This window comes from Duganella sp. CT11-25 (assembly GCF_047302815.1).
In the GTDB taxonomy this organism is placed as follows: Bacteria; Pseudomonadota; Gammaproteobacteria; order Burkholderiales; family Burkholderiaceae_D; genus Rugamonas.
In genome coordinates this window covers 1,662,091-1,890,546 of record NZ_JBKBFD010000001.1, presented here as the reverse complement: position 1 = coordinate 1,890,546, position 228,456 = coordinate 1,662,091, and the positions used below count along the sequence as shown (strand labels likewise).

The following is a 228,456-nucleotide window of genomic DNA, read 5'->3' as shown; positions in this document are numbered from 1 at the left end:
AACAACGATACGGCCACGCTCAAGAACACCAGTACCGCCAGGAACACGGTGTTGACGGCGCTGGTCGACTTCGGTCTGCTTAAGGCGCACTTTGCCTACGGCGTGGACAAAGGCCTGAACAGCGCGCTGCCGCGCAACCTGGCCAATCCCTTCGGCTACGCGGTGGCGCCGACGCCCACCACCGACAGCAACGTCGTGCTGGTCGGCGTCACGGTGCCGCAGGGTGTCGGTACCTGGATCGCTTCGTACATCCGCAAGAACGACAAGACGGCGTTCAATCAGGACGCGCAGCAGCTGGCGGCCGGCTATCGCTACTACCTGTCCAAGCGCACGGACCTGTATGGCGTGTACGCATACATCCGCAACAAGAACGGCGCAGGTTATACGGCAGGCAGCGCGATTGAAGGCGGCACGGGCAATCGCGGTCTCAATCTCGGCATTCGCCATATCTTCTAAGGAGCGCGGTCATGAGCAAAATATTGAAAGCGGTTTTCACCACCCTGGTGATGCTGGCGCTGAGCGCCGGCGCGGCGGAGAAAGGCACGGCCGACGAAGCCGTCGCCATGGTGAAGAAAGCCGGCGAGTTCCTGAAGAAGAACGGCAAGGAGAAGGCTTTTGCCGAATTTAACAATCCGAAGGGAGCGTTCCTGCACAAGGACCTGTACATCTTCACCTTCCTGGCCAACGGCGACGGCATCGAGCAGGCCAACGGCGCCAACGTCAAGCTGGTGGGGAAGAACGTCACGGAAATGAAGGACGCCGACGGCAAGTTCCTGATCAAGGACATCCTCGCGCTGGGCATGGGCAAGGACGGCAAGGGCTGGGTCGATTACAAATGGCCCAATCCCAGCACCGGCACCATCGACGCCAAGCGTACCTACGTGGAGCGCGTGGACGACGTGATCATCGGCTGCGGCATCTACAAATAGGCGCAGGGGGCAACGCTCAGGCGGCAATGCCCTCCAGATGTCTTTTCAGGCGAGCTTCCACTTCGCCTTTACCGGCAATCGTGTTGTCGTAAAACAGCGTGCGAAAGCCGGAAACATCAAACGGCAGTCGTTCGCGTTTTTTGTCGCTGAGTAGGATGGTGGTCTTACCCATGCCGTGGGCATAGCCGACTTCATAGAAGACATTCGGATTGTTGGGTGTGATGTCGGCGATGACGATGCTGGCTTCCTGAATACTTTGGGTGATGTCGTTGATAATCAGTCCTGAAGTATAAGTGTCGTCGCCACGTACAACCTTATAGCCGAATGCTTCGCAAGTAGGACGGATGACTTCTCGATACAAGGCGTTGTACTCGTCCGTAAATTGCATGACGATAAAGCATTCTGCGGGACGGGAGTCGACGCTCACATTGCGTACGATGACGTTTCCACTACTTTCCAGCAAAATGCTGATCGGGCCTTTCATGATTTGCTGGATCGCAGAGGCAACTCGCACTCCGTCAAGATAGAGTTCCAATACGGATCCCTTGACCGTCAGCGTCAATTTGTACCAGCGCTCGCTTTCCAGGCTGGCGCCATAACCGGCGCCTGCCAGCGGTTTCCATTGATTATCACGCGAGATCGCAAACCCATACAGCGCTCCCAGATTATTGATACCGGCAAATAGCTCGCCGCCCCGGTCTATGCTCAGGCCGATCTGGCAGCGTGCATCCGGATCGGGCAGTTTGACTTCCAATGCGATCGTGCCTTGTTCGAATTGGATGTTGGATCGCACCAGTGCTCGCGGGATGGCCGCAGGGTGGAGCGGTGGCAGAGTCGAGACGAGCGCAATCTCGTTGGCCGATAGATCGACGTTGCCGAAAATTGATGCCCAGTTTGGTTTCATTTTCGATCCCCAAGTTAGCCGTCGCAGTAAGAATCAGCTTATCACCTTGGTGGGAAATGGCAGCGCGCCGCGTCAAGGCATCAGTGCTTGAGCGAGCGCCGCATCACCAGCGGCGGCGGTTCCATCGGATTGGCGTGCGAGTATTCGAGTTCCTCCGCCAGCTCGAACTCGAAGGCGGTGTAGAAGTCGATCAGCTTGGGCTGGTCGGCGCGCACCGCGAGCCGGACTTCCTCGATGCCGCTGGCCAGGCCGTGGTGGATCACCGCTTCCAGCAGATGTTGCGACAGGTTGCTGCCGCGGTACTGCGGCAGCACGCCCATGCGGCACACTTCCCACACGTCGTGTTCGGCGTCGAGCGGCAGCCAGCGCACCGAGCCGACCGGCTGCTCGTCGATCAATAAAACAAAACCGCCGCCATCGCGCAGGTGTTCTGCAACGAGGACGGCGGTTTCGCGGTGGCCGCTGGAGGTGACGCTGACCTTGCCGGCCCACGCGGCGCGCGTGAGCTCGGCGATCAGTTTGGCATCGTCCTTCGTTGCTTCGCGCACCACAAGGTTCATGCCGGCTTCCTTTAACGGATACGCATGCCCGGCTCAGCGCCCGGCCACGGATTCAGGATGTAGATGCCTGGATTGGCTTTTTCGTCCTTGGCCGAACCAGCCAGCACCATGCCTTCGGACACGCCGAACTTCATCTTGCGCGGCGCCAGGTTGGCGACCATCACGGTCAGCTTGCCGACCAGGTCTTCCGGCTGGTACATCGACTTGATGCCGGAGAAGACGTTGCGCAGGCGGCCTTCGCCGACGTCCAGCGTCAGGCGCAGCAGCTTGTCGGAACCGTCGACGTGTTCGCAGTTGACGATCTTGGCCACGCGCAGGTCGATCTTGACGAAGTCGTCGATGCTGATCTGCGGCGCCAGTTCCTCGACGCCTTCCGGCATCGGCAGGGCGGGCGCGGCGGCGACAGGCGCGGCCTGCTTGGCCGGCTTGGCGGCCGGCGCCGGCGCGGCTGCCTGCTGCGACGGCGCATCGAACAGGTCTTCGATCATCTTGGCGTCGACGCGGGTCATCAGGTGCGCGTAGGCGCCGATGGTGCGGCCCAGCATCGCGGTCGAGACCACGCCGCTGGCGACGTCGGTATCGGTCCACACCAGCTGCTCGTCGTTGAGGAACTTGGCGACGTTGGCGGCGACGCCCGGCAGCACCGGCGACAGCAGTATGGTCAGCTGGCGGAACAGGATCAGCGCGGCGGTGCAGACGTCATGCAGCTCCGCCAGCTTGGCGTCGTCCTTGGCCAGGATCCACGGCTTGTTCTCGTCGACGTACTGGTTGGTGATGTCGGCGATCTCCATGATCTCGCGCAGCGCCTTGCCGAACTCGCGTGCCTCGAAGTTGGCGGCGATGCTGGCCTGGCGCTCGACGCCCTCGGCCGTCACCAGCGCGCGCTTGATCCAGCCCTGCGCGCCTTCGGACAGCGTGGTGGCCAGCTTGCCGTCGAATTTCTTGGCGATGAAGCCGGCGCAGCGCGAAGCGATGTTGACGTATTTGCCGATCAGGTCGGAATTCACGCGGGCAACGAAGTCTTCGCCGGTGAAGTCCAGGTCTTCGACCTTGGAGTTCAGCTTGAAGGCGATGTAGTAGCGCAGCCATTCCGGGTTCATGCCCAGGTTCAGGTAGCGCAGCGGCGAGATGCCGGTGCCGCGCGACTTGGACATCTTCTCGTTGTTGACGGTCAGGTGGCCGTGCACGTTGACCTTCAGCTTGTCGATCACCGGATGGTCGGCGAACTTCAGCATCGCCGGCCAGAACAGCAGGTGGAAGGACACGATGTCCTTGCCGATGAAGTGGATCTGTTCGGCGGCCGGATCCTTCAGGAAGGCTTCGAAGTCCAGGCCTTTCTTGTCGAAGTAGTTCTTCAGGCTGGCCAGGTAGCCGACCGGCGCGTCCAGCCAGACGTAGAAGAACTTGCCCGGCGCGTCAGGAATCGGGATGCCGAAGTAAGGCGCGTCGCGCGAGATATCCCAGTCGGCCAGCTTCTCGCCGGCTTCACCCAGCCATTCGCTGACCTTGTTGACCATCTCCGGCTGCAAGCGGCCCGGGGTGTTCAGCCAGTCCTTGAGGAACTGGTAGCAGCGCGGATCGGACAGCTTGAAGAAGTACTGCTCCGAATCCTTCAGGATGGGCGTGGCGTTGGTGAACACCGAGAATGGATTGATCAGCTCGGTCGGCTGGTAGGCCGCGCCGCACACTTCGCAGTTGTCGCCGTACTGGTCCTTGGCGTGGCACACCGGGCATTCGCCCTTGATGTTGCGGTCGGCCAGGAACATGCCTTTGACCGGGTCGTAGAAACGCGGCACGATCTTGGTCTGGATCAGGCCGACGTCGCGCAGCTTGCGGTAGATTCCCTGCGACAGTTCGACGTTTTCCGGCGAATCGGTCGAATACCAATTGTCAAAGGCGATATGGAAACCGTCCAGGTACTGGGCGCGGCCGGCGGCGATCTTGGCGACGAATTCCTGCGGCGTGATGCCTTCTTTTTCGGCCGCGATCATGATCGGCGTGCCGTGGGTGTCGTCGGCGCCGACAAAGTGCACCTCGCGCGCCTGGCCGCCGTCGCGCTGCATTCGCTGGAACCGGACCCAGATGTCGGCCTGGATGTACTCCATCATGTGGCCAATATGGAAAGCGGCGTTTGCGTAGGGCAGGGCAGTGGTGACGAACAGCTTGCGAGTCATGGTTGATGCACTTTGTGGGTGGAAAAAGAGCATTTTAACAGTGGAAGCGGCAAGCGCGCACTATGCGCTAGAATGAGGGCACATTTTACGGAGAGTTACATGAGCATCACAGTAGAAGACGTCAAAGCCGCGCTGTCCAAAATCATTGATCCAAATACAACGAAAGATTACGTCAGCGGCAAGGCCGTCAAGAATCTGAAAGTCGATGGCGGCGACGTTTCGCTCGACATCGAACTGGGCTACCCGGCCAAGAGCCAGGTCGACGCGGTCCGCGCCAGCGTCATCGTCGGCCTGAAAACCCTGGCGGGCGTGGGCAACATCAGCGTCGGCGTCTCGACCAAGGTCATCCCGCACACCGTGCAGCGCGGCCTCAAGCTGATGCCGAACGTGAAGAACATCATCGCCGTGGCCTCGGGCAAGGGCGGCGTCGGCAAATCGACCACCGCCGTCAACCTGGCGCTGGCGCTGGCCGCCGAGGGCGCCTCGGTCGGCCTGCTGGACGCCGACATCTACGGCCCGTCGCAGCCGATGATGCTGGGCGTCTCCGGCCGCCCCGAGACCAAGGATGGCAAGACCATGGAGCCGCTGGAAAACCATGGCGTGCAGGTGTCGTCGATCGGCTTCCTGATCGACCCGGACGAGCCGATGGTGTGGCGCGGCCCGATGGTCACGCAGGCGCTGCAGCAGCTGCTGGAGCAGACCAACTGGCGCGACCTGGACTACCTGATCGTCGACATGCCGCCCGGCACCGGCGACATCCAGCTGACGCTGTCGCAAAAAGTGCCGGTCACCGGCGCGGTGATCGTCACCACGCCGCAGGACATCGCGCTGCTGGACGCGCGCAAGGGCTTGAAGATGTTCGAGAAGGTCGGCATTCCTATCCTCGGCATCGTGGAAAACATGAGCACCCACATCTGCTCCAACTGCGGCCATGCGGAGGAAATCTTCGGCGCCGGCGGCGGCGCCAAGATGTGCAAGGACTTCGGCGTTGAATTCCTCGGCGCGCTGCCGCTGACGATGGCGATCCGCGAGCAGGCCGATTCCGGCAAGCCGACCGTGGTCGCCGACCCGGACGGCCAGGTCGCCGCCATCTATAAAGACATCGCGCGCAAGATTGCAGTACAGGTCTCTGAAAAGGCCAAGGACATGACCAGCAAGTTCCCTAGCATTGTTATTAAGAACGATTAACCTGGAGAATTAAGATGATGAAATCGGTATTGGCAGCAGCCCTGTTGACCCTGAGCGCCGGCGCCTTTGCGCAATCGGTATCGTTCGCGGAGCCGGCCAACGGCGCCACGGTGAGCAGCCCGTTCAAGGTCAAGTTCGCCGTCACCGGCATGGACGTCAAGCCGGCCGGCGACATGACGGCCAATACCGGCCATCATCATTTGCTGATCAACGCCACGCCGGTCAAGGCCGGCGAAGTGATTCCCGCCGACGAGAAGCACATCCACTTCGGCAAGGGACAGACCGAAACCGAAGTCACGCTGCCGCCGGGTAATTACACGCTGACCATGCAGTTCGCCAACGGCCTGCACCAGGCCTACGGTCCCGCCATGAACAAGGAAATCAAGATCACCGTCAAATAAGCTGATCCGGGATGCGTCGCGCTGGTGGGCGCATTCCGCTTTTAGCTATCGGCTCGGCGGGATCGATCAAATAATATCGCATACGATGCAATCGAATGCGCTTGACATCGCCGCCGGCTCCGCTATACTTCATACATCGCATACGAACTAATCGGATGAGACATTAAATCAACCGCAACTTTCAGGAGCCTAACATGAGCAAAATCACCCAAGTCCTCGCCACCGGCAAAACCCGCACCACCGGCAGCGATTCCGCCGTCTTTTCCGGCAACCACGAAGGCAAGCTGGACATTCATCTGACCGCGCCCGGCAACAGCGCCGTCCGCGAACACCGCTTTGAAGCCATCGAAGCGCATCCGACCGCCGAGCAGCTGTTTGCCGGCGCCTGGTCGGCCTGCTACAGCGCCGCTGTCGGCCTGGTCGCCAAGCAAATGAAGGTCGCGCTGCCGGCCGACACCGCGGTGGAAATCGAAGTGGACCTGGGCCTGGGCGGCAAGGAATACTTTATCCAGGCTCGCCTGAACCTGATCGTGCCTGGCATCGACCGCGAAGTCGCCACCGCGATCGCCCACGGCGCCGATGCGATGTGCCCGTACTCCAAGGCCACCAAAGGCAATATCGACGTGGTGCTGAACGTCGTTACCGCTTAAAAAAACAAGTTTCAAAATCGCATGCGATGCATTCGCATGCGAATAAAATGCAACCCGCAAACTCAATAAACCAAAGAGGAAATATCATGAGCAAAATTCAAAAAGTACTGGTCACCGGCAAAACCCGCACCACCGGCAGCGACTCCGCCGTCTTTTCCGGCAACCACGAAGGCAAGCTGGACATCCACCTGACGTCGCCCGGCAACAGTGCCGTCCGCGAGCACCGGTTTGAAGCCATCGAAGCGCATCCGACCGCCGAGCAACTGTTTGCCGGCGCCTGGTCGGCCTGCTACAGCGCCGCCGTCGGCATCACCGCCAAGGAAATGAACGTCGTGCTGCCGGCCGACACCGCGGTGGAAATCGAAGTGGACCTGGGGATGGGCGGCGGCGGGTATCTGATTCAAGCCCGTTTGACGCTGATCGCGCCCGGCATCGACCGCGAAGTCGCCACCGCGATCGCTCACGGCGCCGATGCCATGTGCCCGTACTCCAAGGCCACCAAAGGCAATATCGACGTGGTGCTGAGCGTCGTTACGGCTTGATCGCCGGAGCGGCCGGTGCATTACGGACCGGCCGCTCTGTCCGCACCTTCGCCGACGGGGTAAAATAGCTTCTTTTATATATAAGCATTCCTACCCCGATGACTACTGCACCAGCCAAGCCAGTTCGCACCCGTTTCGCACCTAGCCCGACCGGCTACCTCCACCTGGGCGGCGCCCGCACGGCGCTGTACTCCTGGGCCTTCGCCCGTCACTTCGGCGGCACCTTCGTGCTGCGCATCGAAGATACCGACCTGGAGCGTTCGACGCCGGAAGCGGTGCAAGCCATCATCGAGGGCATGGAATGGCTGGGCCTGAACCACGACGAAGGCCCGTTCTACCAGATGCAGCGCATGGACCGCTACCGCGAGGTGGTGGCGCAGATGCTGGAGGAGGGCAGCGCCTACCACTGCTACTCGTCGCCGGAAGAAGTCGAGGCGATGCGCGAGCGCATGCGCGCGGCCGGCGAAAAGCCGCGCTACGACGGCACGTGGCGTCCTGAGCCGGGCAAGACCCTGCCGGCGATTCCCGCCGACCGCAAGCCGGTGGTGCGCTTCAAGAATCCGCTGGACGGCGAAGTGAGCTGGGACGACTTCGTCAAAGGCACCATCACCATCGGCAACAAGGAGCTGGACGACCTGGTCATCGCGCGCCCGGACGGCACGCCGACCTATAACTTCTGCGTCGCGGTCGACGACTGGGACATGCAGATCAGCCACGTGCTGCGCGGCGACGACCACGTCAACAACACGCCACGCCAGATCAACATCCTGCGCGCGATCGGCGCGCCGCTGCCGCTGTACGGCCATCTGCCGATGATACTGGGCGCCGATGGCCAGAAAATGTCCAAGCGCAAGGACGCCGTCAACGTCATGGATTACCCGGCGCAAGGCTATCTGCCGGAAGCGATCCTGAACTACCTGGCGCGCCTGGGCTGGAGCCACGGCGACGACGAAGTGTTCTCGATGGAGCAGGTGACCTCGTGGTTCGACGGCACGCATTTGTCGAACTCGGCCGCGCAATTCAATATCGAAAAACTGAACTGGCTCAACAACCACTATATCAAGCAGGCCGACAACGAGCGTCTGGCCGAACTGGCCCGGCCGCGCATGCTGGCCGCCGGCGCCGTGTTCGACGGCGCGCCGGCGCTGCCGTCCGTGCTGGCGCTGATGAAGGAACGCAGCAACACCGTCAACGAACTGGCCGACGCCGCCATGCTGTTCTACCGCGAACCGCAGCCGGACGCCGCGTTGATGACGCAACACCTGACCGACGCCGTCAAGCCGGCGCTGGCGCAATTTGCCGAGCGTTGCAAAACGGTGGAGTGGACCAAGGAAGCGCTGGCCGCGATGATCAAGGAAGTGCTGGCCGCCAACACGCTGAAGATGCCGCAGATGGCCATGCCGCTGCGCCTGATCATCACCGGCCAGCTGCAGACGCCGGCCATCGATGCGGTGTTGCAGATCTTCGGCCGCGATACGATTGTGGCGCGCCTGGCGAAGTTTCTTTAATAGTGAATTGAACCCTGAGCAAAGTTGCAAAAGGGTATTTGCATAGTGCGCCTTCCCTGCTATAATCTTGTCTCTCGCGCAAACGGGGGTATAGCTCAGCTGGGAGAGCGCTTGCATGGCATGCAAGAGGTCAGCGGTTCGATCCCGCTTACCTCCACCAGTTTGCAGAGATTTGTAGTGCCGTAGTTCCAGGGTCCCCATCGTCTAGAGGCCTAGGACATCACCCTTTCACGGTGAGTACGGGGGTTCGAATCCCCCTGGGGACGCCAGCGATGGCAAGTAGTAAAAATGTTTTTGCGCCCGGGGGGTATAGCTCAGCTGGGAGAGCGCTTGCATGGCATGCAAGAGGTCAGCGGTTCGATCCCGCTTACCTCCACCATTGCGCAGAAACGAGTAGTAACCGTAGCGCCAAGGTCCCCATCGTCTAGAGGCCTAGGACATCACCCTTTCACGGTGAGTACGGGGGTTCGAATCCCCCTGGGGACGCCAGCTTTGCCAGGCTGGCGAGTAGTAAAAACGTAGTACGACAGAAGACTTTCTGCGCCCGGGGGGTATAGCTCAGCTGGGAGAGCGCTTGCATGGCATGCAAGAGGTCAGCGGTTCGATCCCGCTTACCTCCACCATTAGCGCAGAGAGCACCGACATGTCCCCATCGTCTAGAGGCCTAGGACATCACCCTTTCACGGTGAGTACGGGGGTTCGAATCCCCCTGGGGACGCCAAGACATGATTCGATGATGAAGCCGCCCTGAGCGGCTTTTTTGTTGCGCGTTCGTTGTGCGGCGGCCAATGTTGCCGTGGTTTTCCTGTAAAAACAAAGGTTTGTATTGCCAAGCGCGGATTAGACTGCTATGATTCGCGCCTTGGAAAAGTCCCCATCGTCTAGAGGCCTAGGACATCACCCTTTCACGGTGAGTACGGGGGTTCGAATCCCCCTGGGGACGCCAGGATTTTTCGAGTAGCGGTACCGGCCAGTATGGACAGATTCTGTCCCCATCGTCTAGAGGCCTAGGACATCACCCTTTCACGGTGAGTACGGGGGTTCGAATCCCCCTGGGGACGCCAGTTAGTATGCAAAAAGCCGCCACGTGCGGCTTTTTGCATTTCCGGCCCTACCACATGATGCCGCCGAACGGCATGCCGCCCAGTGGCGGCCGTGGTTGATACCACGGCGCCGCATAGGCCGCATATGCGGCGCGCGCCGCCGCGGCCGCCGGATCGATGCCGAACGGGTCGAAGATACTGCCACCCGTCATGGGCGACGACGCCATCAACGGCGAGATCATCGACGCCGACTGCGGCGCCACCGCGCGCGCTGCCGCCGGCTGCTGGCCCGCTTGCGCTTGCAGGCCGACCGCCATCAGCACATCCGGCAAGCCGAAGCCGGTGCGGCTCTGGTCGCCCAGGCTGACGCGGTGCGCGCTGGCGCGGATGATCTGGAACAGCCGCTCGACCCGCTCCGGCCCGCGCGTCTTGTACTGCGCCGCCTGGAAGTCCGGGTGGTGCGCCAGGGTCAGCGCGGCCAGGCCGGTGATGTGCGGCGTCGCCATCGAGGTGCCGTCCCAGGCCGCGAAATTATTCGGCGGCACGCAGGAGGTGATCGCCACGCCCGGCCCGCACACGCCCACCTGCGGCCCGAAGCAGCTGAACTTGGCGGTGAAGAAGCCGTAGGCGTCGACGTTGGTGTCGAGCGTCTGCGCGTGGTAGCTGTCGGCCGGGAACTCGTCGAGCTTGCCGATCGCCGCCACCGCCAGCACATTCGGCGACGAGGCCGGATATTGCACCGGCCCGCCCGAATTTCCGGCCGCCACGATGCAAGCGATGCCGGCCCGCTTGGCGCGGATGATTTGCTGCTCCAGCGCTTCCGACACTTCGGCGCCGCCCAGGCTCAGGTTGACCACATCGATCTGCTTGTCGATGCAGTATTCCAGCGCGTCGATCAGCTGGCTGACCTGGCCGCCGGGGAACAGCTTGCACGCGTGGACTTCCGCATCCGGCGCGAAGCCGCGTATGCCCGACGCGATATCGGCCGCCGCGATCACGCCCGCGCAATGCGAGCCGTGGCCCAGCGTATCCTGGTCCCAGCCGTCGGGGTTGGTCTTCTTGTTGATGACGTCGAAGCCGGCGTGGATGCCGCGCAGGTTGTCGTGGGTGGTGGCCGCGCCCGAATCGATGATGGCGATCTTGATGCCCTGGCCACGGTACGAGCCGGGCAGTTGATCGAGCCGCATCGCCTTCTGGCCCCAGCCGTAGGCGCGCTGGCGCGGGAAGCCCGCCAGCGCCGGCCAGTCCGACAGCGCGCGCAGCGCCACCACGTTGACCTCGTCGCTGCTGATGTCGGGATCGCGCTGGTAGAAGCTCCAGTAGTCGGCCTTGGGCTTGACGTACAGGCCCTGCACCGTGTCGGCCGTTTCGCCGAACAGCGACAGCGTCACCTTGCCATTGGCGTCGGTGGTGCCGGTGGCCGGCAGCATGCTGCCGAACAGCGACACCTCGGCGTCGGCCAGCGGCACGCCATCCTTGCCGAGCACGTTGATGACGGCGTTCAGCACCGGCCCGCTGCCGCCGGTCGGCGTCACGCCGGTGACCAGTCCGGGCTGGCGCAGCGACGGTTCCATCAGGCTCAGGTGCTGGTCATGTTCGACCAGCAGCCGGCCCGCGCCTTGCTGATGCAGCGCGGACGCCTTCTGCTCCGTCATGCGCGCCACCAGCACGCCTTGCGAGCCGCCCATGCCGTCGGCCAGCGCGCTGACCACGGACTTGGGACCGACCGTGTCGACCACCTCGATATCGCTGCTGTTGCGCAGCGCCGCCTCCAGCGCCGAGAACTGCAGCGGCTGGAAGCTCATCGCCTGGATGCCTTCGGGCGGATGGCGCGGCGCGATCACGAACTGTTTCTTGCGGGCGCCGATGTTGCGGCCGGCGCTGTCGGCGCGCGGCGCGCCGGCTTCGCCATCGGCGATGTCGCTGCGCGTTTCGCCGATGGTGCCGGCACTGCCGGCGGCCGAACTGCTGCTGGAGCCGGAGCGCCGGCTGCTGCCGCTGCTGCTGCCTTCAGCCGGCGGTGAGGCCGATTCGCCGTCGCTGGAAAGGCTGGGGTCCGGCGGCATCGCGCCGCCGCCGTTGGGATTCTTGGGCATGGAATGATTCCTTTCAAAACGAGCCGGCCGGGCCGCCGTCGAACATCGACAGCGGGCGGTCCGGTTCTATCGTTAATTGGTGCGTGGGCGTGCTGGTGCGGCGGAAGTGCTGGTCCAGCACGCGCGCCTTGTCGGGGCTGATCTCGACGACCGCCGTATGCGGCCGCTCGCGCGGGCCGATGGTGTCGATCACGGAAATCTCCGGGTCGCTTGCGGCCAGCGTGAGGAAATCGTTCAGCGCCGCGCCGCCGGCGGAATGGACTAGAAACCTGGTCTTGTTGCTTGCATCTTCGGTGCCGGGCATGTGGCTCTCCTTAAAGCAGCGCCCTCCGCAGCCTGGGCCGTCGGAGGGCAGTGTTAGCGTGAGGCTGCTGGATTAATGCAGGGTTTGTTGACCGCCATACAGCGCCGTGTTGCCCTGATTAGCCTGCTGTGCCAGTTGTGCCAGCTGCGCTTGCTGGATGTAGGCCGCCGTCACCGGATCGGCGCCGAACGGCAGCATGCCGCCCAGTTGGCCGGCGATGCCGCCGATGGTGTTGCCCAGGCCGGCGTTACCGAAGGCGCCGCCGATGGCGCCACCCAGCGGCTGGGCCACGCTCTTGATGATGTTGCCGAACCAGCCCTGCGGCGCCAGGCCCTGCATCTGGGCCAGCTGGGCTTCCTGCTGCGCCTGCTGTGCGTAGGCTTGCGTCACCGGATCGGCGCCGAACGGCAGCAGCTGCTGCTGGACCGGAATGAACGGGTTGTAGGCGGTGGTGTAGGGGCGGTTCTTGCGCAGGATATCGCCCAGCCAGCTTTGTTGTTGCAGCTGCGCGTCTTGCGCTTGTTGTGCCTGTTGCGCATAGGCCAGCGACACGGGATCGGCGCCGAACGGCAGCATGCCGCCCAGTTGGCCGGCGATGCCGCCGATGGTGTTGCCCAGGCCGGCGTTACCGAAAGCGCCGCCGATGGCGCCGCCCAGCGGCCGGGCCACGTTCTTGATGATGTTGCCGAACCAGCCTTGGGGAGCCAGGCCTTGTTGCTGCAGTTGCTGAAGTTGTGCTTCCTGTTGTGCTTGTTGTGCGTACGCTAGCGAGACGGGATCGGCGCCAAACGGCAGCATGCCGCCCAGCTGGCCGGCGATGCCGCCGATGGTGTTGCCCAGGCCGGCGTTACCGAAGGCGCCGCCGATCGCGCCGCCCAGGGGCTGGGCCACGCTCTTGATGATATTGCCGAACCAGCCCTGCGGGGCTAGTTGCGCTTGTTGTAGTTGCTGCAGCTGCTGTTGTTGTGCTTGTTGTGCATAGGCTGCGGTGACGGGATCTGCCGCGAAGGGCAGGAAAGAGCCGCCGATACCGCCGGCGGTTTGGCCGATCTGGCGTCCCAGATTGGCATTGCCGAACAGGCCGCCGATGCCGCGTCCGATCAGGCCGCCCAGCGGTGCGCCGAGGATGCCGCCCAGGAAGCCTTGCGGCGCCAGGCCCAGTTGCTGAGGTGCTAGTTGTTGTCCATAGTATTGTTGAAACTCATTCATGACATCTCCTTGTTGTGGTGAATGCCAGCGGGCCTGGTCAGGCTTGCGCTGGTGGGATTTGGACTGGCCGCCGCGCCGGAAGTTTTGGTATTCTTGGTTCCCGGTTCGCGTTAATCGGGTATCATCCAGCCTCGTTTTTCCTCACCGCACAGCCCATGAACTTTCGCCGCCTTGACTTGTTTTGCCGTGTCGTCGACAACTACGGCGACATCGGCATCTGCTGGCGCCTTGCCCGCCAGTGGCGGCGCGAGCACGGCCTGGCCGTCACGCTGTGGGTGGACGACCTGGCCAGCTTCCGGCGCATCTGCCCGGAGGTCGATCCCGCTGCCGAGGTCCAGCAGCTTGCCGGCGTCACCGTGCGTCACTGGCGCGGCCAGGACGGCGTGTACACGGCGGCCGACGTCGCCGACATCGTCATTGAATTTTTCGCCGTCGACCTCCCGCCCGGCTACATCGCCGCGATGGCCGAGTGCGAGCCGCGCCCGGTCTGGTTCAACCTGGAAGGCTTGACGGCGGAGGAGTGGGTCGAGGGCTGTCACCGCCTGACGTCGCCGCATCCGCGCCTCAAGCTGGTCAAGCATTTCTTCTTCCCGGGATTTACCGGCAAGACCGGCGGCCTGCTGCGCGAGGCGGACCTGGAGCCGCAGCGCCTGGCGTTCCAGTCGCAGCCGACAGCGGCGGCGTCGTTCCTCGCGCGCTTCGGCGTGACGGCGGCCGAGATGGCGTCGACCAAGGTCTCGCTGTTCTGCTATCCGCATGCGCCGGTGGCGGCCTTGTTCGAAGTCTGGCAAGCGGGCGCCGAGCCGGTCACCTGCCTGGTGCCGGAAGGCGTGGCGGCCGAGGCGGTGCAAGCCTTCACCGGCGGCCAGGCCGCGGCCACGCGCGGCGCGCTGACGGTGCGCGTGCTGCCGTTCGTGGCGCAGCCCGACTACGACAAACTGCTGTGGGCCTGCGACCTGAATTTTGTGCGCGGCGAGGATTCCTTCGTGCGCGCGCAATGGGCCGGCAAGCCCTTCGTCTGGCATATCTATCCGCAGGACGAAGACCTGCATCACAAGAAGCTGCGCGCCTTCCTGCAGCGCTATGCGCTCGAGTTGCCGGCCCTGGCCGGATTCTCGCTGTGCTGGAACGGCGCCGCCGCGACCGGCGACTGGACGGCCAGCTGGTCAGCCTTCGAGCGCGAGATGCCGGAAATGGCGCGGCGCGCCGTCGGCTGGCAGCAACAAATGCTGGCCCACGGCGACCTGGCCGGCAATATGCTGGCATTCGCCGCTACGCTGAGATAGCCGGAGCGCCAAAACCAAGGTATAATGCCGGGTTAATCTATGGCGCATTTTCACCCGATCAAACGTGGGCCGATGGCTTTTCCGCCTGGCGACAGATGATTTTTACGCAACCTACTTTTTACGTACATTCCCTATGAAACCTGCAAAAGAAATTCGTGTTGGCAATATCATTATGGTTGACGCTAAGCCATTCATCGTGCTGCGCTCCGACGTCAACGGCTCGAGCCGCACGGGCTTCACGTACAAATGGAAGATGAAGAATCTTCTGACCAACAGCCCGCTGGAAAACGTCTTCCGCGGCGACGACAAGTTCGACGTCGTCGTGCTGGACAAGAAGCCGGTCACCTACTCGTATTTCGCCGACCCACTGTACGTCTTCATGGACGCAGAGTACGAGCAGTATGAAATCGAAGAAGAAAACCTGGGCGACGCCCTGAACTACCTGAAAGACGGCATGGAATGCGAAGCTGTCTTCTACGATGGCAAAGCGATCTCGGTTGAACTGCCAACCACCATCGCCCGCAAGATCGTTTACTCGGAGCCTGCGGTCAAGGGCAACACTTCGGGCAACGTCCTGAAGGATGCGAAGATCGAAAACGCGATCGAATCCAAGCAGTTCACCGTTCAAGTGCCACTGTTCGTGAGCCAGGACGACGTCATCGAAATCGACACCCGCACCAACGAATACAAGAAAATCGTTCGTAACTAAGTCGTTTTCTTGTGAAAAAAGCACGCCCGCACCGCCGGCGTGCTTTTTTTTTGGCCTCAAAATAGGTTAAATGAAACTATTTTCTGAAAAGTAAGTAATTTTTGTGGTGTGGCTGTCAACACGCTGATATATTTATGCCACGCAACAAATGTGGCGTATTGGTGATCACGGAAAACCAACCACGAGGATGGCATGGATCGCAGGGATTTCGTACGTATCGGCTTGGCCGCCGGCGCTGCCGCAGGCGGCAACCGCGCGCTGGCGGCGCCGTCCACGACGACCGCCAAGCTGGGCAGCGGCGGCATCCTCGACGCTGGCGTCTGGGAGCAGCAGCAGATGATGGAGGCCGGCAAGCTGACCTCGCACTCGCTAACCTCGCAATACCTGGCCCGCATCAAGACCATCGACAAATCCGGCCCCCGTCTCAACGCCATCATTGAAATCAATCCCGAAGCGCTGAAGATCGCGCTCGAGATGGACCGCGAGCGCAAACTCAAGCGCTTGCGCGGACCGCTGCACGGCATCCCGGTTCTCCTCAAAGACAATATCGCCACCGCCGACCGCATGAGCACCACGGCCGGATCGCTGGCGCTGGCCGGCGTGCGCGCGGCGCGCGATGCGCACGTGACGGCGCAGCTGCGGGCGGCCGGCGCGGTCATCATCGGCAAGACCAATCTGAGCGAGTGGGCCAATATGCGTTCCACGCATTCGGTCAGCGGCTGGAGCGCGCGCGGCGGCTTGACCTTGAATCCATATTCGCTGGACCGCACAGCCAGCGGCTCAAGTTCCGGCTCGGGCGCGGCGATTGCCGCCGGCCTGGCCACGCTGGCGGTGGGCACCGAGACCGACGGTTCGATCGTCTCGCCGGCGTCGATCTGCGGCCTGGTCGGCATCAAGCCGACCCTGGGACTGGTCAGCCGCAGCGGCATCATCCCGATCGCGCATTCGCAGGACACCGCCGGCCCGATGGCGCGCAGCGTCGCCGACGCGGCGCTGATGCTGTCGGCGATGATCGGTGTCGATCCGAGGGATCCGATCACGCGGGACGGCGCGGGCAAGGTGGGCGACTACCGCGCGGCGCTGGAGAAGGGCGGTTTGAAAGGCGCGCGCATCGGCGTGGCGCGCAATTTCTTCGGCAGGAACGACGAGCTGGATGCAGTCATCGAAAAAGCGCTGGTCGACCTGAAGGCGCAAGGCGCGGTGTTGATCGAGACCGAGGTGCCGAACGTCGGCAAATACGACGACAGCGAGACCGACGTGCTGCTGTACGAATTCAAGGCCGATCTTGCGGCTTACCTGAAGGAGTATGCGCCCAATGCGTCGATCTCCAACATGGCCGACGTGATCGCCTTCAACCAGAAAAATCATCAGCAGGAGCTGCCGCATTTCGGGCAGGAGTATCTGGAGCGCGCGCAGGAAAAGGGCGGGCTCGATACGCCGGCCTACCAGGACGCGCTGGCCAACAACCGCCGCTACGCGCGCGTCGAGGGCATCGACCAGGTGATGAAGGAGCACAGGCTCGATGCGCTGGTGGCGCCGACCAGCGGCCCGGCGTGGCTGACGGACTTCATCAACGGCGACCATTTCACGGGTAGTTTCTCTTCGCCGGCAGCGGTGGCGGGGTATCCGCACATCACGGTGCCGGCCGGGTATGTGCACGGGTTGCCGGTCGGGCTGTCGTTTGTCGGCGCGGCATACAGCGAGGCGGCCTTGATCCGCATGGCTTACTCGTACGAGCAGGCCACGCTGCACCGGCGGCCGCCGATGTTCCCGGCCAGCGTCTCGCTGGCGGTGCGCTAGGGTTTCAGCAGGTGGCGGAAAGTCGGCTCGATGTTCATCGAGTGCAGGTGTTTGATGATCTCTTCCAGCGTGGCGTCTTTCAGCAGCAGGCCTTCGGGTGTGGCGGCGTAGGTGGTGGCGCGTGGTGCCGCCTCCGGTGCTGCGATATGCTTTTGCTGAAGCAGGTCCAAGGCCTTCGCAAACTCCGCATCGCTGATGCTCTGCAGTCCCTCAAGGAAGGCGGCTTGCGCGGCGATCGGCGGTTGCATCTCCAGCCCAAGTTCCTCGGCAAACGAAGCGCCCATTCCCGGATTGATAAATGCTGCCCACAGGCCGGTGGCTGTGTGTTGGCAGGGTGGGATCTCGATCACGGTTCGGCCCAGATCAATCTCTTCGTCTTCAAAGTAAGCCTTATGCAACAAGGCCAGGAACTGGCGCGCCTGGGTGGCCGGCATCGGCGACGCCAGCGACAGCCACAGGCGGTAGCTGTCGCCGCCGGAGACGCTGACCGCCGGCGCCGGCAATCCCAATTCGGTTTGCAGCGCGTTGGCGACCTCGCACAAGCGCGTCCAATGCTGCTCGTTCGCCGCTTTGTGGAAGTCGATCGCCAGCGCGCGCGTCAGGCCTGCGGCGTTGGCGAGATCGATCGCCAGCGTCGCCTCGCCGCGCACATGGCGGGCCAGGCTCTCGTCGTCATAGCGCTGATCGTTGAGCAGGTAGAGCCTTCTCAACTCCGAAATTAACTTATGCATTGATGGTGTCCTGTGCGGTGCCGCCGAAGTCGGCATCGCACATTATCGCTTAAGTCAGGGCATTGGCTCGACGCTTTGGCCGAAACCTGCGAGCTCGTGAAAAATATCGTCCAGGTAGACGATGATCTCGTCCGCTTCCAGCGTCGAGGGAATAACGATCTCCTCCATCCTGGCGCGTTTTCCAGGCTCAAGGCGATAGACTTCCCAGGCGTCGTTCTCCCGTCGCACGTCAACTTGAAACCGGCCGTAGATATCGAATTTCATGGTTCCATTGTAGCTGATTTGATAATCATGGTTTACTATACAGCGCGGCAGCCTTGGAGCTGCTTCACCTGACATGGGACCATCTTAATGACTAAAGCTGTCTATGGTTTTGCAGTGCTGGCGCTGGCCGCCGGTGTGATTCCGTCCGCGTTTGCGGCAGCGTCGGCGCAGCCGGATGCGGGGAGTGCGTTCGCGGTGCCGCATCAACTGGTCGATATCGGCGGCGGCCGCAAGATGAACATCTATTGCAGCGGCAAGGGTGCGACCACCGTGGTGTTCGACTCGTCGTCCGGCGATGCGGGTTGGGGATGGTTCCGCGTGCAGCCGGAAGTAGCCAAGCACACCCGCGCCTGCGTGTATGACCGCGCGGGCCTCGGCTTCAGTGATCCGGCCAAGCGGCCCAACACGTCCGAGAATGTGGTCGAGGATTTGCACAAGCTGCTGGCTGCGGCGGGCGAGACGGCGCCGTATATCCTGGTTGGCAATTCGCTCGGCGGCGCCAACGTGCAGGTCTACACCTACCGCTACCCGAAGGAGGTCAAAGGCCTGGTGCTGGTCGAAGCGCAGCATGAGGACGAGACCAGCCGTTTGAATAAAATCACCAAGGGAAAAATCAAGGAGGTCTACGCCATGGTCTCAGGGCAGAATAGATATTGCCTGGCGGCCGCCGAAAAGGGCTTTAAAGCCGGCAGCGAGGAGCAGACCAATTGCGTCGATAACGAGGCGGAGATAGCGAAAGTGTTCGGACCTCAGCTGGCATCCGTGATATCGGCATCCTCAGCGAAACCAAGCTTCTGGCGCGCCAACGTCGCGGAGTACGACAGCATCGGGGTCAGCGACGAGCAGTTGCGCAAGCTGCGCCGTCCGTTCGGCGACCTGCCGATCGTGGTGCTGACGCGCGGTGTTAGTCCGTATGCCGTGCCAGGCCAGCCGCAAAGCGCGATGAACAAGGCGACCGAGGACGAGAACTTCGCGGTGCAAAAGGAGTATCTCAAGCTGACCACGCGTGGCACGCAGCGCGTGGTGCCCGGCGCCGGCCACGTGATCCATGCCGAGAAACCGCAAGCCGTGGTCGACGCCGTGCTGGAAGTGCTGAAGCAGGTCAAGCCGTAACGCCCAGCTCCTGCAAAATCTGCTCCTTCATCTGCTGCAGCTCGGGACTGGAGAGCTTGCGCGGATGCGGGTGCGGTACGTCAAACGAGGCCTGGATGCGCGTCGGGCGCGGCGACAGCACCAGCACACGGTCCGCCATGAACAGCGCTTCCTCCACATCGTGCGTGATCAGCAGCACCGTGTGGCGTTCCTCGGACAGGATGCGCAGCAGTTCGGTGCGCATCTTCAGGTTCATCAGCGCGTCCAGCGCGGAGAAGGGCTCGTCCATGTACAGGATCTCGGGCTTGACCACGAAGGCCCGCGCCAGCTCCGCGCGCTTCAGCATGCCGCCCGACAGTTCATGCGGATAGCTGTTTTCAAAGCCCTTCAGTCCGACCATCTCCGCATAGTGATCGGCCAGCGCAAACTTGTCGCCGTGACCGTCGCCGGTCAGGCCGAACATCAGGTTCTGCTGCACCGTCAGCCACGGGAACACCGAGCCATGCTGCGAGATCACGATGCCCTTCGGGCTGGGGCCGTGCCGCACCACGCCGTCGATGCGGACATCGCCCTCGCTCGGCTCGTCGAAGCCGGCGATGATCTTCATCAGCGTCGACTTGCCGCAGCCGGAGGGGCCGACGATGGCGACGAATTCGCCGTCCTTGACCGACAGGCTGACGCCCCCGACGACCTGCAGATCCTTGAAATTCTTCTTGATGTTGTTGACGACGATCTTAGCGTCCATAGCGCCACCTTACCGATTTGAGTCCTTCGAGTTTGCGCATCACCAGGTCCAGTATCAGGCCGATGATGCCGATGATGATCATGCCGGCGATGACCAGGTCATAGCGGTTGCCGGCGTTGCGCGAGTCCATGATCAGGTAGCCCAGGCCCGAACGCAGCGCGATCATCTCGGCCGCGACCACCACCAGCCACGCCACGCCCAGCGCGATGCGCATGCCGACGATAATCTCCGGCAGCACGGCGGGGATGATCACCAGCCGGAACAGGGTGGCGCGCGAGACGCCGAAGTTGTCCGCCGCCCGCAGGTAGCGCTTCTCGATGGTGTGCACGCCGGAGGCGGTCTGCACGATCATCGGGAACACCGAGGCGATAAAGATCAGGAACACCGGCGACAGGTTGCCGACGCCGAACCACAGGATGGCCAGCGGTATCCAGGCGATCGGCGAGATCGGACGCAGGATCTGGAAGATGGGATTGAGCGTGATATAGGCGCCGTCCACCCGGCCCATCCACAGGCCTGTCGGAATGGCGACCAGCGCCGCCAGCCCGAAGCCGCAGCCCACGCGGAACAGCGACGCGCCGATGTGCTCCCACAGCGTGCCGTCTTCGGCCAGCTCCAGGGTGCCGGTGACCACTTGCAGCGGCGTCGGGAAGATCACGCTTTCGGTCTGCACCACGACGATCCACCACAGGGCGATCAGCGCGGCCAGCACCGCCAGCGGCGGCAGGATTTTCTTGAGTTTTTCCATAGTTACCCAGTTACGTTGACAGCAATCGGTGTGCCTTGCTCCATGCGCGGGCGGCGCGCCACTTCAGGCGCGGCCAGCCTGCCGATGGCATGGCGTTGACCACCACCCGCATTTGTCCGCTGGCGTGGGCGGTGCAGGCGAAGTCGTTGACGGAGACGGTTTCAAACGGCAGGCGGAAGCTCTGGCCCGGCATGATCAGCACCGGGCCGAAGATCTGCGGCACGCGGTCCAGGTTGCGCAGCAGGAGCACGTCGTTGAGGCCCTGCGTCAGGTGGATCTCGGACGGCAGGATCTCGACCTTGTCGCCGGCCATGCGGCGCCCCCAGGTGCCGTTGGGGATTTCAAACAGCTCGTCGCGCGAGGGCAGGGCGAGCGGCGCCAGCGCGGCCCATGCGAGGCCGACGGCGCACAGCGCGCCTGCGGCCAGCAGCAAGCGGGAACGCAGCGTCTTCAATTCTTCAACAGTAGTCTGGCGTCGTGCACCACGTCCTCCGCAGTGCGGCCGAACGGCAGCAACGCGCGCAGGCTACCCTTGCGATCGACGAAGTACAAGTAGGAGGAATGGCCGACGATGTAATCCTTGCTGCCTTCGATCTGCTTTTTGGTCGCCGTGATGCCGTAGTCCTGACGCACGCGCGCCATCTGCTGTGGCGTGCCGGTGGCGCCGAGGAAGGTCGGGTCGAACGCCTTCAAGTAGTTGCGCATGCGTTCCTCGGTGTCGCGTTCGGGATCGACGGTGACGTAGATCACCTGCATCTGGTCGGCCTGCGCGCCGAGCTGCTTGCGCGCCTGCGCCAGCATCGCCAGCGAGACCGGGCAGACATCGACGCAGGACGTATAGCCGAATTCCAGCAGCACCAGCTTGCCGCGGAACTGGCTCAATTTCAGCTCCTTGCCGTTGGAGCCGCGCACCGTGAAGTCGGGCGCCATGCGCGGTGGATCGAAGGTGCCGGCTTTCAGGCCGAGCGGTTCGGCGGCGCCGGCTCCCGCGGATAGCGCCAGCAGCAGTATGGCGAAAAATCGGTTCAAGGTCTTCACAGGGAGATGGTCACGGGTTTGATCGCCTTGACGAAGCTGTCGTCGACGTAGGATTCATAGGCCACAGGGCGCTTGATGGTGCCGGCTTCGATCGACAGCTGCATCAACTCGTCGAACTCGGCGCGTATCATGCGTAGGTCGCCGTAGGTCACGCGGTCGGCCGGGTTCTGCATGACGAAGCGCAGCACGTTCGGATCCTGGTTGAAGTACTTGCGGCCGGAGGCGATGGTGATGGCTTTTTCCCTGCTGGCCGGCCCTGCGTCGAGCCAGCTGCCGGCGGCCTGTACGAAGTTGACCAACTCCTGCACCAGCGGGCGGTTTTCCTTGATTAGTTCCTCGCGCACGGTCAGCACGCAGCAGATGTAGTTGCGCCATTCGTCGCGCGTCATCGCCAGCGGACGCGCATAGCCGGCCCGCTGCGCGGCCGCGCCGAACGGCTCGCCGGTGCAGTAGCCATCGACCGCCTTGGCGTACAGCGCGGCCGGCATGTCCGGCGGCGCCATCTCGATGATCTCGATATCCTTGGGCGTCATTTTTTCGCGCGCCAGCATCTTACGCAGGAACAGGAAGTCCACCGCGAAGCGGCTGGGGATGGCGATGCGCTTGCCGCGCAGGTCGGAGAACTTCTTGTAGGTGGAGTCGGTGCGTACCATGATGACGGCGCCAGAACGGTGGCCGAGCGAGACGATCTTGACCGGGATGCGCTTGTCGGCCAGATCCATCACCAGCGGCGCCAGCATGTAGGCGGCCTGGATGCGGCCCGTCATCAGCGATTCCTTGACCTCGGGCCAGCCGTTGTATTTGCTGTATTCGAAGCCGCGCGGCAGTACGCCGGGTTTGCCGGCGGCGGCGGCTTTCGCCATGCAGGCGACCGGCAAGGTGAGGTTGCAGGTGACGGGCAGGCCGCCAACCTGGATAGGTGCGTCGGCGGCGCTGGCGCTGGACGGCAATAGCAGCGCCGGCGCGGCGGTGCTGAGCAATCCTCCCAGCAGCTTGCGCCGCAGGGGGGAATCCGGAGTGGTATTGTCGTCTCTGTGCATGGCTTCTTAGTCCATAACGTAATGCTGTAATTGTACTACAGTCCTTTTCTGACCAAGACGGCATCGGCCCGATACAACTCCGGCGAAATGCGCTTGAGGTTAGCCACTTTTGGCAGGTCGTTGTAGGCGATATACGGATCGTTAGGGTGCAGCGTCAGGTAATTCTGGTGATAAGCCTCGGCCGGATAGAATTTTTTATCCGCTTCGATTTTTGTCGCCAGTGGTTTTTTGAACACACGCGATGCGTCCAGCTGCGCGATGTACTTTTCCGCCACGCTGCGTTGTACCGGCGATTGCGGGAAGATCGCCGAACGGTATTGCGTGCCGCTGTCGGGCCCCTGGCGATTCAGCTCGGTCGGGTTGTGGGCCACCGAGAAGAAGATCTGCAGCAGCTTGCCGTAGCTGACCTGCGTCGGGTCGTAGGTGATCTTCACCGATTCCGCATGGCCGGTGTCGCCGTAGCTGACCGTATCGTAGGATGCGGTGCGCGCGTCGCCGCCGGCGTAGCCGGAAACGGCGTTGCTGACGCCTTTGACGTGCTGGAATACGCCTTGCACGCCCCAGAAGCAGCCGCCGGCAAAGATGGCGGTGGCCGTGTGTTCCGTGCCGGCCGGTTCATCGACCGCGGGCGGCGCGATGACGACGGCGACTTCCGCCGATTCCGCGGGCTGCTGCAGCAGGATCACGCCGAAGATGCCGGCCCCCAGCAGGGTGGCCGGAGCGGCCCAGTTTTTCAAGATGCTTTTCATGTGTACTCTCCTGTTCAACCAAAGGTGAAGGCGTAGGCTTGTACGCCGGGATCGAGGAATTCAATGCTGAAGGTGCGGTCGCCGACGTTGCCGGACTGGCGCACCAGCTGGTACAGGCGCTGGCCGTTGATCACGCCGCTGCCATCGGCGGCGACGTCGGTGCCGTGGTCCTTGCCTGGCGCGGCGCCGTCGATGGTCACGCGGAAGCGCACCGGTTTGCCGTCCTTGCCCGGGCCGAGCACCAGGTGCAGGTCACGCGCATGGAAGCGGTAGACGATGCCGCCACGGCCCTGGTTCAGCGTGATCTGGTCCGGCTGCGACAGCCAGTTGCCCGTCAGTCCCCACTGATTCAGTGCGGGCTTGGCGGGCGCTGTGTAGGCGCGGGCCTGGTTCGCCGCCTGCTTTTCCGGCGAGGCGAAATTCTCGGCGCGCTCGTAGCCCAGATAGGTTTCTGGCGACGCCACCTGGCTCATGTCGGCGGCTTGCTGCACGCCTTGCGCATCTTCCGCGCTGACGACGGTGTTGGTGACGTCCTTGCGCCCTGCTTCCTCCAGCAACTGCTGGATCACTTGCTCGGACTGGGCATAGTCGCCTTCGCCGAAATGGTGGTGGCGGATCTGGCCCTTGGCGTCGATGAAGTAGTGCGCAGGCCAGTACTGGTTGCCGAAGGCGCGCCAGATGGCGTAGTTGTTATCCACCGCGACCGGGAAGTTGATGCCCAGGTCCTTGGTTGCCTTGCGGACGTTGCCGATGTCGCGCTCGAAGGCGAATTCGGGAGCGTGCACGCCGATCACCACCAGGCCCTGGTCGCGGTACTTCTCGGCCCAGGCCTTGGTGTAGGGCAGGCTGCGCAGGCAGTTGATGCAGGAGTAGGTCCAGAAGTCGACCAGCACGACCTTGCCCTTCAGCTGCTGCGCGGTCAGCGGGGCGGAGTTCAGCCATTCGACGGCGCCGTCCAGCGGCGGCAGTACGCCTTCCACCTTGAGCACGTCGGCTGCCGGCGCCATCGCACGGCGCGCCATCATGGCCGGACCAGCGCCGCCGGACATCGCGGTGCGCGACATCATCGCGCCGGAGGCTGGAACATCCTCGGCGGCCGCCGCATCCGTCCTGCGCATCATGGCGCCGCTTTCCGGGCCGTGAGGGGCCAGGGTGTCGATCAGTTTCTGCTCGATGCCGGCCGTCGCCACCGACGATACCTTGGTCAGCAAGCCCGTATCCAGGCCGGTCGCGATGGCGGCCACGCCGCCCAACATCGCCACGCCCAAGCCACGGCGCACCCATTCGCCGGCGCCCAGCGAGCGCTTCATCGCGCCGAAGACCTTGCCGCCGACCAGCAGCGCCAACGCCAGCGAAGTCGCGGCGCCGGCCGCATAGGCCAACAGCAGCAGCGTGGTGCCGACGCTGGCGCCGTTGAGCGCCGCACCGGTCAGCACCAGGCCCAGTACCGGACCGGCGCAAGGCGCCCACAGCAAGCCGGTCGCAACGCCCAGCAGGAAAGACGAACGGGCGCCGGAGCCAGTGCCGTCACCCGACTGCGCCTTGTTGGACAGCTTGTCGCCCAGCGCCACCAGCGGCTTGGTCAGGCGGTCAGCCAGGTGCGGCAGCATCAGCGTCACGCCGAAGAAAGCCATCAACGCCAGCGCCAGCCAACGGCCGTACTGGTTGGCCTGCACCACCCAGCCGCCGCCGACGGCGGCCAGCGTGGCCACCAGCGCGAAGGTCAGGGCCATGCCGGCCAGCAGCGGCAGGCCGCTGCGCACGAAGGGTTGCCCGGTGCGGGCAAAGACGAACGGCAGCACCGGCAGGATGCAGGGGCTCAGGATCGTCAGGGCGCCACCCAGATAGGAGAGAAGTATCAGTAACATGGCGTGCGCTCCTGTCAGGCTTCGCCGGGCGTGAAGGTCAACGCCAGGCCATCGATGCAATACCGCAGTCCGGTCGGTTCAGGGCCATCGTCGAACACGTCGCCGAGATGGCTGCCGCAGCGGCGGCATTTCACTTCCGCGCCCATCATGCCGAGCGAGGTGGTGCGGCTGGTGTAGACGCCGCGATCCAGTGGTTTCCAGAAGCTGGGCCAGCCGGTGCCGCTATCGAACTTGGTCTTGGACGAGAACAAAGGGTTCTGGCAGCCGGCGCAGAAGAACTTGCCCGCGCGGTGCTCCTTGTACAGCGGGCTGGAAAACGGCCGCTCGGTGCCGCCTTTGCGCAGGATATCGTACTGTGCAGGGCTCAGCAGCGCGCGCCATTCGGCATCGGTGCGGGTCACTTCCCAGGCTGGGGTAGGGGCGGCTTCGACGGCACGCCAGTTTAAAGCCGCGGCGCCGGCGATCAGGGCCGCGCCGCCGGTCAGGATGAAACTACGTCGGGATGTCATATATCCTCCAAGGGTGGAATAACCATGGAGCCATTCTGCTCCCTGGGCGCTGACGAAATCCTCACGTAAACTTAAACTAAATGTGATACTTTCCGAGGCAGGAATCCCGCACAATGACGGCTTTCCGACTTTTCCAGCCCCGAGCGACTATGGAATTACCAAAACGCGTACTGATCGTAGAAGATGATATGCCGATCGCCGACCTGCTGCGCATGCATTTGCAGGACGAGGGTTATCAGGTCACGCACTGCGCCGACGGCAATACGGGCCTGGCTCAACTGCGCACCGGCGGCTGGGATGCGCTGATCCTCGACCTGATGCTGCCCGGTGTGGATGGGCTGGAGATCTGTCGCCAGGCGCGGGCGATGGCGACCTACACGCCGATCATCATCACCAGCGCCCGTTCCAGCGAGGTGCACCGCATCCTCGGACTGGAGCTGGGCGCCGACGATTACCTGGTCAAGCCGTTCTCGGTGCTGGAGCTGGTGGCGCGCGTGAAAGCGCTGCTGCGCCGCGCCGACGCCATGAGCCGCAACCAGCGCAACGAGGCCGGCGCGCTGGAGCTGAACGGTGTGCGCCTCGATCCGCTGACCCGCCAGGCGTATGTCGAAGGCGGTGCGCTGGACCTGACGCCGCGCGAATTCGACCTGCTGTATTTCTTCGTCAAGCACCCGGAAAAAGTCTTCTCAAGACTGGATCTGCTGAACCAGGTATGGGGCTACCAGCACGACGGCTATGAGCACACGGTCAACACGCACATCAACCGGCTGCGCGCCAAGATCGAAGCCGATCCCGCCGAGCCGACCCGTATCCTGACGGTATGGGGCAAGGGCTATCGCTTCGCCAGCGGTGCCGCATGAGTGTGAACCTGAGCCTGTCGCAGCGACTGTCGCTGGTATTTGCTATCCTGCTGCTGGCCTGCTGCGGCGCATCCGCCTGGCTGCAAATCCGCGCCAACATCATGCACGAGATGGAAGTGGTGCAGGGTTTGTCGCGCGGTCTGGCGCGCAGCATCGCGCTCGATGCGCAGCTGGCGCATGCCGATGCGGAGAGCGGCGCGGCACCGGCCAGCGAGGGCCTGGGCCCGGAAGCCGTGCGCCGCCTGTTCAGCAAGCTGATGGTGGTCAATCCCAGCGTCGAGGTGTACTTGCTCGACATGGAAGGCCGCGTCGTCGGCCACGCCGCGCCGGCCGGAAGCCTGAAGCGCGACCATGTGAATCTCGACCCGATCCGCCGCCTGCTGGACAACCAGCCCTTGCCGATACAGGGCGACGATCCGCGCAGCATCAACGGCCGCAAGGTTTTCAGCGCGTCCGTGCTACGCATGGGCGAACAAAAGGTCGGCTACATCTATGTGATCCTGCAGAGCATGGAGCATGACCGCCTGTATGCGCGCGCGACCGCCAGTTCGGTGCTGCGCACCACCTTGTGGTCGATGGCGGTGGTGGCGCTGCTGGGCCTGATCGCCGGCCTGATCGCCTTCCGCCTGATCACGCGCCCATTGCACCGCCTGACCGCCAACATGCGGCAGGTCGACACCAAGGCCGACCAGCTGGTGCTGCCGGCGCCGGTGGCCGGCGGCTCGCGCGACGAGATCGCGACCCTGGAGCGGGCCTTCAGCGATATGGCTGCCCGCATCAACGAGCAATGGCAGACCATGCGCCAGCTGGACCAGGACCGGCGCGAGGTGGTGGCGAATATCTCGCACGACCTGCGCACGCCGCTGGGCTCCCTGCACGGCTACCTGGAGACGCTGTCGCTCAAGGATGCCACGCTGGATGCGGCGGACCGCCAGCGTTACCTCGGCATTGCGCTGGCGCAGAGCCGCAAGGTGGGCGGACTGGCGCAGGCCCTGTTCGAGCTGGCGCGGCTGGAGCACGGCTCGGTGGAGCCGGAACTGGAGGCCTTCTCCATTAGCGATTTGATACAGGACGTGTTCCAGAAATTCGAGCTGAAGGCGCAGGAGCGCAATGTGCGGTTGATGGCGACCTTGCCGCACCCGGCGCCGATGGTGCGCGCGGACCTGGGCATGATCGAGCGTGTGCTCACCAATCTGTTCGACAATGCGATCCGCCATACGCCGGCAGGCGGCGAAGTCGAGATCACCGTGGCGCCGGCCGCGGACGGCAAGGTGCGGGTCACCGTCGCCGATACCGGGCCCGGCATCCCGGCGGCGATGCGGGACGTGCTGTTCCGGCGTCCGTTCGCGCTGCGCGGCGAGCGCAGGGAAGGCGGCCTGGGTCTGCTGATCGTCAACCGCATCATGCAGCTGCACGGCGGCGGCATCGAATTGGCGGAGACGGCGGCCGACCTGCAGCGGCAAGGGGCGGTGTTCCGCTTTGCGCTGGCGGCGGCATAGCGCTACGCAGGCTGCAAGGGCGCGCGCCACTCCGTCAGGTAGTGCTGCGGCGTCTTGCCGAGGATGCGGCGGAACATGGCGCTGAACGCGCTCGGGCTGGCATAGCCCAGCGCCGCCGCGATCTCTCCCACACCCTGCCCCTGCGCGAGGCGGCCGAACGCTTCCGCCAGATGCACCTGCTGCACCCACTGGCGGTAATGCAGGCCGGTCTCCTTGGGGAACAGTCGTATCAGCGTACGCGCGCTGGCGCCGGCTTCGTCGGCCCACTGTTCGATATTCCGCGTGCTGCCCGGATCGGCCATGATGGCCGAGCACACGGCCAGCAGGCGCCGGTCGCGTGGCCATGGGATCGCGATCGGCACCGTCTCCGCCGCCGCCAGTTCGGACAGGATCAGCATCGCCAGATGCTCGCCTCGGCCGGGCAGCGGATATTCGATTGGCTCGTTCAGCAGCGCCAGTATCAGCTCGCGCAATAGCGGACTGACTTCGATCACCCGGCAGCTGTCGCCGAAGGCCGCCGCCGTGTGCGCCTCGATGTAAAGGGTCCGTATGGTCACCTTGCTCAACGCGGTCCAGTGATGCACCACGCCCGGCGGGATCAGCAGGGCGCGGCGCGGCGGCAGTATCCAGACGCCGAAATCGGTTTGCACCCGCTGCAGCCCCTCGGTGGCATACACCAACTGGGCGCGTTCGTGGCTGTGCGGAGCGGCTGACTCGCCATGCTGCGCATCGCGCGCCATCGCCGTGATGACGCGGGGCACGCGCTGGTAGTCGCGGTGATCGCTGCTACGGGCCAGGGGTGAAGTAGAGGGCATTTGTCACTTATTCGACGAAAGTTGGAATATCAAGCTTTGCCGACCATATTACACTCTACGATCCCTGAATCAAGAGTCGACCATGAATTCCACCGTCACCGCTGCGGCGCAGACCGCGCCCATACCCGCACCAGCCAGCCGTCCCCACGGCGACACCGTCATGCAGATCCTCGGCGCCGTCGCGCTGGTGCACCTGCTGAACGACCTGATACAAGCCATGCTGCCGTCGATCTACCCGATGCTGAAGGCGCAGTTTGGCCTGAGCTTCACGCAGGTCGGTCTGATCACGCTGACCTTCCAGTGCACCGCGTCGCTGCTGCAGCCGTGGATCGGCCTGTACACCGACCGCCGCCCGATGCCTTTCCTTCTGCCGCTGGGGATGGTCTCCACGCTGATCGGCGTGTTGATGATGGCGGTCGCCGGCAGCTTCCACGCGCTGCTGATATCGGCCGCGCTGATCGGCGTCGGCTCGTCGACCTTCCATCCCGAGGCATCGCGCGTGGCGCGCATCGCCTCCGGCGGCCGCTTCGGTTTTGCGCAATCGTTGTTCCAGGTGGGCGGCAATATCGGTTCGGCGCTGGGGCCTTTGCTGGCGGCCGGCATCATCATCGGTCGTGGCCAGGGCAATATCGCCTGGTTCGCGCTGCTGGCGGCGGTGGCGATCTCGGTACTGGTCTATGTCAGCCGCTGGCATAGCAGCCATCTGGCGGGCCTGCCGCGCAAAGCGTCCGCGCAAGCCGTATCGCCTTTGTCCAAAGGCCGCGTCTACGGCGCGCTGGCGGTGCTGGCGCTGCTGGTCTTCTCCAAGTACATCTACATGGCGAGCCTGAGCAGCTACTACACCTTCTACCTGATCGATAAATTCAATGTTTCGGTGGCGTCGGCGCAGATGTACCTGTTCCTGTTCCTCGCGGCGGTGGCTGCGGGCACCTTCATGGGCGGTCCGATCGGCGATCGTATCGGCCGCAAGCGGGTGATCTGGGTGTCGATCCTCGGCGCCGCGCCGTTCACATTGATGCTGCCTTACGTGGACCTGTTCTGGACCGCCGTGCTGACGGTGGTGATCGGCTTCGTTATCTCGTCGGCGTTCTCCGCCATCGTGGTGTTTGCGCAGGAGCTCATGCCGGGCAAGGTCGGCATGATCGCGGGGATCTTCTTCGGCTTGATGTTCGGCGTCAGCGGCATCGGCGCAGCAGCGATGGGGCATATCGCCGACATGTCGGGCATCGCCCATGTCTACAAGCTGTGCTCCTACCTGCCGCTGCTGGGCATCCTGACGGTGCTGCTGCCGCACATCGAGCAGCCCCGCCGTTGACGCTTACACTTCGATGAAGCGCATCTTGAAGTTGCGGCCCTTGATGGCGCCGAAGTCGCCGCCGAGCGGGTTGTTCTTGCTCAGGCGGTCGAAGGCTTCGTAGGCGACGCGGCGGTCGATCGCCACATAGGTCTGGAACTCGAACACGTTGATCTTGCCGACTTGTTCCTTGCTCAGCCCAGCGTCGCCGGTCAGTGCGCCCAGCAGGTCGCCCGGACGCAGCTTGTCCTTTTTACCGCCGGAGATCACCAGCGTCATCATCGGCGCCGGATCGACGCCGTAATCGCCGTCGTCCAGGCTGTCCAGGTCGAACCACTGGACCGCGGAGCCCTGGTATTCCTCGATCAGCTTGACCCACTTCTTCTCGTTCGGCGCGCACAGCGACAGCGCCAGGCCCTGTTCCGTGCCGCGGCCGGTACGGCCCACGCGGTGGATGTGGACTTCGGTATCCTTGGAGACGTCGACGTTGATCACCGCTTCCAGGTTGTGGATGTCCAGGCCGCGCGCGGCGACGTCGGTGGCCACCAGTACGGAGCAGCTACGGTTGGCAAACAGTACCAGTATCTCGTCGCGCTCACGCTGTTCCAGCTCACCATACAGCGCCAGTGCGGAGAAGCCCTTGGCGCGCAGGTCGTCGACCAGTTCGCGGCACTGCACCTTGGTGTTGCAGAAGGCGATCGCCGATACCGGCTTGTAGTGGCCCAGCAGGCGCGCCACGGCTTCCGTGCGCTGGTCGAAGCCGATCTCGAAGAACAGCTGCTCGATCTGGCTGTTGTCGTGCTGCGCCTCGACCGTCACTTCGACCGGATCGGCCAGGAAGGAGTCGGTGGCGCGGCGGATATCGTCCGGGTAGGTGGCCGAGAACAGCAAGGTCTGGCGGCGTTTCGGGCAGGCGCTGACGATGCCGGCGATCTCGTCGTAGAAGCCCATGTCGGTCATGCGGTCCGCCTCGTCCAGCACCAGCGTCTCGACCTTGGTCAGGTCCAGCGTATTGCGGCCCAGGTGGTCGCGCACGCGGCCCGGGGTGCCGACCACGATGTGGGCGCCGTGTTCCAGCGAAGCGATCTGCGGGCGCATCGGCGAGCCGCCGGTCAGCACCAGCACCTTGACGTTGCCGGTGGCGCGCGCCAGGCGGCGCAGCTCGTTGGCCACCTGGTCGGCCAGTTCGCGGGTCGGGCACAGCACCAGCGCCTGCACGGCGAACCAGGCCGGATTCAGCTTGGCCAGGATGCCGATGCCGAAGGCGGCGGTCTTGCCGCTGCCGGTCTTGGCCTGGGCGATCAGGTCGCGGCCTTCCAGCACCGACGGCAGGCTTTGCGCCTGGATCGTCGTCATCTCCTTGTAGCCGAGCGAATCGAGGTTGTCCAGGAAGGCGGTAGTCAGCGGCAGGCTGGCGAATGCGGTGGATGCGGCGGTGGATGTCATGGTGGCGGACCTGTTCAAAAAGTACGTGGGCACAGTCTAACAGGGGCGGGCCCGGCGCTGTGCGTTGTGGGTGTGATGTGTGTTGCTACAGTGTTGCTGCTGTGCCGTATCAGTTCGGCGCCCATACCGGCAAACCGGTCAGGTCGAGATTCTCGTCGCGTACCCATACCGGCAGGCCGGTGGTGTCGGTCGGCTCCAGCAGTTCCAGCTGCTCCTGCTTGAGCGCAGAGCGCTTGGTGCGTGGCGGTGGTGGACGCTTTGCTTCGGGTTCGAGCGGTGCGGCTGGGCCGAAACCGGGCAGGTCGAACGTCGCGTTATCTTTTTTATCTCTCATCTGAAAAAAACAAAAGCCCGGCTGCAGCAGTCGGGCTCAGTAAGCTAATGCGCGAAGTGTAACACAAAGCACAAACTCAACGGAAGCTCAGGGCTCCCGTCAGGTCGCCCGGCGGCAGCGCGTGGCGGGCCGCGAAAGCGTCGTTGCGCAGCTTCAGGCCTTCCAGCAGCGGCAGGTCGTGCAGGCGGGTGATGAAGCGCATGATCGACGTCGTGTCATAGAAAGTGTGGTCGACCTGGCCTTTTTTCGCGTATGGCGAGATGACGATGGCCGGAATGCGCGAGCCCGGACCCCAGCGGTCGCCTTTCGGCGGCGCCACGTGATCCCACCAGCCGCCGTTTTCGTCGAAGGTGATCACGACGACCATGTCCTTCCACTGCGGGGACTTCTTCAGGTGCTCGACGATGTTGGCGATGTGGGCGTCGCCGGACTCGATGTCCGAATAGCCGGCATGCAGGTTCAGGTTGCCCTGCGGCTTGTAGAAGGATAAGGCAGGCAGTTTGCCGGCCACCGCGTCGGCGATGAACTTGTTCGAGATCGGGCTGTCGCCCAGGCCACCGTCGCGCAGGTGCTCGGCGCGGGCAGTGGTGCCCGGCGCGAACTGCTTGAAGTAGTTGAACGGCTGGTGGTGATACTGGAAGTTGGGCTTTTCGCCGCCGCCGCGCGCATCCAGCGCCGCCTGCCAGGCGCCGCCATACCACGCCCAGCTCACCTTCTTGGCCGACAGCAGGTCGCCTATGGTGTCGTAGGTTTGAGGCGGCAGCGTGCCGGCATCGTTCGGATCGGCCATCAGCGGGTCGCCGTCGAAGGCGGGGCGGATGTAGCTCGGCTGATAGGGCGGGGCCATGGTGTTGACCGCGTAGCCGTCCGGCGAGATCGCGCCGTTGTTGACGAAGTGCGGATGGCCGTCCATCGCGGAGGCCGGGCTGTCCTTGGCCACGGACAGGCGGAAGCCGGTCGGGCCGTCGTCCAGCACCGCGATCTTCTTCTTGGCGGCGGTGTCCTTGGCGTTGAAGTATTCCGGCGTGCGGCCGGAGATCAGGAACTGGTGGTTCAGGTAGGAGCCGCCGAAGGCCGCCATGAAGAAGTTATCGCACAGGGTGTATTGTTCGGCGATCTTCCACAGGCCGAGGTTCTTGCTGGTCTCGCCGTAGTAGCCCATGACCATGCCGCCGGTGTTGCCCCAGGCCGCGAAGCCGTCGTTCTTGCCGCCGTTGATCTGCATCTGGTTGTGATAGAACAGGTGCCACAGGTCGCGCGTGATCACCGCTTCCGGCAACGGCTTGCCCTCGGTGTCGACCAGCTTGAACGGGCCGTTCGGCAGGCCTTTGACGTCGTCTTCCTTGAGCGCGTATTTTTTACCGCCGATGTCCTGGGTGTTCGGCACCATGCCGCCCCAGACCTTCGGCAGCGACGGCAGCGCGGAACCGTCGCGGTCGCGCTGCAGGCAGGCGGCGGCCGGCGCCGCGGATAGCGGCGAGGCGGTGCCGGGGAAGTTGGCGAACAGGTTATTGAAGCTGCGGTTTTCCAGGTAGATCACCACCACGTTCTTGACGCTGGCCTTGAGCTTGGCGTCGAGCGAGCCTTTGACCGGCTTGCTGGAAGCCGCCTCGCCGATCGCTGGCAGGGTAGCGGTGATGCCGGTGGCGGCAGCCGCCTGGAAAATGCGGCGGCGTGAAGGATTGGCCGGACCGTCTTGCTCTTGTGGATTTGCTACCTGCGGTTGATCCTTCACACCTGCCTCCTTGAGAAACCGAAAGGAACAATTGTGACAGTTTTGCGACGGCTTGTGTATGGGCCGAAAAGGAAAAAGCCGTTGATCTTTTGCAAGAATCAACGGCTTTTTGAATCTGGTTGCGGGGACAGGATTTGAACCTGTGACCTTCGGGTTATGAGCCCGACGAGCTGCCAGACTGCTCCACCCCGCGTCTGAGGCCCGAATTATACATAGCCTTGTTGCGTTGCGCAAGGGTCAAAATAAGAGCCACTTATATTTCGTTGATTTTTTTAAGTGGCGCTTATGTTTATCGCATCATTTTACGCGGCAGCCAGGCGCCACAGCGAGGTGACTTCGGCGGCTCGGGCGGCGTGCAGGGGATCGGCGGCGTCGGCGGCGCGCGGGTGGGTCGGGCGGACGTCGTGGCGGTCGATGACTTTCAGGCCGGCGGCGGCGATCCATGCCATCAGCTCTTCGCGCGGACGCAGGCCCAGGTGCTCGGCCAGGTCGGACAGGATCAGCCAGCCCTCGCCGCCCGGCGTCAGGTGGCCGGACAGGCCGGCCAGAAAGCCGCGCAGCATGCGGCTGTCCGGATCGTAGACCGCGTATTCGATCGGCGAACTCGGACGCGCAGGCACCCACGGCGGATTACACACCACCAGCGGCGCGCGGCCTTCGGGGAACAGGTCCGCCTCCAGCAGCTCGACCTTGTCGTCGAGGTCCAGGCGCGCCAGGTTCTCGCGGGCGCAGCTCAGCGCGCGCTGATCCTGGTCGGTGGCGACCACGCGGGCCACGCCGCGCTTGGCCAGCACCGCTGACAGCACGCCGGTACCGGCGCCGATATCGAAGGCCAGCTTGGCGCCGGCCGGCAGCGGCGTATCCGCCACCAGTTGCACGTATTCGCCGCGCACAGGGGAGAACACGCCGTAGTGCGGATGAATGCGCGCGTCCAGCGCCGGAATCTCGACGCCGGTGCGGCGCCATTCGTGCGCGCCGATCAGGCCAAGCAGCTCGCGCAGCGAGGCGATGAACGGTTCTTCGAAGCGGCCGTAAGCCTCGTTGCACGCCAACTGCACGTCCGGCGCGCGGCGCAGCGGAATGGTGTAGCCGTCGTCGAAAGGAATCAGCAGCATGGCCAGGGTGCGGGCGCGCTGCGATTGGGCCTGGCGATGCAGGTGGAACGCTTCGGTCGGCGTGGCGGGGGCTTTGGCGGGCTTGGCCTTCTTGGCTGGCTTGCTTTTGTGGTCCGCGCGGCGCGCCAGCGCTTGCAGCAACTGGCGGGCGTTCTGGAAGTCGCCGCGCCACAGCAGCGCCGTGCCTTCGCAGGCGAGGCGGTAGGCGACATCGGCGTTGGTACGGTCGTCGGCGATCACGACGCGCTTCGGCGGCGGCATGCCGGCTTCGGAGCGCCAGCGCGCGGAACATGCCACACCGTTTTCCTCCCAGTGGATCTGCTGCGGAATCGGGGCGGAGGAGGTTTGTACAGGCATGTTGGATCAATCGACGGAAAATAGTGACGCGCTGACGCGTGGCCGCGTAGCGGAGAGTGTCGCTATTATACCGGTCGCCGGCTGGGCGGCCGGCTTGTCGTCAGGCCGAGGGCTTTTCCGGCTGGACGGTGTCGTCGATGACCGGGGCGGGATCGACCGCAGGCGCGGCGGCCTTCGCAGGCGCGGGCGCAGGCTCCGGCAACTTGGCGTCGATCGCGGCTTGCGCATCGGTAGCCGATTTGGCTTTGTCCGCGCTGGCCAGGTCGGCGTAGGTGTTGGTGTCCTTGCTGTCGACCAGGTTGAGCAGGCGTAGCGACAGGTTGCGCAGCGCGTTGCGGTCGATGCCGTTGCTGGTCTGGCTGTCGTCGCCGTCGCTGCTGGCCAGCGCGCTTTGCAGATCGACGCCGATCAGTTTGAACAGGTCCGCCAGCGTGCCGGGGAAGTCGATATTCGGCAGCTGCACGGTTGGCAGGTCCTTGAGATTGCTGGCCTTCGGCTTGCCGTCTTTCTGATCCGGCGCAGGCAGGCTGCTGGTGTCGGTGGTCTGGCTGGCCGCCGCATTCAGCTCGTAGTTGTACTGGACTTCGACTTCAAAATCGAACTTGCGGCCGTCGGCGGTGGTGATCGTGCCTTTGCCGATGAAGTGCGAGCTGTCGGTCAGGCGGAAGGCGGCGGCGTCGGTGGTGCCGTTGGCGCCTTCGCTGTGCAGCGCGCCCAGCGCGTAGCTGGACGAGGTTTCCAGACTGGCCGAGTCGAAGTCGATCACCGCGCCCTTGGCGGCGTCGCCGAACAGCGCCTGCGTGAAGCCGCTGACGAAATCCTGGGCGAAATCGACCGTCGCATTGCCGACCGAGGCCACGCGCTTTTGCAGATCCAGCCCGTCGCCCGACAGCGAGACAGGCGTGGAGTCTATGCCTTTCGCCTTTTGCACGGCGGTCGCATTGTCGGTTTTTCCGTCATTGCGTTGATTGGCTGCGTATAGGGACGCCGGCAGGGAGCGGGCGCCGAGGGCGGGGATGTTAGGCATGGCGGATTCCGTTTTGATAGTACTTCTACAACTCTATAACGGTATCGTAGCGGATTACTTGAGCCCCCGGCGCGAATTAGTGGTGATGGGTCCAGCCTTCCGGCGCGGCCAGGTAGGATTCGACCGCGTCTTTCTGGCCGATGGCGTGGTGTTTCACTTCGCCGCACGCGCAAACGCCGAAGTAAGGCTGGATGTGCGAGCAGGCCGAGACCTTTTGCAGGCGGACTTGTACGGCTTTGGCGCACTTGGCGCATTTGAAGGTGAGGGTGCGTGGTGCTTTTAACATGGTTTCGAGTGAGGCAAGCGGCAAAGGCGGGATTCTATCACTCAGGCGTAGATATCCAGCTTGGGCGGCTCCTGCGGCGCCGCGCCGTAGGTTCGTTGGACACGGCCGGTCGCATCCTGCGTTTGCTGCTGCGCCAGTTCGGCGCGCGCCTGGGCTTCCATCTGCTGCGCCTGGGCGGCGACGGAACGGTCGGCGCCCGACGGTTCGGCAGGCGCCAGCGCCGCCGCCTGGATGGTGCGCGCGCGCTGGATGGTTTCCTCGGGCGTGCCGCCGGGCGAGGTGTCGATATTGACCTCGCCGCCGATCGCATAACTGACGCCGTTCGGCCCACGCTGATAGGTGTACGACGCGCCGGAGACGGCCAGTCCGCCCGCCGTCGCCAGGTGGGCCTGCTCGTGCTGGCGTACTTCGGTGTCGCGGGCCTTGAGCTGGTCGATCAGGGCCAGCGCTTCGGGCGTGAGGTTGGTGGTGCTGGAGGTCGCCGCCGCTTGTGGGGATGCAGACGCCTGAACCGGCGGCGCTGCGCGCGGCGCTGGCTGAATGGCGGAACTCGGTGATATGGCGCCGATGCTCATCTGTGTGTCTCGTAAGTGCCTAAATCATAGCAAATTTGTAGCATCTGGTTGCAAATTTGACGCCTGGCTTGCGGATGTTAAGTCAACTGAAATTGCCGCGTCGCGTTGAAGGCTGGTCTAGGGATTATTCTTCAATCAAAGAGGCAAGACCATGGATCACACCAAGCAGCCGACCAAAGAGGCAGTACGACAGTGGTTGCAAACGCAGCTGGAGGAACGGCGCCCGCCGCCGGACCCGAAGCAGATCCGGCGTGAACTGGGATGGGAGATGCTGAAGATGGAGCGTCGCGAAGAGCCGTCCCGCTAAACCACGCTGATCGCGCTCTTGCCGCCGGCGGACGGCTGGACCAGTATTTTCGTCGATATCCGCTCGGTCATCTCCTGCACGTGGGAGATGACGCCAACCTTGCGGCCCATCGCCTGCAGGCCGTCCAGCGCATCCATCGCGACGCGCAGCGTTTCCGCATCCAGGCTGCCGAAGCCTTCGTCGATGAACAGCGACTCCACGCGCACGCGGTTGGAGGACAGCGACGCCAACCCCAGCGCCAATGCCAGCGAGACCAGGAAGGATTCGCCGCCGGAGAGCGAGTGGACCGAGCGCATCTCGCCGCCCATGTCCTGGTCGCGCACCAGCAGCGCGAGCGACGGGCTGGCGGGATTGTTGATGCGCTCCAGCTGATAGCGCCGGGAGAGGTGGTTCAGGTGGGCGTTGGCGTAGCCCAGCAGGACGTCCAGCGTGAACTGCTGCGCGTAATTGCGGAATTTCTTGCCGTCGGCCGAACCTATCAGGTCGCTCATGCGCGACCAGCGCTGTTCGATTGCTTCCTGCTGTTCGATTTCGGCCAGCATGGCTTGCGATTGCTGGCGCTTGGCGTCGTCCTGGGCCAGCGCCAGCTGCAGTGCAGCGGCGCCGTCGTGTGCGACTTTGCGTTCGGCCAGCAGGGCGTTGAGGGCGGCGGCCAGCACGGCGATCGGCGATTCGGCGGTGGACGCGGCGTCTTCGTCAGGCGTGTCTTCGGCCGGCGCGCGCGGCGGCGGGGCTGAGAGCTGGTGCTGTTCGCGCTGGCGCTGGCGCTCCTTGAGAACGGTGGCGGCGTTGTCGGCCGCGCGGGCGATGGCTTGCAGCGCGGCGCGTTCGGCGTCGACGTCGTCGGCGGAGCGGGCGAGCAGCGCTTGCAGTTGTTCCAGGTCCTGCAGGCCGGCATCGGGCTGGCGCTGCTGGAATGCCGCGAGCCAGTCGGACAGCCTGGTGGCCGCCGCCGTCGTGGAGGCTTGTAGCGTCGCGATACGATTGGTGGCCTGCGCCAGCGCCTCATCCAGTCGGGTCCTGGCTTGCGACGCTTGCTGTGCGGCGGCCTGGCGCGTGGCCAGCAGCGAGCGGGCGGCGTCGACGGCGGCGAGCAGCGCGCTTTCGACGTCGCGCACTTCCTTGCCGCCCCACATGGCCATGCGTTGCTGCTGGCTTTCCTTCAGTGCGGTATCGGCGGCGCTGTAGGCGCTACGCGCGTTCAGCGCATCCAGGCCGGTCCTGGCCAGTGTTTCGTTCAGCGTTTTCAGTTCGGCCTCGAAGGCCGCGAGCGAGGCCGCGCGTTCGTCGTAGGCCGCGCGTTGCGTCAGCCATTGCTTGCTCTCCGCCTGGCGGGCCTCATGGAATCGGGCCGGACCGGCTTTCCAGTCGTCTTTCCAGTCTTCGCTAGGAATATCGCCGCCGCTGAAGGCCGCGTCCAGATCGGACAGCAGGCCGCTCAAGGTCAGGGCGACTTCGATACGCTGGTCTTCCAGCGCCTTGAACTCGGTGGTCGACAATGCCAGCGCGGTTTGCGCGGCGGATGCCACGCCTTGCAGGCGGACATGCTCCGCGGCGGCGGCATCGTAAGCCGATTGCGCCTGATCGCGCTTGATGCGCGCGGAGTGCAGCGCGCGCTCCTGCTGCTCGACTGCTTGCAGCGCGGTCTGCGCCTCGCTCAGGTGTGCGACAAACCATGCGCCGCGTTCCGGCTCCGGCGGCAGCGGAGCGCTGGCGGCCAGCGCATGGCCGTTCCATGCTGTGGCCGCGCGTTCCAGCGCTTGCTGCACGGTGCGGTTTTCGGCGGCGAGGACGTTCAATTGTTCCAGGCTGGCCTGCATCGTTGCGCGTTGTTCGGCCTGCAGCTTGAAGTTGGACTCCATGCGCTGGCGGCAGCGGGAGACTTCCGATTGTAGCTCGCCCAGCATGGCTTGCAGCCCGCCGTCGTTGTGGCGGTACGGATGCTCGTGCGCGCCGCAGACCGGGCAGGGCGTGTCGTCTTCCAGTGTTTCGCGCAGCGATTCGACGCTGGCGGCGCAGGCGGCTTCCGCCAGCTTGAGCGAGCGCTCCGCCTGCGACAAGGCCGCCGTGACCGCGATGCCTTCCTGTTGTGCCGATGCCAGTTGCGTTTCGGCCGATGCCGTCGCCTGCCGCAGATGTGCGGATTGCACTTCGATCTGGCTGCTGCGGTGCTGGCGCGCTTCCAGTTCTATCCATATTTTCTCGGCGCCGGCCAACAGGTCGCGGCGCTGCTCCCAACTGCTGCGCGATGCCTGCAACTGCTCGGCGGAGAAGGATGCCATTTCCTGTGTCGCTTGTTGGCGCTGGGTGTCCAGTGTTTGCAGCGTTGCGCCGGCGGTGGCGAGTTTGGCGCTGGCATCGGCTTCGTCGTCGCGATGCGCTTTGGCGTTGCGCTGCACGCGCGCCAGTGCGGTCGCCAGCTTCTCGGCCTTTGCGGATTCCTGGCCGGCTTGCACGAACAGCACGTCCCAGCGGTCCCACGACTGCGCCAGCGTTTTCCATTGCTTGTGCTGCTGCAGCCACGCGATGCCCGCTTCATGCTGCACGGCCAGCTTGCCGTGTTCATCCTGGCGCGATTGCAGCGCGGCCTTGGCGGCGGCATCCGCGTGATCGGCCTTCTCGCAGGCGGCAGCGGCCTGGCGGTAGGCTGGCAGCATGGCCTCAATACGGGCGTCCAGCGCTTTGGCGTGATCCAGTTGTGGGGCGGCGGCGCGCTGGGCGATTTCCGATTCCTGCACGCCGGCGGCGGCTTGCGTTTGCGCGGTGCTGGCCTGGTCCAGCGTCAGGGCGGCCTGTTGTGCTGCCTGCGTGCTCGTGGTGATGGCCGCTTGCGTATGCGCGATGTCGGCGTCGATGCGACGGATGTCCTCAGCCAGCGGGCGCGCCGGCTGCACGGCGTCGATCAGGGCCAGCGCGGTGCGGCGTGGCGCGGCGGCGTCGATGTCGGCAAGTGCGGACAGGCTGGCCTGGTGCGCTGCCAGTTCTTCCTGCTTCAACCTTTCGGATTGCTGGTGCCAGCGCAGTTCCTGCTCCAGCTCGGCCTTGCGTTGCTCCAGCGCGTGCAGTGCTTCGGCGGCGGCGGTGCTTTGCGCTTCCAGTTCGCCGCGCTGCTCGCCGCTGAGCGGCTTCTGGTCGGCCAGCCGCGCGTTCAGTCTTTGCAGCGCGGCCTGTTCCAGCTTGGCGCGCTCGAAGGCGCGCATCGAAATCTCGGAGTAGATGGTGCTGCCCGTCAGTGTCTCCAGCAGTTCTCCGCGCTCGTTGTCCTCGGACTTGAGGAAGGCCGAGAATTCGTTCTGCGCCAGTAGCACCGCGCGTGTGAACTGCTCGAACGACAGGCCGATGCGCTTCTCGATTTCCACCTTGACTTCGGTCTTGGTGCCGCCGATCGGCTGCAAGGCCGGCAGCAGGTTCAGCGTCATCATGGTGGGCTGCAAGGCGCCTTCGGCCTTGGTGCGCGAGCGGCGCACGCTCCAGCGCGCGCGGTACGAGGCGCCGTCGTTGCCGATGAAATCCACTTCGGCGTAACCTTCGGCCGTGCCACGGCGCAGCAGCGTGCGCGGGTCCTGCGCGGAGACGGTTTCCGCGCCGACGTCGGTCAGGAAGCTGCGGCCGGCCACGCGCAACAGGCGCGGTGTGGCGTCGTACAAGGCCAGGCACAGCGCATCCAGCAAGGTGCTCTTGCCGGCGCCGGTCGGGCCGCTGATCGCGAACAGGCCGGTGGAGGCCAACGGCTCCTGTTCGAAGTCCACGCTGAATTCGCCCGCCAGCGACGCCAGGTTCTTGCCATTGATTTTCAGGATTCTCATGGCAGCATCAACTCCGCGAAAGCGGTCAGCGTATCGGCCGGCGCGTCGTTGCCGAAGCGTTGCTGATACAGCTGCTTGAAGATGTCGTCCGGCTTGAGCTTTTCCAATTGATCCAGCGTCATCACGTCGTTGTCGATGGACGAGGCGCGCGCCGCGCTGGACGTTTCGATCTTGGCCAGCCGGACCGGCTTGCCGTCCAGCGCCGCCTCGATGCGCGAGCGCAGGCCCGGCTCCGGGGCGTCGAGAAGCACGCGCACTTCAAGGAAGGGCTGCTGGCCGGGTGCAGCGTCCGCGAGATCCAGCGCGGCCAGCTCCTCCAGCACTTGCGTTATCGGCGCCGGCCTGGCCGGAATGCGCAGCAGCTCGACCGAGCGCGGCACCATCAGCGGTACGATCTCGCGCACGGCGGCGCCGTCGATATCGATGCGCAGGATCTGGTGCTGGTAGCCCACCTCCGCGAACGACAGCGGAATCGGGCTGCCGCAATAGCGGATGTGCTGCTGCTTGCCGACCGCCTGCGCCAGGTGCAAATGGCCCAGCGCCGCGTAGACGATGGCCGGATCGAAGATCCCGGCCGGCAGCATCTCGGTGCCGCCGATGACGATACGGCGTTCGGAATCGTTGGACATCTGGCCATCCACCATGTGGCAGTGGCCCATCGCCAGTATCGCCTGGCCGTCCTGGCGCTTGTCCAGCGCCAGTTCCAGCGCCTGCTTGTAGAGCAGGGCGATGCCGGCCAGGTAAGGATCGGCGCCGTCTTCCGCCGCCACGCGCGGCACGTCGCCCGGACGCAGGAAGGGCACCGCCAGGCACCAGGCCTCGACCGCGCCGCTGCGGCCCGTCAGCGGCAGCACCAGCGATTCGACATCGATCTCGCCATCGTCCTTGCGCTGCGCCGCGCCGATGACGCGCGTGCCGTGCGCCTCCAGCAGCGGTCCCGGCGCCTCCAGCCGCCCCGGCGAATCGTGGTTGCCGGCGATGACGATCAAATTCAGGTGCGGCGCCCGCTCCCTGGCCTGTTGCAGGAACCGGTACAGCTGCTTCTGCGAAGACGATGATGGATTGGCATTGTCAAAGATGTCTCCTGCGATCAGCAGCGCGTCGGCCTGCTCGGCGACGACGGTGTCGAGCAGCCAGTCGAGGAAGCGCTGGTGCTCGTAATGACGCTCGAAATTATGCAGGGATTGGCCGAGATGCCAGTCGGAGGTGTGCAGCAGACGCATGAAGATAGTGTAAAACAGCCGGGAAGCGCTCAATATAGCGCAAGATGGCCGCAAGCGAGTTGATTAAACGCGGTGTCCGGCGCGATGACCGGGTACTTCAGGCGGCATTGCTGGCCGGCGGCGCCAGCGCCGGGCCGGCGCGGAAGGTGTTGCGGCCCGCCTGCTTGGCCTCGTACAGCAGCACGTCGGCGCGGTTCAGCAACTCCGCCGGACTGACATCCTCGCCGCTGTAATAGGCCAGGCCGATGCTGGCCGATATCGACACCACCGTGCCATCCAGGTCGAATTCGGTCTGCATGGCGCTAACGATCTTGGCCGCCAGCGCGGCCGCGTCGTCGATGCGGTGGATGCGTTCCATGATGATGGTGAACTCGTCGCCGCCAAGGCGGGCGATGGTGTCGCTGGCGCGCATGGTGTGGGTCAGGCGGGCGGAGAAGGCCTTCAGCAGCGCGTCGCCGACGCTGTGGCCGAAGGTGTCGTTGACCGGCTTGAAGCGGTCGATATCCATGTACATCACCGCCATCAGGTCGCCGGTCTCGCGGTGGGACATCATCGTATCGTGCAGTTTTTGCAGGAAGCCGGCGCGGTTGGTCAGGCCGGTCAGCGCGTCGACCTGCGACAGCCGCAGCAGGCGCTGCTTCTCGCGTTTTTGCGCCGTGATGTCCTGCCGCATGACGTGGAAGCCCATCACGCCGCCGCCGTCTTCGTACATTTGCGGAATGTAGACCACCTCGAAGGTGCGCTCGACATCGGCGCTGGTGTCGTCTTCTTCGAACGTCAATGTTTCGCCGGCCAGCGCGCGCAGGATGTAGGGCTCCAGGAAGGCGTGGCGTTCCTCGCCCATGGTGTCGAGGATGGTCCGGCCCAGCACCGCCGTGCCGGTGCGGTTGAATTCGCGCTCGTAGGCGACGTTGTGGAAGCGGTAGACCTGGTCGGCGTCGATGTAGGCCACCATCGCCGGCAGCGTGTCGGCGATGGTGCGCAGCCGCGCCTCGCTCTCGCGCAGCGCATTGACCGATTTGCGGATGTGCGTGATGTCGTCGACGGTGCCGACGTAGCCGTACACCTTGCCGTCGACCAGCATCGCGGCGATCTTGAACGAGACCCAGATGATCATGCCGTCCGGGTGGATGCAGCGCAGCGTGTCCTGGTAGGGCAGGCGGGTTTGCGCCATGTGGTTCAGTGCCGCCTTGAGCACGGCGCGGTCGCTCGGATGCACGGCGCGCATCCAGGCGTCGCCCAGCGCCTCCTCGCGCGTCAGGCCGGTGATGAACTCGAAGGTGCGGTTGACATAGGTACAGTGGCCGGTGGCGTCGGCGCGCAGCAGGCCCAGGGGCGAGGCGTCGTTGACGGCGGCCAGTTCCGCCTGGTTCTTGCGCATCGCCAGTTCGGCCTCCTTGCGCGGCGTGATGTCGCGCGCCGTGATGGCCACGCCGTCGGCGATGGGGACGATCTGGTGATGCAGCCAGTGGACGTCGCGGTCCGGCAGGAAGTCGACCTGGAACTCTTCCTCCAGCGGCAGTCCGGTGGCCAGCACCTGCTTGTATTTGTCGAGGAAGCCGTTGCTGTGCAGCTGGGGCATGACTTCGATCATGCGCTTGCCCTTGATGTCGTCGCGGCTCCATCCCAGCAGCGAGGCGCCGCGCTCGTTCAGGTCGGCGATGGTGAAGTCGAGGATTTCCCGCTTCGGCCCGCGCATGCGGCAGGCCTTGAACAGGTACACCGCGTCGAGGCTGGCGTCGGCGGCGGCGCGCAGCATCATTTGCGCCTCGATCACCATGCGCGCGCTGCGGCGCAGGCGGTACGCCTGCTGCATCAGCAGGCCGACGAACAGCAGCACCACCAGCGAGGCCACCGCCACCGCCGCGTAGTACATATCGCGCCGGTGCTCGAAGCGCGCCATCGCCATGGCGGTCGGGTTGCCCACCACCGCCATCAGCAGGAAGCGCGGCATGTCGGCGTAGCCGTAGATGCGGTCGACGGCGTCGAACGGGCGCTTGAGCAGCAGCTCGTCGGCCGGCTGCGTCTTGCTGCCCTGGGCCACGCTGAAGTCGATGGTGTCGCTGATGATCAGCTGGTCGTCGATGCGGGCCGCCGACATGCCGTTCTCGCGGCTGATCAGCATCACCGCGCCGCCGGTATCGACGGTGAGGCGGTCGTAGTCCTCGACGAAATAGGCCGGATCCATCATCACCACGATCACGCCGGCGAAGCTGCCGTCCGGACGGTTGAGCCGGCGCGAGATCTGGATCTGCCATTTCTTGGTACGCGGATCGACCACCGGCGTGGCCACCATCGCGCTGTCGGCCGGATTGGACACATGGCTCTGGAAGAAGGCCAGCTGCCCCATCTCCGGCGGGAAGTAGCCGTTCAGGCTGTCGACGAGGCGGCCGTCCGGCCCGACGATCGCCAGCGGCAGGTCCAGCTTGGTCGGCAGCAGCGAGTCGAGCAGGCCGTTCTTGCGGGTGAATTCGGCCAGCCGCAGCGCGCCGTGGGTTTCCTCGAACTTGAGCTTGAACAGCTGGGTGGCGTGATCGGTCTGGCGCAGCAGGTGGTTGGTGTGCTCGGCCAGCGTGCGCGCCAGCGATTGGCTGTGCTGCACCGCCTCGTGGCGGGCCGTGAGTTTTTCCTGCCGCACCTGGTAGGCGACCGCGGTCCACATGATGGCCAGCAGCGCCACGCCAAAGGACGGCAGCAGGATGACGCGGTACAGTCGGCGTAGGAAATCCAGCATCGGCTATGTCCAAACAGGGTCGGTGGAAGTCGTGTGTGGATATTCTGCACGGAAATATCCGGTTTGGGGCTCGCCGGGTGAAAAAAATCGCGCTTCGATCACAGGCAATGTTGATTTCTTTATTAGAATAGCGGTCATGACCGAACTGATTCTGAGCCTGTCCGCCGCGCGGGCACTGCATCTTGCCGCGCAGGGCTTGCTGCAGCCGCGTCGCCGCAAGGCGCGCCAGCCCGATGTGCTGGAGGCGATCCGCCAGATGGGCGTGCTGCAAATCGATACCATCCATGTGGTGGCGCGCAGCCCCTATCTGGTGCTGTGGAGCCGGCTGGGCGACTATCCGCAGCCGTGGCTGGAGCAGTCGCTGGCCGCCGGCGAACTGTTCGAATACTGGGCGCACGAGGCCTGCTTCGTGCCGATCGAGGATTACGGCCTGTATCGCCACCGCATGCTCAATCCGGAGGCGATGGGCTGGAAGTATTCCGCCACCTGGATGAAGGAGCGCCGCGCCGAGGTCGACGCGGTGCTCGAGCATATCCGCGTCAACGGCCCGACCCGCTCGTCGGACTTCGAGCGCACCGACGGCCAAAGCGGCGGCTGGTGGAGCTGGAAGCCGGAAAAGCGCTCGCTCGAAGTCCTGTTCACCACCGGCGCGCTGATGATCGCTGCGCGCCACAACTTCCAGCGCATCTACGACCTGGCCGAGCGCGTGCTGCCGCACTGGGACGACAGCCGCATGCCGGCCGACGACGACACGCGGCGCGCGCTGGTGCTCAAGGCCGTCAAGGCGATGGGCTGCGCGCGCGGCGCCTGGATCAGCGATTACTTCCGCACCAAGCCGCCGCGCCTGGACCCGGAAACGCTGGTCGGGGAGGGCGCCTTGCTGCGCGCCTGGGTCGACGACTGGGACGATCCGGTCTACGTCCACCCCGACCACGCCGGACTGCTGGAAAGCGCCGCCGCCGGCGCGCTGTCGGCGACGTTGACGACGATCTTGTCGCCGTTCGACCCGGTGGTCTGGGACCGCCGCCGCGCGCAGGAACTGTTCGGCTTCGACTACCGGCTCGAATGCTACACGCCGGCCGACAAGCGCCGCTATGGCTACTTCACGCTGCCTATCCTGCGGCGCGGCGCGCTGGTCGGCCGGGTCGACGCCAAGGCGCACCGCCGCGACGGCGTGTTTGAATTGAAGTCGCTGGTGCTGGAGCCGGGAACGCGCGTCAGCGAGCGCTTCGCGCGCGACATCGCCGGCGCGCTGCAGCGTCTCGCCAACTGGCACGACTGCCCGCAAGTACAGATCACGCAAGCCACGCCCGACGGTTTCGGGCCGCTGCTGCAGGCCGCGCTGGACGCGGCCAACATCGAAAAGGAAGCCGCATGAAGGTAGCACCATGAGCTTGCCGGCAGCCCCCGCCAGCCTGCTCGGCCCCGACGGCCAGCCGCTGTTCGGCCGCTATGCCGGCCAGGTCGGCCATATCGACTGGAGCGAACTGGCCGCGCCGTTCGCGCGCAGCCGCCTGTGGCGGCGTTTTCACCACAAGCGCTGGCATTATGTGGCGCTGTGCACCGAACAGATCTTCTGCGCGGTCGCCATCGTCGACCTGGGCTGGACCAGCACCGCCTTCGCCTACGCCTTCGACCGCAACGACGGCGACATGCTGGCCAACTTCTCGCAGGACGGCTTGCCGGGGCTGTCGGCGCGGCTGGCCAACCACGCGGGCGAATCCAGCCTGTTCAAGACCCGCAAGAGCCACATCAGCATAGCCAGCCGGGACGACGGCAGCTTCGAGCTGTCGCTGCGCTGCGACTACCTGGAGATCGACGCCGAGTTCGGTCCCGGCGCCTCGCCGCTGCTGCTGGCCGCCGGGCCGGTGGCCAAGGGCTCGGTGCATGCGACGCAAAAGTCGTCCGGCTTGCCGCTGAAAGGCGAGGTGCGCACCTGGCGCGAGGATTACGACCTGGCCGGCGGCGTCGCCAGCTTCGACTATTCCAACGGCCTGCTGGCGCGCCACACGGCCTGGCGCTGGGCCTCGGCGCATAATCTGGAGATGGGTTTCAACCTGCAGGCCGGTTATTTCGGCGGCCACGAGAACGCACTGTGGCTGGACGGCGCGGTGCATGCGCTGGCGCCGGCCCATTTCATATACGATAGCAGCGATCCGCTGTCGCAATGGCATATCTTTACCGAAGACGATCTGCTGGAACTGTACTTCACGCCGGAAGGCGCGCGCCGCGAGAACAAGAAAATGGTGGTGGCGGCCAGCCGCTACCTGCAGCCGATCGGCACCTTCACCGGCTGGGTGCGCAGCGCGCCGGATCAACCGAAACGCATCGTCACGCAGATGATGGGTGTGACCGAGGACCATTCCTCACGCTGGTAGCAGGGAGAAGCAGGCCATGAGCATCAGGAATCTCGACCGTTTGTTCCAACCCCGCTCGGTGGCCGTGATCGGCGCTTCGGACAATCCACAGCGCATCGGCACGCGGGTGCTCTCCAACCTGAGCGAGGGCGGCTTCGCCGGCGGCGGCGCGATCTGGCCCGTCAATCCCAAGCACCAGACGCTGCACGGCATGCCGTGCCATGCCCGGGTGGCGGCGCTGCCGTCGGCGCCGGACCTGGCCATCCTGTGCACGCCGCCGGCCACCATCGCCGGCCTGATCGCCGAACTGGGCGCGCGCGGCACCAAGGCCGCCATCGTCATGACGGCCGATCCCGATCCGGCCGACCGACGCGGCATGCGCCAGGCCATGCTGGACGCGGCCAAGCCGCACCTGCTGCGCATTCTCGGACCCGGCAGCGTCGGCCTGCAATCGCCGGCGCTGGGCCTGAACGCCAGCTTCACCCACCTGGCCGCCGGCGCCGGCAAGCTGGCCTTCGTGTCGCAATCGGGCGCGCTGGCCACGGCGGTGCTGGACTGGGCCAGCCTGCGCGGCATCGGCTTCTCGCGCGTGGTGGCGATGGGCGACACCGTCGACGTTGATTTCGGCGACCTGCTGGACTACCTGGCGGCCGACGCCGACACCGAAGCGATCCTGCTCTGCATCGAAAACCTCAGCAGCGCGCGCAAGTTCATGTCGGCCGGCCGGCTGGCGGCGCGCGGCAAGCCGGTCATCGTGCTCAAGGTCGGCCGCGACGCCGCGCCCGGCGCCGACCTGGTGTTCGACGCCGCCATCCGCCGCGCCGGCATGCTGCGCGTGTACGCCACCGAAGACCTGTTCGACGCCGTGGAAACGCTGGCGCGCCGCCGTCCGCAGCGCGGCGAGCGGCTGGCGGTGCTGACCAACGGCGGCGGCCTGGGCCTGATCGCCGCCGACACGCTCGAATGCAGCGGCGCCCAGCTGGCGCCGTTGTCGGCCGATACCCTGAAGCTGCTGGCGCGCAGCGGCGCACCACAAGCCAACCCGGCCGACCTGCTGGCCGACGTGCCGGTCGAGCGCTATGTCGGCGCGGCCGAAGCGCTGCTGCGCGAACCGCAGGCCGATGCCTTGCTGTTCCTGCACGCGCCGACCGCGATGGTGCCGAGCTCCCTGATCGCCGAAGCGGTGGCGCCGTTGATGAAGGCCGCGAACAAGAACGTGCTGTCGTGCTGGCTGGGCGGCAGTTCGGTGGCGGCGGCGCGCAAGATCTTCGCCGACGCCGGCCTGCCGACCTACGACACGCCGGAAAAGGCCGTGCACGGTTTCCTGCAGATCGCCCAGTACCGCCGCAACCAGGATTTGCTGATGGAAGTGCCGGCCGGCCTGCCGACCACCGCCGCGCCGGAGCGGGCGGCGGCGCGCGCGCTGGTGCAGGCGGCGCTGGCGGCCGGCCGCGCCGAGTTGTCCGACAACGATGCGCGCGCGCTGCTGTCGGCCTACGGCATCGCGCTGGCCACGCCGCAGCAGGCCGCGCTGACCGGCCAGACACTGGCGGCCGCCCGCATCCAGATCGGCGCCGATCCGGTGTTCGGGCCGGTGGTGTTCTTCGGCCAGGGCGGCATCGCCGCCGAGGTGGCGGCCGACCGCGCGGCCGGCCTGCCGCCGCTGAACATGGTGCTGGCGCGCGACATGGTCGGCCGCACCCGCGTCTCGCGCCTGCTGGCGCAGGGCCAGACGCTGGCCGACGCCGAAGCCCTCAGCCGCACGCTGGTGCAGGTGGCCGACATGGCGGCCGATTTGCCGGAGCTGGCCGAACTCGATCTCAATCCGCTGATCGCCATCGGCGGCGGCGTGGTGGCGCTGGGGGCGCGGCTGCAGCTGGCCAAGGTGCGCAGGGGCGGACGCCAGCTGGCGATCCGCCCGTATCCGCTGGAACTGGAGCAATTGGTCGACTGGCGCGGCGGCCAGGTCCTGCTGCGCCCGATCCGGCCGGAGGACGCGCCGCAGCACCAGGTGTTCTTCAGCGCGCTGGACCCGGACGATATCCGGCTGCGTTTTTTCTCGGCCATGCGCGAACTGCCGCCGGCCCAGCTGGCGCGGCTGACGCAGATCGACTACGACCGCGCGATGGCTTTCATCGCCACCCGCGCCGGCGCCGACGGCAAGCCGGAAACGCTGGGCGTGGTGCGCGCGGTGGCCGATCCGGACAATCAGTCCGCTGAATTTGCGATCATCGTGCGTTCCGATTTGAAAGGGCAGGGACTGGGCTATATCCTGTTCCAGAAACTGGTCGATTACTTCCGCGGCCACGGCACCGGCGAGATCGTCGGCGACGCCTTGTCGGAGAATTTGGGCGTGCAAAAACTGGTGCGCCATTTCGGCGGCGTGGTATTACCGCATCCTGAAGCGGGTATGGTGCGATTGCAATTGCCATTACGATAGCTATCGCCGCGCGCTTGATATATATTGGCACTGAAGTTAAAAAATATTAACGCTGGGCGGGTTTGTTCTAGCTCAAAGCGTGTTTGTCGGCTTTATTTACACTTTCACTTCCGCTTTGCCGCCCATCGGGTGTGCGCAACTTCAGCTTTGGGAGTCAGAATGTTAACTGCCACATATACCTTGGTAGCCCTGTCGGTCGAACAGTCCAGCGTTCGCCTGAGTTTGCTATCGTTTCAAAAGTATGTGCGCTCGACCCTGATGCAGCAGAACAGCATGACCCTGTCGCAGTTGGAGTACGCCTGCGAGAACCTCAACAGCCTGTACCAGGCCTGCCACTGGCGCAAGACCGAGATGTATCTGATCCCGGCGATCCGCGAAGCGACCGAGCGCGCCGACCAGTTGCTCGAAGAACTCAACCGTTTGAACCAGTCCGCGCTGATGTCGATCCGCCTGCTGCAGGACAAGCTGGGCACGCTGGCCGACGTGCGCGACGAGCAGGTCAGCCAGATTTGCGACAGCATCGAGAGTTTTTGCACGTCGCTGCTGCAGCGGCTGGAAAAAGAGGAGCAGGAATTGTTCGCGATCGCGCGCGCCGCCATCGCCGGCGAGACCTGGTTCTCGATCGCCAACCAGTTGATGATGCACGACAAGCACCTGGAAGAGATGAAACGCTCCGGCGTGGCGCCGGCCGATGCGGCCAAGGTGCCCGCCAAGCGGGCCGGCCGGGCGGTGGACGACGGCCAGATATCGATTCCAGGATTGCAAGTATTGCCGATAGTAAGCGTGGACGACGCCCAGGCGCCGTCCTTGGCCCGGTCCGCGCGGCAAAAGACGCGCGGCGATGTAATTACGAAATAACCGCCCCAATAGCACGCGCCTCGGGCAAAATCCCCTCGCTTTGCTATGATGGTGGTTTTAGCCATCTCATAGCGCACAATGTTCGATTTCCTCTTTAAGCGTGCAACCGACCAGCAAGCCGACCCGCAAGCAGTACCGACGGCGCCGGAACCGGGTGATGCCGCCGCCGCATCCGCCAGCCGTCGCGATGAACAGGCGCAGCTCGCTGCGGGCCTGGCCGGTGACGAAGCGGCCGCCGTCGCGTTGATACTGCAGAGCGAATTCGCCGGCGTGCGCCTCGCCGCCGCCGAGCATGTGCAGTCGCAGCCCTACCTGGAGCAGGTGCAGCAGGCGATGCGCAACACCGACCGCCGCGTCGCCAAGCTGATGCAGGGCCGGCTGGACGCGATCCGCTATCAGCAGGCCGAACATCAAAAAGCACAGGCGTGCCTGGAACTGGCGCAACGTTTGTTGCAGGATGAGAAGCTGACGCCCAACCAAGTGGCCGAGCTGGACCGCCAATGGAAGATCGTCTCCGAGGTGCCGTCGCTGGCCGCGCCGTTCGAGACCGCGCGCGCCGCGCTGGCCGCGCGGCTGGAAGCGCAGGTCAACCTGCAGCGCACCATCATCGATGCGATGGCGGCGGTGCGCCAGCTGCCGGCGTCGGCATCGCGCGAGGACGCCACGCAAGCGCTGGAGCGCTACAGCGCCGCACAGGCTGAATACCAGCAGGCGCCGGAACACAATGCGCTGCCGCGCCATTTGCTGAGCGATTACGCGCAAGCGCTGGAGCAGGCGCGCGCGGCGCTGGCCACGCCGGTCAAGCCGGCGGCGGAACCTGCCCCGGCAGCGGCAGCGGAAGCGGCACCGGTGCCGGCTCCGGCGTCGGCCGAGCCGGAACAGGGCGACGCAGCTGCCGCCGCGCCGGCCGAGCGCGCGCAGCAGAAGCCGGCCAAGTCCGCCAAGCAGCCCGCCGCGCCGAAAGAGACCGACAAGAAATTCCTGGAAACGCTGGACGCGATGGAAGCCGCGCTGGAGCAGGGCCTGCTGCACGCCGCCGCCGACCACGACAAATGGCTGAAAGAACACAAGACCCGCCTGACGCCGGCCCAGACCGACCGCCTGAACCACGTGCGCGCCGAGCTGAAACGCCTGGGCGACTGGGCCCGCTGGGGCGGCAACGTCTCGCGCGAGGAACTGGTCAAGGCGGTGGAAGAACTGCCCGCGCTGGGCCTGGCGATGAGCGAACTGGCCAAGAAGGTGGGCAGCATGCGCGAGCGCTGGAAGTCGCTGGACGCCGTCTCCGGCCACGCGCCCAAGAGCCTGTGGGAGCGCTTCGACACCGCCTGCACCACGGCCTACGCGCCGGCCGCGGCGCATTTCAAGCAACTGGCCGACGAACGCCACGCCAACGCCGCCAAGGCCCAGGCGCTGATCACTGAAACCCAGGCGATGGCCGAATCCGCCGCCAGCGAGGGCGCCGACCTGAAGAACGTGGCCGCCGCCGGCCAGCGCCTGCGCCAGATGTGGGGCCGCCTCGGTACCATCGACCGCAAGGAAAAGCGCAAGCTCGACCAGGCGTTCGACAAGGCACTGGGGCAGATGCTGGCGCCGTTGTCCGAGCAGCGCAAGGTGGAAACCGCCAAGCGCGAGCAACTGATCGCCGAAGCCGAAGCCCTGCAGCCGTCGGATCGCCACACGCTGGACAAGCTGCGCCACCTGCAGGAACGCTGGCAGGAGCAGGCCAAGGCGCTGCCGCTGGAGCGCAAGGCCGAGCAGGCGCTGTGGCAGCGTTTCCGCGCCGCTTGCGACGCCATCTTCGCCAAGCGCAAGGAAACCGCGCACGCCGCCGATCACGAACGCAAGGCCCACCTGCATGCGCGCGAGGCGCTGTGCAAGGAGCTGGAAACCGCCACCTACAGCGGCGACGACAAGGCGCAGCTGGCCGCCATCGCCAAGACGCTGCGCGATGCGGCGACGGCCTGGCATGCCGCCGGCTCCGTGCCGCGCGCGGCCGAACCGAAGATCAACCAGCGCTATCACAATGCGGTGGCCGCCGTGCAGGCGCAGGCCGAGGCGATCAAGCGCCGCGCCGGCGCCGCGCAAGCCAATGCGCTGCGCGACAAGCTGCGCCTGTGCCAGGCGCTGGAGAGCGAGATCGGCGCGGCCGTCGGCGCCGACGCTGCCGCCATCGACGCCGCCGACTGGCAATCGCGCTGGAGCGCGCTGCCGCCGCTGGGCGGCGAATACGAGCGCGCGCTGCATGGCCGCTTCACGGCCGCGCTGGGCGCCCTGGATGGCAAGCGCAGCGCCTACGCCGAGCAGCTGGAGCGCAACCGCGCCAAGCTGCTGGATGAAGTGCTGCGGCTGGAGATCGTGGCCGGCGTCGACAGCGGCGCCGAGTTCGCGCGCGAGCGCCTGAAGATGCAGGTCGAAGTGCTGCAATCGTCGCTCAAGTCGGGCCAGAAGCCGCAGACCGCCAGCGCCGCCTACCTGCAGCTGTGCGCCATGCCGGCGCTGGCCGACGCCCGCACCGCCAACCGCATCGAACAACTGTTCCGCCGCATCGGCGCCGCGGAGCGCGCGTGAGCGTTCGCATCCAGGCGGAAGACTTCGATCTGACCACCGAAGTCGCGCAGTTGCGCGCCGCCAACCCCAAGGTCGGCGCGGTGGTGACCTTTGTCGGCACCGTGCGCGACCTGAACGATGGCGAGAGCGTGGCCGAGATGGAGCTGGAACACTACCCCGGCATGACGGAGCAGTCGATCGGCGCCATCATCGAGCAGGCCGGGCAGCGCTGGCCGGTGTCCGGCGCGCTGGTGATCCACCGTATCGGCCCGCTCAAGCCGATGGAGCAGATCGTGCTGGTGGCGGTGATGGGCGCGCATCGCGGCGAAGCCTTCGCGGCTTGCGAATTCATCATCGATTACCTGAAGACGGAAGCGCCGTTCTGGAAAAAAGAGCAAACCCCGGCCGGCGCGCGCTGGGTCGACGCCCGCGTCAGCGACGATGCGGCGTTGCAAAAATGGAAGGTGTGACGCGCGCTGCTCCTTGAAAACTGCCCGCTTGTCACTATGTAGGCGATAAGTTAAATATATCGGAGCACTTCCATGCGGCAAGACAAACTCACCACCAAACTCCAGGAAGCCCTGTCGGACTCGCAGAGTCTGGCCGTGGGCAATGACAATCAATACATCGAACCGGTGCACCTGCTGACGGCCCTGATGGACCAGGACGACGGCAGCGCGCGCTCGCTGTTGCAGCGTTCCGGCGTCAACGTCGGCGGCTTGGGCAAGGCGCTGAAAGCGGCGCTGGAGCGCCTGCCCAAGGTGTCCGGCACTGGCGGCGACGTGCAGGCCAGCCGCGAGCTGGTCTCGGTGCTGAACCTGGCCGACAAGGAAGCGCAAAAGCGTGTCGACCAGTTCATTTCCAGCGAAATGGTGCTGCTGGCGCTGGCCGACGACAAGTCCGAGGCCGGCAAGCTGGCGCGCGAAAGCGGCCTGGCCCGCAAATCGCTGGAAGCCGCCATCGACAGCGTGCGCGGCGGCGCCAAGGTCGATTCGCAGGAGGCCGAAGGCCAGCGCGAAGCCCTGAAGAAGTACACGCTGGACCTGACCGAGCGCGCCCGCGCCGGCAAGCTCGATCCGGTGATCGGCCGCGACGACGAGATCCGCCGCGCGATCCAGGTGCTGCAGCGCCGTTCCAAGAACAACCCCGTGCTGATCGGCGAGCCCGGCGTCGGCAAGACCGCCATCGTCGAGGGCCTGGCGCAGCGCATCGTCAACAACGAGGTGCCTGAATCGTTGAAGGGCAAGCGCGTGCTGGCGCTGGACATGGCAGCGCTGGTGGCGGGCGCCAAGTACCGCGGCGAGTTCGAGGAGCGCCTGAAGGCCGTGCTGAAAGAGCTGGCGATGGACGAGGGCCAGACCATCGTCTTCATCGACGAGATGCACACGATGGTCGGCGCCGGCAAGGCCGAGGGCGCGATGGACGCCGGGAACATGCTCAAGCCCGCGCTGGCGCGCGGCGAGCTGCATTGCGTCGGCGCCACCACCTTGGACGAATACCGCAAATACATCGAGAAGGACGCCGCGCTGGAGCGCCGCTTCCAGAAGATCCTGGTCGACGAGCCGACCGTGGAGGCCACCATCGCCATTTTGCGCGGCCTGCAGGACAAGTATGAGCTGCACCACAAGGTCGCCATTTCGGACGCCGCCATCATCGCCGCGGCGGAACTGTCGCACCGCTACATCACCGACCGCTTCCTGCCCGACAAGGCGATCGACCTGATCGACGAGGCGGCGGCCAAGATCAAGATCGAGATCGATTCCAAGCCGGAGGTGATGGACAAGCTGGAACGCCGCCTGATCCAGCTGAAGATCGAGAAGGAAGCCGTCAAGAAGGAAAAGGACGAGGGCTCGCGCCGCCGCCTGGAACTGATCGACGAAGAGATCGTGCGCCTGCAGCGCGAGCTGAACGACTTCGAGGAAATCCTCAAGGCCGAAAAAGCGGTGGTGCAGGGCAGTACCCACATCAAGGAAGAAATCGAACGCATCAAGCTGCAGATGGAGCAGGCCACGCGCGAGAGCAACTGGCAGCGCGTCTCGGAACTGCAATACGGCCGCCTGCCGGAACTGGAGGCGGAGCTGAAGCAGGCCGAGGCCGCGTCGGCCAACGGCGTCTCGCTGGAAAAAAATACGCCGCCCAAGCAAAGGCTGCTGCGCACCGAAGTCGGCGCCGAGGAAATCGCCGAGGTGGTGTCGCGCGCGACCGGCATCCCGGTGTCGCGCATGATGCAGGGCGAGCGCGACAAGCTGCTGCACATCGAAGAGAAGCTGCACGAGCGCGTGGTCGGCCAGGACGAGGCGATCGATGCCGTGTCCGATGCGATCCGCCGCTCGCGCGCCGGCCTGTCCGACCCGAACCGTCCGTATGGCTCCTTCATGTTCCTGGGGCCGACGGGCGTCGGCAAGACCGAGCTGTCCAAGGCGCTGGCGGGCTTCCTGTTCGATACCGAGGAATCGATGATACGCATCGACATGAGCGAATTCATGGAAAAGCATTCGGTCGCCCGCCTGATCGGCGCGCCGCCCGGCTACGTGGGCTACGACGAGGGCGGCTACCTGACCGAGGCCGTGCGCCGCAAGCCCTACAGCGTGATCCTGCTGGACGAGGTGGAGAAGGCGCACCCGGACGTGTTCAACGTGCTGCTGCAGGCGCTGGACGACGGCCGCATGACGGACGGCCAGGGCCGCACGGTGGACTTCAAGAACACGGTCATCATCATGACGTCCAACCTCGGCTCGCACAAGATCCAGGCCATGGAGGAATCGGATCCGGGCGTGGTCAAGCTGGCGGTGATGGCCGAGGTCCGCTCGCACTTCCGGCCGGAGTTCATCAACCGCATCGATGAAATCGTCGTGTTCCACGGCCTCGACGAGAAGAACATCGGCGCCATCGCCAAGATCCAGCTGGCGATCCTGGAGCAGCGCCTGGCCAAGATGGAGATGACGCTGACGATCACCGACGCCGCGCTGCAGAAGATCGCCGAGGCGGGCTACGATCCGGTGTATGGCGCGCGGCCGCTGAAACGGGCGATCCAGCAGCAGATCGAGAATCCGCTGTCCAAGCTGATCCTGCAAGGCCGCTTCGGTCCGAAGGACACCATCCACGTGGACGCCGTCAACGGCGAGCTGGCCTTCAGCTGACCCGCGTCACTCCCGGCTGCGCGGGAGCGACGTCAATGGTGGACGATGCGGTTGCGGCCGTCGCGCTTGGCGCGATACAAGGCATCGTCCGCCCGTTTCAGCACGTCTTCATACGAGGTATCGCTGGGCTGCAGTTCGCTCAAGCCGCCGCTGATGGTGGCGCCGGCGCCCAGCGTGCCCAGCTCCTTCAACTGTTCCGCGATGCGCAGCCGCAGCCGTTCGGCGATCGGCACCGCGTGCCCGCAGGTGGTGTGCGGCATCAGGATCACGAATTCATCCCCGCCCAGCCGCGCCGGAAAATCGGTCGCGCGCAGCTCGCGCCGGCACACGTCCGCCGTGACCGCGATCGCCTTGTCGCCGGCCAGGTGGCCATACTCGTCGTTGATGCCCTTGAAGTTGTCGATGTCGAAGATCAGCACCGAGGTCGGCGTCTTGTAGCGGGCGAACAGTTCGTAATGCTCGGTCAGCGCCGCCATCAGCTTGCGCCGGTTCGACAGGCCGGTCAGCGAGTCGGTCTCGCTCTGCATGCGCAGCAGCGCTTCCAGCTTCTTGCTGGCGGTGATATTGCTTGCCACCCACAGCACCGCTTCCTCGCCCTGCAGCGTGTGCTCCAGCGCCTGCACGCGGCCCTCGAACCAGATCGTCTCGTCCGGACCGTCGCCGTCCATGCCCTTGATGTCGCTGCGGTGCAGGCGGTACTCGACCACGTGCAGGCCGTCGGCCGCCAGGGCGATGGCGATCTGCGCGCTGAACCAGGCCGCCTTGTCGGGGTTCAGCACGTCATGCAGGGATTTGCCGATCAAGCCGCTGCCGTCGTGGTAGTAGCGCGAGTCGGTGCCGCCGAAGATGGCCGCATAGCGGCCGCTGCGGGTGAGGATGAATGCGGGGTCCGGCAGCGCTGACAACAGCGCCGCGATCTGTTCGGCCGAGAAAAGCGACAGGTCCGTCATTCGATATCGTTGTTCTATTTGATGAGTTTCCACTAATGTACCGTACTTTCGTCCAAGACAACATTAACGGCACAAAATCTGGAAACTTGACGAACTATTATTGTTGCTGTCCAAAAAACATCGAAGGCGAGCAGCCGAAGGTCTTTTTGAACATCGCGGAGAAGGCCGACTGGCTGGCGTAGCCCAGCTGCGCGGCCACCTGCGACAGCGGCACGCCGCGCGCGATCAGCGGCGCCGCGTGCGCCAGCCGCACCTGCTGGCGCCAGTTGCCGAAGCTCATGCCCAGTTCGCGCTCGAACAGCCGCGTCAGCGTGCGCTCGGAGGCGCCGACCTGGCCGGCCCAGTGCGCCAGCGTCTGCTCGGCGCCGGGATCGGCGATCAGCGCGTCGCACAGGGACTTCAGGCGCTTGTCGGCCGGCAGCGGCACGCGGATCGGGCGCACCGCGCAGCGCGGCAATTCATCCAGCATCATTTCGCCGAGCAGATGCTCGCGATTGGATTGCTCGTGCTGGTCGTGCTGTTCCAGCGCGGCGATCAGCTCGCGCAGCAGGCTGGAGACGTCCAGCACCTTGCAATCGGTGCCGGGGAAGGGCGATCGGCTGGCGTGCACGCACAAGGGCCGCAGGCGCGCGTTTTCCAGCATCGTCACCTCGTGCACCACGTCCGGCGGGATCCAGATCGCGCGCTGCGGCGGCACGATCCAGCTGCTATTGTTGGCCGTCACCCGGATCACGCCCTGCATGGCGTAGGTGAACTGGCCCCATGGGTGATGATGGGGCGGCAGGATGGATTCGGCCGGCAGGTCGCGGCCGGACATGGTCAGCGGGCGGGCGGGGGTCGGGTAGTCGCCGTCCCAGTTGAACTGCGTGTGCGTGACGACAGGGATCGGCATGGCGTAATTTCGATAAAGGTTGTCGTTCTATCTTAAATCAGACTCGGAGAAATTGCTTACACTTTGATAAACAACAGGAGAGCTGCATGAACGACAAATCGTTGCTGCGCCAGGATGCCAGGGTGATTTCCCTGGTCGGGCTGGCACACGGGACTTCCCATTTTTACCACGTGATCCTGGCGGCGCTGATACCGTGGCTGAAGCCGGAATTTCACCTGAGCTATTCGGAGCTGGGCTTGCTGATGACCGTGTTCTTCGTCGTCTCCGGCGTCGGCCAGGCGATGGCGGGCTTCGTGGTCGACCGGCTGGGCGCCCGCACCGTGCTGTTCAGCGGCATCGCGCTGCTGGGCGTGTCGGCGCTGCTGCTGTCGAGCGCGCACAGCTATCTGCAGCTGATGCTGGGCGCCTTCATCGCCGGCTGCGGCAACTGCGTGTTCCATCCGGCCGACTACACCTTGCTGAACCAGCGCGTCTCCAAGGCGCGGCTGGCGCACGGCTTCTCGGTGCACGGCATCAGCGGCAATATCGGCTGGGCGCTGTCGCCGCTGTTCCTGACCTTCGTGGCCGGCCGCACCGACTGGCGCACCGCGCTGCTGAGCGCCGCCTTGCTGCCGCTGGGCGTGCTGGCGCTGCTGGCCTGGAACCGCCACGCGCTGCGTCCCGAACCGGCGGCGCCGGTCGCGGGCGGCCGTCCCGGCGCCGCCGTCGAGGGCCAGTTCGCCTTCCTGCGCCTCAAGGTGGTGTGGATGTGCTTTGCCTTCTTCTTCATTTCCGCCGTGGCGCTGGCCGGCATCCAGACCTTTGCCTCGACCAGCCTGGTCACGCTGTACGGCATGTCGCTGGGCTGGGCCACCTTGGCCTACACCTGTTTCATGTTCTCGTCGGCGGTCGGCATGCTGTATGGCGGCTTCCTCGGCGCCGGCAGCCGCAACCACGACCGCATCATCATGATCGCCTTCGGCACGGCGGCGCTGCTGGCGCTGGTGCTGGCCGCCGCCGTGGTGCCGGCCTGGATGGCGATCGTGCTGATGGGGTTGATCGGCCTGGTGACCGGCATTTCCGGCCCGTCGCGCGATCTGATGATACGCGGCGCGGCGCCGGCCAACGCCACCGGCCGCGTGTTCGGCGTGGTGTATTCGGGCCTGGACAGCGGCCTGGCGGTGGGGCCGCTGATGTTCGGCGCGCTGATGGACGCCAACCACCCGGCCGGCGTGTTCATCGGCATCGGCATCTTCCAGGCGCTGGTGATCCTGACCGCGATCGGCGTCGGCAGCAATACCCGCGTGACCGCGGCACCCAAAACCGCATAGAATAAAAGCCATCTTAACAACTATGCATGGGATCACGATGAGCTTTGCTACCACCGATTTATGCGACGACCACGCCAACCTGCTGGACGACGGCCGGCTGGCCGTGCTGCCGCCGGTTTTCCGCCAGTACGGCCTGCGGGTGCAGTTTTCCGGCCGCGTGACCACGCTCAAGGTGCATGAAGACAATGCGCTGGTGCGCAGCGTGCTGGAAACGCCGGGCGACGGCAACGTGCTGGTGGTCGACGGCGGCGGCAGCCTGCGCCGGGCGCTGGTCGGCGGCCAACTGGGCCTGCTGGCGCAGGACAATGGTTGGGCCGGCATCATCGTCGACGGCTGCATCCGCGACACCGAGGAGATCAACGCCTGCGACATCGGCGTGCGCGCGCTGGCCACCCATCCGCAAAAGAGCAGCAAGAAGGGCGCGGGCGAGCGCAACCTGCGGGTGCATATCGCCGGTGTGCCGGTCAATCCGGGCGACTGGATCTACGCCGACGCCGACGGCATCCTGGTGGCGCAGCAAAAACTCGTCTGACGGTTTTTTTCATCTGGCGGGAGGTGCGTTTCACATCGCGGAAAATCATGCGGCGGCGCCGCATGATTTTATTTCGAGGATAGAAATTTCGTTTTGTATCATGAAAAATTAAACTCAACTAATTGATTTATATGGTGTTTAATTTTGTCATCTGTCTTATATAAGAGTATTGGTGCGTAGCGCAATCAGGTCTACTATTTGTCTAACGGATTTCGTTTTTCAAAGGAGAAGACCATGGCAACGCGTGAACAGCAAATCGCAGCTTTGCAAAAAGACTGGGACACCAATCCACGTTGGAAGGGCGTCACCCGCAGCTACACCGCCGAGGACGTGGTACGCCTGCGCGGCTCCCTGCAGATCGAGCACACCCTGGCCAAACGCGGCGCGGAAAAGCTGTGGGACCTGGTCAACAACGAGCCGTTCGTCAACGCGCTGGGCGCGCTGACCGGCAACCAGGCCATGCAGCAGGTCAAGGCCGGCCTGAAAGCGATCTACCTGTCCGGCTGGCAAGTCGCCGGCGACGCCAACCTGGCGGGCGAAATGTACCCCGACCAATCGCTGTACCCGGCCAATTCGGTGCCGATGGTCGTCAAGCGCATCAACAACACCTTCCAGCGCGCCGACCAGATCCAATGGTCGGAAGGCAAGGACGAGATCGACTTCTTCGCGCCCATCGTGGCCGACGCGGAAGCCGGTTTCGGCGGCGTGCTGAACGCCTACGAACTGATGAAGTCCATGATCGACGCCGGCGCCGCCGGCGTGCACTTCGAGGACCAGCTGGCCTCGGTCAAGAAATGCGGCCACATGGGCGGCAAGGTGCTGGTGCCGTCGCGCGAAGCGGTGGAAAAGCTGACCGCGGCCCGCCTGGCGGCCGACGTCATGGGCACCTCGACGCTGGTGATCGCCCGTACCGACGCCGAAGCGGCCGACCTGCTGACCTCGGACGTGGACGAGAACGACCGCCCGTTCTGCACCGGCGAGCGCACCGTCGAAGGCTTCTACAAAGTCAAACCCGGCATCGAGCAGGCGATCTCGCGCGCGCTGGCCTACGCGCCATACGCCGACCTGGTCTGGTGCGAAACCGGCAAGCCCGACCTGGCCTTCGCCAAGCAGTTCGCCGACGCCGTGCACGCCCAGTTCCCGGGCAAGATGCTGGCCTATAACTGCTCGCCTTCGTTCAACTGGAAAAAAAACCTGGACGACGCCACCATCGCCAAGTTCCAGAAAGAGCTGGGCGCCATGGGCTACAAATTCCAGTTCATCACGCTGGCCGGCTTCCATGCGCTGAACTACGGCATGTTCAACCTGGCCCATGGCTATGCGCGCCGCCAGATGTCGGCCTTTGTGGAGTTGCAGGAAGCGGAATTCGCGGCGGCGGAAAAAGGCTTCACCGCGGTCAAGCACCAGCGCGAAGTCGGCACCGGCTACTTCGATGCCGTGACCCAGTGCATCCAGAACGGCCAGTCGTCGACCACCGCGCTGCACGGCTCGACCGAGGACGAGCAATTCTTCGACCGGAAAGTCGCTTGATGTACAGGACGAAGCAATACGGAGTGAGGAGACGGTAAGGGGAGGGACATCCCCACCAATACCGAGAAGCCGCAGCGACACAATCGCTGCGGCTTTGCCGTTTTACGCTACGGCTTTTGCTGGTGCTGCTGCAGGTGGCGGCGCAGGCGGGCCTGGAATTCATCGACATCGTCGACCGTGGTGAGGTCGTCGTCGACTTCAATCATGTGCGTGCTGTGGCCGGGCGCGAACGACACGTTGGCCTCCACGTCGCCCTTGGTTTCGGACAGCGAGTGCCCCTGGACGGCGCCCAGCACATTGCCGTTCGCGTCCGTCACGATGGTCATTTTCATGACATACCTCCGCCTTGCAGGTTGTGGAAGCAGCCGCCGACGCCCTGGTTGTGGATGGCGACGAAGTACGTGGCGTTGCCATTGTTGTCCTTGCGCTTGCGCTGTTGGTCGGCCAGGTGCACCGCGCCCTGGTTGGGGGTCTTCACGTCCGCCGAAGCGAATTGGGTGCCGTGATCGGCACCGTAGGTGTAGCTCCAGAACGCCGTTTGTCCGGGCGCCAGGAAGGTCAGCGGCCCTACGTTATTGAAAGCCATAGTCTCCTCCATGAAATTACGCCGCGCGAGCGGATGCCAGTGCGGCAGTTCCATCGTAGTCGCCATAAATGAGCACGCTTTGATGCAAACGATGTGCGCGCTTTTTTGGCGGGCGGCGCTTTCTAGTGGATAATGCGGGATTAATATGCACCATCGCATCATCCCCTTTAGGAAATCCCAAGCTTATGTTTAGTTACCGCCACGCCTTTCACGCGGGTAATCACGCCGATGTGCTCAAGCACTTCATCACCATCCAGTTGCTGCAGTATCTGAACCAGAAAGACACTGCCTACAGCTACATCGACACCCACGCCGGCGCCGGCGTGTACGCGCTCGACAGCGCCTTCGCGTCCAAGAATGCGGAATACGACACCGGCATCGGCCCGCTGTGGGAGCGCACCGACCTGCCGCCGGCGATCAAGGAATACGTGGACCTGGTCAAGGGCTTGAACCCGAGCGGCAAGATGCGCTACTACCCGGGTTCGCCGTTCGTCGCCGACCTGGTGGCGCGCGAGCACGACCGCCTGCGCCTGTTCGAGATGCACCCGGCCGACGCCAAGATCCTGGCCGATAACTTCCGCAAGCTCGACGATCACGCCGCGCAGCAGGGCATCCGCCCGACCACCCGCGGCAAGCGCGTGCTGGTCACGCGCGGCGACGGTTTCCAGGCGCTGAAAGCGCTGCTGCCGCCGCCGTCGCGCCGCGCGCTGGTGCTGATCGATCCGCCGTACGAGGACAAGCAGGACTACAAAAAGGTCAAGGATACGCTGGCCGAGGCGCTGGTCCGCTTCCCGACCGGCACCTACGCGGTCTGGTATCCGCTGCTGGTGCGCATGGAGTCGCGCCAGTTCGCCGACAAGCTCAAGCAACTGCAATGCAGCGACTGGCTCAACGTGGTGCTGACCACCAACACGCCGATGCCGGACGGTTTCGGCCTGCACAGCAGCGGCATGTTCATCCTGAATCCGCCGTACACGCTGGAGCCGATGCTGAAGGAAGTGATGCCGTGGCTGGTCAAGGCGCTGGGCAAGGATTCCGGCGCCCGTTTCGTGCTCGAGAGCGGCAAGCCGACGGCTACGCGCAACAGTGCGGCGCGCCGTCCGGTTACACGCTAGAAAAATATTGTCAGGACTGCATAGAAAGGTATAGTCTGGTGGATAGCAGGGGGCCGCAAGAGACGGCCGCCTGCGGCAGGGTCGATTGCAGATTGGGAGCTACGCATGATGATAGCCTCGTCACCGGCGCCATCCAAACTTGCTGATAACTTCTTTTTGGCGCGCCAGCCCATCCTCAACCGGGGGCAACGGCTGGTAGCCTACGAATTGCTGTTCCGCGACGCCGGCGCGCACAACGCCGCCAGCGTCACCGATGACGCCGAGGCCACGGCCACCGTCATCGCCCACGCATCCGAGCTGGGCATGGCCCAGGTGGTCGGCGACCAGATGGCCTTCGTCAACGTCGACGCCATCGGCCTGATGAGCGATTTCATCCGTTTCCTCCCGCACGACAAAGTCATCCTCGAAATCCTGGAAACCGTCAAAGCCACGCCGGAAGTGCTGGACCGGGTGCGCGAGCTCAAGCAGGCGGGCTTCCGCTTCGCGCTGGACGACGTGATCGGCCAGTCCGACGACGTGCAGAAATTCCAGCCGCTGTGCGACGTCATCAAGGTCGACATCAAGGACATGCAGCCGGGCACCTTGCCGGCGCTGGCGCGGGTGCTGAAGAATCCCAGGCAAAAGCTGCTGGCGGAGAAGGTCGAGACCATCGAGGAATTCCAGCAATGCATGGAGCTGGGCTTTGAATATTTCCAGGGCTATTATTTCGCGCGGCCGGTGGTCCTGAGCGGCAAGAAAATCTCGCCGTCGCAGATGAGCGTGCTGCATCTGCTGGACCTGCTCAACAGCGAGGCCAGCAACCAGGAAATCGAACGCAGCGTCAAGCACGACGCGCTGATCACGCTGAACCTGCTGCGGCTGGTCAACACGCCGGCGGTCGGCGCGCGCTACCGCATCAACTCGGTCGGCCACGCGCTGATGGTGCTGGGGCGGCGCCAGCTCAGGCGCTGGCTGCAGATCCTGCTGTACGTAAAGAACGGCGGCACGCAGGAATTCACCTCGCCGCTGCTGCAGCTGGCCACCACGCGCGGCAAGACCATGGAGCTGATGGTCGAGCACCTGCGGCCGGGGCAGCGCGTCAGCGCCGACATCGGCTTCACGGTGGGCGTGATGTCGCTGATGGACACGCTATTCTCGATCCACATGCGCGACGTGCTGGAAAGCGTCAACGTGCTGGACGAAGTGCGCGCCGCGCTGCTGCACCGCGGCGGCGACTACGGCAGCATGCTCAGCCTGATCGAACACCTCGAACAAGGCCGCGACGGCCGCACGCTGGCGCAGATACTGCACCAGCTGGCGCTCAAGCCGGCCGAGCTCTACGCCATCCAGCTGACCGCCATCGAGTGGGTCACCGAATACACGCGCGGCATCTAAGGCTGGCCCAGCAGCAGGAAGACCGTGGGCTTTTTGTGGAAGTCGGGTGGGCTGGCTTTCTTCCATTGCGCGGCCGTCATCGTGCGGATGGTTTCCGATGGCAGGCTGAGGTCGGTCGCTACGCAGACCAGCGTGCCCGCCGCGCAGGACGCCAGCAGCGCTTCCAGCATGGCGGCGTTGCGGTAGGGCGTTTCGATGAATAGCTGCGTCTGCTTTTCCTTGCGCGAGCGCTGTTCCAGTTCCTTGATGCGCGTGGCGCGCTGCGCGGCGTCGGTCGGCAGGTAGCCGTTGAAGGCGAAGCTTTGGCCGTTGAGGCCGCTCGCCATGACCGCCAGCAGCAGCGACGACGGCCCGACCAGCGGCCGCACCGGGATGTTGTGCTGGTGCGCCAGCCGCACCAGGTCGGCGCCGGGGTCGGCGACCGCCGGCACGCCGGCTTCCGATACCAGGCCGCCGTCCTGGCCCGCCAGCAGCGGCGCCAGCAGGCCGGCCAGCGCGCCGGCCGGGGTGTTCACGTTCAGTTCGGCGATCTTGATCTCTTGCAGCGGCTTGGCCAGCGGATGCGCGGCGTTGACCAGTTTCAGGAAGGCGCGCGCGGTCTTGGCGTTTTCCGCGACAAAGTAGTCCAGCTGCGCGGTGATGCGCTGGACCTGCTCGGGCAGTACGTTGGCGAGCGCTTCGGTCTCGCCCAGGGTGTTCGGTATTAAGAAGAGGGTGCCGGGCATAAAAATCTTTAGATATTGAAAAAGGAAACGCCTATCTTGCGCAGCATGCCTGTCAGTGCGATCAAAGGCAAGCCGGTGAGGGCGGTCGGGTCGCTGCTGTCGATGCGCTCCAGGATGGCGATGCCGAGCGCTTCGTTCTTGGCGCTGCCGGCGCAGTCGTAGGGTTGCTCGATGCGCAGGTAGGCGTCCAGCTCGGCGTCCGGCAAGTCGCGGAAGGTCACGATGGTCTGGATATCCTCGACTTGCGCCTGGCCCGTGCGGCCGTCATGTACGCACAGCGCGGTATGGAAGATCACTTCGCGGCCGCGCATCTTTTGCAGCTGGGCCAGCGCGTTGGCGTGGTTGCCGGGCTTGCCGATCTGTTCATCGTCCAGCGTGGCGACCTGGTCGGAGCCGATGATGATGCGGCCGGGCATCTTGGCGGCCACGGCGGCGGCTTTTTCACGCGCCAGGCGCAGCGCGGTGGCGCTGGGCGTCTCGCCCGGCCGCGGTGTTTCGTCGATGTCCGGCAGCGCGACCTCGAACGGCAGTTGCAGTCGTGATAATAGTTCCTTGCGATAGGCCGAGCTGGAGGCGAGTACGAGTAAACTTGATGTCATGAGGGGAATGTTATATGCTCTGTCGCCGGTAAGGTCAGCGGCAAAAAGAACGAAAAAATCGCTAAGGCTTTGACTTGGTGTCGAAAACCCTGTTATTATCGCAGGTTTTCCGGGGAATTTTCTGTAATGAATGCTATTGTGATCGACGCCTTTGATTTTTGTCGGAGCAACGGCAGCAGAGAAGGCGTGACGCCTGTTGCCGAAATGACCCGTTTGACCAAGGATTGCGCCGATACATCCGGCACGATCACCTGGAAGGTAGTAGGAGGCGCCAGCAAGATGGGCTTCCCGCAGATGACGCTGTCGGTTGCCGGCACCGTGCAACTGGTCTGCCAGCGCTGCCTGACGCCTTACGCTCACGAGATCGACGCTTCCACGCTGTTGATGCTCGGCAAAGATGATGAGCAGGCGGATGAAATTGAAGAAATGATCGACGACGAGACGATCGATGTGATCGTCGGCAGCCGCAGCATGGATGTGATGGACCTGGTGGAAGACGAAGCGTTGCTGGCCTTGCCGCATACGCCGAAACACGATGTCTGCCCCGACTCGGCCCTGCTGGACAAGGCGAAAAGCCAGAAACTGTCGCCGTTCGACGCCCTCAAGGGCCTCAAATCCGAATAAGTAGTGTTGTAAAGAACGTGTCAAACGCGTGTAGTAAATCGAGTATGGCAAGTCAGCAGTGAAATGTAGTAAATCTCAGTTTAACTATGCCGGTTAAGTTTTGCCGGCAGGATACTCGATTCGCATGTATTTGCTGGTCGAATGTGTTAAAATTTTAGAACTTATGTATTAGGAGTCATTAACATGGCAGTTCAACAGAACAAGAAATCCCCATCGAAGCGCGGTATGCACCGTTCGCACGATTTCCTGGTAGCTCCACAGCTGGGTATCGAGCCAACCACCGGTGAAACCCACCTGCGTCACCACATCAGCCCTAACGGCTTCTACCGTGGTCGTAAAGTCCTGAAAACCAAAAACGACGAGTAATCGACGTTTTTGCTGGACCCGGAAATAGGCGGTGCTACGTGTATAACTCGCGAAGCATCGCTTTTTCTTTTTTCATCGGCTGCAATCCTCTTTTGCACACCGTCATTTTGAAACGCGTCGACCTGGAAACTGTGGGTCCGCAGCTTGCCGCAGCTTGCCCCGGAAGGGCTGGAGCGTGGTACTGAATCAAAACAAATGACAATCAAAATTTCTATCGACTGCATGGGCGGAGATCACGGCCCCTCGGTCACCATCCCCGCAGCTATTTCCTTCGTCAAACGCGAACCAGAGGCTGAACTGATACTGGTCGGTTTGGAAGACGTTATCCGCGCCGAATTGAAGAAGCACCACGCCGAGGCGCATCCGCGCCTGAGCGTGGTGCACGCCTCCGAACAAGTCACCATGGACGATCCGCTCGAGGTGGCCCTGCGCCGCAAGAAGGATTCGTCGATGCGCGTCGCCATCGAGCAGGTCAAGGACGGCAAGGCGCAAGCCTCGGTCTCGGCCGGCAATACCGGCGCGCTGATGGCCGTCGCCCGCTACGTGCTGAAGACCATGACCGGCGTCGACCGCCCGGCCATCTGCAGCATCATGCCGAACCAAAAAGGCGGCCCGACCTATATGTTGGACCTGGGCGCCAACGTCGATTGCGAACCGCATCACCTGCACCAGTTCGCCATCATGGGCTCGGTGCTGGTGTCGGCGATGGAAAACATCGAGCGTCCGACCCTGGGCCTGCTGAACGTCGGCACCGAGGACATCAAGGGCAACGACGTCGTCAAGGCCACCAGCAAGCTGCTGCAGGCCGACCACGAGCGCGGCGCGCTGAACTTCTACGGCAACGTCGAGGGCAACGATATCTTCAAGGGCACCACCGACATCGTGGTGTGCGACGGCTTCGTCGGCAACGTCACGCTGAAGGCGGTGGAGGGCGTCGCGCGCTTCTTCGCCGACACCGTCAAGACCGAATTCACCCGCAACCCGCTGACCATGCTGAGCGCATTGATCGGCCGCGGCGCCTTGAAATCGATCAAAAACCGCCTGTCGCCGTCGCGTTATAACGGTGCCAGCCTGCTGGGCCTGCGCGGCCTGGTGTTCAAGAGCCACGGCGGCGCGGACGCATATTCCTTTGAGTGGGCGATCAAGCGGGCGTATGATGCTGCAAAAAATGATGTGTTGCCGCATATCTCGACGTTGATCGCCGAGCTGATGCCGCGTAACGCTGAAACCCCCGAAGTACCAAGCTCAACTATTTAGTGGACGGTAGAACGGCATGACTTTGTACAGCAAAATTATCGGCACCGGCAGCTACCTGCCGCAAAAACGGGTGACCAACCAGGAACTGGCTGATCAACTCGCCGCCAAGGGCATCGAGACATCGGACGAATGGATCGTCAGCCGCAGCGGTATTGCGGCGCGCCACTTTGCCGCGCCCGATCAAAACTCGTCGGACCTGGCCGTGAACGCGTCGAGGCAGGCGCTGGAAATGGCCGGCCTGCAGCCCAACGATATCGACCTGATCATCGTTGCCAGCTCGACCCCCGACTTCTTCGGCAGCTTCCCCAGCACCGCCTGCGTGGTCCAGCAAAAGCTGGGCATCACCAACAACGGCGCCGCCGTCGACGTGCAGGCCGTGTGCAGCGGCTTCGTCTACGCGCTGTCCACCGCCGACGCCTTCATCCGCGCCGGCGTGCACAAGAACGTGCTGGTGATCGGCGCCGAAGTGTTCTCCCGCATCCTCGACTTCAACGACCGCACCACCTGCGTGCTGTTCGGCGACGGCGCCGGCGCCGTGGTGCTGAGCGCGTCGGAAGAGCCGGGCATCCTGGCGACCGCGCTGCACGCGGACGGCCGCCACTCCAACATCCTTTGCATGCCGAATTCCTTCGGCGGCGCGATCGCCGGCGAGGCCTACCTGTATATGGACGGCCCGGCGGTGTTCAAGCTGGCCGTGTCGGTGCTGGAAAAGGTCGCGCACGAGGCGCTGGAAAAAGCCGACATGGCGCAAAACCAGATCGACTGGCTGATCCCGCACCAGGCCAACCTGCGCATCATGAGCAGCACCGCCAAGAAGCTGGGCCTGCCGCTGGAGAAGATGGTGGTCACCGTCGACCAGCACGGCAACACCTCGGCCGCGTCGATCCCGCTGGCGCTGGACGTCGCCGTGCGCGACGGCCGTATCAAGCAAGGCCAGCACATCATGATGGAAGGTGTGGGCGGCGGCTTCACTTGGGGCGCGGTGCTGGCGCGTTTTTAACTGATTTAGAATTAGAGTTCTAACGGGCTCGGCGGTAGTAATGCTGTCACGATGGCATGCTAGCGTTGCTCCCGAGTTTGACCGAACAATAACCAGATGGATCAAGCATGACTAAATTTGCATTTGTATTCCCAGGCCAGGGCTCGCAAGCGATCGCGATGATGGACGGCTTCGCCGGCAATCCGGTGGTGGCGCAAACCATCGCCGAAGCATCGGACGCGCTGCAGTTCGACCTGGGCAAGCTGATCGCCGAAGGTCCGAAGGAAGAGCTGGACCTGACCACCAACACCCAGCCGGTGATGCTGACCGCCGCCGTGGCCGTCTACCGCGCATGGATCGCCGCCGGCGGTCCGCTGCCGTCGGTGGTTGCCGGCCACAGCCTGGGCGAATACTCGGCGCTGGTCGCCGCCGGCGTGATTTCCTTCAAGGACGCCGTGCCGCTGGTGCGCTTCCGCGCGCAAGCGATGCAGGAAGCCGTGCCGGTCGGGCAGGGCACCATGGCCGTCGTGCTGGGCCTGTCGGATGACGATGTGCGCGCCGCCTGCGCCGAAGCGATCGCCGCCGATCCTGCGCTGACGGTGGAAGCGGTCAACTTCAACGCGCCTGCGCAGGTCGTGATCGCCGGCCACACCGCCGCCGTCGAGCGCGCCTGCGAAATCGCCAAGGGCAAGGGCGCCAAGCGCGCCATGAAGCTGCCGGTGTCGGCGCCGTTCCACTCGTCGCTGCTGAAGCCGGCTTCGGACCGCCTGCGCGACTACATGGCCGGCCTGGCTTTCTCGGCGCCGCAAATCGCACTGATCAATAACGTTGACGTCGCCGTGCTCAGCGATCCGGCCAGCATCAAGGATGCGCTGGTGCGCCAGGCCGCCGCGCCGGTGCGCTGGGTCGAGACCATGCAAAAGGTCGCCGCCGAAGGCATCACCCAGGTGGTCGAGTGCGGCCCGGGCAAGGTGCTGATGGGCCTGGCCAAGCGCATCGACGCCAGCCTGGTGGGCGACGCGATCACCGACCAAGCCTCGCTGGAGCGCGTATTGAGCCTGCTCAAATAAGCAACCGCGACTTCAGGCACACTCCCTTATTACCGTAGAAGGACTTACATGAATTTAGCAAATCAAGTCGCCCTGGTCACGGGCGCATCGCGCGGCATCGGCAAGGCCATCGCGCAAGAGCTGGCCCGCCAGGGCGCGCGCGTGATCGGCACCGCCACCACCGACGCCGGCGCGGAAGCGATCTCGGCCTATCTGGCGGAGATCGGCGCCGAGGCGGGCAAGGGCATGGTCCTGAACGTGACCGACGCCGAGCGCTGCGCCGCCGTCATCGACGAGATCACCAAGACCTTCGGCGCCGTCGGCATCCTGGTCAACAACGCCGGCATCACGCAGGACCAGCTGGCCATGCGCATGAAGGACGAAGAGTGGGACAACGTCATCGCCACCAACCTGTCGTCGGTCGGCCGCCTGTCGCGCGCCGTCCTGCGCGGCATGATGAAAGCGAAGACTGGGCGTATTATTAACATCACTTCGGTGGTGGCGTCCTCCGGCAATCCGGGCCAGATGAACTACGCCGCCGCCAAGGCCGGCGTGGAAGGCATGGGCCGCGCGCTGGCGCGCGAGATCGGCAGCCGCAACATCACCGTCAACAGCGTGGCGCCGGGCTTTATCGACACCGACATGACCAAGGCGCTGGGCGAAGAGCAGCACGCCGCCTTGCTGACCCAGATTCCGCTGGCGCGCCTGGGCAAGCCCGAGGACATCGCCGCGGCGGTGGCCTTCCTGGCGTCGCCGCAAGCCGCTTATATCACTGGCACGACGCTGCACGTGAATGGCGGCATGTACATGAATTGACCGGTTCCGGCGGTAATATAATGCCGGTTCAAGTCTTTTAGCAGTGATTTCGGAATATTTAGCAGCAGACACCGAAATTAGTTTTTCAGTGCGCAAACCTGATAAAATGCGCGCTTTCCGTAACAAACAAAATGGAGCCATAACATGTCGGATATCGAACAACGCGTTAAGAAAATCGTCGCTGAGCAACTGGGCGTCGCAGAAGCAGACATCAAGATCGAATCCTCGTTCGTCGACGACCTCGGCGCAGACTCCCTGGACACCGTTGAACTGGTGATGGCCCTGGAAGACGAATTCGAAATGGAAATCCCTGACGAACAAGCAGAAAAGATCACGACCGTGCAGCAAGCGATTGATTACGCTACTGCCCACGTCAAGGCCTAATTCTGCCCGATCGACTTTAGGAGAATCGCTTGAGAGGTTCTAAAAACCGTCGTGTTGTCATTACCGGCCTGGGCGCCGTGACCCCGATCGGCAATAACATTGCCGACACCTGGGCTGCGGCGACCGAGGGCAAATCCGGTATTGCCACCATCACCAAGTTTGACGCACAAGCTTTCAGTACCCGTTTTGCCGGCGAAGTCAAAGGCTTCAATATCGAGGACTATATCTCGGCCAAGGAAGCCCGCCACATGGATACCTTTATCCATTACGGCATGGCTGCCGGCATCCAGGCTGTGCAAGACTCCGGCGTGGTCGTCACCGAAGAGAATGCCGACCGCATCGGCGTCATCATCGGTTCCGGTATCGGCGGACTGCCGATGATCGAAGAACAGAAGGAAGACTACGACAAGCGCGGTCCGCGCCGTATCTCGCCGTTCTTCGTGCCTGCCTCGATCATCAACATGATCTCGGGCAACCTGTCGATCAAGTACGGCATGCGTGGTCCTAACCTGTCGATCGTGACGGCTTGCACCACCGGCCTGCACTGCATCGGCGCCGCCGCGCGCATGATCGAGTACGGCGATGCCGACGTCATGATTGCGGGCGGTGCGGAATCGACCGTGTCGCCGCTGGGCCTGGGCGGTTTCGCCTCGGCCAAGGCGCTGTCGGCACGCAACGACGATCCGGCCACCGCTTCCCGTCCATGGGATGCGGACCGCGACGGCTTCGTGCTGGGCGAAGGCGCCGGCGTGATGGTGCTCGAAGAGTACGAACACGCCAAGGCGCGCGGCGCCAAGATCTACGCGGAACTGCACGGCTTCGGCATGAGCGCCGATGCGTATCACATGACCTCGCCTCTGGAAGACGGCAGCGGTGGCAGCAAGTCGGCGCAAGCCGCGTTGCGCGACGCCGGCGTCAACCCGGACCAGGTGCAGTACGTGAACGCGCACGGCACCTCGACGCCGCAGGGCGACGTCGCGGAAGTGCAGGGCATCAAGCGCACTTTCGGCGATCACGCCAAGAAGCTGGTGGTCAATTCGACCAAGTCGATGACCGGCCACCTGCTGGGCGGCGCCGGCGGCCTGGAAGCGGTGTTTACGGTGTTGGCGATCCACCATCAGGTGTCGCCTCCGACCATCAACATCTTCAACCAGGATCCTGCCTGCGACCTGGACTTCTGCGCCAATGTGGCCCGTCCGATGAAGATCGAGTATGCGTTGAAAAACTCGTTCGGCTTCGGCGGCACCAACGGCAGCCTGCTGTTCGGCAAGATCTGAGCTTGCTCAAATCGTCGTAAAAAGTTCTGCCTCCGGGTGGAACCAAATCCCGCTTCGCCTTGTCCAACCAAGGTGAGCGAGGATTCGGCGCCGGCATTCGCCGGCGCCAGAATTGCCCGGTCTGAGACCGGCGCTTCCACATGTATCCCCCAGTTTTTTAACGTGTTTGTGGTGCTGCTGTCATGTCGATTGCGGTGTCCGTCATCGTTCGCCCCTCGTCCGTTTTGCGCGTCGCGCATGCCGGCTTGTGTTGTTGCGTGATGGCGAGCGCAGCCGTGTGTCCGGGCGTCGCCGCGCCATGGTTGTGCGTGCTTGCGGGTGTGTTCGGCTGGCTGTTCGGCCGCCCTCCCGGTATCGCGCGCAGGCTTGATATATCCGGTGTCGGCCAAGTGCGGCTGACGGTATACCAACAGACGGGAGCGCCGTTGCGCCTGCTGGACGGCACGACCTTGTGGCCGGGTTTGCTGCTGTTGCGCCTGGGTGGCGCCGATGGCGGCGGACACGTGCTGGTGGTACTGCCGGACAGTGTCGCGCGGCCCGAACGGCGGGCGCTGGCATTGGCTTGCCGGGCCGCTGCTCAAATAAACATGCCGGCACTGTGAACTTCTTGCAGCGGGCTAACTCTATAGCATAAGGCTATAAGAATCGGCAACGCTGCAGGCCACCGAGGAATGCAGGAGTGACGACAGAACGTGAGTGTGACCAGATGCTGGTCGACCGGGTCCGTGCCGGCGATAAGCAGGCGTTTGATTTGCTGGTGGCGAAATACCAACGCCGCCTGATGCGCTTGCTGTCGCGTATTGTGCACGATCCGGCCGAGGCCGAGGATGTAGTACAGGAGACCTTTATCAAGGCGTACCGGGCGTTGCGGCATTTCCGCGGCGACTCGGCCTTCTACACCTGGCTGTACCGCATCGGCATCAATACCGCCAAGAATTTTCTGGCGACGCAAGGGCGGCGTACGCCCACGTCGACCGAGGCAGACGCCGAACAAGCCGAAGCATTTAACGATGGCGAGCATTTGCGCGACATCAATACGCCGGAATCCATGCTGGCTAGCAAGCAGATCGCCCAGACCGTCAACGCGGCGATGGATGCCTTGCCCGTGGATTTGCGCACCGCGATCGCCCTGCGGGAGATCGAGGGCCTGAGCTATGAGGAGATTTCCGACATCATGGCCTGCCCGATCGGTACGGTGCGCAGTCGTATCTTCCGCGCCCGCGAAGTCATCGCGGAGAAATTGAGGCCTTTGCTGGACATGCCGATTGACAAGCGCTGGTAACGCGGCAATGATGGCAATAGTTGTTGGCAATCGGCAATGAGCCTGGAGACGGCGCGCGGCGGATTTGTTTTGACATGGCGGGATACGCGATGGATACCCAGAAAAGACTGCACGAAAACATCTCGGCACTGGCGGATGGCGAGCTGCCGGACAGCGAGCGCGAGCTTGCCTTGGCCGCGCTCGGCACGGCCGACGGGCAGGCGGCCTGGCGCGCCTATCACCTGACCGGCGATGTCTTGCGCGCCGCGCCGGGTGGCGAACTCAGCGACGGCTTCGGCGCCGCGCTGGCGGCGCGCCTCGCGGCCGAACCGGCCCACGCGCCGGCGCCCGCCGACGGCGGTGGCGCCGCCATGCCGCGCCAGGACCAGGCCGAATCCCCGGCCGCCATAATCCTGCCTTAAGCGCATACTCTTATAATAACTTTGCTCATGCCGTCAGGCGGTTTTTCGCTTACCATGTGCTAGCCTCACATCGCGCAGTCTTGCGCCGATGGTGGGGGCGCTCGCATTCCGGAACTTTATAAAGATCGATACTTTCCATGAAAAATAATTTCGCTGCTGGTAGTAAAACTCTTTCCGCGCTGGTCCTCGGCGCAAGCGTATGGATGTCGCTCGGCATGGCGACCGCCACAGCCGCCGCGCCGGTCACCGGCGCCGTCATCGGCCTGCCCGATTTCGCCGATCTGGTCGACCGCGTCGGCCCGGCGGTGGTCAATATCCGCACCACCGAGCGCCTCAAGCAAAGCGGCCGTGGCGGCGCCGACGGCCTGCCGGGCGACGAGGAAATGCAGGAATTCCTGCGCCGCTTCTTTGGCGGCGCGATCCCGCAGCCGGGCAATCCCGGCGGCAAGGGCACGCCGCGCGGCCGCCGCCAGGCGCCGTCCGACGAGCCGGTGCAGCGCGGCGTCGGATCCGGCTTCATCCTGTCGGCCGACGGCTATGTGATGACCAATGCCCACGTGGTCGACGGCGCCGACGAAGTGTTCGTCACGCTGACCGACAAGCGCGAGTTCAAGGCCAAGGTGCTGGGCGCCGATGCGCGCACCGATGTGGCGGTGCTGAAGATCGAAGGCGCCCAGCTGCCGTTCCTGGTCATGGGCGATTCGGACAAGATCCGCGTCGGCGAATGGGTGATCGCGATCGGCTCGCCGTTCAACCTGGAGAACACGGTCACGGCCGGCATCATCTCGGCCAAGTCGCGCGACACCGGCGACTACCTGGCGCTGATCCAGAGCGATGTCGCGGTCAACCCGGGCAACTCGGGCGGTCCGCTGATCAATATGCGCGGCGAGGTGATCGGGATTAACTCGCAGATCGCCACGCTGTCCGGCGGCTACAACGGCATTTCGTTCGCGGTGCCGATCGACGAGGCGATCCGCGTGTCGGAACAGCTCAAGAAGAGCGGCAAGGTCACGCGCGGCCGCATCGGCGTGCAGATCGGCGAAGTCGGCAAGGAGGTTGCCGAGTCGCTGGGCCTGAAGAACGCGCAGGGCGCGGAAGTGTCGCTGGTGGAGCCGGGCGGTCCTGCCGACAAGGCCGGCATCAAGGCGGGCGACATCATCCTGAAGTTCAACGGCACGCCGGTGACCCGCTCGTCGGACCTGCCGCGCCTGGTGGGTGGCACCGCGCTGGGCAGCAAGGCGACCGTGACCGTGTGGCGCAAGGGCCAGCAGCTGGACCTGCCGGTGACCGTGGCCGAGCTGGAGGCGGACAAGACCGCCAAGGCGGGCAAGGGCAAGGGCGGCAAGGCTGAGCCAGAAGTGGCCAAGGCCAATGCGCTGGGCCTGAAGGTCAGCGACCTGACCGCCGAGCAGAAGAAGGAGCTGGGCGTCGATGGCGGCGTGGTGGTGGATTCGGCCGAGGGCGTGGCGGGCGGCGCGGGCCTGGAGGAGGGCGACGTGCTGCTGCAGCTGAATAACATCGAGATCAAGGACGCCAAGCAGTTCAACGCGGCGGTGGCCAGGCTCGATCCGAAGAAGCCGACGGCGATCCAGGTGCGGCGCGGCGACGTGTCGCAGTTCATCTCGCTGCGTCCGACGGCCAAGTAACGTCAACCCGTCGTCCTCGCGCACGCGGGGACGACGAGGTACGGGATCTCCGATGCACTTTACCCTCTACTCCCGCAGCTACTGCCACCTGTGCCAGGACATGCTGGACGCCCTGATGCGCCTGCAGACCCCGGACCAGCCCATCACGGTCGACGTCATCGACGTCGATGCCGACGAGGCCCTGGTCGCCCGCTTCGACGAGCTGGTCCCGGTGTTGTACGCCGACCTGTCCCGGCCTGAACTCTGCCATTACTTCCTGGACGAAGCCAGGGTGCTGGAATTGCTTAAAAAATAAGCATCAGCCCCGCAAGTTGCATTTCGCACTGCATAAGTCGGCCTTTCCCCTCTGAAATCCGGTAAAATGCGGGGGTAGAAAAGCATCAAGGCGCTCGCCAGGGCATTATCGCCCCGCTCGGAGCGCTTTTTTTGTATTGCGCCAAGGATTTGCCTCCGCGCGCGCCCTGTCGTATCAAACCCCGTTTTTGAATATTTGTTAATGAACAACATACGCAATTTCTCCATCATCGCCCACATCGACCACGGTAAATCGACCCTGGCCGACCGCATCATTCAACTGTGCGGCGGCCTGTCCGACCGCGAGATGGAGGCGCAAGTGCTCGATTCGATGGATCTGGAGCGCGAGCGCGGCATTACGATCAAGGCGCAAACCGCAGCCCTGCAATACAAGGCGCGCGACGGTATCGTCTACAACCTGAACCTGATCGACACCCCGGGCCACGTCGACTTCTCGTATGAAGTGTCGCGCTCGCTGTCGGCCTGCGAAGGCGCGCTGCTGGTGGTCGACGCCTCGCAAGGCGTGGAAGCCCAAACCGTGGCCAACTGCTACACCGCGCTCGACCTGGGCGTGGAAGTGGTGCCGGTGCTGAACAAGATCGACCTGCCGAACGCCGATCCGCCTAGCGCCATCGCCGAGATCGAAGACGTGATCGGCATCGAAGCCGGCGACGCCGTCCACTGCTCGGCCAAGACCGGCCTGGGCGTGGAAGACGTGCTGGAATCGATCATCGCCAAGGTGCCGCCGCCGAAGGGCGACCCGGACGCGCCGCTGCAGGCGCTGATCGTCGACTCCTGGTACGACGCCTACGTCGGCGTGGTGATGCTGGTGCGCGTGGTCAACGGCACGCTGAAGCCGAAGGACAAGATCAAACTGATGGCGACCGATTCGTTGCAGCTGGTGGAAGACGTCGGCATCTTCGCGCCGCGCTCGGTCTCGCTGCCGCAGCTGTCGGCCGGCCAGGTGGGCTTCATCATCGCCGGCATCAAGGAACTGAAGGCCGCCAAGGTGGGCGATACCGTCACCCTGGCGACGCGCCCGGCGCCGGCGCCGCTGCCGGGCTTCAAGGAAGTCCAGCCGCAGGTGTTCGCCGGCCTGTTCCCGGTCGAGGCCAACCAGTACGACGCGCTGCGCGACTCGCTGGAAAAGCTGAAGTTGAACGACGCCGCGTTGATGTACGAGCCGGAAGTATCGCAGGCGCTGGGCTTCGGCTTCCGCTGCGGCTTCCTCGGCCTGCTGCACATGGAAATCGTCCAGGAACGCCTGGAGCGCGAGTTCGACATGGACCTGATCACCACTGCGCCGACCGTGGTGTACGAGGTGGTGATGCGCGACAACAGCATCATCAAGGTCGACAATCCGTCGAAGATGCCGGAGCCGACCAAGATCAACGAGATCCGCGAGCCCATCGTCACGGTCAACCTGTACATGCCGCAAGAGTACGTCGGCTCGGTGATCACGCTGTGCATCGGCAAGCGCGGCGTGCAGATGGACATGGCCTACCACGGCCGCCAGGTCAAGCTGGTCTATGAGATGCCGATGGGCGAGATCGTGCTGGACTTCTTCGACAAGCTGAAGTCGACCTCGCGCGGCTACGCCTCGATGGACTACGAGTTCAAGGAATACCGCGCCTCCGACGTGGTCAAGGTCGACATGCTGATCAACAGCGAGAAGGTCGATGCGCTGGCCATCATCGTGCACCGTTCCAACTCCGCCTATCGCGGCCGCCAGGTGGCCGCCAAGATGCGCGAACTGATTCCGCGCCAGATGTTCGACGTCGCGATCCAGGCCGCCATCGGCGTCAACGTGATCTCGCGCGAGAACGTCAAGGCGCTGCGCAAGAACGTGCTGGCCAAGTGCTACGGCGGCGACATCAGCCGTAAGAAGAAGCTGTTGGAGAAGCAAAAAGCAGGTAAAAAACGCATGAAGCAAGTGGGCTCGGTAGAGATTCCACAAGAAGCGTTCCTGGCAATCTTACAAGTGGACGACAAATGAACCTGCAAGTGATCTTGGGAAATTTTGCATTAATCCTGTTCGTGCTGATGGTGATCACGGGCGTGATCTGGTTCCTGGACGTGTTTTACCTGGCCAAGCAGCGCCGCGCCGCGGCCGACCGCGCGCTGGCCGAGTTCGACGCCCGCAACGCCAAGCTGACCGCCGACGGCATCAAGGTCGACAGCAACATCAGCCGCGCCGCGATCGAGGCCGGCATCCTGCGCCAGCCGACCTGGATCGAGTACTCGGGCAGCTTCTTCCCGGTGATCGCGCTGGTGTTCTTCCTGCGTTCCTTCCTGTACGAGCCGTTCAAGATCCCCTCGTCGTCGATGGTGCCGACCCTGCTGGTGGGCGACCTGATCCTGGTGAACAAGTTCACCTACGGCATCCGCCTGCCGGTGATCAACCAGAAGATCATCCAGATCAACGACCCGCAGCGCGGCGACGTGATGGTGTTCAAATACCCGCTGGATATGAGCCAGGATTACATCAAGCGCGTCGTTGGCGTGCCGGGTGATAAAATCACGTATGAAAACAAGCGCTTAACGGTGAACGGCGTGGAAGTGAAGTACACTGCGCTGGACGATTACCTGGAAGAGGACCGCCTGGTCTACAACAAGCAGTTCGAGGAAAACCTGACCGGCGTCAGCCACCGCATCCTCAACAATGAGAAGGCGCCGCCGGTCAACCTGTCGGACGTGAAGCAATTCCCGCACAGCGAAGCGTGCACCTATCGTTATGAAGGCTTTACCTGCGTTGTTCCTGCGGGCAACTACTTCATGATGGGCGATAACCGCGACAACAGCGCGGACAGCCGTTACTGGGGCTTCGTGCCGGATAAGAATATTGTCGGAAAAGCATTTCTTGTATGGATGAATCTGGGTAACCTGCGTCGTATCGGCAGCATCCATTAAACACATCCACTCATCGCGTAGCGGCTCGAAAGGGACTAAGATGCAAGCAGGACTCAAACGGCAGCAGGGTATTTCCGTCGTCGGATTGATTTTTGTGCTGGCGGTGCTGGGCTTTATCGGCGTGCTGGGCTTGAAGATCGTACCGACCTATACCGAATACCGGGCGATCCAGAACGCCATCGTGACGGCCAAGGCGGCCGGCGGCTCCGTGGTCGAGATGCAAAAATCGTTCGACGCCAATGCCATCGCCGCCTACATCACGTCGATCAGCGGCCGCGACCTGATCATCGCCAAGGAAAACGGCGAGACGGAAATCAGCTTTGCCTACGAAAAGAAGATCCCGCTGGTCGGACCGGCCAGCCTGCTGCTTGAATATGAGGGTACCACCGCCAAGGATGGCGTCAAACCCGCGAAAACCGAATAAATAGAGAACCTTACAGACAATGAATCTTCAGTTATTGCAAACCCGTTTAGGCTATACGTTCCAGGATGCTGGCCTGTTGCAGCAAGCCTTGACGCACCGTAGCCATAGCAGTTTGCATAACGAACGTCTGGAGTTCCTCGGCGACTCCGTGCTCAACTGCGTGGTGGCGTCGATCCTGTACGAGCGCTATGTGGCGATCGACGAGGGCGACCTGTCGCGCCTGCGCGCCAACCTGGTCAAGCAGCAGTCGCTGTACGAAATCGCCCAGAAGCTGGAACTGTCGCAGTTCCTGCGGCTCGGGGAGGGGGAGTTGAAGTCGGGCGGTTTCCGCCGCCCTTCGATCCTGGCCGACACGCTTGAGGCGCTGTTAGGCGCCATTTTTTTGGATGGCGGCTTCAACCCCGCGCGCGACGCCATCCGCGCCTTCTACATCCCGATCCTGGACACGGTCGATCCGCAGACCCTGGGCAAGGATGCCAAGACGCTGCTGCAGGAATTCCTGCAAAGTAAGAAGATCTCGCTGCCGCTGTACAATGTGGTTGCCACCCACGGCGCCGCGCACAGCCAGGAATTCGAGATCGAATGCCTGGTGCCCAAGCTGGGCATCCAGGTCTACGGACGCGGCGGCAGCCGCCGCGCCGGCGAACAGGCCGCCGCCAAGCTGGCGTTGGAAGTGGCCGAGCAAGCGCTGCTGAAGTCGCCGCCTGCGGGCCGCAAGACCAAGCCGCGCGCCGCCCAGCTCAAGCTGGCCGGCATCGCCACCGTGCAGACGACCGAAGCCAAGGTGGCTGACGGCGAACCGTCGCCGCCGCCTGCCAAAGCAGCAAACAAGTAAAAGAGAACAGCATGACTACCGAAACGACCTCCGCCAACTACCGTTGTGGCTATATCGCCATTGTCGGCCGCCCGAACGTGGGCAAATCGACCCTGATGAATACCCTCATCGGCGCCAAGGTCAGCATCACCTCGCGCAAGGCGCAGACCACGCGCCACCGCATCACCGGCATCCAGACCTACGACGATGCGCAGCTCATCTACGTCGACACGCCGGGCTTCCAGACCCGCCACGCCAACGCGCTGAACAAGACGCTGAACAAGACCGTCACCAACACGCTGATCTCGTCGGACCTGATCCTGTTCGTCATCGAGGCGGGCACCTTCGGCCCGGCCGACCAGCAAGTGCTGGACCTGCTGCCGACCGAAGTGCCGGTGCTGCTGGTGATTAACAAGGCCGACCGCGTCAAGGACAAGGCCGTGCTGCTGCCGTTCGCGCAGCAGGTCGCGGCCAAGTTCAATTTCGCCGCCATCGTGCCGGTGTCGGCCAAGCTGCGTTTCCAGCTGGACGGCCTGGAAAAAGAGATCAAGAAATTCCTGCCGGAGAATGATCCGATGTTCGGTCCGGACGACATCACCGACCGCAGCGAGAAGTTCATGGCGTCGGAAATCGTGCGCGAAAAACTGTTCCGCTTTGTCGGCGACGAGCTGCCGTACACCAGCACCGTGCTGATCGAGAAGTTCGAGCAGGAAGGCGACCTGCGCCGCGTGTTCGCCGCCATCCTGGTCGAGCGCGACACGCACAAGTCCATGATCATCGGTAACAAGGGCGCGCGCCTGAAGGATGTCTCGACCCAGGCCCGGCTGGACATGGAGCGCCTGTTCGGCGGCCCGGTGTACCTGGAAATCTGGGTCAAGGTCAAATCCGGCTGGGCCGACAACGAAGCGGGTCTGCGCGCCTACGGTTACGAGTAAGCGGCAAGGACTCCACCACCAGCATGTCCACCACGCTCGCCGACGACACCATCACGGCACCGCCACCGGCGGCGCCCGAGGAGGCGAGCGTGCAGCCGGCCCCGGCCGCGGCGCCTACACCCGCACCAGCCCCCAAGCGTGCGCGCGCGCCGTCGCGCGAGCGCACCTTCGGCACCAAGGTCGCCGGCCAGCCGGCCTTCGTCCTGCACAGCTACCCGTACAAAGAAACCAGCCTGATCATCGACCTGTTCACGCGCGACTTCGGCCGCGTGGCCTTGATCGCCAAGGGCGCCAAGCGGCCGCACTCGCAGCTGCGCGGCGTGCTGCAAACCTTCCAGCCGCTGTCCTCCAGCTGGGTCGGCAAATCCGAACTGCGCACCCTGACCGACGCCGAATGGGTGGGCGGTATGCTGCCGCTGGAGAAAACCGCGCTGCTGTGCGGCTTCTACCTGAACGAACTGCTGGTCAAGCTGCTGGCGCGCGACGACGCCCACCCGGCGCTGTTCGACCACTACGTCGCCACGCTCAACCAGCTGGCGCACAACGAACCCGCGCCCATCGTCTTGAGAAAATTCGAACGAGCCCTACTTAAAGAGACGGGCGTCTCCGCCGACCTGACCCGCTGCACCGCCACGCGCGCGCCGGTGCAGGCCGACGTGGTCTACGTGGTCGACCCGGAACGCGGCCCGCGCCCCGAGCGCGCGTCCGACCCGTGGCCGCGCGTGGCCGGCAAGACCCTGCTCGACATGGAGCGCGAAGATTACCAGGACGCCGCGACGCAAGCGCAAAGCAAGCAGCTGATGCGCTTCCTGCTGGCGCACCACCTGGGCGGCGCGCCGTTGAACACGCGCCAGATACTGATCGACCTTAGCCAGCTTTAAATACAGTTATAACGAGATAAACCCATGAGCTTCCTGCAACCAAGCGGCACCATCATCGACCTCGGCGTCAACATCGACCACGTCGCCACCCTGCGCAACGCGCGCGGCACCCGCTACCCGGACCCGATCCGCGCCGCGCTGCTGGCCGAGCAGGCCGGCGCCGACTGCATCACGCTGCACCTGCGCGAAGACCGCCGCCACATCAAGGACGCCGACGTCGTCGCGCTGGCGCCGCAGCTGATCACCCGCATGAACCTGGAAGCGGCCGTGACGCAGGAGATGATCGACTTCGCCTGCAAGATCCGGCCGGCCGATGTTTGCCTGGTGCCGGAAAAGCGCACCGAAGTCACCACCGAGGGCGGCCTCGATGTGGCGGGCAACTTCAACGCCGTGCAGGCCGCCGTCAGGCAGCTGCAGGCAGAAGGCATCCGCGTCAGCCTGTTCATCGACGCCGATGAACGGCAGATGGACGCCACCGCCGAGATCGGCGCGCCGGTGATCGAGCTGCACACCGGCCGCTACGCCGACACCGAGGGCGCCGAGCAGGCCACCGAGCTGGAACGCATCCACCGTGGCGTGCTGTACGGGGTGGGCAAGGGCTTGAAGGTCAACGCCGGCCACGGCCTGCATTACACCAACGTCCAAGCCATCGCCGCCATCCCGGAAATCGCGGAACTGAACATCGGCCACGCCATCGTCGCGCACTCGGTGTTCGTCGGCTGGGAGAACGCCGTGCGCGAAATGAAGGCCATCATGGTCTCGACGCGGCTGGGGGCGCGCCGATGATCTACGGCATAGGCACCGATATCTGTAAAATTCCTCGTATCGAGGCAGCGCTGGCGCGCCATGGCGACCGCTTCGCCAGGAAGATATTGGGGCCGCAAGAGATGGAAAAGTATTTGGCGCGCAAAGCCAAGAATCCGGTGCGCGGCATCCGCTTCGTGGCGACGCGCTTCGCCGCCAAGGAAGCCTTCGCCAAGGCCATCGGCCTGGGCATCCGCATGCCGATGACCTGGCCGGCCGCGCAGATGCTGAATCATCCCAGCGGCAAGCCGATGATCGTCTGCAGCGGCGTGCTGAAGGAATTCATGGATAGGAATAAGCTGACGACGCAGGTGACGGTCAGCGACGAGGCGGAATACGCGGTCGCTTTCGTCATCGTCGAACAATCGAATTAAGAGATACATCGTCGTTCCCGCGAAAGCGGGAACCCGTGCTGGGCGTCATGTCACGCGTTCCATGGATTCCCGCCTGCGCGGGAATGACGGCCAGGCGGCGCTAGAGGTATGGAAATTGACTGACGAAGTAACCATCGCGCCCGATCCGCGCGAACAAGTCCTGGCCACCGTCGCCAAGCTGCCCAACCTGCCGGGCGTGTACCGCTATTTCGACGCCGAGGACAAGGTGCTCTACGTCGGCAAGGCGCGCGACCTGAAGAAGCGCGTCTCCAGCTACTTCCAGAAGAACCTGGCCAGCCCGCGCATCGCCATGATGGTCGAGCGCATCGCGCGCCTGGAAACCACCGTCACGCACAGCGAGGCCGAAGCGCTGATCCTTGAGAATAACCTGATCAAGGCGCTCAGCCCGCGCTTCAACATCCTGTTCCGCGACGATAAATCGTATCCCTACCTGAAGATCACCGGCGGCGATGCGCCGCGCATGGTCTACTACCGCGGCGCGGTCGACAAGAAGAACCAGTACTTCGGTCCTTTCCCCAGCTCGTGGGCGGTCAAGGAATCGATGCAGATCCTGCAGAAGGTGTTCCGCATCCGCACCTGCGAGGAAAGCGTCTACGCCAACCGCACGCGGCCCTGCCTGCTGCACCAGATCGGCCGCTGCAGCGCGCCCTGCGTCGACCTGATCACCAAGGACGACTACAAGCTCGACGTCGAGAACGCCGCGCGCTTCCTGCGCGGCCGCCAGTCCGAGGTGATGGCGGACCTGGACAGGAAAATGCACGCCTATGCGGCCGAGCTCAAATTCGAGCAGGCGGCCTCGGTGCGCAACCAGATCCAGTCGCTGTCGCGCGTGCTGCACCAGCAAAGCATGGAGACCACCGGCGACGCCGACGTCGACATCCTCGCCGTGCTGGTGCAGGGCGGGCGCGCCTGCGTCAACCTGGCGATGGTGCGCGGCGGCCGCCACCTGGGCGACCGCGCCTACTTCCCGAGCCATCTGGGCGACGCCGAAGCGATCGCGGAAAACGCCATCGAGGTCGAAGTGCTGGCCGCCTTCCTGGCCCAGCACTACACCGAGAAGTTCATCCCCGGCACGCTGATCCTGAATATCGAATTCAACCACCCGGCGCTGATGCAGGCCTTGCAGGAGCAGTGCGGCCATCGCATCAACCTGATCTTCCAGCCGCAGGACCAGCGCCGAAAATGGCTGGAGCTGGCTCAGAAGGGCGCCGAGATCTCGCTGGCGCGGCTGCTGCAGGAGCAGGGCTCGCAGCAATCGCGCACGCGCGCGCTGGTCGACGCGCTGCTGCTGGAGCCGGAAGACATCGAGGCGCTGCGCGTCGAATGCTTCGACATCTCGCACACCCAGGGCGAGGCGACGCAGGCCTCGTGCGTGGTGTTCCACCACCACCAGATGCAGAACGGCGAATACCGCCGCTACAACATCAACGACATCACGCCGGGCGACGATTACGCGGCGATGCGCCAGGTGCTGTTCCGCCGCTACGAGAAAGTGGCCAACGGCGACGGCGTCATGCCGGACGTGGTGCTGATCGACGGCGGCAAGGGCCAGATCGAGATGGCGCGCCAGGTGTTCGCCGAGCTGGGGCTGGACATCAGCCTGATCGTCGGCGTCGCCAAGGGGGAAGGGCGGCGCGTCGGCCTGGAGACCTTGATGTTCGTCGACGGCCGGCCGGCGCAGGAACTGGGCAAGGAATCGGCGGCGCTGATGCTGGTGGCGCAGATCCGCGACGAGGCGCACCGCTTCGCCATCACCGGCATGCGCGCCAAGCGCGCCAAGACGCGCCAGACCTCGCGCCTGGAGGAGATCGAGGGCATCGGCGCCAAGCGCCGGCAGCGCCTGCTGGCGCGCTTCGGCGGCCTGCGCGGCGTGGTCGACGCCAGCGTCGAGGACCTGAAGCAGGTCGAGGGCATATCCAGCGCGCTGGCGGAAGAAATTTACAAACAGCTACATTGAGCGTTTGTTTCATGCACAGCAACAGTGCGCTGGTTTAATGTGCGGCGGCAAGGTAGACTAGCGGCGCATTACAAATTTTCACCGCCGCACTTATTTCTGAGCTTATGCCTTTCAATATACCGATACTGTTGACCTGGTTGCGCGTCGCGCTGATCCCGCTGGTGGTGGGGGTCTACTACCTCCCCACCACCATGCTGCCGGTGGCGGATCAAAACCTGGCGGCCACGCTGGTGTTCATCGTTGCCGCCGTCACCGACTGGTTCGACGGTTTCCTGGCCCGCCGCTGGAACCAAACCTCGGCCTTCGGCGCCTTCCTCGACCCGGTCGCGGACAAATTGATGGTGGCCGGCGCCTTGCTGGTGCTGGTGCAGCTGGACCGCGCCAACGCCGTGCTGTCGTTTATCATCATCGGCCGCGAGATCGCCATTTCCGCGCTGCGCGAGTGGATGGCGCAGATCGGCGCCTCGAAGTCGGTGGCGGTCAGCTCGCTGGGCAAGATCAAGACCACGGCGCAGATGACGGCCATCCCGCTGCTGCTGTTCCATGATGTGCTGTTTGGCGCGGTCGACACCCAGTTCTGGGGCGCGCGCCTGCTGGAGATCGCCGCCGTGCTGACGGTGTGGTCGATGTTCTACTATCTGCGCCTGGCCTGGCCGCTGATCAAGGAAAAATCCGGCCAACTGTGAAATGTTAATCGAGTAAACAATATTTTTTATTCGGCAAAGTTTTTACCATTGACAGACGGCATGGATCCTCTATAATGCTGGCCTGTTGTTGATGACGGCGACGCGGGAGTAGCTCAGTTGGTAGAGCGCAACCTTGCCAAGGTTGAGGTCGAGAGTTCGAGACTCTTCTCCCGCTCCAGTAATCGACGACACGTAGTACTGGCAATAAGAGCGGCTTGCTGCTATGATGCTGGACTCCAATGCGGGAGTAGCTCAGTTGGTAGAGCGCAACCTTGCCAAGGTTGAGGTCGAGAGTTCGAGACTCTTCTCCCGCTCCAGTTCTCCGGAACTTGGTTGGCGTAGTAAAACGTAGTAAAAAAGCTCCAATGCGGGAGTAGCTCAGTTGGTAGAGCGCAACCTTGCCAAGGTTGAGGTCGAGAGTTCGAGACTCTTCTCCCGCTCCAGAATTTCGGATCGCAGCGCGTAACCCGCTGTTGTCTTAGTCAAAAGTTTCCTCTGGCGAGGTAGCAAAGCGGTTATGCAGCGGCCTGCAAAGCCGTCTAGGTCGGTTCGACTCCGATCCTCGCCTCCAGACAATTTGAACTCCAAGCGGGAGTAGCTCAGTTGGTAGAGCGCAACCTTGCCAAGGTTGAGGTCGAGAGTTCGAGACTCTTCTCCCGCTCCAGTATTTGAAAAGGGTAGCCACGTGGCTGCCCTTTTTGCATTTGCGTCCGTGACTACGAAAGAACGACATGAAAAAGCTGCTTTCCTCCTGCGTGATTGGCCTCACCCTGACCTTGTCCCTGGCCGGCTGCGACCGCGCCAAGACGCCGCCTCCGGCCGAGGCCGGCGCTGCCGCCGTGCCCTTGCAAAAGATCGATACCCTGGCCGGTGCCGGCAAGGAAGCGGTAGCCGGCGCTACCGCCGTGGTCAACTACACCGGCTGGCTGTACGAGCCGGGTGCGCAGTCGCAGCACGGCGCGCAGTTCGATTCATCGAGCGGGCGTTCTCCCTTCAGCTTCCAGCTCGGGGCCGGACAGGTCATCCCGGGCTGGGACGAAGGGGTGAAGGGGATGAAGGTCGGCGGCAAGCGTACGCTGATCGTGCCCGCCAGCATGGGCTACGGCGCGAGCGGCGCCGGCCCGATACCGCCGAACGCCAACCTGATCTTCGAGGTCGAGCTGCTGGACGTGCGCTAAGCCCACGATGCTACACTGCGCATCTCATCGCGCACGGGAGCATGGATGCTACGCCGACTATCGATTTGTGTTTTGTTGCTGAGCTGTTTGTCCGCCGCCGCCAACCCGGCGCCGGACGTGGCGGCCCTGGACCGCCAGCGCATCCTGGCCGCCGCCGGGCCGATGCTGGGCGAGGCGCCGTTGACGATCACCGCGTCGCACAGCCCGCGCAGCAGCGGCGGCCCGCATGACTTCTACTCGGAAGGCGACTACTGGTGGCCGGATCCCAGCCATCCCGGCGGCCCCTACGTGCAGCGCGACGGCATGTCGAACCCGGACAATTTCAACGATCATCGGCGCGCGCTGATGCGCTTCAGCGTGCAGGTGCCGGCGCTGGTCGCCGCCTGGAAAATCACCGGCGACCGGCGCTATGCCGACCACGCCGTCACCCACCTGCGCGCCTGGTTCATCGACGACGCGACGCGGCTCAATCCCGACCTGCAGTACGCGCAGGCGATCTTCGGCCGCAGCACCGGGCGCGGCATCGGCATCATCGACACCATCCACCTGGTTGAGGTGGCGCGCGCCGTCGAAGTGCTGCATTCCTCGGACGCGCTGCCGGCCGCCGACGAGGCCCGCATCAAGCAGTGGTTCGCCACCTATCTGCAATGGCTCACCCACAGCAAGAACGGCATGGACGAGCGCGATGCGCTCAACAACCACGGCACCTGCTGGCTGATGCAGGTGGCGGCCTTTGCCCGCCTGACGGGCGACCAGGCGTTGCTGGCGTACAGCCGCGAGAGATTCAAGACCGTCCTGCTGCCCAACCAGGTGGCCGCCGACGGCAGCTTCCCGCTGGAGCTCAAGCGCACCAAGCCTTACGGCTACGCCTTGTTCAACCTGGAGGCGATGGCCGCGCTGAGCGAAATCCTGTCCACCCCTTCCGACAATCTGTGGACCTACGCCACGCCCGACGGCAAAGGCATGCGCCAGGCGATGGCCTACATGGCGCCGTACATCCGCGACAAGAAGCGCTGGCCGTTGCCGCCGGACGTGATGTATGACGGCGAGTGGCCGATGCGCCAGAGCAGCCTGCTGTTTGCCGGCCGCGCGCTCGATCAACCCGGCTACATCGCGCTGTGGCGGACCTTGCGCGCCGATTCCGCGGTCGACGAGGTGGTGCGCAATTTCTTCATCCGCCAGCCGCTGCTCTGGTAGCGGAGGCGCTCATTCGGCGAGGCCGGGCGCCTTTGCTTTCTGGCGCGCGTTCTCGATGTGGCGGACCACCTGGTCCGTGTCATGGGGCGCCTTGAGGAATTGGCGCAGGCCCTCATAGGTCGGGCCGACCAGTTCCGCCTTGGCGTCCCGATCGAAGAAATAGGTGAACCCGGCGGCATTCGCCAGGATGGCATTCATGGCCTCGCCCAGCAAGGTGGTGGACGAGGACGCGTCCGCTTGCGCCGGCAAGGTCTGGTCGGCCTCGGCGATCTGGCGCAGCGATCCGCTCTCCGCCAGGAAGGTGAGGAAGCGCTTGCGGGCCTGGGGATTGGCGGCCCTTGCCGGCAGGACCAGCACATCGAGCGGCGCTTCTTCGTAGGCGGGGACCTCCGGCGTATAACTCGGGAAGGCGAAGAACCCCATGTCGGCGGATAGCGCGGCGGGAAACCTGGCGGCGGCAAAGCTGCCCATCAGCACCATGCCCACATGATTGCGGTACAGATAAGGCATGACGCGTTCGGTTTCCTGGTCCATCGTCGCGTCGAAGAAGTAGCCCTTGCGCAGCAGATCGCCCCAGACGTCAAACACCTGGCGCACCCGGGTGTCGGTGAAGCGCGTTTCTCCGCGCAGCAGTTTGCGGTGGAAGTCGATGCCGTTGATGCGCAAGTTGAGATAGTCAAACCAGCCGGCCGCCGGCCAGCCGCTCTTGGCCCCCAGGGCCAGCGGCGTCACGCCCGCCGATTTCAGGCGTTCGCACACCTCCAGGAATTCGCCCCAGGTGGCCGGCGGCCGCAGGCCGACACGCTCGAACAGCGATTTGCGGTACACCAGGCCCCAGACGTAGTAATACAGCGGAAAGCCGTAGACCTCGCCATCGATGCGGGTGCCTTCGATCGTGGCGGGAGCGAACTTCTTTTTCTTCAGCAGCGCGACCAGTTCGGCATCCAGCGGGGCCAGCAGCTTGCTCCTGGCGGCATCGCGCAAACGCTCGCCCGCGTACCAGAACGCCAGGTCGGCTTGTCCGGTCCGCAGGCGGGTGCTCAGTTCCCGTTTATATTGTTCCTGGGGGTAGCCGTGATGCACGATGTCGATGTCGGGATTTGCGGCGGAAAATTGATTGATGATGCTTATCCATGCCGTGCGCTGGGGGCTGTTGGACACCACGTAGTCGATCACCAGCCGTTCGGCGGCGGCGCACACGGCAGGCGGACCCATCACTGAAAATAGCAAGACCATCGCCAGCCAGCGTCGGGTTCGCACGCTTGACCGGAAAGAGAATTTGACCAGGGCGGTGTGTATCATGAACCCCTGCACGATGTGGTGTGGCGAACAGATCGGTAGGCGATCGCCGATCCAGTTGGGTAATTATATCGCGGTGTTCGTGGTGTTCCCCCAACTCGCTGAGCTGGCACAGTTGTTGGTTTGCAGAGACATTCTGTGCTGCACGATTGAATGCGCGAATCTTTGTCGGCGCTAAATTTTATAATCTCTTCCAAGTTCAATACCGTAAACTCGACAAGAGAAAAAGTATGACAGCGAAGATATTGCTTTTAGCTGGAGACCTCGCCATCGGCAGCGGAGTGAAGAAGATGGTGGCCACGCGCGTCAAGGTGCCTGTCGCGGTGAAGTGCGCCACGACGCTGATGGAGGCGCTGCAACTGCTGAGCTCTGAACCGTTCGACCTGTTGATCGCCGACTTCGAATTGTCCGACTGCCAGGTTCTTGAAGGGCTGGACAAGGTCCATGCGCTGATGCCGGGATTGCCGGTGGTCGCGGTCCGCAACGTGGTCGACGACGACGTCGCCGTCGAGATGCGCCGGCATGGCGTCTGTGAAATCCTGCGGCGTTCGGAGATCGGCGAGGCGCGCCCGTCCGCGGCGCTGGCCGAGATCCTGGACGCCATGAGCGTCAAGAGCGAGCGCTTCCTGCACCGGGCGCTGTCCGATATCGTGTTCAACTCGGTCACCGAAGCCGTCATCAGCGTCGACGAGGCGGGGCGGGTGGCGCGCATGAATCCGACCGCCGAGCGCCTGACCGGCTGGAAACTGGCGCAGGCGGCCGGCGCCAAGATCACCGAGGTGATGCCGCTGCTGAACGCGGTCACCCGGCGCCCGGACCTGCATCCGCTGGAACTGATACTCGGCCTGGGTGAAACCGTGCGTTTTCCGGTCGGTTACGTGCTATTGCGCCGCGACGGCGTCGAGCTGTCGATCGAAGACGCCTCGGCGCCGATCAGGGATGCCGGCGACAATATTCGCGGCGCGGTGGTGGTGTTCAACCAGGCGGAGGGCGACGGCGGGCTGGCCAGCCAGCTCGACCATATGGCGAAGCACGATGCGCTGACCGGCCTGCCCAACCGGCTGCTGCTGGGCGACCGCGTGGCGCAGGCGATCAAGTTCGCCAATCGCGACGGACTGTCGCCCGCCATGCTGTTTATCGACCTCGACAATTTCAAGCACATCAACGATTCGCTGGGCCACGCCATCGGCGACATGGTGCTGCAGTCGGTGGCGCGGCGCTTGTCGGAGTGCGTGAGAAAGTCCGACACGGTGTGCCGGCAGGGCGGTGACGAGTTTGTGATCCTGTTGCCCAACAACGTGGATGCGTCCGCCGCCGGCCTGGCCGCTGAAAAAATCCTGGCGGCGGTCGGCGCGCCGCACCATGTGGCCGGGCATGAACTGCACGTCGGCGCCAGCATCGGCATCAGCCTGGGGCCGCACGACGGCGGCGACCAGGACATGCTGCTGCAGAACGCCGACGTCGCCATGTATCAGGCCAAGGCCGGCGGCAAAGGCGGCTATCAGTTTTTTGAGCCGGCGATGAATGCCCGCGCCACCGAGCGCCAACTGGTCGAAAGCAATCTGCGCGTGGCGCTGGCCGCGAACCAGTTCGTGGTCCACTACCAGCCCAAGGTGCGGCTCAGCTCCGGCGAGGTCACCGGCTGCGAAGCGCTGCTGCGCTGGAACCATCCGGAATGGGGCCTGGTGGCGCCGAACCGTTTCATTCCGGTGGCGGAATACTTCGGGCTGATCGTGCCGATCGGCGAGTGGACCTTGCGTGAAGCCTGCCTGCAGGGCGCGCTTTGGCTGGCCGAAGGCCTCGAGTTCGGCAGCGTCGCGGTGAATATCTCGATGCTGCAGTTCCGGGCGCCGGGATTCGTCACACTGGTCAAGCAGATCCTCGCGGAGACGGGACTGGCGGCTTCCCGTCTGCAGCTGGAAATCACCGAGAGTTTTTTCGCGCGCGACATCGACCACTGCAAAGCCATCCTCGACGAATTGAAAGCGGTCGGCGTGGCGCTGGCGATAGACGATTTCGGTACCGGCTACTCGAGCCTGAACTACCTGCATCGCTTCCCGATCGACGTGCTCAAGATCGATCGCTCCTTTATCGAGCGCATGGGGGCACCGGGAAGCGACTGCGCGGTCGCCGCAGCGGTGATCGCGATCGCGAACAGCCTGGGACAGCAAGTGGTGGCCGAGGGCATCGAGACCCGGGAGCAGGTGGAGGTCCTGGAGCAACTGCGGTGCGACGAAGGCCAGGGTTTCCTGTACAGTCCGGCGGTTGCGCCCGCGCAGTTCGCCGCCTTTGTCCTCCAGCAATGACGGCGAACTGCGCGCGCTAGCTGCCCCCGCGCACCCGCAGCAGCCGCTCGGCGCCCACGTGGTTGACGGCGAAGCCGTTCCTGCCGGCGGCCTTGACGCCGTACAGCGCCTGGTCCGCCGCGCGCATCACGTCTTCCATGTCGACATTGGCGTTGGTGGTCAGTCCGATGCCGACGCTGGTGGTGATGCTGCGCTGCGCCTCGCCGATCACGAAGGGCTCTTGCATGGCGTCGAGTATCTTGCGCCCCAGCAGGTCGGCTTCGGTGGCGGAGTCCAGGTGCTCGAACACGATCACGAACTCGTCGCCCGCCAGCCGCGCCACCGTGTCGGTGATGCGCACCGCGTGCGTCAGGCGGCGCGCGAACTCGACCAGCACGGCGTCGCCGGCCGCATGACCCAGCGTGTCGTTGACCTGCTTGAAATGGTCGATGTCCAGGAACGCCAGCCCCACCTGGTGGCCCGAGCGCGCCGCGCGCGCCAGGACGTTGGGGAAGAACTCGTCGAACATGCGCCGGTTGTTGATGCCGGTCAGCGCGTCGGTGGTGGCCAGGCGGTGCAACTCCCGCTCGGCCTTCTCGCGCAGCTGCGACAAGGCGTAGAAGGCGCGGCTCAGGTGGCCGAACTCGTCCGCCCTGGCGACATCGAACACGCCGATCCCGACCCGGCCGGCGCCGACGTCCTCGACGTGCCGGCGCAGCTTGACCAGCGGCCGCAGCAGTTTATGGGTGACCGCCCAGCCGAACAGGCCGGCCAGGCCGGTGAGGATGGCGGCGCCGGCGAAGGCCCGCAGGCGGATGCTCTGCATCGGCGCGAACGCGCTCCTGACGGGATAGGACAGGCCGATGGTCCAGTCGACCAGCCGCAGGTGCTTGTGCACCAGCAGCGTGGGGATGCCGTCGTCGAGCAGGCCGTCCTCCCAGCCCTCGCCGCCGCGCAGCGCCGCTTCGCCCAGCGTGCCGGGATTGTCGTCGATCTTTTCCAGCACCAGGTTCTTGTTGGGATGGTGGACGATGATGCCGTCGTCGGTCACCAGGAACAGATAGCCGTCGGCGCTGGAGCGCAGCGCATCGAGCTGGCCGGAAAACGAGGGCCGCAGCAGGTCGATCGCCCCCAGGATGATGCCGACGATGCGGCCGTTGGCGTCGCGCAGCGGCTGGGTCAGCACCACCACGGGACGGCCCGACAGCGCGCTCTTGAACGGCGCCGAGATCACGCCTTCCTTGCTGTTCAGCGTGTCCTGGAAGTATCTGCGTTCGGAGATGTTGATGCGCCTGGCGTTGCGGTCGCGCAGGCTGGCGACCAGGTTGCCCGAGGCGTCGAAGGCGGTGACGTTGAAGAACTGGTCGCGCAGCGCCTCGTGCGCTTCAAACAGCGCCTGCATCTGGTCGAGGGCCGGCTCGCGCCCGGGGGAGTGTTCGGTGAGCGAGTTGAGTAGTTGCTGCTTGTTTTGCAAGTCATTGTCGATCAGCGCGGCCGCGCTCGTCAGCAGGGACAGTTCCTGGCGGGCGATGACCTGGCGCAGCTCCGACTCCGCGATGAGGAGCGAGATGCCGCCCGAGCCGATGCCGGCCACCAGCACCAGTGCGATGACGAGCGCCGTGATCTTGAACTTGAAACTCAGCAATAAGCCAAATAAAGGCCGCATGAAGACTCCCGGCTCGCCAACCCGGCGCGACTGGCATCGGCAGTCATCGGTTCAGCGTGGTTGGTCGGCTTTCTTGCCCAATTATAGGCTTGGTGGCGAAGGAGGGGCGTTTGATGTGCTGGCGCCCGGCATCAAGGCCGCGCGTATCTGTTCCAGCAGCAAGCGGGTGCCCGCCGTCGGATGCGCGCCTTCGCGGGTGGTGACGCCGATTTGCCGCTCGGCGCCGGGCATCGCCAATGGCAGCACCACCAGCAAGCCGGAAGCGATCTCGTAGTGCAGCTGGTGCGCCGGCATCGCGCTCAGCATGCGGCCTTCGACCAGCAGGCCGCGCAGCAGGGCCAGGTCGCCCGTCTCCACCGCCGGCTCGGGCGGGGGCGCGCCATGGTCGTGGAAAAACCGTTCCAGCGTCTGGCGCAGCGGCGTGCCGTCGCGCGACAGCACCCACGGATACGGCCCCAGGTCGGCCAGCGTCAATCCAGGCTTGGCCGCCAGCGGATGGGCGGCGCCGGCCACCAGCACCGTCTGATCCGGGAACGGCGGCAGCGGTTGCATGCTCAGGCCGCTGTCGGCCGGCCGCAGGGCGCCGAGGATGAAGTCGATGCGGCCGCTGAGCAGCCCGGCGCACAATTCCTCATACGGACTTTCCACGGTACGCACGCGCAGCTTTGGATGATGCGCCAGCACCATGTCGATGGCCTTCGGCAGCAGCAGCGTGCGTGCCAGCGGCAGGGTGCCGACCACCACGCTGCCCTGCAGGACGCCGTCCAGCGCGGCGACGTCGGCCGCGATGTGGCCCAGCTCCGCCAGCACCCGCTGGCAGCGCACCGCCCAGCGCAGGCAGGTCTCGGTCGGCGTCATGCCGCGCGCGCGGCGCTGGAACAGCGGCTGGCCCAGCGTCGACTCCAGGCCGGCGATCGCCTGGCTCAGCGCCGGCTGCGAAACGCCGGTGACGCGCGCGGCGCTGGGCATGTGCTGCAGTTCGGCCAGCAGTGCGGCGGCCTGCAGGCGGTGCTCGCTGAACAGCGTTGCCAGCGCGCCGACCGGCCCCGCGCGGCTGGCGGAGCGCAAGGCTTCCCCGTGCAGCTGCTGCAGTTCCGTCTCGATGCGCCGGGCGCGCAGCAGCACGGCGGCGCCGGCCGCCGTGGTCGCCATGCCGCGCGCCCGGCGCTCGAACAGCGGCACCGCCAGCTGCTTTTCCAGCACCGCCACCGAGCACGCCACGGCGGAGGACGAGCGCTCCAGCAGTTCGGCCGCGCGGCGCACGCCACCGGCGGCGGCCACGCAGCTGAAGGCGTGCAAATGGTGCAGGCTGATGCCTGGCATGATCGCCATCGTTGTGCGGGCGGCGCCGGCTCAGGCGAAGCCGTACAGGCGCGCCGGGTTGTCGACCAGGATCTGCCGCTGCAGCGCGGCGTCCTGGGTGTAGGCGTAGAACAGGTCGACCAGCTCGCCGTCGTTCGGCATGTCCTGGGAAATGTTCGGGTGCGGCCAGTCGGTGCCCCACAGCAGGCGGTCCGGTGCGGTGGCGATCAGCGCCTGCGCAAACGGCACCGCGTCCGTGAACGGGCGCTTGCCGACGGAGACGCGCTCGGCGCCGCAAATCTTGACCCAGGCCAGCGGGTTGTCGCGCATCAGTTGCAGCAGCAGCTGGAATGGCTGCTGTCCGAGGCCGTCCCCGGCGCGGACCCGGCCCATGTGGTCGATGACGAACGGTACGCTGATCTTGCGCAGCAGTTCCTGGTGCGACAGCAGGTTTTCCGCATCCAGGTGCAGCACGACATGCCAGCCCAGCGGTGCGATGCGGCGCACCATGGTGTCGATGACGGCCGGATCCGGTACGCCGCCCAGGTGCTTGACGAAGTTGTAGCGGATGCCGCGGATGCCGCCGGCGTGCAGGTCGGCCAGCGCGCTGTCGCTGATATCGGCGTCGACATTGGCCACGCCGCGGTAGGCGCCGTTGCTGGAGGCGATCGCATCGAGCGTCACGCGGTTGTCGGTGCCGTGGCAGCTGGCGTGGACGATGACGGCGCGCGACACGCCCAGGCGCGCATGCAGCGCGCGCAGCCGGGCCACCGGCGCGTCGGGCGGCGTGTAGCTGCGGTCGTCGGCGTAGGGGAACACGGCGGCCGGGCCGAACACGTGGCAGTGGGCGTCGCAGGCGCCGGGCGGCAAGGCGTGCTTGGGCTGGACGGGATGCGGGTCCGGAGGCAAACAGGATTTCATGGTGCAGATTCCTTTGATGAGTTCTTGGGCGCCCGCCGACATTGCGGCGGGCCATCGCAAGAGCGATTGTGCCCACTGCCGCAGCGCTATACAATGGCGATACCGGACTACCTAATATGCAGTTTTCACATAACGGCGACACCATGAATCTCGATCAGCTGGAAGCCTTTGTCCACGTGGCCGAACTGAATAGTTTTACCCGCGCGGCGGCCATCCTGGGCCGCAACCAGCCGGCCCTGAGCCGCCTGGTGCGGCAGCTGGAAGTGGATCTGCGGCAGAATCTGTTGTGGCGCAATGGCCGCGGCGTCGCGCTCACCGAAGCGGGCAAGGTGCTGCTCGAATACAGCAAGGGCATCCTGCACCAGGTGGACAGCGCCCGCCATGCGCTGAACAATTTGCAGGGCACGCTGGACGGGCAATTCAAGATCGGACTGGCGCCCAGCGTGTCGCGCTTCGCCACGCTGGCGCTGGTGCGCAGCTTCCAGAAGCAGTTCCCGCAGGCCCGCATCACGGTGTCGGAAGGCTTGTCGGCCAACCTGGTCGAATGGCTGATGATGGGCCGCATCGATGCCGCCATCATGTACGACGTGGCCGATTCCGCGATGGTGGACAAGCGCCCGTTGTTTACGGAGGAGCTGTTCCTGATCAGCAAACCGGACGCGGTCACGCCGCCGGTCATCCGGGTCAAGGATTTGATGCGCTACCCGCTGATCATCCCGGGCCGGCCGCACGCGATCCGCGCGCTGGTGGAGAATCATGCGGCCGAGCACAACGTCAAACTGAATATCACGCTCGAAGTCGACGCCGTGTCGTCGGTGCTGGACCTGGTGCACGAAGGCTATGGCCACGCCGTGCTGGCGCTGAACGCGATCATCGCCGACCAGCAGCAGCGGCAGTTCCGCGTCACGCGCATCGGCGAGCCGGCGATCCACAGCCGGCTGGCCATCGCCACCAGCAACCAGCACCCGATGTCGAAGCTGGCGACGCAGGCGGTGCAGATGCTGGAAAGTGAAATCCTGCCGCTGTACCAGGCGCGGCAGGCGAACATCGACGCCTATTTGTCCTGACTAGAACAGGTGGCGGATGCCGAGCGCGTAGCTGTTGCCGGAGGCGCGGCCGTTGATGCGGTCGTACAGGTAGGTGGCGTAGACGTCGGTGCGTTTCGACAGGTAGTAGTCGTAGCCCAGCCCGGCCGTGTTGTGGGTCGGGACCACGGCCCTGGGGTTGTCGATGCCGGTGCGGGCCCAGGAAAACAAAATCGATCCGGTCGGCGTCACCGGCACCGAGGCGCCGGCCTGGTAGGTGCGCGACTTGATCGCCGTCACCGCGTTGTTGGTGGTTTGGGCCGAGCCGTACAACTTGGCCGGGCCGAAATCGTAACTCATGCCGGCCAGCCAGGCGTCCTGCCCGGTCGACGGCGCCACCGCGGCCGTGCGCACGCGCTGCCCGGACAGGATCGCCGCCAGCGCACCGTGCTTGTAGCGCAGGTGCAGGCCGTAGTTGCGCACCGAGCTGTCGCCGGCCACTTCGCCCGGCGCGTAGATCGCCGTCACGCTCACATCGCCCAGCGCCGGCGTGACGTACTGGACCGCGTTGTTCCACACCGTGTCGCCGATCACCGTGTTGCTGAACGACGCCACATACGATTGCACCACCAGCGGCGAAAACGCCACCGACGAGCCGAAGGGATTGATCACCTGCATCGAGACGTAATAGGGCGAGGTATGGCGGCCCATCGTCAGCTGGCCGAAGGCGCCCTGCAGGCCGACCCAGCCGCTGCGCGAAAAACCGCTCGGGTCGGCGGCGCTGCGGCCGGCGCCGCCGTTATCGGGCTGGAAGAAGGTCTCCAGCTGGAACACGGCGCGCAAGCCGTCGCCCAGCTCTTCGCCGCCGCGGAAGCCCAGGTAGGACGTGGTCAGGCCGCCGGAGCCGATCTGCTGGGTGCGGGCGATGCTGTCGCTGCGCTTGATGCTGCCGGCAAAGGTGCCGATCAGGCCGTAGACCTGCACCTCGGCGGGGGCGGCGGCGCCGGCGCCGCAGCCGGCCAGCAGCAGGCCCGCGAGCAGGCGGACGCCGAGGCGTGGTGGAATGTGGTTCATGCTGTTCTCCTGTTATTTTCTAGTTATCCGGCCGAGCGCTGCCCTGGCCGGTGTCGTGCCTGATGCGTGATGCGAGGGGATGCCGGCTGGCGCCGGCCGGGACTCAGGTGATTTCGCGGTTCAGCACGCGATGCATTTGTTCCGTGTCGAGCGCACCTTCCCACTTGGAGATGGCGATGGTGGCCACCGCGTTGCCGATCAGGTTGGTCGGCGTCAAGCCTTCGGACAGCAGGCGGTGCACGCCGAGGATCAGCGCCACGCTGGCGACCGGGATACCGCCCACCGTCGACAGCGTCGCGGCCAGCACCACGAAGGCGGCGCCCGCCACGCCGGCCGCGCCCTTGGAGGTCAGCAGCAGCACCGCCAGCAGCACCAGCTGCTGGTACAGGTCCAGCGGCGTATTGGTGGCCTGCGCCAGGAACACGGTGACGGTGGCCAGGTACAGGCAGGTGCCGTCCAGGTTGAACGAATAGCCGGTCGGAACGATCAGGCCGACCACGCTGGGCTTGCAGCCCAGCTTTTCCAGCTTGACCAGCAGGCGCGGCAGCACGACTTCGGACGAGGTGGTGGCCAGGCAGACCAGGATTTCCTCGCGCATATAGCGCATCAGCTTGAACAGGCTGAAACCGCACAGGCGCGCCACCGGCCCCAGGATGCCGAAGATGAAGATCAGGCAGATGACATAGAAGCAGGCCAGCAGGTTGCCCAGCGAGAGCAGGGCGCCGGCGCCGTATTTGCCGACCGTGAAGGCGATCGCGCCGAACGCGCCCAGCGGCGCGGCCCACATGACGATGCCCACCGCGCCGAACAGCATCTTCGACGCCACTTCCAGCACATTGATCATCGGCTTGCCGTAGTCGCCCAGCTTGATCAGGGCGCTGCCCAGGATCACCGACACCAGCAGCACCTGCAGGATATGGCCTTCCGACAGGGAGCCGACCAGCGTGGTCGGGATGATGTGCATCAGGAAGGGAATCACGCCCTGGTCGTGCGTCTGCGCCACATAGCCCTTGATGCTGCCGGCGTCCAGCTGGGAGGCATTGATGTTCATGCCGGCGCCCGGCTGCCACAGGTTGACCACCACCAGCGCCAGGATCAGCGCCAGCGTGGTCATCACTTCGAAATAGATCAAGCCCTTGATGGCGACCCGGCCGACGCGCGACATATCGTCCATCTTGGCGATGCCGAGGATCACGGTGCAGAAAATGATGGGTGCGATCAGCATGCGGATCAGCTTGATGAAGCCGTCGCCCAGCGGCTGCAGGCTGGTGCCGGCGTCCGGATAGAAATGGCCGATGGCGATGCCGAGCGCCATGGCGATCAGCACCTGTATCCAGAGCTGTTTGTACCAGCGGCGTGGGACGGCGGGCAGCACCGGTGCATCGGTGCCGGTTGTGGTTATAGCCATTGTGATGTCTCCTGAGTTCTTCGAATTACAGCGAGACCATTTTGTCATAGCGACGAAAACATACAATGCCAATATCCCACTACCTGCTATGTGCATATTGAATAGCAGGGGAGGCCGCACCCGGCGCCGTCGCGCCTGGAGCGCTAGCCGGCCTGGTCCTTGCCCTTGCTTGTCATCCGTGGATAGACGACGCCGGGCCGCGACGCCAGAAGCAACAGGGCGGAGCGGCACAGCTTGTATGTCCATGCGAAATAGCGCTTCATGGTTTTCTCCGGTTGATTGCAATGTAGCCAAGCATGTTTCATGCCACAGGCTTGCCTTCCGCCAGGTAGGCGCGCCAGCCGCCGTGGTGGGTGATGTCGCGCGCGCCGGCCAGCGCGTAAGGCTCGCAGATGAATCCCTTGACCCAGCGGCCGTCGGCCAGTTCCATCGAGCCGATGCCCAGCGGCGCCGGCACCTCGGCCACCAGCGCGCCGAAGTTCTTCAATGGCAGTTCCCACAGCTCGACGGCGATCGCCGCGCCGCCGTTGCCGACCCGTTCCAGCCCCGGCTTGGGCGGTACGGTCCCGGCCAGCGCATGCAGTCGGTAGCTGGCGCTGGTATGGGTGCTCTCGACCTTGCGCGCGCCGCGCTCCAGCAATTGCCAGTTCAGCGGCTGCCCCTCCAGGTGGGCGCCGACCACCGCCAGCTGGATGCTGGCTTCGGCGAACGGCAGCGGCCGGGACGCAACCGAGGCAAGCGGCGATTCCGGTGCGGTGGCGGGCCGCCACGACGGGACGATGCTTTCGGCGGCGGCGGCCAGCAGATGGTCCGATCCGGCCGGGCCGATCAGCGTGACGCCGAACGGCAGGCCATCGCCGCGCCCGAGGGCGGGAATCGCCAGCGCGGCCATGTCGAAGAAGTTGACGAAGTTGGTGTAGTGCCCCAGCTCCGAATTGCGCTCGACCGGGGACGCCTCGACGGCGGCGATGGTCGGCATGGTGGGCGCCGTCGGCACCAGCATGAAGTCGTATTCCTGCAACTGCAGCTCGGCCTGGCGCCGCAGCGCGGCCAGCCGGTACTGGCCGTTGAAGGCGTCGACCGCGCTGTACTGGTCCGCCTGGCCGATGATGCCGGCCACGACGGGATTCATCGCCTGCCGCTGGCCGGCAAAGAAATCGCCGATGGCGGCCATCCGTTCAGCCACCCACGGGCCCCGGTACAGCAGCAGCGCGGCCTCGCGGAACGGCGTGAAATCCACGCTGCCGATGCTGCAGTCGGGGCGTTGTCGCAAGCGTTCCAGGCTCGCTTCGAAAGCTTGTTGCGCGGCCAGGTCGCCATAGAATTCCAGCTGGGCCGGGACGGCGATCCGGTAGCCACGCCGCTTGACGCCGGCCATCGGCAGCGGCCGCGAGTACGGTTCGTCGGGATCGTAGCCGGCCGCCACTTGCGTCACCGCCCAGGCGTCGCCGACCGTGGCGGCGAAAATGGAGACGCAGTCGAGCGAACGGCAGGCCGCCACCACGCCGCGCGTGCTGAGCAGGCCACGGCTCGGTTTCAGGCCGACAATGTTGTTCAAGCCGGCCGGGACCCGGCCCGAGCCCGCGGTATCGGTGCCCAGCGAGAAACTCACCAGGCCGAGCGCGACCGCGACCGCCGAACCGGCGCTGGAGCCGCCGGAGACATGCTCGGGATGCAGCGCGTTGCGCACCACGCCGTAGGGCGAGCGGGTGCCGACCAGTCCGGTCGCGAACTGGTCCAGGTTGGTCTTGCCGACCAGGATGGCGCCGGCCGCCAGCAGCTTGTCCACCACCGTGGCCGAGACCGCCGGCCGGTAGGCGAACTCGGCGCAGGCGGCCGTGGTCGCCATGCCGGCCACGTCGATATTGTCCTTGACCGCGAACGGCACGCCAAACAGCGGCATGCGGTCGAGGACCGCCGCGCCGTCCTGCCGCAGCAGGCGGTCGAGTTCCTCGGCGCGGGCCAGCAGGCGCTCGTCCGGCACGCGCGCGATCCAGGCTTCCGGCCGCGCCACGGCGGCGATGCGGGCCAGCACGCGCCCGACGCAATCGGTCGGGCGCAGCGTGCCGCCGGCATACCGGGCGCGCAGGCCGGCCAGGCTCAAATCCAGGGGGGAATCGATGTTGGACATGCTGTTCCTTTCGCTTAGAGGGCGTAGCTGAGCGTGGCGATCAGCTGGCTCTTCTGCTTGACGCCGAAGCGGTTGTCGCCGCCGACGATGCCTTGCAGTCCCCAGGTCAGGCCGGTCTGGCCGATGGGCTGGGTGACGCCGACGATCAGGTGGCGGAAGCCGCCCGAGCTGGGCTGCCCGCCCGCCAGGCAGCCGTTGTCGAAGAAGCTCTGGCCGGCGGGGCAGCGCACGCCGGCGGCGGTGTCGCTGGTGCCGAGGTAGCGGCCCTGCTTGCTGTAGGTGTAGTAGCCGAGCGAGGTGGTCAGGGTCAGCTCATAGGGCAGGGGCTGGACAAAGTTGAGCGCCCAGTAGGTATCGCCCTTGTTGCCCCAGATGACGTCCTGCAGCAGCGTTTGCGCGGTCAGCGTGAAGGCGCCGACGCTGGCGCCCAGCTTGGTCTCCAGCGCGTTCGAATGGGTGCCGTTCAGGTAGACGTAGCCGGTCATGCCGACCGTGTAGCCGATCTCGCCAAGCTTGCCGTTGTAGCCGCCGTACAGGTCGTTTTCGATCGATTTCTTCTTCTGGAAATCGGTGATGGTGCGGTCCGAATACGAGTCGCCCAGCTGCTTGTAGGAGTAATTGACGGTCGAGCCGAAATAGCCCAGGTACCAGCCGTCCGGATGCGACCAGTCGGCGCCCCATTGCAGGGCGGGCCTGTCCGACTCCGGGGCATCGGCGCCGGCGTTGCCCAGCGGCGCGGCGGGACCGTAGGTGGAGGTGATGCCGCGCAGGATGTAGCGGCTGACCAGGTCGACGTGGCCGGTCAGGCTGGGGCCTGAGGGCGCGGCGGCGGGGGCGTCCTCGGCGCGGACTGCGCTGCTGAACAGGGTGGCGGCGATGCTGACGGCGAGGGTGCTGCGGCGGCGAAACGACATGGTTAAGCTCCTTCAGTGGGTAAATGTTGAACGTGTTTTATTGCCCGGCGTCGGCGGCGTGGCGGAACACGGCGATGCGCTGACCGGCGTTGACCGGCTTGCCCTCGCCGACCAGCCACTCGACCACCGCGCCCGGACCGGCGGCCCGCAGCGTGATTTCCATCTTCATCGACTCGAAGATCGCGACGGCGTCGCCGCCGGCCACCTGGTCGCCTTCCCGGGCGACGATTTTCCAGACGCTGCCCGGCACCTCGGCCGTCAGGTATTTGTGGCCGGGCGGCAGCACCTCTTCCAGCGTGGCGTCGGGCGCGGCTTCCTCGCCGACGAAATCGGCCTGGCCATTGCGGCCCCAGCGCTCGCGCTCGGCGTCGAAGGCGCCTTGCTGGCGCTGCTTGAAGGCGGCGATCGAATCCTGCTGGGCGGCCAGGAAGCGGTTGTAGTCGGCCAGCGAGAAGGTGGTTTCCTCGATCCTGATATCGAAGCGGCCCAGCGGGAAATCGCGCCGGTGCTCCAGCAGCTGTTCTTCGCTGACCTCATAAAACCGGATCTGGTCGAAGAAGCGCAGCAGCCACGGCTTGCCGTCGCGGAAGCTGGCGGTCTGGCGATAGCGGTTCCACATCTGCACCGTGCGGCCGACGAACTGGTAGCCGCCCGGTCCTTCCATGCCGTACACGCACAGGTAGGCGCCGCCGATGCCGACCGCGTTTTCCGGGGTCCAGGTGCGGGCCGGGTTGTACTTGGTGGTGACCAGGCGGTGGCGCGGATCGAGCGGCGTGGCCACCGGCGCGCCCAGGTAGACGTCGCCCAGCCCCAGCACCATGTAGCTGGCGTTGAAGACGATGTCGTACACTTCCCGCACGCTGGCCAGGCCATTGATGCGCTGGATGAATTCGATATTGCTCGGGCACCAGGGCGCGTCGGGCCGCACGGTGGTCTGGTACTTCTGGATCGCCAGCCGGGTTTGCGCGTCGTTCCACGCCAGCGGCAGGTGCACGATGCGCGACGGCACCACGATGTCGTCGACCGGGGGCAGGGCCGTCATCAGCTCGTCGATCAGCGCGACCAGGCGCGCCATCGGCAGGCGGCGGTGATCGAAATGCACTTGCAGCGAACGGATGCCGGGCGTCAGGTCGATCACGCCCTGCAAGCGGGCTTGCTCGATGGCCTGCATCAGCGCGTGCACGCGGAAGCGCAGGTTGATGTCCAGTACCAGGTCGCCGAATTCGACCAGCAGGTAATCGTCGCCGGCGCGCCGGTAGCTGACGGCGGTCTCGTTGCGATAGGCGCCCGCGCCGACGATGGCCGGTATCCCGGTGCCGGCGGCGGTGACGGCGGGCGCCGTCAGCGGCATCGGCGCGGCGCCGTGCCCGAACACGCTTTCCAGCGCGCCGCGCATGGCCGCCGCCTGTTCCGGCGTGACGCGCACGAAGCGCACCGTGTCGCCCGGTTTCAGCTGGCCGGTCTTCCACAGGTCGGCCGAGACGATCACCGCCGGGCAGACGAAGCCGCCCAGGCTGGGCCCATCCGGTCCCAGGATGACCGGCATGTCGCCGGTGAAGTCGATCGAACCGATGGCATAGGCGTTGTCGTGGATGTTGGACGGATGCAGGCCGGCCTCGCCGCCATCGGTACGGGCCCAGCGCGGCTTGGGGCCGACCAGGCGCACGCCGGTGCGGCTGGAATTGAAGTGCACCTGCCAGTCGGTGCCGAAGAACATGGCGATATCGTCGTCGGTGAAGAAGTCGGGCGCGCCGTGCGGGCCGTAGTGTACGGCGATGTCCCAGGCATGGCCGTAGACCGGCGGCGCGGCGGCCTGGACCGCACCGGCCGGGGCGGCGTGCGCGGCATGCAGTTTCAGCACGTCGCCGCCGCGCAGCGCGCGGCCGCCGTGGCCGCCGAACTGGCCCAGCGTGAACGTGGCGCGGCTGCCCAGGTAGGCCGGCGCATCGATGCCGCCGCCGATGGCGAGGTAGGCGCGCAGGCCGGCGCCGGCGATGGCGCCGCAGCGCAGCGTTTCGCCGGCCCGTATCGCGTGCGCCCGCCAGTTGGCCAGCGGCCGCTGGCCGTGCGGACCGCTGGCCACCGCCTGCATGTCGGCGCCGGCCAGCGCCACCGTGGCGTCGCAATTGAAGCTGAGCGCCGCGCCCTGCAAGGTCATTTCCAGCGTGGCGGCGGCGCCGTCGTTGTCCAGCAAGTGATTGGCGTAGCGGTGCGCGTAGGCGTCCATCGGCCCCGATGGCGGCACGCCGACCGCCCACAAGCCCAGCCGGCCGGGATAGTCCTGCAGCGTGGTCTGGATGCCGCCGTCGAGGATGTCGACGGTGCGCGGCTGGTAGGGCATGGCCGCCAGCATCTGCGTGGTCTGGCGCCCGGCGGCGAAAGCGGGGTAGTGCAGGATGCCGGCCAGGTAGGCCAGGTTGGTCTCGATGCCGTCGATGCGCGATGTCCGCAGCGCGGTGGACAGCGCGGCGATCGAGTCTTCCCGCCGCTCGCTCTTGACGATCAGCTTGGCCAGCAGCGGATCGTAGTAGGGACTGACGGTGACGCCGTGCTCGATCCAGGTGTCGACCCGCAGGCCGGCGCCGAACTCCACCGCCGTCAGCACGCCCGACGAGGGCTGGAAATTCTTGGCCGGATCCTCGGCATACACGCGCAACTGCATCGCGTGGCCGTTCGAGCGCAGGCTGTCCTGCGGCGGCAGGCTGAAGCCGGCGGTGGCGGCGCGTATCATCCACTCCACCAGGTCGACGCCGAACACCTGTTCCGTCACGCCGTGTTCGACCTGCAGGCGGGTGTTCACCTCCAGGAAGTAGAAGGCGCCGCTGTCGGCGTCCAGCACATATTCCACCGTGCCGGCCGACAGATAGGACAGCGAGCGCGCCAGCCGCACGGCGGTGGCGGCCAGCGCCGCGCGGGTCTGCTCCGGCAGGCCGGGCGCCGGCGTTTCCTCGATCACCTTCTGGTTGCGCCGCTGTACCGAGCAATCGCGCTCTCCCAGCGACACGACGTTGCCGCGGCCGTCGCCGAAGATCTGGACCTCGACGTGGCGCGCGTTGCGCACGAATTTTTCGAGGTAGATGCCGCCGTTCTTGAAATTGTTTTCCGACAGATGCTTGACCGAGGCATACGCCGCCTGCAGTTCGTCGGCGTCATGGCACAGGCGCATGCCGATGCCGCCGCCGCCGGCGGTGCTCTTCAACATGACCGGATAGCCGATATGCCGCGCCTGTTGCAGCGCTTCCGCCATGTCCGCCAGCAGGCCGGTGCCGGGCAGCAGCGGCACCTCGGCCTGGCGCGCCAGCTCGCGCGCCGTGTGTTTCAGGCCGAACTCGCGCATCTGCCGCGGCGTCGGCCCGATGAAGGTGATGCCGGCGGCCGCGCAGGCTTCGGCAAAGGCCGCGTTCTCGCTCATGAAACCGTAGCCGGGGTGGATCGCCTGCGCGCCGCTGGCCTTGGCCGCGCCAAGTACGGCCTGGGCCGACAGATAGCTTTCCGCCGCCGGCGCCGGGCCGACGCAGATGGATTCGTCGGCCAGTCGCACATGCAGCGATTCGAGGTCCGCTTCGGAATAGATGGCGACGGTCTTGATGCCCATGGCGCGCGCGGTGCGGATCACGCGGCAGGCGATCTCGCCCCGGTTGGCGATCAGGATTTTGGTGAACATGGTGTGGTCCTTGTTTTTATTGCGGGTCCCAGATGACAAAGCGCACCGGTGTCGGGTTGTACGCATTGCACGGGTTGTTCAATTGCGGGCAGTTCGAGACCAGCACCAGCACATCCATCTCGGCGCGCAGCTCGACGTACTTGCCGGGCGCCGACAGGCCGTCCTCGAAACTCAGGCCGCCTTCCGGCGTGACCGGCACGTTCATGAAGAAATTCACGTTCGGCACCAGGTCGCGCTTGCCCATGCCGTTGTCGGCATGCGCCAGCGCCAGCAGGTAGTTGTCGCGGCAGCTGTGCATGAACTTCTTTTGCGGGGCGTAGCGCACGGTGTTGCTCTCGGCCGCGCAGGCGCCGCCCAGCGTGTCGTGGCGGCCGCAGGTGTCGGCGACGATCGACAGCATGGGCCGGCCACGGTTCGAATACAGCACCGAGCCGGTGCTGAGGTAGATCCCGCCCTGGCGTTGCAGCGTGTCGGTCACGCTGTAGCTCTCCGCGGTGTCGCCGGCGTGGTAGAAAATCGTGTCGACCGCCTGGTTGCCTTCCAGGTCGACGATGCGCAGCACCTGGCCGCGCCGCAGCGTATGCAGCCAGGGCTCGCCGGCCGGCTGGTAGTGGTCGAGCACCGCGCCGGCCGGATCGAGGCTGCTTTCAAGTAGGGTATGCATGCGGTCTCCTAGCGATAGACGAGTTCAGTGTTGTGGTAGCCGCGCCCGTTCTCCGGGCAGGACAGGCGGCAGACGTCGTCGGCCGCCGCCGGCCCCGAATCCCAGGCCACGATGGCGACCTTCTTCGGCGCGTAGAGCGGCGACGGATCGAGCGGGTGGGGCGCGGTCGACAGTGCGACCAGGGTGTCCATTTCGAAGCGCAGTTCGACGTAGTCGTCCTTGCGCGAGTGGCCGGGGACGAACTGGAAACGTCCATCGGCATCGACCGTCACCTTGGAAAACAGGTTCAGGCCGGGCACCAGGTCGCGCAGGCCCAGGCCCCATTTGCCCAGCTCCACCAGCAGGCTGTCCTTGCCGTTGCGGTGCATCGCGTTGCGGTGCTCCTGGTAGCGCCGCACGCCATACCTGGACTCGATCAGCGCGGCGTCGGACAGGCCGCACAGCGGATCGTGCCAGCCCAGCGTGTCGGCGGCGACGGCGGCCAGGATGCGGCCCATGTCGGAGTACAGCACGTGGCCGGTGGTCAGGTGGGCGGTGTGCTGCGCCTTCAGCGTGTCCGGCATGCTGAGGCGTTCCAGGCGCTCGTCGGCGCGGTACAGCAGGCAGGCCAGGTTGGCGCCGCCCTCCAGGTCGATGAAGCGCAGCGTGGTTCCGCGCCGCACGCGGTACGACCAGTGGCCGCCGCCGGGTATCAGCTCGCTCCACAGGATGTCTTTGCCGGCCAGGCCGGGGGCGTAGTCTTGCAGCGTCGGGTTCATCGTTGTCCTTCCGTTGGTTGCGTGCCGCGTGTCAGTTTTTCCAGTTGCTCCAGGTCGGTCTTCATGCCCGACGTGGCGCGGATGCGCTCCAGGATCCGCCGCTTCAAGGCGATGAATTCGGGGCTCAGCTTCAGGTCCTGGTGACGCTCGGCGCCGAACGGCACCTCGATCACCGAATCGATGCGGCCGGGGCGGGGCGCCATCACCACCACGCGCTGGCCCAGGTAGATCGCCTCCTCGACGTCGTGGGTGACGAAGACCACCGTGGTCTTCTCCAGCAAATACACATGGCGTATCAGGTCGTGCATCACTTCCCGCGTTTGCGCGTCGAGCGCGCCGAACGGCTCGTCCATCAGCAGCACGTCCGGCCTGACCATCAGCGCGCGGGCGATCGCCACCCGCTGCTGCATGCCGCCGGACAGCTCGGACGGATAGGCGTTCACCACATGCGACAGCCCCATCAGCGCCACCAGCGCGTCGGCGCGGCCGGCCGCGAACTCGACGTCGGCCGAGGTGCTGTCGTCGCGGTGGCAGTGCAGGCGGCGGCAGAACTTGATGTTCTGCATGACCGTCAGCCACGGATACAGGCTGTAGCCCTGGAACACCATGGCGCGGTCCGGGCCGGGGCCGTCCACGGCGCGGCCGTTGCACGCGATGTCGCCGTCGGCATATTCCTCCAGCCCGCCGACGGTGCGCAGCAGCGTGGACTTGCCGCAGCCGGACGCGCCCACCAGCGTGACGAACTCGCCGGCCGCGATGTCGAGATCGACCTGCCGCAGCGCGTGCGTGCGGCGCGCGCCACGGCCGTAGTATTTGTCCAGATTGCGGATACTGATCTTGATCGTCATGATGCTTAGCTCCGCAGGTGAAACCAGGGGAAGGCGCGCCGGTGCAGCCAGCGGAAGCCCTGGTCGGTCAGCAAGCCCACCAGCCCGATGAGCAGGATGCCGGTGAAGATCTTGTCGGTTTGCAGGAAGCGCTGCGCCTTCAGGATGGAGAAGCCCAGCCCGGAGCTGGCGGCCACCAGTTCGGCCACCACCAGGTAAGTCCAGGACAGGCCCATCATGGAGCGCAGCGTGTCGAGCATGGCCGGGCGGGCGGCCGGGATCAGCACGTGCTGCAGCACCTCGCCGTTGCTGGCGCCCATGGTCTGGGCCGCCTCCACCGAAGCCGCCGGCACCCGCGCGATGTCTTGCGCGATCTGCAGCACCATCTGGAAGAAGGTGCCGACGAAAATCACCGCCACCTTGGCGCTTTCGTCGATGCCCACCCACAGCATGATCAGCGGAATGAAGGCCACCGCCGGCAGGTAGCGGCTGAAGTCGGTCAGCGGCTCCAGCAGCGCGCGCAGCGGGGCGTAGGTTCCCATCAGCACGCCGAGCGGCACGGCGACGGCCGCCGACAGCAGGAAGCCGCCGAACACGCGGCCCACGCTGATGCCGAGGTCGGCCAGCAAGTCGTCGGCCAGCAGCCATTCGTGGGCGCGTTGCAGCACCTGCAGCGGCGTCGGCAGGAATACCGGGTCGACCCAGGCGCTGGCCGAGACCACGGTCCAGGCGATGAACGGCAGCAGGAAGCCCAGCGCCGCCAGCGCCATGACGCTGGTGCGGCTCAGCTCACCGCGCGCGGCCCATGGCGAACGGCGGTTGCGCGGCGCCTGGGCGCGGCTGTGCGTGGCCTTGCGGCCAGTGATGACATCTCGCATGGCTGGTCTTACTTCTTCAGCGCGTCAGCCAGCAGGGAGCTGTCTATGCCGCGGGCATAGTCCACCGTGCCATCGACCAGCTTGTTCTCCTTGAGGAACTTGTGGATCGCCGGGCCAGCCGCCACCAGCGATTGCGGCTGGGCGGGGTCCAGCGCGGCGCGGTTGTCGGCGGCGCCGAAGAAGCGGGTGCCGGGCAGGAAGACCTTGTATTCGTCCGGCTTCATGCCGACCACCTTGGACATGATCTGCAGCGCTTCGGCCTGGTTGCTGCGGATGAACTGCTCGGTGTCGAACCAGGCCTTGATCATCGCCACCAGTTCGGCGCGCTTGGCCTTGTCGCCCAGCGCCTTGCTGTGCGCCACCAACAGGTCCGGCACCATGCCCGGCATGTCCTTGGACGTGAACAGGGCGCGTCCCTTGCCGCTGGTTTCGATCTTGGACACCCAGGGATTCCACAGCACGGCGGCGTCGACCTTGCCGGACATGAAGGCGGCCGCCGCGTCGCCGGCCGCCAGGTTGACGATCTTCACATCCTTGATGGCCAGGCCGTTGCTGGCCAGCGCATGGGCCAGCACGAAATGGGAAATGCTGAATTGTTCCAGCGCGATCGACTTGCCCTTCAGGTCGGCGAAGGACTTGATCCTGGGCGAGACCATCAGGGCGTCGTTGCCGGCCGAATTGTCGTTGACCAGGATGGTTTTCAGCGGCACGCCCTTGGCCAGCGGCGTCATGGTGTCGGACCAGGTCTGGGAATTGGCATCCAGCTGGCCGGCCGACAGGGCGGCGATGGAATCGCTGTAGTTGGCAAACCAGACCAGCTTGACCTTGGCGCCGTATTTCTTGAAATAGCCCTTTTGGTCGGCGACATACCAGGCGACCCAGCCCGGCCAGTCGGACAGGCCGACCTTCACTTCGGCGTGGACCGGCGCGGCGCCCAGGCCCAGGGTCATGCACAACAGGGATGCGACGAAAGAGCGCAGGACGCGCGAGGAGAAACGTGTATGCATGGACAGGCTCCCGAAAAAAATAAAAGGACGAGAGGTGAGCATCACAAGTCTGGCAATGTGATGACCTCCCGGGCTTTTATCCCTCCGTGGAGTTTCAGTCAGGCGGGCTGTCTGAAACCGGCTGCTCTCGGACCAGACATCGCCTGTCGGCGACCGGAACCCTAGCGTCCATGCTCAAGAAGTGTTGTTCGACTATGTCAGCCGCACCTCTCGCTACCTGTCATTACGCAAGAGGTGTGCCAGCGGTTTTCCGGCGCTATCGGCCACAATGCGCGCTGCGGCGCATGCATGCCGCACCAATAACAACCGCGCCGCATCGTTATGGTGCGGGCTGCGCTGCCGTGGCGCAAGCTGACTCGCCGGCGTGCTGCGCATCCTGTGCGCCGCGCCAGGTGCACGCGGCCCCTATCCTTGAGGTTTGCATTCAATAATATAGGATGAATGCGTCGAAGGCATTTTATTAGGTGACGTTATGGCAATGCTAACTGTGCGTAATCTCCCTGACGATGTACATCGCGCACTGCGGGTGCGAGCAGCTCAACATGGCCGCAGTACCGAGGCCGAGGTCCGCGAGATCCTGGCGGCTGCGGTCAAGCCCGAATCGCGCATTCGGCTGGGAGATGCCCTCGCGGCCTTAGGTCACAAGATCGGCCTTACGAACGACGACGTCGAGCTTCTCGTTCAAGTGAGAGACGAGACGGCAGCCGAGCCGCTGAAATTTGAACGAGGATTTCCTCGGCCAGACGGCTACATTGCAGCGATCGCGGCCTCGCGGGGATTCATCGTTGCATCACGCGATACCGCTCCCTTTGAGGCCGCCGGCTTGACGGTCATTAATCCTTGGAGTGTATAAGGGCGTTCAATAAAAAAGGGCAGCCGAACGGCTGCCCTTTTGAGCTCATGGCGCTGGCGTTAGATCGATGCCAGTACCGCGTTGAAGGCGGCGCTTGGACGCATCACCGCTTCGGTCTTGGCTGGATCCGGGTAGTAGTAGCCGCCGATATCGGTCGCCTTGCCCTGCACATCCTTCAGCTCGCCGATGATCTTGCCTTCGTTCTCCGCCAGCGCTTTCGCCAGCGGCGCGAAGTGCGCCTTCAGTTCCGGGTCGTCGCTCTGCGCGGCCAGCGCCTGCGCCCAGTACAGCGACAGGTAGAAGTGGCTGCCGCGGTTGTCCAGCTCGCCGGTGCGTGGCGATGGCGACTGGTTGTTGTCCAGCAGCTTGCCGGTGGCTTCGTCCAGCGTCTTGGCCAGGATCTGCGCCTTGGCGTTGCCGGTCTTGATGCCCATGTCTTCCAGCGACACGGCCAAGGCCAGGAACTCGCCCAGCGAATCCCAGCGCAGGTGGTTCTCTTCGACCAGCTGCTTGACGTGCTTGGGCGCCGAACCGCCGGCGCCGGTCTCGTACATGCCGCCGCCGGCCATCAGTGGCACGATCGACAGCATCTTGGCGCTGGTGCCCAGTTCCAGGATCGGGAACAGGTCGGTCAGGTAGTCGCGCAGGATGTTGCCGGTCACCGAGATGGTGTCCAGGCCGCGCGAGGCGCGCTCCAGCGTGTAGCGCATGGCGCGCACTTGCGACATGATCTGGATGTCCAGGCCCTTGGTGTCGTGGTCCTTCAAGTAGACCTGGACCTTCTTGATGACTTCGTTCTCGTGCGGACGGTACGGGTCCAGCCAGAACACGGCAGGCATGCCGGAGTTGCGGGCGCGGGTGACGGCCAGCTTGACCCAGTCGCGGATCGGCGCGTCCTTGACCTGGCACATGCGCCAGATGTCGCCTTCTTCGACGTTCTGCGTCAGCAGCACTTCGCCGGTGGCGAGGTCGGTGATGTTGGCGACGCCGGCTTCCGTCACTTCGAAGGTCTTGTCGTGCGAGCCGTATTCCTCGGCTTGCTGCGCCATCAGGCCGACGTTGGGCACGGTGCCCATGGTCTTCGGATCGAAGTTGCCATGCCATTTGCAGAAGTTGATCATTTCCTGGTAGATGCGGGCGAAGGTGGACTCCGGCATCACGGCCTTGACGTCCTTCGGACGGCCGTCGGCGCCCCACATCTTGCCGCCGATGCGGATCATGGCCGGCATCGAGGCGTCGACGATGATGTCGTTCGGCGAGTGGAAGTTGGTGATGCCCTTGGCCGAGTCGACCATCGCCAGTTCCGGACGGTGTTCGTGGCAGGCGTGCAGGTCCTTCAGGACTTCGTCCTTCTTGGAGGCCGGCAGGGTCTCGATCTTGTCGTACAGGTTGGCCATGCCGTTGTTGACGTTGACGCCCAGTTCCTCGAACAGCTTGGCGTGCTTGGCGAACGCTTCCTTGTAGAAGATGCGCACGCAGTGGCCGAACACGATAGGGTGGGACACCTTCATCATGGTGGCCTTGACGTGCAGCGAGAACATCACGCCGGTCTTGAAGGCGTCGTCGATTTCCTTCTCGTAGAACTCCAGCAGCGCTTTCTTGCTCATGAACATGCTGTCGATGATCTCGCCGGCCTGCAGCGAGACCTTCGGTTTCAGCACCACGGTCTTGCCGGAGGCGGTGATCAATTCCATCTTGACGTCGCGCGGCTGGTCCAGCGTCAGCGATTTTTCGCCGTGGTAGAAGTCGCCGTGGTGCATATGCGAAACGTGGGTGCGCGAAGCCTGGCTCCACTCGCCCATCGAATGCGGGTTCTTGCGGGCGAACTCTTTGACCGCCTTCGGCGCGCGGCGGTCGGAGTTGCCTTCGCGCAGGACCGGGTTGACCGAGCTGCCGATGCATTTGCCGTAGCGGGCCTTGAGCGCCTTGTCGGCGTCGGTTTTCGCGTCTTCCGGATAGTCGGGCAGCTTGTAGCCGCGGCTTTGCAGTTCGCGCACGCAGGCCACCAGTTGCGATACCGAGGCGCTGATGTTCGGCAGCTTGATGATGTTGGTGTCCGACAACTGGGTCAGTGCGCCCAGTTCGGCCAGGGTGTTCGGTACTTTTTGGTCGTCGCTGAGGAATTCCGGGAACTCGGCCAAGACGCGCGCGGCGACCGAGATGTCGGTGGCGACCACGTCGACGCCGGCTGGCGCGGTGAACTTCTTGATAATCGGTAGCAGGGAATACGTCGCCAGCAGCGGCGCCTCGTCAGTCAGTGTGTAGATAATTTTTGACTTTGGTGTTGACATGGTCATTCCCTTGTATACGGTAGTGTTTGGAGTAAAGAGTTCCGTTCCAGGCAGATGGTGGTCGACCGGTGCCCTTGGCGGTTGTGGTGCAAAGTGCTTATTTTAGACTGTCCTAGCCGTGTTTGGCTAAAACCCTCTCATGGAATGGGGTCGGTTTTCACATTATGAAAAAATTGGATGGTGCCATTCTTTAGGATGGTGACGAGGTTGCGCTAACATAGGTATCCTTAAGTCAACATTTATTTCATTATGATATCAATCGACTTGGGAGATGGCGGTGCTTGACTTCATTGCGCACAAACTGATGCCGCCGGCGACGGCCTGCACGCTGATGCTGCGCGCCGACATGATCGCCAGGCTGGAGGCGGCAAGGCAGCACCGCATCGTCTTGCTGCGCGCGCCGGCCGGGTTTGGCAAGACCTCGGTGCTGCGCTTGTTGCACGCCAACCTCGCGGCGCAGCGCGGCCAGGTCGCCTGGCTGACGTTCGACCAGGCCGACCGCGATCCCGCGCGCTTGCTGCTGAGTTTGCGCGCGGCCTTGCTGGGCGCCGACGCGCAGATCGAGGCCTCGTTGAGCAGCCTGAGCGCGACCAGCGTCGCGCATCTGTTCCTCGACGACGTCGAGCGTCTGGACGAGGGCACCATCCGCCTGCTGTTGTCCCTGATCGCGGAAGTGTTGCCGCCCGGCTTGCGCGTCTACCTGGCCAGCCGCAGCCTGCACCAGGTCAGCGTCGCCAATTTGAAGGCCAAGCACATCCTGCTGGAGATGAACCTGGAAAACCTGCGGTTCGTCGCGGCGGAAACGGAAGCGTATCTGCGCCAGGCCAACCTGTTCCTGTCCGAGGAGGAAATCCGCTGGCTGCACCAGGCCACCGAGGGCTGGCCGGCGGCGATCGAGCTGCTGGTGCTGGCCTGGAAGCGCACCCAGGGCAGTGTGGCCAAGAGCTTGCCGGATTTGCATGGCATGAACGACTTGAACGAGTACCTGGCCGAAGAGGTGCTGCGCGCGCAGCCGGCCGAGGTGCAGGCCTTCCTGATCGCGACCGCGCCGCTGCAATCGTTCTCCGTCGAGCTGGCCGACGCCGTGCGCGCCAGCGACGACAGCGCGCGGCTGATCGAACATGTCCGGCGCGCCGGCCTGCCGATCCAGCCGCTGGGCGAGCACTGGTTCCGCTACCACCCGCTGTTCGCCGGCCACATCGTGCGCCATTACTTGCCGGCCCGCAACGGCCCCGCCTCCGTCTATGCGCGGGCGGCGCGATGGCTGGCGCAGCACGACCGCGGCATGGACGCCTTCGACTGCTACATCAAGGCCGGCGACCATGCCAGCGCGGCCGACATCCTGGAACCGCTGTCCGAGACGCTGCGCCTGCGGGCCCAGTTTCCCAGCCTGATACGCTGCTGCGACCAGTTGCCGGAAGCGCTGCTGCGCACCCGGCCGCGCCTGACCCGCAGCCTGGTGGTCGGCCTGGCGTACTCGCCGCGCCGGCATGAAGCCCTGCGCTGGATGGACTACTTCCGCCAGCAGGCCGGCACGCCGGGCGGCGATCCGATCTACGGCGACGTCGTGCGGGCGTTCGAGCCGGTGCTGGCCTTCCTGGGGGGCGATATCGACACCAGCATCGCCCTGGCCGAGCGCTATTGGCCGACGCAGCAGCAAGCGCATCCCTACGAGCGCGGCGCGCTGGCCACGAGCATGGCGTACGCCTACCTGGTGCGCGGTTCGCTGCCGCAGGCGGTGCGCATGCTGATCGAGGCGCGCCGCATCTGCGGCGAGTCCGGCAGCGTGACCACGATGTCGGTGGTGATCTTCCTGGAAGCCTACCTGGATGCGATGCAGGGACGGCTCGACGCGGCCCTGGAGCAAATGGCGGCGATCGAGCAGTTGCTGCTGACGCATAGCGCCACCATTCCGGCGATCTGCCTGTACGCCTACGGCGGCGGCCTGCTGCTGATGCTGATGTACGAGCGCAACCAGATTGACGATACCGCGGCCCGCATCAAATTTGCGCGCAGCATGACGGGCATGTCGCTGCCGTGGGATACCGTGGTCGTGCAGCAGGTGATCCAGGCCAAGCTGATGGCCTTGCAGGCCAGCCCGGTGGGCGCCAAGCGCCGGCTGGAGTCTGAAATCATGAAGGCCCGCAAGGATGCGCCGCTGCAGGTGCGCTGCGCGCTGGAAAATGAACTGTCGCGCCTGGTTGTGATGGTGGGCAACCGCGCCAGCATCGCCGGCTATGCCTCCCAGCTGGACTGCGCCGCCGACGCCCCGGCGTCGTGGATCTTTCCCAGCCAGGAAATCGACGGCGCCGGCATCGCCCAGGCGCGGCTGGCGATCGCCAGCGGCCAATTGGGGATCGCGCTGGCGCAGCTGCGCAGCCTGCTGGCCCAGGCCGAGGGGATGGGACGGCTGTGGCGCGCGGCGAAATTGCGGGTGCTGCTGGCGCTGGCGCTGGAGCGCAGCGGACAGGCCGGCGCCGCGCTGGAGCAACTGGCGCGGGCCTTGGCGCAGGGCGCGCAGTCCGGCCTGATCCGCACCTTCCTGGACGAGGGCGAGGGCGTGGTGCGCCTGCTGAAGAAACTGCGGACGCAGGCCATGCCGCCGCTCGATCCGGCCGTCGCCGCGCACCTGGCCGCCGTGCTGGCGGCCGCCGCCGGGCCGCAGGCCGACCGGACGGCGCCGGCCGAGCTGACGCAGGCGGAGCGTGGCTTGCTGAGCCTGGTGGCGCAAGGCCAGAGCAATCGCGCCGTGGCGGCCAGCCTGGGCTTGTCGATCAATACCGTGAAATGGCACCTGGCCCAGATCTTCGACAAGTTCGGCGTGTCCAACCGGGTCCAGGCGGCCAACCTCGCGCGGCAGGCCGGCTTGCTCAACGAAACGCCGGCGCAGAAATAAACGCCGCGTTCCAGCCAGCCTTCAGCCGGTCCTCGCTGTCCGGCCATACATTAAAACGATAGGGAGAGTTTGTCATGCAACACGAGCACGTTTGCGATACCGCCTCACTGCGCGCGGGGGCCGTCTGTGCTTGATTTCATTGCGCAAAAACTGGTGCCGCCTTCGACCGCCTGCACCCTCATGTCGCGCGGCGACATGATGGCCAGGCTGGAGGCGGCAAAGCACCACCGCATCGTCTTGCTGCGCGCGCCGGCGGGCTTCGGCAAGACCTCGGTGCTGCGGCTCTGGCATGCCAGCCTCGCGCGGCAGGGCGAGCAGGTGGCCTGGCTGACCTTCGACAACGCCGACCGCGATCCGGCGCGCTTGCTGCTGAGCTTGCGCGCGGCCCTGCTCGGCGGCGGCGCGCAGGGCGATGCCAGCATGAGCACGCTGAACGCCACCAGCGTCGCCCATTTGTTCCTCGACGACGTCGAGCGCCTGGACGAAGCCGCCATCCGCCTGCTGCTGTCGGTGATCGGCGAGATGCTGCCGGCAGGCTTGCGCATCTACCTGGCCAGCCGCAGCCTGCACCAGGTCAGCGTGGCCAACCTGAAGGCCAAGCACATCCTGATCGAAATGAACCTGGAAACGCTGCGCTTCGTGCCGGCGGAAACGGAAGCCTATCTGCACCACGCCAACCTGTTCCTGTCCGACGAGGAAACGCACTGGCTGCACCAGGCCACCGAAGGCTGGCCGGCCGCGATCGAACTGCTGGTGCTGGCCTGGAAGCGGATCCAGGGCAGCGTCGCCAAGTGCCTGCCGGACCTGCACGGCATGAACGACCTGAGCGACTATCTGGCCGAAGAGGTGCTGCGCGCCCAGCCCGACGACGTGCAAGCCTTCCTGATCGCGACCGCGCCGTTGCAATCGTTCTGCGTCGAACTGGCCGATGCCGTGCGCGGGCGCGACGACAGCGCGCAGCTGATCGCCCGCATCCGCCTGTCCGGATTGCCGATCCAGCCGATCGGCGAGCACTGGTTCCGCTATCACCCGCTGTTCGCCGGCCACATCGTGCGCCATTACCAGCCGGTGCGCGGCGGCCGCGATTCCCTGTATGCGCGGGCGGCGGCTTGGCTGGCGCAACATGGGCGCGGGCTGGACGCCTTCGACTGCCACATCAAGGCCGGCGACCATGCCGGCGCGGCCGACGTGCTGGAGCCGCTGGCCGAGACCTTGCGCGTGCGGGCCCAGTTCCTCAGCCTGATCCATTGCTGCGACCAGTTGCCGGAGGAATTGCTGCGCAGCCGGCCGCGCCTGAGCCGCAGCCTGCTGGTGGGCCTGGCCTATTCGTCGCGGCGCGCCGACGCCCAGCGCTGGATCGCGTATTTCCGCCAGCAGGCCGGCACGCCCGGCAGCGATCCGGCCTATGCCGAGGGGCTGCGCGCGTTTGAAACCGTGCTGGCCTTCCTGGATGGCGACATAGCCCGCAGCGTCAGCCTGGCCGAGCGCAACTGGCCCGGACCGCGGCATATCCATCCTTACGAGCGCGGCGTGATGGCCACCAACCTGGCGTACTCCTATCTGGCGCGCGGCGCCTTGCCGCAGGCGGTGCGGATGCTGATCGAGGCGCGCCGCATCTGCGGCGAGTCGGGCAGCGTGACCACGATGTCGGTGGTGGTGTTCCTGCAAGCCTATCTGGACGCCATGCAGGGCCGGCTCGACCTGGCGCTGGAGCAAATGGCGACGATCGAGCAACTGCTGTCGCAGCATAGCGCCACCATCCCGCCGGCTTTCCTGTATTCCTACGGCGGCGGCCTGCTGCTGATGCTGCTGTACGAGCGCAACCGGATCCACGATGTGGCTGTCCACATGAAGTTTGCGCGCGGCATGGCGGGCCTCGCGCTGCCATGGGATACCGGCAGCGCCTTGCAAGTGATCCAGGCCAAGCTGATGGCCCTGCAGACCGGCCCGCTCGGCGCCAAGCGCTGGCTGGAATGCGAAATCATGAAGGCCCGCAAGCAGGCGCCGCCGCAGGTGCGCTGCGCGCTGGAAAATGAATTGTCGCGTCTGGTCGTGGTGGTGGGCAACCGCAGCAGCATCGCCGGTTATGCGGCGCTGCTCGATTGCACCGACAGCGAACCGTCGCCATGGATCTTTTCCAGCCAGGAGATCGATGGCGCCGGCATCGCCCAGGCGCGGCTGGCGATCGCCAGCGGCGAACTGGCGATCGCGCAGGAGCAACTGCAGCGCCTGCTGGCCCAGGCCGAAGCAATGGGGCGGGTGTGGCGCGCGGCGAAATTGCGGGTGCTGCTGGCGCTGGCGCTGGAGCGCGGCGGGCAGGCCGGCGCGGCGCTGGCGCAACTGGCGCTGGCGCTGGAGCAGGGCGCGCAGTCCGGCCTGATCCGCACCTTCCTGGACGAGGGCGAGGGCGTGGTGCGCTTGCTGGAGACGCTCAAGCGGCAGGCCGCGCCGCAGCTGAGCGCGGCGGCGGCCGCGCACCTGGCCAGCTTGCTCGCGGTGGCCGCCGGCCCGCAGGGCAGCAAGCCGGCTCCGGCCCAGCTGACGCCGGCCGAGCGCGGATTGCTGAGCCTGGTGGCTCAGGGCCAGAGCAACCGCGAAGTGGCGGCCAGCCTGGGCTTGTCGATCAACACCGTGAAATGGCATATGGCCCAGGTCTTCGACAAGTTCGGCGTCGCCAACCGGGTCCAGGCGGTCAACCACGCGCGCCAGGCCGGCCTGCTCAACGAGGCCGCCGCCGGCAAGGCGGCGCCCTAGCCCGGCGGGCGGGGCGTGGTCAATGCGCGCCCCGGCCCTTCAGGCCGGCCAGGGCGGCGTTGAACCTGGCAATCACCTCATCCTCGACCAGCTTGCTGCACATCAGGTGGCGCTTGTAGCCATCGGGCATTTCATTGAAGGTGATGATTTGCGATTCGCCGTTCTGGAGCGCGTAGTTCTTCAGGTAGTACTGGATTTCCTCGATCGGCGCGAAGGTGAGTTGCGCGCGCCCGACCTCGATCATCTTCAGCACCTGCGGCATGTCGGCATGGGTTTCCTTGCGTTGCGCGCGCATGCCGGCGATTTCCCGGTCCAGGTAGTCGCCGTACACGAAGCCGGCCTTCATCAGCACGGTCAGCTGGCTGTCGGCCAGCAGGCTATGCACGGTCAGGTTGCCGGCCGGCCTGGCCTGCAGGTTGGCGAAGGCGGCCCACGGCGAATCCTGCGACACCGCATGCGTGAATTTGGCGAACTGCGTGCGCTCGCGGGTCTTGTACCAGCCGACCGAGCAGATCCGCTCCTGGTTGGATTTCAGGCGCTGCAGCTGGCGCAGCGCCGGCACTTCCTTCCAGACCACCTCGATGCCGGCTTTGCGGAACGCCGCCGCCGTCGGCCTGACCGAGATGCCGTCCATGCCGCCGGGCTGCACCACCAGGTAGGGCGGCCGGTGCACGATTTGCAATTCGAGCGGCGGCGCGGCGGCGGCCGCGCCGGACAGGCAGGCGAGCGGCAACAGGGCGGAGAGGAGCGGTGTTTTCATCATGGCGGACTTGGAAGGGAGGCGGCAGGGCTGGCCCGGATCATAGGGGGCGCGGGGGCGCGGCGCACCATTCCTAAGCATGGTGTGGAAAAAATCCGACGGGCCGGCGCCGCGCGGCGCACGCGGCCATGCTTAAGCATGGTGACGGAGTTGCCGTCAGACATTAGGCTGTCGGTTTTCCCCGCAATCCCGCCCTGTTCTTCCCGCCGCACCATGGAAAGCCCCCACAAGATGACCAGTAAAGGCGAGATCCTCGTTGTCGACGACGCTCAGGAATCGCGCCAGTTGCTCAGCGATCTGCTGCGCGACGGCGGCTACGCCGTGCGCGACGCCGGCGACGGCGAACAGGCGCTGTTCGAGGCCTTGTCGCAGCCGCCGGATTTGATTCTACTCGACATCCGCATGCCCGGCATGGACGGCTTCGAGGTGTGCCGCCATTTGAAACAGCACGGCAACTGCGACAAGATTCCCATCGTTTTCATCTCGGCGCTGAACGCGACCCACGACCAGGTGCGCGGCTTGCGGCTGGGCGCCGTGGACTTCATCTGCAAGCCGTTCCAGCCGGAAGAGGTGATGGCCAGGGTCGACGCCCATATCGCGCTGACCCATACCCGCAAGCTGCTGGAGGCGGAGCGGGCCATGCTGGAGTTGCGGGTCGGCGAACGCACGGCGGCGCTGCAGGCCGAGATCGATGTGCGGCGGCTGGCCGAGGAGCGCCTGTCGACCTACCGCCACGTGTTCGAAACCACCAGCGAAGGCATGTATATCGCCGATGCGGACGCCCGCCTGGTCGACGTCAACCCGGCCTATGGCCGCATCACCGGCGCCGCGCGCGACGAGTGCATCGGCCAGCGGCCGGACGAACTGCAGGACCTGGACGGTCCGGTGTGGCGGGCGCTGCGCGCCGGCGGCCACTGGGTGGGCGAGGTGAGGGCGCGGCGCGGCAACGGCGAGCAGTATCCGAAATGGCTGGAGGTGACGGCCTACCAGCCGCGCGCCGGCGCCGCGCTGAAACACTATGTCGGGGTATTTTCCGACATCACGGCGCTGCGCCGCACCGAGGAAAACCTGGCCCGGCTGGCCTATCACGATCCGCTCACCGGCCTGGCCAACCGCAATATGTTCCGCGAGCAGCTGGCGCAGGAAATCAAGGCCTGCCTGCGCCGCCAGGAGCGCCTGGCCGTGCTGTTCATCGACCTCGACCGCTTCAAGTACGTCAACGACGCGCATGGCCACGCGGTGGGCGACGGCCTGCTGGCCGCGGTGGCGCTGGCGATCCGGCAGGAAATCCGCGAGGGCGACATCGCCGCCCGTTTCGGCGGCGACGAATTCCTGCTGGTGCTGCGCAATATCCACGACGCCGCCGCCGTGCATGCGGTGGCCGCCAAGCTGGTGCAGCGCCTGGCGCAGCCGTTCGCGGTGGCCGGCCAGCGCACCTATTGCGGCGGCAGCATCGGCGTGGCGCTGTGCCCGGACGACGGCCTCAGCGTCGACGAGCTGATCAAACGGGCCGACGCCGCCATGTACAGCGCCAAGGCGGCCGGGCGCGGCCAGTACCGGCTGTATTCCAACGACATGGACCGCCAGGCGCAGGACGAGCTGGCGCTGAAAAACGATATGCGGCTGGCGCTGGAGCGCGGCGAGTTCGTGGTGCAGTTCCAGCCGCAGATGGACCTGGCCAGCGGCGCCCTGGTCGGCGCCGAGGCGCTGCTGCGCTGGCACCATCCGCGGCACGGCATGATCGGCCCCGACCGCTTCATTCCGCTGGCCGAGGAATCCGGGCTGATCGTGCCGATCGGCTACTGGGTGATGCGCCAGGCTTGCCGCCAGCAGCGCCTGTTCGCCGGCGCCGCCGGCTTCGCGCTGTCGATGGCGATCAACCTGTCGCCGCGCCAGTTCCAGCAGTGCGGCCTGGCCGACGACATCGCCCGCATCGCGGCCGAGGAGGGCGTGGCGGCCACCAGCATCGAACTGGAGGTCACGGAAACCACCGCCATGACCGATGTCGACGCCGCCGCCGTCACCCTGCGCCAGCTGGCCGGGCAGGGCTTCGGCATCGCCATCGACGACTTCGGCACCGGCTATTCCTCGCTGGCCTATCTGCGCCGCCTGCCGGTCGACAAGCTCAAGATCGACCGTTCCTTCGTCAAGGACATCCCCGGCGACCTCAACGATTCGGTGATCGCGTCGGCGGTGATCAAGCTGGCCAAGGGCCTCGGCCTGCGGGTGGTGGCGGAGGGCGTGGAGCTGGAGGCCCAGCATCAATTCCTGGCCTCCCACGGCTGCGACCTGCTGCAGGGCTACTGGTACGCCAAGCCGATGGACGCCGCCGCGTTTCTTCAATTTATCGCCACAGAGAAGGGGCGCCATGCCGGCGCCGTGCCCGCAACACCATGAAAATCAAGCATCTGATGCAAAGGCTGTCCATCCGCGGCCAATTCCGCCTGCTGTTGGCCAGCATCGTCATCGCCCTGCTGGCGCTGTCGGCCTGGTCGTACCGCACGCTGACCGAGGTGGCGGTCAACGGCCGCCTGTACGAGCAAATCATCCTGGGCAAGAACCTGGAGGGCGACATCCTGCCGCCGCCGCTGTACATCGTCGAAAGCTATTTGCTGGCGCACCAGGTGCGCGCGCTGCCGGACCGCGAGCGCTGGCCGCTGCTGGCGCGGATGGCGGCGCTGCGCCAGCGCTACGACGAGGTGCAGGCGGCGTGGCGCGCCAGGCCGATGCCGGCCGCCATCAAGAGCCTGATCAGCCAGGACATCCACCAGCCGGCCGACGCCTTCTTCCGCGAGTTCCAGCAAGTGTACGCGCCGGCCCTGATGCGCGGCGACCAGGCGCTAGCGGACGCCTCCTACCTGCGCCTGGCCGGCGCCTATGAAGCCAACCGGCTCGCCGTCAGCCGACTGGCGGCCGCGCTGACCGACTACCAGCGGGCGCAGGAAGCCGACGCCCGCGCCACCATCCGGCGCGCCGTCTGGTGGCTGGGCGTGGTATCGCTGTCGGCGCTGCTGATCCTGGTGGCGATGGTGCTGCGCCAGATGGCGACCGCGATCGCGGGCCAGATCCAGCATCACATCGATATCCGCGACGCGCACGAGGAAGCCCGCCTGAACGCCGAGGGCGCCAACCGCAGCAAGGGCGAATTCCTGGCCAACATGAGCCATGAAATCCGCACGCCGATGAACGCCATCGTCGGCATGACCCATCTGGCGCTGGCGACCACCGAGCTCACGCCCAAGCAGCGCGACTACCTGGCGAAGATCCGGCTGTCGGCCGACGCCTTGCTCGGCACCATCAACGACATCCTGGACTTTTCCAAGATCGAGGCGGGCAAGCTGGACCTGGAGCTGCGGCCGTTCCGCCTGTCGGGCCTGCTGGACAGCATCGCCACGATCACCGGCGTCAAGGCGCAGGAGAAAGCCATCCGCTTCACGCTGCGGATCGACGACGGCGTGCCCGATGCGCTGATCGGCGACCCGACGCGCCTCGGCCAGATCCTGCTCAACCTGTGCGGCAACGCGGTCAAGTTTTCCGGCCGCGGCGAGGAGGTGACGGTGCGGGTGGCGAAGGCGGCGCCGGACGGCGACGCGGTGCGCCTGCGGTTCACCGTGCGCGACCACGGCATCGGCATCACGCCGGACGAGGCCGCGCGGCTGTTCCAGCCCTTCACCCAGGCCGACGCCTCGACCACGCGCGAGTTCGGCGGCACCGGCCTGGGCCTGGCCATCAGCAAGCAGCTGGTGGAGCTGATGGGCGGCGCGATCGGCGTCGACCTCGGCGCCCGGCGCGGCTGCGAGTTCTTCTTCAGCGTGCCGCTGGGGCTGGGCCGGCCCGGCGACGAGATCGGCTACGACCGCGCGCCGGCGATGCGCCGCATCCATGTGCTGGTGGTGGACGACAACCCCAGCGCGCGCCAGATCTGCCTGGAGCTGCTGCCCACGCTGGGCTGCACCGGCATCGCGGTGGAATCCGCCGCCGAGGGACTGGCCGCGCTGGAGTGCGGCGCCGGCAAGCCGTTCGACCTGGTGCTGATCGACTGGATGATGCCCGGCGTCGACGGCTTCAAGATGGCCGATTGCATACGCCGCAGCCAGGCGCTGGCGAGCCAGCCCAGGATCGCGCTGATGACGGCTTACTCGTCGGACGAGGTGCAGCAGCGCGTGACGCAATTCAACTTCGACGGTTTCCTGATGAAACCGCTGACCCTGGCGTCCATGTTCGACGGCATCAACGCCATTTTCGGCCAGCCGACCTGCCTGGCGCCGGAAGCGCCGCCGGAGCAGGACGCGGTGGCCGACGCGCTGGCCCGCATCGCCGGGCGGCGCGCGCTGATCGTCGAGGACACCGAATTCAACCAGCAGGTCGCCTGCGAGCTGCTGTCCAACATCGGCGGCATGAGCGTCAGCATGGCGGCCAACGGCCAGGAGGCGCTGGACTGGCTGGCCGCGGCCAGCTTCGATGTGGTGCTGATGGACGTGCAGATGCCGGTCATGGACGGCTATGAAACCACGCGCCGCATCCGCGCCAATCCGGCTTGGGCCGGGCTGCCCATCATCGCCATGACCGCCCATGCCTTGACCACCGACCGCGAAAGCTGCCTCGCCGCCGGCATGAACGACTACATCAGCAAGCCGGCCGATCCGGCCCGCCTGTTCGGCGTGGTGGCGCGCTGCCTGCCGGGTGGCGTCGACGCCGCCGTGCCGCCGCCGGCCGCCGGGCCGGCGGCGTCGGCCGGCGGCGCCAGCATCTCGTACAGCAAGGGCTTGAAGCACTGCTACGGCAAGCAGGATTTCTACCGCAAGCTGCTGCAGACCTTTACCGAAATGCGCGCCGGCGAGGGCGCGGCGATGCGGCAGCTGCTGGACCAGGACCGGCTGGCCGACGCCGCGCGCTCGGCGCACACGATGAAATCGGTGGCCGGCACCATCGGCGCCGAAGCGCTGTCGCGCAGCGCCATGGAACTGCAATTCGCGCTCGACGCCAGGGAGCGCGAGCGCGCCGCCGCCTTGCTGCCGGCGTTTGAACAATATCTGGCGCAAGCCATCCGCGACGCCGGCCGCATCCTGGCGCCGGCCACCACCCCCGTTATTGACTAGAAGAGAAAAATGGATTCACTGCGCAAACTCAAATTATCCCGCCGCCTGGCGACCCTGGTCGCGATCTTTGTGACCGGCATGGCCATCTACGGCTTCTGGTCGTTCAAGACGCTCAGCGAGCTGAAGGTCAACGGCCCGCTGTACCACCGTGTGATCCAGAGCAAGGACCTGATCGCCGACGTGCTGCCGCCGCCGGCCTACATCCTCGAGTCCTACCTGGTCAGCTTCCAGATGATGGCCGCCGCCGGCCAGCCCGAGCAGGATGCGCTGGCGGCGCGGCTGCAGGCGCTCAAGCGCGACTACGACGAGCGTCACCGCTATTGGCAGGCGCAACAGCTCGACGGCGATATCGCCGACGCCTTGCTGAACCAGGTGGATGCGCCGGCGCAGGCGTTCTATGCGTCAGCGTTCAAGCAACTGGTTCCGGCTTTGCAGGCGCAGGACGCGGCGGCGGCCGCCGCCGCCATGCAGCGCATGAAGCAGTCCTATGCCCAGCACCTGGCGGCGGTCAACCGGCTGGTGGAGATCAGCAGCCGCCGCGCCGGCGCCACCGAGGCCGAATCGGCCGAGCGCATCGCCAGGGCCGACCTGACGCTGCTGGCGATCCTGGCGCTGTCCGTCGCCGCCGGCATCGCCGCCGCGGTGCTGATCGTGCGCAGCATCACCGGCCCGCTGCACGACGCGGTCGAGGCCGCGCAAGTGGTGGCGTCCGGCGACCTCGACGGCCGCATCGATACCGCCTACGGCGATGAGCCGGGGCAGCTGCTGCGCGCGCTCAAGCGCATGAGCGACAGCCTGCAGGCCACCGTGGGCCGGGTGCGCACCGGCACCGAAACCATTTCCGTCGCCGCGCGCCAGATCGCCGCCGGCAATATGGACCTGTCGGCGCGCACCGAGGCCCAGGCCAGCTCGCTGGAACAGACCGCCGCCGTGATGGAGCAGCTGACCGGCACCGTGCGCCAGAACGCCGACAACGCGCGGCAGGCCAACCAGCTGGCGCTGTCGGCCGCCGGCGTGGCGCGGCAGGGCGGCGAGGCGGTGGCGCGGGTGGTGACGACGATGGCGGCCATCAAGCACAGTTCGCACAAGGTGGCCGACATCGTCAGCGTGATCGACGGCATCGCCTTCCAGACCAACATCCTGGCGCTGAACGCGGCGGTGGAGGCGGCGCGCGCCGGCGAGCAGGGACGTGGTTTCGCCATCGTCGCCGCCGAGGTGCGCAACCTGGCGCAGCGCTCGTCCGGCGCGGCCAGGGAAATCAAGGGCTTGATCGCCGAGGCGGTCGCCAGCATCGACGGCGGCGGCCAGTTGGCGGACGAAGCCGGCGCGACCATGCGCAAGATCGTCGCCTCGGTGCAGCAGGTGACCGACATCATGGGGCAGATCGCCACCGCCAGCAGCGAGCAAAGCGACGGCATCGAGCAGGTCAACCAGGCGATCTGCCAGATGGACGAGGCGACCCAGCAAAACGCCGCGCTGGTCGAGCAGGCCGCCGCCGCGGCCGCCAGCATGCAGGAGCAGGCCCACGCCATGCTGCAGGAAATGCGGCTGTTCAAGCTGGCCGGCGACCGCGCGCCGGCGCGCCCGGGCGGCAAGCTGGCGCTGGTGGCATCCGCTCCCCATTCTTTGGAATGGTGACGCGGCGGGGCGGCGCAGGCACCATGGCGGATTAGACTGAGCCGCCGGTTCATCGATTTTGGAGATTATGCAATGCCAACCGAGCGTGCGGCTTCGCCGTTGCCCAGCATGCTGAAGAAGCTGGGCGTTATTACCGCCATCAGGGATACCCAACTGGTGGAACAGAGCCTGTTGCGTACTCTGGCGCCCATCCTCGGGGTGCTGGAAACGTCGTTGTACCGCACCAACAGCCAGCACCAGATCACCCATATCCTGCACCATTCGCGCACCGGAACGCGCGGCAGCGACGGCGCCGAACGCATCTCGGAGCGTATCGACGCGATCCGCAATGAAACCAACATCGCCGAGCATGTCAGTGAGTTGATCGACAACGTGCGCCTGCTGGGGCACGCCTGCCACCGGCAGCGCGAGGAGCGCCTGATCTTTTGCTATCCCCTGCGCAGCGGCGACCAGCAAAGCGGCTACCTGATCTTCGAGCGGCAGCGCAACCTGACGCCGATGGAGGAGGCGGTGGTGACCGGCGTGCTGCTGGTGTATTCCAACTATTACGCCTTGCTGGACTCCAGCCAGCGCGACCGCCTGACCGGCCTGCACAACCGCTATGCCATGGAAATCAGCCTGGACCGCCTGTGGGAGGAGCTGTCGGCGCAGCTGCACGCCAACGCCGTGATGGCGCAGTTGCCGGCCTTGCCGGCGCACGATTGCTACTGGCTGGGGGTGCTGGACATCGACAATTTCAAGAAGATCAACGACCAGTACGGCCACGTGATCGGCGACGAGATCCTGCTGCTGGTGTCGCGCGTGCTGGGCAAGACGCTGCGCCGCACCGACCTGCTGTTCCGCTACGGCGGCGAGGAATTCATCACCATCGTCGAGGCGCGCGACCTTGAGACCGCCACGCAGCTGTTCGAACGGCTGCGCAAGGCGGTGTGCCAGTACAAGTATCCGCAGGTGGGGCAGGTGAGCCTGAGCGGCGGCTTCAGCATGGTATCGACCACGGTGCTGCCCAAGTCCGTGCTGGAGCGGGCGGACCGGGCCATGTACGAGGCCAAGAAATCCGGCCGCAACTGCGTCCTCCACTACGATACGCTGCTGGCCAAGGGCGTGCTGGAGGAGGTGGAATCCGGCAGCATCACCCTGTTCTGATCCGCTAGTTCAGCTTGCCGGCGCCGGCGCTGGCCGGCACCGCCGTCAGCGTCGCCGTCGCCGTTTGCAGCGTGTAGGCATACGGCGGCGTCCACAGGTCGGCGGCGGCCGGCAGCGCATAGCCGCACTGGCCGTCGACCGCGCTGGTGCCGGACTTGTCGCTGGTGAAGATGTGGCCGGACGAGCGGAAGCCGATGAAGCTCTTGCCCTTGATGGCCTTGCCGCAGAACTCGGCCAGCTTGAGACCGGTGATGTTGTAGTAGTTATTCTGCAGCAGCATGTTCGACTGGTAGCGGGCGTCGGTGCCGCTTTCAAACTTGATGTCGCTGTTGGTGGTCGTGACGCTGCCGGTGACCAGGTTGTTAAACAAATGCACCTGGCCAAAGCGGTTCAACGGCAGGCGCGTGGTGGCGCCGTCCCACCAGTTGCCGGCGAAGGTCACGTGCAGCCGGCCGGCGTCGCTCCAGGCGCGGCCGCTGTCGCCATTGCCCACCAGCGTGGTCTTGTGGTGGTTGGTGAAATAGCTGTTGGCGATGGTGACGTAGTCGCTGCCGCGCACCACGTCGAGCGCGCCGTCGTGGCGGGTGGTGTACGCGCCGGTGGCCAGCGAGTCGGGCGTGTCGCCGTCGCCGATGGTCAGGTGGTCGAGATAGATGTTCTGCCCGCGCGAGACGGTGATGCCGTCGGCGTAGGCGTTGCCCGAGTCTTCGGGATTGACGTCCCACGGCGTATCGAGCGCCAGGTTGCGCACGATGACGTTGCGGGTCCAGGTCGGATAGTCGTCGCCATCCTTGCCGTCCGCAATCCACTTCTTGAAGTCGCTATCGGGATCGGCGCCGGCGGTCAGCGCCAGTTCGCCGCCGATCAGCAGCGCGGTGCCGGTGATGCGCGCCGGCCGGCCCTGGGCGTCGTTGATGCCGACCAGCGTCGTGTTGGACGGCAGGCTGATCGAGCCGCCATATTTTTGGTCGGAATAGCTGGTGTATTCGCGGAACACCGTGTTGTTCTGGCTCCAGCGCAAATCGATATGGCCGATGACGCGGATGATCTTCGGTTCGTTGCCGGCTTCCTGGATGGCGGCCACCAGCTGCTGGCCGTTGTAGACGGTATAGACGCGGTTGGCGATGGCGGACCCGCCGCCGGTCACCAGCACCTGCCCCTTGCGGGTCCACGCATGCCAGCCGTTGGCGGGCGCGGCGTCGCGCTCGAAGGTGAGCACGCCGCCGGTCGGGTCGGCGGCGGCGAACCGCCACACCGGCAGCCTGGGCGCGGCCATGTAGTTGGCGGGGGCGTGCAGGCCGTCCACCAGGACCGGCGCGGAATAATTGCGGATGCCGTATGGGGCTGTTTGCAGGGGCGTGCTGGCGCCGACGAAGGTCTTGGCGTCGATGGTGGCGGCTTGGGCGAAGGAAGCCAGCAGGCTGGCGGCGAGTACGAGATGTTTCATGGTTGTCTCCATTAGAAAATCACGATAGGTTGTTTACGATCCGTACCGGCGTGTCGGGGCCTTGCGCGCGGCAATGCCATATCGGCTTCCAGAGAAAAAACCGACGCGAATGTCAGCCGGCGGGGAGCGGGTGGCGCGACCGTGGCGGACATTTTCCAACTGGGGGACGGATCAATAATTCAGCATCCGACTGCGATGGCTGAAACAGGCACCTTGCGTACCTGTCGCCTTAGCGAAGAGGGCGGTGTCGCCGAGTTCGCGCAGGTCCAATATCGGCGCCGGTCGGCGACGATGGATCAATATTAGTCCTGAAGAAAAAAATATGCAATAAACAATCTTGCCGTCTTCAATCTTATTGCTTGACCAGCTCCACCCGGCGGTTCAGCTGGCGGCCGGCGTCGGCGTCGTTCGATGCCACCGGCGCATACGAGGCCACGCCTTTGGCGCTCAGGCGCCTGGCGTCGATCCTGTAGTCGGCGGACAGCGCCTTGACGACCGCCTCCGCGCGTTTTTGCGACAGCTCGATATTCTGCGCCAGCACGCCCTGGTTGTCGGTATGGCCGACGACATACACCTTCAGTTGCGCGTCCTGCTGCAGCAGCTTGGACATCTCGGCCAGCGCGGCTTTCGATTCGGGTTTGACTTCGGCCTTGCCGGTGTCGAAGTAGACGCCGTACACCGCCACCTTGCCCTCTGCCGCGATGCCCTTGGCCATGCCGGCGGCGTCCAGGCTGGCGCTGACCTTGCCGCCCTCCATGGCCTTGCCTTCGACGATTTCCAGATACACGCCGCCGTTCTGGTTCTGTACCGGCGCGGTGGCGTACACCGCCACGTGAACCGGCATGCCGTCCTTGGTGACGCCCTTGGCCAGCAGGTAGCGCGGCTCCATCCGGCCGTAGTTGAACGGACTGTGATAGTCGGAACTGCCTTGAATGAAATTATCCCCGAGGCGTTTATCCAGCCAGAATTCGCCGAAATTCACGCCGCAGGTTTCCTTGGCGCAGGAGAACACCGGCTTCAACCCGGCCTTCTCCAGTGCGGCCTGGTAGTTGCGCATCACTTCGAGCGAGGAGCGCTCCTTGGGGAAGTTATAAGCGATGCGGGTGTACTTGCCTTCCAGCTGCAGCGCGTTGTCGAACGCCGGCTGGTTGTTCTTGTTGTCGATGCGCTTACCCGCCGGTAACGTCACTTCGTCGAACTGCCTGACCTCGTAGCCGACCATCCGGGCGCCGTCAAAGCGCGACAGCAAGGCATGGTCCTGGCCGCCCTTGACCGTGTCCTTGGCCGGCATCTCGCCGTGGGCAAGTGGCGCCAGTCCGGCGCAGAGCGCCAAGGCGAGTAACTGGTATGCACGCATGTCTATCCTTCAGGTTCAATGATGTCACAATATTATGTCAATATTGCAATCATTTCCACCCTGTTTTCAACCGTGCGCCATATGCTATGTACCGAACATTACGCACGGAAATAGGGCCATACAATCAAAGTATTGCCTCGACGGGTGCGAAATGAAAAAACTGATGCTGGCCTTTGGCGTGGTGCACGCCCTGATCGCGCTGCTGTTCACCGGCGGCGCGCTGTTCCTGATCGCCATCGGCGCGCGCATGGGCTGGCATGCGGCCAGCGGCGGTTTCGACCTGGCCGCCGCGCAGGAGGTGATCGAGGCGATCGGCATCCTGGCCGCCGCCGTGGTGGCGCTGCAGATCGCCGAGACCATCGTCGAAGAAGAGGTGGTGCGCGATGCCGACATCAGCGCGCCGACCCGGGTGCGGCGCTTCCTGTCGCGCTTCTTCGTGGTCATCGTGGTGGCGCTGGGGATAGAAGGTCTGGTGGCGACCTTCCACGCGGTGCACGAAGACCTTGGCGAATTGCGGTACGTGGCCGCGCTGATATGCAGCGTTGGCGTGCTGCTGGCGGCCTGGGGCATCTTCGTCCACCTGAACCGCTCGGCCGAAGAACTCGAACCGGCGGCGATGGAAGAGGCCCAGGCCGAGGACCATAAAGTGCAGCCCTGATCAGCCGGCTGCGATCTGCCGCAGCGCCACGACCAGCTTGTCCAGCTGCGCCGGTTGCGTGAACAGCGCCGGCGTGACGCGGATGCAGCTGCCGCCTATCGGGCCGTGACGCACCACGGTGAAGATCCCGTGTTGATCCATCAGGCGCCGGGCGAGGGCGGTGTTCTGCTCGGGCGAGGTCAGGCCCGTCAGGCGGAACGAGGTGACGGCGCCGTACATGCCGGGCGTGTCCGGCGCGAGGATCTCGACCTTGGCGATCGTCCGCGCCTGGCGCACCCAATGGTCGCGCAGGTGGCGCAGGCGCGCACCCTTGCCGGCGACGCCGATCTGCGCATGCAGCTGCAGCGCCTTCGGGATCGTCATGATGCTGGCCGCATTGAGCGTGCCCGAATGTACCCGCGAGCGGATGTCGGTCACGGCGTAATCGCGGTCGCCGAGATGCACGCCGATGTCCGCCAGCCGCGTCTTGCGGATGTAGATAAAGCCCAGGCCCAGCGGCGCGCCTATCCACTTGTGCAGGTTGCCGCCGATGAAATCGGCCTGCAGGTCTGGCAGGCGGTAATCCAGCTGGCCCCACGACTGTGCGACATCAAGAATCACATCGACGCCGCGCTGCCGCGCCATGCTGGTGATCTCGTTGACCGGGAACACCAGCCCGGTGCGGTGGCTGATATGGGTCAACAACAGCAGCCGCGTGCGCGGGTTGTCGCGCAGCGCCTGCTCATACACGTCCAGCACCGCCTGGCGCGTCGCCGGCTCGGGGATGCGGACCACCTCCACGCGCGCGCCGCGTCGCTCGGCCAGGTCGTTCATCGCATACTGCATGGCGTCGTAATCGAGGTCGCCGTACAGGATGGTGTCGCCCTGTTTCAACAGCTTGTAGTTGGAGATCAGGTTCTGCAGCGACTCGGTGGCGCCGCGCGTGATCGCGATTTCGTCGGCCGGCACGCCCAGGTGCTGCGCCAGCTGGACGCGGATCGCCTCGATGCCGCCGCGATCGAATTCCTGGCGCAACAGGCGGGAATTGTCCCGGTTAAGGACATCGATGTTGCGCTTGAAGTCGTCGGCCACCGGCTTGGACATGATGCCGTAATAGGCATTCTCCAGATTGATGAAGTCCCGGCTCACCTCGTAGTGCCCGGCCACCGAACGCCAGTAGGCCTCATCGTCGGCCGCGGCGGGCGTCGATGGCAGCGCGGGGACAGCTGCTTGCGCCCCCAGGCTGTGCGTGGCGGTGAGGGCGGCAACGGCGGAGCCGTGGAGGAAGGCGCGGCGAGTCAGCGGATCTGTCATGGTCGGTCCTTGGAGTTGAGGGCTGAGACTATTGTAAACGGCCTCGCCAGCAACAGCGCCGCAAGCCCCAGCATGGCGGCCGTCCACAGCGGCAGCGACACCAGCTGCGCGCGCCATTCCGATACGCCGGACAAGGCGGGCGAGGGCGCAAACGCCGGCACCTGATCGAAATCGCGGAAGCCGTAGCCGTCCAGGCAGGTCGCCGGGCAGGGCTTGCGCTCGTCGCCCAGCGCCGACAGCTGGATCACCCGCTGGAAGTAGTCGCGCAGCCGCTGCTGGTGCTGCTGGACTTCGCCGAGGAAGCGCTGATGCCGCGCGCCGTCGTTGCCGGCGATGGTAGCCAGCACCTGATAGGCCAAGGTGACGGGGCTGAACACCACCGTCCGCTCGAACAGCTGCTGCTGGTTTTCCCTGGCCTGGTCGAACCGCCGGTCCACGCCGGCCATGACCCGCTCCAGTTCCTGCGCCCGCTGCAGCCGCGTCACGCTGGACGAGACCTTGTCGAGCGCTGTCGCCGGCCGCCAGTCCGGATGGCTGTCGTAGAAGCGCGCCAGGCTGTCGAGCTTGTTCGCGGCGACCTGGTCGCCGGCGTCGCGCATGGCCTGGACGTAGCGTTCGCGCTGCGGCACCGGGGCGCCGAGCTGGATCGCCGCCGTCATCGCACCGGGAAGCAGGATTGCCAGTACCAGCCAGGCGCCAAAGCCGGCAAAGGCCGCGCTCATGCGGTTGCCGCACACGGCGCAGATGGCGATGGCGACCGCCGCCCAGAACAAGGAATACAGCAGCACCACGCCGCTCCATGCGAGCAGCGCGGCGATGCCCGCGCCATCCGGGCTGACCGCGCCCAGCGCCAGCGCAGCGATGAAGCAGGCGGCCAGCAGCACGGCGGCGGCGGCCAATGCGCGCGCCACGATCTGCGCCACCAGCATGCGGCCCGGCCGCACACCTTGCAGCTGCAAGGCGCGCAGGCGCAGGCTTTCCCGGTCCTGGGTCAGCACGGAGGTCGTCAGTGCCAGCAGTATCAAGGGCCACAGGTAGACCACGAAGAACATCAGGTCGAAGCGGCCCGCCGCCAGCAGCGCGGGATGCTCGATTTCCAGCGCGGTGCGCACCGATTCCATCGATTCGGCGCGCACGCGGACGTAGGCCGGCAGCAGGTCGGCCTGGCCGATGGCCAGCGCGGCGCCCGGCATCGCCGGCTTGCCGGCAAAGCCGACGTGTTCGCGGAACGCATAGCCGCGCACGTCCACCGGCGTCTTGTACCACTGCAGGCCGGCGAACTCCGGCGCCGCGGGATCGGCGAAGTAGCGCTGTGCCAGCGCCTTGGCGTTGATCCTGGCCTGGACTTCCTGCTTGGCCGCAGCCGCAACAGCCTGGCGGTTGTGGCGGTCGAAACGCGCGCCTTCATACAAGCCGAAGGCCGCCAGCAAGAGGCTGACCAGCATCAGCACGATCGTGCCGCGCTCGCGCAGCTGGCTGCGCAAGTCGTAGGCGATCAGGGTGAATATCTGTTTCATCGTAAATTTCCGTTGCGTAGATGGCGCAAGCCGGTGGCGCACAGCGCCAGGCTTGCCAGGAAAAGCGCCAACAAAGGCAGCAGATGGCGCGATAGCAGCTTGCCCATCTCCAGCGGGTTGAACGTGAAGCGGAACGGCGGCACCTTGTCCCACAGCGAGCGGTCGCCGTCGTGGCGCACGCCGTTCACCTCGCGGTGTTCGGTGATCGCCTGGTTCATCACCAGTTGTATCGCGCGGCGCTGCTGTTCTGCGCCTTGGACGAACTGGATGTGATGCTCGGTGTCGCTGCCTGCCACCGCACTGGACAAGCCGGCCGCCGCCACCGATGGCGACAGCCATCCGGCCAGCGCCGCCACCGCCGTCTGCCGGCGCATGGCGTCGAACAGCAGGCCATAGTGCTGGTCGAAGATATGGTCGCCATGCTTCTCGCCGCGCTGCAGGCTGATGCCGGCCCAGTTGACCGGCAGGTCCTTGACATCGCCGACGCCATACTCGCGCAGCAGCTGCTCCTTGTCGCGCCTGGCCTGCCCGGGATCGTCCGGCATGCCGAGCGCGCCATCGAGGCTGGCGCGGAAGTGCTGCATGGTCGGCAGCGGCGCGGCCAGTTGCGCCAGTTCGACGGCGGTGCGCGGTATCACCAGCGTGGTGATTGCCCACAGGCCGATCAGCACGGCCAGGCTGCTGCGCAGGTTGGACGCCCATGCCGAGACGCCGGCGATCAGCGCCGCCCAGGTGCCCAGGTACACCAGGTAGCCCAGCGCAAACAGGACCGCGCGCGGCCCGCCGTCGCTGAACGGGCTGCGGCTGTCCAGCGTCCATTCCAGCACGCCCACCGCCACGCAGGCCGGCAACACCAGGATCGTCGCGAGACACAGCAGCACCGCGCCGCGCGCGCATGCCAGTGCGCTCAGCGGCGCGGCGTTGATGCGCAGCGCCGCCAGCGTGCCGCGTTCGCGCTCCGCCGCGAACATGCCGAAGCCGAGGAAGATCATCGCCATCGGCGCCAGCACCTGCAGCACGAAGGCCGGGTTGAGACGGAACTGGCGATTGACGCCCGGTTCGTCGTTGGCCGGACGGTACACCAGCTCATTCTGCTTGTGTGCCTCCAGCCAGACGCTGGCGCCGACGTAGCGCTCGATGCCGGGATCGAGCGCGGCCAGCGCCGACAAGGGCTTGAAGACGTACACACCGTAGTGGGCCGCAGCGTGCGGATATTTCTTCCCTTGCCGGGACCAGCGCTGCTGCTCCGCCTGTTGCGCGTCGGCGCGCGCGTCCAGCGTGGCGCGCAGCTCCAGCGACGACAGCAGCGCCGCGCATGCCGCCAGCGCCAGGCCGACGCCGATCACCAGCCACACGCGCCAGTCGCGCCGGCGCTCGCGCCAGTCGGCCTGCCAGGCGCCCGCGCAGGCTCGCGTCCAGCGCCGCAGACCGGCGTGGCGCTCAAGCACGGCGGGCGAGAATGTCGAGGTAGTTGCGTTCAAGTTCGCCTGCATTCAGTTCTCCCAGTTTCCATTCACCGGCCAGTCGGCCGCCTACCAGCATGCCGCAGCGGTCCGCCAGTTCCTGCGCGCGGAACAGATCGTGCGTTGCCATCAATACCGCCGCGCCGTCGTCGGCCAGATCGCGCACCAGGTCGCCGAAAGCGACGCTGGCTTCAGGATCCAGGCCGGAGGTCGGCTCGTCCAGCACCAGCACCTTCGCACCCTTGGCCAGCGCCATGACGATGCCGACCTTCTGCCGCATGCCTTTCGAGTAGCCGTGGGCCATGCGGTGCCAGGCGTGTTCGGGCAGGCCGGCGCGCGCCAGCAGGGTTTCGATCTCGCCGCGGTCCGGCTTGAAACCCAGCAGCTTCATGAAGAACTCGACGTTCTCGACGCCCGTCAGCCGTTCGTACAACGCGACGTTCTCGGCGATGTAGGCCGCATGCGTGACCGCCGCCCGCGCCGGCGGCAGCGGCGAGCCGGCCAGGCGGATGCTGCCGCCGTCGGCCTCGACGAAGCCCAGCAGGCAGCCGATGGTGGTGGATTTTCCGGCGCCGTTGGGGCCCAGCAGCGCATAGATCTCGCCGCCGCTGACGTGCAGGTCCAGGCCGTCCACCACGGTGCGGCCGTCATAGCGCTTGCTCAGTTTTTCGATGCGTATCATGGCTGCTCCTCAGAAGGCATAGCGCACTTCGCCGAACAGCGTGCGGCCCGGATACGGGTGCAACTGGTAGGCGCGGTTGTTGTTCAGGTTATCGACGCCGATGGCGACCTCGGTTCCCTTGGCCGGCTTGAGCAGCAGCCGCACGTCGAGCTGGCTGACGCGCGACACCGCGCCGTAGACGTCGGTGTTGTAGTCGCTGTTGGTGATCTCATTGAACTGCGCGCCGGAATAGCGGTAGGTCGCCGATGCGCTCCAGGTGTCGGCCGGCGCATACACCAGCGTGGTGGCGGAACGCACGCGCGGCACCCGCGTCCAGTTCTTGCCCAGCGACGGCAGGTAGTTGTCGTTCTCCAGGATGGTCGATTTGCTGAAAGCGATATTGGCTTCGGCGCTCAAGCCCTGGATGCCGAGCCGGTCCAGTTGGCCCACCAGCTCCAGGCCGCGCGTGCGCACCCGGCCGATGTTCTGCACATTGGTCACGTTCGGGAACACGTTCAGGTTCAACTGGCTCCAGATGGTGTTGCGCACGTCGTCCTGGAACAGCGCGGCGCGCAGGCTGCCCAGATGGTAGCGCTGCTCGGCCATCAGTTCCAGCGCGGTCGAGCGCTCCGGCTTGAGATCGGGATCGTTGACGATGATGCTGCTGCCGGCCGCCGTTCCCTGGAACAGTTCCGATACGGTGGCAAAGCGCGTGCCGCGTCCGGCCGACAGGCGCAGGGTGGTGTCCACCGCCGCATCCCAGGCCAGCGAGAACTTGGGCGACCATGCCTGCTCGCTGCGCTCCGGATAGTATTGCGCTGTCGCCGGCGCCACGCGCTGGACGCCGTCGTGCGCCCGCCACGATTCGGCGCGCAGGCCGAAGGTCGCCTGCCATTGCGGCGCGAAGCGCCATGCATCCTGTGCGTACAGCGCCAGCGTGCGCGTCTCGCCGCCGACGAACTGGCTCTCCGCGCCGCCGGCGTTGCGCCAGTCCGCTGTCAGGCGGGTGGCCTGTTTCAGCCTGTAGTCGTCGCCATGCGCGCCGATGCTGACGGCATGCGCGCCGCCGGCATAGCTGGCTTGCGCATCGATGGCATTGAAGCCGCTGCCGTCGCGCACCACGGCGTTGCCGGCGCCGCCGCTGGCGGCCAGCGGGTCGGCGCTGCCGGCGTTACGCTGTACGTCTTCCAGGATGCGATAGCTGCTGGCGGAGACGCTGGTGTTCCAGCCGCCCTGGTTGCGGGTCCTGACCGTCAGGCCGGCTTGCGCGTGGCGTTCGTCGCGGATGTAGGGAATGAAGGCGGTGGCCGGCAGCACGAAGACGTTCGCTCCGTCGCTGACGCGGCCCGACCACACGGCGTTGCCGGCGGCGTCGCGCAGGAAGGTCTGGTTGCGCGTGACGCTTTCATTGGACCACCAGGCGGCAAAGCCTTCCGCGCTCAGGCTCGGGCTGAAGTCGTAGCCGAAAGTGGCCTTGGCGGTATTCTGCAGCGTGTGGTCGATGGCGCCGGCGTTGGCGCCGAAGATGGCGCGGCGGGTGCCGAACGGGCCGCTGTCGTAGACCACGCCGGTGACCGGCGTTGCGGCGCCGCCTGCGGGCGCGGCGAACGCGCCGGCCGCGTTGGCGGTGGCGGTGTAATACCCCATCGGCTGGCTGGTGGCGTCCTGGTGGTTGAGCATCAGCTTGTACCACAGGCCGGAGGCCAGCTTGTCGCCGATCAGCGCCGAGCCCTGGTAGTTGCGGTAGTGGTCTTTCAGGCCGTACTGGTCGAACGACTGGTCCTGTATCGCCATCCTGACGGAACCCGAGAAGCTTGTCGGGCGGCTGGTCGTGACCGCGATCGTGGTGCCGATGGAGTTGCCGGCGTAGAGCGCGGAGTAGGGGCCATAGAATACGTCGACGCGCGCGATCTCCTCCGGCGCGATCATGTTCCAGCGCGGCGCGTCGAAGCGGCCGAGGAAGTTGGACAGCAAATAGCCGTCCATCGTCACCAGCGCGCGCGGCGCCTGCGTGGTCGAGAAGCTGCGGCCGCCCACCAGCGCGTTGCGGTCACCGCTATAGCGCTTGCGGATCGTCATGCTGGGCAGGTTGCGCAGGGCATCCTCGGGATTGAAGATGTTTTGCTGCTGGCGCAGCGCCTCCTGGGTCTTGCCGATGCTGTTGGCGGGCAGCTCCGGCGCGGCGGTGCCGCGGGCGCTGCTGATCGTCACGGTCTGCAGGGAGGCGTCGTCGTCCTCCGCATGGACGGGGATGCCCGCCGAGAGGGCGAGCGCGATGGCTGCGGCCATAGGCCGTATGGTTGTTTTCATGGCGTTGAAGTGGTCTACGAGTGGATGCGCAAGCGCAGGATTTATTGCAACTGACTTGCATAATAGCGGCGATCGGTTGTTAATGCAACATTCTTGCATTAGTGATTGCCGGTGGTGCCGGCCGGGGTCAGGGCAGCAGCTGATAGGCGACGGCGTATTGCACCATCTCGGACAGGGAGGTCATGCGCATCTTGTGCATGATGCGTGCCTTGTGGGTGCTGACCGTCTTGACGCTCAGGTCGAGCAGGCCCGATATCTCGCCGATCGACTTTCCCTCCACCAGCAACTGGAACACCTCGTGCTCGCGGATCGACAGCTGCGTATGCGCCAGCGCGGTGTCGGGCTGCATGGCGTCCCAGGCCAGCTGCTCGGCGACGCCGGGGCTCAGGTAGAGCCGGCCGGCGGCGAGCCGGCGGACCGCGGCCAGGATGTGTTCGAAGTCGCTGTCCTTGCACAGGTAGCCCTGGGCGCCGGCGCGGATGGCGCGCAGCGCGAACTGCGACTCTTCATGCATGCTCAGGACCAGGATGGGCAGGGCGGGCGCGGCGCTGCGGATTTCCCGGATCAGGTCTATCCCGGACAGGCCCGGCATGCACAGGTCCAGCAGCAGCACATCGATGCCGCCCTCGGCGGTCCGGCGCAATACCTGCGCCCCATCCTTGGCTTCGCCGACCAGTTCGATGTCGGCGACAGCGCCGAACAAGCGCGCCAGCCCCTCACGCAGCAGGGCGTGGTCGTCGGCGATCAATAATTTAATCATTCGTGCCTTGGCCGCCCGGAATCGGGTTCCGGGCGTCAGCGTTTCATCTGAGGCCTTGGTTGCGCCCGCAAGAGACAGGCGTGCTCGTGAAAGAATGGGCCGGAGAGTCCGACACCATGATCCGAATTGATCAAACCGTCCATGACTATTTCAATCGCGCGGCCCCTGCCGTGCATGTGCTAAGCCTGCGGCGCCGCCTCCAGCAACTGCTTCAGCGCGCTGGCGGCGAGCGGCGAGCTGACGTAGTTGCCCTGCAATTCGTCGCAGCCGTGCTCGCGCAGGAAGGCCGCCTGCTCCTCGGTTTCCACGCCTTCGCCGACCACTTGCACGTTGAGGCTGTGGCCGATGTCGATCAGCATGCGCGCCAGCACGCCGCTGTCGCCGGCAGGCCTGATCGCGTTGACCGCCGCCTGGTTGACTTTCAGGTGGCTGGGGGCCAGGTCCGGCAGGCTGCTCAAGCTGCTCAAGCCGTCGCCGAAGTCGTCCAGCGACAGGCGGATGCCGGCATCGTGCATCTGCCGCGTCAGCCCCCGGCTGAGCTGGGGATTGCGCAGCAGGCTGCTTTCGCTCATTTCCAGCTCCAGGTTGTGGGTGGGGAGATTGAGATCGCCGAGCCGGCGGCAGATATTGCCGATGTAATTCTGCTCGCTGAATTCGCGGTAGCCGGTATTGACCGACACCAGCAGGTCGGGGTGGCCGCTGTCGCGCATGTCGGCCATGAAGCGGGTGACCAGCTCGAACACCCGTTGGCCGATGGGGCGCACCATGCCGTTCTCCTCGGCCTCCAGCATGAAGGTGGCCGGCGTCAGGATGCCCTGGCGCGGATGGCGCCAGCGCAGCAGGGCCTCGACGCCGTTGCACGTGCCGCTCCTGGCGCCCCGGCGCGGCTGGAACAGCAGGAAAAATTCCTGGTTCTCCAGCGCCGCCCGCATCTCGGCTTCGAACTTGCGCTTGGCGTCCGAGCTGGACTTCATGTCCGCCGAGTAGAAATGCACGTCGCTCTTGCCGGTGGACTTGGCGTGGTACATGGCGATGTCGGCCGATTTGACCAGGTCGATGGCGGCGTCGCCGTCGTGCGGATAGACGCTCACCCCCATGCTGGCGCCGACCGGGATTTCGCTGCCGTTGAAGGAGATCGGCTTGGACAGGCCGTCGCGCAGGCGGTCGATCATGCGCAGCGTGTAGCGCAGCGACGGCTGGTTGGCCAGCACCAGCACGAATTCGTCGCCGCTCAGGCGCGCCACGGTGTCGGTCTCGCGCACCGACGCCTGCATGCGCTTGGCCACCGAGGTCAGCACCATGTCGCCGGCCTCGTGGCCGAAGGTGTCGTTGATCAGCTTGAACTGGTTCAGGTCGATCAGGATGGTCGCCACCAGTGTCTTGTTGCGCTGGGCGACATGCAGCGCCTGTTCCAGCCGGTCCCACAGCAGGTTGCGGTTGGCCAGGCTGGTCAGCGGATCGTGGTTGAGCCGGTGCTCCAGGTGCGAGGTGCGCTGCTTGACGGCGGTGACGTCGTTGATGACGCCGATGTAGTGGGTGGCCACGCCGTGTTCGTCGAGCACCGGCGTGATCGACAACTCGTTCCAGAACAGCGTGCCGTCCTTGCGCAGGTTGCGGAAGATGACGTTGACCTCGCGCCGCTCGCTGATGGCGTCGCGCAGCTGGGCGCGCTCGTCGTCGTCCAGGCCTGGCGCGGCCATGAAGCGGGAATCGCGGCCCATCGCCTCGGCGGCGCTGTAGCCGGTGATGCGCTCGAAGGCCGGGTTGACGTACTCGATCGGGTTATCCTTGCCGGCGCAGCGCGTGATGACGATGCCGTTGCTGGCGGCGTGCAGGGCGCGTTCGCGCAGCTGCAGCAGCCGCTCCTGCTGGCGCCGCTCTGTCTGGTCCAGGCCGATGCCGCACAGGTAGGCATTGTTGTTGCATTCGATGCGGGCGCCGGAGAGCAGATAGGAGCTGACCTTGCCGTGGCGGCTGACCAGGTTGGCTTCCAGTACGACCTCCTCGTTGTCGTCAAGCACCGCATGCATTCTTTGTTCGATGACGGGGCGATCGCTTTCGGCGAACAGGTCGGGCGCATAGGCGGTCCGCAGCTGTTGCGGGGTCATCTCGGTGACCTGCTCCAGGTTGCTGTTCCAGAGTACGAAATGGCCGTCCCGGTCGATCACATAAAAGGCGCCGGGCAGGAATTTGGTGATCACACCCAGTGTGGTGGTGCGCAGCAGCGCAGATTCCTCCCACGCTTGCGGCGTCGCATTCCGTTCCGGCTGCTGCTCCTTTTCCTGCCGCGGCTCCTGATGTTGATCCTTCTGATTGTCCATGATGTTTCCCGGTGAGGCCAGTCGTAGACGTTGGACCGGCGCCCGGGTTTATGGTTCAGCAGACGGAAAAGTCCGCCTCCCCATGCGGTTTCGATATGTTTACCGCGATAAAAGTGATTGGTCCTGCGGCGGCGATGCCTTTAGCATATACAGTCGCGCACCATTTTTATGAAAGAACCAAGATGTCAGCTATTAAACTTGCTATCGTAGGCGTGGGCAAAATCGTTCATGACCAGCACCTGCCGGCGATCGCGGCCAATCCCGACTACGCATTGGTGGCGTCGGCCAGCCGCAACAACACGGTCGAAGGCTTGCCGGGGTTCACCTCGATCGAAGCAATGCTGGCCGCCGTGCCGGACATCGACGCCGTGTCGCTGTGCATGCCGCCGCAATACCGCCATGCGGCCGCGCACGCGGCGCTGACGGCCGGCAAGCACGTGTTCTTGGAAAAGCCGCCCGGCGCCACGCTGTCGGAGGTGGCGGACCTGGAAGCGCTGGCCGCCTCCAAGGGACTGACGCTGTTTACCAGCTGGCACTCGCGCTACGCGCCGGCGGTGCAGCCAGCCAAGGCCTACCTGGCCGCCAACGCGCCATCCAGCATGCACGTGATCTGGAAGGAGGACGTGCGCCACTGGCATCCCAACCAGGACTGGATCTGGCAGGCCGGCGGCCTGGGCGTGTTCGATCCGGGCATCAACGCGCTGTCCATCGTCACCGAAATCCTGCCGGCGCCGGTCTTCCTCGCCAGCGCCAGCCTGGAATTCCCGGAGAACCGCGATGCGCCGATCGCCGCCGACCTGCATTTCCAGGATGCCGGCGCGCTGCGCGTGCACGCGGAATTCGACTGGCGCCAGACCGGCAAGCAAAGCTGGGACATCATTGTCGACACGGCCAAGGGCCAGGTCAAGCTGAGCGACGGCGGCGCGCGCCTGTGGATCGGCGGCGAGGAGCAGCCGCTGGACAAGGAGGCGGAATACCCGTCGCTGTACCGCCAGTTCGCCGCGCTGGTCAAGGCCGGCCGTTCGGATGTCGACGTCGCCCCGCTGCGCCATGTGGCCGACGCCTTCATGCTGGGCCGCCGCAAGGTGGTCGACGCCTTCCACGACTGATGCGCAAGGCCGCCTCCCGCGCCGGTGCGCTGTTCGCCGGCCTGCTGCTTGCCGCTGCCGCCCACACGTCCGCGCATGCCGGCGGCTTCGCCAAGGGCGCCGACATCAGCTGGATCTCGGAAATGGAGGCGGCCGGACGGCCGTTCCTGGACCGGGACGGCGGGCGGCAGGACCTGCTGGCCATCCTCAAGCGGCAGGGCATGGACTCGGTGCGCCTGCGCGTGTGGGTACATCCGGCCGACGGCTACAACGGCCTGCGGGACGTGCTGGCCAAGGCCCGCCGTGTCAAGGCGGCCGGCATGCGGCTGATGATCGACTTCCACTACAGCGACAACTGGGCCGATCCGGGCAAGCAGTTCAAGCCGGCCGCGTGGAAGGACTATACGGTCGACCAGCTGGCCGCCGCCGTGGCCGACCACACGCGCACCACGCTGGCGGCCCTGCGCGAAGCCGGGATAGCGCCGGAGTGGGTGCAGGTCGGCAACGAAACCACCAACGGCATGCTGTGGCCGGAAGGCGCCACCGCCACCGGCATGAAGAACTATGCGCGCTTTGTCGCCAGCGGCTATGACGCAGTCAAGCAGGTGTTCCCGCAGGCGCTGGTGATCGTCCACGTCGACAATTGCCACGACAACCCGCGGTTCCGCGCCAACTTCGACGGCTTGCGGGCCAACGGCGGCAAGTTCGACGTGATCGGCGCATCGTCCTATCCCACCACGGCCGAGGGCATCGGCTGGCAAGCCGCCACCGCCGCCTGCCTGGCCAACATGAACGACGTCAGCGCGCGCTATGGCACACCGGTGATGCTGGCCGAAGTCGGCGCGCCGTGGGACCACCCTCAGGGCAAGGCCATCATCGCCGACTTGATCGCCAAGACCCGCGCGGTCGACAACGGCAAGGGCATCGGCGTATTCTACTGGGAACCGCAGGCCTACGACTGGAAGCGCTATCCGATGGGCGCCTTCGACCGCAACGGCAAGCCGACCGCGATGATGGACGCTTTCCGCGAGTAGCCGTCGTGTAGCACGTTTGTGCTATAGCCTGTGCCGGAATGACACACTTTCTTTTGGCTTGGACCTGCCCGCGCCGCCGTCCCGGTCGCGCCATGCATGTCGCAGGCGAAGGGGGCTCCCGCGTGCGCGTCGATAGCGCCGACGCAAGGCGAGACAGGAGGAGGCTAGAGGATATCCCGCAGCGTTGTTTCGAATAAGCACACATTGTCACTTTTCTATAAGTGTTGGAAAATTGACACTGTGCTTTCCGGAGGAATAGATTGGCGTTTCGAAAATCTATTCATCCATTCCGGAGGACAACATGACTACCGCCCCCCATCTGCGCAAGCGCCGCTCGATTTCCGCCCTGCAGGCCGACTACGACAACGGCATCAAGCAGCCGCTGGAAGACCTGATGCGCGCCTGGAAGGGCATCAAGGAATTGCCGCCCGAGAGCGAGCACTCGTTCTTCCGGCTGGGCGGCTATCACGGTGAGCCGTTCCAGTACCGCCAGGCGGTCGACGCGCTGCCGCAGGAGGATATCTATGCCTACTGGGGTGGCTACTGCAATCACGGCAACGTGCTGTTCCCGACCTGGCACCGCGTGTACGTGCTGAAGGTGGAAGAGGCGCTGCAAAGCATCGTGCCCGGCGTGATGATGCCGTACTGGGACGAGTCCGATGCGCACTCGCTGGAGGGCGGCATTCCATCCGTGCTGACGCAGGAAAAATTCTTGCTCGACGGCGCGCTGATCGACAATCCGCTGCGCTCCTTCGTGCTGCCGGTGGCGTTGAGCGACCACCTGGGCAGCGATGAGCGCCTGTACGAAAAGCCGGCCGGCTATGAAGTGGTGCGCTATCCGCTGTCGGGACTGGTGGGCACCGAGGAGGCGCGCGCCGCGACCGCCAGGCACAACGCGAAGTTCCCCAACTTCGCCGACAACGTCAGCCTGCTGAACGACAATGTGCGGGCCTGGCTGCGCGGCGCAAAGCCGACGCCGGAAGATCCGCATCCGCGCCGCAACGGCATTTATGTCAAGTTGCAGGAATGCCTGAACGCCCCCAACTACACGGTGTTCTCCAACACCACCTCCGCCGCGCAATGGAATGCGATCATGCCGGGCAAGGTCACCTCGCTGGAAAGTCCGCACAATTCGGTCCACGTGGCGGTCGGCGGCTATGACTTCAAGGATATGAGCGGGGAGCACCAGTCGGGCCAGATCGCCGGCGCCAACGGCGACATGGGCGAGAATAATACGGCGGCGATGGACCCCATCTTCTTCTTCCATCACTGTAATATCGACCGCATGTTCTGGCTCTGGCAGAAGCGCCACGAGGCCACCAGGGAACTGAACATCATCGAAGGTTTCGCCGGCACCGCCGCCAGCGATGCGCAGGGGCCGACGCCGGGCTACAGTCCGGCCGCCACGCTGGACCTGGAGAGCCCGCTCCATCCGTTCCGGAAAGCCGACGGCAGCGTCTATACCTCGCTCGATTGCGTCGACATCGAGACGCAGCTGGGTTTCACCTACGAGGCCGGCTCGCTCGACGAAGACAGCATCCCGTCGGGCCTGCTCAAGGCGGCCGACATCTCGGCGGTCAAGAAGCTGCATGTCAGCGGCGTCAATCGCACCGCCGTGCAGGGCTCGTTCGTGTTGAGCGCCTATGCCGAGGTGATCGGCGCGGACGGCCAGCCGTACCGCCACGACCTTGGCCACAGCGCCGTGCTGAGCCGTTTTAACGTGGTCAAGTGCGCCAACTGCCTGACCCATGCGGACGTGATGGCGCACTTCCCGCTCAACGGCCTGAGCGACCAACAGCAGCAGACCGCGAAGTTCCACGTGTTCCTGCATACGCGCACCGGCACCATTGCGCTGACCCCGGGCGTGCAGCCGCAAACCAAGGCCTTGTTCAAGTCCGCCGCGCCGCTCAAGGCCGGCAAGCCGATTGAACTGCGCGTCATCGCCTAAGGCCGGCCATGCCGACGATGTCCGCCGCGGGCCTGGCCGGCCGCGCCGCCGGTCCGCCGGCCAGGCTCGCCACCGTGGCCGGCGCCGCGCTGGCGGCGGTGGTCCTGCCCGGCTGGCTGCACGGCATGCCGCCGGCCGGGTGGTGGGGGCCGCTGGCCGCGCTGGCGGCGGCGCTGGCGGCAACCCGCTGCGCCAGCCGCACCGTGCTGCTGTGCCTGGCGGCGGTTGCGCTGGGCCTGGCACTGGACTTCACGCGCGTGCCGCCGGTGGTGCTGATGTCGCTGTGCGGCGCGCCGGAGCGCGGTTGGCTGCCGCTGCTGCTGGCGCATCTGCGGATGTTTCCGGCGACGTCGGCGTTGATGCTGTGCCTGTTGTTGCCGCACTATCTGCGGCGTCCGCGCCGGCTGCCGCTGCTGGCGCTGGAGTTCGCCGGCATGCTGGCGGCGATGACGCTGGCGATGGAGCTGTTCAGGCGGCTGGCCGTGCCGCTGGGCGGCGGCTGGGGACCGGATGGATGGGCCTGCGCGATGGCGGCGGGCATGATTGGATTCGAAACATTTTTCAGGAGACGAGTATGCGATATGCAAAAATAGCGCTGGTGCTGGCGGCAACGGCCGCCTGCCAGGCGTCGGCGGCCGAGATCGTGGCCGACGTGATCGACAATCCGCCGGTGCTGGGGGCCGGCAAGAAGCTGCTGCAGGCCGGCGAAAAATCCGCGCCGCCGCGCCTGAACCTGCTGCGCAAGGCCGACATGTCGGAAGTGGCGCCCGGCGTGCCGCGCGAGGTGGAGCTGAGCCTGGCGATCCAGTACGTCAACGGCTGGATACGCAATCCGAGCCTGGAGGCACCGGGCAAGATCAAGTACGACAAGGTCAGCCTGCGCAGCTATGTGCAAGGCGTGCCGGGCAAGGCGCATTCGATCGAGCCCAGCACGGAATGGGGGCCGCCGCGCCAGACCGCGTTTGTCGCACCGCAGATCGAGGCCTATCCGGGGCAGACGGTGCGCGTCACCCTCAACAACAACCTGCCGTTCGATCCGACCTGCATCAAGCTGGTGGGCGGGATCAACGTGCCGCATTGCTTCAACGGCACTAACCTGCACTCGCACGGCCTGTGGGTCAACCCGGCCGGCAACAGCGACAATGTGCTGATCTCGATTAACCCGGGCGTCGGCTTCCAATACGAATACAACATCCCGCCTACCCATCCCGCCGGCACGTTCTGGTATCACACCCACGTGCACGGCTCGACCGCGCTACAGGTGTCCAGCGGCATGGGCGGCGCGCTGATCGTGCGCGGCACGCGCAAGCCGACCGAGACCGAGAATGGCGACGTCGACACGCTGCTCAAACCGTTCCCCGAGCGCGTGCTGATGTTCCAGCAGATCCAGTATGCCTGCCGCTACCCGGCTGACGCCGAGGGGATTCGCAAGATCAAGACCTACGGCGACGAGGAGCGTAAAATCCATCCGAAAAACGATGATTTCCGCTATAAGTGCGACGAGGGCGACGTCGGCCGCATCGACGGCTACGACCAGCTCGCGCCCAGCACGTGGCGCAAGTCAGGCCGCTACACCAGCATCAACGGCGTGGTGATGGGCAAGCTGGTCAAGGCCAAGGCCGGCGTGGTCGAGCGCTGGCGCATGATACACGGCGGCGTGCGCGACACCATCGCGCTCAAGATACGCCGCCTGGCCGCCGATGCGCCGCCGCTCGCCGGCCTGACAGCCGCCGCCGAAACCGAAGACTATGTAAGGAAATACTGCACCGGCCCGGAACTGGAGCAATCGCTGGTGGCGGCCGACGGCCTGACCCTGGCCAAGGTGATGCGGAAGAAGGAAGTCATCTTCCAGCCGGCCTACCGTTGGGATGCGCTGGTGGTGTTCCCGGCCGCCGGCAACTACTGCCTGGTCAACGATGTTGAAGTGATGGCGACCATCGACCGCGCTGCGCCATCGGCGCAGCTGCTGGGCTTGGTGGAAGTGGAGGGCGGCACGCCGGTGGCGGGCGACGCGCGGAGCTATTTGCAGAACAAGCTGATCGCGTCGGCGCAAGCCAACCTGCCGCAAGTGAAGGCCAAGGTCACGGCCGAGCTGAAGAACGGACTCAGCTTGCGCAGCTTCGTGCCGCATGAAACCATTGCGGACAATGAAGTCACCGGCACGCAAACCATGATCTTCAATATCAAAGGCAGCAGCTACGAGGTCAACGGCGCTCCGTTCGATCCCAAGGCGCCACCGCGCAGCCTGCCGCTCGGCGGTGTCGAGGAATGGACGCTGACCTCGGACTTCGTCAGCCATCCGTTCCATATCCACGTCAACCCGTTCCAGATACTGAAGATACTGGCGCCGGACGGCACCGACATCAGCGGCGAGAATGCCGTCGACCCGGATGGCAAGGATAGCCAGTACGCCGGACTGAAGGGCGTGTGGAAGGATACCATCTGGGTCAAGAACCTGTTCGCGTCGGACGATCCGGCCAAGTCCAGGGAGGGCCGCTACACGGTCGTGGTGCGCACCCGCTACGAACGCTACATCGGCGACTTCGTCCTGCACTGCCACATCCTCGACCACGAAGACCAGGGCATGATGCAGGGCGTGAGGGTGGTGCTGCCGGACGGCGCCGGAGGCACCGCGCATGGCCATCACTGACGATTCTCATGGGAATGTTTATTGATGAGTAAAACTCATGAGGCCATGCTATTTTTGCCGTCTATTCATGGATGGAGGCATCCCGTACATTAGCGTCATCGAAAACCGCAACGGTACGCAAAATGTCCGCATTGAATAAACGGGCCATCCTGGCCATCATCCTCACGAGCTACGTCATGATCGTGCTCGACACCTCGGTCGTGCTGACGGGGCTGCCCAAGATCCACCAGGAGCTGGGCTTCACCGATACCGGCCTGGCCTGGGTGCAGAGCGCCTACACGCTGACCTTCGGCGGCTTCCTGCTGCTGGCCGCGCGCGCCGGCGATATCCTCGGCCGCCGCGCCATGCTGATCGCCGGACTGGCCATCTTCACGGCCGCCTCGGTGGCGATCGGCCTGGCGCGGTCGCCGCAGACGATGATCGCGGCCCGCGCGATACAAGGGCTGGGCGCGGCCATCCTGGCGCCGTCGACGCTGGCCCTGCTGCAAACCACCTTCACCGACGGCGCCGAGCGCATGAAGGCGGTCGCCTGGTACAGCGCGGTGGCCGGTGTCGCCGCCAGCGTCGGCCTGGTGATGGGCGGCGTGCTGACCGAGTGGCTGTCATGGCGCGTCGGCTTCTTCGTCAACCTGCCGATCGGCGTGTTGATGATCGCGGCGGCGCGCCGCCACATCGCGGAAAGCCCGCGCCGTCCGGGCCGGTTCGACGCGGCCGGCGCCGTCAGTTCGACGCTGGGCATGGGGGCGCTGGTGTATGGCTTCATCCGCTCGGCTTCGGCCGGCTGGGACGACGCCGTCACGCTGGGCGCGATTGCCGGCGGCCTGGCGCTGCTGGCCGCGTTCATCGCAAACGAAGCGCGCGCCGCGCAGCCGGTCATGCCGCTGCGGCTGTTCGCCAGCCGCGAGCGGGTCGCGGCTTATCTGGCGCGCATGCTGTTCCTTGCCGCGATGATCGGCTTCTTTTTCTTCACCACGCAGTACCTGCAAGTGATCGCGCATTTCAGCCCGTCCGCCACCGGCCTGGCCTTCCTGCCGATGACGCTGGTGAACTTCGCGGTGGCGATGGCGGTGCCGCGGCTGGGCCGCCGCTACGGCGGCGCGCGCGTGATGGCCATGGGACTGGCGGTCGGCGTGGCGGGCATGGCGTGGTTGAGCCGCGTGTCGGTCGATAGCGCTTACCTGACCGGCGTGGCGCTGCCGATGGTGCTGATCGGCGCGGGGCAGGGCATGGCCCTGAGCCAGCTGACGGCGTCCGGCATCAGCGGCGTGGCGCCGCAGGACGCGGGCGCCGCCTCCGGCGTGGTCAATGCGGCGCACCAGCTGGGCAATTCGCTGGGGCTGGCCGTGCTGGTGGCGATCGCCGCCGTCGGCGCGGGCCGGCTGCAAGGCGCCGCGCTACTGGCGCACCGCGTGACGGCCGCGCTGACCACCGCCACCGGCCTGCTGGCGCTGGCCTTCCTGCTGGTGTGGGCGCTGATCGTGCGGCCGCGGTCCGCGTCACTCCTGGTGGCGTAGCGCGCCGACCACCAGCTGGAACGCCGGCGAGGATTGGCGGCGGCTCGGGAAGTACAAGTGGTAGCCGGGGAAGGTCTGGCACCAGTCCCGCAGCACCTGGACCAGCGTGCCGTCCGCGACATGGCTGGCGGCCATGTCCTCCGGCAGGTAGGCCACGCCGTGGCCCGCCAGCGCGGCCCGCAGCCGCGGCGTGCTGCTGTTGAACACCCACTGGCCGTCGACCCGCACGTTGACGGCGGCGCCGTCCTTTTCAAAATCCCACACCAGCAGGTTGCCGTGCGTCGGCAGGCGCAGGTTGATGCAGTTGTGATCCTGCAGGTCGCGCGGCGTCAGCGGCTTGGAATGTTTGGCGAAGTAGGACGGCGCGGCCACCACCGCCATGCGCATGTCGGCGCCGATGCGCACCGCGATCATATCCTTCTCGACCTGGTCGCCCAGCCGCACGCCGGCGTCGTAGCGTTGCTCGACGATGTTGGTCATGCCGTAGTCGACGTTGATGTCGATCTTGATGTCGGGGTATTCGGCCAGCAGCGGCGCCAGCTTGGGCCACAGCACCGAGTTGGCGGCATGCTCGGCGCAGGTGATGCGGATGGTGCCGGCCGGCTTGTCGCGCATCTCGGTCAGCGCCGCCAGCTCGATATCGATCTCCTCGAAGCGCGGCCCGATGGCCTGCAACAGGCGCAGGCCGGCGTCGGTCGGGCTGACGCTGCGGGTGGTGCGGGTCAGCAGCCGTATGCCCAGCCGCGTCTCCAGGCCCCGTATCGTATGGCTCAGGGCCGATTGCGACACGCCCATTTGCCTGGCCGCCTTGGTGAAGCTGCCCTCGCGCGCCACGGCGACGAACGCCAAAAGGTCGTTGTAGTTTTCGTGTGCCATTGATGAGTTCCATTCATAAGCCCATACGGATTATAGTGGCTAATCATTTGAGTCGTTGACGGCTACACTGGATGGCATCGATAAGGAGAGCATCATGAAACAATTACCAGCAACGGCGGTACTGATCGGCAGCCTGATGTCGGCCGCCGCAGCGGAAGAGATGACGGCGCCGGTCAAGGTCACGCAGGTCGGCTCGCAGGCATCGGTGGCGGGGCCGGCGGCTAACTTCACGGGGACGGTGCGGGTCGATGCGCCGTTCAAGGGCAGTGGCGGGGCGCGCGTCGGCGGCGCGGTCGTCACCTTCGAGCCGGGCGCGCGCACCGCATGGCACACGCATCCGCTGGGCCAGACGCTGATCGTCACCGCCGGCGCGGGCCGCGTGCAGCACTGGGGCGGTCCGGTCCAGGAGATCAAGCCGGGCGACACCGTGTGGATACCGCCCAACACCAAGCACTGGCACGGCGCCGCGCCGACCACCTCCATGTCGCACATCGCCATCGCCGAGAATCTCGACGGCAAGGTGGTGGAGTGGCTGGAGAAGGTCAGCGACCGGCAGTACCAGCCCGGTTCTTGACGAACAAGGAGGTCAGCGCACCGACCACGCAGACGGCGATGACGTAGTACGCGGGGCCCAGCTTGTCGCTCTTCAGCATCACGGTGACGATGATCGGCGTCAGGCCGCCGAAGATGGCGTAGGACAGGTTGTACGAGAACGACAGCCCGGAGAAGCGGACCTGCGCCGGGAAGGCTTGCACCAGCACGCACGGTACCGCGCCGACCACGCCGACAAACAAACCGGTGACCGCGTACAGCGGCAGCAGCAGGTCGGGCCGCGCGGCGATGGTGGTGTAGAACAGGTAGGTGCAGATCGCCAGCAGCACGCTGCCGGCCATCAGCACGCGCCTGGCGCCCAGGCGGTCGGCCAGCACGCCGGCGATGATGCAGCCGAAGGCCAGGCATAGCGTGGCCGCCGTATTCGCCACCAGCGAGGTGCGGGCGTCGAAGTGGTAGATTTTCTGCAGCAGCGCGGGCGTCATCAGGATCACCACGACGATGGCGGCCGACAGCATCCAGGTCAGCAGCATCGATACGGCCACCGCGCCGCGATGGCTGCGCAGCACGGCCTTCAGCGGCATCTCGGCGGCCAGCGCTTTGCGCTGCTGCATTTCGGCGAACACCGGGGTTTCATGCAGCCAGCGGCGCAGGTACATCGCGCCCAGGCCGAACACGCCGCCCAGCAGGAACGGCAGGCGCCAGGCGCCGTCGGTCACCTCGGTTGGCGTGTAGACGGTATTCAGGCCGGTGGCGACCAGGGAGCCGAGCAGGATGCCGAAGGTCAGGCCGGCGGTCAAGGTGCCGCAGGCGTAGCCGGTGCGGTTGGCCGGCACGTGCTCGGAGACGAACACCCAGGCGCCAGGCACCTCGCCGCCGACCGCCGCGCCTTGCAGCACGCGCATCAGCAACAGCAGCAGCGGCGCCGCCAGGCCGATGGTGGCGTAGGTCGGCAACAGGCCTATCATCAGCGTCGGCACTGCCATCATCAGGATCGACAGCGTGAACATGCGCTTGCGGCCCAGCAGGTCGCCGAAGTGCGCCATGATGATGCCGCCCAGCGGACGCACCACGTAGCCGGCGGCGAAGATGCCGAAGGTCTGCAGCAGCTTCAGCCATTCCGGCATATCGGGCGGGAAGAACAGCTGTCCGATCGCGGCGGCGAAGAAGACAAAGATGATGAAGTCGTAGAATTCGAGAGCGCCGCCGAGGGCGGCCAGGGACAGGGTCTTGTAGTCCTGTCTGGTCAGCGGACGCGCGGCTGTGGTGTCGGTGGTGTGCATTTGTCTCTTTTTATAGGTGAAAGTGCCATGCGCTAGCATACGCACTTCCACCCGTCGAGTAAATGCCGTGCCGCCTTAGAAGCTATGCTTGATGCCGGTGATCAGGCCATTCTGGGTCTTGCCGGCGCCGACCGAGCCGCCCGCGCTGAGCGCCAGCGCCGCCGTGCCGTCGTTGTCGATGCGGCCGACCGCCGCATATACCGCGGTGCGCTTGGACAGGTTGTAGATCCCGCGCAGCAGGAACTGGGACGTGTCGTTGTTGCTGTTCTTGTAGTCCAACCTGGCGACCTGGCCGTCGATGGTCAGCAGCGGCGTGATGTTGTAGGCCGCGCCGAGGTAAACCAGGTTGCTGCGCGGGGTGGTGGCCGAGCCCTCGTTGCGGCGGGCGATGACGCCGCCGCCCACTTTCCAGTCGCCTTGCCTGATCAGGGCCGCAGCGTGGAAGCGGCTGTCGGTCTTGTCGCTGGTGTTCAAGCCGCCGGAGGCGAGCGGGCCGCCGTAGATGCGGTCGTAGGCGCTGAACAGCGAGAAGCCCTGGCCGTCGTAGCGCAGCATCGCCGACCATTCGCGGCACTGCATGGCGTCGGTGGCGCTCTCGCCGCCGCAGTTGGTGCCGGCGGGGCCGCCGGCCGACGAGGTGTCGCGGCCCAGGCTATAGGTGCCGCCGACGGTCACGCCGCCAAAGGTGCCGCGATACGCGACCGAGTTGTCGCTGCGGCCGTTCGGGATGAACGAGTCCAGCGAACCGAGGCCGTACTGCGACGGTCCGATGATGTCGACGTCGTAGGTGGAGGTGGTCAGCATATTGTAGTTGCGGCCGAAGGTGACCTGGCCCCAGCTGCCCGACAGGCCGACATTGGCCTGGCGGCCGAACAGGCGGTTGCCCTGGCCGAGGGTGCCGGTATCCGGCGCGAAGCCGTTTTCCAGCACGAAGACGGCTTTCAGACCGCCGCCCAGGTCCTCGGTGCCGCGGAAACCGAGGCGCGAAGGGAACATGCCGCCGCCCAGGCTGGGCATGCGGGTGACGCTGTTGCCGGCGGCGTCGGCGTTGCTGTAGTACTCGACGGCGGCGTCGATGATGCCGTAGGTGGTGATGCTGCTCTGCGCCTGGACGGCCATTGGGCTGATGCAGGCTGCCGCGATGGCGGTCAATGCGATTTTATTTTTCATACTTGTCTCCGGTTTCAGTTTTGAACAGGCGTGTTTGTAGAGTCGCCTCTTGCGAGGCGACGCCAGGGTGCGGCGGTTTAAAGCGCTATTTGGCGGCGGGCTGGTTCCAGTCCGTGGCGCCGGTGGTGGACGTCGAGGCAACCGAATACAGCGCGCCCGGTGCGTTCCGGGTCTGCTGGAAGTCGGCCAGCGACTGGCCGCGCATGGCGGCGTAGATGTGCAGGTTGGACACGCCCACCGAGGCGCCGAGCTTCTCCAGCAGGAAGAAGATCACGCCGTAGTGGATCATGCCGCGCCAGTCGCGTTTGGAGATCAGCTCGCGCTCCCGGGCGGTCAGCCCGGCTTCCTCATAGGTCGATTCGGCATCGGCGGCGAAGCGCGCGCGGAACTCCGGCTTCACCAGCTGGTGCAGGTACTTGTTGATGCGGTAGGCGCGCACGCTGGTCTCCAGCGTGAACGGATAAGTGCCTTCCAGTTCCGCCACGCCGTCCGTCTGGTGGCCGATGTGCGCCAGGTGCTGTTCGCGGCTGCGCGCGGTCAGCGCCTTGTCGGCCGGGACGTCGTTCTCGTACAGCGCCACGGCGATGCCGGTCATCGACGGCAGGTAGTATTCGCGGTGCAGGCAGCGCACCTTGGCCGACATGGCGCCGCGCATGGCCATCCACATCACCACCTCGGCGCTCTCCCAGCCGCCCAGGCGCGCGAAGTCGGCCTGCGTCATGTTCATCAGCGTTTCCGGATCGTTCTCGAACAGGTCGAGGAACTGGTGGTCCCACGGCGTGTTGTTGAAGCCCGCGCGCTCGCCGTGCACCTGGTGCGACAGGCCGCCGGTGGCGACCAGCACCACGTTCAGGTCTTCCGGATAGCTTTCGATGGCGCGGCGCAGACCCTGGCCCAGCTTGAAGCAGCGGCGCGCCGACGGCACCGGGAACTGCAGCACGCCGACCTGCAGCGGCACGATGCTGCCCGGCCAGCCGCCTTCCTTGTCGTGCGGCCACAGGATCGACAGCGGCGAGAAGCAGCCGTGGTCCAGCGGCTTTTGCTGGAAGAAGGACATATCGAATTCGTCGGCCATCAGCGATTTGCCGATGTGCTGCGCGAGGGCGGCATGGCCGGCGACGGGCGGCAGGTCGCGCGCGCCGCCGCCTTCATCGGCGGCGCTGTAGCTATCCCCGATGCCCAGCGCGAACGCCGAGTAGTGGTCGAAGAAGAACGAGGTGACGTGATCGTTGTAGATCACCATCAGGACGTCGGGCTTCTTCTCCGCCAGCCATTTCTGCACCGGCTCGTACGCCTTGAAGATGGGCGCCCAGGCGGCGTCCTGCTGCTTGCCGGCGTCGAGCGCGAAGCCGATGGTCGGGGTATGGGACGAGGCGATGGCGCCGATGATATTAGCCATGATGATTCCTAAGCTGCCGCGGTGCGTCGACCGAGCTTGTTGACAATGATGAAGATGGCCGCCAGCGTCGCCGGTCCCGCCAGGATGGCGATCACCGCGCTGAAACCCCAGCCCATCGACAGCAGCACGCCGCCGGTGAAGGAGCCGAAAATACTGCCGAAGCGGCCCATGCCCTGCATCCAGCTGACGCCTGTGGCGCGCACCACGGTCGGGTAGCAGGACGGAGCGTAGGCATTCAGCCCGGTCTGGGCGCCGCTCATGCAGAAACCCGCCAGCAGCACGAAGACGGCGAACATCGACGATTCTACGCTGCCCGAGGCCAGGCACAGGATGAAGATCGCGCCGCCCATGTAGGCTGCGGAAATCACCTTGTTCGGCGACACGCGGTCCATGAAGTAGCCGACCAGCAGCGCGCCCACGGTGCCGCCCAGTTGGAACAGCGCGGTGATGTTGGCGGCGCGTTCGATCGGCAGGCCGGCATCCTTGATCATGGTCGGCAGCCAGCCGCTCAGCAGGTAGATCACCAGCAGGCCCATGAAGTAGGTGCCCCACAGCGACAGCGTGGTGGCGCGATAAGCGGAAGACAACAGCACCTTGCCCGGTTGCGAACCGGTCACCTGCGGTTCGCTGATGGTGAACTGGGCGTGCTCCGGCACGTCGCCGCCGACCACGCGGCGCAGCGTGCGGCCGATGCGTTCGGCCGGGAATTTGCGCACCACCAGGAAGCGCACCGATTCCGGGATCAGCAACAGGTAGATTGGCAGGCAGGCCAGCGGAATCGCGCCGCCGACGATCAGCACCGTGCGCCAGCCGTAGTGCGGCAGCAGGGCCGCCGCGCCGAAGCCGACCAGCGCCGAGCCCAGGTTGAAGCCGGTGAACATGATCGCGATCAGCGTCGAGCGCGAACGCTCCGGCACGTATTCCGACAGCAGGGTGGTGGTGTTCGGCATGGCCGCGCCCAGGCCCAGGCCGGTCAGGAAACGCAGCGCCGACAATGTCACGACATCGCTGGCGAAGGCGCTCAGCACGCTGAAGGCGCCGAACCAGGCGACTGAAGTCAGCAGCAGTTTTTTGCGGCCGTAGCGGTCCGACATGGGGCCGACCAGGATGGCGCCGATCGCCAGGCCGATGGGCGCGGCGCTCATGACGACGCCGAAGGCGGCACGCGAGATGCCCCACTCCTTGGTGATGTCAGGCGCCAGGAAGCCCATGATCGCGACGTCCATGCCATCGGTCGCGACGATCAGGAAGCAGAGTGCCAGCAGCAGCCACTGATAGCCGCTCATCTTCCTGTTGTTGATATGCGCCCTGACATCGAGCGTTTGTCCTATATTCATTAAGTCTCCTGATCGAATTTATGTTCTATGTAAAAGAGTGTAAAGACGAGTGGCAGCGCCACCGCTATCGCAGTGTACGTTTGGAGAAGAGGGGGTGTATTGCTTTTGACTGCCGGACCGTTTCAATCTGCTTATCGGTCGGATGGTTGCCGGAACTGACCCCGGACTTTAGCGCCAGCGGGCGCTGATCGCCTCGATTTCCGCCAGCAGCGCGTAGGCGCCGGGGGAGAGATGGGCGCCCTTGCGCGTGGTGACGCCGATGCTGCGTTCCATGCCCGGCATCTCAAACGGCAGCACCACCAGTTGCCCGGTCCGCACTTCGTGGTGCAGTTGATGCGCCGACAGCACGGTCAGCATGTCGCTGGAAACCAACAGTCCGCGCAGCAGCGCCAGGTCGCCGGTTTCGACGGCGGGCGAGGGCGGCGCCTCGCCGCCGCGCTGAAAGAACTGCATCAGCGATTCGCGCAGGGGCGTGCCGCTGCGCGACAGCACCCAGGGATAGCCGGTCAGGTCGGCCAGCTTCAGGGTCTTGCGCGCGGCCAGCGGATGGCCCTTGCGCGCCACCAGCGCCGCCTTGTCCTCGAACAGGGAGCGCGATTCGAAGGCGTCGCCGGCGCCGGCGCGCTGGGCGCCGACGATAAAGTCGATACGCCCGCTCAGCAGGTTGGCGGTCAGCTCCTCGTAGGGGCTTTCCAGCGAACGGATCTGCAGCTGTGGATGGCGCTTGAGCACCGAGGCGATCGCCGTCGGCAGCAGCTGCGAACGCGCCAGCGGCAGGGCGCCCATGGTCACCACGCCCAGCACCACGCCGGCCAGCGCGGCGATGTCCTCGGGGATGTGGCGCAGTTCGGCCAGCACCCGCTCGAACGCCTCGCTCCAGCGCCGTCCGGCATCGGTCGGGACCATGCCGTGCGCGGTACGCAGGAACAGCGGCTGGCCCAGCATGTCCTCCAGCCGGGCGATGGCCTGGCTGACCGCCGATTGCGACACGCCCATCGCATGTGCCACGCTGGGCATGTGGTGCACTTCCGCCAGCAGCGCCGCCGCTTGCAGGCGGCGCTCGTTGAGCAGCGCCTCGATGCCGCCGACCTTGCTGCCGTTGCGGTCGCGCAGGCGCATGGCTTCCTCGCGCACCTCGTACAGTTCGGCCTCGATGCGGTCGGCGCGCAGCCGCACCACTTCGCCGGCGGCGGTCAGCAGCATGCCGCGCCCCTTGCGCTCGAACAGCTGCACTTCCAGGCTTTCCTCCAGCGCCGCCACCGAGCGGGCGACCGCCGAGGAAGCCCGGAACAGGCTCTCGGACGAGCGCCGTATGCCGCCGCTGGCGGCGACGGCATTGAAAGCGTGGAGGTGGCGCAGGCTGACCAGGATCATGTGATTAAAAATTGGGCTCGATAAGCAGATTAGAACAAATCCGCGCGCACAACGCAACCACGCGATTCGCCAGGCCACGGATACTGGCCTTATCTACACAGCCCCGAGCCCTGGCCTTATGACTAATTCCGATTTGCGCGCCATCCCTTGCATGCTGATGCGCGGTGGTACCTCGCGCGGGCCGTTTTTCCTGGAGTCCGACCTGCCGGCCGATACCGCCGCGCGCGACCGCGTGCTGCTGGCGGCGATGGGGTCGCCCGATCCGCGCCAGATCGACGGCTTGGGCGGCGCCCATCCGCTGACCAGCAAGGTCGGCATCGTGCGCCGCAGTACCACGCCGGGCGTCGATCTCGATTTCCTGTTCGCACAGCTGCAGCCGAATAACGACACCGTCGATGTCACGCCCAATTGCGGCAACATGCTGGCGGCGGCGCTGCCGTTCGCGCTGGAGCGCGGCCTGCTGCAGGTTGCCGATGGCGAAACCACGGCCCGCATCCTGACGCTGAATACCGGCATGCAGTGCGACGTCACCGTGCAAACGCCGGGCGGCAAGCTGCAATACGGCGGCGACGCCCGCATCGACGGCGTGCCCGGCACGGCTGCGCCGATCACCATCAACTTCCTCGACACGGCGGGGTCGGTGTGTCCGTCGCTGCTGCCTTCCGGCCGGGTGCTGGACCGCGTCGCCGTCGGCGGCGACGCGCCATACGAAGTCGACGCGACGCTGATCGACAACGGCATGCCGATGGTGCTGGTGCGCGCGGGCGATTTCGGCATCACCGGCTACGAAACCGTGGCGGAGATGAACGCCAACACCGCCTTGCGGGCCCGGATTGAAGCGCTGCGCCTCGCCGCCGGTCCTTTGATGGGACTGGGTGACGTCAAGACCAGGAATTATCCGAAGATGTGCCTGATCGCAGCGCCACGAGATGGCGGCAGCCTCGCCACGCGCTGCTTCATTCCGCATGTCTGCCACGAGTCCATCGGCGTACTGGCCGCCGTCACCGTGGCTACCGCCTGCGTGCTGAAAGGCTCGGTGGCCGACGGCATCGCCAGCGTGCCTGGCGGGGCGCGCAAGACCCTGTCCATCGAACACCCGACCGGCGAATTCAGCGTCGAGCTGGCGCTGGACCCGAACAATCCCGAGCAGGTAACACGCGCCGCCTTGCTGCGCACTGCTCGTCCTATCATGCGGGGCGAAGTGCTGGTCCCCGCGTCCATCTGAAGAGGATCACACCTGATGCGCAAACCCCTGATTATCGATTGCCACGGCCACTACACCACCGCGCCGAAAGCGCTGGAAGAGTGGCGCAACAAGCAGGTCGCCAACCTGAACACGCCGGCGCTGGGACCGAAGGTTTCGGAGCTGAAGATCAGCGACGACGAGCTGCGCGAATCCATCGAATCGAACCAGCTGCGCCTGATGAAGGAACGCGGCTCGGACCTGACCATCTTCTCGCCGCGCGCCAGCTTCATGGCGCACCACATCGGCGACTTCAACACCAGCGCCACCTGGGCCGCGATCTGCAATGAGCTGTGCGCCCGCGTGGCCGGGCTGTTCCCGGATCACTTCATCGGCGCCGCCATGCTGCCGCAATCGCCGGGCGTCGATCCCGCCAGCTGCATTCCCGAACTGGAGAAGTGCATCAAGCAATACGGCATGGTCGGCATCAACCTGAACCCGGATCCATCGGGCGGCCATTGGACCTCGCCGCCGCTGTCGGACCGCTCGTGGTATCCGATCTACGAAAAGATGGTGGAGTACGGCATTCCGGCGATGATCCACGTCAGCACCAGCTGCAACGCCTGCTTCCACACCACCGGCGCGCACTACCTGAACGCCGATACCACCGCCTTCATGCAGTGCCTGACCAGCGATTTGTTCAAGGACTTCCCGGACCTGAAGTTCCTGATCCCGCACGGCGGCGGCGCCGTGCCTTACCACTGGGGCCGATTCCGCGGCCTGGCGCAGGAAATGAAAAAGCCGCTGCTGACCGAGCACCTGCTGAACAACATCTTCTTCGACACCTGCGTCTACCACCAGCCGGGCATCGACCTGCTGACCAAGGTCATGCCAGTCAAGAACGTGCTGTTCGCCTCCGAGATGATCGGCGCCGTGCGCGGCATCGACCCGGAAACCGGCAACTACTACGACGACACCAAGCGCTACATCGAAGCGGCCAACCTGACCGACGACGACCGCTTTAATATTTTCGAAGGCAACGCGCGCAAGGTCTTTCCGCGCCTGGACGCCGCTTTGAAGGAGAAAGGATTATGACCACTACGCCGCTGATCAATCAACTGGGCATCGTCAAGCGCAACATCGTGCGCGCGGAGCGCCAGCACGTCGACCACCTGGGCCAGTTCGGCAGCGCCACCGTGCATGAGGCGATGGGCCGTGTCGGCCTGCTGAAGCCTTACATGCGTCCGATCTACCCGGGCGCGCTGGTGGCCGGCACCGCCGTCACCGTGCTGCTGCACCCCGGCGACAACTGGATGATGCACGTGGCGGCGGAACAGATCCAGCCGGGCGACATCGTGGTGGCCGCCATCACCGCCGACTGCACCGACGGCTATTTCGGCGACCTGCTGGCGACCAGCTTCATGGCGCGCGGCGCCAAGGCACTGATCATCGACGCCGGCGTGCGCGACGTGCGCATCCTCAAGGAGATGGGTTTCCCGGTGTGGAGCAAGTGCGTCAGCGCCAAGGGCACGATCAAGGCGACGGTGGGTTCGGTGAACATTCCGGTGCTGTGCGCCGGTGCGCTGGTCAATCCGGGAGACGCCATCATCGCCGACGATGACGGCGTGGTCGTGGTGCCGGCCGCCGACGTGGCGCGCGTGGCCGCCGTCGCGCAAAAGCGCGAGGACCTGGAAGGCGAGAAGCGCGCCAGACTGGCAGCCGGCGTGCTGGGGCTGGACATGTACAACATGCGCGGACCGCTGGAGCAGGCCGGCCTCAAATACATCGACTGAGATGCGGAGCCGGCCGAAGGAATGGACCGTAGGCCTGGTCGGCTACGGTGAGGTAGGGCGCATCCTGGCGGAGGACCTGCGCCGCTTGCGCATGGCCGTCAATGCCTACGATGTCAAGTTGGGCACGCCCGACGGCGCCGCCATGCAAGCGCACGCGGAGCAGCGCGGCGTCGGACTCAAGCCCTCGCACGCGGCGCTGGCCTCGTCGGCGGACCTGGTGATCTCCGCCGTCACCGCCAGCCAGACCGTCGCCGTGGCTGCGGCCTGCGCGCCGGGCATGCGCCGCGACGCCTTCTTCCTCGACTTCAATTCCGCCTCGCCGAACGCCAAGCGCACGGCCTGCGACGCGATCACCAGCGCCGGTGCGCGCTATGTCGAGGGCGCCGTCATGACCTCGATGCCGCCGTACCGCCAGCGCGTGCCGCTGCTGCTGGGCGGCACGCACGCCGCCGTGCTGGCGCCGCTGCTCAACGACATCGGCTTCGCCAGCAAGATGGCGTCCGACCAGATCGGCGTCGCCTCCGCCGTCAAGATGTGCCGCAGCGTGATGATCAAGGGGCTGGAGGCGATGGTCATCGAAAGCTTCACGGCGGCCCGCGCCTACGGTGTGGAAGACGCGCTATTGGCCTCGCTGCTGGAGACTTTCCCCGGCATCGACTGGGAAAAGCAGGGCGCTTATTTCTTCCAGCGCGTGATCGAGCATGGCCGCCGCCGTGCCGAAGAGATGCAGGAATCCGCCCGCACCGTGGCCGATGCCGGCCTGACGCCGTTCTCCGCCTACGGCACGGCGCAGCGCCAGGCCTGGATCGGCGACATGGCCGACGCCGGAATATTCGGAATCAAAGGCGGTACCGCCTTTGCCCGCAGCGCCGACTGGCGCACGGAAGCAGACCGTATCCTTGCGGCCATCAAGGAAAAATAGAAAACCACCACGGAGACCAAATGGATTTCAAAAAAATAGCAGTACTGGGATTGTTCGCCTGCACAGCCATCGCCGCGCAGGCTTCGCAGGAAGATGACGCCAGGGCGCTGGTCAAGAAAGCCATCGTCGCCATCAAGGCGCAGGGCATCGAAAAAGCCTGCGCCGACTTTGCGGATCCCGCCAAGGGCTATATGGCCGGCGAATCCTATGTCTATGTCCACGACATGCGCGCCAGGATGCTGTGCAACGCCGGCAGCCCGCGCACCGTCGGCAAGGACATGATCGAGATGAAGGACATGGACGGCAAGTACTTCAACAAGGAGATGCTGGAGATCGCCAAGACCAAGGGCAGCGGCTGGCTGGAATACAAGTGGGTCAACCCCAAGACCAAGAACATCCAGGACAAGAAATCCTATGTCGAACGACAGGAGGATTTCATTGTCGGTTCCGGCTTCTATAAATAAGCCGCGTTATGAGCCCGTGGCGCCTTTCGGCGTGCGGGCGCCCCAGACGGCATAGAACAGCACGTACAGTTCGCAGGCCGCCGTCAGCAGGAACGATTGCTGCAGGCCGTAGGTGTCGGCCAGCCAGCCCTGGATCACGACCAGCGCGCCGCCGGCGATGGCCATGATCAGCAGGCCGGCGCCTTCTTCGGTCAGCGGGCCCAGATCCTTGATGCCGAGCGTGAAGATGGTCGGGAACATCACCGAGTGGAACAGGCCGACCGAGATCAGCGCCCACATCGCCACATTGCCGCTGCCCAGCGCCGCCACCATCATGACGATGAACGCGCCGATGCTGGCCAACGCCAACACCGATTCCGCCGAGATCTTGCGCATCAGCGCGCTGCCGGCGAAACGACCCACCATCATGCCGCCCCACAGGATGAACAGGTAGTGCGCGCCTTGCTCATGGGTGAGGCCGCCGATATGCGGCTGCTCGACGAAGTTGATGAACAGGTTGGCGACGCCGATTTCCGCGATCAGGTAAATGAAGATGGCCGGGATGCCGAATACCAGGTTGCGATGGCGCCACAGCGACAGGCCGCCGCGCTGTTCCCTGGACGCGCTGTGGGCGCCGCCCTGCAGCGCCGGCAGCGGAAAGCGGGCAATGACCAGCGCCAGGACGACCAGCACCGCCGCGACGATCAGATAAGGCAGTTGCACCGCCTGCGCATCGGCCAGGCGTTCGGCCTGGGTCAGCACGTGGCCGGCTTCGGCCGTGCCCGAGCTGGAGCGGCCCAGGATCAGGTAGGCGCCGAACAGCGGCGCCAGCGTGGTGCCCAGCGAATTGAACGCCTGCACCAGGTTCAGGCGCGCGGACGCATCCTTCGGCGAACCGACCACGGCGACATACGGATTGGCCGACACCTGCAGCAGCGTGATGCCGCAGGCGATGACGAACAGCGCCGCCAGCGTGACCGGATACGACGGCAGGCGCGCCGCCGGCACCATCAGGATCGAGCCGACCGCCATGATGCACAGGCCGGTGACCAGCGATTTTTTGTAGCCGACGCGCTTGATCAGGCGCGCCGAAGGAATCGCGGCCACGAAATAGGCGATGAACCATACCGACTCGATGAGCGTGGTCTGCGTGTAGCTGAGCTCGAACACGCTGCGCAGGTGCGGCAGCAGCGTGTTGTTGATGACGGTGATGAAGCCCCAGGTGAAGAACAGGCTGGCCAGCAGCGACATCACGGCGCGTGCGCTCGCGGGTGAGGGAGCGTGCGACTCCGGGATGGCGGCGGATGTTGAAATTGGACCTGGCATGCAAAAATCTCCTGAGACTCATTGTTTGCCGGCTATGCTAATGGATCGGTCCGCCGATTACCAATGCACAAAATTGCATTTGCTATGTCAGTTGGATATAGAACATTGTTGCGGCATTGCGACGCTCGTACTGCGCCGCCGTAAAACCCAGCCGTTCACGGGCGTAGAGGGGCAGAAACGGCCTATTTTATGCTGCGTCGCAATATGAATTTAGCTTTACAAATTCCTACGGTAAGCTAAAGTCAGTACAAATGATAACGCTATCTTCGCGTTGCCAGCTAAATCCCCATTTCAAAGTTGAAGTTGCCGCCGTTATGTGGGGCTACTTAACAGAAATGAAATGTTAGCGCTAACTTGATCTGGAGCAGTGGATGGAGAGTATTCGTTGGGTGGTGATGGGTGTCAGTGGTTGCGGCAAGAGCACCGTGGGGCAGGCGTTGGCGACCGCGCAGGGCGTGCCTTACATCGAGGGCGACCAGTTTCATCCTGACGCCAATGTGGCCAAGATGTCGGCCGGCATCCCGCTCAACGACGACGACCGCGCCGGCTGGCTGCTGGCGCTGCAGGCGCAGGTGCGCGACGCGCAGCAGCGCAACGCCGGCCTGGTGATGTCATGCTCGGCGTTGAAACGGCGCTACCGCGACCTGCTGCGCCAGGGCGACCCGGCGCTGCGCTTCGCCCACCTGAACGGCCCGAAGGAATTGATTTCGGCGCGCATGCAGGCGCGCGCCAACCATTACATGCCGCCTTCGCTGCTGGACAGCCAGTTCCGCGACCTGGAACCGCTGCAGGCGGACGAGGCGGGCATCACGCTCGATATCGGCGAGGCCCCGACCCTGTTGGTGGCGCAGATACTCCGGGAGGAACAACGCCAGGCTTGACGGGCTGGGCATGGAAGCAAAAGAAGTACCGCAGCGGGCCGTCAGCAGTACCGCGCGCAATCAAATAATAATCTGGAGACTCAAATGACTACTACACTGACTACCCGCAACACCATCATGCGCCTGGCCGTGGCCAGCGCCTGCAGCTGGATCGCCATCGGCGCCCAGGCCCAGCAAGCCGCCGAGCCGGCGCCGCCCGCGGCCGCCCAGGATGCCGCGGCCCCGGCCGCCGACGCGCCGGAAGCCGCCCCGACCACCAACGTGGTGACCGTCTCCGGCTCGCGCATCGCCTCGCGCGGCTTCAGCGCGCCGACGCCGACCACCAGCCTGGGTTCCGAAGACCTGGCCAAGAGCGCCCAGCCCAACCTGTTCAACACCATCGCCGAACTGCCGGCGCTGCAGGGAAGCACCGGCCGCACCACCAGCACCAACAGCACCTCCAGCGGCATCCAGGGCCTGAGCTCGCTGAGCCTGCGCGGCCTCGGCCCGATCCGCACCCTGACCCTGCTCGACGGCCAGCGCGTGGTCGGCGCCAACGTCACCGGCGTGACCGACGTCAGCCAGTTCCCGCAGCTGCTGGTCAAGCGCGTCGACGTGGTCACCGGCGGCGCCTCGGCCTCGTACGGCTCGGACGCGATCGGCGGCGTGGTCAACTTCATCACCGACAAGAAATTCGAAGGCTTCAAGGCCAACGTCGAGGGCGGCCAGACCAGCTATCACGACGACAGGAACGGCACCCTGCAAGCGGCCTGGGGCAAGTCCTTCATGGACGACCGCCTGCACGTGACGGCCAGCGGAGAGTACGGCCGCGAGAAGGGCATCGACGCGCCGGGCTTCGGCGAAGTCGGCCCGAACGGCCGCACCTGGTACAAGAACACCGCCTACCAGGTGCGCCCGATCGCCCAGACCAACGACGGCAAACCGCAATACACGGTCATCGACCACGCGCAACAGTTCCAGTACGCCAAATATGGCCTGATCACCAACGGCCCGCTGCAAGGCACGGCCTTCGGCCCGAACGGCGTGCCCTACCAGTTCAACTATGGTTCCAACGGCGTGCCGACCGGCACCGGCGCGGTCACTGGCTGCGTCAACCCGTTCTGCGTCGGCGGCGACTTGAGCGGCAGCGTCGGCGCCGGCACCAACCTGGCGATGGACCTGACGCGCCAGGTCGGCTATACCCGCGTCGGCTTCGACATCAATCCGGACCATGAAATCTACATGACCGCCAACTACGGCAAGGTCAAGTCGGTGTTCACGCCGAATCCGGGCGCGGCCAAGAACGCCAACCTGACCATCCAGTGCGACAACCCGTTCCTGCCGGCGTCCATCGTCGCCGCGTGCGCCGCCAACAAGATCACCAGCTTCCAGTACGGCACGGCCAACGCCGAGTTCCCGCGCAATATCAACGTCCACCCGACCCGCGAGATGCAGCGCCTGGTGCTGGGCGGCGACGGCAAGTTCCAGCTGGGCGGCAAGGAATGGTCGTACGACACCTACGCCGAATACGGCCAGAACAAGACCGACATCATTGTCCGCGACATCACGCTGAACAGCCGCTACAACGCCGCCATCGACGCCGTGCGCGGCCCGAACGGCAACATCGTCTGCCGCAATCCGGTCGCGGCGGCCTCCGGCTGCGTGCCGCTCAACATCATCGGCGACGTGCCGGCCGATCCGGCCGCGATGGCCTACATCGAGCCGGTCAACGGCCCGCAGCAGCACACCAAGCAAACCCAGCAGGTTGTCAGCTTCAACATCAACGGCGAAGCGTTCGAATCGTGGGCCGGCCCGGTCGCCGTCGCCACCGGCGCCGAATACCGCCGCGAACACTACAGCGTGACCGGCGACCCTTACGGCGCCGGCGTGTCCGACATCAGCCCCAATTCGGCCGCCTATCCGGCCGATCCGCTGCTGAACGCGCCGGTGGGCAACAACTGGTACGCGGGTAACTATCACAACGGCTCGGGCACCTACGACGTCAAGGAAGCGTACCTGGAATTGAACGTGCCGGTGCTGAAATCGGCGACCTGGGGCGAGGCCAACCTGAACGTGGCCGGCCGCGAGACCGTCTACAGCACGTCCGGCAACGCCAAGACCTGGAAGCTCGGCGGCACCTGGAAGACCGGCGTCGACGGCCTGCGCCTGCGCGCGGTGACCTCGCACGACGTGCGCGCGCCCAACCTGAGCGAGCTGTACGCCGCGCCGGTGGTGGTCAACAACGTGGCGAACTACAACGGCGCCGCCGTCTCGTTCCAGCAGCGCACCGTCGGCAACACCAAGCTGCGCCCCGAGGAAGCGCGCAACACCGTGCTGGGCATCGTCATGACGCAGCCGAGCTGGGCGCCTGGCTTCAGCGCCTCGGTCGACTACTTCGACATCAAGGTCAACGGCGTGATCTCGGCCCTGTCGGCGCAGCAGGAAATCGACCTGTGCTCCGCCGGCAACCAGGAAGTCTGCGGCGCGATGTCGCTGAACAACGCGAACACCGCCAACAACTACGTGACGGTGCAGGCGTTCAACCTGGCGTCGCTGCGCAACAAGGGCTACGACCTGGAGGCGTCCTACCGCATGAACCTGAAGGACTACGGCCTGCCCGGCCGCCTGACCTTCCGCGCGCTGGCGACCCGCACCATCAGCTTCCTGACCGATCCCGGCGTCGTCGGCACCATTCCGTCTGAAGCGGCCGGCAACAACCTGGGCGGCACGCCGAAGTGGAAGGGCCTGGCCACGCAATCGTGGGACACCGATAAATACAGCCTGACCCTGAGCGAGCGCTGGATCAGCAAAGGCGTCTACAGCAACGAGTTCATCGAGTGCCAGACCAATTGCCCGGTCTCGACCATCACGCACGCGACCATCTTCAACAACAAGATGAGCGGCGCGTTCTACGTCGACCTCGGCGGCAGCATGAAGATCGCCGACAAGACCACGGCCTACTTCAAGATCGACAATATCGGCAACCGCGATCCCGTCGCCGCGCCGCAGACCAACCTGAGCTTCGCGATCAACCCGACCCTGTACGATGTGCTGGGCCGTGTCTATCGCGCTGGTGTGCGCTACAACTTCTAAGCGCCCGCTCCGATGAGTATCACCAGTCCGTTGGCCTCGCTCCTCGGAGTGACGCCGGCTGCGTGGGCGCTGATCGCCGTCGCCCTGTCGGTCGGCTTGCTGACCTTGCTGATCGCCTGGGGCAAGGTGCAGCCGCTGCTGGCTTTCGTGGTGGCGTCGCTGGCGGCGGCGCTGCTGCTCGGCATGCCGCTGGAGAGCATCCCCAAGTCCATCGACAAGGGCATAGGCGATCTGCTTGGCTCGCTGATCGTGATCGTCTGCCTGGGCGCCGTGTTCGGCAAGCTGATCGCCGACAGCGGCGCCGCCCAGCGCATCGCCAGCTACCTGATCGGCGTATTCGGCTCGGCGCGCATGCCGGTGGCGCTGACCCTGACCGGCTTCGTGGCCGGGATTCCCCTTTACTACAACGTCGGCTTCGTGCTGCTGGTGCCGCTGGTGTTCTCGCTGGTGTACCAGAGCGGGCGGCCGGCGGTGGCGCTGGCGATTCCGCTGCTGGCCGGGCTGTCGATCGCGCACGGCTTCCTGCCGCCGCATCCGTCGCCGACCGCGCTGGTGGCGCAGTTCCACGCCGATATGGGCCGCACGCTGTTCTATGGCTTGATCGTCGCCGTGCCCACGCTGATCCTGGCCGGACCGGTGTTTGCGATGACGCTCAAGCGCATCAAGAGCGAACCGGCGCCGATGTTCCGCACCGGCCTGCGCGACGAGGCCGAGCTGCCGGGCGTGTTCAACAGCTTTGCCACGGCGCTGCTGCCGGTCTGGCTGCTGGCCGCCGCCACCGGCTTGACGATGCTGCCGACCGGCGATCCGGCCTTGAAATCGCTGGTGCTGTTCCTGGCCAATCCGATGATCGTCATGCTGATCGCGCTGGCCGTCGCCGTGGTGACGCTGGGCCTGGCGCGCGGCCGGCGCGTGCAGGACTTGATGTCCGGCGCGCAGGACGCCATGCGCGACATCGCGCCCATCCTGCTGGTGATCGCGGGGGCGGGCGCGCTGAAGCAGGTGCTGGTCGATTCCGGCGTCAGCGCGCAACTGGGCACGCACCTGAGCGCCTTGCCGGTGCCGCCGCTGGTCCTGGGCTGGCTGGTGGCGACGCTGATACGTATTTGTCTGGGCTCGGCCACGGTGGCCGGGTTGACTGCGGCTGGCATCGTCGCGCCGGTGGTGCAAGCCTCCGGCACCGATCCCAGCCTGATGGTGCTGGCGATTGGCGCCGGCAGTTTGATGTGCAGCCATGTGAACGATTCCGGCTTCTGGATGTTCAAGGAATATTTCGGGCTGTCGCTGAAGGATACCTTCCGCTCCTGGACGCTGATGGAAACGCTGGTCGGCGTGTTCGGGCTGATTTTCGTATTGCTCCTTTCTGTCTTGATTTAACTCAGGGAAAACACAGATGAAACAATTTTTGACTACTGCCGTACTCGCGGTGGCGGTGCTGTGCGCGCCTATGGCCGCGCAGGCTGCATCCATATCGGCCTACCAGACCATGCCGGACGATCCCCGCGCGGTGAAAGTGAAAGCCGTCGGCGACGGCCGCGCCGACGACAGCGCCGCCATCCAGGAAGCGATCAGCAATGCCTCCAACAAGGGCGAGGGCGGCGTGGTGTTCCTGCCATCCGGCCGTTACCGCATCACCCGGACGATTTTGGTACCGCTAGCAGTGCGTGTGTACGGCGTCGGTCCGACGCGGCCGGTGTTCGTGCTGGCCGCGAATACGCCCGGATTCCAGAAGGGGGTCGCCAACATGGTGGTGTTCACCGGCGGCGACCAGTACACGGTCGGCAAGGTGCCGGTGCCGGTGGCCAGCGCGGTGCCGTTCAGCGAGAACGTGCGCGACGCGAACTCGTCGACCTTCTATTCGGCGATGAGCAATATCGACTTTGAAATCGGCGACGGCAATCCGGCGGCGGCGGCGGTGCGCCTGCGCACGGCGCAGCACTCCTACCTGAGCCATATGGACTTCCATATCGGTTCCGGGCTGGCGGGCGTCTACATGGTCGGCAACGAGAGCTTCGACCTGAAGTTCTACGGCGGCCGCTATGGCATCCTGTCGGAGAAGACGTCGCCGGCGTGGCAGTACACGCTGATGGATTCGAGCTTCGAAGGCCAGCGCGACGCAGCGATCCGCGAGCATGAGGCGGGGCTGACGCTGGTGAATGTCTCTATCCGCAACACGCCGGTCGGCATCGAGATCGATCGCGGTTACGGCGACTGGCTGTGGGGCAAGGACGTGCGCTTCGAGAATGTATCGAAGGCGGCGGTGGTCATCAGCAACGAGGACAACGTCTACACGCAGGTCGGCTTCGACAACGCGCTGCTGCGCAACGTGCCGACCTTCGCGCGCTTCCGCGATACCGGCAAGACCATCGCCGGCAGCGGTCCGGTGTACCAGGTCAGTGAATTCAACTACGGCCTGATGCTGCCTGGCCTGGGCCAGGTCGGCAAGTTCGCCACCAACATCAAGGCGGCCGCGCTGAAGGCGATGCCTGCGGCGCGCGCGCCGGTAATGCGCACGCTGCCATCGACTAAACAATGGGCCAACGTGCGCTCGTATGGCGCGCTGGGCGACGGCCTGGCCGACGATACGGCGGCGGTGCAGAAAGCCATCGATGCGAATCGCGTGGTCTACCTGCCGCAGGGCTTCTACCTGGTCAACGATACGATACGCCTGAAGCCCGATACGGTGCTGATCGGCCTGCACCCGGGCGTGACGCAGCTGGTACTGCCGAACGGCTCGCCGGCCTATGCCGGCGCCGACGGTCCGAAGGCGCTGCTGGAAAGCGCCAAGGGCGGCGACGCCATCGTCACCGGCTTCGGCCTGGCGACCGGCGAAGTCAATCCGCGCGCGGTGGCCTTGCTGTGGAAAGCGGGCGCCGATTCGCTGGTGGACGACATCCGCATCCAGGGCGGGCACGGCACGCGCCTGTATGACGGCAAGCGCCGCGATCCTTATCAGAAGACCGCCAACTTCGATCCCACGGCACACTGGGACCGCCAGTATCCAAGCATCTGGGTGACCGATGGCGGTGGCGGTACCTTCGTCGCCGTGTGGACGCCGAGTACCTTTGCGCAGGCGGGTTTCTACGTCTCCAACACCAAGACGCCGGGCAAGGTCTACGAGCTGTCGGCCGAACACCATATCCGCGCCGAGATCGTGCTGGATAACGTCGAGAACTGGGAATTCCTGGCGCCGCAAACGGAGCAGGAAGTACGCGACGGCATGGACGCGGTATCGCTGGAAATCCGCAACTCGCGCAATCTGCTGTTCGCCAACTACCATACGTATCGCGTGACGCGGTCGATCAAGCCGGCGGTATCGGCGGTGAAGATCACCAACTCCAGCGACATCCGCTTCCGCAATGTGCACGTCAACGCGGAGAGCGGCTACGCCACCTGCGACGACAACGGCTGCGATACCTATCTGCGCGCCAGCAAATACCCGTTCGAGAACACGCTGCAGGATGTGACCCACAAGCTGGAAGTGCGCGAGCACGAATTTGCGGTGCTGGATATCGGTTCCGCCGCGCCCGCCGCCATCCCGGCTCCTGCGCATCGCGTCGATAAACTGGAAGACGGCTTCTACTCCATCGCCGGCGGCGCCGTCGACGCCAAGGGCAAGCTGTATTTCGTGGATCGCCGCTTCAACCGCATCTACAGCTGGTCCAGGGAGCAGGGCCTGGTGGTGGTGCGCGACGCGCCGCTGGATCCGGTCAACCTGGCCATCGACAAGAGCGGCGCGCTGATGGTGCTGTCCTCGCATGGCTTCGAAGGCACGGTGTATTCCTTCCATCCCGACCAGCCGGCGGGTCCGGTCACGCTGATCAAGCCGACGCCGGTCAAGGTCAATGGCGGCGCGCGCACGGTGGTGCCGGTCAATTTCTGGCAGAACGGCGAGTTCCGCGACCAGATCAATCCTGTTACCTACGAATTCACCACGCTGGCCGAGATGTTCGCCCGTGACGTGGCGCTGCCGAAGAAGCGAGAGTACGTCTCGCCGGACGGCAGCCTGGTATTGCCGGCCTATCGCGTGTTCAAGCAGGGACCGAACGATCACCTGGGTTACCGCTTCTCCGACACGCTCGACACGCACGGGCTGGTATCGGCCGGCGCCAACGGCCGCGTGGTGTTCACCAACGGCTCCGAGAACCGCACCTTCAGCGGCGTGATCGGGCAGGGCGGCGCCATCACCGACCTGAAACTGGCGGCCAACCGCGGTGGCGAGAGCGCGGCGGTGGATGCCGCAGGCAATGTGTATGTGGCCAACGGCCAGGTGTTCGTCTACGCGCCGGACGGCAAGGAGATCGGCCGCATCGATGTGCCGGAACGTCCGCTGCAGCTGGTGTTCGGCGGCGCCGACGGCAAGACGCTGTTCATCTTGACCCATCACTCGCTGTACGCGACCGGAGGCTTGAATGCACGTTAAGTCGATCGCATGCGCCTTGCTGCTGCTATGCGCCCAGGCGGGCGCGCAGCAGCAGGCGCCCGCCGTGTATCCGCTCTGGCCGGAGGGTGCTCCCGGCGCCGAGTCGCGCCGGGCGGAGGCGGAAAAGGTGGAGAACACCTATGTCAGCAACATCCACAATCCGTCGCTGACGGTGGTGAAGGCCAATCCGCGCCACGCCAACGGCGCGGCGGTCATCATCGTGCCGGGCGGCGGTCATCGCATGCTGGTGTGGATGAACGAAGGCATGGTGGCGGCCAAGTCGCTCAACCGCGTCGGCGTCACGGCCTTCGTGCTGAAATACCGGCTGGCGCGCGACCAGGGCTCCAGCTACAGCATCGAGAACGACGCCGCCGCCGACCTGCGGCGCGCGGTGCGCTGGGTGCGCGCGCATGCGTCGGAATATGGCGTCGATCCGCACCGGTTGGGCGTGATGGGATTCTCGGCCGGCGGCGAGCTGGTCTCGCTGGTGGCCGACAATCCCGAGCCGGCGCTGGCGGGCAAGCAGGATGCGGTGGACAAGCTGAGCGCGCGGCCGGACTTCCAGGTGCTGGTCTATCCGGGACCGCTGGGCGTGCCGGCGAAGGCGGTGCAGAACGCGCCGCCGGCCTTCATCGTGGCCGGATCGGTGGACAAATGCTGCGCGCCGCCTGCGCTGGGCCTGTACCAGCAACTGGTGGGGGCGGGCGTATCGGCCGAGCTTCACTTGTATGCCGATACCGACCATGCGTTCAACATGGGGCAGCGCTCGGAGCGTCTTTCCGACGTGCACTGGCCGGACCGGCTGGCGGACTGGCTCAGCGACAGCGGCTGGCTGATCCCGCACGACGGCAAGGCGCCGCTGGGCGTGCCGGCGCCGTAGTTGCAATACCGCCACTGAACCGTATTGCGTGTGGCAGCGCACCGCGCGTCCTGTTATAGAATCCCACAATTGGGAATATTCCTAACAGGAGGCAGAAATGTCTACCACTCATACTTTCCGCCCGGACTATATCTCTTCCGAAGTCGTAGAAGAAGGCATAGCCCGGGCCGACCGCCTGGGCGCGGCCAGCGCCGCGACCTATCTCAGCCAGCGCGGCGTGCCTGAAGGCGTCATCCAGCGTGTAGTGTCCGAACCGGAACATCGGCGCAACCCCGGCCGCCTGCGCAGCCGCGACGAACGCCTGATCGAAGAAGGCTCCCGCGCCAACAAATACACTTAAAACTCCGGGGTCAGGTCCAGAATGCGGAGTTGCTTTTACTTGCCTGGGTCTTTCTGGTTGGCGAACTGGTCGAACTCGACGTTGTAGACTTCGCTGCCGACTTTTTCTACTTTGCGGACGTAGACCGTCTGCACCACGTCGCGCGTGGCGGGATCGATCGCGATCGGGCCGCGTGGGCTGTTGAGCTTGATGTTCTTCAGGATCTCCATCGCCTTGTCGCCGTCGATCTTGCCGTTCAGCTTGCGCGATACCTCATAGATCGCCGCCATGCCGTCGTAGGCCGCCACCGCCATGAAGTTCGGACGGCCGCCGTCCGGGTTGGTGGCCGCAAAGCTCTTCAGGAAGGCGGCGTTTTCCGGCGACTTGTGCGCCGCCGAGTAGTGGAAGGTGGTGATCACGCCCAGGGTGGCGTCGCCCATCGCCGGCAGCACGTGGTCGTCGGTCAGGTCGCCGGTGGCGATGACCTTGATGCCCGCTTCGGCCAGGCCGCGCTCACGGTAGCCTTTCATGAAGGCGATGCTTTGCTCGCCGGCCGGCACGAAGATGAACACCGCGTCCGGCTTGGCGTCCTTGATGCGTTGGATGTACGGCGCAAACTCCGGATTGCGCAGCGGTACGCGGATCGATTCCGTGACCGCGCCGCCGCCCTTGACCAGCTCGTTCTTGAACGCCGTCTCGGCATCGATGCCCGGACCGTAGTCGGCCACCAGCGTCACCACTTTCTTGATCTTGTTCTTGACCGCCCAGGTCGCCATCGGCGCCGAGATTTGCGGCAAGGTCATCGAGAAGCGCGCGATGTAGTTGGACTTGGTGGTGATGACCGACGTCGCCGCGTTCATGATGATCATCGGCTTCTTGGCCTGCTCGGCGATCGGCGCGACGGCCAGCGCTTCCGGCGTCAGGCCGAAGCCGGCCAGGAAGTCGACCTTGTCGCGCACCACCAGTTCCTGCGCCAGTCGCTTGGCGATCTCCGGCGACGGCCCGGTGGTGTCCTTGATGATGATCTGGATTTTCTTGCCGGCCACGCTGTCGCCGTTCTGCGCCATGTAGGCCTTGATGCCGCCTTCCATCTGCTTGCCGTAGTCGGCGAAGGGGCCCGAGAACGCGGCGATGACGCCGATCTTGATCGTGTCCTGGGCGTATGCCATCGGCACGGCGGCCACCGTAAAGGCCGCGAGTGTCGCTATTTTTACAAATTTTTTCATGGTCATGCCGGTCTCCTGTCTGGTTCTGTTTTCTCTATGGTGGGACGCCGCTTTGCTGTCGCATTGTCGCAAAAAAGCGTGCGCAGCGTTTCTTGACAACCTCCCGTGACAGCCATAGTATCCAATCTATGTGCGATTAACAACCCATTGTTCGATAATCGCACATCCAATACAACAACAGGAGACAGCAAAATGAAAAACAGTATCCGTTGCGCCGTGGCGCTTCTGGCAGGCATGGGCGCATCCGCCGCGATGGCTCAAAGCAACGTGACCGTGTATGGCTTGCTCGACACCGGCCTGGTGCGCGTGACCAACGTCAACGCCGCCGGCGATTCCGTGACTAAGATGCCGTCGCTGACCGGTTCCTTCCCTTCGCGCATCGGCTTCCGCGGCACCGAGGACCTGGGCGGCGGCTTGTCGGCCATCTTCACGCTGGAAGCTGGCCTGGCGCTGGATACCGGCACGATGGGGCAGGGCAACCGCCTGTTCGGCCGCCAGGCGTCGGTGGGCCTGAAGGGCGCTTTCGGTACCGTGACCCTGGGCCGCCAGATCAACATGACCTACATCGCTTCGCTGAAGTCGGACGTGATGGGTCCCAACCTGTTCGCCATCGGCAGCATCGATCCTTACCTGCCGAACGCGCGCAGCGACAACGCCATCGGCTACCTGGGCAACTTCAACAACTTCGTGATCGGCGCCACCTACAGCACCGGGCGCGACTCGTCGGCCGCCGGCGGTCCCGCAGCGACCGGTTGCGCGGGCGAAGTGCCGGGCAATGCCAAGGCTTGCCGCCAGGTCACCGGCCTGTTCGGCTACGAGACCGCGGCCTTCGGCATCAATACTTCCTATGACATCCTGTACGGCAATACCGGCGCGGCCGGCGGCCTGACCAGCAGCGACAACAGCGACAAGCGCATCACTGCCAACGCCTACGTCAAAGTAGGCGAGGGCAAGATCGCCGGCGGCGTGGTCGACCGCACCACGCGCGCGGTCACCGGCGTGACGGATTCGGATCTGTACTTCCTCGGCGTGAGCTATCCGGTCACGCCGCTGACCACGCTCGATGCGCAGGTGGCCAAGAAGGATGTGAAGAACAGCGATGCGGACGCCACCATGCTGGTGGCCCGGTTGACCTACTACTTCTCCAAGCGTACCGCCGTGTATGGTGGCCTGGGCCGCATGAAGAACTCGGGCCTGTCGGCGGTCGCGCTGGATGCCGGCGGCACCGTGGGTGCGGGCAAGACGCAGAACGGCGTGATGGCCGGCCTGCGCCATTCTTTCTAAGGTAGCAGTATCGAGAGTTCCTGCGCTCCCCGTTGCAAGACGGGCAGGAACTCTTGCTGCAACTGCCTGACGCTGACGCGGGCCGCCTGCGCGCCCACGTTCAGCGCCGCCAGCACCGTGCCGGACGCGCCGCGCACCGGCACGGCGATGGAGCGCAGTCCCAGCTCCAGTTCCTCATCGTTGATGGCGTAGCCATCCTGGCGCACGCCGGCCAGGATCTCGCGCAGGCGCTTTTGATTGACCACCGTGTTTTCCGTCATCGCGCGCAGCTTGGTGCGGGCCAGGTAGGCGTCCAGCTCGTCCGCCGGCAGGTGCGCCAGCATCACGCGGCCCAGCGAGGTGCAATAGGCGGGCAGGCGGCTGCCGGTATTGAGCGCCACCGACATCACGCGCGAGGTCGCGGCGCGCGCCACGTACAGCACTTCGCCATCGTCCAGCACCGCCAGCGAGCTCGATTCGTTGAGCGCGCGGCTGATGTTGTTCAGGTAGGGTTGGGCCGATACCGTCAGCGGCGTCGACGACAGGTAGGAATACCCCAGCGTCAGCACCTTCGGGCGCAGCGAGAAGTTGTTCAGTTCCGCGTCCACGTAGCCCAATTCCCGCAGCGTGTGCAGGCAGCGGCGCACAGCGGCGCGCGGGATGCCGGTCTTCTGGCTGATGTTGGCGATGGTCTGCGGCTTGCGCGAATCGCTGAAGGCGCGCACCACGGCCAGGCCGCGCGCCAGCGAGGTCATGAAACTGGGATCGGTCATCGCGTCGATCTGTTCGGCGATGGTCGGTTCGCGGTCTTCTTCCGCTTCGGGAGCGGCTTTGGGAGTGGTGACTTTAGACATGGCGTGATTTTAATTCAGACGGTGGATTTAATAGGCGTTTTTTTCTTGACCCGGACGATCGCAAGTTCTACACTGGGTGTGCGGTAATCAATCATTAGTTCGATTATCGCACAACATGAATTGTGAAGGTAAAAATATGATTGATAAAACATTTGAATCGCTGGAGCGCGCCGTCGCCGACATCCATGACGGCGCCACCGTCATGATCGGCGGCTTCGGCAACGCCGGCATGCCGTCGGCGCTGATCGACGCCCTGATCGCGCAGGGCGCGAAAGAGCTCACCATCGTCAACAACAACGCCGGCAACGGCGAAACCGGGCTGGCCGCGCTGCTCAAGGCCAAGCGGGTGCGCAAGATCATCTGCTCGTTCCCGCGCCAGGCCGACTCGCATCACTTCGACGCCTTGTACCGCGCCGGCGAGATCGAGCTGGAACTGACCCCGCAAGGCAACCTGGCCGAGCGCATCCGCGCCGCCGGCGCAGGCATCGGCGGTTTCTTCACGCCGACCGGCTACGGCACGCTGCTGGCCGAGGGCAAGGAGACGCGCCTGATCAACGGCCGCCACTACGTGCTGGAGGCGCCGATCCATGCCGACTTCGCGCTGATCAAGGCGCTGCAGGGCGACCGCTGGGGCAACCTGGTCTACCGCAAGACCGCGCGCAACTTCGGCCCTATCATGGCGATGGCGGCCAAGGTCACCATCGCGCAGGTGCAGCAGGTGGTGGCGCTGGGCGAGCTCGATCCGGAAGTGATCGTCACGCCCGGCATCTTCGTACAACGCGTGGTGCAGGAGGCAGCATGACAAACAGATATACACGCGACCAGATCGCGGCCCGCGTCGCCCAGGATATCCCTGAAGGCGCCTACGTCAACCTCGGCATCGGCCTGCCGACCAAGGTGGCCAACTACCTGCCGACCGACCGCGAAGTCTTCCTGCATTCCGAGAACGGCCTGCTGGGCATGGGCCCGGCGCCCGCGCCGGGCGAGGAAGACGATGACCTGATCAACGCCGGCAAGCAGCCGGTGACGCTGCTGACCGGCGGCGCCTACTTCCATCACGGCGATTCGTTCGCGATGATGCGCGGCGGCCATCTGGACGTCTGCGTGCTGGGCGCCTTCCAGGTGTCGGCCAAGGGCGACCTGGCCAACTGGCACACCGGCGCGCCGGATGCGATTCCGGCGGTGGGCGGCGCGATGGACCTGGCGCTGGGCGCCAAGCAGGTGTTCGTGATGATGGACCACCAGACCAAGACCGGCGAGAGCAAGATCGTCGACCAGTGCAGCTACCCCTTGACCGGCGTGGCGTGCGTCAACCGCATCTACACCGACATGGCCGTGCTGGACGTGACGCCGGCAGGGCTGCTGGTGCGCGAGATGGCGCCGGGCCTGACCTTTGACGAACTGCAGGCCGCCACCGGCGCGCAACTGCTGAAAGGATAAGAACATGAACGAAGCATTTATCTGCGATGCGGTCCGCACGCCGATCGGCCGCTACGGCGGCGCACTGAAAGACGTCCGTGCCGACGACCTGGGCGCGGTGCCGCTGCGCGAACTGGTGAAGCGCAATCCCGGCGTGCAGTGGGACCAGGTCGACGACGTGATCTACGGCTGCGCCAACCAGGCCGGCGAGGACAACCGCAACGTGGCGCGCATGTCGGCGCTGCTGGCCGGGCTGCCGCAGGAAGTACCCGGCACCACCATCAACCGCCTGTGCGGTTCCGGCATGGACGCCGTCGGCACGGCCGCGCGCGCGATCCAGGCCGGCGACGCCAGCCTGATTATCGCCGGCGGCGTCGAGTCGATGACGCGCGCGCCTTTCGTCATGGGCAAGGCCGATTCGGCTTTCTCGCGCAACGCCTCGCTGCAGGATACGACGATGGGCTGGCGCTTCATCAACAAGGCGCTGAAGGAAGTCTACGGCACAGAGACCATGCCGGAGACGGCGGAAAACGTCGCCGTTGACTACGGCGTCAGCCGCGCCGACCAGGATGCGTTCGCGTTGGCCAGCCAGAACAAGACCGCTGTCGCCATCGCCGAAGGCGTGTTCGCGCGCGAGATTGTGCCGGTGTCGATCGCGCAAAAGAAAGGCGATGCCATCGTTTTCGCGCAGGACGAGCATCCGCGCGCGACCACCATCGATGCGCTGGCCAAGCTCAAGGGCGTGGTGCGCGCGGACGGCAGCGTCACCGCCGGCAACGCCTCCGGCATCAACGACGGCGCCTGCGCCTTGCTGATCGCCAGCGGCGAGGCGGTGCAGCAGCACGGCCTCAAGCCGCTGGCGCGCATCGTCGGCATGGCCACCGCCGGCGTCGCGCCGCGCGTGATGGGCATCGGCCCGGTGCCGGCGGTGCAGAAGCTGCTGCGCCAGACCGGCCTGACGCTGGAACAGATGGACGTGATCGAATTGAACGAGGCCTTTGCCGCGCAGGGCCTGGCGGTGTTGCGCCAGCTCGGCCTGAACGATACCGATCCGCGCGTGAATCCGAACGGCGGCGCGATCGCGCTGGGCCATCCGCTGGGCATGAGCGGCGCGCGCCTGGTGACGACGGCGACCTACCAGTTGCAGCGCACCGGCGGCCGCTACGCGCTGTGTACCATGTGCATCGGCGTGGGGCAGGGAATTGCGATGATCATTGAAAGAGTGTAGTTTGTAGAAAAGTAGTGGAGACAAAATGAAAATACAAAATCAAACAAGGAGGCAGACATGCTAGCCAATTTCGCCGGCGTGCTGTTCGACGGCATCGCCTACGGCAGTCTGCTATTCCTTATCAGTGTCGGCCTGTCGGTCACGATGGGCATGATGAACTTTATTAACCTGGCCCACGGCGCGTTCGCGATGCTGGGCGGGTATGTCAGCGTGACGGTGCTGTCGCGCTTCGGCGTGCCGTTCCTGGCATCGCTGCCGCTGGCCTTCATCGCTTCGGCGCTGGTCGGGCTGGTGCTGGAGCGGCTGCTGTACCGCCGCCTGTACAAGGCCAGCCACCTGGACCAGGTGCTGTTCTCGATCGGCCTGACCTTCATGGCGGTGGCCGGCGCCACCTACATCTACGGCCCGACGCAACAGCCGGTCGTGCTGCCGGACTGGCTGCGCGGCCAGGTGTCGCTGCTCGGCCTCGATGTCGGCGCCTATCGTTTGTTCCTGATCGGCGTGGTGGTCCTGGTGACCATCGCGTTGGGCCTGCTGATCGAGCGCACCCGCTTCGGTGCGCAGATCCGCGCCTCGGTCGACAACCAGACCGCCGCGGCGGGCCTGGGCATCAACGTCAGCCTGGTGTTCAGCCTGACCTTCGCGCTGGGCTCGGGCCTGGCGGGCCTGGGCGGCGGCCTCGGGATCGACGTGCTGGGTCTCGATCCGACCTTCCCGGTCAAATACATGGTCTACTTCCTGCTGGTGGTGGCGGTGGGCGGCGCGGGCACCATCAAGGGCCCGCTGCTGGCGGCGATCATTCTTGGCGTGTTCGACGTCGCCGGCAAATACTATGTGCCCGAAATCGGCGCCTTCGTGATCTATGCGCTGATGGTGGTGCTGCTGATCCTGTTCCCTGCTGGCCTGATGCGGAGGAAAGCATGAACGCCTTCACCGAAACCGAAGTCAAACCTGTCGCGAAGCTCGCCATGACGCCTGTGAAATTGAATTTGCCGAACGACCGCTGGAAGGCGATGGAAATCGCCTTCTGGCTGCTGCCGGTGGCCGCTTACTTTGCCTTCCCAGGCTATCTGGTGCTGATCAGCCAGATCATGATCATCGGCCTGTTCGCCGTCTCGCTGGACCTGATCCTCGGCTATGCGGGCATCGTCTCGCTGGGCCACGCCGCCTTCTTCGGACTGGGCGCCTATACCGCCGGCCTGCTGTCGGTGCATGGCTGGGGCGAGCCGTTCAGCGGCCTGCTGGCGGCCGGCGTTGTGGCCGGCGTGTTCGGCCTGCTGGTCTCCTTCCTGGTCGTGCGCGGCCAGGACCTGACGCGATTGATGGTCACGCTGGGCATCGGCCTGATGCTGTTTGAAGCCGCCAACAAGGCGTCCTTCATCACCGGCGGCGTCGATGGCTTGTCCGGCATGATGGTCGGTAAGCTGTTCGGCGTGTTCGAGTTCGACCTGAACGGCACCGTCGCCTTCTGGTACAGCTTTGCCGTGCTGTTCGTGCTGTTCGTGGTGCTGCGCCGCGTGGTCAAGTCGCCGTTCGGCTTGAGCCTGATCGGCATCCGCGAAGGTGTGCGCCGCATGCCTTCGCTGGGCGTCAACGTCAATCGCCGCCTGGTCGCGATCTTCACGCTGGGTGCGGCGGTGGCCGGCGTGGCCGGTGCGCTGCTGGCGCAGACCACGCAGTTCGTCGGTCTCGATGTGCTGGGCTTCCCGCGCTCCGCCGAGTTGATGATCATGCTGGTGCTGGGCGGGACCGGGCGCTTGTACGGCGGCCTGGTCGGCGCCGCGGTGTTCATGCTGGCGCAGGATTACATCTCCGGCTTGAACCCGGCTTACTGGCAGTTCTATATCGGCCTGCTGCTGATACTGATCGTGCTGTTCGCGCGCGGCGGCGTCCTGGGTGGGCTGGAACGCCTGATCCGGCTTGTCAAACCATCGAATCGCAAGGAGCAGCCATGAGCCGCGATATCACTCTGCGCACCGAAGGCCTGAGCAAGAGCTGGGGCGCCTTCGCCGCCAACAGCGACGTCTCGCTGACGTTTGCACCGGGCGCGCGCCACGCGCTGATCGGTCCTAATGGCGCCGGCAAGACCACCTTCATCAACCTGCTGACCGGCGCCTTCATGCCGAGCAGCGGCAAGGTCTACCTGGGCGGCGAGGACATCACGCACCTGCCGCAGCATGAGCGCGTCCACAGCGGCATGACGCGCACCTTCCAGCTCAACACCCTGTTCGCCGGCATGACCGTGCTGGAATCGGTGGCGCTGGCGATCAGCGAGCGGCGCGGCCTGCAGAAGGTCTGGTGGAAGACCGTGGAAAATCATCCCGAGGTGATCGAGGAGGCGATGGCGCTGCTGGCTACGCTGAAGCTGGGCGACCAGGCCAACAGCATCACGCGCAGCATGGCCTACGGTAAGCAGCGCCTGGTGGAGATCGCGTTGGCGCTGGCGACCAAGCCGCGCATCCTGCTGCTGGACGAACCGGCGGCGGGCATTCCGCAGGCCGAGAGCAAGGAGCTGTTCGAGGTGCTGGCGCAACTGCCGCGCGACGTCACGGTGCTGTTCATCGAACACGATATGAGCCTGGTGTTCCGCTTCGCCGACCGCATCACGGTGCTGGTGGGGGGCAAGGTGCTGACCGAAGGCACGCCGGCGGAAATCGCGGCGGACCCGCGCGTCAAGGAAGTTTACCTGGGGGAGTCGGAACATGACTGAGCTGCTGGTGTTGGACAAGGTCACCGCCGGATACGGCGAGTCTATCGTGCTGGAAGATGTATCGTTCACGCTGAAGGAGGGCGACAGCCTGGCGCTGCTGGGCCGTAACGGCGTCGGCAAAACCAGCCTGCTGGTGACGCTGATGGGGCTGACCCGCTTGCACGGCGGCGGTATCCGCTGGGCCGGCGGCGACATCACGCGCATGTCGACCCACAAGCGTTCGCGCGCTGGCCTGGGCTGGGTGCCGCAGGAGCGCCATATGTTCCCGTCGCTGACGGTGGAGGAGCATTTGACGGTGGTGGCGCGTCCCGGCCCGTGGAACCTGCAGAAGATCTACCAGGTCTTCCCGCGCCTGTTCGAGCGCCGCAACAACATGGGCAACCAGTTGTCGGGCGGCGAGCAGCAGATGGTGGCGATCGCGCGCGCGCTGATGACCAATCCGCGCATCTTGTTGCTGGACGAGCCAATGGAAGGCCTGGCGCCGATCATCGTGCAGGAGCTGGTGCGGGTGATCCGCAAGCTGGTGCAGGAGGAGGGCATGTCGGTGATCGTGGTGGAGCAGCATGCGCGCCTGGCGCTGTCGCTGACGCAGCGCGCCATCGTGCTGGATCGCGGCCGCATCGTGCACGACTCCGACAGCGCGAGCCTGCTGGCCGACGGCGACAAGCTCGATAAGCTGGTCGCCGTGGCATAAAGAAACTCCGGGGTCAGTTCCGGAACTGACCCCGGCGGTTTATTTGCGGGTGTAGATGCCGACGCCGACAAAGTATTTGTCGTCCGCCTTGCGCACATACGAGGATTTCGGTTCCAGCGCCTTGGTCACCGGATTGACCCATACATAGTCCACCCAGCCGGTCTTGCCTCCCATCGCCAGGTCGCGCATCTCTTTCGAGAAGTATTTGCCGTTGGCGTCGCGCAGCTGCGACATGTCCTTGTTGTTCAGCTTTGCATTGGTGCCGTGGCAGACCATCATCGTGCTCGCATCGTGCACGAACACATACAGCTCACCCTGGATATAGCCGCCTTTCGGATCGGCGAACTCCTTGCAGGCTTCCTCGATGCCTTTTTTCTGAATGTTTGCCACGGCCTTGTCGACCAGCGCGATGGCTTCGGTCTTGCCGTTCTGCGCAAACGCCGGCAGCGCCGCCGCCAGCATGACGGCGGCCGTCAGATGAGTAAATTTCATTGTGTCTCCTGTCTCGTAATATGACTGTCTTACCGGTCGTCCGGTAAGGATCATGCTAGCGCAACAGGTGTGCGATTAATAGCCCAGTGTGCGGTCATCGCACCGTATCGCGCGGCGCCAGCGGTGCGCGGCTTTGCTCGTTGTTTTCCTGCACCAGCTTGGTCAGCAGTTCCATGAACTGCAGCTGTTCCGGGCCGGTGAGGGGGGCGAGCAGGCGGCTGCGCAAACGCTGCGAACCGGGGATCAGGTCCTCCAGCAGCTTCTCGCCGGCCGCCGTGATGGTCAGCGCGCGCTGGCGGCGATTGGTTGGAATGACCTTGCGTTCCAACAGACCCTTTTCCTCCAGGCGCGCGCACACTGTCGCACCGGTCGAGGTGTCGATGCCGCTGATCGCCGACAGCGACACCTGGTCGATGCCGGGTTGCGCCGCCAGGTTGCGCAGCATCGCGTACTGCACCGGCGTCAGCTCGTTGCCCATTTCGTCGTAAAAAATCGAGACCGAGATTTGCTGGGCGCGGCGCAGCAAGTGCCCCGGGTGTTCGTAAAGATTGATCAGTTTGCTTTCGGTTTCCGGCATGAGCTTCCCTGGTTGTGCGGTGCCGCATCTAAAGTGGTTTACATCGCGGCACAAGTGGCATATTCTCATATTCAGTGTACTGAATGTTAGACTAAAAACAGCGCAAGGAGACAAAGATGTACCCAAAAAATACCTGGTATGTGGCCTGTACCCCCGACGAAATCGACAGCAAGCCGCTGGGCCGCCAGATCTGCGGCGAGAAGATCGTGTTCTATCGCGGCGCCGGCGGCAAGGTCGCGGCGGTCGAGGATTTCTGTCCGCATCGCGGCGCGCCGCTGTCGCTGGGCTTTGTGCGCGAAGGACAGCTGGTGTGCGGCTATCACGGCCTGGAGATGGGCTGCGACGGCAAGGTCGTCAGCATGCCTGGCCAGCGTGTGCGCGGCTTCCCGTGCATCCGCAGCTATCCGGTGGAAGAGCGCTACGGCTTTATCTGGGTCTGGACCGGCGACAAGGAGAAGGCCGATCCGGCGCTGATCCATCACCTGGAATGGGCCGATAATCCGGAATGGGCCTACGGCGGCGGCCTGTATCACATCAACTGCGAGTATCGCCTGATGATCGATAACCTGATGGACCTGACGCACGAGACCTATGTGCACGCGTCCAGCATCGGCCAGAAGGAAATCGACGAGGCGCCGGTCAACACGCGCGTCGAAGGCGAGGAGGTGATCACCAGCCGCTATATGGAGAACATCATGGCGCCGCCGTTCTGGCGCGCGGCCCTGCGCGGCAACGGCCTGGCCGACGACGTGCCGGTCGACCGCTGGCAGATCTGCCGCTTCTCGCCGCCCAGCCATGTGATGATCGAGGTGGGCGTGGCGCATGCGGGCAAGGGCGGCTACGACGCCGAGCCGCAGTACAAGGCCGCCAGCATCGTGGTTGATTTCATCACGCCGGAGAGCGAGACATCGCATTGGTACTTCTGGGGCATGGCGCGCAACTTCAAGCCGGAGGACAAGGAACTCACCGCGACCATCCGCGAAGGGCAGGGCAAGATCTTCAGCGAGGACCGCGAGATGCTGGAGCTGCAGCAGGCGAACATCCTGCGCCATCCCGAGCGCAAGCTGCTGATGCTGAATATCGACGCCGGCGGCGTGCAGTCGCGCCGCCTGCTGGACCAGTGGCTGGAGAAGGAGAAGACGGCATGAGCACCGGCCTGCTGGAAGTCCGTGTGGAGCGGCGCGATAGCGAAGCGGAGGATATCTGCAGCTATGAACTGGTGAGTGTCGACGGCGCGCCGCTGCCGGCCTTTACCGCCGGCGCGCACATCGACGTGCATGTGGCGCCGGGGCTGGTGCGCCAGTACTCGCTGTGCAATCCGCCGCATGAACGGCACCGCTACGTGATCGGCGTGCTGCGCGATCCCGCCTCGCGCGGCGGCTCGCAAGCCATGCATGAGCTGGTCCAGTCCGGGACAAAGTTGACCATCAGCGTGCCGAAGAATCACTTCCCGCTGGTCGATGCGCCGCGCAGCCTGTTGCTGGCGGGGGGCATCGGCGTGACGCCTATCCTGGCGATGGCGGAGACGCTGGCCGCGCAAGGCGCGTGGTTCGAGATGCACTACTGCACCCGCGCGCCTGAGCGCACTGCTTTCCGCGACCGCATCCTGAACTCGCCGTTTGCGGCGCAGGTGCGCTTCCATCACGACAGCGCGCAGAAGCTGGACCTGCCGGCGCTGCTGGCGGAATTGGAGCGCGACACGCATATCTACTTCTGCGGTCCGGCGGGCTTCATTAACTATGTGCAGACCACGGCCGCAGCGCTGGACTGGCCTGAGAGCCAGCTGCACCTGGAGTACTTCGGCGCGGCCGCGACCGCGACCGAAGGCGATCAACCCTTCGAGGTCAAGCTGGCTTCCAGCGGCGCGTGCTATACCATCCCCGCCGGCAGCACGGTGCTGAACGTGCTTACCGCCGCCGGCGTCTTCATTCCGGCATCCTGCGAGCAGGGTGTGTGCGGCACCTGCCTGACGCGGGTGCTGGAGGGCGTGCCCGATCACCGCGACCTGTATCTCACCGAATCCGAGCAGGCGGCCAACGACCTGTTTACACCTTGCTGTTCGCGTTCCAGAAGCGCCACGCTGCTGCTGGATTTATAAAAAGAGAGAAGGAGACACCATGACAGAAAATATCAACAACCAGCGCCGCCAGATACTGCTGGGCGCCGCCGCCCTGTCGGCCGGCGTACTGCCCCCCGTCGGCCACGCGGCGGAACCGCTGAAGGTCGGCCTGATCCTGCCGATGTCCGGCCCGTTCGCCTCCACCGGCCGCCAGATCGAGGCCGCCGTCAAGCTGTATATCCAGCAGAACGGTGCCGTCGCCGGCGGCCGGCCGGTCGAAATCATTCTCAAGGACGACGGCGGCGTATCGCCGGACGTCACCAAGCGGCTGGCGCAGGAACTGGTCTCGCGCGACAAGGTGCAGGTGCTGGCCGGCTTCGGCCTGACGCCGCTGGCCTTCGCCGCCGCGCCGGTGGCCACGCAGGCCAAGGTGCCGATGATCGTGATGGCGGCCGCCACCTCGGTGATTCCGCAGCGCTCGCCCTACATCGTGCGCACCGGCTTCACGCTGGCGCAGGTGACGGCGCCGATGGCGCAATGGGCCGGCAAGAACAAGATCAAGAGCGTGGTCACCTTCGTCAGCGATTATGGTCCGGGACTGGATGCCGAGAAGGTCTTCGTCAAGGGCTTTACCGAAGGCGGCGGCAAGGTGGTCGACAGCCTGCGCGCGCCGTTGCGCAATCCCGACTACGCGCCGTTCCTGGCGCGGGTGAAGGACTTGAAGCCGGACGCGCTGTTCGTGTTCGTGCCGTCGGGCGAGGGCGCCGCGGTGCTCAAGCAGTTCACAGAACGCGGACTGGCCGCATCCGGCATTCGCCTGATCTGTACCGGCGACGTGCTGGACGACGACCTGATGGCCAGTATCGGCCCGGCCGCCGCCGGTGTCGTCAGCAGCCACCACTATTCGGCCGCGCATCCGTCGGCGGAGAACCGCGCCTATGTGGAAGCCTTCGGCAAGGCCAACAAGGGCATGCGTCCCAACTTCCATTCGGTCGGTGCCTATGACGGCATGCACCTGCTGTACCAGGCGCTGAAGCAGACTGGTGGCGACAGCAACGGCGACAAGCTGTTGGCGGCGATGAAGGGCATGGCCTGGACCAGCGTGCGCGGCCCGGTCAGCATCGATGCGAACACCCGTGACATCGTGCAGACCGTCTACATCCGCAAGGCGGAAGCCAGCGGCGGCTCGTACTTCAATGTCGAGTTCGACCAGGTCGACAAGGTGCGCGATCCCGGCGTGTAAACCTGCTCTCCGCTGTGGCGGAATAGAGACGTATGAAATCGCGCCGCACCTGTGCAGCGCGGTTTTTTTATGGACTCGGCAAAGAATCTATTTGATGTTAACTATCTAGTTAGTGTAATGTCTGTTCAGGCTCAAAAAAATAACATTACAACTGACGGAGACAATAGATGGAACAGAAACGCAAAGGCGCGTGGCCCGGCTTCGCCCTGAAGAGCAGTGTCCTTGGCTTTACCGCGGTACTGAGCGCACAGGCGCAAACGGTAGCGGAGGCGCCGGCCGCGCCAGCGACACCTGAAGAAATCCAGGCGATGCCGAAGATTGAATCGGTCGTCATCACCGGTTCCCGTATCGCCACCCGCAACTACACCTCGCCCAGCCCGATCGTGGCCACCTCCAAGGACGTGTTGCAGGAAAGCGGCAACGTCACGCTGGAAGCGACGCTGAACCAGATGCCGCAATTTACGCCGTCCGGCACCGCCGCCACCGGCGGGCAGGGCACCGGCGCGCGCGCCACGCTGGACTTGCGCGGCCTGGGCGACAACCGCAACCTGGTGCTGCTGGACGGCCGCCGCCTGCCGCTGGCCAGCGCCTTCGGCCAGGTCGATATCAACACGGTGCCGCAGGCGGTCATCGACGGCATCGAGACCATCAGCGGCGGTGCTTCCGCCGTCTACGGCTCGGACGCGATGTCGGGTGTGATCAACTTTAAATCGCTGCGCAAGATGAAGGGTGTGGTGTTCGATGTCCAATACGGTAATTCGCAAAAGAACGACGCCCGCAAGGTCAGCCCGTCGCTGACCGCCGGCACCGAATTCGGCGACGGCAAGGGCTTCTCGCTGTTCTCGGTCAGCATGGACGAGCGCGAAAGCCTGCCGGGACGCGCGCGGCCTTTCTTCGCGCTGGGCGTGCCATCGAGCTACATCGGCACCAGTACCTATCTGCCGGCCGCCAACAACCTGCCGACGCAGGCCGCCGTCAATGGCGTGTTCTCCAAATACGGCGTGACCGCCACCGTCCCGCGCACCAATAACCTCGGTTTCAACGACAACGGCACGCTGTTCAGCCAGACCGGCGCGGTCAACTACCTGGGCGCGACCAGTGGCGCCTACGCCATCGTCGGCGGCAACGTGCGCATGCCGGTGCTGATCCAGAACGATCTGCTGAACGGCCTGCGCCGCGAAAGCCTGTTTGAGAAACTGGACTACCGCTTCTCGCCGGAGCTGACCGGTTACGCGCAATTCCTGCATACGCGCTCCGTCGCGCACACCAACTCCGGCGGCACGCTGACCCAGTTCGGCCAGGGCGCCAACACGCTGGTGCCGTTGACGAATCCATTCATCCCGGCCGACTTGAAGACCATCCTGGCCTCGCGTCCCGACGCGGCGGCGCCGTTCCTGTGGAACACCCGCTTTGTCGGCGTGCCGAACAAGCAATGGGACGAGGCCTACACGGTCGACCAGATGATCGTCGGCGCGCGCGGCGAACTGCCGTTCCGCGACTGGAGCTGGGACGCCTACGTCTCGGCCGACCGTACGGTGCACGACCAGACCCAGTACAACGCGGTGCTGACCTCGCGCGTGCAGGAGCTTCTGAACTCGCCGAACGGCGGCACCTCGATTTGCGAGGGCGGCTTCAACCCGTTCGGCAATGCCAACTCGCTGTCGCTGTCGGCATCCTGCCGCAACTACATTTCGACCAATGCGCTGAGCCGCGAAAACCTGAGCCAGCGCATCGCCGAGGCCAGCCTGCAAGGCACGCTGGCCACGCTGCCGGCGGGCGACATGCAGTTCTCCGCCTCGGCCAACTATCGCAAGAACACCTACGATTACGTGCCCGATTCGCAGTTGGCCGCACAAAACATCGAGGCGGTGATCGCCTCGCAGCGCTCGTCGGGCAGGACCTCGGTGAAGGAAGTGGCGCTGGAACTGCGCATTCCATTGCTGGCCGACGCGCCGTTCGCCAAGTCGCTGGGCGTGACGCCGGGATATCGCCGCTCCAACTACGATACCGGTGTCAACGCCGGAACCTACAAGGTTGAAGTGGAATGGACGCCGGTGAAGAACTGGCTGGTGCGCGGCGGCGTGCAGCACGCGATCCGCGCGCCCAACATCGGCGAACTGTATAGCGCCGCCAGCGGCAACCAGGTGCAGTTCGGCAGCCCGCCCAACGGCGGCGAGCCTTGCGACGTGCGCACCTCCGCCCGTACCGGCGCCAACGCCGCCCAGTTGCGCGCCCTGTGCGTGGCGACCGGCGTGCCTTCCAACGTGGTCGATACCTATACCTTCCCGACCGTGGCTACATCGACCGTCTCTTCCGGCAATCCGAACCTGAAGCCGGAGGTGGCCGACACCCGCACGCTGGGCCTGGTGTTCACGCCGCAGCTGCCTTGGCCGCTGTTCGCGAATCTGAACGGCTCGATCGACTACTACATCATCAAGATCAAGGACACCATCTCGGCGGTGCCGGCGGCGTCGGCGCTCAACAAGTGCTACAACCTGGATGGTTCCAACCCGAGCTACTCGGCCGCGAATCCGTTCTGCCAGCTGATTTCGCGCGACGCCAACGGCTTGCTGACGCAGGTCTCCGCTCCGTACCTGAACCTCGGCCTGCTGAAGACTTCCGGCGTGGACATCCAGCTCGACTGGCGCTTCCCGCTGTCCGCGGTGGGCTTGTCGAAGGATGCCGGCACCTTCAACGTCAACACCGCTGTCAGCATCACCAACAGCTACCAGTCGCAGGCACTGCCGGGCGACGCCATCAAGGAATTCAAGGGCACGGTCGATACGGTGATTCGTCCGGCATGGCAGTCGACCGTCACCTTCCGCTATGACCTGGGAGATTTCTCCACCAACCTGCGCTGGCGCCATATCCCGGCGATGGACGATGTCACCACCGTGACCCGTCCCGCCAGCCCGACCGCCGGCGTGGCCAAGTACGACATCTTCGACCTCGGCGTGCGCTATGCGTTGACCAAGAGCGTCACGCTGCGGGCCGGTATCAATAATCTGTTCAACCGCGATCCGGCCTACGTGCCGGGCAACCAGAACCTGACGTTGGCGTCGACCTACGACATCATCGGCCGCGCCTACTATCTCGGCATGCGCACCAAGTTCTGATCATGGGAGAGACTATGAACTCACCAACGCTAGTGGCGCTGCTGGCAGTGTGCACGATGTTGCCGGCGATGGCGCAGACCGCGCCGTCGAAGTCGATCACGGTGGACGCCAGCGGTGCGGCGCACGTCCGCGAGGCGACCATCGAGCTGTCCAACGTCCTGAGCCCGGCCTCGCAGGAAATCATCCGCCGCAGCCGGCCGACCGAAGGCCCGGGCGCCGCCAAGCCGCCCGAGACCACCGACATGGCGGAGCTGCGCCGCGCCATGAACGCGACGCTGGCGCCCAACGTCCAGCACATGCGCGACCTGTACCCGGTCGATGTGGAGGAGAAGACCATCGATGGTATTTCAGTGGCCATCGTCACGCCCAAGGGCGGTGTGCCGGAGGCGAACCGCAACCGCATCATGATCAATGCGCCCGGTGGCGGCTTCCGCACCGGCATCCGCGCCAACGGCCTGCTGATCAGCATACCGGTGGCGGCGGTGGGACGCTTCAAGGTCATCAGCCTGCTGTATCGCCAGGGACCGGAGTACCGCTTCCCGGCGGCGACCGAGGACTTCACCAAGGTCTATCAGGCGGTGCTGAAGGACTACAAGCCGGCCAATATCGGCCTGGTCGGATGCTCGGCCGGCGGCGCGCTGGTGGCGCAAAGCGTGGCCTCGTTCCAGAAGGCCGGCTTGCCGGCGCCGGGCGTGATCGGCGTCTACTGTGCCGGCCTGGGGGCGCGCTTCATGGAGGGCGATTCGGCGGTATTCGCCGGCCTGGCGACCGGCGCCACGATCGCGATGCCGCCGGGGCCTTCCTACCTGGACAACGTCAGCGTCGACGATCCGGCCGTTACCCCGGCCAACGACCTGGCGGTACTGGCGAAATTCCCGCCGACGATCTTCGCCTCCGGCACGCGCGATTTTGCCATGAGCTCGGCCGCCTACGGGCACCGCCGCCTGCTCAAGGCGGGCGTGGCCTCGGAGCTGCTGATCTACGATGGCCTGGGTCACGGCTTCATGACCAATCCGGATTATCCGGAGGCGCGCGACCTGTACGAAATCACCGCAAGGTTCTATGACAGGCATCTCGGTCGATGAGCAGTGGCGCGCTGGTGGGGTTCGGTTAGAATAATGCCATGAAAGCAAAAACGAAAACCACACCAGCAGTCAAGGCGCCGGCCAAGCCGCGCAAGAAGGCGGCTCCGGCGCCGGCCGACGAAGACGGCACGCGCACCCGTATCCTTAACGTCGCGATCCAGGAGTTTTCGCGCCTGGGCCTGAGCGGCGCGCGCATCGACGAGATAGCGGCGGAGACGGGCGCCAACAAGGGCATGATCTACTACTATTTCGGCAACAAGGAAGGACTGTACGTGGCCGCGCTGGAGGAGAGCTATACGCGCTTCCGCCAGATCGAGCACGGCTTCCACCTGGATGAGCTGCCGCCGGTGCCGGCGCTGCGCGCGCTGGTCGGTTCGACCTTCGACTACCACGCCCAGCACCCGGAGTTCATCCGCATGGTGATGACCGAGAATATCCACAACGGCGAGCATATACGCAAGATCCCGGCGCTGCGGGCCATCAACAAGCCGGCCATCGGCCTGCTGGAGAGCTTGTGCGCGCGCGGCGTGGCGGAGGGAGTGTTCCGTTCCGACCTGGACCCGGTCGACCTGCATATGTCGATCAGCGCGCTGTCGTTCTATAACGTCTCGAACCAGCATACCTTCAGTTTCATTTTCGGCCGCGACCTCAAGGCTGCCGACGTCCACGCCAGGCGCCGCGAGGCGGTGGTGGACATGATCCTGCGCTACGTGCGCGCGCCCTGAGCGGCAGGATCGCAACAGCCCGGAAAACGGCTGTTTTTCGCTTGCCATTAACTAACTGGTTAGTGTAGTATCGATTTCAATGCACCAAGACCTGATCGGAATCACACTATGTCCCTTACCGCACCACGCCGTATTTTGCTGGGCCTGATCGGCGCCGGCATCGGCCGCTCGCTGACCCCGGCCATGCACGAACGGGAAGCCGCCGCCAATGGCATGAACTGCCTGTATCAGCTGCTGGACCTGGACCGTCTGGGCATGACGGTCGAGCAGTTGCCGGAATTGCTGGACGCGGCCGAACGCATGGGCTTCTCCGGCCTGAATGTGACCTATCCCGCCAAGCAGCACATCATCCCGTTGCTCGACAGCCTGTGCGACGACGCCCGCGCCATCGGCGCCGTGAACACTGTCGTCTTCAAGAACGGCAAGCGCATCGGCCATAACACCGACTGGTGGGGCTTCGCCGAAAGCTTCAAGGCCAGCCTGCCGGATGTGACCATGGGCGAAGTGGTGCAGCTGGGTGCCGGCGGCGCCGGCGCCGCCACAGCACATGCGGCGCTGATGATGGGCACCAGGACCCTGCGCATCGTCGACGCCGACAGGGAGCGCGCCGAGATCCTGGCCAGCGCCCTGAGCGCCCGCTTCGGCGAAGGCCGCGCCGTCGCCTGCCGCGAACTGGATGCAGCGATGCGCGTGGCCGATGGCCTGATTCACGCCACGCCGACCGGCATGGCCAAGCATCCCGGTCTGCCGCTGCCGGCCGAACTGCTGCGTCCTGGCCAGTGGGTCTCCGAGATCGTCTACTTCCCGCTGCAAACCGCGCTGCTGCAAGCCGCGCAGGCCAAGGGCTGCCGCACCATGACCGGCGGCGGCATGGCCGTGTTCCAGGCGGTGAAGGCGTTTGAATTGTTTACGGGCGTGAAGCCAAGCGCCGAGCGCATGCAGATGCACTTCCAGGAGCTGCAGGCCGGCAGCCGGATGACCAGTTAGGAGCGATATGAAAACCCAGGAAAACAATCCACTGCCGAGCAATCCGCTGGGCCTGGACGGAATCGAGTTTGTCGAATACGCGACGGCGGAGCCGCTGGCATTGGGCGCTGTGCTGGAGACCATGGGCTTTGTGCAGGTCGGCCGCCATCGTTCGCGCGAGGTAGTGCTGTACCGCCAGGGCGGCATGAACGTGGTGGTCAACGCCGATCCGGTGGCATGGGCCGTGGCCGATGCCGAACGCGGCTCGACCACCTTGTCCGCGATCGCCTTCCGCGTGCGTGACGCCGGTGCCGCCTACAAGCACGCGCTGGAGCGCGGCGCCTGGGCGATCCCGACCCGCGCCGGCGCGATGGAGCTGAACATCCCCGGCGTGCACGGCGCCGGCGATTCGGTACTGTACTTCGTCGACCGCTACCAGGACTTCTCGATCTACGATGTGGACTTCAAGATCAGCGACCAGCCGCTACCCAAGCCGGTGGTTGAAGACCTGGGCTTCTTCGGCGTGGTGCAGGCGATACGCCGCGACCGTACCGCCGAATGGATCGACTTTTACCAGCACCTGATGAACTTCCGCGTGGTGCCGCAAGGCGTGGTGCAGGGCGTCCTGCCGACCGGCACGCTGCTGGAAAGTCCGTGCAAGCAGTTCTACCTGCAACTGATCGAGCCGCCGACGGGCAGCGACGATGCACACTGGGACGAGGAACTGATCCGCGTCGGCTTCGGCACGCGCGATGTGCTGGGCGCGGTGCGCTCCCTGCAGGCGCGCGGCGTCACCTTTGTCGACAGCGCGCCGGTGCAGCCGTGCGAGAAGGGCGCGTTGACCCAGCTGTTCAAGGGCAGTGTCAGCTTTGAGCTGGTGCACAGGGAGGCCGTATGAACCTGAGTAACTTCGGCATGGACACGATCACGCTGGCCGGCACGCTGGAGATGAAGCTGGAAGCGTCGCGCAGCGCCGGCTTTTCGCAGCTGATGTTGTGGGCCAAGGATCTGGTCAATTATCCGGGCGGTTTGGATGCGGCGGTCAAGCTGGTGCGCGAGAGTGGCATCCGGGTCACCGGCATCCAGGTGATGCGTGACTTCGAGGGCCTGAGCGGCACGCTGCACGACTACAAGATCGACATCGCCAAGAGCATGCTGCAGATCTGCCAGGCGGTCGGCTCGCCGCTGTTGATGGTGTGCTCGTCGACCTCCAAGCACGCCAGCGGGGACCTGGACAAGATCGCGCGCGACCTCGCCAAGCTGGCCACGCTGGCCGTGCCGCTGGGGGTGCGGGTGGGCTTCGAGGCGCTGTCCTGGGGGCGTAACGTCAGCGAGTACGAGGTGGCGTGGGATGCGGTGGAACGCGCCGATCACGCAAACCTGGGCGTGGTGATCGACTCCTTCCACATGCTGGCCAACGGCGCCGCATACGATACGGTGGACCTTATCCCATGGAGCAAAATCGCGATGGTGCAATTGTCGGACTTCATGTGGCGCGAGATCCGCTCGTCGGAAGAGCGCCTGGAGACCGCGCGCCACTTGCGCGTGTTTCCGGGAGAGGGAGAGCATTCTGCGGAATTGTCCGATCTGGTACGCCGGCTGGACCGCGCCGGCTATCGCGGCGACTACAGCTTCGAAGTCTTCAACGACGACTATCTGCAAATGGCACCGGAACTGGTGGCCCAGCGCGCGCGCCGCTCGGCCAAGTGGGTGACCGACCAGGTGCTGCGCCGCAGCCTGCAAATCCGCGAAGGCCGCGCCGGCGCCGCGCTCTGATCAGCGCGCATATAAGCAAAGTCTGCTTGTCCCTTCTCGGACCTTCGCGGTCATACTTACAGCCTTGGATTGATGTGCTCCTGACTAGTCAATCAAATCAGAAGGGTAACGTGGAGACCGATATATCGTACTATTGTTGATTTGCAGCGAAATCTGACCCATTTCACCGCATAATTTGCAAACCGAACTGACCCACGTATAAGACACAATCCTACTCACGACATTGAGTGGGGAATTGGAGTGATCGACGTGGCACTACTAGGCATTATTCGACGCTGGCACATTCGTGACCAGGTCCCATTGAGAGAGATCGCCAGGCGTTTGGGCATCTCCAGAAACACCGTCCGACGCTATCTGCGCTCAGAAACCATAGAGCCGGCCTACGCCGAACGGCGTTCCACCCGCGCCATCGACAAATACGCGTTTCAGCTTTCCGCGCTACTCAAGACTGAAGCAGCGCGGACACGCAAGCAACGGCGCACGCTAAAACAGATTCATGAGGACCTAAAGGAACTGGGGTTCGAGGGGTCTTACGATAGGGTCGCGGCGTTCGCGAGGGTATGGAGGGCGGGTCAATCTGACCGGGTCAATCCTGCCAGCAAACGAACAATGAGGTTGCTTTATACAGACCTGGTGATCCTGGACGAGCTCGGCTACCTTCCGTTCAGCCAGAATGGCGGCGCTCTGCTTTTCCACCTGATAAGTAAGCTCTACGAAAAAACGAGCTTAGTCATCACGACCAACTTGGGATTTTCGGAATGGGGGTCTGTGTTTGGCGACGCCAAAATGACGACGGCGCTGCTTGACCGCCTCACCCATCATTGCCACATCATCGAGACGGGCAACGACAGCTATCGATTCAAAAATAGTTCAACCCAGCAGACAGGAAAGGAGGTCAGGCATAACTTAATCCCCTTATAGCCCCCAAGATATCATTTGAAGAGCGGGTCAGAATTCGATGCAAATCATGGGTCAGAATCAAACGCAAACCAACACACCGAACTGCCATGGATGCCCCAAGGTGTCACCGGGCTATCGGCGTGTGACCCACAACGGCACTGAACTGCTGATGTTGGCTAGGATAACATCTTGCTCATGTGGAAAGTACGCGAATTCTCACGCCCGAGTTGGGCGCCACGCGGCGTTATCGGCTGGTCGTGGATACCGCCGCGCGCAACGCCAGCAGGTAGCTGTCGACACCGAATCCGCAAATCTGCCCCTTGACCACGTCCGCGAATACCGAGACGTGACGGAACGGCTCGCGCGCGTGCACGTTCGACATGTGCAGCTCGATGATCGGCGCCTTCAGGATCGCCAGCGCGTCGCGGATGCCGTAGCTGTAATGCGTCCAGGCGCCGGCGTTGATCATGACCGCGTCGAAGTCCTCGCCGTGGGCCTGGTGGATGCGTTCGCACATCTCGCCTTCGTGGTTGGTCTGGAAGCAGGTCACCTCCGCACCGAGCTCTTTACCCAGCGCCTGCAGGCGCTGATCGATTTCCGCCAGCGTGGTGGTGCCGTACTGCGCGGGATCGCGCTTGCCGAACATATTGAGGTTGATCCCGTTTAGCATCAGAATTTTCATTGACGGTCCTGGTCGATCTCGACGCGGCGCACATCGCCGACGACGAACACATAGGCCAGCAAGCCGGCGACGGCGGCCGCGCACACGTACACCAGCGCGTAGAAGAACGAGCCGGTGGCGCTGATGATGAAGCCGATGACCAGCGGCGTGACGATGCCGGCCAGGTTGGAGCAGGTGTTGAAGATGCCTCCGGTGAGGCCCATCAGATGCTTGGGCGCGACGTCGGAGATCAGCGTCCAGCCCAGGCCGACCATGCCCTGGCCGAAGAAGGCAAACGACAGGATCGCAATGACGGCGGCGTCGCTGTCGACGTAGTTGGCGCCGATGATGCTGGCGGCGCCGACCAGGCCGCAGATGATGGGCAGCTTGCGGGCGACGTTGGCCGAGCCGGTGCGCTTGAGCAGCCAGTCCGATACCCAGCCGCCGAACATCACGCCGACGGCGGCGGCAAGGAAGGGCAGCACCGAGAAGAAGCCGACCTTGAGCCAGCCCATTTGCCGCTCGGTGGCGAGATAGGTCGGGAACCACGTCAGGAAGAACACCAGCGTAGTATTGCCTGCGAACTGGCCCAGGCTGGCGCCCCACACCTGGCGGATGCGCAGCAGCTTGACCACATCGCCCCAGGCGAACTTGGTCTTGTCGCTCTTCGCGTCTTCCAGTCCGCCGCCGGCGGCGATGTAGTCGAGTTCCGCTTGATTGACGGTCCTGGAGTCGCGCGGTTCGCGGTAGACCCGCCACCACACCAATGCGAACACGACGCCGACCATGCCCACCACGACGAACAGCGCGCGCCAGCCGAAGTTATGCATCAGCCAGAACAGGCTGGGGGCGAAGCACGCCAGTCCCAGATATTCGCCGACGGTGTAGATGCCGGTGGCGCGCGCGCGCTCATGCTGCGGGAACCAGGTGGCCACCACACGGCTGTTGACGGGGAAGCAGGGCGCCTCGCTGATGCCGAGGCCAAAGCGCACCAGCAGCAGCGATTTCAGTCCGACGGCGGCGCCCTGCAAGCCGGTGAAGATCGACCAGAAGGTCAACGCCAGAAAGTAAGTCAGCTTGCTGCCGAAACGGTCGAGGAAGATCCCGCCCGGTATCTGCGCCAGCGCGTAGGTCCACGAGAACGCCGAGAACACCAGTCCCATGAGGGCGGCGTTGATCTGCAGGTCTTGCGTCATCAGCGGCGCGGCGATGCCAAGCACCGTGCGGTCCATGTAATTGATGATGGTGCCTACAGCGAGCAGGGCGAGCATCGTGAAGCGGGTGCGTGTGCGGGCGCGAACCGCGGTGTTGCCCGCGTAGGTCGCTGTCGTCTGGTTCATGCTGCGGTCTCCGGTTTTTCTAAGTTTAGTCGCGCGTCATGCGCGGCAGCGGCGAGCCGCCAGGCGCGATGTTGACGGGCTGGTTCTGGAAGTTCATCTGTGCCGCATCTTCTGATTGCACGGTCACGGTGTCGCCGAATTCCAGGTATTGTGCACTGTCCGCACGCCACCGCGGCCATGGCGTTGCGGGTGTGGCGGGATTGCCGCTGCGGGCGAAGGCCAGCAGGCTGTCCATCATGCGCGCCGACAGGGCGCGGTCGGCCGGCTGCCAGCTGCGGGTAGGGCGGAACATATTGAGCGCGTCCTGGGTCTGGAACCAGTAAGGCACGTCGGAGGTGTGGTAGGCGCCCTGCGGATTGTCCTTCAGCGTCACGGCCGGATTGAACGGCTGCACGTGCGAGAACAGATACATATAGAACGGCGTCTTGCCGCTGGCCTGATGCGCGATAGCCAGTGTCCGCGTGCCTTTCTCGATCATCGTCTGGCGGCTATACAGGCGGCTCATGCGGGCAGCGTCGGCGTCGGTGGCGGCCGGGTACAGATCGTGGAACTGCTGCACGCGGTCTCCGTACATATTGGCGGCGGTGGCGTGGAACTTGTCCAGCGTGGCGACGCCGCGCAGCGGGCTGAAACTGATGTCGTCGGCGGTGAAGCCGGCCATGGTCGGCACGTCGTTCTGCCTACCGGCGGCGTAGATGTTCGGGATCGTATCCGGCAGCACGTGGCCGTCGATATTCGGCTTGACCGAGACCGAACCGGATTCGCCGAACTGGAAATCGCGCTGCACGGCGAAAACTTTGTCGGCCGGCAGCTGGCGCATCTCGTCGAGCGAGGCGACGGCCAAGGCTTTTTGCACTTCCAGGCCGGTTTTTTCCGATTCCGCCAGCGATGGCGCGTTATTGCTGACGCCAGCGCCACTCATCAGCACCGCGCGCTGGAACAGTCCCTTGGCCAGCGGGCTGGCGAGCAGGGTGCCGACCGAGGCGGCGCCGGCGGACTGGCCGGAGATCGTGACACGCGACGGATCGCCGCCGAAGCGGGCGATATTCCTTTGCACCCATTGCAGCGCCGCGATCTGGTCCATGAAGCCGTAGTTGCCGGATGCGTGCTGCGGCGATTCGGCCGTCAGTTCCGGGTGCGCCATGTAGCCGAGGATGCCGAGCCGGTAGTTCATGTTGACGAAGATGGCGCCGCCGCGCGCGGCGACGTTCTCGCCGCCGTACAGCGCCATGCCGCTGGAGCCGACCGTAAAGCCGCCTCCGTAGATGAAGACGATCACCGGCAGTTTGGCCGACGGCGTAACCTTGGACGGCGCCCAGACGTTCAGGTACAGGCAATCCTCGCTGGTGGCTTCCTCGCCGAAGTAGTGGTTGATGTCCTTGCGGCGCAACAGCTGGATGCATTCCGGGGCCTTGCGGTCGGCGTGGTACACGCCGCTCCACGGAACCGCCGGCTGCGGTGCGCGCCAGCGCAGTTCGCGCACCGGCGGGGCGGCGAAGGGCACGCCGAACCAGGCGCGCACGCCGGAAGGCAGTACTTTGCCGTCGATCTTGCCGCTGTCGAGCGTGATCGGGGTCTGCGCCTGGGCGGCGGTTGCCGCAGCCAGGCCGATGATTGCCAGATACTTGTTCATGCATGTCTCCTCGGTGGGATGGGCTCCTATGCTGGAGCTTGAGAAGAGAATACACTAACTAGTTGGTTAACTCCACAAAAAAGCGCGTGCGGGACGCGCTTTTTAGATTACAGGTTGGCGATGAATCCTTCGACAGCGGCGGCAAAGGCCGCCGGCTGCTCGATCGCGCTCAGGTGCGAGGCATCGGACAGCACGGTCAGCGAAGCGTCCGGGATGCCCTGTTGCAGTGCTTGCGACATCGCCAGCGGCGTGCCCTGGTCTAATTCCCCAGCGATGACCAGGGTCGGCGCCTTGATCCCGCCCAGGCGCGCCGTGGTATCGACGGTGCCGACGGCGTTGCAGCAGCCGGCGTAGCCCACCGCATCGGTACTGACTACACGGCGGCGGAAGCGCGCCACGCGGGCCGCCTGCGTGCTGCGGAATTCATCGTGGAAGTAGCGGCCCATCACCGCGTCCGCGATGGCTTCGATACCCTGCGCCTGTACGGTGGCGATGCGCTGCCGCCAGGCTTCGCGCGCCGCTTCGGGATAGCCGGAGGTGGTATTGGCCAGCACCAGTGCGCGCACCAGCGATGGATGGCGCAAGGCCAATTCCTGGCCCACCATGCCGCCCATCGACAAGCCGACCCATACCACCGGGCCGGTATCGAGTTCGCGCAGCAGCGCCGCCGCGTCGTCGGCCAGGTCGGCCATGCTGTAAGCGCCGGCCGGCGCTTCCGAGCTGCCGTGGCCGCGATGGTCGTAGGCGATCACGCGGCACTCGGCCGACAGCTGGTTGGCCAGGCTGTCCCACATCGTCAGGTCGCAGCCGATGGCGTGGCTCAGCACCACCGTATGGCGCGGCGCCTTGCCGCTGCGCGGCTCGCGCACCGAGTAGTGCAGGGCGGGTCGGCCGTTGCCGCGGCCTTCGCGGCCGATGCCGGGATGGCTGGTGGCGGCCGGCGCCATCGATTCCAGTTCGTAGCCGATCTGCGGACCTACCTCGCGCAGGATCGCCTGGGCGTGCGTGAACGCCGTATTCGCGGCCGGTACGCCGGCGTAGATGGCGGACTGGATCAGCACTTCCTTCAGTTCGTCCGGCGTCAGGCGGTTGGCTTCGTCGCCCAGCAGCGCGGCGCGCACGTGCAGGTCGAATTCTTCCCAGCGGCCCAGCGCGATGGTGATGGAGAGGACGATGGCGCGGCGCGTCTGCCATTCCAGGCCGGGGCGGCCCCAGATCTCGTTCCACGCAAAGCGCGTGATCAGGTTCTGGAAGTCGGCGTTGAAGTTGTTGGCATTGTTCAGCGAACGCTCGACCCAGGCATCGCCAAGGACGCTGCGGCGGTTGTTCAGGCCACGCTCGAAGTCGTGGTCGATAGGATCGAAACTCATGGTATTGTCACTTATGGTTGAGCGAGGCGATATCGCCGCGCAGGCTTTGCAATTGACGCTGCGCCAGGCGCTGGGCCGGTGCGGTGGCGGCGACGGAATCGAACAGGGATTTCAGGTGTGCCGCATCGACCTTGGTGCGCAGCTTGTCGTCGGCCTGCACGGCATCGGCCAGTACGTCGGCCAGGTGGCGCTGCGAGGCGAGGGCCTCTCCTGTCATTTTTTCCAGCAGCGCGTGCGCGGCGGATTTTCCGATGGTTTCGGCCAGGTAGGCCGATGCCGCTTCCGCGAACACCAGCCCTTGCAGCGCATCGATATTGCGCAGCATGCGCGCGCTGTCGATACTCAGGCCGGCGAAGGCGTCGTTCAAGGCCTGCAAGGCGCCGTGCGCGCTGAGGAACAGGTTGGGCCACTCGGCGAGTTCGGCCTGCCAGTTGCCCAGGCCGCGCTCGTGCTGCTGGTTCATATTGGCCAGCAGTGCCGCCGCATGCTGCGGCGTGCGGCCTGCCGCGGCCAGCGCGATCATCGCGGACACCGGATTGCGCTTGTGCGGCATCGCCGATGAGCCGCCGCGGCCATTGCCGGATGGTTCGGCCAGTTCGGCGATTTCGCCTTGCGCCATCAGGCTTAGATCGGTGGCCAGCTTGCCCAGGTTGCCGGACAACACCGCCACTTCCAGGCCGAGACGCACCCACTCGTCGCGCTGGGTATGCCAGGCCGCATCGGCCAGTTTCAGGTTCAGGGCGTTGGCGACGCGCTCGGCGACGGCCGGGCCTTTTTCTCCCATCACCGCCAGCGTGCCGACGGCGCCGCCCAGTTGCAGTTGCAGCGCGCGGGCCGCGCATTCACGCAGGCGTGCGCGCGAGCGCACCAGCGGCGCCAGCCAGCCGGTCAGCTTGAAGCCGAAGCTGGTCACCTGCGCCGGCTGCATCAGCGTGCGCGCCAGCACCGGCGTGGCCAGGTGCTGTTCGGCCAGGTGCTGCAGGCGGCCGGTCAGGTCGTGCAGGCCGTCGTCCAGCAGTTGCAAGGCGTCGCGCGTGGCCAGCACCATCGCGGTGTCGATCACGTCCTGGCTGGTGCTGCCCCAGTGGACCTTGCCGGCCGCTTCCACGTCGTACAAGGCCACGGTCTTGGTCAATTCCTTCACCAGCGGGATCGCCAGGCTGCCGGCGCGGCGCCCGGCGCTGATGATGGCGGGGATGTCGTACAGCTGCGCATTGCACACGCCGGCGATGGCGCGCGCGGACGAGGGTTCCAGCATGCCTTCGTCGGCCTGCGCCTGCGACAGCGCTTCCTCGAAGCGGAACATGCCCTGCACGATGGCCGCGTCGTCGAACACGGCGATCATGTCGGTGGTGGTCAGGAAGCTATCGAAGATAGAGACGCTCACTAAAGCTCCAGTTTAAACGTAGTCGAAGAATGCGGTTTCCTTCTCGCCCTGCATCCAGATGTCCCAGTTGTACTGGCCGGCGGCGGTCTTTTTGGCGATCAGCGTGGCGCGGCGGGCGGCCGGCACTTGCTCCAGTATCGCCGATTTTTCCAAGGCCGCGTCGTCTTCAAGGAAGACGGCGGTGAACTGGTGCTTGACCAGGCCGCGCGCGAATACCGTGATGTAGGCGAACGGCTGGCCGGCCTGCTGCGGGCTGGCCGTCAGGCGCAGGCTGAATTCACCGTTCTCGCCACTGGGCACTCGGCGGAAGCCGGGCATGGCCTGCGCCGATTCGGCGTCCGCGGCGGCTGGCTGCCAGGATTCGATCTGGGCGTCGTTGATCGGGATGCCGGCGCCGTCGTAGATGATGCCGCCGATGGTGACGGCGGCGGCGTTGCCGGTGGCGGCGGTGTTCAGTTCCGTCGCCCATTTCCACGCTTCGTGCGAGAACGGGCCGATGGTTTGCGAAGTGGTGATTTCATGCGTGATGTCGGTCATGCCGTTCTCCTTAGATGCCGAAAGGCGTGGCGTCGCGGCCGCGCAGTACGATGTCGAATTCATAGCCCAGCATCTGGTCGCTGACCGTCTGCTCCAGGCTGAAGCGCGAGATCAGGCGCTGGCGCGCGTCCAGGTCGGGAATCGATTGGAAGATCGGGTCGAAGTCGAACAGCGGATCGCCCGGGAAGTACATCTGCGTGACCAGGCGTTGCGCGTACACGTTGCCGAACAGGGAGAAGTGGATGTGCGCCGGGCGCCATGCCTTGTCGTGATTGCCCCAGGGGTAAGGGCCCGGCTTGATGGTGACGAAACGGTAGCGGCCGTCGTCGTCGGTCATCATCTTGCCCCAGCCGTTGAAGTTCGGGTCCAGCGGCGCGTTGTGCTGGTCCTTCTTGTGGCGATAGCGGCCGGCGGCGTTGCACTGCCAGATCTCCAGCAGCGAATTGCGGACAGGCTTGCCGTCTTCGTCCACCACGCGGCCGGTGACGACGATTTTCTCGCCCAGCGGTTCGGATTCGCCGTGTACGGTCAGGTCGGTATCGTTCGGCAGCAGGATGCGCGGCGAGGGCGCGACATTCTGCTCGGCCGGCGCGCGCGCGTCGATGCGCAGCAGCGGCTGGGTCGGGCCGCGTTTGGCGGTGGATTTGTAGGGAGGATAAACCAGTTCCGGATATACGCCGGGTGCGATGGCATCGAATTTCACAGCAAGTCTCCTTATGTGTACGTGTCGATGATGGTACGAATTCGGCCTGCGGGCCACAAGACGGGAAGTGCATGCTATATTCGCTATGCGCACAAATTGTGCGAATAGCGCACAAAACTGGATTTTTATGAGCGAGAACGAGATATTTGCCAAGCGCGACCTGGTCGCTGGGCTGGAAAAGGGCCTGCAAGTGATCGAAGCCTTCGACCAGGAACGCAGCCGTTTGACCATCGCCGAGGTGGCCGAGCACACCGGCCTGACGCGGGCGGCGGCGCGGCGCTACCTGATCACGCTCACGCACCTGGGCTATATGCGGCATGAGAACAAGCTGTTCTCGCTGACGCCGATGGTGCTGCGGCTGGGCCAGTCCTATCTGCATTCGGCACGGCTGCCGCGCGTGGTGCAGCCGCTGTTGTACCGCCTTGCGTATTCGGTGGGGGAGGCCGCGTCGGCCGGCGTGCTCGATCACGACCAGCTGGTGTGCGTGGCGGCGGTCAGCGCCGGACAGCTGGTGTCCGCGACCCTGCAGCCTGGCACGCGCGTGCCGGCGTGGTGTACCGCCAACGGCCGCATGCTGCTGGCCGGCTTGCCGCAGGATCAGCTGGACGCCTTCCTCGCGCGCGCGCAGACGGAGCAGATCACCGAGCACACCATCGTCAACAAGGAGCGGCTGGCGGTGGAGATCGCGCGCGCCCGCGCGCAGGGCTATGCGCTGGTGGACCAGGAGCTGGAGCTGGGACTGCGCACAATGGCGGTCCCGCTGAAGAACTTCCGCGGCGACGTGGTGGCGGCGATGAACATCAGCGTGCACGCGGCGCGCATGCCGCTCGACCAGATGGTGGAACGCTGCCTGCCCGCGCTGATCAAGATCCAGGTCGAGCTGGCCGCGCTGCTCTAGGTCCGGCGGAATTCCTTCGGCGTGACGCCGATGCGTTTCTTGAACAGGCGGCTGAAGTAGGCAGGGTCCTGGAAGCCCAGCTCATAGGCGATGCTGGCGATGCTGGCCGGGACGTAGGTCAGCTTGCGGCAGGCTTCCAGCATCAGCCGGTCCTGCGTGGTGTCGAAGGCGGATTTGCCGGACAGCTTGAGGCACAGGCGATTCAGGCGCGTCGGCGTCACGCGCAGCGCCTCGGCATACTGGCTGACCTGCCACTGTTCCTTGTAGCGCTGCTCCACCTCGGCGCGGAAGCGGCTGAACAGCTCAAAGTCGCTGCGGCCCGACTGGTCGGCGAAACGCCGCTCGGCGTGCAGGCGCACCAGCAGCAGCAGGGCGCTGCGCGCCAGCCATTCCAGCATCAGCGTATGGCCGTACTGCGGCCAGGCCGCTTCCGTCAGCAACTGCTTGAGCAGCGATTCCAGCCGCTCGCGCATCTCCGGCTCGGCGGCCAGGTCGATCGCCAGCGGCTCCATGAACAGCGATGAATACAGGTCGCCCTGGTTCTCCGCCGCTGAAAACACCACGTTCTGGTCCACCGTCAGCACGTAGCCCTGCGCCTCCGGCGAGAAGTCGAAGCCGTGCGCCACCGACGGATTGATGGTGATGACCACCGGCCCCTTGCACTCCCACAGCGCCTCGTTGACGCCGGCCCGCACCTCTCCGCCGAAGAGAAAAAGTACCTGAAACAGGCCGGGGTGCGTATGCCTGTCGATATGCCAATCATGCAGGCGGCTGCGGGTTTCTATCAATTCAATATGGACGAATTCGGCATTGTCAGCCCTTGTCTGCTCGCCGTACAGGGCGAACTTGGGGATCTCTTTGGACAGCGGTTTTGGCAGGGAGGACATGGCTGGGATTCTTGTGGTGTGTCGAAATAGTACAAGTTTTAGGAAGTTTCATCCATTTTTTTTATGGCGCGGCGGCGCTACGATGCGGTCATACCTAAACCATATCGGAGACACGCCATGCGTACCCAAGTAGCCATCATCGGCGCCGGCCCGGCCGGTTTGCTGTTATCCCACCTGCTGCACCTGCAGGGCATCGAATCGATCGTCCTCGAGTCGCGCTCCCGCGACGAGATCGAGGCCACCATCCGCGCCGGTGTGCTGGAGCAGGGCACGATGGACATCCTGACCAACGCCGGCGTCGGCGACCGCATGCGTGCCCAGGGCGCGCTGCACCACGGCATAGAACTGGCCTTCGGCGGCAAGCGCCACCGCATCGACCTGTCCGAACTGACCGGCAAGGCCATCACCGTCTATCCGCAGCATGAGGTGATCAAGGACCTGGTGGCGGCGCGGTTGGCGGCGCAGGGACAGATTCTGTTTGAAGTGTCGAACGTCGCGCTGCATGGCGTCGAGACGCAGAAGCCGTCGGTGACATTCATCCATGGCGGAGAGGCCCGCGCCATCGAGGCGGACTTCGTGGTCGGCGCGGACGGCTATCACGGCGTGTCGCGTCCGGCCATGCCGGAGCAGGAACTGCGCAAGAACTTCCAGCGCATCTATCCGTTCGGCTGGTTCGGCATCCTGGTGGAATCGGCGCCTTCGTCCGATGAGCTGATCTACGCGCAGCACGAGCGCGGCTTCGCGCTGGTCAGCACACGCTCGCCGACGGTGCAGCGGCTGTACTTCCAGTGCGATCCGACCGACCACGTGGACAACTGGTCCGACGACCGCATCTGGGCTGAGCTGCATGGCCGCCTGGAGAACCACGATGGCTGGAAGCTCAAGGAAGGCAAGATCTTCCAGAAAAATATCATCGGCATGCGCAGCTTCGTGTCGACGCCGATGCAATCGGGCCGCCTGTTCCTGGCGGGCGACGCGGCGCACATCGTGCCGCCGACCGGCGCCAAGGGCATGAATCTGGCGGTATCGGACGTGGCGCTGCTGGCGCGCGGGCTGGAGCAGTTCTACCATCACGGCAGCGATGCGCAACTGAGCAGCTACAGCGAGGATGCGCTCAAGCGCGTCTGGCGCGCCGAGTACTTCTCGTGGACCATGACGCGCCTGCTGCATACCTTCGCCGACGCCTCGCCGTTCGAGCGTGAAATGCAGCGCGCCGAGCTGGAAAACATCGTCGGTTCGCGGGCGATGGCCACGGCATTGGCGGAAAACTACGTCGGCGCGTTCTGACGGCGTAGGACTGGGCCCACATGGGCCTATGTTCGCAGCCTACATAAGGCTTGTAGGTGCTCCTATAAGCTAGCGCACATAGCGGGGCTATAGTGTTGTTCATCAGGTCGTCGTTGACCATCAACACTTAGAAGAACAGAGGCCCGCCATGTACCCAGCTAACCAGACCACCGTATCCGCCAACGTCCTGCGTTCGATGCCACCGGTCGCCGCGCCCGTCATCAGCCTGACCGGCGCCCAGCAAAACGAGCTGCTGCGCGCATTGTCGCGTGAGGAGCTGGTCAGCCTGTTCGTGCACCTGGACCTGGTGCCGCTGGAAGCGGGCAAGCACTTGTTCGACTTCGGCGACAAAATGGAATACGCCTACTTCCCGACCAACGCCATCGTCTCTCTGCAATACGTCACCGAGGACGGCGGCGCCGCGGAGATCGCGGTGGTCGGCCGCGAAGGTGTGGTCGGCGTCTCGATGTACGAGACCGAGCGCGCCAACTGCTCGGCAGTGGTGCAGACCGCCGGCTACGGCTACCGCATCAAGGCCTCGGTGCTGCGCGAAGCCTTCTTCGGCGGCGGCGCACTGGCCCAGCAACTGATGCGCCACACCAGCGCGCTGTTTGCACAGCTGGCGCAGACGGTGGCCGGCGTCCGTCACGGCAGCATCGAGCAGCGCCTGTGCCGCTGGCTGCTGGAACGCCTGGACCGTTCGCTGTCCAACGAATTGAAGGTCACGCAGGAGATGATCGCCAACATGCTGGGCGTGCGCCGCGAGAGCATCACCTGCTGCGCCGGTAAGCTGCAGGAGGAAGGCTTGATCGAATACCGTCGCGGCATTGTCACCGTGATCGACCGCGGCGGCATGGAACGCCGCGCCGGCAGCTGCTACTCCCATTCCTAATGCAAGTACCTGGGCGCTTGCTGGATGTCGTCCAGCTTGCGCTGCACCAGCATGTACCAGGCATGCGCCCACCTCGACGCCCGCTCCGACTCGGCCACAGTGGCGGCCGACATGGTCCGCTGCACGGCGATCATCTGCCGATGCAGCGCATAGGCGGCGGGGTGCGGTTTCTTTTGTGTGGCGTATGAAGTATCCATGACTGCATTCTGCGCCCCCGCACTGGCCACGGCTGTACGCTGCCTCACCTAAGGGGTAAGCGAAATTCTCATAAACAAGCGTGTTTATATTCGTTTTCCCTATCCGTCCCCATCCTTATACTTTTTTACAAAGCAGCCACTAGTCCAGGGATAGCAGATGGGGAAGCATGTATTGCAAGCGCTGGCGGCGCTGTCGGCCGGCGCGATCGCGGCGGCGCACGCGCAGCAGCCGGAGTCCAGTCAGATCGAGCGGGTCGAAGTGACCGCCACCCGTTCCGCCAGCGCGGTCGATGTGCAGCAGGTTCCCGCCGCCATTACCGTGCTGAAGCCGGACAGCCTGACCCGCTACGGACAAGGTAATCTCAGCGATATCGCCAACCTGGTGCCGGCCATGTCGGTGCAGGAGCAGGGGCCGGGCGTCAACAACATCACCATGCGTGGCCTGGTCGTGCGCGGCATCGTGCCGTCCGAGGTGCAGGACTCGTCGCTGGTGGCGGTGTATATCGACGACATGCCGGTCACGCTGAAATCATCCAATCCCGATCTCAAGGTGCTGGACCTGGAGCGTGTCGAAGTGCTGCAAGGTCCGCAGGGCACGCTGTTCGGCGCCGGCGCCATGTCCGGCGCGGTGCGCCAGATCACGCAAAAGCCGGAGCTGGCCGATTTGTTCGGCACGGTGGAGGCAGTGGGCTCCAACACGTCCGGCTTCGGCGGCGCCAATCATAATCTGCGCGGCATGGTCAACCTGCCGCTGAAGGCCGATTTGTTGGGCCTGCGGCTGACCGCCTATACCGGCAACGATTCGGGCTACATCCGCAACCAGGTGAACGGCGCCACGACCAACGCGGTATCGACCAACCAGGCGCGGGCCGCCGTGCGTTTGCGCGCCTCGCGCGATCTGGTGGTGGACGCCAGCGTCACCGCTTCCAACATCAAGGGCGGCATCAACGATGCGTATGCGGGGCTGGCGCCGTTTACCACCTTCGCGCTGATACCGCAAACCAGCAACGACAAGCTGCAGCTGTATAACCTGGGCGTCGCCTATGATCTCGGCGGCGCGCAGCTGGTGTCGTCGACCTCCTATCTGCACCGTGACACGCTGTACGTGACCTCGGCCCAGTATCCGGCCACCGCCTTCATCTTCGGCGGCAAGGATCCGCTGATGAAGGCCGCCTACACGATCGGCAATGCGGTGCAGGACTTCGCGCAGGAGTTTCGCGTCAACTCCAGGGGCGAGGGGCCGTTCAAGTGGACTGCCGGCGCTTTCTTTGAAAGCGGCAAGCGCGATACCAGACAGGACGAGCCGACCGAGGGCTTTGACGCGCGCTATGCGGAGACGCGCAACTTCCCCGGCTATAACTCGCAGACCAATGAGCTGGCGTTCAATCCCGATGATTTTTTCTCCGGCCAGCAGAACACCAAGTCGCGCCAGGCCGCGCTGTTCGCCGAGGGTACGTACACCGTATGGGACAAGCTGGACCTGACCGCCGGCGTGCGGCTGTTCCGGGGCACGCAGGATTTCGACCTGCGCTTTACGGGCTTGTTCGGCAACCTGGTCGGCGCCACGCCGACGGCGCCGGTCGGCCAGCCGGAGGTCAGCAACAGCAGCGCCACCTCGCGCGGCGCCAATCCGCGCTTTGCGGCGGCGTACCGCGTCGATCCGGACCGCACGCTGTATGCGTCGGTAGGCAAGGGCTTCCGCTATGGCGGCAACAACCAGCCGGTGCCGTTCAACTTCTGCGGCATCAACGCGCCGTCCACCTTCGCGCCCGACAGCTTGTGGAACTACGAGGTCGGCTCCAAGAACACGCTGTTCGACCGCCGCGTGACTTTGAACGCCAACGTCTACCTGATCGATTGGAAGAACGTCCAGGTATTCAACCGCCTGCCATGCACCTATTACTTCACGCAGAACGCCGGCAAGATCCGCAGCGAGGGCATCGAGGTGGAAACCGCCGTCAAGCTGACGCGCCGCGCGTCGATAGGGTTGAGCGGCGCCTACAACCATGCCTATGCCGCGCGCACCGTGGTGACCGGCATCGCCGCGCAGAACATCCCGGAGGGCAGCCGCGTGCCATACGCGCCGCGCATCGCCGCCACGGCGACGGCCAGCTACAGCATTCCGGTACGGGGAACGGACGAAATAGGGCTGTTCGCCAGCTACGCCTACCGCAGCAACGCCTACACCAATTTCGCGCCGGCGCAGGGCGGCTATGCCGAGATTCCGTCGTCGAACACGGTCAACGCCACGGCAGTCTACAAGACCGGCGCGTATGAATTCGGCCTGTTCGGCACCAACCTGACCGACGGCGCCAAGGTCAGCGACGTCACGCCGAATACCATCGCCATCCAGCCGGGAGATATCCGCTACATGGTGCGTCCGCGCACGGTGGGCTTGCGCGTCAAGGCGCGCTTCTGAGCGCGCCGCCATGAGCTCGGAGTACGTCGATCCGCGGCAGCGGGAGGAAATCGCCGTCGAGCGCGGGCGGCTGCGGTGGCTTGGCGAATGGCCGACCTGGCTGCTGATCGCCGTGATCTACGGCGGCTGGTTACTGACGCTGGCGTGCTGGCGCCAGATCGGCGTTGTCGGCGCTACGCTGCTGATGATCTGGTGGTGTGCGTGGTATATGTCGCTGCAACACGAACTGATACACGGCCATCCGACGCGGTGGGCATGGGTGAATCGCCTGTTCGGCTATGCGCCGCTGGCGATCTGGTACCCGTACGGGCTGTACCGCGACAGCCATCTGCGGCATCACAACGATTTCCACCTGACGATGCCGGCGCTCGATACCGAGAGCTACTATGTCTCGCCCGCCACCTGGGCCGGCATGGGCAAGCCGCTGCGGGCGCTCTACTGGTTCAACAAGACCTTCTGGGGACGGCTGCTGGTCGGTCCCGCGATCTCGGTCGCCGGCGCGTGGGGCGAGGCGCTGCGTCAGCCGTTGCGGGGAGAATGGCGGCATGTACCCATGTGGCTCGGCCATTTCGCCCTGCTGGCGGCGCTGCTGTGGTGGGTACGCTCGGCATTCGGCATGTCGCCCGCCTACTATTTGCTGGCGATCTCGTATCCGGCACAGTCGCTGGCGATGGTGCGTTCCTATTACGAACATCGTCCGGCGCCGGACCACAAACAGCGTATAGTGCTGAATGAGGCGGGGTTTGTATTCCGCCTGCTGTTCCTGAACAATAACCTGCATCTGGTGCATCACGACCTGCCATCCTTGCCGTGGTATCTGCTGCCGCGTGTCTACCAGGCGCGCAGGCAGTCGTACAATTCGCGCAGCGGAGGCTTTCATGTCGGAGGCTACGGGGAGCTGATGCGCCGCTTCGGTTTCCGTCCGATAGACGCGCCGGTGCACCCGCATATGCCTGAATAGACCATGACCTGGAAAATCGCGCTGCCGATGTATAACCTCTCACCGCGCCTGCGGCAGGCTTGGGAGGAGCTGCTTGGCGCGCTGCTGGATGAACTGGATCTGCATGTGGAGGCTGAACTGGTGCGCTCGCCGCCATTGCCGGCGTTTTGGCAGCGACCCGACATGCTGCTGGCCCAGACCTGCGGCTATCCCTACATGACGCTGCTGCGCGACCGCGTGACGCTGGTCGCCACGCCATGCTTTGATTTTCCCGGCTGCGCGGGCAGCGATTATTCGAGCGTCATCGTGGCGCGTTCCGGCGGCGGTATCGCCAGCCTGGCCGATGCGCGCGGGAGCATCGCAGCGGTCAATGACGCGCATTCCAACAGCGGCATGAATGCGCTGCGCCACGCGGTTGCGCCGCTGGCGCGCGATGGCAAGTTCTTCGAGAAGATTGTCTGGTCCGGCAGCCATGCGGCCAGCCTGGGCCTGGTGCGCGACGGCGAGGCCGATATGGCTGCCATCGACTGCGTCACCTACGGCTATATCAAGGAAGAGGATCCCGCCAGCCTGGACGGACTGGCGGTGTTGCAGCATTCGGCGCCTTCGCCGGGATTGCCGCTGGTCGCGGGCCGCGAGGCACCGCCGGAATTGCTGGCGCGCCTGCGCCGGGCATTGATGAGTCCCGCGCCGCAGCTCGCCGAGCGCATGCGGGCCTTGCGCATCAGCGCCTTCAGGCAGACCAGCGACGCCGACTACAGCCGCATCATGCTGCTGGAGACCGAGGCGCGCGCGGCCGGCTATCCCGTGCTGGCTTGAACGTCTAGTTCTTGCGCCACAGCGGCACGGCGGTCGCGTCCAGCTTGCGCGGCAGCAGGCCTTCGCCGAAGAAGGCATCGGCGATCTTCTGCTGCTCGCCCAGCGCGTCCTTCAGCACCGGCCGCACATCGTAGCTGCGTCGGCTGTTGGCCAGTTCCACCGTCTTCGCATCCAGGCCCCAGGCCGGCGCCAGCAGCTCAGCCGCTTCCTTCGGCGATTGCTTGACCCATTTGCCGGTTTTGCTGAGCGCCTCGAAGACCACGGCCAGCACGTCCGGCCGCGCGGCCGCGTAGGCGCTGGAGGCCAGGTAGTAGCGCTGGTAGTCGGCGATGTTGCGGCCGTCGGCCAGGATGCGGATGTCGGACTGGCGCTGCACGCCGGCCAGGAACGGATCCCAGGTCACCCAGGCGGCGACGCTGCCGCGCTCGAAGGCGGCGCGGCCGTCGGCCGGCGTCAGGTAGGCCGCTTCGATATCCTTGAAGCGCAGGCCCGCCTTGTCCAGCGCGGCGATCAGCAGGTAGTGGCTGCCGGCGGCCTTGGTGACGGCGATCTTCTTCCCCTTCAGATCCGCCACTGTTTTATAGGGCGCATCGGCGCGCACCACGATGGCTTGCGCCGACGGCGACGGCGCCTCCTGTGCGAAGTAGGTCAGTTGCGCGCCGGCCGCCTGCGCAAACACGGGCACGGTGTCCGCCACGTCCGCGCTGAGATCGACGCCGCCGACATTGAGCGCCTCCAGCAGCGGCAGGCCGCTGGAGAATTCGTGCCAGCTGATCTTGACGCCCAGCGGCGCCAGGTCCTGCTCCAGCTGGCCGCGCAGCTTGAGAACGGTCAGCAGCGTGGATGATTTCTGATAGCCGATGCGCAGCGTGGAGGCCGGTTTTTGCGCGATCGCCGCCAGCGGCAAGGCGGACAGCAGGGACAGCAGGATAAGGCGACGCAGGTTGGGCATGGCAGCTCCGAATGGGTAAAATCGTCCGATTGTATGGCGCTTTTCCCGGCCATTGGAACGAATCCTTTCGCGTTTGAATATAGCGGAATCGGATATGCAAACCCGGTGCGCTGCGTGGTAATCTAGGCGCCCAGGAGGACAAATGAGCCAACTACAAAAGAGCAGCCTGCCACCCAGATTACGTGGCTTTGTCGACGCCGTGGAGCAGTTGCTGGGCCAGGACGAACAGCAGATCGTCTCCCGGGGATCGGCGCTGCTGCGCGAGCTGGTCGCGCACGACGACTGGCTGCCGCCGCAAGCCGCGCAGCCGGACCCGCAGTACTACCGCCAGTACCTGCTGTACCGCGACCCCGCCGCGCGCTTCTCGGTGGTGAGTTTCGTCTGGGGCCCCGGCCAGTCCACGCCGATCCACGACCACACCGTATGGGGCTTGATCGGCCTGCTGCGCGGCGCCGAGATATCGCAGGGCTACCGCCGCCACGCCGACGGCTCGCTGGAGAAAGAGGGCGAGCCGCAGCGGCTGGACACCGGCGCGGTGACGGCTGTGTCGCCATCGCTGGGCGATATCCACCAGGTTTTCAATGCATATGACGATCGCGTCTCGATCGGCATCCACGTCTACGGCGCCGACATCGGCGCGGTGGACCGCAGCGTCTACACCGTGGACGGCGCTGTCAAACCCTTCCGTTCCGGCTATGCCGCACCGACATGACTATTTTCCCTACCCGAAGCTTCCAGCAGGTGCGCGATGCGCTGCTGGCCCGCCGCGAGATCGCCTTGCTCGACGTGCGTGAAGAAGATCCGCACGCGCAGGAGCACCCGCTGTTCGCCGCCAACTTCCCGTTCGGCCGCATCGAGCTTGATGCGTACACCAAGCTGCCGCGCCGCGACGTGCCCATCGTGGTGCTCGACGGCGGCGAGGGCCTGGCGCAGGCCGCCGCCGAACGCCTGCACCAGCTGGGCTATGCCGATATCTCGCTGCTGGAGGACGGCATCGAAGGCTGGCGTGCCGCCGGCGGTGAACTGTTCCGCGATGTGAATGTGCCCAGCAAGGCCTTCGGCGAACTGGTGGAGGCCGAGTGCCACACGCCGTCGCTGTCGGCGCCGGAGGTGCAGGCGCTGATCGACGGCGGCGACGACATCGTCATCCTCGACGCGCGCCGCTACGATGAGTACCACACCATGAGTATCCCCGGCAGCGTCAGCGTGCCCGGCGCCGAACTGGCGTTGCGCGCGCGCGAACTGGCGCCCGATCCGGCCACGCGCATCATCGTCAACTGCGCCGGCCGTACGCGCAGCATCATCGGCACGCAGTCGCTGATCAACGCCGGCGTGCCGAACCAGGTTGCCGCGCTGCGCAACGGCACCATCGGCTGGACCCTGGCACAGCAAAAGCTGGAACACGGCCAGTCGCGCAGCTACCCGCCGGCGTCGGAGGCCAACCGCCTGCAAGCGGCGCAGGATGCCAGGGCGTTGGCCGACCATGCCGGCGTTCTGCGCATCGATCACGCGGCGCTGGACGCGCTGCACGCCGATGCCACCCGCAGCACTTACTTCTTCGATGTGCGCAGCCCCGCCGAGTTCAGGGATGGCCGGCTGCCGAACTTCCGCTCCGCGCCCGGCGGCCAACTGGTGCAGGAAACCGAACAGTTCGCGCCGGTGCGCGGCGCCCGCATCGTGCTGGCCGACGACGACGGCGTGCGCGCCAACCTGACGGCGCACTGGCTGCGGCAGATGAATCACGAAGTGTCCGTGGTCGATGGCCTGCAGCCGTCCGACTTCCACGTCACCGGCGCCTGGGCTGCGGAGCTGCCGCCGCACGCGCCGGTCGACGAGATCGATGCCGCGACTTTGTCGCAATGGCTACGTGATAGTACCGAGAGCACAGCGGTGCTGGACTTCAGCTCCGGCGTCAATTATCAGAAACGTCACATTCCCGAAGCGTGGTTTATGCTGCGTTCCGACTTGAAGCAGGCGCTGACGCAACTGCCGAAAGGCGTGCAGCGCTATGTGCTCACCTGCGGCGGCGGCCTATTGGCGCGCTATGCGGCCGCCGATCTGCGCGCGCTGACCCAGCTGCCGGTGGTGGTGCTCGACGGCGGCACGTCGGCATGGGCGGCGGCCGGGCTGCCGGTGGAATCCGGCGCGACGCGACTGGCCTCGCCGTTGATAGATCGCTATCGCCGGCCATACGAGGGCACCGACAATCGGGCCGAGGCGATGCAGGCCTACCTGGACTGGGAATTCGGGCTGGTGGCGCAGCTGGGACGCGACGGCACGCACGGTTTCCGGGTGATTTGAATGGTTGCGACATGCATGCGTTGCATTTTGGTTGCGACGCAGCATAAATTTCCTCATAGTTATTTTGCGGTAATACTGATCCGCTATACTGGATCGACGCTGCGCAGACAGCAGATTCCTCCATCACTTCCATGAGAAAAGTCACCATGACGATTACCAAGCGCTTGATCTTGACCCTGTCGTTAGCGTTGCTGGCGCTGATATTTGTAGGCATTACCGGTTTGACCCAGTTGTCCCGCGCGCAGCAGCGCCTGGACATGGTGCAGACCCGTTTGATCCCGAGCATCGCGGGCCTGAACCTGGCCAAGAACTACATGGACGCCAGCCGCCTGGCCGGCTACCGCCTGTCGGTGTTCTCCAACCTGACCGACAAGACGGCGCTGGACAAGGCCTATAACGACGCCCACGCCAAATTCGACGAGGTCATCGCGACCTACGAAAAAGAGCGCATCTTCGACGACACCGACCGCAAGATGCTGGAGGCGGACAAGGCGGGCATGGCGGCTTACCGCCAGGCGCTGATTCCTTTCCTGGCCGGCGCCCATGCCGGCGACATGGATGCGGTGCGCGCGACGCTGCTGGCCGGTACGCCGCTGGCGCTGTCGGCGGCGGCCGTCAAGAAGAGCTTCGACGACCATATCGCCTATAACAATAAGCTGATCAACGATGTCCGCGACGAAAGCATGGCAGCCTACAGCTTCGCCTTCCGCCTGCTGGTGAGCGTGGTGATCCTGGGCGTGCTGGTCACCGGCGCGCTGGCGTGGCAGCTGTACGTCGTCATCAAGGGCAGCCTGGCGTCGATCCGCAGCACGCTGGAAGATGTGAGCCAGTCGCTGGACCTGACGCATCAGATCAAGATCGAGCGCATGGACGAAATCGGCCATACCGCGGTCGCCTTCAACAAGCTGCTGGAGCAGATCGCCGGCGTGATCGAGACCGTGCGCGCGTCCACCAGCGCCGTCGGCGCGGCCTCGCAGCAGATCGCCGCCGGTACCGGCGACCTGTCGCAGCGCACCTCGTCGCAAGCGGCGGCGCTGGAGCAAACCGCCGCCAGCATGGAGCAACTGACGTCGACCGTCGGCCAGAACGCCGACAACGCGCGCCAGGCCAACCAGCTGGCCCGCTCGGCATCGGACGTGGCGGCGCAGGGCGGCACGGTGGTGGAGCAGGTGGTGGTGACGATGGGGTCGATCAACGAATCGTCGCGCAAGATCGTCGACATCATTTCGGTCATCGACGGCATCGCCTTCCAGACCAATATCCTGGCGCTGAACGCGGCGGTTGAAGCGGCGCGCGCGGGCGAGCAGGGACGCGGTTTCGCGGTCGTGGCGACCGAGGTACGCAACCTGGCGCAACGTTCGGCCGCTGCGGCCAAGGAGATCAAGGCGCTGATCGACGACTCGGTCGAGAAAGTCGGCTCGGGCACCAAGCTGGTGGAGCAGGCCGGTTCGACCATGCACGAGGTGGTTTCAAGCATCAAGCAAGTGACCGACATCGTCGGCGAGATCAGCGCCGCGACGCAGGAGCAGAACGACGGCATCGCCCAAGTCCATCGCGCGGTGACGCAGATGGATGAGACCACGCAGCAGAATTCCGCGTTGGTGGAGGAGACCGCCGCCGCCGCGCAGACCATGCGCGAGCAGGCCGATACGCTGGAACGCGCGGTCAGCGCCTTCAAGATCAATGCCTCGCAGGCGGTGTATGCGCCGCCGCCGCGTCCTGTCGCCCGCAGCGCATCGGTCGCCGTGCTGCCGAAGGCGCCGCGCGCCAAGCCGGCCGCCAAGCCGGCGCCGCAGAAGGTCAAGGCCAGCGCGGCCGCGACCTCCAGCAACGAATGGGAAGAGTTCTGACGTCCTGCGCGGATTGCTAGTCCGGGCTACAATCCAGAACCAGCGTGCGACGCCGCTGTGGCACGCTTCACGTTCTGGAGGGTAGCAATGAATCACAATCGTCTTGGCAAGTCCGGCCTGCGCGTGCCGGAACTCAGTTTCGGCACCGGTACTTTTGGGGGCGGCAACGACTTCTTCAAAGCCTGGGGCAGCACCGATGCAGGCGGCGCCTCGCGGCTGATCGACGTCTGCCTCGAACATGGCGTGTCGATGTTCGACACCGCCGATGTCTATTCGGACGGCCTGGCGGAGAAAATCCTCGGCCAGGCCATCAAGGGCAAGCGCAACCGCTTGCTGATCTCCACCAAAGTCACTTTCCCCACCGGCCAGGGCGCCAACGATTTCGGCTCCTCGCGCCAGCATTTGATCGACGCTGTCGACCAGTGCCTGCAACGGCTGGAGGTCGAGCATATCGACCTGCTGCAGCTGCACGGCCAGGACCACAATACGCCGGTCGAAGAGACGCTGGCCACGCTGGATCAACTGGTCCGTTCCGGCAAGGTGCGCTACATCGGCGGCTCCAACTTCTCCGGCTGGCATTTGATGAAGTCATTGGCGGTCTCGGACCGCTACGGCTATCCGCGCCATGTCGCGCACCAGATCTACTACTCGCTGCTGAACCGCGATTATGAATGGGAGCTGATGCCGCTGGGGGAGGACCAGGGCGTGGGGGCGATGGTCTGGAGTCCGCTGGGCTGGGGCAAGCTGACCGGCAAGATCCGCCGTGGCCAACCAGCCAAGCCGGGCACGCGCGCCCACGACATCGCCGGCACCGGCCCGCATTTCGAGGAGGAGCGCCTGTTCCGGATTGTCGAGGCGCTGGACGTGGTGGCGCAGCAGACCGGGAAATCGATTCCGCAGGTGGCGCTCAACTGGCTGCTGGGGAAGAAGACCATCTCCAGCGTCATCATCGGCGCGCGCGACGAGGCGCAGCTGATCGAGAATATCGGCGCGACCGGCTGGTCGCTGACGGCTGAGCAGAATGCGCTGCTGGAAGCGGCCAGCGACGTGTCGCCGGCTTATCCGGTATGGCACCAGCGCGGCTTCCCGATGCTGAACGAGCGCGCTTAAAAGTTCTTGATCAGCGTTGCCCGCAGCGAGCGCGATTCGATGGGGTGGAAGTGGACGTCGGCGACGGCGTTCGTTTCTCCCTTCAGCTGCGAGGCGTAATAGTAGTCGATCGCCGAATCGCGGCGGTTGGCGATGTTGAAGGCCTCCAGCTCCAGCGTGAGGCCTTTTTTGATCTTCCACCCCAGGCGGCCGTTCAGCGTCATGCTGGACTTGGAGCGCACGCTGTTGTCCTCGATCAGCGGGCGCGGTCCGAAGTAGCGCAGCTTGAGCGAGGCGGAATACGGACCGCCGTTATCCACCGTCAGCGCCAGCTGGCCGGTGCCTTCGATGGCGCCGGGGATGTAGCTGCCTTGCTCGACATCGCCGCGCGAACGCGCGCGGGCATAGGCCAGGTCCAGGTCGATCGACAGCCATTTCAAAGGCTTGTAGTAATTGGAAAGCTCCACGCCGTAGCGGCGGCTCGGCGGACCGGCTTCGGTGGTGCCGGCGTCGCCGGCGTAGGTCAGCTCCGAATCGAAATCCAGCCGGTACAGCGACAGCGAGGTTTGCAGTCCCGGCAGCCATGCCGTGCGCGCGCCCAGCTCCATGCCGCGCGAACGCACCAGCGGCGACACCTTGTTGGCCGCGTCGCCGGTCTTCGGATCGATACTGATGGTGGCGCCGCGCGCATCGTTGCTGTGGAAGCCGTTGCCGATGTTGGCGTACAGTTCGGCCGTTTGCCACGGGCCGTAGATCAGGCTCAGGCTGGGGCTGGCCAGGTGGTCGCTGGCGCCGCCGCTGTTGGCGGCGAGGCCGCTTTGCACGTCGAAATGGTAGCTGTCGATGCGGGCGCCGGCCACGGTGCGGAAGGCGGCGTTCCAGCGCGTGCTGTTCTCGACATACAGGCCCGCGCTGGATTCGACGATGTGGTCCTCGCGCGTGGCCGACAGGCGCTTGCGTGCCTGCGTGTTATACAGGCCGTTGAAGATATTGTCGTTCTGCAGTTGCAGGCCGATCGTGGTTTCGCTGTTGCCGGTGTCCGTGTGATGGTGCCAGCTGTGGCTTGCATTCAGGCCGCTGGTGACGCGCTTGTCCGGCTGCGCGAATTGGTCGCCATGCACCGGATCGTCCATGAAATACGTGAAGTTGGAGTACAGGTCCAGCTGGTTGGCGATGATGTAGGCGTTGATCCTGGAAGCGCTGTCGTCGTCGGTGCGGCGCCAAGCGCCGGACAGGCTGTAGCGGTGCGACTTGCCGCCGTCGGTCGGGTCGATGGCGTCGTTGCGGCCGATCTGGCCGTCCTGCACGGCGCGCAGCGGGATCTGGTCGGTCGAGTTCCAGTCGGCGCGATAGACCATCAGGCTGAGGTTGAAGCCGTTGTTGGCATAGCCTTCGCTGTAGCGCAGCACCGCGTTCAGCTTCTGGTAGTCGTCGGGATGGGTGAACGGGCCGTCGTTGTGCAGCACTTCCAGCGCGTACAGCAGGCTGCCGCTCCGGTTGCCGATGCCGGCATCGACCGAGTCGGCCAGCAGCGCGCGGCCGTAGCCGTTCTGTCCCGCCGAGACGCTGGCGACGCCTTGCAGCAGGCGGTTGGCGTACACCACCGACGCCGTGCCGGCCGAGGCGAAGTCGCCTTCCTCGGCGGAGTAGGGGCCTTTTTTATAATCCAGCCGCACCGCCAGTTCGGGGATCATGAAATTCAGGTCGGTCCAGCCCTGGCCGTGCGCGTGGCTGCGCTGGTTGACCGGCATGTCGTCGACGCTGGTGCGCAGGTCGGTGCCGTGATCGAGGTTGAAGCCGCGCAGGTAGAACTGGTTGGCCTTGCCTTCGCCGCTATGCTGGCTGACGATCAGGCCGGGCGCCGCTTCCAGTATCTCGGCGGGACGGTAGACGTTGCGCGCGGCCAGCTGCTCCTGCGTCACGCTGCCGGCGCTGGCGGCATCGGCCACGCCCAGCTGGTTGGAGCGCGAGCCATCCACCAGGATCCTTTGCAGGATCTGGTCGTCGGCGTGGGCGCTGCCCATCGCCAGCAGCAGGAAGTATTTAACGGGTGGTTTGATCGATGCTGCTTTGATCGAAGAGGAGAGTCTGGACAGGGCCATCGGATTGCAGGTTCACGGTGTTCTTTTGAGATGGCAGGAAGTCTATCAGCAAAGCGTTGTGGATACGGGTGCCTTTCGCCAGTTTTACATGCTCGATTTCCTGCAGGATGACGACGCTGTCGGCATCGGCCTTGACGCCGACCCAGTTGAGGCGCAGGCGCTGCCTGTCCGGGCCATCCAGGTAGAACTGCTTTTCCACGTAGCGGCGCAGCGGCGCTTCGCTTTCCGGCTGGCCGAGATCGAACTGGCGGCCGTAGAGATTGGTCAGCAGCGTGGCGAGATCGTGCGCCGTGTAGGTGTGCACGATCTCGGTGCTGCCGGTGCGCTCGTTGTAGCTGATGTCGGCTATGCCCATGTGAAAATTGTGGGCATGCGCCGCCGTGCCGGCCAGGGCCAGCACGGTTACCACGACCAGGCGCAGGCGGTTCAGCATCATTCCGACGACGCGTCCTTGCTGCCCTTGGCCTTCAGCGGCGTCTGGAAGTCGCGCATCAGGTTGTTTTTATCGCGCTCGGTCTTGAACAGCTCCACGCGGGATTTCGTGACCTTGCGCGGCCAGGCGTTGTTGCTGGTGTCGATGTCGGCGGTTTCCCAGTACGGGTCCTGGACCAGGCCCACCATAGGCTCGTCGGTGACGATCAACTTGGTGATCTTCTTCGACGAGTAGCGCCATACTTCGGCCGGAATGCGCTCGATGTACTTCTTGCCGCTCTTGAGCTCAATCTCCAGGATCAGCGGCATCACCAGCCCGCCGACGTTGGAGAAGTCCACCAGGTACAGGTGCTTGCCCTGGTCCAGCAGCTTTTTCTCCCACGGCTCCAGCTTGTCGATCGCTTCGTTGTAGCTGTTGCGGTCCTTGTTGGTGACGGTGAACTCGTCGTGGTCGTTGTAGAAGTCCTTCAGCTCCGGATGCGCATCCAGGCGCTTGGGCAGGTCCTTGTTGCGCTGCTCGGAAACCGAAATCGGCTGCGCATCCTTCTGCGCTTTTTTCCAGGCCTTTTCCTTTTCGGGATCCTTGGTGCTCACGCCGTATTCGCTGATGCCGTCGATGCTGATGTCGACCGGGTCGGTGGTGTAGAACCAGCCGCGCCAGAACCAGTCAAGGTCGGTACCCGAAGCGTCTTCCATGGTGCGGAAGAAGTCGGCCGGGGTAGGGCGCTTGAACTTCCAGCGCTGGCCGTATTCGCGGAAGGCGTAGTCGAACAGCTCGCGGCCCAGGATGGTCTCGCGCAGGATGTTGAGCGCGGTGGCCGGCTTGGCGTAGGCGTTGTTCCCGAACTGGATCACCGACTCCGAGTTGGTCATGATCGGCACCTGGTTCTGGCTGCGCATGTAGTCGACGATGTTGCGCGGTTCGCCGCGGCGCGACGGGTAGTCTTGTTCCCATGCCTGCTCGGCCAGGTACTGCACGAAGGTGTTCAGGCCCTCGTCCATCCAGGTCCACTGGCGCTCGTCCGAGTTGATGATCATCGGATAGTAGTTGTGGCCCACCTCGTGGATGATGACGCCGATCAGGCCATACTTGGTCTGCTGCGACCAGGTTAGCGCGCCGGTCTTCTTGTCCTTGGACGGACGCGGGCCGTTGAACGAGATCATCGGATACTCCATGCCGCCGACCGGGCCGTTGACCGAGATCGCGGTCGGATACGGATAGTCGAAGCTGTACTTGTTGTACTGGTCGATGGTGTGGATGATGGCCTGTGTGCTGTACTTTCCCCACAGCGGATTGCCTTCCTTCGGATAGTAGGACATCGCCATCACGTCGGTGGAATCCTTCTTGAAGCCTTGCGCGTCCCAGATGAACTTGCGGCTGGACGCCCAGGCGAAATCGCGCACGTTGGCGGCCTTGAAGTGCCAGGTCTTCGACGCCTTGCTGACCGACTTCTCGGCCGCTTCGGCTTCCGCCTGCGTCACGATGACGACCGGCGCGGTGGCGGTCTTCGCCTTGGCCAGGCGGTCGCGCTGGGCGGCGCTCAGTACCTCGTTCGCGTTTTGCAGTTCGCCGGTGGACGCCACCACGTGGTCGGCCGGGACGGTCAGCTGCACATCGTAGTCGCCGAATTCCAGCGTGAATTCGCCCGAACCCAGGAACTGCTTGTGCTGCCAGCCGGTCACGTCGTAGTAGGCCGCCATGCGCGGGAACCATTGGGCGATCTCGAACAGGTCGTTCTTGTCGTCGTCAAAATGCTCGTAGCCGGAACGGCCACCCAGCACCTTTTGCTCGTTGATGTTGTAGGACCAGTCGATATTGAAGGCGAAGGTCTGGCCCGGCTTGAGGGGCGCCGGCAGGTCGATGCGCATCATGGTGCGGTTGACGACATGCTTCAGCGGCTGGCCGCCGGCGGCCACGGTGGCGATCTTGAAGCCGCCGTCGAATTCTCGGCCGGCGAGGATGCCGCGCATGCCTTCGAATTTGTAGCCGTCTTCCGGCGTAGGCGGCTTGGCCCAGGCTTCGCGCGAAGGCTGGGTCAACATCATGCGCGCATCCGAGTCTTTCTTGTAGATGTTCTGGTCCAGCTGAACCCACAGGTAGTTCAGCGTGTCCGGCGAGTTGTTGTGATAGGTGATTTGCTCGCTGCCGGTGATGGCGCGCCTGGCTTCGTCCAGCGTGGCGCGGATCTGGTAGTCCGCGCGCTGCTGCCAGTAAGCGGCGCCGGGGGCGCCGGAGGCGGTGCGGTAGGTGTTGGCGGTGGGGAGAATCTCATCCAGTTGGCGGAACTTGTCATCAAAGGGTTCCGCCGCGTAGGCGGACACAGTGAAGCAAAGGGCCAGGAAGCCGATAGACTTGCGCATAGAGTTTGTATCCTGATGAAAGAGGCTAAATTGTATAGCAGGTTTTCAAAGGATTACCTGCGGATACAATAAAATACAAACCAGCGCGCAAGGCTGGATCAGGGCTTGGCCTGGGTCTCCTGGAACTGCTGGTGGGCGTCGTCGGTAGCGGTCATCGCGGCCGACGGGACATCCAGGTGTATCAGGCGGGATCCCGCGCCGGCGCTGGCTTGCGGCCACTCCGGCAGGCCCGCGCCGTTGGGGTTTCCGGTCTTGATGAAGTTGACGAAGTAGCTCTGCATCTGGGCCGACAGCGCGTGGTCGTCGGCGGTCCATGAATACACTTTATTACCCGGCAGGTTGCCCAGCGCGTACTCGATCTCGACCGAGTGGCCGGCGCCGGTCTGGTCCGGACGTGGACGGGTGTAGTAATAGCGATACACCGGCTTGCCGCTGGTGCGCGCATGGCTGTCCAGCCATTTCCAGGTGCCGTAGCCGATAAAGCGGTCGCTGGCCAGCTCGGTCGCGGCCAGCGCCACGTCGCCGCTGTAGGCTTGCTGCGCGGCGGCGGCCTGGTCGCCGTAGAGTTTTTGCAGTGCGGCGGTGAAGTTCCCGGCGGTCGGCTCGCTCTCGCCGAGGATCTGCTTGTAGTGGCCTTCCTGCGAATTCCAGCCCGCCAGCAGCGGCACGCGCGCCTGCTCGCCGGCGGCGTACATCGCCACCGGTGAACGCGGCAGCACGTAGCCGTCCTGTATCGCAAAGAACCATGCGCCGGGTTTTTTGGTCTCATCCAGCAGCTGCTGGGCGGGCAGGGCGCGCAGCGCCGCCAGCGTCGGCGCGCCGGCCGATTCCGCGAACTTGGCGCCGATCTTCTCGGCCATCTCCAACGGCGGCGGCGACATCAGGCCGAGCAGCGAGCCGCTCTCGCCGATGGCGCCGGCGATCAGGCCCTTGGCCATCGGATTGATCATTTGCGCGCTGACCGAGAACGAACCGGCCGATTCGCCGGCGATGGTCACGCGCGACGGATCGCCGCCGAAGGCCGCGATATTCTTCCTCACCCATTGCAGCGCCGCCGCCTGGTCCATCAGGCCGTAGTTGCCGGAGGCGTGGTGCGGGGACTCCTTGGTCAGTTCCGGGTGGGCCATGAAACCGAACACGTTGAGGCGGTAGTTGACGGTCAGCGTGACGACGCCCTTGGCGGCCATGCTCTCGCCGTCGTAGCGCGGCTCGGAGCCGTCGCCGGCGGCGAAACCGCCGCCGTAGAAGTAGACCAGCACCGGCAGCTTGTCCCTGGCCGATTTGGCGGGCGTCCAGACGTTCAGGTACAGGCAATCCTCGCTGACGCCGTCGGAGCGGAACACCATGTCGCTGAACAGCGGCAGCTGCATCGCGCGCGGCCCGAAGTGGTCGGCCTTGCGCACGCCTTTCCATTTCCGGGCCGGCTGCGGCGCCTTCCAGCGCAGATCGCCGACCGGCGGCGCGGCGAACGGTATGCCCTTGTACGACTTGACGCCCGATGCTTCCAATGTGCCTTCCACCACGCCGGTGGCGGTGGTGGCGCGCGGCGCGCTGGCTGCTGCAAAGGCGTTAAAGGTGAAAACGTTTGCAGCAATCAACAGCACATGGAATTTTTTCATATCGTCTGCCAGGTCGGTGGGGGAGGTTGAAAGACTTAAGGGCGCTGCTTGCCGGAGATCTTGGCCGAGGGCCGCAGGCGCGGGGCGGCGTCGGACTGGCGGCGTATCAGGGCGTGCTTCATCACCTGGTGCTCGGGCGACTCGGGCGCGCCGTTGCGGCGGGCGCGGATCTGGTGCACCAGGAACTGTACCGCGGCCTCCGCCATCTCGGTGATCGGCTGGCGCACAGTGGTCAGCTCGGGCCAGATGGTGGTCGCCAGCGCGGTGTCATCGAAGCCGGCCACGGTCAGGTCGCCCGGCACGTCCAGGCCCAGGCGGTGGGCGATCGCCACCACGGCGGCCGCCATGTCGTCGTTGCTGGCGAAGATGGCGGTGGGGCGCTGCTCCAGTCCCAGCAGGGTCTCCGCCGCATCCAGGCCGGAACGGTAGGTGAACATGCCTTGCACGATCAGCTCCGGCGACTTCTGCACGTTCTTCTCGGCGATGGCGGCCTGGAAGCCGGCCAGGCGGCGCGCGCTGGCGCTCTGGTTCGGATGGCCGATGACGAAGCCGATGCGCTGGTGGCCCAGCGAGATCAAGTGGCAGGTCATCGCGTGCGCGGCCAGATAGTCGTCGATGCTGACGCCGCTGACGCGGGCGTCGGGCTGGCCGCAGGCGACGGTCACGGCCGGCGTGCCGGAGGCGGCGATCAGGTCGATCAGGGCGCGCGTGTCGCACAGCGGCGGGGGCAGGATGATGCCGTCCACGCCGTTGGCGATCAGGCGCCGCGCCTGCTCGACGCCATGCTCGTCGGCCTCGCACTTCTCGACCACCAGCTGGACGTTGTTCGGGCTGGCCTGGTTCAGCAGGCCGACCAGGAATTCGCTCAGGTAGCCCGCGCTCGGATTGCTATACAAAAAACCGACGCGAATAGGCCGCGAGCCGGCAAGGCGCCGGGCGGCCTGGTTGGGTACGTAGTTGAGGGCGGCGACTGCCGCGTCGACGCGGTTGCGGGTCTTTTCGCGGACGTTGGTGTCGCCGTTCATCACGCGCGACACCGTCATCGGCGAGACGCCGGCCAGTTTTGCCACGTCGGACATGGTAGGCGCCTGCGAGCGGACTTCAACCGCCGGCACGGGCTCCGGTTTCACCTTATTTCTTGTCATCTGCCTTGGTAACCTCGAATAAAAAAATGAAGCTATGTTCAGCGTCAGACTTTACCACAAGCGCCCGCCGGCCGGGGCGGTAAAGCCAGGGCCGGCGGGACTTTTAGAGCCTGAAACTTAGAACTTGGCGCGCAGGCCCAGGCTGAAGGTACGACCAGGCGTGTACTCCGTGAACGTGGCGTTCGAGAACTGGAAGTACGTACGTTGCGAGTTGCGGTTCAGGTTGACGATGTCGAAGGTCAGCGTCGGCCAGCCGTCGCGGTCGAATACCGTGTCCAGGTCGACGCTGGACGACAGGTCCAGCTGCTTGTACGGATCGACGAACAGCGCGGCGGCGGTGATGCCGTTCTGGTTGGCGGTGGCGACCTGGCTGCCGTCCGAATAGCTGTGCGACAGGCGCAGGCTGTAGCCGTGCTGCTGGTAGTAGGCCGTGAAGCTGTTGGTTTTCTTCGGCACGCCCAGCGCGATAAAGCCCTTCGAGCCTTCGCCCGATGCGCGCTGGTTGGTGAAGGTGGCGCTTTCGCTGAAGCCGAAACCGCGCAGCATCGACGGCAGCCACTTGTCCAGCGGCTGCACCCAGCCCAGCTCCAGTCCCTTGATATTCAGCTTGCCCGAAGCGTTGCGGGAGCGCTGCATCACCACGGTGGCGGCGTCGGGACCGCCGCGCGAATTGATCGCCTGCTGCTGGGTGGCGGTCAGGTTGGCGTAGCTGATGCCCTGCGCGGCCAGGTCGCTGAACGGCATCGTCACATTTTCCTGCGTGGTGAAGCCGTTGATCGATTTCTGGAAAATGGTTGCGCTGACATAGCCTTCGCGGCCGGTGTACCACTCCAGTCCCAGGTCGACGTTGTCCGAGATGTACGGCGTCAGCGATGGATTGCCGATGGTGCCGACGTCCGCCGACGGCGACGTGAACGAGGTGCCTGGACGCATGCCGTCCGGATTGGCGCGCGTCATGGTGCGCGATACCGAGGCGCGCGCCACCAGGTCCTTGGTCAGGTTCAGCGAGGCGCTGGCCGAAGGCAGCGTGTTGCTGTACTGGGTGTTCAAGTAGAAGATGTTGTCGATGTTCGGATACTTGCTGCCGTTGAGCGTCAGCGTCGCATTGCGCGGATCGGCCACCGAGACGAAGCCGCCCACGGTCTGGTCGGTGCGCACATAGCGCACGCCGGCGTTGTAGCGCAGCTTCATGCCCATCGGTTCAGCTTCGCCGTTGGTCTCGACGTAGAAGCCCTTGGTCTTCTCGCCGATGAAGCCGGCGGCGGCCGAGGTGTTGGAGGCGCTGACGTCCGGCGCGGTCGACTGGTAGACGCCGTAGTTGGAGTCCTTGGCGAATTTGTCCCAGTCGACGGTGATGAAGCCCGACGGGCCTGGGCTCAGGTAGTTGGCCAGCTTGCTGGACGGGATCAGCGAACCGAGGAAGGTCAGCGTATCGGTGCGGCCGGCGGTGTAGCCGGTGCCGAAGCCAGGGTAGACCGCCGCCGCGCTGCCCGGTGCGTTGGCGCCGTTGCAGCCAGGGACGCCGCCGCTGTTGGGGCCCGCCACCCAGACGTTGGGATTATTGCCGCAGACGGCGGCCTGCCATGCGCCCGAGTTGTCGCGTGCGCGGATATTGCGCGAGATGTCGTCGTAGGCGATACCGGTCTTGATGTTGAAGGACTTGTCGCCCCAGGTCAGGTTGCTCTTGAAGCCCTTGGTCTCGGTATTGCGGAACTCTTCCTGCTGGTTGACGCGGCCGCCCGGCCAGCCGAAGTTGGCCGGATTGTTCAGGTCCACGCTGGAGCTGATGTTCGGCGTGCCGTTGCCGGTATTGTCGTAGGTGACGGTGTCGCCCGAGCTGGCCGGCGTGATCACCAGCACGGTCGGCGACTGGCGGTGGAAGGTGGAGCGCGTCAGGTTGGCCTGCGCATCCATTTTCCACTTGTCGCCGATGTCCCATTCGACGCCGGGGTTGACGCCCCACAGCTTGACGTCCTCGATGTACGGGCGGTATTCCAGGAAGTGCTGGGCGTTGGCGAAGGTGCCGCCGGTGGCGGTGCAGCCGTTTTCGCAGCTGCCGTCGACCGTCATGTTCAGCGGGATCATGGCGCCGTTGCGACCGACCCAGTTCATGTCGATGCGGCGCAGGTCGTTGTTCTTCTTGCTGTACATGGTGTCGGTGTAGAAGCGCAGCGACTGCGCCGGACGGTACTCGAAGCTGAACACGCCGGTGTACTTGTCCTTGGTGCCCGATTCGTCCATCCGGCGGCCCAGGCGCGGGATGATCGCGTTGTCGATCTGGGTGATGGTCAGGCCCGGGTTGTGCGCCAGCAGGAAGGCCTGGTCGACCACGGTGCCCGGCACCAGGCCGTTGCCGGCGTTGGCGGGGACGACGGTGGGAATGGTCCAGTTGCCGCCGCCGGTGTTGTTGCGGGTGGTGGAGTTGCTCTGCGCCGCCGACAGGTTGGCGTTGGTCCAGCCGATGGTTTCGAAGCCGGTGGTGCGGGCTTCGGTCCGCGCCCACGCGAAGCCGGCCAGTACGCCGAACTCCTTGCCGAAGGTCTGGCTGGCCAGGAGGGAGCCGCGATTGCCCCATTTGTCGGCCACGGTGTTCTTCATGCCGGTCAGGTTCAGCGAGACGTGGCGGCCTTCGTTGTCGAAAGCGCGCGCGGTGCGCATGTCGACCACGCCGGCCGCGCCGCCTTCGATCATCGAGGCGGTAGGGCTCTTGCTGACGGTGAGCTTGCGGAACAAGTCGGTCGGCAGCATGTCCAGGTCGACCTCGCGGTTGGTGTTCT

The 228,456-nt window shown here is 65.1% G+C and carries 193 protein-coding genes, 14 tRNA genes and 1 riboswitch (2 of these 208 cut by a window edge); of the genes, 121 read left to right on the top strand and 86 right to left on the bottom strand.

The window, feature by feature from the left end:
• Both ACEN9F_RS07810 and ACEN9F_RS07805 read left to right on the top strand, forming a co-directional pair.
• Positions 1-456 carry the end of a porin gene (locus ACEN9F_RS07810; RefSeq protein WP_413419470.1) on the top strand. 609 nt of this gene lie to the left of the window's left edge, so 456 of the gene's 1,065 nt are visible here — the last part of the coding sequence; its start codon lies beyond the left edge, outside the window; the stop codon is at positions 454-456.
• An 11-nt stretch (positions 457-467) separates the two neighbouring features.
• Complete coding sequence (locus ACEN9F_RS07805) at positions 468-929, top strand: cache domain-containing protein (RefSeq protein WP_413419469.1); 462 nt, start codon at positions 468-470, stop codon at positions 927-929.
• Positions 930-945: 16 nt separating this feature from the next.
• Here the strand turns inward: ACEN9F_RS07805 and ACEN9F_RS07800 are convergent, their stop codons facing one another.
• From ACEN9F_RS07800 to metG, 3 genes are all read right to left on the bottom strand, one after another.
• Complete coding sequence (locus ACEN9F_RS07800; RefSeq protein ID WP_413419468.1) at positions 946-1,833, bottom strand: hypothetical protein; 888 nt, start codon at positions 1,831-1,833, stop codon at positions 946-948.
• Positions 1,834-1,913: 80 nt separating this feature from the next.
• Positions 1,914-2,393, bottom strand: coding sequence for a GNAT family N-acetyltransferase (locus tag ACEN9F_RS07795; protein ID WP_413419467.1), 480 nt, complete (start codon positions 2,391-2,393; stop codon positions 1,914-1,916).
• A gap of 11 nt (positions 2,394-2,404) precedes the next feature.
• Positions 2,405-4,567, bottom strand: a complete 2,163-nt coding sequence (metG, locus tag ACEN9F_RS07790; protein WP_413419466.1) for a methionine--tRNA ligase — start codon at positions 4,565-4,567, stop codon at positions 2,405-2,407.
• Between the two features lie 99 nt (positions 4,568-4,666).
• Between metG and apbC the strand changes: the two genes are divergently transcribed.
• From apbC to ACEN9F_RS07725, 13 genes are all read left to right on the top strand, one after another.
• On the top strand, positions 4,667-5,755 hold the full coding sequence (gene apbC / locus ACEN9F_RS07785) for an iron-sulfur cluster carrier protein ApbC (protein ID WP_413419465.1): 1,089 nt from the start codon (positions 4,667-4,669) through the stop codon (positions 5,753-5,755).
• 14 nt (positions 5,756-5,769) lie between these two features.
• The gene (locus ACEN9F_RS07780; protein WP_413419464.1) at positions 5,770-6,156 is read left to right on the top strand and encodes a DUF4399 domain-containing protein; all 387 of its coding nucleotides are present in this window, start codon (positions 5,770-5,772) and stop codon (positions 6,154-6,156) included.
• 194 nt (positions 6,157-6,350) lie between these two features.
• Positions 6,351-6,806 carry an Ohr family peroxiredoxin gene (locus tag ACEN9F_RS07775; protein ID WP_413419463.1) on the top strand — a complete coding sequence of 152 codons (456 nt, stop codon included), beginning with the start codon at positions 6,351-6,353 and terminating at the stop codon, positions 6,804-6,806.
• Between the two features lie 86 nt (positions 6,807-6,892).
• Complete coding sequence (locus ACEN9F_RS07770) at positions 6,893-7,348, top strand: Ohr family peroxiredoxin (protein WP_413419461.1); 456 nt, start codon at positions 6,893-6,895, stop codon at positions 7,346-7,348.
• A 98-nt stretch (positions 7,349-7,446) separates the two neighbouring features.
• Positions 7,447-8,856 carry a glutamate--tRNA ligase gene (gene gltX, locus ACEN9F_RS07765; RefSeq protein WP_413419459.1) on the top strand — a complete coding sequence of 470 codons (1,410 nt, stop codon included), beginning with the start codon at positions 7,447-7,449 and terminating at the stop codon, positions 8,854-8,856.
• 84 nt (positions 8,857-8,940) lie between these two features.
• Positions 8,941-9,016 (top strand) — tRNA-Ala (locus ACEN9F_RS07760).
• A gap of 33 nt (positions 9,017-9,049) precedes the next feature.
• Positions 9,050-9,125: transfer RNA gene (locus ACEN9F_RS07755), tRNA-Glu, on the top strand.
• A 34-nt stretch (positions 9,126-9,159) separates the two neighbouring features.
• Positions 9,160-9,235: transfer RNA gene (locus tag ACEN9F_RS07750), tRNA-Ala, on the top strand.
• Positions 9,236-9,269: 34 nt separating this feature from the next.
• Positions 9,270-9,345 (top strand) — tRNA-Glu (locus tag ACEN9F_RS07745).
• A gap of 58 nt (positions 9,346-9,403) precedes the next feature.
• A tRNA-Ala gene (locus tag ACEN9F_RS07740) sits at positions 9,404-9,479 on the top strand.
• 22 nt (positions 9,480-9,501) lie between these two features.
• Positions 9,502-9,577, top strand: a tRNA-Glu gene (locus tag ACEN9F_RS07735).
• Between the two features lie 149 nt (positions 9,578-9,726).
• Positions 9,727-9,802 (top strand) — tRNA-Glu (locus ACEN9F_RS07730).
• 42 nt (positions 9,803-9,844) lie between these two features.
• Positions 9,845-9,920: transfer RNA gene (locus tag ACEN9F_RS07725), tRNA-Glu, on the top strand.
• Positions 9,921-9,967: 47 nt separating this feature from the next.
• On the opposite strand, the gene ACEN9F_RS07720 is transcribed toward ACEN9F_RS07725, so the two are convergent.
• The 3 genes from ACEN9F_RS07720 to ACEN9F_RS07710 form a co-directional block, all read right to left on the bottom strand.
• Positions 9,968-11,995, bottom strand: a complete 2,028-nt coding sequence (locus ACEN9F_RS07720; protein ID WP_413419457.1) for a S8 family serine peptidase — start codon at positions 11,993-11,995, stop codon at positions 9,968-9,970.
• 13 nt (positions 11,996-12,008) lie between these two features.
• Positions 12,009-12,299: a hypothetical protein gene (locus ACEN9F_RS07715; protein ID WP_413419455.1), complete on the bottom strand. Its 291-nt coding sequence runs from the start codon at positions 12,297-12,299 to the stop codon at positions 12,009-12,011.
• 72 nt (positions 12,300-12,371) lie between these two features.
• The gene (locus ACEN9F_RS07710; protein WP_413419453.1) at positions 12,372-13,508 is read right to left on the bottom strand and encodes a hypothetical protein; all 1,137 of its coding nucleotides are present in this window, start codon (positions 13,506-13,508) and stop codon (positions 12,372-12,374) included.
• A 155-nt stretch (positions 13,509-13,663) separates the two neighbouring features.
• On the opposite strand from ACEN9F_RS07710, the gene earP reads away from it, so the two are divergent.
• From earP to ACEN9F_RS07695, 3 genes are all read left to right on the top strand, one after another.
• A complete protein-coding gene (gene earP, locus ACEN9F_RS07705; protein WP_413419451.1) occupies positions 13,664-14,794 on the top strand; it encodes an elongation factor P maturation arginine rhamnosyltransferase EarP in 1,131 nt (376 codons plus the stop codon).
• Positions 14,795-14,927: 133 nt separating this feature from the next.
• Entirely contained in the window at positions 14,928-15,503 is a 576-nt protein-coding gene (locus ACEN9F_RS07700; protein ID WP_413419449.1) for an elongation factor P, read from the top strand.
• Positions 15,504-15,695: 192 nt separating this feature from the next.
• Positions 15,696-17,303 carry an amidase gene (locus ACEN9F_RS07695; protein WP_413419447.1) on the top strand — a complete coding sequence of 536 codons (1,608 nt, stop codon included), beginning with the start codon at positions 15,696-15,698 and terminating at the stop codon, positions 17,301-17,303.
• Here ACEN9F_RS07695 and ACEN9F_RS07690 read toward each other — a convergent pair.
• On the bottom strand, positions 17,300-18,034 hold the full coding sequence (locus ACEN9F_RS07690) for a TOTE conflict system archaeo-eukaryotic primase domain-containing protein (protein ID WP_413419445.1): 735 nt from the start codon (positions 18,032-18,034) through the stop codon (positions 17,300-17,302). The genes ACEN9F_RS07695 and ACEN9F_RS07690 overlap by 4 nt on opposite strands.
• 54 nt (positions 18,035-18,088) lie before the next feature.
• Positions 18,089-18,298 (bottom strand): hypothetical protein, encoded by a 210-nt coding sequence (locus ACEN9F_RS07685; RefSeq protein WP_413419443.1) that lies wholly within the window; start codon positions 18,296-18,298, stop codon positions 18,089-18,091.
• A gap of 87 nt (positions 18,299-18,385) precedes the next feature.
• Here ACEN9F_RS07685 and ACEN9F_RS07680 point away from each other — a divergent pair, with 87 nt between their 5' ends.
• Positions 18,386-19,411 carry an alpha/beta fold hydrolase gene (locus tag ACEN9F_RS07680; RefSeq protein ID WP_413419441.1) on the top strand — a complete coding sequence of 342 codons (1,026 nt, stop codon included), beginning with the start codon at positions 18,386-18,388 and terminating at the stop codon, positions 19,409-19,411.
• On the opposite strand, the gene ACEN9F_RS07675 is transcribed toward ACEN9F_RS07680, so the two are convergent.
• The 8 genes from ACEN9F_RS07675 to msrB are packed head-to-tail and all read right to left on the bottom strand — an operon-like array spanning position 19,401 to position 26,087.
• Positions 19,401-20,135 carry an ABC transporter ATP-binding protein gene (locus ACEN9F_RS07675; protein ID WP_413419439.1) on the bottom strand — a complete coding sequence of 245 codons (735 nt, stop codon included), beginning with the start codon at positions 20,133-20,135 and terminating at the stop codon, positions 19,401-19,403. The genes ACEN9F_RS07680 and ACEN9F_RS07675 overlap by 11 nt on opposite strands.
• Positions 20,125-20,883 (bottom strand): ABC transporter permease, encoded by a 759-nt coding sequence (locus tag ACEN9F_RS07670; RefSeq protein ID WP_413419437.1) that lies wholly within the window; start codon positions 20,881-20,883, stop codon positions 20,125-20,127. The genes ACEN9F_RS07675 and ACEN9F_RS07670 overlap by 11 nt, the downstream gene beginning before the upstream one ends.
• Before the next feature lie 10 nt (positions 20,884-20,893).
• Positions 20,894-21,337, bottom strand: a complete 444-nt coding sequence (locus ACEN9F_RS07665) for a hypothetical protein (protein ID WP_413419435.1) — start codon at positions 21,335-21,337, stop codon at positions 20,894-20,896.
• Complete coding sequence (locus ACEN9F_RS07660; RefSeq protein ID WP_413419433.1) at positions 21,334-21,921, bottom strand: SCO family protein; 588 nt, start codon at positions 21,919-21,921, stop codon at positions 21,334-21,336. Before ACEN9F_RS07660 ends, ACEN9F_RS07665 begins: the two co-directional genes overlap by 4 nt.
• Positions 21,918-22,961 carry an ABC transporter substrate-binding protein gene (locus ACEN9F_RS07655; protein WP_413419431.1) on the bottom strand — a complete coding sequence of 348 codons (1,044 nt, stop codon included), beginning with the start codon at positions 22,959-22,961 and terminating at the stop codon, positions 21,918-21,920. The genes ACEN9F_RS07660 and ACEN9F_RS07655 overlap by 4 nt, the downstream gene beginning before the upstream one ends.
• A 35-nt stretch (positions 22,962-22,996) precedes the next feature.
• On the bottom strand, positions 22,997-23,710 hold the full coding sequence (msrA, locus tag ACEN9F_RS07650) for a peptide-methionine (S)-S-oxide reductase MsrA (protein ID WP_413419429.1): 714 nt from the start codon (positions 23,708-23,710) through the stop codon (positions 22,997-22,999).
• Positions 23,711-23,724: 14 nt separating this feature from the next.
• Positions 23,725-25,578: a cytochrome c biogenesis protein DipZ gene (locus tag ACEN9F_RS07645; RefSeq protein ID WP_413419427.1), complete on the bottom strand. Its 1,854-nt coding sequence runs from the start codon at positions 25,576-25,578 to the stop codon at positions 23,725-23,727.
• 14 nt (positions 25,579-25,592) lie between these two features.
• Positions 25,593-26,087, bottom strand: coding sequence for a peptide-methionine (R)-S-oxide reductase MsrB (msrB, locus tag ACEN9F_RS07640; protein ID WP_413419425.1), 495 nt, complete (start codon positions 26,085-26,087; stop codon positions 25,593-25,595).
• Between the two features lie 149 nt (positions 26,088-26,236).
• On the opposite strand from msrB, the gene ACEN9F_RS07635 reads away from it, so the two are divergent.
• Positions 26,237-26,947: a response regulator transcription factor gene (locus tag ACEN9F_RS07635; protein WP_413419423.1), complete on the top strand. Its 711-nt coding sequence runs from the start codon at positions 26,237-26,239 to the stop codon at positions 26,945-26,947.
• The gene (locus ACEN9F_RS07630; protein WP_413419421.1) at positions 26,944-28,446 is read left to right on the top strand and encodes an ATP-binding protein; all 1,503 of its coding nucleotides are present in this window, start codon (positions 26,944-26,946) and stop codon (positions 28,444-28,446) included. Before ACEN9F_RS07635 ends, ACEN9F_RS07630 begins: the two co-directional genes overlap by 4 nt.
• Before the next feature lie 2 nt (positions 28,447-28,448).
• Here ACEN9F_RS07630 and ACEN9F_RS07625 read toward each other — a convergent pair whose 3' ends face one another.
• Positions 28,449-29,261 carry an AraC family transcriptional regulator gene (locus ACEN9F_RS07625; protein ID WP_413419419.1) on the bottom strand — a complete coding sequence of 271 codons (813 nt, stop codon included), beginning with the start codon at positions 29,259-29,261 and terminating at the stop codon, positions 28,449-28,451.
• 82 nt (positions 29,262-29,343) lie between these two features.
• On the opposite strand from ACEN9F_RS07625, the gene ACEN9F_RS07620 reads away from it, so the two are divergent.
• Positions 29,344-30,576 (top strand): MFS transporter, encoded by a 1,233-nt coding sequence (locus ACEN9F_RS07620; protein ID WP_413419417.1) that lies wholly within the window; start codon positions 29,344-29,346, stop codon positions 30,574-30,576.
• A gap of 3 nt (positions 30,577-30,579) precedes the next feature.
• On the opposite strand, the gene dbpA is transcribed toward ACEN9F_RS07620, so the two are convergent.
• The 8 genes from dbpA to ACEN9F_RS07580 form a co-directional block, all read right to left on the bottom strand.
• Complete coding sequence (gene dbpA / locus ACEN9F_RS07615; RefSeq protein WP_413419415.1) at positions 30,580-32,001, bottom strand: ATP-dependent RNA helicase DbpA; 1,422 nt, start codon at positions 31,999-32,001, stop codon at positions 30,580-30,582.
• A gap of 109 nt (positions 32,002-32,110) precedes the next feature.
• A complete protein-coding gene (locus ACEN9F_RS07610) occupies positions 32,111-32,335 on the bottom strand; it encodes a hypothetical protein (RefSeq protein ID WP_413419413.1) in 225 nt (74 codons plus the stop codon).
• A gap of 76 nt (positions 32,336-32,411) precedes the next feature.
• Positions 32,412-34,070 carry an acid phosphatase gene (locus ACEN9F_RS07605; RefSeq protein ID WP_413419411.1) on the bottom strand — a complete coding sequence of 553 codons (1,659 nt, stop codon included), beginning with the start codon at positions 34,068-34,070 and terminating at the stop codon, positions 32,412-32,414.
• 116 nt (positions 34,071-34,186) lie between these two features.
• A tRNA-Met gene (locus ACEN9F_RS07600) sits at positions 34,187-34,263 on the bottom strand.
• Between the two features lie 109 nt (positions 34,264-34,372).
• Positions 34,373-35,542 (bottom strand): methyltransferase, encoded by a 1,170-nt coding sequence (locus ACEN9F_RS07595; protein ID WP_413419408.1) that lies wholly within the window; start codon positions 35,540-35,542, stop codon positions 34,373-34,375.
• A gap of 100 nt (positions 35,543-35,642) precedes the next feature.
• Entirely contained in the window at positions 35,643-36,569 is a 927-nt protein-coding gene (locus tag ACEN9F_RS07590; protein WP_413419406.1) for a hypothetical protein, read from the bottom strand.
• A 76-nt stretch (positions 36,570-36,645) separates the two neighbouring features.
• Positions 36,646-36,855, bottom strand: a complete 210-nt coding sequence (locus tag ACEN9F_RS07585) for a hypothetical protein (RefSeq protein ID WP_413419404.1) — start codon at positions 36,853-36,855, stop codon at positions 36,646-36,648.
• Between the two features lie 41 nt (positions 36,856-36,896).
• Positions 36,897-37,430, bottom strand: coding sequence for a putative metalloprotease CJM1_0395 family protein (locus ACEN9F_RS07580; RefSeq protein WP_413419402.1), 534 nt, complete (start codon positions 37,428-37,430; stop codon positions 36,897-36,899).
• A gap of 151 nt (positions 37,431-37,581) precedes the next feature.
• On the opposite strand from ACEN9F_RS07580, the gene ACEN9F_RS07575 reads away from it, so the two are divergent.
• The gene (locus tag ACEN9F_RS07575; protein ID WP_413419400.1) at positions 37,582-37,737 is read left to right on the top strand and encodes a hypothetical protein; all 156 of its coding nucleotides are present in this window, start codon (positions 37,582-37,584) and stop codon (positions 37,735-37,737) included.
• Here the strand turns inward: ACEN9F_RS07575 and ACEN9F_RS07570 are convergent.
• From ACEN9F_RS07570 to ACEN9F_RS07560, 3 genes are all read right to left on the bottom strand, one after another.
• Positions 37,734-41,543, bottom strand: coding sequence for an AAA family ATPase (locus ACEN9F_RS07570; protein ID WP_413419398.1), 3,810 nt, complete (start codon positions 41,541-41,543; stop codon positions 37,734-37,736). The two genes, ACEN9F_RS07575 and ACEN9F_RS07570, sit on opposite strands and share 4 nt — an antisense overlap.
• Entirely contained in the window at positions 41,540-42,766 is a 1,227-nt protein-coding gene (locus ACEN9F_RS07565) for an exonuclease SbcCD subunit D C-terminal domain-containing protein (RefSeq protein WP_413419396.1), read from the bottom strand. Before ACEN9F_RS07565 ends, ACEN9F_RS07570 begins: the two co-directional genes overlap by 4 nt.
• A gap of 97 nt (positions 42,767-42,863) precedes the next feature.
• Positions 42,864-45,500 (bottom strand): diguanylate cyclase domain-containing protein, encoded by a 2,637-nt coding sequence (locus tag ACEN9F_RS07560; protein WP_413419394.1) that lies wholly within the window; start codon positions 45,498-45,500, stop codon positions 42,864-42,866.
• Between the two features lie 136 nt (positions 45,501-45,636).
• Between ACEN9F_RS07560 and ACEN9F_RS07555 the strand changes: the two genes are divergently transcribed.
• The 7 genes from ACEN9F_RS07555 (at position 45,637) to clpB (ending at position 56,842) form a co-directional block, all read left to right on the top strand.
• Positions 45,637-46,878 (top strand): winged helix-turn-helix domain-containing protein, encoded by a 1,242-nt coding sequence (locus ACEN9F_RS07555; RefSeq protein WP_413419392.1) that lies wholly within the window; start codon positions 45,637-45,639, stop codon positions 46,876-46,878.
• 10 nt (positions 46,879-46,888) lie between these two features.
• Entirely contained in the window at positions 46,889-47,878 is a 990-nt protein-coding gene (locus ACEN9F_RS07550; RefSeq protein ID WP_413419390.1) for a DUF2804 domain-containing protein, read from the top strand.
• 16 nt (positions 47,879-47,894) lie between these two features.
• Positions 47,895-50,297 carry a bifunctional acetate--CoA ligase family protein/GNAT family N-acetyltransferase gene (locus ACEN9F_RS07545; protein WP_413419388.1) on the top strand — a complete coding sequence of 801 codons (2,403 nt, stop codon included), beginning with the start codon at positions 47,895-47,897 and terminating at the stop codon, positions 50,295-50,297.
• A 159-nt stretch (positions 50,298-50,456) separates the two neighbouring features.
• Positions 50,457-51,155, top strand: a complete 699-nt coding sequence (locus tag ACEN9F_RS07540) for a hypothetical protein (RefSeq protein ID WP_413419386.1) — start codon at positions 50,457-50,459, stop codon at positions 51,153-51,155.
• A gap of 78 nt (positions 51,156-51,233) precedes the next feature.
• On the top strand, positions 51,234-53,723 hold the full coding sequence (locus ACEN9F_RS07535) for a DUF349 domain-containing protein (RefSeq protein ID WP_413419384.1): 2,490 nt from the start codon (positions 51,234-51,236) through the stop codon (positions 53,721-53,723).
• Entirely contained in the window at positions 53,720-54,172 is a 453-nt protein-coding gene (locus tag ACEN9F_RS07530; protein ID WP_413419382.1) for a molybdenum cofactor biosynthesis protein MoaE, read from the top strand. The genes ACEN9F_RS07535 and ACEN9F_RS07530 overlap by 4 nt, the downstream gene beginning before the upstream one ends.
• Positions 54,173-54,244: 72 nt before the next feature.
• A complete protein-coding gene (gene clpB / locus ACEN9F_RS07525; protein ID WP_413419380.1) occupies positions 54,245-56,842 on the top strand; it encodes an ATP-dependent chaperone ClpB in 2,598 nt (865 codons plus the stop codon).
• A 32-nt stretch (positions 56,843-56,874) separates the two neighbouring features.
• Here the strand turns inward: clpB and ACEN9F_RS07520 are convergent, their stop codons facing one another.
• Both ACEN9F_RS07520 and ACEN9F_RS07515 read right to left on the bottom strand, forming a co-directional pair.
• Positions 56,875-57,792, bottom strand: a complete 918-nt coding sequence (locus ACEN9F_RS07520) for a GGDEF domain-containing protein (protein WP_413419378.1) — start codon at positions 57,790-57,792, stop codon at positions 56,875-56,877.
• Between the two features lie 97 nt (positions 57,793-57,889).
• Positions 57,890-58,684, bottom strand: a complete 795-nt coding sequence (locus ACEN9F_RS07515) for an AraC family transcriptional regulator (protein ID WP_413419376.1) — start codon at positions 58,682-58,684, stop codon at positions 57,890-57,892.
• Between the two features lie 86 nt (positions 58,685-58,770).
• On the opposite strand from ACEN9F_RS07515, the gene ACEN9F_RS07510 reads away from it, so the two are divergent.
• The 3 genes from ACEN9F_RS07510 (at position 58,771) to aceA (ending at position 62,056) form a co-directional block, all read left to right on the top strand.
• Positions 58,771-59,994: an MFS transporter gene (locus ACEN9F_RS07510; RefSeq protein WP_413419375.1), complete on the top strand. Its 1,224-nt coding sequence runs from the start codon at positions 58,771-58,773 to the stop codon at positions 59,992-59,994.
• A gap of 37 nt (positions 59,995-60,031) precedes the next feature.
• Positions 60,032-60,526, top strand: a complete 495-nt coding sequence (gene rraA / locus ACEN9F_RS07505; RefSeq protein ID WP_413419374.1) for a ribonuclease E activity regulator RraA — start codon at positions 60,032-60,034, stop codon at positions 60,524-60,526.
• Positions 60,527-60,760: 234 nt separating this feature from the next.
• On the top strand, positions 60,761-62,056 hold the full coding sequence (aceA, locus tag ACEN9F_RS07500; RefSeq protein ID WP_413419372.1) for an isocitrate lyase: 1,296 nt from the start codon (positions 60,761-60,763) through the stop codon (positions 62,054-62,056).
• 107 nt (positions 62,057-62,163) lie between these two features.
• On the opposite strand, the gene ACEN9F_RS07495 is transcribed toward aceA, so the two are convergent.
• Together ACEN9F_RS07495 and ACEN9F_RS07490 are read right to left on the bottom strand one after the other, a co-directional pair.
• Positions 62,164-62,388 (bottom strand): hypothetical protein, encoded by a 225-nt coding sequence (locus ACEN9F_RS07495; RefSeq protein WP_413419370.1) that lies wholly within the window; start codon positions 62,386-62,388, stop codon positions 62,164-62,166.
• Positions 62,385-62,642, bottom strand: a complete 258-nt coding sequence (locus ACEN9F_RS07490; RefSeq protein ID WP_135202499.1) for a hypothetical protein — start codon at positions 62,640-62,642, stop codon at positions 62,385-62,387. Before ACEN9F_RS07490 ends, ACEN9F_RS07495 begins: the two co-directional genes overlap by 4 nt.
• Before the next feature lie 185 nt (positions 62,643-62,827).
• On the opposite strand from ACEN9F_RS07490, the gene ACEN9F_RS07485 reads away from it, so the two are divergent.
• Together ACEN9F_RS07485 and ACEN9F_RS07480 are read left to right on the top strand one after the other, a co-directional pair.
• Complete coding sequence (locus ACEN9F_RS07485; RefSeq protein ID WP_413419368.1) at positions 62,828-63,757, top strand: 23S rRNA (adenine(2030)-N(6))-methyltransferase RlmJ; 930 nt, start codon at positions 62,828-62,830, stop codon at positions 63,755-63,757.
• A gap of 105 nt (positions 63,758-63,862) precedes the next feature.
• Positions 63,863-65,131 (top strand): EAL and HDOD domain-containing protein, encoded by a 1,269-nt coding sequence (locus tag ACEN9F_RS07480; protein ID WP_413419366.1) that lies wholly within the window; start codon positions 63,863-63,865, stop codon positions 65,129-65,131.
• On the opposite strand, the gene ACEN9F_RS07475 is transcribed toward ACEN9F_RS07480, so the two are convergent.
• Complete coding sequence (locus tag ACEN9F_RS07475; protein WP_413419364.1) at positions 65,128-65,856, bottom strand: SAM-dependent methyltransferase; 729 nt, start codon at positions 65,854-65,856, stop codon at positions 65,128-65,130. The genes ACEN9F_RS07480 and ACEN9F_RS07475 overlap by 4 nt on opposite strands.
• 8 nt (positions 65,857-65,864) lie before the next feature.
• The gene (locus tag ACEN9F_RS07470; RefSeq protein ID WP_413419362.1) at positions 65,865-66,455 is read right to left on the bottom strand and encodes a Maf-like protein; all 591 of its coding nucleotides are present in this window, start codon (positions 66,453-66,455) and stop codon (positions 65,865-65,867) included.
• A gap of 126 nt (positions 66,456-66,581) precedes the next feature.
• Here ACEN9F_RS07470 and ACEN9F_RS07465 point away from each other — a divergent pair, with 126 nt between their 5' ends.
• The 30 genes from ACEN9F_RS07465 (at position 66,582) to ACEN9F_RS07320 (ending at position 89,011) form a co-directional block, all read left to right on the top strand.
• Entirely contained in the window at positions 66,582-67,079 is a 498-nt protein-coding gene (locus ACEN9F_RS07465) for a YceD family protein (protein WP_413419360.1), read from the top strand.
• A 183-nt stretch (positions 67,080-67,262) separates the two neighbouring features.
• A complete protein-coding gene (gene rpmF / locus ACEN9F_RS07460; protein ID WP_008449924.1) occupies positions 67,263-67,445 on the top strand; it encodes a 50S ribosomal protein L32 in 183 nt (60 codons plus the stop codon).
• A 195-nt stretch (positions 67,446-67,640) separates the two neighbouring features.
• Positions 67,641-68,702, top strand: a complete 1,062-nt coding sequence (plsX, locus tag ACEN9F_RS07455; protein WP_413419357.1) for a phosphate acyltransferase PlsX — start codon at positions 67,641-67,643, stop codon at positions 68,700-68,702.
• 16 nt (positions 68,703-68,718) lie between these two features.
• On the top strand, positions 68,719-69,702 hold the full coding sequence (locus ACEN9F_RS07450) for a beta-ketoacyl-ACP synthase III (protein ID WP_413419355.1): 984 nt from the start codon (positions 68,719-68,721) through the stop codon (positions 69,700-69,702).
• A 107-nt stretch (positions 69,703-69,809) separates the two neighbouring features.
• A complete protein-coding gene (gene fabD, locus ACEN9F_RS07445; RefSeq protein WP_413419353.1) occupies positions 69,810-70,751 on the top strand; it encodes an ACP S-malonyltransferase in 942 nt (313 codons plus the stop codon).
• Positions 70,752-70,799: 48 nt separating this feature from the next.
• Complete coding sequence (gene fabG / locus ACEN9F_RS07440; protein ID WP_413419351.1) at positions 70,800-71,546, top strand: 3-oxoacyl-ACP reductase FabG; 747 nt, start codon at positions 70,800-70,802, stop codon at positions 71,544-71,546.
• A 144-nt stretch (positions 71,547-71,690) separates the two neighbouring features.
• Positions 71,691-71,930 carry an acyl carrier protein gene (gene acpP / locus ACEN9F_RS07435; RefSeq protein ID WP_008449912.1) on the top strand — a complete coding sequence of 80 codons (240 nt, stop codon included), beginning with the start codon at positions 71,691-71,693 and terminating at the stop codon, positions 71,928-71,930.
• A 29-nt stretch (positions 71,931-71,959) separates the two neighbouring features.
• The gene (fabF, locus tag ACEN9F_RS07430) at positions 71,960-73,207 is read left to right on the top strand and encodes a beta-ketoacyl-ACP synthase II (protein ID WP_413419348.1); all 1,248 of its coding nucleotides are present in this window, start codon (positions 71,960-71,962) and stop codon (positions 73,205-73,207) included.
• Positions 73,208-73,389: 182 nt separating this feature from the next.
• Positions 73,390-73,809 carry a hypothetical protein gene (locus tag ACEN9F_RS07425; RefSeq protein WP_413419346.1) on the top strand — a complete coding sequence of 140 codons (420 nt, stop codon included), beginning with the start codon at positions 73,390-73,392 and terminating at the stop codon, positions 73,807-73,809.
• Positions 73,810-73,886: 77 nt separating this feature from the next.
• On the top strand, positions 73,887-74,489 hold the full coding sequence (gene rpoE, locus ACEN9F_RS07420; protein WP_413419344.1) for an RNA polymerase sigma factor RpoE: 603 nt from the start codon (positions 73,887-73,889) through the stop codon (positions 74,487-74,489).
• 89 nt (positions 74,490-74,578) lie between these two features.
• A complete protein-coding gene (locus ACEN9F_RS07415; protein ID WP_413419342.1) occupies positions 74,579-74,890 on the top strand; it encodes a sigma-E factor negative regulatory protein in 312 nt (103 codons plus the stop codon).
• 137 nt (positions 74,891-75,027) lie between these two features.
• A complete protein-coding gene (locus tag ACEN9F_RS07410) occupies positions 75,028-76,536 on the top strand; it encodes a Do family serine endopeptidase (RefSeq protein WP_413419340.1) in 1,509 nt (502 codons plus the stop codon).
• Between the two features lie 52 nt (positions 76,537-76,588).
• A complete protein-coding gene (locus tag ACEN9F_RS07405) occupies positions 76,589-76,831 on the top strand; it encodes a glutaredoxin family protein (RefSeq protein ID WP_413419338.1) in 243 nt (80 codons plus the stop codon).
• Positions 76,832-77,032: 201 nt separating this feature from the next.
• Positions 77,033-78,826, top strand: a complete 1,794-nt coding sequence (lepA, locus tag ACEN9F_RS07400) for a translation elongation factor 4 (protein WP_413419336.1) — start codon at positions 77,033-77,035, stop codon at positions 78,824-78,826.
• Positions 78,823-79,740 carry a signal peptidase I gene (gene lepB, locus ACEN9F_RS07395; protein WP_413419334.1) on the top strand — a complete coding sequence of 306 codons (918 nt, stop codon included), beginning with the start codon at positions 78,823-78,825 and terminating at the stop codon, positions 79,738-79,740. The genes lepA and lepB overlap by 4 nt, the downstream gene beginning before the upstream one ends.
• Positions 79,741-79,780: 40 nt before the next feature.
• On the top strand, positions 79,781-80,164 hold the full coding sequence (locus ACEN9F_RS07390) for a DUF4845 domain-containing protein (RefSeq protein WP_413419332.1): 384 nt from the start codon (positions 79,781-79,783) through the stop codon (positions 80,162-80,164).
• A gap of 19 nt (positions 80,165-80,183) precedes the next feature.
• Positions 80,184-80,999 carry a ribonuclease III gene (gene rnc, locus ACEN9F_RS07385; RefSeq protein ID WP_413419330.1) on the top strand — a complete coding sequence of 272 codons (816 nt, stop codon included), beginning with the start codon at positions 80,184-80,186 and terminating at the stop codon, positions 80,997-80,999.
• Positions 81,000-81,010: 11 nt separating this feature from the next.
• Complete coding sequence (gene era, locus ACEN9F_RS07380) at positions 81,011-81,913, top strand: GTPase Era (RefSeq protein ID WP_413419328.1); 903 nt, start codon at positions 81,011-81,013, stop codon at positions 81,911-81,913.
• A gap of 23 nt (positions 81,914-81,936) precedes the next feature.
• Positions 81,937-82,794: a DNA repair protein RecO gene (gene recO / locus ACEN9F_RS07375; RefSeq protein WP_413419326.1), complete on the top strand. Its 858-nt coding sequence runs from the start codon at positions 81,937-81,939 to the stop codon at positions 82,792-82,794.
• Between the two features lie 24 nt (positions 82,795-82,818).
• Positions 82,819-83,580, top strand: coding sequence for a pyridoxine 5'-phosphate synthase (gene pdxJ, locus ACEN9F_RS07370; protein WP_413419324.1), 762 nt, complete (start codon positions 82,819-82,821; stop codon positions 83,578-83,580).
• On the top strand, positions 83,577-83,972 hold the full coding sequence (gene acpS, locus ACEN9F_RS07365; protein WP_413419322.1) for a holo-ACP synthase: 396 nt from the start codon (positions 83,577-83,579) through the stop codon (positions 83,970-83,972). Before pdxJ ends, acpS begins: the two co-directional genes overlap by 4 nt.
• Before the next feature lie 115 nt (positions 83,973-84,087).
• A complete protein-coding gene (gene uvrC / locus ACEN9F_RS07360) occupies positions 84,088-85,950 on the top strand; it encodes an excinuclease ABC subunit UvrC (RefSeq protein ID WP_413419320.1) in 1,863 nt (620 codons plus the stop codon).
• 104 nt (positions 85,951-86,054) lie between these two features.
• Positions 86,055-86,636 (top strand): CDP-diacylglycerol--glycerol-3-phosphate 3-phosphatidyltransferase, encoded by a 582-nt coding sequence (gene pgsA / locus ACEN9F_RS07355; RefSeq protein WP_413419318.1) that lies wholly within the window; start codon positions 86,055-86,057, stop codon positions 86,634-86,636.
• A 102-nt stretch (positions 86,637-86,738) separates the two neighbouring features.
• Positions 86,739-86,814, top strand: a tRNA-Gly gene (locus ACEN9F_RS07350).
• A 63-nt stretch (positions 86,815-86,877) separates the two neighbouring features.
• A tRNA-Gly gene (locus ACEN9F_RS07345) sits at positions 86,878-86,953 on the top strand.
• Positions 86,954-87,003: 50 nt separating this feature from the next.
• Positions 87,004-87,079 (top strand) — tRNA-Gly (locus ACEN9F_RS07340).
• Between the two features lie 54 nt (positions 87,080-87,133).
• A tRNA-Cys gene (locus ACEN9F_RS07335) sits at positions 87,134-87,207 on the top strand.
• Positions 87,208-87,224: 17 nt separating this feature from the next.
• A tRNA-Gly gene (locus ACEN9F_RS07330) sits at positions 87,225-87,300 on the top strand.
• 67 nt (positions 87,301-87,367) lie between these two features.
• Positions 87,368-87,814: an FKBP-type peptidyl-prolyl cis-trans isomerase gene (locus ACEN9F_RS07325; protein ID WP_413419316.1), complete on the top strand. Its 447-nt coding sequence runs from the start codon at positions 87,368-87,370 to the stop codon at positions 87,812-87,814.
• Positions 87,815-87,859: 45 nt separating this feature from the next.
• Positions 87,860-89,011, top strand: coding sequence for an alginate lyase family protein (locus ACEN9F_RS07320; protein WP_413419314.1), 1,152 nt, complete (start codon positions 87,860-87,862; stop codon positions 89,009-89,011).
• Between the two features lie 9 nt (positions 89,012-89,020).
• On the opposite strand, the gene ACEN9F_RS07315 is transcribed toward ACEN9F_RS07320, so the two are convergent.
• The gene (locus ACEN9F_RS07315; RefSeq protein WP_413426996.1) at positions 89,021-90,226 is read right to left on the bottom strand and encodes an ABC transporter substrate-binding protein; all 1,206 of its coding nucleotides are present in this window, start codon (positions 90,224-90,226) and stop codon (positions 89,021-89,023) included.
• Between the two features lie 314 nt (positions 90,227-90,540).
• Here ACEN9F_RS07315 and ACEN9F_RS07310 point away from each other — a divergent pair, with 314 nt between their 5' ends.
• Positions 90,541-92,616, top strand: coding sequence for a putative bifunctional diguanylate cyclase/phosphodiesterase (locus ACEN9F_RS07310; protein ID WP_413419312.1), 2,076 nt, complete (start codon positions 90,541-90,543; stop codon positions 92,614-92,616).
• A 16-nt stretch (positions 92,617-92,632) separates the two neighbouring features.
• Here ACEN9F_RS07310 and ACEN9F_RS07305 read toward each other — a convergent pair whose 3' ends face one another.
• The 3 genes from ACEN9F_RS07305 to ACEN9F_RS07295 form a co-directional block, all read right to left on the bottom strand.
• On the bottom strand, positions 92,633-94,261 hold the full coding sequence (locus ACEN9F_RS07305; RefSeq protein WP_413419310.1) for a diguanylate cyclase domain-containing protein: 1,629 nt from the start codon (positions 94,259-94,261) through the stop codon (positions 92,633-92,635).
• Between the two features lie 81 nt (positions 94,262-94,342).
• Positions 94,343-95,584, bottom strand: a complete 1,242-nt coding sequence (locus tag ACEN9F_RS07300) for a LysR family transcriptional regulator (protein ID WP_413419308.1) — start codon at positions 95,582-95,584, stop codon at positions 94,343-94,345.
• 30 nt (positions 95,585-95,614) lie between these two features.
• The gene (locus ACEN9F_RS07295; protein ID WP_413419306.1) at positions 95,615-96,484 is read right to left on the bottom strand and encodes an amidohydrolase family protein; all 870 of its coding nucleotides are present in this window, start codon (positions 96,482-96,484) and stop codon (positions 95,615-95,617) included.
• Positions 96,485-96,627: 143 nt separating this feature from the next.
• On the opposite strand from ACEN9F_RS07295, the gene ACEN9F_RS07290 reads away from it, so the two are divergent.
• The gene (locus ACEN9F_RS07290; RefSeq protein WP_413419304.1) at positions 96,628-97,551 is read left to right on the top strand and encodes a LysR substrate-binding domain-containing protein; all 924 of its coding nucleotides are present in this window, start codon (positions 96,628-96,630) and stop codon (positions 97,549-97,551) included.
• On the opposite strand, the gene ACEN9F_RS07285 is transcribed toward ACEN9F_RS07290, so the two are convergent.
• From ACEN9F_RS07285 to ACEN9F_RS07240, 10 genes are all read right to left on the bottom strand, one after another.
• Entirely contained in the window at positions 97,552-98,583 is a 1,032-nt protein-coding gene (locus tag ACEN9F_RS07285; RefSeq protein ID WP_413419302.1) for a porin, read from the bottom strand. It lies immediately after the preceding gene.
• A 103-nt stretch (positions 98,584-98,686) separates the two neighbouring features.
• Positions 98,687-99,991, bottom strand: coding sequence for a C4-dicarboxylate transporter DctA (gene dctA / locus ACEN9F_RS07280; RefSeq protein WP_413419300.1), 1,305 nt, complete (start codon positions 99,989-99,991; stop codon positions 98,687-98,689).
• Between the two features lie 301 nt (positions 99,992-100,292).
• A complete protein-coding gene (gene atzF, locus ACEN9F_RS07275; RefSeq protein WP_413419298.1) occupies positions 100,293-102,122 on the bottom strand; it encodes an allophanate hydrolase in 1,830 nt (609 codons plus the stop codon).
• Between the two features lie 14 nt (positions 102,123-102,136).
• On the bottom strand, positions 102,137-103,036 hold the full coding sequence (locus ACEN9F_RS07270; RefSeq protein ID WP_413419296.1) for a TorF family putative porin: 900 nt from the start codon (positions 103,034-103,036) through the stop codon (positions 102,137-102,139).
• Positions 103,037-103,073: 37 nt separating this feature from the next.
• Complete coding sequence (uca, locus tag ACEN9F_RS07265; protein ID WP_413419294.1) at positions 103,074-106,700, bottom strand: urea carboxylase; 3,627 nt, start codon at positions 106,698-106,700, stop codon at positions 103,074-103,076.
• 16 nt (positions 106,701-106,716) lie between these two features.
• Positions 106,717-107,364, bottom strand: a complete 648-nt coding sequence (locus tag ACEN9F_RS07260) for an urea amidolyase associated protein UAAP2 (RefSeq protein ID WP_413419292.1) — start codon at positions 107,362-107,364, stop codon at positions 106,717-106,719.
• Between the two features lie 8 nt (positions 107,365-107,372).
• The gene (locus ACEN9F_RS07255; protein WP_413419290.1) at positions 107,373-108,122 is read right to left on the bottom strand and encodes an urea amidolyase associated protein UAAP1; all 750 of its coding nucleotides are present in this window, start codon (positions 108,120-108,122) and stop codon (positions 107,373-107,375) included.
• Positions 108,119-108,970 (bottom strand): ABC transporter ATP-binding protein, encoded by an 852-nt coding sequence (locus ACEN9F_RS07250; RefSeq protein ID WP_413419288.1) that lies wholly within the window; start codon positions 108,968-108,970, stop codon positions 108,119-108,121. The genes ACEN9F_RS07255 and ACEN9F_RS07250 overlap by 4 nt, the downstream gene beginning before the upstream one ends.
• 5 nt (positions 108,971-108,975) lie before the next feature.
• Entirely contained in the window at positions 108,976-109,827 is an 852-nt protein-coding gene (locus ACEN9F_RS07245; RefSeq protein WP_413419286.1) for an ABC transporter permease, read from the bottom strand.
• Between the two features lie 8 nt (positions 109,828-109,835).
• Positions 109,836-110,834, bottom strand: coding sequence for an ABC transporter substrate-binding protein (locus ACEN9F_RS07240; protein WP_413419284.1), 999 nt, complete (start codon positions 110,832-110,834; stop codon positions 109,836-109,838).
• Positions 110,835-110,897: 63 nt separating this feature from the next.
• Positions 110,898-111,010, bottom strand: a riboswitch (guanidine-I (ykkC/yxkD leader).
• 296 nt (positions 111,011-111,306) lie between these two features.
• Between ACEN9F_RS07240 and ACEN9F_RS07235 the strand changes: the two genes are divergently transcribed.
• The gene (locus ACEN9F_RS07235) at positions 111,307-111,687 is read left to right on the top strand and encodes a FitA-like ribbon-helix-helix domain-containing protein (protein WP_413419282.1); all 381 of its coding nucleotides are present in this window, start codon (positions 111,307-111,309) and stop codon (positions 111,685-111,687) included.
• 59 nt (positions 111,688-111,746) lie between these two features.
• Here the strand turns inward: ACEN9F_RS07235 and ACEN9F_RS07230 are convergent, their stop codons facing one another.
• A complete protein-coding gene (locus ACEN9F_RS07230; protein ID WP_413419280.1) occupies positions 111,747-113,978 on the bottom strand; it encodes an NADP-dependent isocitrate dehydrogenase in 2,232 nt (743 codons plus the stop codon).
• A 277-nt stretch (positions 113,979-114,255) separates the two neighbouring features.
• Between ACEN9F_RS07230 and ACEN9F_RS07225 the strand changes: the two genes are divergently transcribed.
• Both ACEN9F_RS07225 and ACEN9F_RS07220 read left to right on the top strand, forming a co-directional pair.
• Entirely contained in the window at positions 114,256-116,874 is a 2,619-nt protein-coding gene (locus tag ACEN9F_RS07225; RefSeq protein WP_413419278.1) for a LuxR C-terminal-related transcriptional regulator, read from the top strand.
• 126 nt (positions 116,875-117,000) lie between these two features.
• Positions 117,001-119,628: a LuxR C-terminal-related transcriptional regulator gene (locus tag ACEN9F_RS07220; protein WP_413419276.1), complete on the top strand. Its 2,628-nt coding sequence runs from the start codon at positions 117,001-117,003 to the stop codon at positions 119,626-119,628.
• A 19-nt stretch (positions 119,629-119,647) separates the two neighbouring features.
• Here ACEN9F_RS07220 and ACEN9F_RS07215 read toward each other — a convergent pair whose 3' ends face one another.
• Positions 119,648-120,391 (bottom strand): substrate-binding periplasmic protein, encoded by a 744-nt coding sequence (locus ACEN9F_RS07215; RefSeq protein ID WP_413419274.1) that lies wholly within the window; start codon positions 120,389-120,391, stop codon positions 119,648-119,650.
• A gap of 228 nt (positions 120,392-120,619) precedes the next feature.
• On the opposite strand from ACEN9F_RS07215, the gene ACEN9F_RS07210 reads away from it, so the two are divergent.
• The 4 genes from ACEN9F_RS07210 to ACEN9F_RS07195 all read left to right on the top strand — a co-directional run bounded on the left by ACEN9F_RS07210 (position 120,620) and on the right by ACEN9F_RS07195 (position 128,271).
• Positions 120,620-122,785, top strand: coding sequence for an EAL domain-containing protein (locus ACEN9F_RS07210; RefSeq protein WP_413419272.1), 2,166 nt, complete (start codon positions 120,620-120,622; stop codon positions 122,783-122,785).
• Complete coding sequence (locus tag ACEN9F_RS07205; RefSeq protein WP_413419270.1) at positions 122,782-125,487, top strand: response regulator; 2,706 nt, start codon at positions 122,782-122,784, stop codon at positions 125,485-125,487. The genes ACEN9F_RS07210 and ACEN9F_RS07205 overlap by 4 nt, the downstream gene beginning before the upstream one ends.
• Before the next feature lie 9 nt (positions 125,488-125,496).
• Positions 125,497-127,125: a methyl-accepting chemotaxis protein gene (locus tag ACEN9F_RS07200; protein WP_413419268.1), complete on the top strand. Its 1,629-nt coding sequence runs from the start codon at positions 125,497-125,499 to the stop codon at positions 127,123-127,125.
• A 72-nt stretch (positions 127,126-127,197) separates the two neighbouring features.
• Positions 127,198-128,271, top strand: a complete 1,074-nt coding sequence (locus ACEN9F_RS07195) for a GGDEF domain-containing protein (protein ID WP_413419266.1) — start codon at positions 127,198-127,200, stop codon at positions 128,269-128,271.
• Between the two features lie 4 nt (positions 128,272-128,275).
• Here ACEN9F_RS07195 and ACEN9F_RS07190 read toward each other — a convergent pair whose 3' ends face one another.
• Positions 128,276-129,718, bottom strand: coding sequence for a pectate lyase family protein (locus ACEN9F_RS07190; RefSeq protein ID WP_413419264.1), 1,443 nt, complete (start codon positions 129,716-129,718; stop codon positions 128,276-128,278).
• A 352-nt stretch (positions 129,719-130,070) separates the two neighbouring features.
• On the bottom strand, positions 130,071-131,075 hold the full coding sequence (locus ACEN9F_RS07185) for an OmpA family protein (RefSeq protein WP_413419262.1): 1,005 nt from the start codon (positions 131,073-131,075) through the stop codon (positions 130,071-130,073).
• A gap of 151 nt (positions 131,076-131,226) precedes the next feature.
• Here ACEN9F_RS07185 and ACEN9F_RS07180 point away from each other — a divergent pair, with 151 nt between their 5' ends.
• On the top strand, positions 131,227-131,733 hold the full coding sequence (locus ACEN9F_RS07180; RefSeq protein ID WP_413419260.1) for a hypothetical protein: 507 nt from the start codon (positions 131,227-131,229) through the stop codon (positions 131,731-131,733).
• On the opposite strand, the gene ACEN9F_RS07175 is transcribed toward ACEN9F_RS07180, so the two are convergent.
• The 7 genes from ACEN9F_RS07175 to ACEN9F_RS07145 form a co-directional block, all read right to left on the bottom strand.
• The gene (locus tag ACEN9F_RS07175; protein WP_413419258.1) at positions 131,734-133,026 is read right to left on the bottom strand and encodes an aminotransferase class V-fold PLP-dependent enzyme; all 1,293 of its coding nucleotides are present in this window, start codon (positions 133,024-133,026) and stop codon (positions 131,734-131,736) included.
• A complete protein-coding gene (locus ACEN9F_RS07170) occupies positions 133,023-134,543 on the bottom strand; it encodes a DUF3526 domain-containing protein (RefSeq protein ID WP_413419256.1) in 1,521 nt (506 codons plus the stop codon). Before ACEN9F_RS07170 ends, ACEN9F_RS07175 begins: the two co-directional genes overlap by 4 nt.
• The gene (locus ACEN9F_RS07165; protein ID WP_413419254.1) at positions 134,540-136,024 is read right to left on the bottom strand and encodes a DUF3526 domain-containing protein; all 1,485 of its coding nucleotides are present in this window, start codon (positions 136,022-136,024) and stop codon (positions 134,540-134,542) included. Before ACEN9F_RS07165 ends, ACEN9F_RS07170 begins: the two co-directional genes overlap by 4 nt.
• Positions 135,984-136,688 carry an ABC transporter ATP-binding protein gene (locus ACEN9F_RS07160; protein WP_413419252.1) on the bottom strand — a complete coding sequence of 235 codons (705 nt, stop codon included), beginning with the start codon at positions 136,686-136,688 and terminating at the stop codon, positions 135,984-135,986. Before ACEN9F_RS07160 ends, ACEN9F_RS07165 begins: the two co-directional genes overlap by 41 nt.
• A 9-nt stretch (positions 136,689-136,697) precedes the next feature.
• On the bottom strand, positions 136,698-138,956 hold the full coding sequence (locus ACEN9F_RS07155; protein ID WP_413419250.1) for a TonB-dependent receptor: 2,259 nt from the start codon (positions 138,954-138,956) through the stop codon (positions 136,698-136,700).
• A 148-nt stretch (positions 138,957-139,104) separates the two neighbouring features.
• Positions 139,105-139,737 (bottom strand): response regulator, encoded by a 633-nt coding sequence (locus ACEN9F_RS07150; protein ID WP_413419248.1) that lies wholly within the window; start codon positions 139,735-139,737, stop codon positions 139,105-139,107.
• Positions 139,738-139,916: 179 nt separating this feature from the next.
• Positions 139,917-142,058, bottom strand: coding sequence for a putative bifunctional diguanylate cyclase/phosphodiesterase (locus ACEN9F_RS07145; protein ID WP_413419246.1), 2,142 nt, complete (start codon positions 142,056-142,058; stop codon positions 139,917-139,919).
• Between the two features lie 182 nt (positions 142,059-142,240).
• Here ACEN9F_RS07145 and ACEN9F_RS07140 point away from each other — a divergent pair, with 182 nt between their 5' ends.
• The 6 genes from ACEN9F_RS07140 to ACEN9F_RS07115 all read left to right on the top strand — a co-directional run bounded on the left by ACEN9F_RS07140 (position 142,241) and on the right by ACEN9F_RS07115 (position 150,292).
• Complete coding sequence (locus ACEN9F_RS07140) at positions 142,241-143,167, top strand: Gfo/Idh/MocA family protein (RefSeq protein ID WP_413419244.1); 927 nt, start codon at positions 142,241-142,243, stop codon at positions 143,165-143,167.
• Entirely contained in the window at positions 143,167-144,180 is a 1,014-nt protein-coding gene (locus ACEN9F_RS07135) for an arabinogalactan endo-beta-1,4-galactanase (protein WP_413419243.1), read from the top strand. The genes ACEN9F_RS07140 and ACEN9F_RS07135 overlap by 1 nt, the downstream gene beginning before the upstream one ends.
• A gap of 301 nt (positions 144,181-144,481) precedes the next feature.
• The gene (locus tag ACEN9F_RS07130) at positions 144,482-146,128 is read left to right on the top strand and encodes a tyrosinase family protein (protein WP_413419241.1); all 1,647 of its coding nucleotides are present in this window, start codon (positions 144,482-144,484) and stop codon (positions 146,126-146,128) included.
• An 8-nt stretch (positions 146,129-146,136) separates the two neighbouring features.
• Positions 146,137-146,721 (top strand): hypothetical protein, encoded by a 585-nt coding sequence (locus ACEN9F_RS07125; RefSeq protein ID WP_413419239.1) that lies wholly within the window; start codon positions 146,137-146,139, stop codon positions 146,719-146,721.
• The gene (locus tag ACEN9F_RS07120; RefSeq protein ID WP_413419237.1) at positions 146,703-148,778 is read left to right on the top strand and encodes a multicopper oxidase family protein; all 2,076 of its coding nucleotides are present in this window, start codon (positions 146,703-146,705) and stop codon (positions 148,776-148,778) included. Before ACEN9F_RS07125 ends, ACEN9F_RS07120 begins: the two co-directional genes overlap by 19 nt.
• Positions 148,779-148,900: 122 nt before the next feature.
• Entirely contained in the window at positions 148,901-150,292 is a 1,392-nt protein-coding gene (locus ACEN9F_RS07115) for an MFS transporter (protein ID WP_413419235.1), read from the top strand.
• On the opposite strand, the gene ACEN9F_RS07110 is transcribed toward ACEN9F_RS07115, so the two are convergent.
• Positions 150,275-151,168 carry a LysR family transcriptional regulator gene (locus ACEN9F_RS07110; protein ID WP_413419233.1) on the bottom strand — a complete coding sequence of 298 codons (894 nt, stop codon included), beginning with the start codon at positions 151,166-151,168 and terminating at the stop codon, positions 150,275-150,277. The two genes, ACEN9F_RS07115 and ACEN9F_RS07110, sit on opposite strands and share 18 nt — an antisense overlap.
• A 94-nt stretch (positions 151,169-151,262) precedes the next feature.
• On the opposite strand from ACEN9F_RS07110, the gene ACEN9F_RS07105 reads away from it, so the two are divergent.
• Positions 151,263-151,742: a cupin domain-containing protein gene (locus ACEN9F_RS07105; protein WP_413419231.1), complete on the top strand. Its 480-nt coding sequence runs from the start codon at positions 151,263-151,265 to the stop codon at positions 151,740-151,742.
• Here the strand turns inward: ACEN9F_RS07105 and ACEN9F_RS07100 are convergent.
• The 5 genes from ACEN9F_RS07100 to ACEN9F_RS07080 form a co-directional block, all read right to left on the bottom strand.
• Positions 151,711-153,003, bottom strand: a complete 1,293-nt coding sequence (locus ACEN9F_RS07100; RefSeq protein WP_413419229.1) for an MFS transporter — start codon at positions 153,001-153,003, stop codon at positions 151,711-151,713. The two genes, ACEN9F_RS07105 and ACEN9F_RS07100, sit on opposite strands and share 32 nt — an antisense overlap.
• A gap of 75 nt (positions 153,004-153,078) precedes the next feature.
• A complete protein-coding gene (locus tag ACEN9F_RS07095; RefSeq protein WP_413419227.1) occupies positions 153,079-154,173 on the bottom strand; it encodes a porin in 1,095 nt (364 codons plus the stop codon).
• An 85-nt stretch (positions 154,174-154,258) separates the two neighbouring features.
• Positions 154,259-155,572, bottom strand: coding sequence for a gallate dioxygenase (locus tag ACEN9F_RS07090; protein WP_413419225.1), 1,314 nt, complete (start codon positions 155,570-155,572; stop codon positions 154,259-154,261).
• Between the two features lie 8 nt (positions 155,573-155,580).
• Positions 155,581-156,909 carry an MFS transporter gene (locus tag ACEN9F_RS07085; RefSeq protein ID WP_413419223.1) on the bottom strand — a complete coding sequence of 443 codons (1,329 nt, stop codon included), beginning with the start codon at positions 156,907-156,909 and terminating at the stop codon, positions 155,581-155,583.
• Between the two features lie 168 nt (positions 156,910-157,077).
• Positions 157,078-158,283, bottom strand: coding sequence for a LysR family transcriptional regulator (locus ACEN9F_RS07080; protein ID WP_413419221.1), 1,206 nt, complete (start codon positions 158,281-158,283; stop codon positions 157,078-157,080).
• Positions 158,284-158,401: 118 nt separating this feature from the next.
• Here ACEN9F_RS07080 and ACEN9F_RS07075 point away from each other — a divergent pair, with 118 nt between their 5' ends.
• From ACEN9F_RS07075 to ACEN9F_RS07055, 5 genes are read left to right on the top strand one after another with little or no spacing between them, the layout of a single operon-like run.
• Positions 158,402-159,508, top strand: a complete 1,107-nt coding sequence (locus ACEN9F_RS07075) for a 4-oxalomesaconate tautomerase (RefSeq protein WP_413419219.1) — start codon at positions 158,402-158,404, stop codon at positions 159,506-159,508.
• Between the two features lie 27 nt (positions 159,509-159,535).
• Complete coding sequence (locus ACEN9F_RS07070) at positions 159,536-160,561, top strand: amidohydrolase family protein (RefSeq protein WP_413426994.1); 1,026 nt, start codon at positions 159,536-159,538, stop codon at positions 160,559-160,561.
• A 14-nt stretch (positions 160,562-160,575) separates the two neighbouring features.
• Complete coding sequence (gene ligK, locus ACEN9F_RS07065) at positions 160,576-161,259, top strand: 4-carboxy-4-hydroxy-2-oxoadipate aldolase/oxaloacetate decarboxylase (RefSeq protein WP_413426992.1); 684 nt, start codon at positions 160,576-160,578, stop codon at positions 161,257-161,259.
• A gap of 1 nt (position 161,260) precedes the next feature.
• Positions 161,261-162,181, top strand: a complete 921-nt coding sequence (locus ACEN9F_RS07060; RefSeq protein WP_413419217.1) for a DUF1932 domain-containing protein — start codon at positions 161,261-161,263, stop codon at positions 162,179-162,181.
• 20 nt (positions 162,182-162,201) lie between these two features.
• A complete protein-coding gene (locus tag ACEN9F_RS07055; RefSeq protein WP_413419215.1) occupies positions 162,202-162,645 on the top strand; it encodes a cache domain-containing protein in 444 nt (147 codons plus the stop codon).
• A gap of 6 nt (positions 162,646-162,651) precedes the next feature.
• Here the strand turns inward: ACEN9F_RS07055 and ACEN9F_RS07050 are convergent, their stop codons facing one another.
• Positions 162,652-163,950, bottom strand: a complete 1,299-nt coding sequence (locus ACEN9F_RS07050; protein WP_413419213.1) for a sugar MFS transporter — start codon at positions 163,948-163,950, stop codon at positions 162,652-162,654.
• Positions 163,951-164,321: 371 nt separating this feature from the next.
• On the opposite strand from ACEN9F_RS07050, the gene ACEN9F_RS07045 reads away from it, so the two are divergent.
• The 6 genes from ACEN9F_RS07045 (at position 164,322) to ACEN9F_RS07020 (ending at position 173,546) form a co-directional block, all read left to right on the top strand.
• Positions 164,322-164,831: a gluconokinase gene (locus tag ACEN9F_RS07045; RefSeq protein WP_413419211.1), complete on the top strand. Its 510-nt coding sequence runs from the start codon at positions 164,322-164,324 to the stop codon at positions 164,829-164,831.
• Between the two features lie 84 nt (positions 164,832-164,915).
• Positions 164,916-167,903, top strand: coding sequence for a TonB-dependent receptor plug domain-containing protein (locus ACEN9F_RS07040; RefSeq protein ID WP_413419209.1), 2,988 nt, complete (start codon positions 164,916-164,918; stop codon positions 167,901-167,903).
• Positions 167,904-167,915: 12 nt separating this feature from the next.
• The gene (locus tag ACEN9F_RS07035) at positions 167,916-169,280 is read left to right on the top strand and encodes a gluconate:H+ symporter (protein ID WP_413419208.1); all 1,365 of its coding nucleotides are present in this window, start codon (positions 167,916-167,918) and stop codon (positions 169,278-169,280) included.
• A 28-nt stretch (positions 169,281-169,308) separates the two neighbouring features.
• Positions 169,309-172,326: a glycosyl hydrolase family 28-related protein gene (locus ACEN9F_RS07030; RefSeq protein ID WP_413419206.1), complete on the top strand. Its 3,018-nt coding sequence runs from the start codon at positions 169,309-169,311 to the stop codon at positions 172,324-172,326.
• A complete protein-coding gene (locus ACEN9F_RS07025) occupies positions 172,316-173,206 on the top strand; it encodes an alpha/beta hydrolase (RefSeq protein ID WP_413419204.1) in 891 nt (296 codons plus the stop codon). The genes ACEN9F_RS07030 and ACEN9F_RS07025 overlap by 11 nt, the downstream gene beginning before the upstream one ends.
• A 97-nt stretch (positions 173,207-173,303) precedes the next feature.
• Positions 173,304-173,546 carry a hypothetical protein gene (locus ACEN9F_RS07020; protein ID WP_413419202.1) on the top strand — a complete coding sequence of 81 codons (243 nt, stop codon included), beginning with the start codon at positions 173,304-173,306 and terminating at the stop codon, positions 173,544-173,546.
• Between the two features lie 35 nt (positions 173,547-173,581).
• On the opposite strand, the gene ACEN9F_RS07015 is transcribed toward ACEN9F_RS07020, so the two are convergent.
• Complete coding sequence (locus tag ACEN9F_RS07015) at positions 173,582-174,757, bottom strand: ABC transporter substrate-binding protein (RefSeq protein WP_413419200.1); 1,176 nt, start codon at positions 174,755-174,757, stop codon at positions 173,582-173,584.
• A 186-nt stretch (positions 174,758-174,943) separates the two neighbouring features.
• Between ACEN9F_RS07015 and ACEN9F_RS07010 the strand changes: the two genes are divergently transcribed.
• On the top strand, positions 174,944-176,035 hold the full coding sequence (locus ACEN9F_RS07010) for a porin (RefSeq protein ID WP_413419198.1): 1,092 nt from the start codon (positions 174,944-174,946) through the stop codon (positions 176,033-176,035).
• Here ACEN9F_RS07010 and ACEN9F_RS07005 read toward each other — a convergent pair.
• Positions 176,032-176,868, bottom strand: a complete 837-nt coding sequence (locus ACEN9F_RS07005) for an IclR family transcriptional regulator C-terminal domain-containing protein (RefSeq protein WP_413419196.1) — start codon at positions 176,866-176,868, stop codon at positions 176,032-176,034. The genes ACEN9F_RS07010 and ACEN9F_RS07005 overlap by 4 nt on opposite strands.
• A 136-nt stretch (positions 176,869-177,004) precedes the next feature.
• Between ACEN9F_RS07005 and ACEN9F_RS07000 the strand changes: the two genes are divergently transcribed.
• From ACEN9F_RS07000 to ACEN9F_RS06970, 7 genes are read left to right on the top strand one after another with little or no spacing between them, the layout of a single operon-like run.
• Positions 177,005-177,670 (top strand): 3-oxoacid CoA-transferase subunit A, encoded by a 666-nt coding sequence (locus tag ACEN9F_RS07000; RefSeq protein WP_413419194.1) that lies wholly within the window; start codon positions 177,005-177,007, stop codon positions 177,668-177,670.
• The gene (locus ACEN9F_RS06995) at positions 177,667-178,308 is read left to right on the top strand and encodes a CoA transferase subunit B (RefSeq protein ID WP_413419192.1); all 642 of its coding nucleotides are present in this window, start codon (positions 177,667-177,669) and stop codon (positions 178,306-178,308) included. The genes ACEN9F_RS07000 and ACEN9F_RS06995 overlap by 4 nt, the downstream gene beginning before the upstream one ends.
• Before the next feature lie 4 nt (positions 178,309-178,312).
• Positions 178,313-179,515, top strand: a complete 1,203-nt coding sequence (gene pcaF / locus ACEN9F_RS06990) for a 3-oxoadipyl-CoA thiolase (protein WP_413419190.1) — start codon at positions 178,313-178,315, stop codon at positions 179,513-179,515.
• A 57-nt stretch (positions 179,516-179,572) separates the two neighbouring features.
• On the top strand, positions 179,573-180,439 hold the full coding sequence (locus tag ACEN9F_RS06985) for a branched-chain amino acid ABC transporter permease (RefSeq protein ID WP_413419188.1): 867 nt from the start codon (positions 179,573-179,575) through the stop codon (positions 180,437-180,439).
• Positions 180,436-181,470, top strand: a complete 1,035-nt coding sequence (locus ACEN9F_RS06980; RefSeq protein ID WP_413419186.1) for a branched-chain amino acid ABC transporter permease — start codon at positions 180,436-180,438, stop codon at positions 181,468-181,470. The genes ACEN9F_RS06985 and ACEN9F_RS06980 overlap by 4 nt, the downstream gene beginning before the upstream one ends.
• Positions 181,467-182,225: an ABC transporter ATP-binding protein gene (locus ACEN9F_RS06975; RefSeq protein ID WP_413419184.1), complete on the top strand. Its 759-nt coding sequence runs from the start codon at positions 181,467-181,469 to the stop codon at positions 182,223-182,225. The genes ACEN9F_RS06980 and ACEN9F_RS06975 overlap by 4 nt, the downstream gene beginning before the upstream one ends.
• Positions 182,218-182,919, top strand: a complete 702-nt coding sequence (locus ACEN9F_RS06970) for an ABC transporter ATP-binding protein (protein ID WP_413419182.1) — start codon at positions 182,218-182,220, stop codon at positions 182,917-182,919. The genes ACEN9F_RS06975 and ACEN9F_RS06970 overlap by 8 nt, the downstream gene beginning before the upstream one ends.
• Positions 182,920-182,958: 39 nt before the next feature.
• Here ACEN9F_RS06970 and ACEN9F_RS06965 read toward each other — a convergent pair whose 3' ends face one another.
• A complete protein-coding gene (locus ACEN9F_RS06965; RefSeq protein ID WP_413419180.1) occupies positions 182,959-183,411 on the bottom strand; it encodes a cache domain-containing protein in 453 nt (150 codons plus the stop codon).
• A gap of 94 nt (positions 183,412-183,505) precedes the next feature.
• Positions 183,506-183,988, bottom strand: a complete 483-nt coding sequence (locus ACEN9F_RS06960; protein ID WP_413419178.1) for a MarR family winged helix-turn-helix transcriptional regulator — start codon at positions 183,986-183,988, stop codon at positions 183,506-183,508.
• 116 nt (positions 183,989-184,104) lie between these two features.
• Between ACEN9F_RS06960 and ACEN9F_RS06955 the strand changes: the two genes are divergently transcribed.
• The 10 genes from ACEN9F_RS06955 to ACEN9F_RS06910 all read left to right on the top strand — a co-directional run bounded on the left by ACEN9F_RS06955 (position 184,105) and on the right by ACEN9F_RS06910 (position 195,879).
• Positions 184,105-185,136 carry a Rieske 2Fe-2S domain-containing protein gene (locus tag ACEN9F_RS06955; RefSeq protein WP_413419176.1) on the top strand — a complete coding sequence of 344 codons (1,032 nt, stop codon included), beginning with the start codon at positions 184,105-184,107 and terminating at the stop codon, positions 185,134-185,136.
• Positions 185,133-186,086: a PDR/VanB family oxidoreductase gene (locus tag ACEN9F_RS06950; protein ID WP_413419174.1), complete on the top strand. Its 954-nt coding sequence runs from the start codon at positions 185,133-185,135 to the stop codon at positions 186,084-186,086. The genes ACEN9F_RS06955 and ACEN9F_RS06950 overlap by 4 nt, the downstream gene beginning before the upstream one ends.
• Positions 186,087-186,105: 19 nt before the next feature.
• Positions 186,106-187,290, top strand: coding sequence for an ABC transporter substrate-binding protein (locus tag ACEN9F_RS06945; protein ID WP_413419172.1), 1,185 nt, complete (start codon positions 186,106-186,108; stop codon positions 187,288-187,290).
• A gap of 167 nt (positions 187,291-187,457) precedes the next feature.
• On the top strand, positions 187,458-190,406 hold the full coding sequence (locus ACEN9F_RS06940) for a TonB-dependent receptor domain-containing protein (RefSeq protein ID WP_413419170.1): 2,949 nt from the start codon (positions 187,458-187,460) through the stop codon (positions 190,404-190,406).
• A gap of 14 nt (positions 190,407-190,420) precedes the next feature.
• Positions 190,421-191,491, top strand: coding sequence for an alpha/beta hydrolase (locus ACEN9F_RS06935; RefSeq protein WP_413419168.1), 1,071 nt, complete (start codon positions 190,421-190,423; stop codon positions 191,489-191,491).
• Positions 191,492-191,529: 38 nt separating this feature from the next.
• Positions 191,530-192,216: a TetR/AcrR family transcriptional regulator gene (locus ACEN9F_RS06930; protein WP_413419166.1), complete on the top strand. Its 687-nt coding sequence runs from the start codon at positions 191,530-191,532 to the stop codon at positions 192,214-192,216.
• 108 nt (positions 192,217-192,324) lie between these two features.
• Entirely contained in the window at positions 192,325-193,203 is an 879-nt protein-coding gene (locus ACEN9F_RS06925) for a shikimate dehydrogenase (RefSeq protein WP_413419164.1), read from the top strand.
• A 7-nt stretch (positions 193,204-193,210) separates the two neighbouring features.
• Positions 193,211-194,080, top strand: a complete 870-nt coding sequence (locus tag ACEN9F_RS06920; protein WP_413419162.1) for a VOC family protein — start codon at positions 193,211-193,213, stop codon at positions 194,078-194,080.
• Positions 194,077-194,958 (top strand): sugar phosphate isomerase/epimerase family protein, encoded by an 882-nt coding sequence (locus ACEN9F_RS06915; protein ID WP_413419160.1) that lies wholly within the window; start codon positions 194,077-194,079, stop codon positions 194,956-194,958. Before ACEN9F_RS06920 ends, ACEN9F_RS06915 begins: the two co-directional genes overlap by 4 nt.
• 240 nt (positions 194,959-195,198) lie before the next feature.
• Positions 195,199-195,879 (top strand): ATP-binding protein, encoded by a 681-nt coding sequence (locus ACEN9F_RS06910; RefSeq protein WP_413419158.1) that lies wholly within the window; start codon positions 195,199-195,201, stop codon positions 195,877-195,879.
• A gap of 223 nt (positions 195,880-196,102) precedes the next feature.
• Here the strand turns inward: ACEN9F_RS06910 and aroQ are convergent, their stop codons facing one another.
• From aroQ to pcaH, 7 genes are all read right to left on the bottom strand, one after another.
• The gene (gene aroQ, locus ACEN9F_RS06905; RefSeq protein WP_413419156.1) at positions 196,103-196,540 is read right to left on the bottom strand and encodes a type II 3-dehydroquinate dehydratase; all 438 of its coding nucleotides are present in this window, start codon (positions 196,538-196,540) and stop codon (positions 196,103-196,105) included.
• Positions 196,537-197,859, bottom strand: a complete 1,323-nt coding sequence (locus tag ACEN9F_RS06900) for an MFS transporter (RefSeq protein WP_413419154.1) — start codon at positions 197,857-197,859, stop codon at positions 196,537-196,539. The genes aroQ and ACEN9F_RS06900 overlap by 4 nt, the downstream gene beginning before the upstream one ends.
• A gap of 25 nt (positions 197,860-197,884) precedes the next feature.
• Positions 197,885-199,492 carry a carboxylesterase/lipase family protein gene (locus ACEN9F_RS06895; protein ID WP_413419152.1) on the bottom strand — a complete coding sequence of 536 codons (1,608 nt, stop codon included), beginning with the start codon at positions 199,490-199,492 and terminating at the stop codon, positions 197,885-197,887.
• Positions 199,493-199,599: 107 nt separating this feature from the next.
• Complete coding sequence (gene pcaD, locus ACEN9F_RS06890) at positions 199,600-200,862, bottom strand: 3-oxoadipate enol-lactonase (RefSeq protein WP_413419150.1); 1,263 nt, start codon at positions 200,860-200,862, stop codon at positions 199,600-199,602.
• A gap of 7 nt (positions 200,863-200,869) precedes the next feature.
• Positions 200,870-202,249: a lyase family protein gene (locus tag ACEN9F_RS06885; RefSeq protein WP_413419148.1), complete on the bottom strand. Its 1,380-nt coding sequence runs from the start codon at positions 202,247-202,249 to the stop codon at positions 200,870-200,872.
• Positions 202,250-202,261: 12 nt separating this feature from the next.
• Positions 202,262-202,786, bottom strand: a complete 525-nt coding sequence (locus ACEN9F_RS06880) for a protocatechuate 3,4-dioxygenase (RefSeq protein WP_413419146.1) — start codon at positions 202,784-202,786, stop codon at positions 202,262-202,264.
• 10 nt (positions 202,787-202,796) lie between these two features.
• Positions 202,797-203,489: a protocatechuate 3,4-dioxygenase subunit beta gene (gene pcaH / locus ACEN9F_RS06875; protein WP_413419144.1), complete on the bottom strand. Its 693-nt coding sequence runs from the start codon at positions 203,487-203,489 to the stop codon at positions 202,797-202,799.
• A gap of 127 nt (positions 203,490-203,616) precedes the next feature.
• On the opposite strand from pcaH, the gene ACEN9F_RS06870 reads away from it, so the two are divergent.
• Positions 203,617-204,387, top strand: a complete 771-nt coding sequence (locus tag ACEN9F_RS06870) for an IclR family transcriptional regulator C-terminal domain-containing protein (RefSeq protein ID WP_413419142.1) — start codon at positions 203,617-203,619, stop codon at positions 204,385-204,387.
• Here the strand turns inward: ACEN9F_RS06870 and ACEN9F_RS06865 are convergent.
• Entirely contained in the window at positions 204,384-205,274 is an 891-nt protein-coding gene (locus tag ACEN9F_RS06865) for a helix-turn-helix domain-containing protein (protein WP_413419140.1), read from the bottom strand. The genes ACEN9F_RS06870 and ACEN9F_RS06865 overlap by 4 nt on opposite strands.
• A gap of 117 nt (positions 205,275-205,391) precedes the next feature.
• On the opposite strand from ACEN9F_RS06865, the gene ACEN9F_RS06860 reads away from it, so the two are divergent.
• Positions 205,392-206,561: a 4-hydroxybenzoate 3-monooxygenase gene (locus tag ACEN9F_RS06860; protein ID WP_413419138.1), complete on the top strand. Its 1,170-nt coding sequence runs from the start codon at positions 205,392-205,394 to the stop codon at positions 206,559-206,561.
• 148 nt (positions 206,562-206,709) lie between these two features.
• Positions 206,710-207,453, top strand: a complete 744-nt coding sequence (locus ACEN9F_RS06855; protein WP_413419136.1) for a Crp/Fnr family transcriptional regulator — start codon at positions 206,710-206,712, stop codon at positions 207,451-207,453.
• On the opposite strand, the gene ACEN9F_RS06850 is transcribed toward ACEN9F_RS06855, so the two are convergent.
• Positions 207,450-207,650 carry a hypothetical protein gene (locus tag ACEN9F_RS06850; RefSeq protein ID WP_413419134.1) on the bottom strand — a complete coding sequence of 67 codons (201 nt, stop codon included), beginning with the start codon at positions 207,648-207,650 and terminating at the stop codon, positions 207,450-207,452. The two genes, ACEN9F_RS06855 and ACEN9F_RS06850, sit on opposite strands and share 4 nt — an antisense overlap.
• Before the next feature lie 157 nt (positions 207,651-207,807).
• Between ACEN9F_RS06850 and ACEN9F_RS06845 the strand changes: the two genes are divergently transcribed.
• Genes ACEN9F_RS06845 through ACEN9F_RS06835 form a run of 3 tightly spaced genes read left to right on the top strand, consistent with a single transcriptional unit; the run spans position 207,808 to position 211,828 of the window.
• A complete protein-coding gene (locus tag ACEN9F_RS06845; RefSeq protein WP_413419132.1) occupies positions 207,808-210,069 on the top strand; it encodes a TonB-dependent receptor in 2,262 nt (753 codons plus the stop codon).
• Positions 210,070-210,079: 10 nt separating this feature from the next.
• Positions 210,080-211,030, top strand: a complete 951-nt coding sequence (locus ACEN9F_RS06840) for a fatty acid desaturase (protein WP_413419130.1) — start codon at positions 210,080-210,082, stop codon at positions 211,028-211,030.
• A 3-nt stretch (positions 211,031-211,033) separates the two neighbouring features.
• Positions 211,034-211,828 (top strand): phosphate/phosphite/phosphonate ABC transporter substrate-binding protein, encoded by a 795-nt coding sequence (locus ACEN9F_RS06835; protein WP_413419128.1) that lies wholly within the window; start codon positions 211,034-211,036, stop codon positions 211,826-211,828.
• A 4-nt stretch (positions 211,829-211,832) separates the two neighbouring features.
• Here the strand turns inward: ACEN9F_RS06835 and ACEN9F_RS06830 are convergent, their stop codons facing one another.
• Positions 211,833-212,780 (bottom strand): aliphatic sulfonate ABC transporter substrate-binding protein, encoded by a 948-nt coding sequence (locus tag ACEN9F_RS06830; protein WP_413419126.1) that lies wholly within the window; start codon positions 212,778-212,780, stop codon positions 211,833-211,835.
• Between the two features lie 142 nt (positions 212,781-212,922).
• Here ACEN9F_RS06830 and ACEN9F_RS06825 point away from each other — a divergent pair, with 142 nt between their 5' ends.
• The 4 genes from ACEN9F_RS06825 to ACEN9F_RS06810 all read left to right on the top strand — a co-directional run bounded on the left by ACEN9F_RS06825 (position 212,923) and on the right by ACEN9F_RS06810 (position 218,041).
• Positions 212,923-213,492, top strand: coding sequence for a cysteine dioxygenase (locus tag ACEN9F_RS06825; RefSeq protein ID WP_413419124.1), 570 nt, complete (start codon positions 212,923-212,925; stop codon positions 213,490-213,492).
• Complete coding sequence (locus ACEN9F_RS06820) at positions 213,489-215,081, top strand: rhodanese-related sulfurtransferase (protein WP_413419122.1); 1,593 nt, start codon at positions 213,489-213,491, stop codon at positions 215,079-215,081. The genes ACEN9F_RS06825 and ACEN9F_RS06820 overlap by 4 nt, the downstream gene beginning before the upstream one ends.
• A 146-nt stretch (positions 215,082-215,227) precedes the next feature.
• Positions 215,228-216,931 (top strand): methyl-accepting chemotaxis protein, encoded by a 1,704-nt coding sequence (locus tag ACEN9F_RS06815; RefSeq protein ID WP_413419120.1) that lies wholly within the window; start codon positions 215,228-215,230, stop codon positions 216,929-216,931.
• 87 nt (positions 216,932-217,018) lie between these two features.
• A complete protein-coding gene (locus tag ACEN9F_RS06810; protein WP_413419118.1) occupies positions 217,019-218,041 on the top strand; it encodes an aldo/keto reductase in 1,023 nt (340 codons plus the stop codon).
• Here the strand turns inward: ACEN9F_RS06810 and ACEN9F_RS06805 are convergent.
• The 6 genes from ACEN9F_RS06805 to ACEN9F_RS06780 all read right to left on the bottom strand — a co-directional run.
• Positions 218,038-220,122, bottom strand: coding sequence for a TonB-dependent receptor (locus tag ACEN9F_RS06805; protein WP_413419116.1), 2,085 nt, complete (start codon positions 220,120-220,122; stop codon positions 218,038-218,040). The genes ACEN9F_RS06810 and ACEN9F_RS06805 overlap by 4 nt on opposite strands.
• A complete protein-coding gene (locus tag ACEN9F_RS06800; RefSeq protein WP_413419114.1) occupies positions 220,064-220,558 on the bottom strand; it encodes a DUF6702 family protein in 495 nt (164 codons plus the stop codon). Before ACEN9F_RS06800 ends, ACEN9F_RS06805 begins: the two co-directional genes overlap by 59 nt.
• Entirely contained in the window at positions 220,555-222,915 is a 2,361-nt protein-coding gene (locus ACEN9F_RS06795; protein ID WP_413419112.1) for a M1 family metallopeptidase, read from the bottom strand. Before ACEN9F_RS06795 ends, ACEN9F_RS06800 begins: the two co-directional genes overlap by 4 nt.
• A 98-nt stretch (positions 222,916-223,013) precedes the next feature.
• Positions 223,014-224,534: a carboxylesterase/lipase family protein gene (locus ACEN9F_RS06790; protein WP_413419110.1), complete on the bottom strand. Its 1,521-nt coding sequence runs from the start codon at positions 224,532-224,534 to the stop codon at positions 223,014-223,016.
• 35 nt (positions 224,535-224,569) lie between these two features.
• Positions 224,570-225,613: a LacI family DNA-binding transcriptional regulator gene (locus tag ACEN9F_RS06785; RefSeq protein ID WP_413419108.1), complete on the bottom strand. Its 1,044-nt coding sequence runs from the start codon at positions 225,611-225,613 to the stop codon at positions 224,570-224,572.
• A 183-nt stretch (positions 225,614-225,796) separates the two neighbouring features.
• Positions 225,797-228,456, bottom strand: partial view of a TonB-dependent receptor gene (locus ACEN9F_RS06780; protein WP_413419106.1) — the 3' portion only. Its footprint extends 391 nt past the window's final position; only the last 2,660 of its 3,051 coding nucleotides appear in the window; its start codon lies beyond the right edge, outside the window — the gene reads right to left on this strand; it ends in the stop codon at positions 225,797-225,799.

Bases quoted from the DNA above. Each gene is read 5' to 3' on its own strand.
- ACEN9F_RS07155 (WP_413419250.1), bottom strand. From the start codon at position 138,956: ATGGCCGCAGCCATCGCGCTCGCCCTCTCGGCGGGCATCCCCGTCCAT.
- ACEN9F_RS07575 (WP_413419400.1), top strand. From the start codon at position 37,582: ATGGATCACACCAAGCAGCCGACCAAAGAGGCAGTACGACAGTGGTTG.
- ACEN9F_RS07315 (WP_413426996.1), bottom strand. From the start codon at position 90,226: ATGGGTCCGCCTGCCGTGTGCGCCGCCGCCGAACGGCTGGTGATCGAC.
- ACEN9F_RS07090 (WP_413419225.1), bottom strand. From the start codon at position 155,572: ATGGCTAATATCATCGGCGCCATCGCCTCGTCCCATACCCCGACCATC.
- ACEN9F_RS07635 (WP_413419423.1), top strand. From the start codon at position 26,237: ATGGAATTACCAAAACGCGTACTGATCGTAGAAGATGATATGCCGATC.
- uca (WP_413419294.1), bottom strand. From the start codon at position 106,700: ATGTTCACCAAAATCCTGATCGCCAACCGGGGCGAGATCGCCTGCCGC.
- ACEN9F_RS06900 (WP_413419154.1), bottom strand. From the start codon at position 197,859: ATGAACCAGACGACAGCGACCTACGCGGGCAACACCGCGGTTCGCGCC.
- ACEN9F_RS06925 (WP_413419164.1), top strand. From the start codon at position 192,325: ATGTCCCTTACCGCACCACGCCGTATTTTGCTGGGCCTGATCGGCGCC.
- ACEN9F_RS07630 (WP_413419421.1), top strand. From the start codon at position 26,944: ATGAGTGTGAACCTGAGCCTGTCGCAGCGACTGTCGCTGGTATTTGCT.
- ACEN9F_RS07715 (WP_413419455.1), bottom strand. From the start codon at position 12,299: ATGCCCGGCACCGAAGATGCAAGCAACAAGACCAGGTTTCTAGTCCAT.
- ACEN9F_RS06835 (WP_413419128.1), top strand. From the start codon at position 211,034: ATGACCTGGAAAATCGCGCTGCCGATGTATAACCTCTCACCGCGCCTG.
- ACEN9F_RS07240 (WP_413419284.1), bottom strand. From the start codon at position 110,834: ATGCATACACGTTTCTCCTCGCGCGTCCTGCGCTCTTTCGTCGCATCC.
- ACEN9F_RS07020 (WP_413419202.1), top strand. From the start codon at position 173,304: ATGTCTACCACTCATACTTTCCGCCCGGACTATATCTCTTCCGAAGTC.
- ACEN9F_RS06860 (WP_413419138.1), top strand. From the start codon at position 205,392: ATGCGTACCCAAGTAGCCATCATCGGCGCCGGCCCGGCCGGTTTGCTG.
- dbpA (WP_413419415.1), bottom strand. From the start codon at position 32,001: ATGACATCCACCGCCGCATCCACCGCATTCGCCAGCCTGCCGCTGACT.
- ACEN9F_RS07405 (WP_413419338.1), top strand. From the start codon at position 76,589: ATGCACTTTACCCTCTACTCCCGCAGCTACTGCCACCTGTGCCAGGAC.
- ACEN9F_RS06830 (WP_413419126.1), bottom strand. From the start codon at position 212,780: ATGCCCAACCTGCGTCGCCTTATCCTGCTGTCCCTGCTGTCCGCCTTG.
- ACEN9F_RS07040 (WP_413419209.1), top strand. From the start codon at position 164,916: ATGACTACTACACTGACTACCCGCAACACCATCATGCGCCTGGCCGTG.
- ACEN9F_RS07680 (WP_413419441.1), top strand. From the start codon at position 18,386: ATGACTAAAGCTGTCTATGGTTTTGCAGTGCTGGCGCTGGCCGCCGGT.
- msrB (WP_413419425.1), bottom strand. From the start codon at position 26,087: ATGACATCCCGACGTAGTTTCATCCTGACCGGCGGCGCGGCCCTGATC.
- ACEN9F_RS07145 (WP_413419246.1), bottom strand. From the start codon at position 142,058: ATGGACAATCAGAAGGATCAACATCAGGAGCCGCGGCAGGAAAAGGAG.
- rnc (WP_413419330.1), top strand. From the start codon at position 80,184: ATGAATCTTCAGTTATTGCAAACCCGTTTAGGCTATACGTTCCAGGAT.
- aceA (WP_413419372.1), top strand. From the start codon at position 60,761: ATGGCAACGCGTGAACAGCAAATCGCAGCTTTGCAAAAAGACTGGGAC.
- ACEN9F_RS07645 (WP_413419427.1), bottom strand. From the start codon at position 25,578: ATGTTACTGATACTTCTCTCCTATCTGGGTGGCGCCCTGACGATCCTG.
- ACEN9F_RS07290 (WP_413419304.1), top strand. From the start codon at position 96,628: ATGAATCTCGATCAGCTGGAAGCCTTTGTCCACGTGGCCGAACTGAAT.
- ACEN9F_RS07005 (WP_413419196.1), bottom strand. From the start codon at position 176,868: ATGTCTAAAGTCACCACTCCCAAAGCCGCTCCCGAAGCGGAAGAAGAC.
- ACEN9F_RS07110 (WP_413419233.1), bottom strand. From the start codon at position 151,168: ATGGCACACGAAAACTACAACGACCTTTTGGCGTTCGTCGCCGTGGCG.
- acpS (WP_413419322.1), top strand. From the start codon at position 83,577: ATGATCTACGGCATAGGCACCGATATCTGTAAAATTCCTCGTATCGAG.
- ACEN9F_RS07180 (WP_413419260.1), top strand. From the start codon at position 131,227: ATGAAAAAACTGATGCTGGCCTTTGGCGTGGTGCACGCCCTGATCGCG.
- ACEN9F_RS07045 (WP_413419211.1), top strand. From the start codon at position 164,322: ATGGAGAGTATTCGTTGGGTGGTGATGGGTGTCAGTGGTTGCGGCAAG.
- ACEN9F_RS07545 (WP_413419388.1), top strand. From the start codon at position 47,895: ATGAGCATCAGGAATCTCGACCGTTTGTTCCAACCCCGCTCGGTGGCC.
- ACEN9F_RS07490 (WP_135202499.1), bottom strand. From the start codon at position 62,642: ATGGCTTTCAATAACGTAGGGCCGCTGACCTTCCTGGCGCCCGGACAA.
- ACEN9F_RS06995 (WP_413419192.1), top strand. From the start codon at position 177,667: ATGACAAACAGATATACACGCGACCAGATCGCGGCCCGCGTCGCCCAG.
- ACEN9F_RS07710 (WP_413419453.1), bottom strand. From the start codon at position 13,508: ATGAATGAGTTTCAACAATACTATGGACAACAACTAGCACCTCAGCAA.
- ACEN9F_RS06965 (WP_413419180.1), bottom strand. From the start codon at position 183,411: ATGAAATTTACTCATCTGACGGCCGCCGTCATGCTGGCGGCGGCGCTG.
- ACEN9F_RS07550 (WP_413419390.1), top strand. From the start codon at position 46,889: ATGAGCTTGCCGGCAGCCCCCGCCAGCCTGCTCGGCCCCGACGGCCAG.
- ACEN9F_RS07245 (WP_413419286.1), bottom strand. From the start codon at position 109,827: ATGCGAGATGTCATCACTGGCCGCAAGGCCACGCACAGCCGCGCCCAG.
- ACEN9F_RS06915 (WP_413419160.1), top strand. From the start codon at position 194,077: ATGAACCTGAGTAACTTCGGCATGGACACGATCACGCTGGCCGGCACG.
- ACEN9F_RS07215 (WP_413419274.1), bottom strand. From the start codon at position 120,391: ATGATGAAAACACCGCTCCTCTCCGCCCTGTTGCCGCTCGCCTGCCTG.
- ACEN9F_RS06820 (WP_413419122.1), top strand. From the start codon at position 213,489: ATGACTATTTTCCCTACCCGAAGCTTCCAGCAGGTGCGCGATGCGCTG.
- ACEN9F_RS07235 (WP_413419282.1), top strand. From the start codon at position 111,307: ATGGCAATGCTAACTGTGCGTAATCTCCCTGACGATGTACATCGCGCA.
- ACEN9F_RS07100 (WP_413419229.1), bottom strand. From the start codon at position 153,003: ATGCACACCACCGACACCACAGCCGCGCGTCCGCTGACCAGACAGGAC.
- ACEN9F_RS06800 (WP_413419114.1), bottom strand. From the start codon at position 220,558: ATGATGCTGAACCGCCTGCGCCTGGTCGTGGTAACCGTGCTGGCCCTG.
- ACEN9F_RS07140 (WP_413419244.1), top strand. From the start codon at position 142,241: ATGTCAGCTATTAAACTTGCTATCGTAGGCGTGGGCAAAATCGTTCAT.
- ACEN9F_RS06825 (WP_413419124.1), top strand. From the start codon at position 212,923: ATGAGCCAACTACAAAAGAGCAGCCTGCCACCCAGATTACGTGGCTTT.
- ACEN9F_RS06935 (WP_413419168.1), top strand. From the start codon at position 190,421: ATGAACTCACCAACGCTAGTGGCGCTGCTGGCAGTGTGCACGATGTTG.
- ACEN9F_RS07495 (WP_413419370.1), bottom strand. From the start codon at position 62,388: ATGAAAATGACCATCGTGACGGACGCGAACGGCAATGTGCTGGGCGCC.
- plsX (WP_413419357.1), top strand. From the start codon at position 67,641: ATGACAATCAAAATTTCTATCGACTGCATGGGCGGAGATCACGGCCCC.
- ACEN9F_RS07205 (WP_413419270.1), top strand. From the start codon at position 122,782: ATGAAAATCAAGCATCTGATGCAAAGGCTGTCCATCCGCGGCCAATTC.
- ACEN9F_RS07320 (WP_413419314.1), top strand. From the start codon at position 87,860: ATGCTACGCCGACTATCGATTTGTGTTTTGTTGCTGAGCTGTTTGTCC.
- ACEN9F_RS06855 (WP_413419136.1), top strand. From the start codon at position 206,710: ATGTACCCAGCTAACCAGACCACCGTATCCGCCAACGTCCTGCGTTCG.
- ACEN9F_RS07390 (WP_413419332.1), top strand. From the start codon at position 79,781: ATGCAAGCAGGACTCAAACGGCAGCAGGGTATTTCCGTCGTCGGATTG.
- ACEN9F_RS07190 (WP_413419264.1), bottom strand. From the start codon at position 129,718: ATGAAACATCTCGTACTCGCCGCCAGCCTGCTGGCTTCCTTCGCCCAA.
- ACEN9F_RS07510 (WP_413419375.1), top strand. From the start codon at position 58,771: ATGAACGACAAATCGTTGCTGCGCCAGGATGCCAGGGTGATTTCCCTG.
- ACEN9F_RS07015 (WP_413419200.1), bottom strand. From the start codon at position 174,757: ATGACCATGAAAAAATTTGTAAAAATAGCGACACTCGCGGCCTTTACG.
- ACEN9F_RS06945 (WP_413419172.1), top strand. From the start codon at position 186,106: ATGACAGAAAATATCAACAACCAGCGCCGCCAGATACTGCTGGGCGCC.
- ACEN9F_RS07800 (WP_413419468.1), bottom strand. From the start codon at position 1,833: ATGAAACCAAACTGGGCATCAATTTTCGGCAACGTCGATCTATCGGCC.
- ACEN9F_RS07610 (WP_413419413.1), bottom strand. From the start codon at position 32,335: ATGAGAGATAAAAAAGATAACGCGACGTTCGACCTGCCCGGTTTCGGC.
- ACEN9F_RS06930 (WP_413419166.1), top strand. From the start codon at position 191,530: ATGAAAGCAAAAACGAAAACCACACCAGCAGTCAAGGCGCCGGCCAAG.
- pcaF (WP_413419190.1), top strand. From the start codon at position 178,313: ATGAACGAAGCATTTATCTGCGATGCGGTCCGCACGCCGATCGGCCGC.
- ACEN9F_RS07685 (WP_413419443.1), bottom strand. From the start codon at position 18,298: ATGAAATTCGATATCTACGGCCGGTTTCAAGTTGACGTGCGACGGGAG.
- ACEN9F_RS06975 (WP_413419184.1), top strand. From the start codon at position 181,467: ATGAGCCGCGATATCACTCTGCGCACCGAAGGCCTGAGCAAGAGCTGG.
- ACEN9F_RS06980 (WP_413419186.1), top strand. From the start codon at position 180,436: ATGAACGCCTTCACCGAAACCGAAGTCAAACCTGTCGCGAAGCTCGCC.
- ACEN9F_RS06790 (WP_413419110.1), bottom strand. From the start codon at position 224,534: ATGAAAAAATTCCATGTGCTGTTGATTGCTGCAAACGTTTTCACCTTT.
- clpB (WP_413419380.1), top strand. From the start codon at position 54,245: ATGCGGCAAGACAAACTCACCACCAAACTCCAGGAAGCCCTGTCGGAC.
- ACEN9F_RS06840 (WP_413419130.1), top strand. From the start codon at position 210,080: ATGAGCTCGGAGTACGTCGATCCGCGGCAGCGGGAGGAAATCGCCGTC.
- ACEN9F_RS07075 (WP_413419219.1), top strand. From the start codon at position 158,402: ATGACTAATTCCGATTTGCGCGCCATCCCTTGCATGCTGATGCGCGGT.
- apbC (WP_413419465.1), top strand. From the start codon at position 4,667: ATGAGCATCACAGTAGAAGACGTCAAAGCCGCGCTGTCCAAAATCATT.
- lepB (WP_413419334.1), top strand. From the start codon at position 78,823: ATGAACCTGCAAGTGATCTTGGGAAATTTTGCATTAATCCTGTTCGTG.
- fabG (WP_413419351.1), top strand. From the start codon at position 70,800: ATGAATTTAGCAAATCAAGTCGCCCTGGTCACGGGCGCATCGCGCGGC.
- ACEN9F_RS07060 (WP_413419217.1), top strand. From the start codon at position 161,261: ATGCGGAGCCGGCCGAAGGAATGGACCGTAGGCCTGGTCGGCTACGGT.
- dctA (WP_413419300.1), bottom strand. From the start codon at position 99,991: ATGGCTATAACCACAACCGGCACCGATGCACCGGTGCTGCCCGCCGTC.
- ACEN9F_RS07135 (WP_413419243.1), top strand. From the start codon at position 143,167: ATGCGCAAGGCCGCCTCCCGCGCCGGTGCGCTGTTCGCCGGCCTGCTG.
- ACEN9F_RS07175 (WP_413419258.1), bottom strand. From the start codon at position 133,026: ATGACAGATCCGCTGACTCGCCGCGCCTTCCTCCACGGCTCCGCCGTT.
- ACEN9F_RS06810 (WP_413419118.1), top strand. From the start codon at position 217,019: ATGAATCACAATCGTCTTGGCAAGTCCGGCCTGCGCGTGCCGGAACTC.
- ACEN9F_RS06880 (WP_413419146.1), bottom strand. From the start codon at position 202,786: ATGACCGACATCACGCATGAAATCACCACTTCGCAAACCATCGGCCCG.
- aroQ (WP_413419156.1), bottom strand. From the start codon at position 196,540: ATGAAAATTCTGATGCTAAACGGGATCAACCTCAATATGTTCGGCAAG.
- ACEN9F_RS07595 (WP_413419408.1), bottom strand. From the start codon at position 35,542: ATGCCTGTACAAACCTCCTCCGCCCCGATTCCGCAGCAGATCCACTGG.
- ACEN9F_RS06805 (WP_413419116.1), bottom strand. From the start codon at position 220,122: ATGGCCCTGTCCAGACTCTCCTCTTCGATCAAAGCAGCATCGATCAAA.
- atzF (WP_413419298.1), bottom strand. From the start codon at position 102,122: ATGTCCAACATCGATTCCCCCCTGGATTTGAGCCTGGCCGGCCTGCGC.
- ACEN9F_RS07085 (WP_413419223.1), bottom strand. From the start codon at position 156,909: ATGAATATAGGACAAACGCTCGATGTCAGGGCGCATATCAACAACAGG.
- ACEN9F_RS06870 (WP_413419142.1), top strand. From the start codon at position 203,617: ATGAGCGAGAACGAGATATTTGCCAAGCGCGACCTGGTCGCTGGGCTG.
- ACEN9F_RS06865 (WP_413419140.1), bottom strand. From the start codon at position 205,274: ATGTCCTCCCTGCCAAAACCGCTGTCCAAAGAGATCCCCAAGTTCGCC.
- ACEN9F_RS07780 (WP_413419464.1), top strand. From the start codon at position 5,770: ATGATGAAATCGGTATTGGCAGCAGCCCTGTTGACCCTGAGCGCCGGC.
- ACEN9F_RS07770 (WP_413419461.1), top strand. From the start codon at position 6,893: ATGAGCAAAATTCAAAAAGTACTGGTCACCGGCAAAACCCGCACCACC.
- acpP (WP_008449912.1), top strand. From the start codon at position 71,691: ATGTCGGATATCGAACAACGCGTTAAGAAAATCGTCGCTGAGCAACTG.
- ACEN9F_RS07210 (WP_413419272.1), top strand. From the start codon at position 120,620: ATGACCAGTAAAGGCGAGATCCTCGTTGTCGACGACGCTCAGGAATCG.
- ACEN9F_RS06815 (WP_413419120.1), top strand. From the start codon at position 215,228: ATGACGATTACCAAGCGCTTGATCTTGACCCTGTCGTTAGCGTTGCTG.
- ACEN9F_RS07035 (WP_413419208.1), top strand. From the start codon at position 167,916: ATGAGTATCACCAGTCCGTTGGCCTCGCTCCTCGGAGTGACGCCGGCT.
- ACEN9F_RS06955 (WP_413419176.1), top strand. From the start codon at position 184,105: ATGTACCCAAAAAATACCTGGTATGTGGCCTGTACCCCCGACGAAATC.
- gltX (WP_413419459.1), top strand. From the start codon at position 7,447: ATGACTACTGCACCAGCCAAGCCAGTTCGCACCCGTTTCGCACCTAGC.
- ACEN9F_RS07720 (WP_413419457.1), bottom strand. From the start codon at position 11,995: ATGCCCAAGAATCCCAACGGCGGCGGCGCGATGCCGCCGGACCCCAGC.
- ACEN9F_RS07675 (WP_413419439.1), bottom strand. From the start codon at position 20,135: ATGGACGCTAAGATCGTCGTCAACAACATCAAGAAGAATTTCAAGGAT.
- ACEN9F_RS07625 (WP_413419419.1), bottom strand. From the start codon at position 29,261: ATGCCCTCTACTTCACCCCTGGCCCGTAGCAGCGATCACCGCGACTAC.
- ACEN9F_RS07305 (WP_413419310.1), bottom strand. From the start codon at position 94,261: ATGCGGCCTTTATTTGGCTTATTGCTGAGTTTCAAGTTCAAGATCACG.
- ACEN9F_RS07580 (WP_413419402.1), bottom strand. From the start codon at position 37,430: ATGAGCATCGGCGCCATATCACCGAGTTCCGCCATTCAGCCAGCGCCG.
- ACEN9F_RS07695 (WP_413419447.1), top strand. From the start codon at position 15,696: ATGGATCGCAGGGATTTCGTACGTATCGGCTTGGCCGCCGGCGCTGCC.
- metG (WP_413419466.1), bottom strand. From the start codon at position 4,567: ATGACTCGCAAGCTGTTCGTCACCACTGCCCTGCCCTACGCAAACGCC.
- ACEN9F_RS07230 (WP_413419280.1), bottom strand. From the start codon at position 113,978: ATGTCAACACCAAAGTCAAAAATTATCTACACACTGACTGACGAGGCG.
- ACEN9F_RS06950 (WP_413419174.1), top strand. From the start codon at position 185,133: ATGAGCACCGGCCTGCTGGAAGTCCGTGTGGAGCGGCGCGATAGCGAA.
- rraA (WP_413419374.1), top strand. From the start codon at position 60,032: ATGAGCTTTGCTACCACCGATTTATGCGACGACCACGCCAACCTGCTG.
- ACEN9F_RS07805 (WP_413419469.1), top strand. From the start codon at position 468: ATGAGCAAAATATTGAAAGCGGTTTTCACCACCCTGGTGATGCTGGCG.
- ACEN9F_RS06985 (WP_413419188.1), top strand. From the start codon at position 179,573: ATGCTAGCCAATTTCGCCGGCGTGCTGTTCGACGGCATCGCCTACGGC.
- pcaD (WP_413419150.1), bottom strand. From the start codon at position 200,862: ATGAGTTTCGATCCTATCGACCACGACTTCGAGCGTGGCCTGAACAAC.
- ACEN9F_RS07540 (WP_413419386.1), top strand. From the start codon at position 50,457: ATGTTAACTGCCACATATACCTTGGTAGCCCTGTCGGTCGAACAGTCC.
- ACEN9F_RS07485 (WP_413419368.1), top strand. From the start codon at position 62,828: ATGTTTAGTTACCGCCACGCCTTTCACGCGGGTAATCACGCCGATGTG.
- ACEN9F_RS07010 (WP_413419198.1), top strand. From the start codon at position 174,944: ATGAAAAACAGTATCCGTTGCGCCGTGGCGCTTCTGGCAGGCATGGGC.
- lepA (WP_413419336.1), top strand. From the start codon at position 77,033: ATGAACAACATACGCAATTTCTCCATCATCGCCCACATCGACCACGGT.
- fabD (WP_413419353.1), top strand. From the start codon at position 69,810: ATGACTAAATTTGCATTTGTATTCCCAGGCCAGGGCTCGCAAGCGATC.
- pgsA (WP_413419318.1), top strand. From the start codon at position 86,055: ATGCCTTTCAATATACCGATACTGTTGACCTGGTTGCGCGTCGCGCTG.
- ACEN9F_RS06895 (WP_413419152.1), bottom strand. From the start codon at position 199,492: ATGAACAAGTATCTGGCAATCATCGGCCTGGCTGCGGCAACCGCCGCC.
- ACEN9F_RS07560 (WP_413419394.1), bottom strand. From the start codon at position 45,500: ATGCTGGATTTCCTACGCCGACTGTACCGCGTCATCCTGCTGCCGTCC.
- ACEN9F_RS07120 (WP_413419237.1), top strand. From the start codon at position 146,703: ATGCGATATGCAAAAATAGCGCTGGTGCTGGCGGCAACGGCCGCCTGC.
- ACEN9F_RS07130 (WP_413419241.1), top strand. From the start codon at position 144,482: ATGACTACCGCCCCCCATCTGCGCAAGCGCCGCTCGATTTCCGCCCTG.
- ACEN9F_RS07475 (WP_413419364.1), bottom strand. From the start codon at position 65,856: ATGCCCGGCACCCTCTTCTTAATACCGAACACCCTGGGCGAGACCGAA.
- ACEN9F_RS07555 (WP_413419392.1), top strand. From the start codon at position 45,637: ATGACCGAACTGATTCTGAGCCTGTCCGCCGCGCGGGCACTGCATCTT.
- ACEN9F_RS06785 (WP_413419108.1), bottom strand. From the start codon at position 225,613: ATGTCCGACGTGGCAAAACTGGCCGGCGTCTCGCCGATGACGGTGTCG.
- ACEN9F_RS06795 (WP_413419112.1), bottom strand. From the start codon at position 222,915: ATGCGCAAGTCTATCGGCTTCCTGGCCCTTTGCTTCACTGTGTCCGCC.
- ACEN9F_RS07170 (WP_413419256.1), bottom strand. From the start codon at position 134,543: ATGAAACAGATATTCACCCTGATCGCCTACGACTTGCGCAGCCAGCTG.
- ACEN9F_RS07255 (WP_413419290.1), bottom strand. From the start codon at position 108,122: ATGAACCCGACGCTGCAAGACTACGCCCCCGGCCTGGCCGGCAAAGAC.
- ACEN9F_RS07325 (WP_413419316.1), top strand. From the start codon at position 87,368: ATGAAAAAGCTGCTTTCCTCCTGCGTGATTGGCCTCACCCTGACCTTG.
- ACEN9F_RS07775 (WP_413419463.1), top strand. From the start codon at position 6,351: ATGAGCAAAATCACCCAAGTCCTCGCCACCGGCAAAACCCGCACCACC.
- ACEN9F_RS07450 (WP_413419355.1), top strand. From the start codon at position 68,719: ATGACTTTGTACAGCAAAATTATCGGCACCGGCAGCTACCTGCCGCAA.
- ACEN9F_RS06960 (WP_413419178.1), bottom strand. From the start codon at position 183,988: ATGCCGGAAACCGAAAGCAAACTGATCAATCTTTACGAACACCCGGGG.
- ACEN9F_RS07025 (WP_413419204.1), top strand. From the start codon at position 172,316: ATGCACGTTAAGTCGATCGCATGCGCCTTGCTGCTGCTATGCGCCCAG.
- era (WP_413419328.1), top strand. From the start codon at position 81,011: ATGACTACCGAAACGACCTCCGCCAACTACCGTTGTGGCTATATCGCC.
- ACEN9F_RS07300 (WP_413419308.1), bottom strand. From the start codon at position 95,584: ATGCCAGGCATCAGCCTGCACCATTTGCACGCCTTCAGCTGCGTGGCC.
- ACEN9F_RS06845 (WP_413419132.1), top strand. From the start codon at position 207,808: ATGGGGAAGCATGTATTGCAAGCGCTGGCGGCGCTGTCGGCCGGCGCG.
- pdxJ (WP_413419324.1), top strand. From the start codon at position 82,819: ATGAGCTTCCTGCAACCAAGCGGCACCATCATCGACCTCGGCGTCAAC.
- ACEN9F_RS07125 (WP_413419239.1), top strand. From the start codon at position 146,137: ATGCCGACGATGTCCGCCGCGGGCCTGGCCGGCCGCGCCGCCGGTCCG.
- ACEN9F_RS07270 (WP_413419296.1), bottom strand. From the start codon at position 103,036: ATGTCGTTTCGCCGCCGCAGCACCCTCGCCGTCAGCATCGCCGCCACC.
- ACEN9F_RS07285 (WP_413419302.1), bottom strand. From the start codon at position 98,583: ATGAACCACATTCCACCACGCCTCGGCGTCCGCCTGCTCGCGGGCCTG.
- ACEN9F_RS07570 (WP_413419398.1), bottom strand. From the start codon at position 41,543: ATGAGAATCCTGAAAATCAATGGCAAGAACCTGGCGTCGCTGGCGGGC.
- ACEN9F_RS07480 (WP_413419366.1), top strand. From the start codon at position 63,863: ATGATGATAGCCTCGTCACCGGCGCCATCCAAACTTGCTGATAACTTC.
- ACEN9F_RS07795 (WP_413419467.1), bottom strand. From the start codon at position 2,393: ATGAACCTTGTGGTGCGCGAAGCAACGAAGGACGATGCCAAACTGATC.
- ACEN9F_RS07150 (WP_413419248.1), bottom strand. From the start codon at position 139,737: ATGATTAAATTATTGATCGCCGACGACCACGCCCTGCTGCGTGAGGGG.
- ACEN9F_RS07520 (WP_413419378.1), bottom strand. From the start codon at position 57,792: ATGACGGACCTGTCGCTTTTCTCGGCCGAACAGATCGCGGCGCTGTTG.
- ACEN9F_RS07585 (WP_413419404.1), bottom strand. From the start codon at position 36,855: ATGTTAAAAGCACCACGCACCCTCACCTTCAAATGCGCCAAGTGCGCC.
- ACEN9F_RS07250 (WP_413419288.1), bottom strand. From the start codon at position 108,970: ATGACGATCAAGATCAGTATCCGCAATCTGGACAAATACTACGGCCGT.
- ACEN9F_RS07295 (WP_413419306.1), bottom strand. From the start codon at position 96,484: ATGAAATCCTGTTTGCCTCCGGACCCGCATCCCGTCCAGCCCAAGCAC.
- ACEN9F_RS07535 (WP_413419384.1), top strand. From the start codon at position 51,234: ATGTTCGATTTCCTCTTTAAGCGTGCAACCGACCAGCAAGCCGACCCG.
- ACEN9F_RS06970 (WP_413419182.1), top strand. From the start codon at position 182,218: ATGACTGAGCTGCTGGTGTTGGACAAGGTCACCGCCGGATACGGCGAG.
- ACEN9F_RS06940 (WP_413419170.1), top strand. From the start codon at position 187,458: ATGGAACAGAAACGCAAAGGCGCGTGGCCCGGCTTCGCCCTGAAGAGC.
- ACEN9F_RS07465 (WP_413419360.1), top strand. From the start codon at position 66,582: ATGAATGCTATTGTGATCGACGCCTTTGATTTTTGTCGGAGCAACGGC.
- ACEN9F_RS07195 (WP_413419266.1), top strand. From the start codon at position 127,198: ATGCCAACCGAGCGTGCGGCTTCGCCGTTGCCCAGCATGCTGAAGAAG.
- ACEN9F_RS07670 (WP_413419437.1), bottom strand. From the start codon at position 20,883: ATGGAAAAACTCAAGAAAATCCTGCCGCCGCTGGCGGTGCTGGCCGCG.
- ACEN9F_RS07260 (WP_413419292.1), bottom strand. From the start codon at position 107,364: ATGCATACCCTACTTGAAAGCAGCCTCGATCCGGCCGGCGCGGTGCTC.
- ACEN9F_RS06920 (WP_413419162.1), top strand. From the start codon at position 193,211: ATGAAAACCCAGGAAAACAATCCACTGCCGAGCAATCCGCTGGGCCTG.
- ACEN9F_RS07515 (WP_413419376.1), bottom strand. From the start codon at position 58,684: ATGCCGATCCCTGTCGTCACGCACACGCAGTTCAACTGGGACGGCGAC.
- recO (WP_413419326.1), top strand. From the start codon at position 81,937: ATGTCCACCACGCTCGCCGACGACACCATCACGGCACCGCCACCGGCG.
- ACEN9F_RS07160 (WP_413419252.1), bottom strand. From the start codon at position 136,688: ATGATACGCATCGAAAAACTGAGCAAGCGCTATGACGGCCGCACCGTG.
- ACEN9F_RS07000 (WP_413419194.1), top strand. From the start codon at position 177,005: ATGATTGATAAAACATTTGAATCGCTGGAGCGCGCCGTCGCCGACATC.
- ACEN9F_RS07200 (WP_413419268.1), top strand. From the start codon at position 125,497: ATGGATTCACTGCGCAAACTCAAATTATCCCGCCGCCTGGCGACCCTG.
- ACEN9F_RS07185 (WP_413419262.1), bottom strand. From the start codon at position 131,075: ATGCGTGCATACCAGTTACTCGCCTTGGCGCTCTGCGCCGGACTGGCG.
- ACEN9F_RS07690 (WP_413419445.1), bottom strand. From the start codon at position 18,034: ATGCATAAGTTAATTTCGGAGTTGAGAAGGCTCTACCTGCTCAACGAT.
- ACEN9F_RS07095 (WP_413419227.1), bottom strand. From the start codon at position 154,173: ATGAAAAATAAAATCGCATTGACCGCCATCGCGGCAGCCTGCATCAGC.
- ACEN9F_RS07655 (WP_413419431.1), bottom strand. From the start codon at position 22,961: ATGCACAGAGACGACAATACCACTCCGGATTCCCCCCTGCGGCGCAAG.
- ACEN9F_RS07115 (WP_413419235.1), top strand. From the start codon at position 148,901: ATGTCCGCATTGAATAAACGGGCCATCCTGGCCATCATCCTCACGAGC.
- ACEN9F_RS07425 (WP_413419346.1), top strand. From the start codon at position 73,390: ATGTCGATTGCGGTGTCCGTCATCGTTCGCCCCTCGTCCGTTTTGCGC.
- ACEN9F_RS07410 (WP_413419340.1), top strand. From the start codon at position 75,028: ATGAAAAATAATTTCGCTGCTGGTAGTAAAACTCTTTCCGCGCTGGTC.
- rpmF (WP_008449924.1), top strand. From the start codon at position 67,263: ATGGCAGTTCAACAGAACAAGAAATCCCCATCGAAGCGCGGTATGCAC.
- ACEN9F_RS06850 (WP_413419134.1), bottom strand. From the start codon at position 207,650: ATGGATACTTCATACGCCACACAAAAGAAACCGCACCCCGCCGCCTAT.
- ACEN9F_RS07080 (WP_413419221.1), bottom strand. From the start codon at position 158,283: ATGATCCTGGTCAGCCTGCGCCACCTCCACGCTTTCAATGCCGTCGCC.
- ACEN9F_RS07055 (WP_413419215.1), top strand. From the start codon at position 162,202: ATGGATTTCAAAAAAATAGCAGTACTGGGATTGTTCGCCTGCACAGCC.
- ACEN9F_RS07105 (WP_413419231.1), top strand. From the start codon at position 151,263: ATGAAACAATTACCAGCAACGGCGGTACTGATCGGCAGCCTGATGTCG.
- ACEN9F_RS07620 (WP_413419417.1), top strand. From the start codon at position 29,344: ATGAATTCCACCGTCACCGCTGCGGCGCAGACCGCGCCCATACCCGCA.
- ACEN9F_RS07050 (WP_413419213.1), bottom strand. From the start codon at position 163,950: ATGCCAGGTCCAATTTCAACATCCGCCGCCATCCCGGAGTCGCACGCT.
- msrA (WP_413419429.1), bottom strand. From the start codon at position 23,710: ATGAAAAGCATCTTGAAAAACTGGGCCGCTCCGGCCACCCTGCTGGGG.
- ACEN9F_RS07565 (WP_413419396.1), bottom strand. From the start codon at position 42,766: ATGCGTCTGCTGCACACCTCCGACTGGCATCTCGGCCAATCCCTGCAT.
- ACEN9F_RS07415 (WP_413419342.1), top strand. From the start codon at position 74,579: ATGGATACCCAGAAAAGACTGCACGAAAACATCTCGGCACTGGCGGAT.
- ACEN9F_RS07470 (WP_413419362.1), bottom strand. From the start codon at position 66,455: ATGACATCAAGTTTACTCGTACTCGCCTCCAGCTCGGCCTATCGCAAG.
- ACEN9F_RS07310 (WP_413419312.1), top strand. From the start codon at position 90,541: ATGACAGCGAAGATATTGCTTTTAGCTGGAGACCTCGCCATCGGCAGC.
- earP (WP_413419451.1), top strand. From the start codon at position 13,664: ATGAACTTTCGCCGCCTTGACTTGTTTTGCCGTGTCGTCGACAACTAC.
- ACEN9F_RS07590 (WP_413419406.1), bottom strand. From the start codon at position 36,569: ATGCCTAACATCCCCGCCCTCGGCGCCCGCTCCCTGCCGGCGTCCCTA.
- ACEN9F_RS07700 (WP_413419449.1), top strand. From the start codon at position 14,928: ATGAAACCTGCAAAAGAAATTCGTGTTGGCAATATCATTATGGTTGAC.